This is a genomic window from Chitinophagales bacterium, from assembly GCA_019638515.1.
GTDB lineage: Bacteria > Bacteroidota > Bacteroidia > Chitinophagales > LD1 > UBA7692.
Genome location: JAHBTS010000002.1, coordinates 173,015 through 403,700, shown reverse-complemented (window position 1 = coordinate 403,700; position 230,686 = coordinate 173,015). Strand labels below are relative to the sequence as shown.

200 protein-coding genes, 1 tRNA gene and 1 riboswitch (1 of these 202 only partly in view) are annotated in these 230,686 nt (G+C 40.1%); of the genes, 100 read left to right on the top strand and 101 right to left on the bottom strand.

Features of this window, described 5'->3' with window-relative positions; genetic code table 11:
• Nucleotides 1-100: 100 nt before the first annotated feature.
• The 7 genes from rplJ to bshA form a co-directional block, all read right to left on the bottom strand.
• On the bottom strand, nt 101-625 hold the full coding sequence (gene rplJ, locus KF872_04925) for a 50S ribosomal protein L10 (GenBank protein ID MBX2902882.1): 525 nt from the start codon (nt 623-625) through the stop codon (nt 101-103).
• A 28-nt stretch (nt 626-653) separates the two neighbouring features.
• Nucleotides 654-1,349 (bottom strand): 50S ribosomal protein L1, encoded by a 696-nt coding sequence (gene rplA, locus KF872_04920; GenBank protein ID MBX2902881.1) that lies wholly within the window; start codon nt 1,347-1,349, stop codon nt 654-656.
• Between the two features lie 82 nt (nt 1,350-1,431).
• A complete protein-coding gene (rplK, locus tag KF872_04915) occupies nt 1,432-1,875 on the bottom strand; it encodes a 50S ribosomal protein L11 (GenBank protein ID MBX2902880.1) in 444 nt (147 codons plus the stop codon).
• A 185-nt stretch (nt 1,876-2,060) separates the two neighbouring features.
• Nucleotides 2,061-2,930: a transglutaminase family protein gene (locus tag KF872_04910; GenBank protein ID MBX2902879.1), complete on the bottom strand. Its 870-nt coding sequence runs from the start codon at nt 2,928-2,930 to the stop codon at nt 2,061-2,063.
• A gap of 3 nt (nt 2,931-2,933) precedes the next feature.
• Complete coding sequence (topA, locus tag KF872_04905; GenBank protein ID MBX2902878.1) at nt 2,934-5,276, bottom strand: type I DNA topoisomerase; 2,343 nt, start codon at nt 5,274-5,276, stop codon at nt 2,934-2,936.
• Between the two features lie 162 nt (nt 5,277-5,438).
• A complete protein-coding gene (locus tag KF872_04900; GenBank protein ID MBX2902877.1) occupies nt 5,439-6,212 on the bottom strand; it encodes a C40 family peptidase in 774 nt (257 codons plus the stop codon).
• A gap of 18 nt (nt 6,213-6,230) precedes the next feature.
• Nucleotides 6,231-7,385: an N-acetyl-alpha-D-glucosaminyl L-malate synthase BshA gene (gene bshA / locus KF872_04895; protein MBX2902876.1), complete on the bottom strand. Its 1,155-nt coding sequence runs from the start codon at nt 7,383-7,385 to the stop codon at nt 6,231-6,233.
• 119 nt (nt 7,386-7,504) lie between these two features.
• Between bshA and KF872_04890 the strand changes: the two genes are divergently transcribed.
• Nucleotides 7,505-8,962 (top strand): aldehyde dehydrogenase family protein, encoded by a 1,458-nt coding sequence (locus tag KF872_04890; GenBank protein MBX2902875.1) that lies wholly within the window; start codon nt 7,505-7,507, stop codon nt 8,960-8,962.
• A gap of 16 nt (nt 8,963-8,978) precedes the next feature.
• On the opposite strand, the gene KF872_04885 is transcribed toward KF872_04890, so the two are convergent.
• The 3 genes from KF872_04885 to KF872_04875 all read right to left on the bottom strand — a co-directional run bounded on the left by KF872_04885 (nt 8,979) and on the right by KF872_04875 (nt 11,248).
• On the bottom strand, nt 8,979-9,860 hold the full coding sequence (locus KF872_04885) for a metallophosphoesterase (GenBank protein ID MBX2902874.1): 882 nt from the start codon (nt 9,858-9,860) through the stop codon (nt 8,979-8,981).
• 66 nt (nt 9,861-9,926) lie between these two features.
• The gene (locus tag KF872_04880; protein ID MBX2902873.1) at nt 9,927-10,850 is read right to left on the bottom strand and encodes a ribonuclease Z; all 924 of its coding nucleotides are present in this window, start codon (nt 10,848-10,850) and stop codon (nt 9,927-9,929) included.
• Between the two features lie 29 nt (nt 10,851-10,879).
• A complete protein-coding gene (locus KF872_04875; GenBank protein ID MBX2902872.1) occupies nt 10,880-11,248 on the bottom strand; it encodes an STAS domain-containing protein in 369 nt (122 codons plus the stop codon).
• A 275-nt stretch (nt 11,249-11,523) separates the two neighbouring features.
• Here KF872_04875 and KF872_04870 point away from each other — a divergent pair, with 275 nt between their 5' ends.
• The 3 genes from KF872_04870 (at nt 11,524) to fumC (ending at nt 16,860) form a co-directional block, all read left to right on the top strand.
• A complete protein-coding gene (locus tag KF872_04870) occupies nt 11,524-14,085 on the top strand; it encodes an ATP-dependent Clp protease ATP-binding subunit (GenBank protein MBX2902871.1) in 2,562 nt (853 codons plus the stop codon).
• Between the two features lie 152 nt (nt 14,086-14,237).
• Nucleotides 14,238-15,284, top strand: a complete 1,047-nt coding sequence (locus tag KF872_04865; protein ID MBX2902870.1) for a TraR/DksA C4-type zinc finger protein — start codon at nt 14,238-14,240, stop codon at nt 15,282-15,284.
• A 175-nt stretch (nt 15,285-15,459) separates the two neighbouring features.
• Nucleotides 15,460-16,860, top strand: a complete 1,401-nt coding sequence (gene fumC / locus KF872_04860) for a class II fumarate hydratase (GenBank protein ID MBX2902869.1) — start codon at nt 15,460-15,462, stop codon at nt 16,858-16,860.
• Between the two features lie 61 nt (nt 16,861-16,921).
• Here the strand turns inward: fumC and KF872_04855 are convergent, their stop codons facing one another.
• Nucleotides 16,922-17,398 carry a GtrA family protein gene (locus KF872_04855; protein ID MBX2902868.1) on the bottom strand — a complete coding sequence of 159 codons (477 nt, stop codon included), beginning with the start codon at nt 17,396-17,398 and terminating at the stop codon, nt 16,922-16,924.
• A gap of 128 nt (nt 17,399-17,526) precedes the next feature.
• Between KF872_04855 and KF872_04850 the strand changes: the two genes are divergently transcribed.
• Nucleotides 17,527-19,167 (top strand): DUF1800 domain-containing protein, encoded by a 1,641-nt coding sequence (locus KF872_04850; protein ID MBX2902867.1) that lies wholly within the window; start codon nt 17,527-17,529, stop codon nt 19,165-19,167.
• Between the two features lie 86 nt (nt 19,168-19,253).
• Nucleotides 19,254-20,849 (top strand): DUF1501 domain-containing protein, encoded by a 1,596-nt coding sequence (locus KF872_04845; protein MBX2902866.1) that lies wholly within the window; start codon nt 19,254-19,256, stop codon nt 20,847-20,849.
• On the opposite strand, the gene KF872_04840 is transcribed toward KF872_04845, so the two are convergent.
• Nucleotides 20,850-21,953 carry an endonuclease/exonuclease/phosphatase family protein gene (locus tag KF872_04840; GenBank protein ID MBX2902865.1) on the bottom strand — a complete coding sequence of 368 codons (1,104 nt, stop codon included), beginning with the start codon at nt 21,951-21,953 and terminating at the stop codon, nt 20,850-20,852.
• Nucleotides 21,954-22,110: 157 nt separating this feature from the next.
• On the opposite strand from KF872_04840, the gene KF872_04835 reads away from it, so the two are divergent.
• Genes KF872_04835 through KF872_04825 form a run of 3 tightly spaced genes read left to right on the top strand, consistent with a single transcriptional unit; the run spans nt 22,111 to nt 24,892 of the window.
• Nucleotides 22,111-22,854, top strand: coding sequence for a hypothetical protein (locus KF872_04835; protein MBX2902864.1), 744 nt, complete (start codon nt 22,111-22,113; stop codon nt 22,852-22,854).
• A gap of 3 nt (nt 22,855-22,857) precedes the next feature.
• Nucleotides 22,858-24,273: a sugar transferase gene (locus KF872_04830; protein MBX2902863.1), complete on the top strand. Its 1,416-nt coding sequence runs from the start codon at nt 22,858-22,860 to the stop codon at nt 24,271-24,273.
• A gap of 7 nt (nt 24,274-24,280) precedes the next feature.
• Complete coding sequence (locus tag KF872_04825) at nt 24,281-24,892, top strand: YdcF family protein (GenBank protein ID MBX2902862.1); 612 nt, start codon at nt 24,281-24,283, stop codon at nt 24,890-24,892.
• A gap of 60 nt (nt 24,893-24,952) precedes the next feature.
• Here KF872_04825 and alaS read toward each other — a convergent pair whose 3' ends face one another.
• Nucleotides 24,953-27,589, bottom strand: coding sequence for an alanine--tRNA ligase (gene alaS / locus KF872_04820; GenBank protein ID MBX2902861.1), 2,637 nt, complete (start codon nt 27,587-27,589; stop codon nt 24,953-24,955).
• A gap of 126 nt (nt 27,590-27,715) precedes the next feature.
• Nucleotides 27,716-29,284: a hypothetical protein gene (locus KF872_04815; GenBank protein MBX2902860.1), complete on the bottom strand. Its 1,569-nt coding sequence runs from the start codon at nt 29,282-29,284 to the stop codon at nt 27,716-27,718.
• Between the two features lie 284 nt (nt 29,285-29,568).
• Between KF872_04815 and KF872_04810 the strand changes: the two genes are divergently transcribed.
• From KF872_04810 to KF872_04785, 6 genes are all read left to right on the top strand, one after another.
• Nucleotides 29,569-35,037, top strand: coding sequence for a fibronectin type III domain-containing protein (locus KF872_04810; GenBank protein MBX2902859.1), 5,469 nt, complete (start codon nt 29,569-29,571; stop codon nt 35,035-35,037).
• Between the two features lie 957 nt (nt 35,038-35,994).
• Nucleotides 35,995-36,855 (top strand): two-component sensor histidine kinase, encoded by an 861-nt coding sequence (locus KF872_04805; GenBank protein ID MBX2902858.1) that lies wholly within the window; start codon nt 35,995-35,997, stop codon nt 36,853-36,855.
• An 18-nt stretch (nt 36,856-36,873) separates the two neighbouring features.
• Nucleotides 36,874-37,245, top strand: coding sequence for a response regulator (locus KF872_04800; GenBank protein ID MBX2902857.1), 372 nt, complete (start codon nt 36,874-36,876; stop codon nt 37,243-37,245).
• A gap of 9 nt (nt 37,246-37,254) precedes the next feature.
• Nucleotides 37,255-38,895, top strand: coding sequence for a response regulator (locus KF872_04795; protein ID MBX2902856.1), 1,641 nt, complete (start codon nt 37,255-37,257; stop codon nt 38,893-38,895).
• A 45-nt stretch (nt 38,896-38,940) separates the two neighbouring features.
• Nucleotides 38,941-39,285 (top strand): hypothetical protein, encoded by a 345-nt coding sequence (locus KF872_04790; GenBank protein ID MBX2902855.1) that lies wholly within the window; start codon nt 38,941-38,943, stop codon nt 39,283-39,285.
• 32 nt (nt 39,286-39,317) lie between these two features.
• Entirely contained in the window at nt 39,318-39,827 is a 510-nt protein-coding gene (locus KF872_04785; protein ID MBX2902854.1) for a response regulator, read from the top strand.
• A gap of 81 nt (nt 39,828-39,908) precedes the next feature.
• On the opposite strand, the gene KF872_04780 is transcribed toward KF872_04785, so the two are convergent.
• The 3 genes from KF872_04780 to KF872_04770 all read right to left on the bottom strand — a co-directional run bounded on the left by KF872_04780 (nt 39,909) and on the right by KF872_04770 (nt 42,569).
• Entirely contained in the window at nt 39,909-41,480 is a 1,572-nt protein-coding gene (locus KF872_04780; protein MBX2902853.1) for a SulP family inorganic anion transporter, read from the bottom strand.
• 2 nt (nt 41,481-41,482) lie between these two features.
• Nucleotides 41,483-42,121: a carbonate dehydratase gene (gene can / locus KF872_04775; protein ID MBX2902852.1), complete on the bottom strand. Its 639-nt coding sequence runs from the start codon at nt 42,119-42,121 to the stop codon at nt 41,483-41,485.
• A 127-nt stretch (nt 42,122-42,248) separates the two neighbouring features.
• Nucleotides 42,249-42,569, bottom strand: coding sequence for a hypothetical protein (locus KF872_04770; protein ID MBX2902851.1), 321 nt, complete (start codon nt 42,567-42,569; stop codon nt 42,249-42,251).
• Between the two features lie 231 nt (nt 42,570-42,800).
• Here KF872_04770 and KF872_04765 point away from each other — a divergent pair, with 231 nt between their 5' ends.
• Both KF872_04765 and KF872_04760 read left to right on the top strand, forming a co-directional pair.
• Nucleotides 42,801-43,958, top strand: a complete 1,158-nt coding sequence (locus KF872_04765) for an acyl-CoA dehydrogenase family protein (protein ID MBX2902850.1) — start codon at nt 42,801-42,803, stop codon at nt 43,956-43,958.
• 20 nt (nt 43,959-43,978) lie between these two features.
• Nucleotides 43,979-44,491, top strand: coding sequence for a dihydrofolate reductase (locus tag KF872_04760; protein ID MBX2902849.1), 513 nt, complete (start codon nt 43,979-43,981; stop codon nt 44,489-44,491).
• Between the two features lie 19 nt (nt 44,492-44,510).
• Here KF872_04760 and queG read toward each other — a convergent pair whose 3' ends face one another.
• Nucleotides 44,511-45,434, bottom strand: coding sequence for a tRNA epoxyqueuosine(34) reductase QueG (gene queG, locus KF872_04755; protein ID MBX2902848.1), 924 nt, complete (start codon nt 45,432-45,434; stop codon nt 44,511-44,513).
• Nucleotides 45,435-45,502: 68 nt separating this feature from the next.
• Here queG and KF872_04750 point away from each other — a divergent pair, with 68 nt between their 5' ends.
• A complete protein-coding gene (locus tag KF872_04750) occupies nt 45,503-46,216 on the top strand; it encodes a hypothetical protein (protein MBX2902847.1) in 714 nt (237 codons plus the stop codon).
• A gap of 65 nt (nt 46,217-46,281) precedes the next feature.
• A complete protein-coding gene (gene uvrA, locus KF872_04745) occupies nt 46,282-49,206 on the top strand; it encodes an excinuclease ABC subunit UvrA (protein MBX2902846.1) in 2,925 nt (974 codons plus the stop codon).
• 16 nt (nt 49,207-49,222) lie between these two features.
• Here uvrA and KF872_04740 read toward each other — a convergent pair whose 3' ends face one another.
• The 3 genes from KF872_04740 to KF872_04730 are packed head-to-tail and all read right to left on the bottom strand — an operon-like array spanning nt 49,223 to nt 52,236.
• Nucleotides 49,223-49,900 carry an outer membrane lipoprotein carrier protein LolA gene (locus KF872_04740; GenBank protein MBX2902845.1) on the bottom strand — a complete coding sequence of 226 codons (678 nt, stop codon included), beginning with the start codon at nt 49,898-49,900 and terminating at the stop codon, nt 49,223-49,225.
• 40 nt (nt 49,901-49,940) lie between these two features.
• Nucleotides 49,941-51,590, bottom strand: a complete 1,650-nt coding sequence (locus KF872_04735) for a glycerol-3-phosphate dehydrogenase/oxidase (GenBank protein MBX2902844.1) — start codon at nt 51,588-51,590, stop codon at nt 49,941-49,943.
• 13 nt (nt 51,591-51,603) lie between these two features.
• Nucleotides 51,604-52,236 (bottom strand): rhodanese-like domain-containing protein, encoded by a 633-nt coding sequence (locus KF872_04730; GenBank protein ID MBX2902843.1) that lies wholly within the window; start codon nt 52,234-52,236, stop codon nt 51,604-51,606.
• Nucleotides 52,237-52,439: 203 nt separating this feature from the next.
• Here KF872_04730 and KF872_04725 point away from each other — a divergent pair, with 203 nt between their 5' ends.
• Nucleotides 52,440-54,248, top strand: a complete 1,809-nt coding sequence (locus KF872_04725) for a tetratricopeptide repeat protein (GenBank protein MBX2902842.1) — start codon at nt 52,440-52,442, stop codon at nt 54,246-54,248.
• 7 nt (nt 54,249-54,255) lie between these two features.
• Nucleotides 54,256-56,286: an OmpA family protein gene (locus KF872_04720; GenBank protein MBX2902841.1), complete on the top strand. Its 2,031-nt coding sequence runs from the start codon at nt 54,256-54,258 to the stop codon at nt 56,284-56,286.
• Between the two features lie 37 nt (nt 56,287-56,323).
• Here KF872_04720 and KF872_04715 read toward each other — a convergent pair whose 3' ends face one another.
• The 8 genes from KF872_04715 to KF872_04680 form a co-directional block, all read right to left on the bottom strand.
• Complete coding sequence (locus KF872_04715; GenBank protein ID MBX2902840.1) at nt 56,324-59,188, bottom strand: DEAD/DEAH box helicase family protein; 2,865 nt, start codon at nt 59,186-59,188, stop codon at nt 56,324-56,326.
• Between the two features lie 20 nt (nt 59,189-59,208).
• The gene (locus KF872_04710) at nt 59,209-59,628 is read right to left on the bottom strand and encodes a GxxExxY protein (protein ID MBX2902839.1); all 420 of its coding nucleotides are present in this window, start codon (nt 59,626-59,628) and stop codon (nt 59,209-59,211) included.
• The gene (locus KF872_04705; protein ID MBX2902838.1) at nt 59,625-61,061 is read right to left on the bottom strand and encodes a restriction endonuclease subunit S; all 1,437 of its coding nucleotides are present in this window, start codon (nt 61,059-61,061) and stop codon (nt 59,625-59,627) included. The genes KF872_04710 and KF872_04705 overlap by 4 nt, the downstream gene beginning before the upstream one ends.
• Before the next feature lie 109 nt (nt 61,062-61,170).
• Nucleotides 61,171-61,551, bottom strand: coding sequence for a GxxExxY protein (locus KF872_04700; GenBank protein MBX2902837.1), 381 nt, complete (start codon nt 61,549-61,551; stop codon nt 61,171-61,173).
• 37 nt (nt 61,552-61,588) lie between these two features.
• Complete coding sequence (locus KF872_04695; protein MBX2902836.1) at nt 61,589-63,061, bottom strand: N-6 DNA methylase; 1,473 nt, start codon at nt 63,059-63,061, stop codon at nt 61,589-61,591.
• Nucleotides 63,062-63,243: 182 nt separating this feature from the next.
• A complete protein-coding gene (locus KF872_04690) occupies nt 63,244-63,801 on the bottom strand; it encodes a DUF4256 domain-containing protein (GenBank protein ID MBX2902835.1) in 558 nt (185 codons plus the stop codon).
• Between the two features lie 112 nt (nt 63,802-63,913).
• Nucleotides 63,914-67,009, bottom strand: a complete 3,096-nt coding sequence (secDF, locus tag KF872_04685) for a protein translocase subunit SecDF (protein MBX2902834.1) — start codon at nt 67,007-67,009, stop codon at nt 63,914-63,916.
• 253 nt (nt 67,010-67,262) lie between these two features.
• Entirely contained in the window at nt 67,263-67,634 is a 372-nt protein-coding gene (locus KF872_04680) for a heavy-metal-associated domain-containing protein (protein ID MBX2902833.1), read from the bottom strand.
• A 107-nt stretch (nt 67,635-67,741) separates the two neighbouring features.
• Here KF872_04680 and KF872_04675 point away from each other — a divergent pair, with 107 nt between their 5' ends.
• Complete coding sequence (locus KF872_04675; protein MBX2902832.1) at nt 67,742-69,661, top strand: tetratricopeptide repeat protein; 1,920 nt, start codon at nt 67,742-67,744, stop codon at nt 69,659-69,661.
• Between the two features lie 5 nt (nt 69,662-69,666).
• Here the strand turns inward: KF872_04675 and KF872_04670 are convergent, their stop codons facing one another.
• From KF872_04670 to KF872_04660, 3 genes are read right to left on the bottom strand one after another with little or no spacing between them, the layout of a single operon-like run.
• On the bottom strand, nt 69,667-70,659 hold the full coding sequence (locus KF872_04670; GenBank protein ID MBX2902831.1) for an SDR family oxidoreductase: 993 nt from the start codon (nt 70,657-70,659) through the stop codon (nt 69,667-69,669).
• Nucleotides 70,656-71,927 (bottom strand): hypothetical protein, encoded by a 1,272-nt coding sequence (locus tag KF872_04665; GenBank protein MBX2902830.1) that lies wholly within the window; start codon nt 71,925-71,927, stop codon nt 70,656-70,658. Before KF872_04665 ends, KF872_04670 begins: the two co-directional genes overlap by 4 nt.
• Nucleotides 71,882-72,781, bottom strand: coding sequence for an FkbM family methyltransferase (locus KF872_04660; GenBank protein MBX2902829.1), 900 nt, complete (start codon nt 72,779-72,781; stop codon nt 71,882-71,884). The genes KF872_04665 and KF872_04660 overlap by 46 nt, the downstream gene beginning before the upstream one ends.
• A gap of 137 nt (nt 72,782-72,918) precedes the next feature.
• Here KF872_04660 and KF872_04655 point away from each other — a divergent pair, with 137 nt between their 5' ends.
• Genes KF872_04655 through KF872_04640 form a run of 4 tightly spaced genes read left to right on the top strand, consistent with a single transcriptional unit; the run spans nt 72,919 to nt 76,732 of the window.
• Nucleotides 72,919-74,433, top strand: a complete 1,515-nt coding sequence (locus KF872_04655; protein ID MBX2902828.1) for an adenylyltransferase/cytidyltransferase family protein — start codon at nt 72,919-72,921, stop codon at nt 74,431-74,433.
• A 6-nt stretch (nt 74,434-74,439) separates the two neighbouring features.
• On the top strand, nt 74,440-75,057 hold the full coding sequence (locus KF872_04650; GenBank protein MBX2902827.1) for an SIS domain-containing protein: 618 nt from the start codon (nt 74,440-74,442) through the stop codon (nt 75,055-75,057).
• Nucleotides 75,054-75,830, top strand: a complete 777-nt coding sequence (locus KF872_04645) for an inositol monophosphatase (GenBank protein ID MBX2902826.1) — start codon at nt 75,054-75,056, stop codon at nt 75,828-75,830. Before KF872_04650 ends, KF872_04645 begins: the two co-directional genes overlap by 4 nt.
• The gene (locus tag KF872_04640; protein ID MBX2902825.1) at nt 75,830-76,732 is read left to right on the top strand and encodes a glycosyltransferase family 2 protein; all 903 of its coding nucleotides are present in this window, start codon (nt 75,830-75,832) and stop codon (nt 76,730-76,732) included. Before KF872_04645 ends, KF872_04640 begins: the two co-directional genes overlap by 1 nt.
• 18 nt (nt 76,733-76,750) lie before the next feature.
• Here KF872_04640 and cadA read toward each other — a convergent pair whose 3' ends face one another.
• The 4 genes from cadA to KF872_04620 all read right to left on the bottom strand — a co-directional run bounded on the left by cadA (nt 76,751) and on the right by KF872_04620 (nt 84,910).
• Complete coding sequence (gene cadA, locus KF872_04635; protein ID MBX2902824.1) at nt 76,751-78,796, bottom strand: cadmium-translocating P-type ATPase; 2,046 nt, start codon at nt 78,794-78,796, stop codon at nt 76,751-76,753.
• A gap of 12 nt (nt 78,797-78,808) precedes the next feature.
• On the bottom strand, nt 78,809-79,921 hold the full coding sequence (locus KF872_04630; protein ID MBX2902823.1) for an efflux RND transporter periplasmic adaptor subunit: 1,113 nt from the start codon (nt 79,919-79,921) through the stop codon (nt 78,809-78,811).
• Between the two features lie 186 nt (nt 79,922-80,107).
• Nucleotides 80,108-84,487 (bottom strand): CusA/CzcA family heavy metal efflux RND transporter, encoded by a 4,380-nt coding sequence (locus KF872_04625; protein MBX2902822.1) that lies wholly within the window; start codon nt 84,485-84,487, stop codon nt 80,108-80,110.
• 99 nt (nt 84,488-84,586) lie between these two features.
• The gene (locus KF872_04620) at nt 84,587-84,910 is read right to left on the bottom strand and encodes a hypothetical protein (protein MBX2902821.1); all 324 of its coding nucleotides are present in this window, start codon (nt 84,908-84,910) and stop codon (nt 84,587-84,589) included.
• Between the two features lie 220 nt (nt 84,911-85,130).
• On the opposite strand from KF872_04620, the gene KF872_04615 reads away from it, so the two are divergent.
• The 9 genes from KF872_04615 (at nt 85,131) to KF872_04575 (ending at nt 94,048) form a co-directional block, all read left to right on the top strand.
• Nucleotides 85,131-86,861, top strand: coding sequence for a thiamine pyrophosphate-binding protein (locus KF872_04615; GenBank protein MBX2902820.1), 1,731 nt, complete (start codon nt 85,131-85,133; stop codon nt 86,859-86,861).
• A 31-nt stretch (nt 86,862-86,892) separates the two neighbouring features.
• Nucleotides 86,893-87,441, top strand: coding sequence for a hydrolase (locus KF872_04610; protein MBX2902819.1), 549 nt, complete (start codon nt 86,893-86,895; stop codon nt 87,439-87,441).
• A 6-nt stretch (nt 87,442-87,447) separates the two neighbouring features.
• Nucleotides 87,448-89,238 carry a long-chain fatty acid--CoA ligase gene (locus tag KF872_04605; GenBank protein ID MBX2902818.1) on the top strand — a complete coding sequence of 597 codons (1,791 nt, stop codon included), beginning with the start codon at nt 87,448-87,450 and terminating at the stop codon, nt 89,236-89,238.
• Nucleotides 89,239-89,305: 67 nt separating this feature from the next.
• Nucleotides 89,306-90,343 (top strand): TauD/TfdA family dioxygenase, encoded by a 1,038-nt coding sequence (locus KF872_04600; GenBank protein MBX2902817.1) that lies wholly within the window; start codon nt 89,306-89,308, stop codon nt 90,341-90,343.
• A gap of 2 nt (nt 90,344-90,345) precedes the next feature.
• Entirely contained in the window at nt 90,346-91,236 is an 891-nt protein-coding gene (locus KF872_04595) for a bile acid:sodium symporter family protein (protein MBX2902816.1), read from the top strand.
• 49 nt (nt 91,237-91,285) lie between these two features.
• The gene (gene ung, locus KF872_04590) at nt 91,286-91,954 is read left to right on the top strand and encodes a uracil-DNA glycosylase (protein MBX2902815.1); all 669 of its coding nucleotides are present in this window, start codon (nt 91,286-91,288) and stop codon (nt 91,952-91,954) included.
• 65 nt (nt 91,955-92,019) lie between these two features.
• Complete coding sequence (gene ubiE, locus KF872_04585) at nt 92,020-92,757, top strand: bifunctional demethylmenaquinone methyltransferase/2-methoxy-6-polyprenyl-1,4-benzoquinol methylase UbiE (GenBank protein MBX2902814.1); 738 nt, start codon at nt 92,020-92,022, stop codon at nt 92,755-92,757.
• A gap of 9 nt (nt 92,758-92,766) precedes the next feature.
• On the top strand, nt 92,767-93,450 hold the full coding sequence (locus KF872_04580) for a PorT family protein (protein ID MBX2902813.1): 684 nt from the start codon (nt 92,767-92,769) through the stop codon (nt 93,448-93,450).
• 1 nt (nt 93,451) lies between these two features.
• The gene (locus tag KF872_04575) at nt 93,452-94,048 is read left to right on the top strand and encodes a 4-phosphopantetheinyl transferase family protein (GenBank protein ID MBX2902812.1); all 597 of its coding nucleotides are present in this window, start codon (nt 93,452-93,454) and stop codon (nt 94,046-94,048) included.
• Here the strand turns inward: KF872_04575 and KF872_04570 are convergent.
• Nucleotides 94,038-94,754 carry a hypothetical protein gene (locus KF872_04570; protein ID MBX2902811.1) on the bottom strand — a complete coding sequence of 239 codons (717 nt, stop codon included), beginning with the start codon at nt 94,752-94,754 and terminating at the stop codon, nt 94,038-94,040. The genes KF872_04575 and KF872_04570 overlap by 11 nt on opposite strands.
• 170 nt (nt 94,755-94,924) lie before the next feature.
• Between KF872_04570 and KF872_04565 the strand changes: the two genes are divergently transcribed.
• On the top strand, nt 94,925-95,944 hold the full coding sequence (locus KF872_04565) for a rod shape-determining protein (GenBank protein ID MBX2902810.1): 1,020 nt from the start codon (nt 94,925-94,927) through the stop codon (nt 95,942-95,944).
• A gap of 15 nt (nt 95,945-95,959) precedes the next feature.
• Here KF872_04565 and KF872_04560 read toward each other — a convergent pair whose 3' ends face one another.
• The 8 genes from KF872_04560 to KF872_04525 form a co-directional block, all read right to left on the bottom strand.
• Nucleotides 95,960-96,661, bottom strand: coding sequence for an ABC transporter ATP-binding protein (locus KF872_04560; GenBank protein MBX2902809.1), 702 nt, complete (start codon nt 96,659-96,661; stop codon nt 95,960-95,962).
• Nucleotides 96,661-97,689: an iron ABC transporter permease gene (locus tag KF872_04555; GenBank protein MBX2902808.1), complete on the bottom strand. Its 1,029-nt coding sequence runs from the start codon at nt 97,687-97,689 to the stop codon at nt 96,661-96,663. The genes KF872_04560 and KF872_04555 overlap by 1 nt, the downstream gene beginning before the upstream one ends.
• On the bottom strand, nt 97,679-98,818 hold the full coding sequence (locus KF872_04550; protein MBX2902807.1) for an ABC transporter substrate-binding protein: 1,140 nt from the start codon (nt 98,816-98,818) through the stop codon (nt 97,679-97,681). Before KF872_04550 ends, KF872_04555 begins: the two co-directional genes overlap by 11 nt.
• On the bottom strand, nt 98,811-99,851 hold the full coding sequence (locus KF872_04545; GenBank protein ID MBX2902806.1) for a hypothetical protein: 1,041 nt from the start codon (nt 99,849-99,851) through the stop codon (nt 98,811-98,813). Before KF872_04545 ends, KF872_04550 begins: the two co-directional genes overlap by 8 nt.
• Nucleotides 99,848-101,662 carry a TonB-dependent receptor plug domain-containing protein gene (locus KF872_04540; GenBank protein MBX2902805.1) on the bottom strand — a complete coding sequence of 605 codons (1,815 nt, stop codon included), beginning with the start codon at nt 101,660-101,662 and terminating at the stop codon, nt 99,848-99,850. Before KF872_04540 ends, KF872_04545 begins: the two co-directional genes overlap by 4 nt.
• A gap of 68 nt (nt 101,663-101,730) precedes the next feature.
• Entirely contained in the window at nt 101,731-102,711 is a 981-nt protein-coding gene (locus tag KF872_04535; GenBank protein ID MBX2902804.1) for a DUF4465 domain-containing protein, read from the bottom strand.
• A gap of 113 nt (nt 102,712-102,824) precedes the next feature.
• Nucleotides 102,825-103,030: riboswitch (cobalamin riboswitch) on the bottom strand.
• A gap of 83 nt (nt 103,031-103,113) precedes the next feature.
• A complete protein-coding gene (locus KF872_04530; GenBank protein ID MBX2902803.1) occupies nt 103,114-104,667 on the bottom strand; it encodes a methylmalonyl-CoA mutase in 1,554 nt (517 codons plus the stop codon).
• A 42-nt stretch (nt 104,668-104,709) separates the two neighbouring features.
• Entirely contained in the window at nt 104,710-105,627 is a 918-nt protein-coding gene (locus KF872_04525; protein MBX2902802.1) for an LD-carboxypeptidase, read from the bottom strand.
• Between the two features lie 248 nt (nt 105,628-105,875).
• Between KF872_04525 and KF872_04520 the strand changes: the two genes are divergently transcribed.
• Nucleotides 105,876-111,743 (top strand): hypothetical protein, encoded by a 5,868-nt coding sequence (locus KF872_04520; protein MBX2902801.1) that lies wholly within the window; start codon nt 105,876-105,878, stop codon nt 111,741-111,743.
• A gap of 101 nt (nt 111,744-111,844) precedes the next feature.
• Nucleotides 111,845-113,182 (top strand): adenylosuccinate lyase, encoded by a 1,338-nt coding sequence (gene purB, locus KF872_04515; protein ID MBX2902800.1) that lies wholly within the window; start codon nt 111,845-111,847, stop codon nt 113,180-113,182.
• Here the strand turns inward: purB and KF872_04510 are convergent.
• From KF872_04510 to KF872_04490, 5 genes are read right to left on the bottom strand one after another with little or no spacing between them, the layout of a single operon-like run.
• The gene (locus tag KF872_04510) at nt 113,144-114,613 is read right to left on the bottom strand and encodes an oligosaccharide flippase family protein (GenBank protein ID MBX2902799.1); all 1,470 of its coding nucleotides are present in this window, start codon (nt 114,611-114,613) and stop codon (nt 113,144-113,146) included. The two genes, purB and KF872_04510, sit on opposite strands and share 39 nt — an antisense overlap.
• Before the next feature lie 19 nt (nt 114,614-114,632).
• Entirely contained in the window at nt 114,633-115,241 is a 609-nt protein-coding gene (locus KF872_04505; GenBank protein MBX2902798.1) for an OmpH family outer membrane protein, read from the bottom strand.
• A 36-nt stretch (nt 115,242-115,277) separates the two neighbouring features.
• On the bottom strand, nt 115,278-115,598 hold the full coding sequence (locus KF872_04500) for a rhodanese-like domain-containing protein (GenBank protein ID MBX2902797.1): 321 nt from the start codon (nt 115,596-115,598) through the stop codon (nt 115,278-115,280).
• Nucleotides 115,599-115,609: 11 nt separating this feature from the next.
• Nucleotides 115,610-116,077, bottom strand: coding sequence for a hypothetical protein (locus KF872_04495; GenBank protein MBX2902796.1), 468 nt, complete (start codon nt 116,075-116,077; stop codon nt 115,610-115,612).
• Between the two features lie 16 nt (nt 116,078-116,093).
• A complete protein-coding gene (locus KF872_04490) occupies nt 116,094-117,122 on the bottom strand; it encodes a trypsin-like serine protease (GenBank protein MBX2902795.1) in 1,029 nt (342 codons plus the stop codon).
• Nucleotides 117,123-117,204: 82 nt separating this feature from the next.
• Between KF872_04490 and KF872_04485 the strand changes: the two genes are divergently transcribed.
• The 3 genes from KF872_04485 to KF872_04475 all read left to right on the top strand — a co-directional run bounded on the left by KF872_04485 (nt 117,205) and on the right by KF872_04475 (nt 119,301).
• Complete coding sequence (locus KF872_04485; protein MBX2902794.1) at nt 117,205-117,609, top strand: hypothetical protein; 405 nt, start codon at nt 117,205-117,207, stop codon at nt 117,607-117,609.
• A gap of 22 nt (nt 117,610-117,631) precedes the next feature.
• Nucleotides 117,632-118,420: a segregation/condensation protein A gene (locus KF872_04480; protein ID MBX2902793.1), complete on the top strand. Its 789-nt coding sequence runs from the start codon at nt 117,632-117,634 to the stop codon at nt 118,418-118,420.
• Nucleotides 118,421-118,485: 65 nt separating this feature from the next.
• Entirely contained in the window at nt 118,486-119,301 is an 816-nt protein-coding gene (locus tag KF872_04475) for a class I SAM-dependent methyltransferase (GenBank protein MBX2902792.1), read from the top strand.
• Nucleotides 119,302-119,305: 4 nt separating this feature from the next.
• Here KF872_04475 and KF872_04470 read toward each other — a convergent pair whose 3' ends face one another.
• From KF872_04470 to KF872_04435, 8 genes are all read right to left on the bottom strand, one after another.
• Entirely contained in the window at nt 119,306-120,577 is a 1,272-nt protein-coding gene (locus tag KF872_04470) for a serine hydroxymethyltransferase (GenBank protein MBX2902791.1), read from the bottom strand.
• Between the two features lie 75 nt (nt 120,578-120,652).
• Nucleotides 120,653-121,264, bottom strand: coding sequence for a CAP domain-containing protein (locus KF872_04465; GenBank protein ID MBX2902790.1), 612 nt, complete (start codon nt 121,262-121,264; stop codon nt 120,653-120,655).
• 29 nt (nt 121,265-121,293) lie between these two features.
• Nucleotides 121,294-122,520 carry an ABC transporter permease gene (locus KF872_04460; GenBank protein MBX2902789.1) on the bottom strand — a complete coding sequence of 409 codons (1,227 nt, stop codon included), beginning with the start codon at nt 122,518-122,520 and terminating at the stop codon, nt 121,294-121,296.
• A gap of 11 nt (nt 122,521-122,531) precedes the next feature.
• On the bottom strand, nt 122,532-124,304 hold the full coding sequence (locus KF872_04455) for a 2-oxoacid:acceptor oxidoreductase subunit alpha (protein ID MBX2902788.1): 1,773 nt from the start codon (nt 124,302-124,304) through the stop codon (nt 122,532-122,534).
• Between the two features lie 97 nt (nt 124,305-124,401).
• Entirely contained in the window at nt 124,402-124,755 is a 354-nt protein-coding gene (rbfA, locus tag KF872_04450) for a 30S ribosome-binding factor RbfA (GenBank protein ID MBX2902787.1), read from the bottom strand.
• A gap of 124 nt (nt 124,756-124,879) precedes the next feature.
• Nucleotides 124,880-125,614 (bottom strand): hypothetical protein, encoded by a 735-nt coding sequence (locus tag KF872_04445; GenBank protein MBX2902786.1) that lies wholly within the window; start codon nt 125,612-125,614, stop codon nt 124,880-124,882.
• An 88-nt stretch (nt 125,615-125,702) separates the two neighbouring features.
• Nucleotides 125,703-126,080, bottom strand: coding sequence for a hypothetical protein (locus KF872_04440; protein MBX2902785.1), 378 nt, complete (start codon nt 126,078-126,080; stop codon nt 125,703-125,705).
• A complete protein-coding gene (locus KF872_04435; protein ID MBX2902784.1) occupies nt 126,081-126,713 on the bottom strand; it encodes a septal ring lytic transglycosylase RlpA family protein in 633 nt (210 codons plus the stop codon).
• Nucleotides 126,714-126,845: 132 nt separating this feature from the next.
• Between KF872_04435 and cysC the strand changes: the two genes are divergently transcribed.
• Genes cysC through cysN form a run of 3 tightly spaced genes read left to right on the top strand, consistent with a single transcriptional unit; the run spans nt 126,846 to nt 129,714 of the window.
• On the top strand, nt 126,846-127,481 hold the full coding sequence (gene cysC / locus KF872_04430) for an adenylyl-sulfate kinase (GenBank protein ID MBX2902783.1): 636 nt from the start codon (nt 126,846-126,848) through the stop codon (nt 127,479-127,481).
• A gap of 3 nt (nt 127,482-127,484) precedes the next feature.
• Entirely contained in the window at nt 127,485-128,387 is a 903-nt protein-coding gene (gene cysD / locus KF872_04425) for a sulfate adenylyltransferase subunit CysD (GenBank protein ID MBX2902782.1), read from the top strand.
• Nucleotides 128,388-128,403: 16 nt separating this feature from the next.
• Nucleotides 128,404-129,714 carry a sulfate adenylyltransferase subunit CysN gene (cysN, locus tag KF872_04420; GenBank protein MBX2902781.1) on the top strand — a complete coding sequence of 437 codons (1,311 nt, stop codon included), beginning with the start codon at nt 128,404-128,406 and terminating at the stop codon, nt 129,712-129,714.
• Here cysN and radA read toward each other — a convergent pair.
• On the bottom strand, nt 129,706-131,073 hold the full coding sequence (radA, locus tag KF872_04415) for a DNA repair protein RadA (protein ID MBX2902780.1): 1,368 nt from the start codon (nt 131,071-131,073) through the stop codon (nt 129,706-129,708). The two genes, cysN and radA, sit on opposite strands and share 9 nt — an antisense overlap.
• 122 nt (nt 131,074-131,195) lie before the next feature.
• On the opposite strand from radA, the gene KF872_04410 reads away from it, so the two are divergent.
• Both KF872_04410 and KF872_04405 read left to right on the top strand, forming a co-directional pair.
• Nucleotides 131,196-131,540 carry a cation transporter gene (locus tag KF872_04410; GenBank protein ID MBX2902779.1) on the top strand — a complete coding sequence of 115 codons (345 nt, stop codon included), beginning with the start codon at nt 131,196-131,198 and terminating at the stop codon, nt 131,538-131,540.
• A 6-nt stretch (nt 131,541-131,546) separates the two neighbouring features.
• Nucleotides 131,547-133,091, top strand: a complete 1,545-nt coding sequence (locus KF872_04405; protein MBX2902778.1) for an alkaline phosphatase D family protein — start codon at nt 131,547-131,549, stop codon at nt 133,089-133,091.
• A 46-nt stretch (nt 133,092-133,137) separates the two neighbouring features.
• Here the strand turns inward: KF872_04405 and KF872_04400 are convergent, their stop codons facing one another.
• From KF872_04400 to KF872_04390, 3 genes are read right to left on the bottom strand one after another with little or no spacing between them, the layout of a single operon-like run.
• A complete protein-coding gene (locus tag KF872_04400) occupies nt 133,138-133,566 on the bottom strand; it encodes a protein-export chaperone SecB (protein ID MBX2902777.1) in 429 nt (142 codons plus the stop codon).
• On the bottom strand, nt 133,566-133,814 hold the full coding sequence (locus tag KF872_04395) for a hypothetical protein (GenBank protein ID MBX2902776.1): 249 nt from the start codon (nt 133,812-133,814) through the stop codon (nt 133,566-133,568). The genes KF872_04400 and KF872_04395 overlap by 1 nt, the downstream gene beginning before the upstream one ends.
• Before the next feature lies 1 nt (nt 133,815).
• On the bottom strand, nt 133,816-134,340 hold the full coding sequence (locus tag KF872_04390) for a hypothetical protein (GenBank protein MBX2902775.1): 525 nt from the start codon (nt 134,338-134,340) through the stop codon (nt 133,816-133,818).
• A gap of 469 nt (nt 134,341-134,809) precedes the next feature.
• Between KF872_04390 and KF872_04385 the strand changes: the two genes are divergently transcribed.
• Entirely contained in the window at nt 134,810-135,238 is a 429-nt protein-coding gene (locus KF872_04385) for a hypothetical protein (GenBank protein MBX2902774.1), read from the top strand.
• Between the two features lie 197 nt (nt 135,239-135,435).
• On the opposite strand, the gene KF872_04380 is transcribed toward KF872_04385, so the two are convergent.
• The 5 genes from KF872_04380 to infA all read right to left on the bottom strand — a co-directional run bounded on the left by KF872_04380 (nt 135,436) and on the right by infA (nt 137,217).
• Complete coding sequence (locus KF872_04380) at nt 135,436-135,963, bottom strand: GNAT family N-acetyltransferase (GenBank protein ID MBX2902773.1); 528 nt, start codon at nt 135,961-135,963, stop codon at nt 135,436-135,438.
• A gap of 69 nt (nt 135,964-136,032) precedes the next feature.
• On the bottom strand, nt 136,033-136,443 hold the full coding sequence (rpsK, locus tag KF872_04375; protein MBX2902772.1) for a 30S ribosomal protein S11: 411 nt from the start codon (nt 136,441-136,443) through the stop codon (nt 136,033-136,035).
• Between the two features lie 25 nt (nt 136,444-136,468).
• A complete protein-coding gene (rpsM, locus tag KF872_04370; protein MBX2902771.1) occupies nt 136,469-136,846 on the bottom strand; it encodes a 30S ribosomal protein S13 in 378 nt (125 codons plus the stop codon).
• Nucleotides 136,847-136,853: 7 nt separating this feature from the next.
• The gene (gene rpmJ / locus KF872_04365) at nt 136,854-136,970 is read right to left on the bottom strand and encodes a 50S ribosomal protein L36 (protein MBX2902770.1); all 117 of its coding nucleotides are present in this window, start codon (nt 136,968-136,970) and stop codon (nt 136,854-136,856) included.
• A 28-nt stretch (nt 136,971-136,998) separates the two neighbouring features.
• On the bottom strand, nt 136,999-137,217 hold the full coding sequence (infA, locus tag KF872_04360; GenBank protein MBX2902769.1) for a translation initiation factor IF-1: 219 nt from the start codon (nt 137,215-137,217) through the stop codon (nt 136,999-137,001).
• Nucleotides 137,218-137,516: 299 nt separating this feature from the next.
• On the opposite strand from infA, the gene KF872_04355 reads away from it, so the two are divergent.
• A complete protein-coding gene (locus KF872_04355; GenBank protein ID MBX2902768.1) occupies nt 137,517-141,566 on the top strand; it encodes a gliding motility-associated C-terminal domain-containing protein in 4,050 nt (1,349 codons plus the stop codon).
• Between the two features lie 16 nt (nt 141,567-141,582).
• Here the strand turns inward: KF872_04355 and KF872_04350 are convergent, their stop codons facing one another.
• From KF872_04350 to KF872_04325, 6 genes are all read right to left on the bottom strand, one after another.
• Nucleotides 141,583-142,752 (bottom strand): amidohydrolase, encoded by a 1,170-nt coding sequence (locus KF872_04350; protein MBX2902767.1) that lies wholly within the window; start codon nt 142,750-142,752, stop codon nt 141,583-141,585.
• Nucleotide 142,753: 1 nt separating this feature from the next.
• A complete protein-coding gene (locus KF872_04345; protein ID MBX2902766.1) occupies nt 142,754-143,131 on the bottom strand; it encodes an SPOR domain-containing protein in 378 nt (125 codons plus the stop codon).
• Between the two features lie 50 nt (nt 143,132-143,181).
• Nucleotides 143,182-143,826 carry a deoxyribose-phosphate aldolase gene (gene deoC / locus KF872_04340; GenBank protein MBX2902765.1) on the bottom strand — a complete coding sequence of 215 codons (645 nt, stop codon included), beginning with the start codon at nt 143,824-143,826 and terminating at the stop codon, nt 143,182-143,184.
• A gap of 132 nt (nt 143,827-143,958) precedes the next feature.
• Nucleotides 143,959-144,684, bottom strand: a complete 726-nt coding sequence (locus tag KF872_04335; protein ID MBX2902764.1) for an RNA pseudouridine synthase — start codon at nt 144,682-144,684, stop codon at nt 143,959-143,961.
• Nucleotides 144,685-144,688: 4 nt separating this feature from the next.
• Nucleotides 144,689-145,732: an FAD-binding oxidoreductase gene (locus KF872_04330; GenBank protein ID MBX2902763.1), complete on the bottom strand. Its 1,044-nt coding sequence runs from the start codon at nt 145,730-145,732 to the stop codon at nt 144,689-144,691.
• A gap of 3 nt (nt 145,733-145,735) precedes the next feature.
• Entirely contained in the window at nt 145,736-146,200 is a 465-nt protein-coding gene (locus KF872_04325; protein MBX2902762.1) for a low molecular weight phosphotyrosine protein phosphatase, read from the bottom strand.
• Between the two features lie 54 nt (nt 146,201-146,254).
• Between KF872_04325 and KF872_04320 the strand changes: the two genes are divergently transcribed.
• Together KF872_04320 and KF872_04315 are read left to right on the top strand one after the other, a co-directional pair.
• Complete coding sequence (locus KF872_04320; protein MBX2902761.1) at nt 146,255-147,694, top strand: aldehyde dehydrogenase; 1,440 nt, start codon at nt 146,255-146,257, stop codon at nt 147,692-147,694.
• 40 nt (nt 147,695-147,734) lie between these two features.
• Nucleotides 147,735-148,748 (top strand): AI-2E family transporter, encoded by a 1,014-nt coding sequence (locus tag KF872_04315; protein ID MBX2902760.1) that lies wholly within the window; start codon nt 147,735-147,737, stop codon nt 148,746-148,748.
• Nucleotides 148,749-148,753: 5 nt separating this feature from the next.
• On the opposite strand, the gene gatC is transcribed toward KF872_04315, so the two are convergent.
• Nucleotides 148,754-149,044: an Asp-tRNA(Asn)/Glu-tRNA(Gln) amidotransferase subunit GatC gene (gene gatC, locus KF872_04310; GenBank protein ID MBX2902759.1), complete on the bottom strand. Its 291-nt coding sequence runs from the start codon at nt 149,042-149,044 to the stop codon at nt 148,754-148,756.
• Nucleotides 149,045-149,151: 107 nt separating this feature from the next.
• On the opposite strand from gatC, the gene trpS reads away from it, so the two are divergent.
• The 6 genes from trpS to KF872_04280 all read left to right on the top strand — a co-directional run bounded on the left by trpS (nt 149,152) and on the right by KF872_04280 (nt 156,510).
• The gene (gene trpS / locus KF872_04305) at nt 149,152-150,147 is read left to right on the top strand and encodes a tryptophan--tRNA ligase (protein MBX2902758.1); all 996 of its coding nucleotides are present in this window, start codon (nt 149,152-149,154) and stop codon (nt 150,145-150,147) included.
• 287 nt (nt 150,148-150,434) lie between these two features.
• A complete protein-coding gene (locus KF872_04300; GenBank protein MBX2902757.1) occupies nt 150,435-151,073 on the top strand; it encodes a deoxynucleoside kinase in 639 nt (212 codons plus the stop codon).
• A 53-nt stretch (nt 151,074-151,126) separates the two neighbouring features.
• The gene (gene guaA / locus KF872_04295; protein ID MBX2902756.1) at nt 151,127-152,668 is read left to right on the top strand and encodes a glutamine-hydrolyzing GMP synthase; all 1,542 of its coding nucleotides are present in this window, start codon (nt 151,127-151,129) and stop codon (nt 152,666-152,668) included.
• Between the two features lie 110 nt (nt 152,669-152,778).
• Nucleotides 152,779-153,723 carry a magnesium transporter CorA family protein gene (locus tag KF872_04290; GenBank protein MBX2902755.1) on the top strand — a complete coding sequence of 315 codons (945 nt, stop codon included), beginning with the start codon at nt 152,779-152,781 and terminating at the stop codon, nt 153,721-153,723.
• A gap of 236 nt (nt 153,724-153,959) precedes the next feature.
• Nucleotides 153,960-156,122: a cation:proton antiporter gene (locus tag KF872_04285; GenBank protein ID MBX2902754.1), complete on the top strand. Its 2,163-nt coding sequence runs from the start codon at nt 153,960-153,962 to the stop codon at nt 156,120-156,122.
• Complete coding sequence (locus KF872_04280) at nt 156,109-156,510, top strand: hypothetical protein (protein ID MBX2902753.1); 402 nt, start codon at nt 156,109-156,111, stop codon at nt 156,508-156,510. The genes KF872_04285 and KF872_04280 overlap by 14 nt, the downstream gene beginning before the upstream one ends.
• 3 nt (nt 156,511-156,513) lie before the next feature.
• Here the strand turns inward: KF872_04280 and KF872_04275 are convergent, their stop codons facing one another.
• Complete coding sequence (locus KF872_04275) at nt 156,514-157,500, bottom strand: hypothetical protein (GenBank protein MBX2902752.1); 987 nt, start codon at nt 157,498-157,500, stop codon at nt 156,514-156,516.
• 110 nt (nt 157,501-157,610) lie between these two features.
• On the opposite strand from KF872_04275, the gene KF872_04270 reads away from it, so the two are divergent.
• From KF872_04270 to KF872_04235, 8 genes are all read left to right on the top strand, one after another.
• The gene (locus tag KF872_04270; GenBank protein MBX2902751.1) at nt 157,611-158,324 is read left to right on the top strand and encodes a hypothetical protein; all 714 of its coding nucleotides are present in this window, start codon (nt 157,611-157,613) and stop codon (nt 158,322-158,324) included.
• 147 nt (nt 158,325-158,471) lie between these two features.
• Complete coding sequence (locus KF872_04265; protein ID MBX2902750.1) at nt 158,472-159,194, top strand: hypothetical protein; 723 nt, start codon at nt 158,472-158,474, stop codon at nt 159,192-159,194.
• A gap of 4 nt (nt 159,195-159,198) precedes the next feature.
• Nucleotides 159,199-160,539, top strand: coding sequence for a hypothetical protein (locus KF872_04260; protein ID MBX2902749.1), 1,341 nt, complete (start codon nt 159,199-159,201; stop codon nt 160,537-160,539).
• A gap of 12 nt (nt 160,540-160,551) precedes the next feature.
• Nucleotides 160,552-161,250 (top strand): hypothetical protein, encoded by a 699-nt coding sequence (locus KF872_04255; GenBank protein ID MBX2902748.1) that lies wholly within the window; start codon nt 160,552-160,554, stop codon nt 161,248-161,250.
• A gap of 7 nt (nt 161,251-161,257) precedes the next feature.
• Entirely contained in the window at nt 161,258-162,148 is an 891-nt protein-coding gene (locus KF872_04250) for a hypothetical protein (GenBank protein ID MBX2902747.1), read from the top strand.
• 10 nt (nt 162,149-162,158) lie between these two features.
• A complete protein-coding gene (locus KF872_04245; GenBank protein MBX2902746.1) occupies nt 162,159-164,699 on the top strand; it encodes an HYR domain-containing protein in 2,541 nt (846 codons plus the stop codon).
• Complete coding sequence (locus KF872_04240; protein ID MBX2902745.1) at nt 164,687-165,832, top strand: phosphodiester glycosidase family protein; 1,146 nt, start codon at nt 164,687-164,689, stop codon at nt 165,830-165,832. Before KF872_04245 ends, KF872_04240 begins: the two co-directional genes overlap by 13 nt.
• Before the next feature lie 7 nt (nt 165,833-165,839).
• Nucleotides 165,840-166,589 carry a phosphodiester glycosidase family protein gene (locus KF872_04235; protein MBX2902744.1) on the top strand — a complete coding sequence of 250 codons (750 nt, stop codon included), beginning with the start codon at nt 165,840-165,842 and terminating at the stop codon, nt 166,587-166,589.
• Nucleotides 166,590-166,597: 8 nt separating this feature from the next.
• Here KF872_04235 and KF872_04230 read toward each other — a convergent pair whose 3' ends face one another.
• The 3 genes from KF872_04230 to KF872_04220 all read right to left on the bottom strand — a co-directional run bounded on the left by KF872_04230 (nt 166,598) and on the right by KF872_04220 (nt 169,463).
• On the bottom strand, nt 166,598-167,224 hold the full coding sequence (locus tag KF872_04230; protein ID MBX2902743.1) for an SDR family oxidoreductase: 627 nt from the start codon (nt 167,222-167,224) through the stop codon (nt 166,598-166,600).
• A 37-nt stretch (nt 167,225-167,261) separates the two neighbouring features.
• Nucleotides 167,262-167,666: an OsmC family protein gene (locus KF872_04225; protein MBX2902742.1), complete on the bottom strand. Its 405-nt coding sequence runs from the start codon at nt 167,664-167,666 to the stop codon at nt 167,262-167,264.
• A 114-nt stretch (nt 167,667-167,780) separates the two neighbouring features.
• Nucleotides 167,781-169,463, bottom strand: a complete 1,683-nt coding sequence (locus tag KF872_04220) for a T9SS type A sorting domain-containing protein (protein MBX2902741.1) — start codon at nt 169,461-169,463, stop codon at nt 167,781-167,783.
• A gap of 93 nt (nt 169,464-169,556) precedes the next feature.
• On the opposite strand from KF872_04220, the gene KF872_04215 reads away from it, so the two are divergent.
• Nucleotides 169,557-169,994 carry a clan AA aspartic protease gene (locus KF872_04215; GenBank protein ID MBX2902740.1) on the top strand — a complete coding sequence of 146 codons (438 nt, stop codon included), beginning with the start codon at nt 169,557-169,559 and terminating at the stop codon, nt 169,992-169,994.
• Here the strand turns inward: KF872_04215 and KF872_04210 are convergent.
• Nucleotides 169,986-170,711 (bottom strand): pyridoxine 5'-phosphate synthase, encoded by a 726-nt coding sequence (locus tag KF872_04210; GenBank protein MBX2902739.1) that lies wholly within the window; start codon nt 170,709-170,711, stop codon nt 169,986-169,988. The genes KF872_04215 and KF872_04210 overlap by 9 nt on opposite strands.
• 97 nt (nt 170,712-170,808) lie before the next feature.
• Here KF872_04210 and KF872_04205 point away from each other — a divergent pair, with 97 nt between their 5' ends.
• Nucleotides 170,809-171,384, top strand: a complete 576-nt coding sequence (locus KF872_04205) for a TetR/AcrR family transcriptional regulator (protein ID MBX2902738.1) — start codon at nt 170,809-170,811, stop codon at nt 171,382-171,384.
• A 1-nt stretch (nt 171,385) separates the two neighbouring features.
• Here KF872_04205 and KF872_04200 read toward each other — a convergent pair whose 3' ends face one another.
• Nucleotides 171,386-172,132 (bottom strand): T9SS type A sorting domain-containing protein, encoded by a 747-nt coding sequence (locus KF872_04200; GenBank protein MBX2902737.1) that lies wholly within the window; start codon nt 172,130-172,132, stop codon nt 171,386-171,388.
• 54 nt (nt 172,133-172,186) lie between these two features.
• Entirely contained in the window at nt 172,187-172,540 is a 354-nt protein-coding gene (locus KF872_04195; GenBank protein MBX2902736.1) for a gliding motility protein GldC, read from the bottom strand.
• 157 nt (nt 172,541-172,697) lie between these two features.
• On the opposite strand from KF872_04195, the gene KF872_04190 reads away from it, so the two are divergent.
• The 4 genes from KF872_04190 to KF872_04175 all read left to right on the top strand — a co-directional run bounded on the left by KF872_04190 (nt 172,698) and on the right by KF872_04175 (nt 175,444).
• Nucleotides 172,698-173,096, top strand: a complete 399-nt coding sequence (locus tag KF872_04190; GenBank protein ID MBX2902735.1) for a hypothetical protein — start codon at nt 172,698-172,700, stop codon at nt 173,094-173,096.
• 64 nt (nt 173,097-173,160) lie between these two features.
• Nucleotides 173,161-173,610 carry a response regulator gene (locus tag KF872_04185; protein ID MBX2902734.1) on the top strand — a complete coding sequence of 150 codons (450 nt, stop codon included), beginning with the start codon at nt 173,161-173,163 and terminating at the stop codon, nt 173,608-173,610.
• Nucleotides 173,611-173,614: 4 nt separating this feature from the next.
• Nucleotides 173,615-174,337 carry a response regulator gene (locus KF872_04180; GenBank protein MBX2902733.1) on the top strand — a complete coding sequence of 241 codons (723 nt, stop codon included), beginning with the start codon at nt 173,615-173,617 and terminating at the stop codon, nt 174,335-174,337.
• A gap of 9 nt (nt 174,338-174,346) precedes the next feature.
• The gene (locus KF872_04175; GenBank protein MBX2902732.1) at nt 174,347-175,444 is read left to right on the top strand and encodes an AMP-binding protein; all 1,098 of its coding nucleotides are present in this window, start codon (nt 174,347-174,349) and stop codon (nt 175,442-175,444) included.
• Here the strand turns inward: KF872_04175 and KF872_04170 are convergent, their stop codons facing one another.
• Complete coding sequence (locus KF872_04170; GenBank protein MBX2902731.1) at nt 175,445-176,437, bottom strand: hypothetical protein; 993 nt, start codon at nt 176,435-176,437, stop codon at nt 175,445-175,447.
• 96 nt (nt 176,438-176,533) lie between these two features.
• On the opposite strand from KF872_04170, the gene KF872_04165 reads away from it, so the two are divergent.
• The 9 genes from KF872_04165 to KF872_04125 all read left to right on the top strand — a co-directional run bounded on the left by KF872_04165 (nt 176,534) and on the right by KF872_04125 (nt 183,720).
• Entirely contained in the window at nt 176,534-177,625 is a 1,092-nt protein-coding gene (locus KF872_04165) for a hypothetical protein (protein MBX2902730.1), read from the top strand.
• An 18-nt stretch (nt 177,626-177,643) separates the two neighbouring features.
• The gene (locus tag KF872_04160; protein ID MBX2902729.1) at nt 177,644-178,294 is read left to right on the top strand and encodes an SCO family protein; all 651 of its coding nucleotides are present in this window, start codon (nt 177,644-177,646) and stop codon (nt 178,292-178,294) included.
• A gap of 84 nt (nt 178,295-178,378) precedes the next feature.
• The gene (locus tag KF872_04155; GenBank protein MBX2902728.1) at nt 178,379-179,011 is read left to right on the top strand and encodes a peroxiredoxin; all 633 of its coding nucleotides are present in this window, start codon (nt 178,379-178,381) and stop codon (nt 179,009-179,011) included.
• A 120-nt stretch (nt 179,012-179,131) separates the two neighbouring features.
• Entirely contained in the window at nt 179,132-179,785 is a 654-nt protein-coding gene (locus tag KF872_04150) for a ribulose-phosphate 3-epimerase (GenBank protein ID MBX2902727.1), read from the top strand.
• Nucleotides 179,786-179,880: 95 nt separating this feature from the next.
• Entirely contained in the window at nt 179,881-180,468 is a 588-nt protein-coding gene (locus KF872_04145; GenBank protein MBX2902726.1) for a hypothetical protein, read from the top strand.
• 3 nt (nt 180,469-180,471) lie between these two features.
• Nucleotides 180,472-180,729, top strand: a complete 258-nt coding sequence (locus tag KF872_04140; GenBank protein MBX2902725.1) for an acyl carrier protein — start codon at nt 180,472-180,474, stop codon at nt 180,727-180,729.
• Nucleotides 180,730-180,734: 5 nt separating this feature from the next.
• Nucleotides 180,735-181,925, top strand: coding sequence for a beta-ketoacyl-[acyl-carrier-protein] synthase family protein (locus KF872_04135; GenBank protein ID MBX2902724.1), 1,191 nt, complete (start codon nt 180,735-180,737; stop codon nt 181,923-181,925).
• The gene (locus tag KF872_04130) at nt 181,916-182,971 is read left to right on the top strand and encodes a beta-ketoacyl synthase chain length factor (protein ID MBX2902723.1); all 1,056 of its coding nucleotides are present in this window, start codon (nt 181,916-181,918) and stop codon (nt 182,969-182,971) included. The genes KF872_04135 and KF872_04130 overlap by 10 nt, the downstream gene beginning before the upstream one ends.
• The gene (locus KF872_04125; GenBank protein MBX2902722.1) at nt 182,965-183,720 is read left to right on the top strand and encodes a polysaccharide deacetylase family protein; all 756 of its coding nucleotides are present in this window, start codon (nt 182,965-182,967) and stop codon (nt 183,718-183,720) included. The genes KF872_04130 and KF872_04125 overlap by 7 nt, the downstream gene beginning before the upstream one ends.
• On the opposite strand, the gene KF872_04120 is transcribed toward KF872_04125, so the two are convergent.
• The 3 genes from KF872_04120 to KF872_04110 are packed head-to-tail and all read right to left on the bottom strand — an operon-like array spanning nt 183,717 to nt 186,325.
• Nucleotides 183,717-184,562, bottom strand: a complete 846-nt coding sequence (locus KF872_04120) for a 3-hydroxybutyryl-CoA dehydrogenase (protein MBX2902721.1) — start codon at nt 184,560-184,562, stop codon at nt 183,717-183,719. The two genes, KF872_04125 and KF872_04120, sit on opposite strands and share 4 nt — an antisense overlap.
• A gap of 29 nt (nt 184,563-184,591) precedes the next feature.
• A complete protein-coding gene (gene pheS, locus KF872_04115) occupies nt 184,592-185,617 on the bottom strand; it encodes a phenylalanine--tRNA ligase subunit alpha (protein MBX2902720.1) in 1,026 nt (341 codons plus the stop codon).
• Between the two features lie 54 nt (nt 185,618-185,671).
• Nucleotides 185,672-186,325, bottom strand: coding sequence for a cytochrome c (locus KF872_04110; GenBank protein ID MBX2902719.1), 654 nt, complete (start codon nt 186,323-186,325; stop codon nt 185,672-185,674).
• A gap of 129 nt (nt 186,326-186,454) precedes the next feature.
• Between KF872_04110 and KF872_04105 the strand changes: the two genes are divergently transcribed.
• Complete coding sequence (locus KF872_04105) at nt 186,455-186,787, top strand: hypothetical protein (protein MBX2902718.1); 333 nt, start codon at nt 186,455-186,457, stop codon at nt 186,785-186,787.
• A 27-nt stretch (nt 186,788-186,814) separates the two neighbouring features.
• Here KF872_04105 and KF872_04100 read toward each other — a convergent pair whose 3' ends face one another.
• Nucleotides 186,815-187,585 carry an SDR family oxidoreductase gene (locus KF872_04100; GenBank protein ID MBX2902717.1) on the bottom strand — a complete coding sequence of 257 codons (771 nt, stop codon included), beginning with the start codon at nt 187,583-187,585 and terminating at the stop codon, nt 186,815-186,817.
• 48 nt (nt 187,586-187,633) lie between these two features.
• Complete coding sequence (locus tag KF872_04095) at nt 187,634-188,440, bottom strand: T9SS type A sorting domain-containing protein (GenBank protein ID MBX2902716.1); 807 nt, start codon at nt 188,438-188,440, stop codon at nt 187,634-187,636.
• A gap of 149 nt (nt 188,441-188,589) precedes the next feature.
• Between KF872_04095 and KF872_04090 the strand changes: the two genes are divergently transcribed.
• Both KF872_04090 and KF872_04085 read left to right on the top strand, forming a co-directional pair.
• Nucleotides 188,590-189,372: a DUF4197 domain-containing protein gene (locus KF872_04090; protein ID MBX2902715.1), complete on the top strand. Its 783-nt coding sequence runs from the start codon at nt 188,590-188,592 to the stop codon at nt 189,370-189,372.
• A 59-nt stretch (nt 189,373-189,431) separates the two neighbouring features.
• A complete protein-coding gene (locus tag KF872_04085) occupies nt 189,432-190,970 on the top strand; it encodes a hypothetical protein (GenBank protein ID MBX2902714.1) in 1,539 nt (512 codons plus the stop codon).
• Between the two features lie 3 nt (nt 190,971-190,973).
• Here the strand turns inward: KF872_04085 and KF872_04080 are convergent, their stop codons facing one another.
• Complete coding sequence (locus KF872_04080) at nt 190,974-192,575, bottom strand: T9SS type A sorting domain-containing protein (protein ID MBX2902713.1); 1,602 nt, start codon at nt 192,573-192,575, stop codon at nt 190,974-190,976.
• Nucleotides 192,576-192,733: 158 nt separating this feature from the next.
• Here KF872_04080 and KF872_04075 point away from each other — a divergent pair, with 158 nt between their 5' ends.
• The gene (locus KF872_04075; GenBank protein ID MBX2902712.1) at nt 192,734-194,542 is read left to right on the top strand and encodes an acyl-CoA dehydrogenase family protein; all 1,809 of its coding nucleotides are present in this window, start codon (nt 192,734-192,736) and stop codon (nt 194,540-194,542) included.
• A gap of 308 nt (nt 194,543-194,850) precedes the next feature.
• On the opposite strand, the gene dnaG is transcribed toward KF872_04075, so the two are convergent.
• Nucleotides 194,851-196,779 (bottom strand): DNA primase, encoded by a 1,929-nt coding sequence (gene dnaG, locus KF872_04070; GenBank protein MBX2902711.1) that lies wholly within the window; start codon nt 196,777-196,779, stop codon nt 194,851-194,853.
• Between the two features lie 127 nt (nt 196,780-196,906).
• Here dnaG and KF872_04065 point away from each other — a divergent pair.
• The 4 genes from KF872_04065 to KF872_04050 all read left to right on the top strand — a co-directional run bounded on the left by KF872_04065 (nt 196,907) and on the right by KF872_04050 (nt 199,814).
• Nucleotides 196,907-196,990 (top strand) — tRNA-Leu (locus tag KF872_04065).
• Between the two features lie 349 nt (nt 196,991-197,339).
• Nucleotides 197,340-197,684, top strand: coding sequence for a helix-turn-helix transcriptional regulator (locus tag KF872_04060; protein ID MBX2902710.1), 345 nt, complete (start codon nt 197,340-197,342; stop codon nt 197,682-197,684).
• Nucleotides 197,685-197,734: 50 nt separating this feature from the next.
• Nucleotides 197,735-198,322 carry a NifU family protein gene (locus KF872_04055; protein MBX2902709.1) on the top strand — a complete coding sequence of 196 codons (588 nt, stop codon included), beginning with the start codon at nt 197,735-197,737 and terminating at the stop codon, nt 198,320-198,322.
• Nucleotides 198,323-198,455: 133 nt separating this feature from the next.
• Nucleotides 198,456-199,814 (top strand): hypothetical protein, encoded by a 1,359-nt coding sequence (locus KF872_04050; protein MBX2902708.1) that lies wholly within the window; start codon nt 198,456-198,458, stop codon nt 199,812-199,814.
• A 9-nt stretch (nt 199,815-199,823) separates the two neighbouring features.
• On the opposite strand, the gene KF872_04045 is transcribed toward KF872_04050, so the two are convergent.
• Nucleotides 199,824-201,230 carry a hypothetical protein gene (locus tag KF872_04045; GenBank protein MBX2902707.1) on the bottom strand — a complete coding sequence of 469 codons (1,407 nt, stop codon included), beginning with the start codon at nt 201,228-201,230 and terminating at the stop codon, nt 199,824-199,826.
• 168 nt (nt 201,231-201,398) lie between these two features.
• On the opposite strand from KF872_04045, the gene KF872_04040 reads away from it, so the two are divergent.
• Nucleotides 201,399-201,833 (top strand): hypothetical protein, encoded by a 435-nt coding sequence (locus tag KF872_04040; protein MBX2902706.1) that lies wholly within the window; start codon nt 201,399-201,401, stop codon nt 201,831-201,833.
• On the opposite strand, the gene KF872_04035 is transcribed toward KF872_04040, so the two are convergent.
• From KF872_04035 to KF872_04025, 3 genes are all read right to left on the bottom strand, one after another.
• A complete protein-coding gene (locus tag KF872_04035; GenBank protein MBX2902705.1) occupies nt 201,830-203,026 on the bottom strand; it encodes an ABC transporter permease in 1,197 nt (398 codons plus the stop codon). The two genes, KF872_04040 and KF872_04035, sit on opposite strands and share 4 nt — an antisense overlap.
• A 156-nt stretch (nt 203,027-203,182) precedes the next feature.
• The gene (locus KF872_04030; protein MBX2902704.1) at nt 203,183-204,187 is read right to left on the bottom strand and encodes a serine hydrolase; all 1,005 of its coding nucleotides are present in this window, start codon (nt 204,185-204,187) and stop codon (nt 203,183-203,185) included.
• An 88-nt stretch (nt 204,188-204,275) separates the two neighbouring features.
• The gene (locus tag KF872_04025; protein ID MBX2902703.1) at nt 204,276-206,135 is read right to left on the bottom strand and encodes an Nramp family divalent metal transporter; all 1,860 of its coding nucleotides are present in this window, start codon (nt 206,133-206,135) and stop codon (nt 204,276-204,278) included.
• A 74-nt stretch (nt 206,136-206,209) separates the two neighbouring features.
• Between KF872_04025 and KF872_04020 the strand changes: the two genes are divergently transcribed.
• The 3 genes from KF872_04020 to KF872_04010 are packed head-to-tail and all read left to right on the top strand — an operon-like array spanning nt 206,210 to nt 208,816.
• Nucleotides 206,210-206,866: an SGNH/GDSL hydrolase family protein gene (locus KF872_04020; protein MBX2902702.1), complete on the top strand. Its 657-nt coding sequence runs from the start codon at nt 206,210-206,212 to the stop codon at nt 206,864-206,866.
• 33 nt (nt 206,867-206,899) lie between these two features.
• Complete coding sequence (locus tag KF872_04015; GenBank protein MBX2902701.1) at nt 206,900-208,084, top strand: redoxin domain-containing protein; 1,185 nt, start codon at nt 206,900-206,902, stop codon at nt 208,082-208,084.
• A 6-nt stretch (nt 208,085-208,090) separates the two neighbouring features.
• On the top strand, nt 208,091-208,816 hold the full coding sequence (locus tag KF872_04010) for a DUF3575 domain-containing protein (protein ID MBX2902700.1): 726 nt from the start codon (nt 208,091-208,093) through the stop codon (nt 208,814-208,816).
• Here the strand turns inward: KF872_04010 and KF872_04005 are convergent.
• Nucleotides 208,813-210,066, bottom strand: a complete 1,254-nt coding sequence (locus tag KF872_04005) for a tryptophan 7-halogenase (protein ID MBX2902699.1) — start codon at nt 210,064-210,066, stop codon at nt 208,813-208,815. The two genes, KF872_04010 and KF872_04005, sit on opposite strands and share 4 nt — an antisense overlap.
• 80 nt (nt 210,067-210,146) lie before the next feature.
• Complete coding sequence (locus KF872_04000) at nt 210,147-215,891, bottom strand: gliding motility-associated C-terminal domain-containing protein (GenBank protein ID MBX2902698.1); 5,745 nt, start codon at nt 215,889-215,891, stop codon at nt 210,147-210,149.
• 167 nt (nt 215,892-216,058) lie between these two features.
• On the opposite strand from KF872_04000, the gene KF872_03995 reads away from it, so the two are divergent.
• A complete protein-coding gene (locus tag KF872_03995) occupies nt 216,059-218,803 on the top strand; it encodes a CotH kinase family protein (GenBank protein MBX2902697.1) in 2,745 nt (914 codons plus the stop codon).
• On the opposite strand, the gene KF872_03990 is transcribed toward KF872_03995, so the two are convergent.
• Entirely contained in the window at nt 218,787-218,954 is a 168-nt protein-coding gene (locus KF872_03990) for a hypothetical protein (protein MBX2902696.1), read from the bottom strand. The genes KF872_03995 and KF872_03990 overlap by 17 nt on opposite strands.
• A 196-nt stretch (nt 218,955-219,150) precedes the next feature.
• On the opposite strand from KF872_03990, the gene rpsP reads away from it, so the two are divergent.
• The 4 genes from rpsP to KF872_03970 are packed head-to-tail and all read left to right on the top strand — an operon-like array spanning nt 219,151 to nt 222,046.
• On the top strand, nt 219,151-219,690 hold the full coding sequence (rpsP, locus tag KF872_03985) for a 30S ribosomal protein S16 (protein MBX2902695.1): 540 nt from the start codon (nt 219,151-219,153) through the stop codon (nt 219,688-219,690).
• A gap of 13 nt (nt 219,691-219,703) precedes the next feature.
• Nucleotides 219,704-220,246: a hypothetical protein gene (locus KF872_03980; GenBank protein MBX2902694.1), complete on the top strand. Its 543-nt coding sequence runs from the start codon at nt 219,704-219,706 to the stop codon at nt 220,244-220,246.
• A complete protein-coding gene (gene trmD, locus KF872_03975; GenBank protein MBX2902693.1) occupies nt 220,236-220,913 on the top strand; it encodes a tRNA (guanosine(37)-N1)-methyltransferase TrmD in 678 nt (225 codons plus the stop codon). The genes KF872_03980 and trmD overlap by 11 nt, the downstream gene beginning before the upstream one ends.
• A gap of 29 nt (nt 220,914-220,942) precedes the next feature.
• Complete coding sequence (locus KF872_03970) at nt 220,943-222,046, top strand: Mrp/NBP35 family ATP-binding protein (protein MBX2902692.1); 1,104 nt, start codon at nt 220,943-220,945, stop codon at nt 222,044-222,046.
• A gap of 1 nt (nt 222,047) precedes the next feature.
• Here the strand turns inward: KF872_03970 and KF872_03965 are convergent, their stop codons facing one another.
• Nucleotides 222,048-222,581 (bottom strand): adenine phosphoribosyltransferase, encoded by a 534-nt coding sequence (locus KF872_03965; protein MBX2902691.1) that lies wholly within the window; start codon nt 222,579-222,581, stop codon nt 222,048-222,050.
• Between the two features lie 22 nt (nt 222,582-222,603).
• On the opposite strand from KF872_03965, the gene KF872_03960 reads away from it, so the two are divergent.
• The 3 genes from KF872_03960 to KF872_03950 all read left to right on the top strand — a co-directional run bounded on the left by KF872_03960 (nt 222,604) and on the right by KF872_03950 (nt 224,427).
• Nucleotides 222,604-223,527 (top strand): hypothetical protein, encoded by a 924-nt coding sequence (locus KF872_03960; GenBank protein MBX2902690.1) that lies wholly within the window; start codon nt 222,604-222,606, stop codon nt 223,525-223,527.
• 138 nt (nt 223,528-223,665) lie between these two features.
• Nucleotides 223,666-224,016, top strand: coding sequence for a helix-turn-helix transcriptional regulator (locus tag KF872_03955; protein MBX2902689.1), 351 nt, complete (start codon nt 223,666-223,668; stop codon nt 224,014-224,016).
• 99 nt (nt 224,017-224,115) lie between these two features.
• Nucleotides 224,116-224,427 (top strand): helix-turn-helix transcriptional regulator, encoded by a 312-nt coding sequence (locus KF872_03950; GenBank protein MBX2902688.1) that lies wholly within the window; start codon nt 224,116-224,118, stop codon nt 224,425-224,427.
• A gap of 24 nt (nt 224,428-224,451) precedes the next feature.
• On the opposite strand, the gene KF872_03945 is transcribed toward KF872_03950, so the two are convergent.
• Complete coding sequence (locus KF872_03945; protein ID MBX2902687.1) at nt 224,452-225,882, bottom strand: GH3 auxin-responsive promoter family protein; 1,431 nt, start codon at nt 225,880-225,882, stop codon at nt 224,452-224,454.
• A gap of 259 nt (nt 225,883-226,141) precedes the next feature.
• Here KF872_03945 and glpK point away from each other — a divergent pair, with 259 nt between their 5' ends.
• Nucleotides 226,142-227,635, top strand: coding sequence for a glycerol kinase GlpK (gene glpK / locus KF872_03940; GenBank protein MBX2902686.1), 1,494 nt, complete (start codon nt 226,142-226,144; stop codon nt 227,633-227,635).
• Between the two features lies 1 nt (nt 227,636).
• Here the strand turns inward: glpK and KF872_03935 are convergent, their stop codons facing one another.
• The 3 genes from KF872_03935 to gyrA form a co-directional block, all read right to left on the bottom strand.
• The gene (locus KF872_03935) at nt 227,637-228,365 is read right to left on the bottom strand and encodes a YggS family pyridoxal phosphate-dependent enzyme (protein ID MBX2902685.1); all 729 of its coding nucleotides are present in this window, start codon (nt 228,363-228,365) and stop codon (nt 227,637-227,639) included.
• A 14-nt stretch (nt 228,366-228,379) separates the two neighbouring features.
• Nucleotides 228,380-228,844 carry a ribonuclease HI gene (rnhA, locus tag KF872_03930; protein MBX2902684.1) on the bottom strand — a complete coding sequence of 155 codons (465 nt, stop codon included), beginning with the start codon at nt 228,842-228,844 and terminating at the stop codon, nt 228,380-228,382.
• Between the two features lie 74 nt (nt 228,845-228,918).
• A protein-coding gene (gene gyrA, locus KF872_03925; GenBank protein ID MBX2902683.1) for a DNA gyrase subunit A crosses the window boundary here: on the bottom strand, nt 228,919-230,686 show its 3' portion. It continues 806 nt past the right edge of the window; 1,768 of the gene's 2,574 nt are visible here — the last part of the coding sequence; the start codon falls outside the window, past its right edge; the stop codon is at nt 228,919-228,921.

The following is a 230,686-nucleotide window of genomic DNA, read 5'->3' as shown; positions in this document are numbered from 1 at the left end:
GCCATTTTTATTTTGGATTGGTAGAGAAATTTATTGTATCTCTTAAATAAAAAAGGTTGCCAAATGGCAACCTTTTTTGTAGAATATAGTACGGTTGGTATTAACCTCTTTCTTCTAATGCTTTTACCAAGCCGGCAATTTTTTGAGCCGAAGAGCCTTGCAATGCACTGATAACATTGCGAGCAGGAGATTGTAGTAAGCTGATGATTTCGCCCAACAATTCGTCTTTGCTCTTTAATGCAGCAAGTGCTTCTAATTGGTTATCGCCAACAAAGATACTGCTATCAATATAAGCACCTTTTAGAACCGGTTTCTTTTTGTCGGCACCGCGAAACTCTTTTAAAAGTTTAGCAGGCACTGCGCCTTCTGTTGAAAATAATACGCCAGTTGGGCCATTTAACAGTGGATACAACTCTTCGTATTGCTCGCCTACTTGCTCTAATGCTTTTTTAATAAGCGTGTTTTTAGCAATGCGGAACTCTACGCCTTTGCTAAAGCAAAGTCTGCGGAATTTGTTGATGGTTTCAACATTCAGCGTAGAAGAATCGGTTAAATAAAAATATTGTGCAGCACTGAATTTTTCTTTCAGGTCTTGTATTTCTTGTGTTTTTTCTGTTTTTGTCATGATTGCTCAAAATTTAAAAGATTTGAAATTAGATACCAGCAACTGTTTTGTAATCAACATTTATGCCCGGGCTCATGGTGCTTGCCATGCTAATGCTTTTAAAGTAGATACCTTTAGCAGTAGCAGGTTTCATTTTAGAAAGTGTTACCAATAGAGCGGCAGCATTTTCATTTATTTGAGCTGGTGAAAAACTAACACGACCGATAGATGTGTGTACAATACCGAACTTATCTACCTTAAAGGCAATTTTACCTTTCTTTACTTCTTCAACTGCTTTGCCAACTTCTGGTGTAACTGTGCCCGATTTTGGATTCGGCATTAAGTTTCTTGGTCCTAAGATTTTACCGATTTTGGCAATTTTTGCCATTACGTTTGGTGTAGCAATTACTACATCAAAATCTATCCAACCACCTTCAATTTTTTGAACAAATTCTTCTAATCCTACGTAATCTGCTCCAGATTTTTTTGCTTCATCTTCTTTGTCGGGAGTAGTTAATACCAATACTTTTTTGGTTTTACCTGTTCCGTGAGGAAGCGCAGTGGTACCACGAATAGCTTGGTCTGCTTTTTTAGGATCTACACCCAATGCTACGTGTAAATCAACTGAAGCATCGAATTTTGCAGTGTTCACTTCTTTTACTAAGGAAGAAGCTGCCTCCAGCGAATAGAGCTTGTCTTTATCAACTTTACCAGCTACCGCCTTTCTTTTTTTAGTTAGTTTCATGTTACTGAAATTTTGTGTGGTGCAAACGAGGCGAAACCACCTCTACCACCGATTAAAAATTTTAATTAGAGTCTATAATAAATTAGTTTTCCCAAGGAGCTTTACCTTCGATAGTAAAACCTGCACTTTTTGCCGAACCTGCAACCATACTCATGGCGCTTTCGATGGTAAAGCAGTTTAAGTCAGGCATTTTTTCCTCTGCTACTTTGCGGATAACATCCCAAGAAACAGAACCTATTTTTTTGCGGTTTGGCTCGGCAGAACCTGCTTGCTTTTTGGTTAATTCCATTAAAAGGTTGTAAGCAGGAGGTGTTTTGATTACGAACTCAAAACTTTTGTCGGTATATACCGTGATAACCACGGGCAATACTTTCCCCATTTTGTCTTGCGTGCGTGCATTGAACTGCTTGCAAAACTCCATAATGTTTACACCTTTAGAACCGAGTGCCGGACCAATTGGTGGTGCAGGATTGGCTTGTCCGCCCTTTACCTGCAACTTAATGAACGTTTGAATTTCCTTTGCCATAAAATTGCTTTTTGAGGTGCTTGCGCCTGTATGTTTTGCACATTACAAACTCCCTCGTTGTTAAAAAATTGGGCTGCGAAAATAATCCCTTTTGGCGTTTTTGCAAATTTATGCTGCCTTTTTGTATGCGTTTTCTTTTAAATATGGCAAATGGGCAGCATTGCCATTGGTTTGAACTGCCATGTTTAGGGCAGTATTTCTCTTAGTTTTTTAAGGTCTTCGCCTTTTTCTTCTACGCCTAAATGTATGTGAATATCAATGAGGTTGCTGAGCAGTTCACGAATAATTTCGTGGTTGGTGGCTGGTGCAAAATAGGTTGAATGGTGTGGAGCATTCAGTTTATCTAAGTAGTCTTTTATTTCGTTTCGCGAAAAGATTGAGCCTTTGTTTACCGGATTTATGTAAAACATAATTTCCTTTTCGGGGCGCTCATTTTCTTGAAATTCATTGATGGTGCGTTTACAAAAACATAAAATATAGTGGCGCAGCAGGGTTACGCCATACACCGGAAGGTTGAGGTCGTTGGCAATAATTTGATACAGCATACCCAGCGAAATAGCGTTGCCTTTTTTTGTTTCCAATAGGTGGTTAAGGCAAAACTCGTTGAATTCTAAACTGCCTTGGGTGGAGGTAAAGCGGTGTATATTGTAAAAAACTTGGTTGAATATCTGAACCTGCTCTAAGGCTGTTTGGTTATAGTTCAACTCTAACCAAATACGTTGTTTAATTTTAAAGAGTTGTTTTTCTATATCTTCAAAACTAAGGGTAGGGTAGTAGTATTTTGATATTAAGAAGAAGCCCGTAAGCAAATCGCTATCTTTTTGAGCTGTCCATACTTCAAACGATTTTTGTAGTGCTTCAAATTGAATGGAGTGAATAATGTTTTCGAGCTTTTGCTGTACCTCTGTATTTTTTTCGTTGCTCCAAATTTCCTCTAAAGTAGGAATTACGCTTTGCCCAATACTCACTAACTTAGTGTAAACGTGTTCCGATACTTCGCGGTCGTCATCGTCTAGTAAATGAATGAGGGCTTTAAGTTCTTTTTCGGTTGCCATAGGCTATTTCTTTCGTGCAGCCGGTTTGCGAGCACCTTTTTTAGGCGCAGGACCGGCTTTTACAATTTCCAATACTTCTTGCAAGGTAATGGTGGCAGCTTCAACTCCTTTGGGAATTTTAAAATTGTCTTTCCCCTTTTTTATATAAGGACCAAATCTCCCTTTTAAAACTTGAATACCTTCTTCTGCAAAATCGTGTATGAGTGCATTGGCTTCGGCTTCGCGTTTGGCTTTTATTAGTTCAATACCTTCTTCCAATGAAATAGTATATGGATCGTGCTCTTTTTTGAGCGATACAAACTTATTGTTGTGTAAAATATACGGGCCGAAGCGACCTACGTTTACTTTAATTTCTTTAGATTCAAATTCGCCCAAGAGGCGTGGCAACTTAAAGAGGGTCATGGCTTCATCGAAGGTGATGGTTTCTATGGATTGTCCCGGGCGCAAACTGGCAAAGCGCAGTTTTTTAGTATCGTCATCGGCTTTTCCAATTTGTACCATAGCTCCGTAGCGCCCCATGCGTGCATAAACGGGTTCTCCGCTTTCGGGATCTTGTCCTAGTAAACGCTCTCCGGTAACGCGTTTAGCTTCTTTTTCGGTTTGTGATACGGTGGCATGAAATGGTTTGTAGAAACCGTCAATCATAGTATTCCACTCTAATTTGCCGAATGCTATCTCATCGAATTGCTCTTCTACTTTTGCGGTAAACCCATAGTCTAAAACGCTGCCAAAGTTTTCTACTAAGAAATCGGTTACTAAGGAGCCAATGTCTGTTGGAAACAGTTTCATTTTTTCGGCTCCGGTAATTTCTGTTTTGGTTTCTGCCGAAACTTCGCTGTTCTTTAAAGTAAGAATGCGGTACTTTCTTTCGGTGCCTTCTCTACTTTCTTTAACTACATAACTTCTTTGCTGAATGGTAGAAATGGTTGGTGCATAAGTAGATGGACGACCAATGCCCAATTCTTCTAATTTTTTTACTAAGCTGGCTTCGGTATAGCGCGGTAGTGGTTTGGTGAATCGCTCGGTGGCATTCATTTCTTTGAGCAATAGCTCTTGCCCAACTTTTACGGGAGGCAGGAGAGTGGCTTCATCGCTGTCGGCATCTGGTTCTTCATCGTTTCCTTCGGCATACACTTTTAAGAAACCTTCAAATACTACTACTTCGCCTGTGGCATTCAGTATGTCTTTGTTGCTATTGTTTTGAATAGAAATAATGGTGCGTTCCAGCTCAGCATCGCTCATTTGCGAGGCTACGGTTCGTTTCCAAATAAGCTCGTATAAGCGTTGCTCATCGCGCTCGGCATCTACTTCCATATTGCTTACGTTCGATGGGCGGATGGCTTCGTGCGCTTCTTGTGCACTCTCGTTTTTGGTAACGTATTGTTTACGTTTATGGAAAGGTGCTCCGTAACGATTTTTTATCTCGGTAGCAATGTCGGCCAATGCCACATCGGATAAGCTGGTAGAGTCGGTACGCATATAGGTAATGTGTCCGGCTTCGTAAAGATTTTGTGCCAGGCGCATGGTGCGCAACACCGAAAAACCTAATTTGCGCGATGCTTCTTGCTGTAAGGTAGAAGTGGTGAAGGGGGCAGAAGGTGAGCGTTTTGCAGGTTTCTTTTCAATATTTTGAACCGAAAAAAGTGCGTTTCTAAGTTCGTTTAAATATTGCTGCGCATCTTTTTCTTGGTTGAATTTTGTGTTGCTTTCGGCCTTTAAGGTTGTTTTTTTGCCATTGGCATCGCTTACAAAAAAGTTAGCAGTAACTTTAAAGGAAGAAACTGCGGTGAAGTTTTTTACATCGCGTTCGCGCTCCACAATTAAGCGTACGGCTACAGATTGCACGCGGCCTGCAGAAAGAGATGGTTTTACTTTTTTCCAAAGTACGGGCGAAAGTTCGTACCCAACTAAGCGATCTAAAACCCTGCGTGCTTGCTGTGCATTTACCAAGTCTAAATTAAGTTTGCGCGGATTGTTTATTGCATTCTTAATTGCTTTTTCTGTAACCTCTGTGTAGGTAATGCGTTTTGCTTTTTTAGGGTCTAAATTTAATACGTGGCAGAGGTGCCAAGAAATGGCTTCTCCTTCGCGGTCTTCATCCGTTGCCAGGTAAATTTCGGCTGCATCTTTAGCTAATTTCTTGAGTTCTGCTACTAGCTTTTTTTTGTCTTCGCTTACCTCGTATTGCGGTAGGTAACCATTGTCTATATCAATAGCTACTCCTTTATCGGGGAGGTCGCGTATGTGTCCGTAGCTGGAGGTAACCACATAGTTATCGCCAAGGTATTTATTGATTGTTTTTGCCTTGCTGGGCGACTCCACAATGATTAAATTTTTTTCAGACATCAGCTTTTTGTTTAGTGGAAATAAATAAATTCAAAAACTAAGAAAACAAATTGTTGGCTTATGGTTTTGAAGCGCGAATGAATAATTTTTTTTTGAGGAAGGAATTTTTTGTGTGCTTATAGCATACATAGTGTGTTAGATTTGGGAGATATTTTTTATTGATTACAACAATCGTTTTAAAATTTTTAATCGGTGCGAATACTTCTTTTTATCTACGTTGAAAATTCCAAAATGGTCTAGTTTATCTATACGCACTTTGCCACTGGCGTGTATTATTTGGCGGTCTTTGAGTACTATGCCTACGTGTGTAATGTTTTCTTCTTCGTTGGCAAAAAAGGCAAGGTCTCCCGGCAGCGCTTCTTCAATAAAATTCACAACTATACCTTGCTCTGCCTGCTGGTAAGCATCGCGTTTTAGAGCGGTAAATAAGCACTTGAATACTACTTGTGTAAAGCCTGAGCAGTCTATGCCAAATGGGGAGCGGCCGCCCCAAAGGTATGGAGCGTTCAAATATTTGAGTGCAATTTTTTCTACCATAGAGGCGTTGGGTTGTTCTTGCTGCATAGCTGCTCCATTAAAAATAAACTTCTCTTTATGCAGTTTAAAACTTATACCATCGTAAAGCGGCAATGTGCTGCCACAGAGTATGGGTATATTGTTGGTGTCGCTCATGGCAGCGCTTACAATATCTAGCGAAACTGCTTTAGATGCTGCTTGTTGTTGCTGGTATTCTTTTTCGTTAATTGAATGAAAGGAAGATTCATTTAACCAACCTTCGTAGCCATCGTAGTTACATACAATTCGCAGCCACTCTTTAGCTTTTTTTTCTTTTACTTCATAGGTTTCGCCAAATAGAAGTTGGCTTACCATTTCGCTTCGGTGCGAAGGTTCTTTTCGTAAGGGCAATGCCGAAACATTTACTATTCCATGAGTCATGATGCTGCAAACAAACAATTAAATGCTGTATTCAGGATTGGCAGTTTTAAACACCAATTCATAATAATTTTCATATTGCGGGAGAATATTGTCTATGTTGAATTGCTGAGCTTGTTTAAATGCATTTGCTTTAAATGTGGCGAGGGTTTCGTTGTTTTCTAAAATAGCAATGGCATTTTTGGCCATATCATCCACATCGCCCACATTGCTCATAAAGCCTGTTTTTCCTTGAATTTGTATTTCGGGCAGGCCGCCAGCATTGGATGAAATAACAGGGACTTCGCAAGCCATTGCTTCTAATGCTGCCAAGCCGAAGCTTTCGGTTTCGGATGGTAATACAAACAGATCGGCTATTGCCAATAAATCTTCTACGGCATCTTGTTTTCCAAGAAACCTAACTTGCTCGCATATACTGTATTGCCTGCATAGCATTTCAATATTCATACGTTCCGGGCCATCGCCTACCAGCAGTAGTTTGCTTGGTACTTTTTGTTGCACTTTACAAAACATTTTTACCACATCTTCTACCCGTTTTACTTTTCTAAAGTTGGAAACGTGCATTAGTATTTTTTCGCCTTGGGTAGCAATTGCTTTTTTGAAGTGCTCTTTGTTGGTTTTTTTGAAACGAGCAAAGTCTATGAAATTCGGAATAACTTCTATGTGCTTATTGATATTGAAATGCCGTTGTGTATCTGCTCTTAGGAAGTCGGAAACGGAAGTAATGCCATCGGAATGGTTAATGGAATATGCAACCACGGGAAGATAACCGGGATCGCGCCCCACCAATGTAATATCGGTACCGTGCAGTGTGGTAATAAACGGAATGTGAATTTTTTGCTCTGCCAAAATTTGCTTTGCCATGAGTGCCGAAGATGCGTGCGGTATGGCATAGTGTACATGTAGCAAATCGAGTTTTTCAAACTTTACTACATCCACAATTTTACTTGCCAATGCACTTTCGTAAGGCGTGTATTGAAATAAAGGATAATCCAACGAGCTTACTTCGTGGTAAAAAATGTTTTCGTGAAAACTATCTAAGCGCACCGGTTCTTGGTATGTAATAAAATGCACCTGATGCCCTTTTTTTGCCAGCGCCTTGCCAAGTTCTGTTGCCACCACTCCGCTGCCGCCATAAGTGGGATAGCATATAATTCCAATTTTTAATAATTCCATTGCAGGCGAAAGTAACAAGAAGCCATAATGTACAAGTTAAGGATTGTAAATGTGTGTGGATTTAGACTTTTATCGGCAAAAAATTATACATTTATATTCTTGAAAAAAAATAAAGCAACATGAGTACAGCAACCGCAACACTCACTCAAACAGTGCCTATTAGCAGCAATACTAAACTCGAAGAAATTTTGAAACTGTTTGATGCACAATTCAAGAATAAATGGAATGTGCGCAATACTACCGCCAAAATAAGAATACAAAAGCTGAAAAAGTTAAGGGATATTATCTTGGCTGAGCGCGAAAAAATAGAGCAGGCAATTTATGCCGATTTCCGCAAACCTGCTGTAGAAGTAGGTTACTCGGAGGTGGCTCCGGTAGTTATTCAAATTAATCATGCCATTAGAAATATTGGAGAATGGATGGAGCCAAAGGCAGTAGATACGCCTGTGATATTTTTAGGTACATCTTCAAAAGTAGTATTTGAGCCCAAAGGCAATACGCTTATTCTTACACCGTGGAATTATCCTTTTCAATTGCCGTTGGTAGCTATTGTTTCTGCAATTGCAGCAGGCAATACCATTATTTTAAAGCCAAGTGAGTTTACTCCGCACACTTCTGCCTATTTAAAAAGTTTAATGGCACAGGTGTTTAGCGAAAATGAGGTGGCTGTGGTGCAAGGCGATTATTCAGTATCATCGGAATTGCTAAAGTTGAGGTTTGATCATATACACTTTACAGGAAGCCCGGCTGTAGGTAAACATATTATGCGAGCCGCTGCCGAAAACCTTACCTCTGTTACCTTAGAATTGGGCGGCAAATCTCCCGTAATTATTGATGAAACTGCCAATGTGAAAGCTGCTGCCATGAAATTGGCATGGGGCAAATTTCTTAACGAAGGGCAAACATGTATTGCTCCGGATTATATTTTGGTACACGAGAGCAAGCACGATGAATTCTTGCAAAAAATGCGCGAACGCATTCAGTTAAACTATGGTAGCGAGCCACAGCAATCTGCCGATTTATGCCGTATTGTAAATAGAAAGCATTATCACAGAGTTAAGAATTTATTAGATGATGCCGTAGCGCAAGGTGCTAAAATAGAAGCAGGCGGCAAAGTGGTGGAAGAAGAAAACTATGTGGCGCCCACAGTGCTTTCCAATGTGTCGGTAAATGCACAAATTATGCAAGAAGAAATTTTTGGCCCGCTGCTACCAGTTCTTAAATACGCTAATATTGACGAAGCGCTTGCTTTTGTAAACTCGCGCGAAAAACCACTGGCCTTGTATATCTTCAGCGAAAAGCATAAAAACCAAGATTACATACTAAACAACACTACGGCTGGCGGAACTGTAATAAACGATAACATAGTTCATGTATCGCAACCCAATTTGCCTTTTGGTGGTGTAAACAATAGCGGTATTGGAAAAAGTATGGGGCATTACGGTTTTAAAGAATTTAGCAACGAGCGTGCCGTGGTAAAGCAATTACATAGCGGTTCCACTATGCAGTTGCTATATCCGCCATATAAAGACTTTCACAAAAAGTTGATAAACATTATGGTAAAGTGGTTGGTGTAGCGTAAGCGAAAAACGGTTACTTTTCGTAGCTGTATAGTACGTTGGCATCTTTATCTACAAACCAAACCATCATTTTGTTGCCGCTAAGGGCAACTACTGCAAATCCAGCTTTGCTTTCGGCAAATTTTGTGTGTTCGTATTTTCCGGTGGGGCGTAGTTTAGAGCCTGCTCCCGATACAAAGTAATCAACTGAACTGCCAGCCGGTTGTTGGTGTTGCAAATCGTGGTCGTGCCCGCAGAAATATGCAGGAACATGGTGTTTTTCCAGCATTGGTTTAAGATGGTGAATAAGCGTTTTGGTATCGCCATGCGATGGATTAGAAGAGTAAACTGGATGATGCCCAAACACAAATTTCCACTGTGCGGTAGAATGGCTTAGGGAGCTATCAATCCATTTCCATTGCTTTTGGGCGGCAGAGCCTGTACAGTTGTTTGCCAATGGCTCGGTATTGATAAAAAGAAAATCTGCCTTTTGGGAATTGCCAATAGGAGTGGAGTAAGCAAAATATTCGGCAGGCATTTTCCATCGGTTATTTTTCTTTGAATAGTCAATTTGGGCCTGTTCGTTTCCGTAGTGGTCGTGATTGCCGAGTACTACATACCAATCTACGTCTTTTATGTTGTTGCCAGTGTAAATGTCTTCAAAGGATTTTTTCCAGAGTTTATCGTTGGTGTTTTTAATGCCAAAGGTGTAGAAGTTGTCTCCCGTTGATGCAATAAAACTAGGTTTCACTTTTCCTGCACATTTATCCATGGCGGCAGCCACATCTTTTTGGAAATATTTTCCTTGCCTGCCCCAATCGCCAATTACATAAAAAACGTACGCATCTTTTGGTACTAATGCCGCCTCAAATGGCTTGGAATCAATTGTTTGTTGCGCAAAAAAGGTTTGAAACAAACATATTGCAAGAACAAAGAGTACTGTGTTCTTAATTTTTAAGTTATGAGTTATCATGGTAAAATATCAATGCTGTAAACCTACTTGAAAAGTTTCACCTTCTATGGCTAAAAAGCTGTTTTCAAACACTGTTTTAGCTTCACTTAACAAAACGGTAAGGTCTTCGTATCGTGCAGAAAAATGTCCAATCATCAATTGCTTCACATTGGCTTTTGCTGCAATAGTGCCTGCTTGTTGAGCGGTGGTGTGCATGGTTTCGGCAGCGCGTGCTGCGTGTTCGTGGGTAAAGGTAGCTTCGTGATACAGCAAATCTACACCTGTAATTTGCGGTAAAATATCCTCGTTGTAAATAGTATCTGCACAGTAGGCAAAACTACGCGGCAATTTTTGTGAGTGCGTAAGTGCGGTGTTGGGCACTACTGTTCCGTTGGGTAGTATTAAATCTTCGCCCGCTTTTATTCTTACAATATCATCTAGTCCTATATTGTATTCTTGGATTTTTTCTTTTCGGATATTCAGTTGTGCCTTTTTTTCTTTAAAAAGAAATCCGGTGGTGGGCAGGCGGTGTTTTAAAATAATGGTTTCTATTTCTAACTGGTCGTCTTCGTAAATGGTACAAGATTGCTCAGCCGAAAGTGGATAGAATTTAATTTCATAGCGTAGTTGCGTATTACTCCAATGCAAGTGGGTTTCAATAATTTCGCGCAAGCCGTGTGGACCGTAAATATGTAAAGGTGTGGTACGATAGTTTAAATTAAAAGAGGTAATTAAACCAATTAGGCCAAAGTAGTGATCGCCATGCAGGTGCGAAATAAGAATGTGATCCATTTTCCCGCGTTTAATATTGTAGCGGTTCATTTGCAGTTGTGTTCCTTCTCCGCAGTCTAGCAAAAATAAACTGCCATGAAAGTTTAAAACCTGCGCAGAAGGATGTCTGTTGTAAGCCGGAATAGCACCGTTACTGCCTAAAATGGTAATTTCAAACTGCACTAAACAATTTATAGTTAGGTAATAAAGGATTAGTTTCTCAAATCGCGGTCGAGTTCTTCCATCATTACATAATCTACCGATTCACTCACGGTAGGTACAATATTTAAGATAGGTTCTAACTGCGAAATTTTTATGAGTTTAGCCACCTGCGGGCTTAATCCTGTTAGCACAAATGTGCCATTCGATTCCTTACAAAGCCTATTGCCAACCAAGAGCGAGCTTAAGCCGGAAGAATCAATAAATTGAACTTCACTTAAATCTAAAATAATATTGCGGTAACCTTCGGTATTCAAATACACCAATTCGCTTTTTAGCTGAGGAGCAAGTGTACTCAGTAGCTTCTCTTCGTGTAAGCGCACATGGCACAATCTTTCTTTTTTATCTAAGGTTAGCTTCATTGGTGAATAATTTGAGTTTGATTACAGTTCTATTTTCGTTTTATCAGGTACAAGTATAACCGCCATTTGCCAAGTTGCCAAAAACTGTACGAAAAAAAATGCTGTTAAAAGAAGAATGTTATTTAGTTTTTTGAAAAAGCTCTGTGCTTATTTGCGCGGTAATAGAAAAATAAATTCATTCGTAAACGATAGTTGAGGTTTATTCGTCTTGAATATTATTGCAGTTGCCACAGCAGCAGGTAGTATTTAATTCATTATTGAAAACAAGGAAAGAAATGGAAGCAAAATTTTCACCAAAGGTAAAAGAAGTAATAGGCTATAGCCGCGAGGAAGCCTTACGCTTGAACCACGATTTTATTGGAATAGAGCATTTAATGTTGGGGTTAATTCGCGATGGAGAAGGTGTGGCCATAAAAGCACTGCGCACACTAAATGTAGATCCTATTAAACTGCGCAACAGGCTCGAAACTTCCATAAAAGATAAAACAGCCAAAGGCGTGTTTAATCCCACATCGGTGCCACTTACCAAGCAAGCCGAAAGAATACTGAAAATTACAGTGTTGGAAGCTAAGTTGATGAAAAGTGATGTTATTAGCACGGAACATTTGCTGCTCTCTATTCTTAAAAATAAAGACAATATAGTTTCTAATATCCTATTGGAATACTATGTAGATTACACAGCATTTAAAGCAGAGGTAGAAACCATGCTTTCAAATATTTCCGATTACGAGATTTCATTACCTAAAATGGAAACGCCCAACGAACCTTCAGATGAAGAGTTTGACGAGGAACGCAGCAGAGGATACAATCAGCCTCCGGCTGGCAAAAAACCGGGTAGCACCAAATCCAAAACTCCGGTATTAGATAACTTTGGGCGCGATGTTACCCACTTGGCAGAAGAAGGCAACTTAGACCCAATTGTAGGACGCGAAAATGAAATAGAGCGCGTGTCGCAAATACTTTCGCGCAGAAAGAAAAACAACCCAATACTAATTGGCGAACCCGGAGTAGGAAAAACCGCAGTAGTAGAAGGTTTGGCATTGCGCATCATTCAAAAGAAAGTGAGCAGAGTTCTTTTCGGAAAAAGAATTGTAATGCTAGATTTGGCAGCATTGGTTGCAGGTACTAAATACAGAGGGCAGTTCGAAGAGCGCATGAAAGCAATCATGAACGAACTGGAAAAAAACCGCGATGTAATTCTTTTTATAGATGAAATACACACCATTGTGGGTGCAGGCGGAGCCACCGGCTCATTAGATGCTTCCAATATCTTTAAACCCGCTTTAGCACGCGGAGAATTGCAATGCATAGGGGCTTCTACATTAGATGAATACCGCCAATATATAGAGAAAGACGGAGCCTTAGACAGGCGCTTTCAACGTGTAATGATAGACCCACCTTCGCCAGAAGAAGCCGTGCAAATACTCACCAACATTAAGCCTAAGTACGAAGAATACCACAACGTATCGTACTCCAAAGAAGCCGTAGATGCATGTGTGAAATTAAGCACACGCTACATTACCGATCGCTTCTTGCCGGATAAAGCCATAGACGTAATGGATGAAGTAGGAGCAAGAGTACACCTTAAAAACATACACGTTCCTAAAAACATACTTGAGTTAGAAAAACAAGTAGAAGATATTAAGAACGAAAAGAACCAAGTTGTAAAGAGCCAAAAATACGAAGAAGCAGCCCGTTTACGCGATACCGAAAAGCGCTTATTGGAAGAATTAGAACGCGCCAAAACCCAGTGGGATGAGGAGTCTAAATCTAAGCGCTATCCGGTAAGCGAAGAAGATATTGCCGAAGTGGTGGCCATGATGACCGGTATTCCGGTAAGCAAAGTTGCCCAAAGCGAAAGCAATAAGCTCTTGAATATGTCGCAAGACCTAAAAGGCTCGGTAATTGGGCAAGACGAAGCCTTGCTGAAAGTTACCAAAGCCATACAGCGTAACCGAGTTGGGCTTAAAGATCCCAAGAAACCAATCGGAACTTTTATTTTCTTAGGACCAACAGGCGTGGGGAAAACAGAGTTGGCAAAAGCCATTGCACGCTACATGTTCGATAGCGAAGAATCGCTCATAAGAATAGATATGAGTGAATACATGGAAAAATTTAGTATCAGCAGACTTATTGGTGCGCCTCCGGGATATGTAGGTTACGAAGAAGGCGGGCAATTAACAGAGCGAGTACGCAGAAAGCCATATTCCGTAGTACTTTTAGATGAAATTGAAAAAGCACATCCCGATGTATTCAACCTATTGTTGCAAGTATTCGATGATGGAATTCTTACCGATTCGCTCGGCAGAAAAGTAGATTTTAAGAACACGCTCATCATTATGACTTCTAATATCGGTGCCCGCGATTTAAAAGAATTTGGCACCGGAGTGGGTTTTGCAACCAAGGCCAAAACAGAACAAAGTGACGATATGGCTAAAAATGTAATTTCAAAAGCATTGAAGCGCACATTCTCACCGGAGTTTTTGAATAGAATAGATGATGTTGTAATCTTCAATAGTCTTGAAAAAGACAGCATCCACAAAATAATTGATATTGCATTAAAAGATGTGGTAAAACGCCTGAAAGACTTAGGTTTTGAAATTAAATTAACCGATGCCGCTAAAGACTTTTTATCAGAAAAAGGTTACGATCCGGCTTATGGAGCGCGCCCTTTGCATCGCGCCATTCAAAAGTATTTGGAAGACCCGCTTGCCGAAGAAATTTTAAAAGCAGCTGCCAAAGCAGGCGATACATTTATTGTAGATATAAATTCTGAAGCAACAGGATTAACCATTAGCACTAAAACGCCTAAGAAGAAAGCAGAAAGCGAAGCATAAAAGTATAGGTATTAAAAGCGAGGCGTTTTGTTGTGTTTACAATAAAACGCCTTTTGTTTTCTTAAAAGTTATATTCGCGCCCTAAATGTTTTTTTATGGCAGTAGTATTGGTAATTAAGAATTTGCGTAATCTTGCAGCCAAATTTTTCGACATGGGCAAAGAAAAAACAACAAAAAAAGCTGCGAGTAAAACCAAAAGCACACCAAAAAAGGTTTCAAAACCGATAGTTAAAAAAGCAACGGTAAAGCCTGCAAAGAAGGCACTTCCTACTAAAAAGGCAGCAAAGCCGGTAGCTAAAAAAGCTGCTGTACCTGCTTCTAAAAAGGTAGTAAAAGTTGCTCCTAAAAAGGTGGTGAAACCCGCAGTAAAAAAGGCAGCAAAGCCAGTAGAAAAAGTTGCTAAACCTATAGCAAAGAAAGTGGCAGCGCCTAAAAAAGTTGTAAAGCCTGTGGCAAAGAAAGTGGCAACGCCTAAGAAAGTGGTAAAACCCGTGGCAAAGAAAGTTACTAAACCGGCACCCAAAAAAGTGGTGGCAAAGGCAAAAGTAACACCTCCCAAGGCTGCCCCTAAAAAAGTTGTAAAGGCAATTGCAAAACCTGTGGCGAAGTCAGCCAAGGCTGCCACACCTAAAAAAGTAGTAGCACCTCCGGTGAAACAAGTTGCAGCTCCTGCCGTAAAGAAAGTGCAGGCGCCCGTGGCAAAGCCAGCAACTTCAACAGTATTAAAAACAAACCAACCAAAAAAATCAGCAGTGAACGAGAACACGAATTTACGTTACAGTGATGATGATTTGAAAGTATTCAGAGAACTCATCGAAAAGAAATTAGAACAAGCAAGAGAAGAATTGAAATCCTTAAAGGAGTCGTTGGATAACCACAACGATAGCCTTGCAGGAAACAAAAGTTGGAATATGGAAGAAGGTTCTGATACTACCGAAATGGAGTATCTTATGAACCAAATTTCGCGCCAGCACCAGTATATTAAAAATTTGGAAGCAGCATTGGTGCGCGTAGAAAATAAAACTTATGGAATTTGCCGCGTAACCGGAAAATTGATTCCTAAAGAGCGCTTGCGCTTAGTGCCGCACGCTACATTAAGCGTAGAAGCCAAAATGAATAGAAAACCGGAAGAAACCAATCCAACACTTGCCGGTCCATCGCATGGCGATGAAGCTCCAAGTTTTGGTAGCGAAGACTAAAATAGCTACATATTTAATCGTATAAAGGCTGTCTCATAAGGGCAGCCTTTTCTTTTGTGTGTACTGCATGTTTATCATAATAATGAGAGTAATCATTTTTTTGTTTTTTTTCATAAATCTCAGCACGCTACTTAAGCTAAACTTATATTTTCGCCCTACTTTTAAAAACAAGCCAATGGAATATAGAATAGAAAAAGACACTATGGGCGAGGTAAAAGTTCCTGCTCATGTTTATTGGGGCGCTCAAACCCAACGCAGTATCGAGAACTTTAAAATAGCTCAAGATACCAACAAAATGCCGATAGAAATTATTCGCGCATTTGCCTATTTGAAGAAAGCAGCTGCCATTACCAATGCCGAAGCAGGTGTATTGCCAAAAGAAAAAGCCGATATTATCGGAAAAGTATGCGATGAAATCTTGGAAGGTAAGTTAAACGATCAGTTTCCATTGGTGGTTTGGCAAACAGGAAGCGGCACCCAAAGCAATATGAATGTAAACGAAGTAATTGCTTACCGTGCGCACGTATTGCTGGGCGGTTCACTTACCGATGAAAAAAAGCTAGTACATCCTAATGATGATGTAAACAAATCGCAAAGCAGTAACGATACTTTCCCTACCGCCATGCACATTGCTGCCTATAAAATACTGAACGAAGTTACACTGCCGGGCATTAAAGCACTGCGCGATACCTTAGCTCAAAAGAGCAAAGAATTTATGCCGATAGTGAAAATAGGAAGAACACATTTTATGGATGCCACTCCGGTTACACTCGGGCAAGAAATATCGGGATATGTTAGCCAGCTGAATCATGGAATTAAGGCAATAGAAAATACACTTCCGCATTTAAGCGAGTTGGCATTGGGCGGCACAGCCGTAGGAACCGGAATAAATACCTTTAAAGGCTATGCCGAAAATGTAGCCAAGCATATTGCTGCACTTACAGGGCTTCCATTTGTAACTGCCGAAAATAAGTTTGAAGCATTGGCAGCGCACGATGCTGTAGTAGAAAGCCATGGCGCATTAAAAACTGTAGCCGTTAGCTTAATGAAAATTGCAAACGATGTACGCATGTTGTCTTCGGGTCCTCGCTGCGGTATTGGCGAAATTTTTATCCCCGATAATGAGCCGGGTTCATCCATTATGCCGGGTAAAGTAAACCCTACCCAGTGCGAAGCACTTACCATGATTGCTGCACAAGTAATGGGCAACGATGTGGCCATTAATATTGGAGGTGCTACCGGACATTTCGAGTTGAATGTTTTTAAACCGGTAATGATTTACAACTTCTTGCATAGCAGCAAACTAATAGGAGAGGGTTGCGTTTCTTTCAACGATAAATGTGCCATAGGTATTTTGCCTTTGTACGATAACATTGCAAAGAATTTACACAATTCGCTGATGTTGGTAACACCACTCAATACCAAAATTGGATATTACAAAGCTGCCGAAATTGCACAAACAGCACACAAAAAGGGCGCTACGCTAAAAGAAACTGCCATAGCATTGGGTTATCTTACTTCGGAGCAATTCGATGAATGGGTAAAACCAGAGCAAATGGTAGGCGATATTGCTTAGCAGCTGCACTTTAAACTATTGAAATGAGCTGTTTTAAAAGGTTTGCACCCGATAAAACAGCTTATTTTTTTGTGCTAAACGAAAACTTTCTTTGCGAAAAGTAGCTAAACACAATTACAATACCAGTTGTAATAATTTTGGCAATAGTGGGGTAAAAATGGAAATGCTCCACCAGCAACTTAATAAAAACATAATTCAGTAAGAGACTTACCATTACTACTGAAAAATAGCGCACCAACTGCACCCTGCCTCTCAAGTTAGATTCAGTAAACACCACTGTGCGCATCAAGAAAAAACCAATAGGAAATGTAATAAAAAAAGCCAGCATAAAAGCTGCAATGTGAGGACTAATGGCAATAAGCGGAGTATAAACAATTTCTTTATGTAGAATAAAATTATAGCTAATATAATACAGGAAAATATCCAATAAAGTATTGCCTCCGCCACAAGCTGCATAACGAAAAGTTTGCTTATCGAAAATCTTTGAAAAAGGCAGATAGAAAAAATCAATAATAGATATGATAGCCTGGCGCAACATGGCTGCGAAGAAAAAATTTTTAGGTAAACTTTTCCTGCTTCAAGAATTAAAGAAAATATTATAGATGATAGAAGTGTAGATATTGGGAATCAATATATATCTTCATTTCTTGGAAAAAATGTTAAAGCATGAATCGTAGAAAATTTCTTACAGGATTTTTACCGGAAGAAAAGCTCCCGCAAATACCCGCAGCACCTCGTGGCAGTTCAACAGGTGTAGCTCCTTATAATGGGCAATGGACCAGTAAAGAGGTTACACACCTTTTGCGAAGAACCATGTTTGGTGCAGCATATAGCGATATTACCTATTTTACAAATAAAACACTCGCACAAACGGTAGATGAATTGCTAACCACAGGTACTGCTCCTGCACCACCGCTTAATTATTATGGAACCGACTCTGGTGCTGCATTGGGGCAAACTTGGGTAAGTGCACCTTTCGATCCCAATGTAAATACTAACCGTGCATTTTCATTAGTGGCATGGGAGGTTGGAAATATGGTAAACCAAAGCAAAAGCCTCGAAGAAAAAATGGTGCTGTTTTGGCTCAACCACTTTGGCACCAACTTACAAGTATATGTTGATGCCCGCTTTGGCTATAAACATGTTTCAACCATACGGCAATATTGCTTAGGCAATTTCAAATCGCTGGTAAAGGCAATTACCGTAGATCCTGCCATGCTGCGTTTTTTAAATGGTGAAAAAAATACCAAAGCAAAGCCCGATGAAAACTACGGACGCGAGTTAATGGAATTGTTTACCATAGGTAAAGATGGAGGGCAAAAGTATAGCGAAGACGATGTGCGCGAAGCTGCACGCGTACTTACGGGGTATCGTATTCTCACCAATAACGTTTCTTATGTATTCGACCCAAGTAAGCACGATACTACCACAAAAGTTTTTTCGGGTTTATTTAACTATGCAACCATTGCAGGTAAAAGTGGTAATGCAGGAGAGCAAGAATTAGACGACCTGCTGAATATGATTTTTGCAGTGCCGGATGTAGCACTGTATATATGCCGAAAGCTATACCGTTTCTTCACGTATTACGAAATTGATGCTGCAGTTGAAACCAATGTGATTGTGCCTATGGCAGATGCGTTTCGCAATTCGGGATACGACATACAAGCACCATTGCGCTTGCTGTTTAATAGCGAACATTTTTTTGATGATTACAATGTTGGCGCAGTAATTAAACCGCCATTAGATTTAATGGTTGGTGTAGCCCGCGAAACCGATGTGGTATTTCCGGATGCTACCGATTTAGAAGCACAATATTTTATGTGGTTGCAAATTGCCATTTTGGGTGGAGGTGGTTTGCAGCAGTTGATATTTGCCACACCAAACGTTGCGGGTTGGCCCGCCTATCATCAAGAACCCAACTTTCATGAACTTTGGATTAGCACGGTTACACTTCCGCTGCGCAATCAAATGACCGATTTACTTATTTATATTGGTTTAAAAAAGAATGGAAAAGTATTGGCAATAGACACTGCTCGCTGGCTCGATCAATATCCAAATGCCGATGATGTAGATATGGTGATAGACCAACTAAATGCACATTTACTTACACATCCACTTTCGGCAACCAATAAAGGAGTACTAAGAACCATAATGTTGGCAGGGCAAACTAGCAGTTACTATTGGACCCAGATTTGGCTCGATTACAAAAACAACCCAACCAATAATGCCAAGAAAAAAGCAGTTACCGATAAGTTGCAGTCGGTAATAAAATACGTAACCAGTTTAGAAGAATTTCAGTTAAGCTAATTCAACTAGAAAAAATTGTACAGTAAATGGTATTGGAGTGCAGCATGCACCTACGCCATTTGCAGAAACAATAAAAAAATATACAAATGAAAAGGAGAGAATTTATACGCACAGCAGTGCCCGCAGTAACAGTTCCTGTATTGCTAAACGGTGTAAGTGTAAAAGCATTTGGCAGTGCACCTGAACTAGAAGCATTAACAGGTGCAAGAGGAAACAACGATCATGTGTTGGTATTGATTGAACTGAACGGTGGCAACGATGGTTTAAATACTGTAATTCCAATAGATCAATACAGCGGTATTGCTGCCGTACGCTCTAACGTAATGATAGAGCAAAACAAAGTATTGCCTTTAAATGGCACTACAACGGTAGGTTTGCATCCGGCTATGTCGGGCATACAGCAAATGTACAATAATGGTAAGGTACGTATTGTGCAGTCTGTTGGTTATCCCAATCCTAATTTTTCGCACTTTAGATCTACCGATATTTGGACTTCGGCCTCTAATTCCGATGATTACTTAACTACCGGATGGATGGGGCGCTATCTTAATTTTGAGTACCCCAATTTTCCGGCAGATTATCCCAACAGTGTTATGCCCGATCCACTAGCCATTCAAATAGGTGGTGTTTCTAACCCTGTTTTTATGGGGCCGGTAATGAATATGGCTTATTCTTTACTGTTAGATCAAAACAACAATATACAGAGCTATACTTTTTTGGGTAATGTACAAGATCCTTATGCTGTGCAAAAACCATACAAAAAGGAGTTGGAATATATTCGTTTGGTAAAAGAAAATACCAATGGTTTCGGAACTGCGGTAAAAAGCGCTTACGATGCTCCCGGAACACAAATTTCATATCCTAATACAGATTTGGCGAAGCAGCTTAAGATAGTAGCAAAGCTTATTTCCGGAGGGTTGAAAACTAAAGTGTATTGGGTAAGTTTAAATGGTTTCGATACGCACGCAGCACAAGTAGAAACCGATACCACACAAGGAACTCATGCTACTTTATTGCAAACGCTTTCCGATGCTGTAAAGGCATTTCATGACGATTTGCAGCAAATGGGTTTGGGCGATCGCGTGGTGAGTATGACCTATTCGGAATTTGGACGAAGAATAATTTCCAACTTTAGTTCAGGTACCGATCACGGAGCTGCAGCTCCATTATTGCTTTTTGGTAATCAGGTTATTTCGGGTGTGTTGGGCAATAACCCGTTGGTATCGCCTACTGCAACTGTAAACGATAACTTGCCGATGCAATACGATTTTCGTTCGGTTTACGCATCTATACTTCAAGATTGGTTGTGTGTTTCAAAACAAGATATAGACAATACAATTTTATTGCAGAACTTTCAGGCGTTGCCATTGGTACACAACAGCGATTGTGCGGCAGTAGGCATTCGGGAGTTAAATAAAACTGCAGGGTTGAACTTAATAAGCGCATACCCCAATCCATTTACTACACGCACCACCATTGAGTTTACTACTGCAGGCCAACATACTCTGGTAGAAATATTTAATCCGTTTGGGCAGCAAATTAAAACGCTGATAGATACAGAAATGATGGCAGGAACTTACCAAGTGGATTTTGAAAATGAGGGCTACGCTGCAGGAATGTATTATGTGCGCTTCCAAAATGGAGCCGTGCAGCAGGTAAAACCAATAGTTATTGCACAGTAGCTATTCCAAACTAAAGGAAGCTATAGCCGGGAAATGGTCGCTTAACTGCCGTGCCGATGAATGATACTGCTGTATTTGCAGGTTGGAACTTGCCAATATATAATCTATTCTAAAGTAGGAATATAAACTCACAAAGGTGCGGCCAATGCCCCAACCTTTTGCCACAAAAGCATCTTGCAAATTCTTAGAGCCAACAATAGTATTGTATGTGTAGCTTACGGGAACATCATTTAAATCGCCACACACCACTTGTTTTCCCTTATACTTTCTAATTACTTTGGCTACTTGTTCTGCTTGCGATGCACGGGTGCAGTAGCTAAACTTCATTTTTCTTGCAATGCGTTTTAGCGGAATCCAATCGGGAACTTGGCTGGCTTCCATTTTTTGTATGGCATTGTAATCTTTTTCATCTAAGTGAATAGATTGTAAGTGCATGTTATACACGCGTAGCGTATCGCTTCCTATTTTTAAATCGGTGTAAATACAATCGTTGCTTCTCGAGTTTTTAAAATCTACACGGTTGGCTTTTACAATGGGAAATTTTGAAAAAGTAGCTTCGCCCCATTGCTGGTGAATAGGCTTATTGCAGTGAATTCTATCTAACTCTATGGTAGGTTCAAAATGAAAATAAGTATAGCCCAGTGTATCTCTTAAATACCGAACGTTGTTCATAATTACGCCTTGGTCGGAGTAAAACTCCTGTAAGCAAAGTACTTGCGGTGCTTCTTGCCGAATTAAATCCAACATTTCTTTTCTGGTTTTTACATTGCCGGTCCAGTTGTAGAGGTCGAAATTTTTTACGTTCCAACTCATTACTTTTATAGTATGCTCTGCCTCCTCTTTGTTTGGGAAATTAGCTGCAAAAGTTACTTTAAGCTGTTGGTGGCAAAGTAGCAATGCGGTAATAGACAATAAAGAAAACCAAGGCTTGCGAAAAATCCACCAGCATACAAAGAGCATATTCAGCAATGCTAAAGGTGGAAACAGTAAACCGGCAAACGAAAATTGCCAAATGCTATTGGGGTTTATATAGGCAGAATAGGCCGAAAGCAGTAATGCTCCAACTATCAATAAATTACAAACGGCTAAAAAGCCCCTAAACATAAAGTGAAGATAGGAAAGGAAAAGAAAGAAAATAAACCGTTGCGGAAAATTTCTGCAATAAGCATTCACCAAAACCGTTTTCTTTGCGCTTTTTAAAATGAGAAAGTATTATTGGATTGGGGTACTTGTGCTGCTAAGTTTTACTCAGTGCAAAAAAATGCCGAATGACGGTTATCCGTTTTATTTGCGTATAAATGAAGTAGAGTTGACCACGCAGCCTTCGCAGGGAGCCAATACACACGGCATTGTAGATGTGTGGATAGAGGCCAACAATAGTTCATTGGGAGGGAACCAATTTCCCATAGAAATGCCGGTTTTAGAAGAGGGCAATGTGCGCATGTTGTTCCAAGCAGGTATAAAGGCAAATGGGTTTACGCAGGCACGCATTGTGTATCCTTTCTATTCGCCCGATACGGTAACTTTTACAAATGTAAAACGGTTAGATAAAATTGTTTACAAACCTAAGTTTACCTATAAGCCAGCAACTAAATTTCAATTCTTAGAAGATTTTGAATTTGGAAATCAGTTTTCGTTTACCCTCGATAAAGTAAAGGATGGCTACGGCACATGGTGCGGCAAGCTATCACTCAATGCCACTCAAACCGATAAAGAAACCCAAAGTACAGCACCGCTGGTGTTAAAAGGCGGAACTGTGGCATGGGTAGAATTTGATTACAAAGCCGATGCTTCGTTTGAAGTTGGTTTGTATGCCGGAGCTGCGCGGTTAAGCAAAATAGTGCTGTTTCCTAAGCAGAACTGGAATAAGTTTTACTTAAACGTGAGCGATGAAATTGGTGCATATAGCGGAGAGCAGTTCAATCTTTTCTTTAAAGTAGCCATGCCCGATAGCGCTTCGGCTGCCAATGTGTGGATTGATAATGTGAAACTTCTAACTTTCTAAAACTTGAAAAAAATATCCAAGTTAATTTGGGTTTACTTAGTATTCGATTATGTGGCTGCTATGGTTGCATGGCTGCTGCTGTTCGTTTACCGAAAAATATACATAGAGTTAGAACCTTACGAAATTCAACTGCTGCCACACGATAGTAATTTTGTGTGGGGATTGCTGTTGTTGCCTTTGGGTTGGCTCTTGCTGCACTATATTACGGGAACTTATACCGATGTATATCGCAAATCGCGGCTTAGCGAAATGGCAAAAACATTTTTGGTGTCGCTAGTGGGCGTAACCGTAGTGTTCTTTGTGTTTTTGTTAGATGATTTGGTTCAAAAGTATTCCGATTATTACTTTACATTTTTAGTGTTGCTGAGCGGTCAGTTTATTTTTACCCTTTTAGGAAGATTGGTAATTCTACATTATGCTAAGCGCAATATAGAGAGCGGAAAGTTTGGTTTTAATACACTAATTATTGGAAGCAACCGCCAAGCCGAAGAAGTGTATGTAGAACTTACTTCAAAAAAGAACCTGCTGGGTTACCATTTTAAGGGATATATAGAATTGAATGGAAGGCAAAATAATCGCCTTACACGCAACTTGCCGTGTTTAGGCACTCTGGAGCAACTCGAAACCGTTATTGAACAAGAAAATATTGAAGAAGTAATTATTGCCATAGAGAGCAGCGAACACCAAAAGATAAACGATATTATCAATACTATTTCCGGTAAGCAGGTGTATATTAAAATTATCCCCGATTTGTATGATATTCTTTCCGGTACTGCCAAAATAAACCACATAATAGGCACCGCATTTATTGAAATACCACCAACAGTGTTAAGCGAATGGGAAGTAATAACCAAGCGCTGGTTTGATGTTGTTTTTTCGTTGGCGGCATTACTTGTATTGGCAATTCCCATGTTTATAGTGGCGGCTATAATAAAGCTAACCTCCAAGGGTAAGGTATTTTACCGCCAAGAGCGCATTGGGCAATTTGGCATTCCATTTAAAATTATTAAGTTCCGAAGCATGTACGAAGATGCTGAGAGAACGGGGCCGCGCCTTACTACCGATAACGATAGCAGAATTACGCCCATTGGTTTATTCATGCGCAAGTATAGAATAGACGAAGTGCCGCAGTTTATCAATGTATTAAAAGGTGAAATGAGCATTGTAGGGCCACGTGCCGAGCGCAAATTTTTTGCCGAGCAGATACTAACTTTTGCTCCTTACTACAAACAAATTTGGAAGGTAAAACCCGGCATTACATCTTTAGGAATGGTGAAATTTGGCTATGCTGGTACCGTAGAAGAGATGCTCAAACGCCTAAAGTACGATGTTCTTTATATTGAAAACATGGGCATGTTGCTCGATATAAAGGTGCTTATTTACACGGTTATTACCGTTGTTACCGGCAGAGGAAAATAACATATACATGAAAACTATTAGCACTTGGGGATTATTGCTGGTGCTTGGTATAGCTGCATATATCTTTAGAGTGCCGCTGCTGCAAACTCCTGCAAAATGGCTTATACAAGAAGATAAAATTGAAAAAGCCGATGCCATTATTGTGTTATCGGGTGGGAGTTTCGATAGAGGCAATAAAGCTGTTGAGTTGTTTAACAAGGGTTTGGCTCCTCGCATTATATGCCCGGGAGGGAATCGTGCATACGAATTTGAAATTTTAAACATGCACATCACCGAGGCCGAGGCTGCCAAAATAAATTTGGTGCGCCAGGGCATTCCCGATTCGGCAATAGTACTGCTGAATGCCGGAACCTCCACTAGCGAAGAGGCTGCCTTACTTGCATCTTATTTGGTAAATAGAAAGTATAAGAAAGTAATTGTGCTTACATCACTTTACCACACCCGCAGGGCAGGAAAAGTATTTGGAAAGGCGTTGCAACATACCAACATAAAACTGATGGTATGCGGAGCTAAAAGCAGTAGGTTCAACGAACTTTACTGGTGGCAAACCGAAGATGGTTTAATTGCCATAAACAATGAGGTGCTGAAAAATCTATACTACTGTTTCAAAAGGAAGTAGTATAGTTTTATTGTTAAGTTGCATGTTATATTTTATTGGTAACCAATAAAATATAATTCATTATTTAAATTTTAGAATTAAGCCGTTTTCTAGTGCTTTTACGTCCTCTAAATTGCCCGCGCTTGCTTGTACAAAATCTGCCGGCCCGCCACCTTTAATGCTTGGGGCAAGTTCTTTTAGCAACTGATTTCCATTTATTTCCAGCGAGGGTGCTATGCGCAAATGCACCGGACGCTTTCCATTTATTTCGGTTGAAAGCAGCAATACAAAATTCTCTTTTAAATCATTGGCAAGTTGAATGCCGAGCTTTCTTAGTGCTTCAACAGAATTTACCTCTACCTGTGTGGCAGCAAAAAAATGAACGTTTCCAACTTTTTTAATTGAGGCAAGTATCTGCTTTTTAAGATCGGCAACGGCTTTGTCTTCCAGTTGTTGTAGTTGCTTTTTTAGTTCTTCGTTTTCGCTTTTTAGGCTTTCAATGCTTTTAAGAATGTCTTTGGTATTGTTAAGTGCGGCTGTTGCCGTAGCCAACTTGTTGAGGGCGTTATTGGCTAATTGTATGGCATTTTGTCCGGTAACGGCTTCAATTCTGCGAACACCTGCAGCTACCGAACCTTCTGATGTAATTTTAAAGAAGCCGATTTCTCCGGTGGCTCCTACGTGTGTGCCTCCGCAAAGTTCGCTGCTAAAATCCTTATCGAAGGTAATAACACGCACAAATTCACCGTATTTTTCGCCAAAGAGCATGGTGGCACCCAGTTTTTCGGCATCGGCAATTGGCATGTTTCTTTTTTCGTCTAACGAAATATTCTGCATTATTTTTTCGTTTACCAGTTGCTCTACCTTTGCTATTTCCTCTTCGGTCATTTTGCTGAAATGCGAAAAATCGAAGCGCAAATAATCGCTATTTACTAAGGAGCCTTTTTGCTGTACGTGTGTGCCCAATACTTCTCTTAGTGCTGCTTGCAGCAAGTGGGTGGCAGAGTGGTTCTTTTTGGTACTGTTGCGCTTGCTTACGTTTACTTTTGCATGTACTGCCACTTCGGGTTGGGCAGGTAGTTTTTTTACCCAATGAACAATTAGGTCGTTTTCTTTTTTGGTGTCGAGTACTTCAATTTTTTCGTTTCCAAAATCTAAGTAGCCGGTATCGCCAACTTGTCCGCCACTTTCGGCATAAAATGGGGTTTTGTCTAATACTATTTGAAATAATTCTTTGTCTTTTTGTTTTACGCTGCGGTATTTTAGCACGTTTACTTGTGCTTCGGTAAAGTCGTAGCCAATAAATTCGCTTTTGGCATCTTCGTCAACCAGTACCCAGTCGCTTTGTTCGGTGGCTGCGGCTGCTCGGGCGCGTTCTTTTTGTGCGGCCATTTCTTTGTTAAATCCTGCTTCGTCAACTTGCCAGCCTTTTTCGGCTGCAATGAGTTTAGTGAGGTCGAGTGGAAAGCCATAGGTGTCGAACAATTCAAAGGCGGTTTTGCCATCAATTTCATTAAGGCTTTCTATGCGTTTTATTCCATTGGCAAGGGTGCGTAGGAAAGCGGTTTCTTCTTCTTTAATTACATTGGTAACAAAGCTTTCTTGTGCTTTCAATTCCGGGAAAACGTGCATGAATTGTGTGGCGAGCATTGGTATTAAATCGCACATAAATGGTTGTTCCAATCCTAAATAGGAATAGCCGTAGCGAACAGCTCTGCGCAGTATTCTGCGAATAACGTAACCTGCGCCATTGTTGGACGGGAGTTGCCCATCGGCAATAGTAAATGCAATGGTGCGTATGTGGTCGGCCACTACACGTAGGGCTATATCTTTCTTTTGAGCCTCGGTTAAAGTTCCAATTATTTTTCCATCGGCAGAAAGGGTAGGGGCGGTATAGCTGTATGTGGTGCGGGCGGTGGTAGCTAATTGCTGAATAATTGGTTGGAAGATATCGGTATCGTAATTGCTTTTTTTGTTTTGTACGGCAACGCATAGGCGTTCAAAACCCATTCCAGTATCTACGTGTTGCTTTGAAAGTTTTACTAAGCTGCCATCGGCTTTGCGTTCAAACTCCATGAATACGTTGTTCCAGATTTCAATTACTTGTGGGTGTCCGGTGTTTACTAGTAATTTGCCATTGGTGGCTTGGCGCTCTTCTTGGCTGCGGAGGTCGTAGTGTATTTCGGAGCAAGGGCCGCAAGGTCCGGTATCGCCCATTTCCCAAAAGTTATCTTTTTTGTTTCCTTTAAGAATGCGGTCTTCGCTTATCCATTTTTTCCATTCGAGGTTGGCTTCGGTATCGAAATTGAGGTTTTCTTTTTCATCGCCTTCAAAAACGGTTACATAAAGGCGGTCTTTTTCGAGTTTATATACTTGCGTAAGCAGTTCCCAGCTCCATTCTATGGCTTCTTTTTTAAAGTAGTCGCCAAAGCTCCAGTTGCCGAGCATTTCAAACATGGTGTGGTGGTAGGTATCTACGCCTACTTCTTCTAAATCGTTGTGTTTTCCTGAAACGCGCAGGCATTTTTGGGTATCGGCAATGCGTGGATATTGTATGGGTTCATTGCCAAGAAATATGTTTTTGAAAGGTGCCATGCCGCTGTTGATGAACATAAGCGTGGGGTCGTTTTTTACAACAATTGGTGCCGATGGCACTATTTTGTGGCCTTTGCTTTCAAAGAAATCAAGAAATGCTTTGCGAATTTGTTCTGATGTCATTTTACAAATGTATTTTATGCTTTTTGGGTGTAGCCAAAAGGAAAGGCTTTTTCTTTCAATTTTGAAACATCAAAAAGGTACAGATAAAAAAAGTGGCGCGAATGTAATGCTTCCTATAAATCTATTTCAAGGAGAAACAAAAAAATCGCTCTCGAATTTTAGTTTATACGATTGTGCTAAGGATTGCAACAATTTACGGGAGTCGCGGAAAAAATCGTTTTGGAATGCGGTATCGAAGCATTTTTGAAGTTTGGCTGTGTATTGTTTGCGTCCGGTGGCAAGTAGTTGAGCGGTATAATACAAAATGTGTATGCTAAGATCGTTGTCTTCGTACAGTGGTTTTCCTTTAGATAGTTTGGAGTAGCGTACGAATGTTTTGGCGCACATGTCGTAGTCTTTTAAGGCAAAGTTGCCAAGTATAAGGCATAAGAAAATGCTGTCTAAGCTAGCATTGATGTTTAATTGTTGATAGCTGAAGAGTAATCCTTCAATCATTTCTACTGCGCGTTTTATTTCTTTTTGTGTACCGAGTAAAAGTAGGCATGCGTAAGTTAGCGAAATATAGAGGCGGTCGGAATTGTGTCCTTTTTCGTTCATTACCGGCATGGCAAGTACTTCTTCGCAGCGTTTTTTTAGTTCGGTAACTTCTTCAATTTCTTTTGGTAGTAAATCGGGTTTGCTTTCGTGTATTATACTGCTGTATTTAGATAGATAGTACGATGCTTTAACCGTAAGCATATTTAATTCGGGTATATTCAAATAGCTCTTCCAAAAACTAACCTTGCTATAGTGTTGTTGCATTTGCTTAAACTCTTTTTGCCCTTCTGCGGAATCTAAGTCCACCAAGGGTGAGTTTAGTTTTAAAAAGTTCATGATACTTAGCATATCCATAAGTGGAGGAAATGCTACATAGCTCTGCAGGTTTATTTCTTTTTCAAAAAGCTCTATTTCTTTAACTGTTTTTTCGCTAGAAAAAGATTTTGGCTGGAAATAGTATTTAACATATAGTAATACAAACATACTCAGTAGCCGGATATTGGCTCTCGGATGTTTGGTAAGTGGTTTAAGGTAAGCGGTGTTGGCGGCTATTTCTTCATCGCTGGCTACTTTGTCGCTATTTATATTAAAATGGAAGCGTTGGATATAATATACATTATTGAGTGTTAATTCATCTTCCATTACTCCTTTTAAGAGTGCTTGGTAGCGGTTGCCGCGCGTAATATCTTTTGAAAGAAATGCTTGCTGCTGCTTTACTTGATAAATGTATTTAAGAGTGGCGTAGTCTTCAGTTTTTTCGGCTACATCTATAAGAATTTCACATAAAAAGTCTACTACTTTTATATTGCCATCATTAACAAGCCTTTGTAATGTGTGTATATTGGTTTGGAGGTAAGCAGGGTAATTTTGTACTAAATAGTAACTTAACTTAAATGTATAGGATGAAAGTTGGTTCAGGCTTTGGCGAAACTTAGAAGTATCTTCTCCATACACAAGTTTACATAAATTGCCCCATTTTTCTTTTTCTGCTTGTTTTCTGATAGTTGAAATCAATTTGGCAGATAATTTAGCATTTTGAGACTCCAGTATTTGAACAAATGTTTCAAAATGAGCATCATCTAAGCACCATATTAGTTTCTCAATAGTGCTGAGTTCATCCGGTTCAGGTAAATGCTTAAATTCACTTATCTTATTCACAGAGTGAACTTATGAAAAAAAATATGAAATGCAAATTCATGTGTTTTATATTTTTTAGTTGCTTGCGATTGTCTTATCCTGTTACAGTTTTACTTTCTTTCTTATGTATAAAGGATGGGAATATGTTATAGTGTGTTTTTTAAGAAAGATATTGATGGTGTCTTATTTGAACTTCAACTGTGGCTCTTTTCCACAATAAAATGTTTATTTACATTTGTTGCGCAATATCTCTTAATTTAACAAACTATGGATTTATGGTGCGAAAAGTTTTACTCTCAAAAATTTTGTTACTAGCTGCGTTGCTGTGGGCAACGAGCGGATGGGCACAGACCATCGTAATTGGTACAGGCGGTTCTAATAGTAATGGTACAGGAAATGATCCTATAGATGATTATTTTGCCTATATGCATTATCAAACAGTTTATACTGCGGCAGAACTATCGGCTGCAGGTTTGGTTGCATATAATGAGCTGACAGGCTTGGGTTTTTCTGTATCCGAGAGTCCGGGTACATTGGCAAACTATACTATTAAAATTGGTCATACCTCTGCCACTAATGCTGCAGCCCATATTGCGGCAAGCAGCACTACGGTAAAGCCTGCTTTTAGTTATACCCCAACTGTTGTTTCTGCGGGTAGTTTTGATATGGTATCTTTTGCTACCAATTTTGTATGGAATGGTACAGATAATATTTTTATAGATATTTGTACAGGTTCGAATCCATATGTATCGCCTTATGGAGGAGTAAGAGTTCATTCACTTACGAATGGATCAAGATATGTCAGAAGCGATGGCTCTGCACAATGTGCTGTAAACACAAATACTACTAATAGTAATCGTCCACAAATACAGTTCTCATATATTACAGGAACTCCGCCTTCATGTTTGCCGCCTTTGGCCTTGTCTGGTACAGCAACCACAGGAACTACTGCCAATATCAACTGGACAGCTCCTTCACCAGCACCTTCTAATGGTTATGAGTATGCGGTTACCACCTCTGCAACGCCTCCGGTTTCGGGCACTGCTTTTGCAGGTACTAGTACTAGTGTAAGTGGATTAACGCCTGTTACAACCTACTATTTGCATGTTCGCAGTTACTGTGGTGGTAGCGATTATAGCTCTTGGGTTACTAGCACTTCGTTTACAACGCCTTGTGCTGCGGCTACATTACCATGGACAGAAAATTTTGATGGCGTAACCATACCTGCTTTTCCTAATTGTTGGAAAAAGGAAAATGGTGATTGGACAACAACCAATAACTCTAGTTCTTCCTACGATGCAGATGCTCGCTCAGGTACGCAGTTTTTAAGAAATTCTTGGTCTGCCACTAATGAGTTTGTGTGGACGCCCAGCTTTACTATGACAAGCGGTACCACCTATGAGTTTAAGTTTTGGTGGGCTGGCGATAATGAGTCAGGATGGACAGGAGATGTGTTTGTAAACTCAGCACAAAGTTCATCGGGTGCAACTCAGTTGGGAACCTCATTTGTAACCAGTGGTACTACAACTACCAAAACCTATGTTCAGGAAACATATTCATTTACTCCAGGCACAACAGGTGATTACTATTTTGCCATTAGAGTAAATGCTACTTCTAATCCTTGGTATTTAAGTTTTGATGATTTTGGAGTGGATGTAGCACCTTCATGTTTGTCTCCAACAGCTTTGTCAGGTACGCCAACAACAGCAACAACAGCCAATATTGGTTGGACTGCACCATCGCCTGCACCTTCTAATGGTTATGAGTATGCAGTTACCACCTCTGCAACACCTCCGGTTTCGGGTACTGCTTTTGCAGGTACTAGTACTAGTGTAAGCGGATTAGCTCCTGTTACAACTTATTATTTACACGTTCGCAGCGATTGTGGAAGCGGTAGTTATAGCCCTTGGGTTACTAGTGCATCGTTTACAACGCCTTGTGTTGCAACTGCCTTGCCATGGACAGAAAATTTTGATGGCGTAACCATACCAGCTTTTCCTAATTGCTGGAAAAAGGAAAATGGTGATTGGGTAACAACCAATAACTCTAATTCTACCTACGATGCAGATGCTCGCTCAGGTACGCAGTTTTTAAGAAATTCATTTTCTGCCACTAATGAGTTTGTGTGGACACCCGGCTTTACTATGACAGGCGGTACCGCCTATGAATTTAAGTTTTGGTGGGCAGGCGATACTTATTCGGGTTGGACAGGTGATGTGTTTGTAAATTCAGCACAAAGTTCAGCAGGGGCTACACAGTTAGGAAGTTCATTTGTAGCCAGCGGTACTGTTACTACTAAAACCTACAAGCAAGAAACATATTCATTTACTCCAGGCACAACAGGTGATTACTATTTTGCCATTAGAGTAAATGCTACTTCTAATCCTTGGTATTTAAGTTTTGATGATTTTGGAGTGGATGTAGCACCAAGTTGTATTCAACCATCAGCTTCGGCTGCAACTTCTATTACTACTAGTAGTGCAGACTATAATTTTACGTGTACATCGTGTTCTGGTAATTATATTGTAGAATATGGTCTTTCCGGTTTTACTCCGGGTACAGGTGCCACTGCGGGAACCGGTGGTACTGTAATTACTACTAGTACACTAACAGGAACAATAAGTGGTTTGAGTGCATTAACCGGTTACGATTATTATGTGCGTCAAGTTTGTGCTGGTTCAACCTATAGTACCAATGCGGGGCCTATCAGCTTTTCAACCTCAATGGATTGTTCTGCCGCTGTGGCAATTACATGTGGCGTTAATTTTGCGTTTAATGTAACTGCCGGATCCGGTTCATGGAATACTACTCCGAGTGGTTTGTGTGTAGCTACTCCCGGTAAGGAGGTTTTGTATAGCTTCACTCCAGCTCTTACGGGAGTTTACAGTTTAGCTAATACAGTAGCCGGAACAGGAGATTTTGTTGATGTATATATTAAGACAGATACAGGAGGATGTTCTGATGCTGCTTCGTGGTCTTGTGTAGGTTGGTATTATTCCCCACTGCAAAATCGCTCCTTAGGTACGCTATCTGCAGGTACTAAATATTATATTATGGCAGATGTTGAAAGTGCTGTTGCCAGCACACAAACTTTTAACATTGCATGTGTATTGCCTCCACCGGCAAACGATAATTGTGCGGGAGCAGTAGCCTTTCCAACTATCCCAACCGATGGTACTTGTGCAAGTGTTACAGTAAACACAGCTGGAGCAACCGGTTCTGCTGATGCTACGTGTTCAGGAACAGAGGATGACGATGTTTGGTACACCTTTACGGTTCCTGCCGGTTATACATCTGTAAATTATGCCAATACAAGTATTTCAGGCAATGGAGACCGTATGATTCAAGTGTTTAGTGGTTCGTGCCCCGGAACATCCATTGGTTGTTACGATCCGGAAAGTGGAACTATAACCGGACTTACCGGAGGCTCAACCTATTTGTTGCGTACATATACTTACGGCTCAGGAGTTACCTCTAACTTTTCAATATGCTTGAGTGTGCCGCCACCTCCACCGGCAAACGATAATTGTGCAGGAGCTAAATTGCTAACCAATTGCTCTTTGCCAGATACTACTAAGAATTTAGGTGGAGCAACCTCCTCTTTGGCTGCGGGTTCTTGTGCCGGTACTGCAGACGATGATGTGTGGTATAAATTTGTAGCTACAGCATCTTCCATGTATGTTACTTGTTTTTCATCTTACGATGCAGTTTTAGAGTTGCGTTCTGGAGCTTGTAATGGCACAGAGGTGACTTGTGTAGATGATTATACAACAAATACCTTTGAAGATATTGTTGCTACCGGGCTTACAGTAGGCAATACTTACTATGTACGTGTATATAGTTATGGAAGTTCTAAACCTTCCGCAACTGATTTTGTATGGGTAACTGCTGCCGAAGCAGGTTGTTGGCAAGGTGCTACCAGTACAAATTGGGCTACAGCCGGAAACTGGTCAGATTTGGTAGTGCCAAACAGTTGTTCTAAAAACGTAACTATACCAGCCGGTACGCCTTATGCTCCGGAGATTTCATCTGCAAGTTACTCAGTGGGTAATATAAATATTAGCAATGGAGTTACATTAACCATCAACGCTACTCGTGCATTAAATGTATGTGGTAACTGGAATGGAGGCGTAAGTTCTTTGGCTGCTGCAATTGGAGCCGGAAGGGTAGAGTTTAATGGCACGGGTGCGCAAACAATAAGTGGTAAAACTACTTTTAGCACATTGCAAGTGAATAAATCTTCAGGAACAACAGCATTAGCAGCGGGTGCGGTAGTGAACTCTACAGTAGCGTTAGAGTTAAAAGCAGGAAATATAGATGTAAGTGCAGGTACATTTACGCTTAAATCGGCCGATGCTAGCAATGCTGCCATGTTAGATAATTTCAGTTCAGGTTTTACAGGTTCTATTATCGGTAACATTTCTGCAGAGAGAGGCTATAATAATGCTACCGACCCTTCTTTGCATAAGCAGCATTTCTTCTCAAGCCCAATTAATAATGTTGCAATAGCTCAATTTGCACCAACTTATGGCGTAAATGGCGGGTGGGTTACTCCAAAGCCCGATTGCGATGAAATGAATTTGGCTAATGGCAGTAACTACGGCAGTGTATTTGAATACGATGAAAGCCATGTAACTGCTTGTCATTTAGAAGCATGGAAGGTTAGAAGCAGCGGTACTGCAGATAATGCACGCGGCTATTCTGTGGTAAAAAGTTCTGCCGGAGTATTAACATTGAGCGGTGCTCCAAACTTAGGAGCTACTTATACTGTACCTAACTTAACCAGAATCGGTTGGACATCTATGATGACACCTCAAGGCAACCAATACGAAAGTGGTTGGAGTTTATTGGGTAATCCGTATTCAGCATCTTTAGATTTGGACTACTCAGTAAATGGCGATTTTGAAAATGCCATTCAGGTATTGCATACGAGTGGTTTATTTGCAGGAACTTACCAACCTGTTACCATGAGCGGAAGCGATGTGTTGGCTCCGTTTCAAGGATTTATGGCTCGTAAAGCCATACAAGGTGGATCGGCAACATTTACAATAAATGCAGCTAATCGTTCAAGAACAACAACTACATTCCAAAAGAACGGGGAGCACCAAATGAGTTTATCGGTGATAGGAAATGGATTTGCCGATATTACTTATTTTAATTTCGATGCAAACTCCACTACCGGTTTTGATGTAGATGCAGATGGTGGTAAACTTTCCAGCTACCACGGCCAGCCAACATTATACTCAATTATTGGCGCTACTTGGGCTTCTATTAACACCAACCCCGATGTGCCAAGTACTCCGAATATTCCACTTGGATTTAATCCTGGAAGCAACGGTGCATTCCAGTTTGTAGGAACAGGTTTTGATGAAATTCCTAATACAACTGTTTATTTGGAAGATAAGAAAGCAGGTGTAATGCAGAATTTAACTGCACAGCCGGAATATATTTTCTCTGCCGTAAAAGGTGAAGCAAACGAACGTTTTGTACTGCACTTTAATTACGAAGCACCAAGTTCTGTAAGTACAGTTGAAAACAACAGTATGAAAGTATTTAGCTTCAACAATAATGTGGTAGTTGATTTTAGCAATGCGGCAGCGCAAGAAGCCCACACCATCGTAATCTACGATATAATGGGTAAAGTTATCAGCCACGAAAACTTTAATGGAAAAGTTTATTCTAAATCGTTAGAAATAAACGAACCAATGTATGTTGTGGTAAAAACAAACGATGGTAACTCTATTGTGAGCAAAAAGTTATTTGTTACTAAGTAAGTTTTGGCTCTTTGTTTGTGTAAGCGGCTGCTCAATTGAGCAGCCGCTTTTTTGTTATAGATGCTTATTTTTTAAGATTAAAATGAATGGTTTTTAAAAAGCTGTTTATTTAATTTGTTCTCTACTTGTTTTGAAACTCAAAAATCTTCTTCTTTACACCATACAATTGTACAGATGATTTCCGATAGGGTTCGATTTTTAGTCCCATTCTTAGGGCTGTTATTATTATTGAGTAATGTTTTTGCACAAGATATTGCAACGGTTGATGAACTTAATGCTTCAGCCAAAGCCATACTGCAAAGCCAAGGGCAGGGAGGCGAAGAAGAAGCCAAGAGTTTATTATACAAAGCCACTTCTTTAGCCATACAACTGAACTACAAAAAAGGAGAAGCCGATGCCTACTTAGTATATGCCGATATTTTTGAGATGAATGGTGATGTGAAATCGGCACTAAAACTTAGGAAAAAGGCAAGTAAAAAAATGGTTGAAAGCGAGGATAAAAAAACAATCATCATAGCCCCAGCTACACCAAAAACTATCGAAGATTTTGCAGTTTCAACCATATCGGCAAGTAAAAAAGCAAAGGCAAAGCAAGAAGATATAGAAGCAGCCCCATTACCTGAGCAACCCAAAGCAGTTGAAAATAGAAAAACCGTGGTGCAGCATACCGTGCCTACACCAGTTGCCAAACCTACAGGCAATGCCGATAACGACATAAAGAACAAAATGACGGAGTTAGAGGCGTATAAAAAACGTATTGAAGAACTTCAACTGCAAAATTCAGTGGGCAGCGACTCCCTTTCTGAAGCAAGAGAGGCAGAAATAGAAAGATTAAAAGCCATTTCGGTTGCCACCCAAAGCCAAATTCAAGCATTAGAAAAAGAAAAGGAAAACAATGATTTGCGCATTAAGCAGCAGCGTGTTATAGGAATTATTTTAATTGCAGCAGTAGTTGTAATGCTGCTATTCGTGTTTGTAGTTATTAGGCAAATACGTGCCAAAAACAGAGCCAATACCGAATTGGCAAAAGCGCTAGAAGAGTTGAAGGCAACACAAACACAATTAGTTCAGCAGGAAAAATTAGCCTCACTTGGGCAGCTTACAGCAGGTATTGCACACGAAATTCAAAACCCGCTAAACTTTGTAAATAACTTTGCCGACCTTTCACTCGAGTTATTAGAAGAAATGAAAGAGTCGAGCGATATGGAAGATATAAAAGCCATTGCTGGCGACCTCACCCAAAACCTCACCAAAATACATCATCACGGAAAACGCGCAGACAGCATCGTTAAGAATATGCTACAACACAGCCGTGAACAAAAGGGCGAAAAAGAGCCAACCGACTTAAACGAATTGCTGAAAGAATTTGTGAATTTGGCTTATCATGGTATGCGCGCTACCAACAAAGATTTCAACTGCCGTATTGAACAAGTATTTGATAGTGAGCTTCCTAAAGTGAAATTGGTAAAGCAAGATTTAGGTAGGGTATTGCTGAATATGTTTAACAATAGCTTTTACTCCATTGGTAAAAAGATACCATTACAAGTTAAAGATTATCTACCCACTTTGCGAATATCTACCAAAACCGAAGGCGATAAAGTACTTATTGCCATTTACGACAACGGTTTGGGTATGAGCGAAGAAGTGAAACAAAAATTGTTCAATCCGTTTTTCACCACCAAACCAACCGGAGAAGGAACCGGACTCGGACTTTCTATAAGCCACGATATCATTGTTAAGCTGCACAACGGCAGTATGAAAGTAGAGGCTCAAGAAGGCGAATTTGCACTGTTTGAAATTACATTACCAATTACATAAAAACACAAAACTATGGCTCTGAGAATTTTAGTTGTGGACGATGAAGAAGACGTAGAACTACTCTTCCGTCAGCGGTTTAGAAAAGAAAGCAATGAAGGCAGAGTAAATTTGCATTTTGCCAATTCCGGAGTAGCAGCATTAAAGGAATTAGAAGATGTTTCAAACCAAGACATCATTATTATACTCTCCGACATCAATATGCCGGGAATGACAGGATTAGAACTGTTGGAGAAGATAAAATCGCAATATCCCAATAAGAAAGTAATGATGATTTCTGCCTACGGAAATGAACAATATATGAGTGAAGCCGAGCGCAAAGGAGCAGACGATTTTTTTACTAAACCGGTAGATTTTAAGTTGTTAAAAGAGAAAATTTTGTCAGACGTTTAAATCAATAGCATGAGTGAATTACAAGGAGTTATTAAGCCAATAAAAATTTTAGTTGTGGACGATGAGCCGGATGTTCAACCACTCATTACTCAACGGCTTCGCAACTTAGTTAAAGAAGGCGTTTGTGAGCTCGATTTTGCACAAAACGGAGTAGAAGCAATTGAGAAAATTAAAAGAGATACAGATATAGAACTCGTAATGACCGACATAAACATGCCGGAAATGGACGGGCTTACACTGCTCTCAAAAATAAATGAAGAGGTAAACCGCTTAGTAAAAAGCGTGGTAATTACGGCATACAGCGATATGCAACGCATACGAACCGCTATGAATAATGGCGCTTTCGATTTTCTTACCAAACCATTAGATGCCAACGATTTAAAAGCCACACTCGAAAAATCCATAAAGGAAATTCGCTTTGAACACCAAGCCCGCGAAGCCCGCACACAGTATGAAGTAGAGCGCCAAAGACGTGAACAAGCCGAACAAGTAGCAAGTTTAAAGCAAGAATTTTTGGCAAACATGAGCCACGAAATTCGCACGCCCATGAACGCAATCTTAGGAATGACACGCCTTTGCTTACAGCTAGAAGATTTAAAAGATACACATTTACGTTACTTAAACGGCATCAATAAATCGGCAGAAAACTTATTGGTTATTATCAACGATATTTTAGATTTTTCAAAAATTGAAGCCGGAAAATTAGAGTTAGAAACCATTCCTTTTTCGCTTAAAGAAACCCTACAAACTGTACAAGATACATTGCGTTTTAAGGCAGAAGAAAAAGGCTTGCAAATGAAACTTGAAGTGCCTGAAAATGTTGCCGATATTCTAATTGGCGACTCCGTTAGGTTAAATCAAGTACTTTTAAATTTAGCCGGAAACGCCATAAAGTTTACCGAAAAGGGAGCCGTAACCATAAAAGTATCCGAAACTTCAAAAGATACTGAAAAAGTAGCGCTGCTATTTGAAGTTACCGATACCGGAATTGGAATTTCTGAAGAGCAAATTTCTAAGCTTTTCAACAGTTTCTCGCAGGCAAGTTCCGATACCACACGCAAATACGGAGGCACCGGCTTGGGGTTGGCCATTTCAAAGAAATTAGTTGAAATGCAAGAAAATGGCACCATAGGTGTTCGCAGTAAAGTAGGCGAAGGCACTACTTTTTTCTTCAATATAACATACCCAATCGGCACCCTTATCTCATTAGAAACTAAAGGAAAAGATGAGCAAATAAAACTTTCAAACCTTAAAATTCTATTGGTAGAAGATAATGCCTTTAACCAAATGGTAGCAGTAGATACATTAGAGTCTGCCATAGAAGGTGTAGTGATAGAAGTTGCAGAAAACGGATTAGAGGCAGTAGAAAAAGTAAAGGCATACGAGAATCAAACATGGGAAGCGGAGCGGAAATTTCCTTACGATGTAGTATTGATGGATATGATGATGCCGGTAATGGACGGCTTGGAAGCTACGCGACAAATACGGCAATTAAGCAGCCCTCTTAAAAATATTCCAATTATTGCACTTACCGCCAATGCAATTAAAGAAGAAGTAGCAAAGTGCTACGATGCGGGTATGTATGATTTTGTAACCAAACCTTTTGATACAGAGGTATTGTTGAAAAAAATTGCAGCCTTCACAAATTAAGTTTGCAAAGTTCTTTTTTAATTTAGTTTAGCATATCATTTTAAAATGGCATTAACCGATTTATCTTTCCTATTAAATTTCACCAAAGGCGATAACGCCAAAATGAAAAAGTACATTTCCATGTTTTTAGATATTGCTCCCAAGAGCATTGCAGATATGGAAGTAATGAATACCGAAAAACGCTACGAGGAATTAAAAGTAGTAGCACATTCACTAAAACCGCAAGTGAGCTATATGGGTATTAAGCATTTAGAAACAACCATTAAGGAAATAGAGCTATTTGCAGGAAGCAAAACCAATACAGACCAATTACCCTCTAAAATAGACTATTTTAAAGTAGAATGCACCAAAGCCTGCGAAGAGTTAGCACAGGCTGTTTCTAAAATGTAATCAATAAAACAAACCAATAAAAAACAAAAGCAATGGCAAATCCTTTAAAAGTTTACGTAGTAGAAGACGATACCATGCAAGGCGAAATGGTAAAAGACCATCTTACAGGTAAAGGTTATTCAGTAAAATTATACAATACAGGCGAAGGCTTATTAAAAGAGTTAGAAACCGATGCTCCAGATATATTAGTACTCGATTACAACTTAAATTCTGTTGATAAATCTGCCATGGAAGGTATTGATATTTTAAAACGAGTGAAGGATAAGAATACAGATGTAGAGGTAATTATGTACAGCGGGCAAGATAGCATTGATGTGGCAGTAGATACTATGCGCTATGGTGCTTTCGATTATATCGTAAAGGGCGAAGCAGCGTTTGCAAGGTTAGATTTTATTATCGGCAAAATACGCAAACAATGGGAATCTTCGGCAAATGAACAGCGCTACCGCAAGTTAAGCACTTGGCTTATTGCATTAGTGGCAGCAATGGTGGGAGCAATGGTTGTAGGAATAATTACCGGCAATATTACATTAGGAGCATAGTTTATTTCCTTTTACAACAATAAAAGAAGAGGCTGCCAATTGGCAGCCTCTTCTTTTATATAGGTTAGTGAACACACAAAGTTAGTGGGTTCCTACTTTTTCTGTTTCCGGAATGCCAATAAGTTCTACTGTAACGTTTTTCAATACTGCCGAATGGTTTTTAAAATCATGCAGTGCTTCAACAACATCGTAGTCAATATAAGCTGAGCGCGATCCATCCACAATTACCTTGCTGCCATTGGGTAGGTTGTGCAACATTCCCCAGATACTTCCTTTGTTTAAAAACGAAACCTCTTCAGAAAGTGTTAAACGGATAGAATCCTTACCTGCCTCTGCTACTTTTTCGTATCTATAGGAGTGGTTATGGTTTTTCCGTATAATGTAAAAAATTGCCACACATAAACCTACTGCAATGCCTCGTAATAAGTCGGTAGAGATGATAGCAATAATGGTAACAGCAAATGGGATAAATTGTTCCCATCCTAAACGATACATACCTTTAATGAGCGAAAACTGAGTGAGTTTGTAGCCCACCAAAAGTAGTATAGCCGCCAGTGAAGCCATAGGTATGTAGTTAAGATACTTAGGAATAAAGATTGCAGATAGCAGCAGGATGATGCCGTGAATAATGGTTGCTAATTTGGTTTTTCCTCCGGCATTTATATTGGCAGAACTGCGCACAATAACTTGTGTAACTGGCAAGCCGCCCAACATGCCCGATACCATATTTCCAAGCCCTTGTGCCTTTAATTCTTTGTTGGTAGAGGTATTTCGCTTAAAAGGGTCTAACTTGTCGGTGGCCTCTACACTTAGCAAGGATTCTAAACTAGCAACCAATGCCAATGTAAATGCAAACTGATATACTTTCCAATTGGTAAGTTGCGAAAAATCGGGCAAGGTGAAGAATCCTACAAAATCGGCAATACTGTCGGCTACGGGCAATTGTACCAAATGGTCGCCACTGAGTGCCAGCGATGGATTCCAAACTTGGAAAGCGATATTGGTGAATATGCCAATAGAAACCACAATTAAAGACCCCGGCAGAAACTTAAACAGGCCAAACTTTTTCATAAAAGGCTTATCGAAAAGTACCAGTAAAAGCAGCGAGGCAATAGCAATTACGATAGCTCCCATGCTGCTAAACTTTATGGCATAATACAATTCTGTAAAGGTATTGTGGTGATCTTGTGTAGCAAAGTCCATATTACCCATTAAATCCTTATCGTACCCCAACGCATGTGGCAATTGCTTGAGTATTAGTGTGATACCGATAGCTGCCAGCATTCCTTTAATTACCGATGAGGGAAAATAATAGCCAATAACTCCGGCTTTTAGCACACCTGCAATAAATTGAATAGCTCCGGCTAATACCACTGCCAGTAAAAAGGCTTCAAAGCTCCCGATGGTTGAAATTCCGGTTAGTACAATTGTTACTAAACCTGCAGCAGGTCCAGAAACGCCCAGTTGCGAATCGCTAAAAGAACCAACAACAATTCCTCCAACAATGCCCGCAATAACACCCGAAAAGAGTAAATCTGGACGCCCCGTAGCTGCTGCAGCTATACCAAGGCAGAGTGGCAGTGCCACCAAATACACTACTAATCCAGAAGGTAAATCCGATTTCCATTCTGCAAAAAAGCTACGATTTTTCATGATTAGGCTAATTCAAATTTGTAAACGGTATCTATTTCCTGAGTATCGTCAACAGTTACGTTGAGGTCTTTTAGTAGGCCATTGTTGATGTCGTACACTAGTCCGTGTACTTGCAAAAACTGCCCGCGCGCCCATGCGTTTTGCACGATAGAAGTTTTGGCAAGATCGAGCACTTGCTCTTCTACATTTAATTCTACCATTCTGCGGTGTTGTGCTTCAGAATCTTCAATGGCATCAAGTTCAGCTTTGTGTAAACGGTACACATCCTTTATATGGCGCAGCCAGTTATCAATTAAGCCTACTTGTTTATTACCGAGAGCTGCAGTTATGCCTCCACAACCATAATGCCCACAAACTATAATATGGCTTACTTTTAGTATATTGATAGAATAATCTAATACACTTAGCATGCTCATATCGGTATGTATTACCATATTGGCAATATTGCGGTGTACAAAAATTTCGCCCGGCTGGGTTCCGGTAATATCGTTAGCAGGTACGCGGCTATCGGAACAGCCAATCCATAAAATAGGAGGCTTTTGTCCTTTAGAAAGTGTGGTAAAATAGGCAGGGTCTTGCGCAAGTTTTTCTTTAACCCATTTCTTATTATTGATGAAAATATCTTGATATATCTTAGGCATTTGTTTGAATTTTAGTAAGAACAGCAACCTAAAAAACAGTATTGTTTTTGAGCCGCTATTCAATTAGAAAATTTGAAAAGGCACAGCAAAAACTATAGCATACTATAGTTGCTGTAAACAGAATTACTTAAGATATAAAGTTGGGAGGGGGCGAAGTTTGCTCCGAAATAAATTGATGTACCACCCTTTCGTTGCGGGTTACAAATTGGTAAATAAAACCACCTTCATCGCAATAGTGCTGTGCAATGCCATGTTTATGTTCATACTCCGAACTGCTAGATTGGCTGTTATCGGTTTCTTTGTGCGTTTCTTCTTCTGCCATATTCATCATAACAATAAAGGCATCTTTATCAATTGAATAGGCGGCAGCCAATTGGGTTACTCCCAAGCAATGGAAAGTAAGCAGTAAAGACACTAACCAATAAAAAGGGCTGCTTGTTATTTTCACTAAGGCAAAAGTAATACAGAGATTTTATAGTTGCCTTAAAAAAACTAAAGAAGCCTGATTGCGAAAGTTAATCTTTCAATTGCCTATATTATTTGAGCTTGCGCGAAGCTATCTAATGCGTTGGGATGTGTTGATGATAAGGTTGTGATTATGTTGCTCAAAATATTTTACCGTAAAGTGCTATCAACACATAAAAAGTAATAAACTCGCAGCATAATATTTTAGAAGAATATGAAATTAGAACGCACCATTTACAACGAAGAGCAATTACTTTTTGCACAAAGCGTAAGAGATTTTGCAGCCAAAGAAATTACACCACACAATCCCACTTGGGAAAAGAATAAAATGGTGAGCCGAGAGAGCTGGCAAAAGTTGGGCGAAGCAGGATTTTTATGTATGCAGGTGGATGAGCAGTACGGAGGATTGGGAATAAAAGATTTTAGATACAATGCCATATTTATAGAAGAGTTAGGGCGTACAGGTTGTGGAGGTCCGGCAGTAGGCTATCCTTTACATTCAGATATTGTGTGTCCCTACATTGAACACTACGGAAGCGAGGCAATAAAGAAAAAATGGTTGCCTAAAATGGTTACTGGCGAAGCTATTGCAGCCATTGCCATGACAGAGCCCGGTGCCGGCAGCGACCTACAAGGAATGCGCACAACGGCCATCAACAAAGGCGATTATTACTTACTCAACGGCTCAAAAACTTTTATTACCAACGGATATTTGAGCGATATTGCCATAGTAGCTGCAAAAACCGACCCAACACAAGGTGCAAAAGGAATAAGTTTATTCTTGGTAGAAACCGGCATGAAAGGCTACAGTAAAGGAAAGCCTTTTGAAAAGGTGGGTTTGCATGCTCAAGATACTTGCGAATTATTTCTTGAAAATGTAGAAGTACCCAAAGAAAATTTAATAGGAAAAGAAGGAGAGGGCTTTAAGTATTTAATGACTGAACTTTCGCAAGAGCGTTTAGTAGTTGGTTTGGGTGCCATTGCATTATCTGAAGCAGTATTGGCAGCTACGGTGCAATACACGCAAGACCGTGTGGCATTTGGCAAACCAATTTCGGCATTGCAAAATACACGCTTTAAATTGGCAGAAATGGCCACAGAGATAGCCGTGGGTAGAACCTTTGCCGATCGCTGCCTAGAATTACATTGCGAGAAAAAACTATCGCAAGAAGCTGCCAGCGCCTGCAAGTTGTGGCTTACTGAAATGCAATGCAAAGTAGCCGATGAGTGTGTGCAATTACACGGAGGTTATGGCTATATGTGGGAATATCTTGCAGGACGAGCATGGGCCGATGCACGTGTACAACGTATCTATGCAGGCACTAATGAAATTATGAAGGAACTTATTGCTAGAAGTGTAGTTGGCAGATAAAGTAATAATATATAAGCGTTATGAAAATTGCATTGGTAGCAGCCATCGGAAGTAATAATGAAATTGGCGCTCACGGTAATTTGCTATGGCACTTGCCGGCAGATTTAAAACGCTTTAAAGAGATTACACTTGGGCATCATGTACTCATGGGACGCAAAACTTATGAGAGTATCCCTGCAAAATTTCGCCCGTTGCCCGGCAGAGAAAATATTGTACTCACTAGTAATAAGTATTATACGGCACAAGGTTGTAAAGTGGTGCATTCAATAGAAGACGGAATACAAATTGCAGCAACCGCAGGTGACACAGCGCTGATGATTATTGGTGGTGGCGAAATTTATGCTTTGGCAATGCCACTTGCCACCACACTCTATATCACAAAAGTAGAAGGAACATTCCCCGATGCAGATGCGTTTTTTCCAGCATGGAACAATGCCGATTTTGTGCTAACGGAACAAGAACACTTTTCTAAAGACGATAAACACGCATTTAATTTTAGTTTCCTACAATTAGAGAAAAGAAGTAGCATGTAGTTAGAGGCTGCATCACTGTTTACTCGCTTAAGAATTGTATATTTCTGGTAAGCCCGGCAAACTTTGTTCGTTTTACAGGAGAGTTCTTAAATAGTACTTTAAAAGAATCTTCTGTAAGTGATTGCCATTCTGTTGTTGTTTTCTGCAACAATTCATTTTTTGGTGTAAACAACGGTTCGTTATGCGGTTGCGCTTGTGTATTTATAGGGCAAACTTGCTGGCATATATCGCAGCCAAACATCCAGTTTTCAAACTTGCCTTTCATTTGCGCAGGTAAGGTTTCTCCTCTGTGTTCAATTGTAAAATACGATATGCATTTAGAAGCATCGAGGCGGTAGGGACTTTCAATAGCTTGCGTGGGGCAGGCATCTATACATTTGGTGCAATTGCCGCAAAAATCTTTTACCGGACTATCGTATTCCAGTTCAATGTCGCAGATAATTTCACTTAAAAAATAGTAAGAGCCGGAGCGTTTGGTGAGTAAGAGCGAGTTCTTGCCTACCCAACCAATACCTGCTCGTTGTGCCCATGCTTTTTCTAACACCGGAGCCGAATCTACAAAGCACCGTGCCGCAATCTTTCCTGTTTTAGACTCAATAAATTGAAGGAGTTGAAACAGTTTCTCTTTTACCACATGGTGGTAATCTTCGCCCAACGCATACATAGATATTTTGGGAGCATCTTCAACCTGCTTTAATGGCGTGTAGTAGTTAGTAGCCAACACAATTATACTTTTTGCTCCTTCAACCAATTGGCGCGGATCAATACGTTTGTCGAAATGGTTGGCCATATAGTGCATGGTGCCATGCTTTTGCTGGTTCAACCAATTTTCTAAATACCTTGCTTCGTTGGTTAGCTCCACTGCCTTGGCAATGCCGCATGAAACAAAACCCAAGGACTTGGCTTGCGCTTTAATTTCACTTGTAAGCAGAAACTTGTTCATACCATCTTTAAATTAAAAAAAACATAACACATACTATTTTGTTGCAGGTTTCGCTTTATTTGATTTCAATGGTAAAAAGGTCGGGCGCTTTTTTGGTGCTTCTACTTGCTGTTTTCTGTGTTACAAAGGCGCAAGTTACAATTTCGGGAAGAATAACCGATGCCGATAGCAAACGCGGTTTGGGCAGTGTGAGTATTATCTACCCTAAAATTGGTGTTACGTATGTTTCTGCCACCGATGGTACCTTTAGTTTTCAGGGCGAAAAAAGCGATACTTTTTTCTTGTTTCTACCGGGCTACCAAACCATTAAATTTTCGCTGGCAGATTCGCTGCCACAAGAGCGCTACTCGTTGTATTTTCAAATGCAGATGATGTATGCCGAATCTAAACCGGTAATTATTAGACCCAAAAAAGATTTGAATAAAATTGAAGAAGAAAGGAAAAAACTGGGTGAAACTCCACGCGAACTCGACCCTCCAAAAATTGAACCATTTACCAGCCCAATTAGTGCCATTTACGATTTGCTGAGCGATGAAACAAGGCAGAAAAAGAAACTTAGAACCCAAATTATAGAAGATAACAGGAGGAAATTATTCTATGCGCTCTTCGATTTTTATCGCGATAACAAAGTGGTAAATATTCCTGAAGATTATTACGATAATTTTATAGACTTCTTAAACCTTCCAATTGAGTTTTTAAAGTACAATTCCGATTACGAAATTACCAAAACCGTAGTGGAGCAATACAAACGCTACGCCCGTTTTTCGGGTATAGAAAAGTAAGTACTCGGCATAGTGAATAATGCCTTGTTTAAAGCCCACTCTTTATATTACTTTCGCACCGCTTTATGTCTAAAAACACTGGAAATACTAAGTCTGATAAGAAAGTACAATCGGTTGAAACTACCGGCAAATATACGCATACCAAACTACCACTATTAGAACCCGAAACTATTGAAGTATTTGGAGCCAGGGTTCACAACCTGAAGAATATAGACGTTTCTATTCCGCGCAATAGGTTTGTGGTAATTACAGGTATTAGCGGAAGCGGTAAAAGTTCACTTACATTCGATACTATTTATGCTGAAGGGCAACGTAGATACTTAGATAGTTTTTCTGCTTATGCACGCCAGTTTATTGGCAGCATGGAGCGCCCCGATGTAGATAAAATAACCGGACTATCGCCAGTTATTTCAATTGAACAAAAAAGTACTAACCGCAATCCACGCTCTACGGTAGGCACCATTACCGAAATTTACGATTTTATACGTTTGCTGTATGCGCGTACTGCCTATGCTTATTCCTATAATACGGGAAAGCGGATGGTGAAATTTACCGAAGAGCAAATAATTGAAAACTTATTGGAGCAACACCAAGGCAAGCACGCTATGCTTTTGGCACCTGTAATACGTGGTCGGAAAGGCCACTACCGCGAATTGTTTGAAAATGTACGCAAACAGGGCTACCTAAAAGTACGTGTAGATGGCGAAGTAGTTGATGTGAAACCTAAAATGCAGCTCGATCGTTTTAAAGTACACGATATTGAAATTATTATAGACCGTTTGGTGATTGAGCAAGATGCAATAGACCGTATTCGCCAGAGTGTGCAGTTATGTATGAAGCAAGGCAAAGGTCTTATGCAAATGCTCGATGCCGATACCAACGAGTTATTTGGATTTAGCAAGCATTTGATGTGTGTAGATTCCGGTATTTCGTATGAAGAGCCATCGCCCAATACATTTTCTTTTAACTCACCTTATGGTGCTTGCCCCACTTGTAATGGTTTGGGTGCAATTTATGAAGTACAAGAAGCCACCATTGTGCCCGATAAAAATAAAAGTATAAACGAAGGCGGCATTTTGCCAATTGGCGAAAAACGTGAAGCAGGCTTATATCGCGAGTTGGAAGCAATGGCAAAAAAGCACCAGTTTAGTTTGAGTACACCCATTAAAAAGGTTCCTAAAGAATTTTTAGATCTTATACTATTTGGCGATGGCGAAAGCGATTTTTCGGAAGAAGAGTTTCAAGATATTAGCGGGTTTGACGACCGCTGGTACACGCTTCAAAAAGGAGGCGTAGTGGGATTACTCAAGCGCTGTTTCCGTTTTACTTCCAGCGAAAGCATTCGCAATTGGGCAGAAGGGTTTATGGATAAGATAAACTGCCCATCGTGTAGCGGTTACAGGCTAAAAAAAGAATCGCTTTGGTTTAAGTTGAACGATAAGCACATTGGCGAATTAGCGGCAATGGACATTAGTGAATTGGCAAATTGGTTTGCACAGGTAGAGGATAAGTTAAGTGAGCGCCAGCAAACTATAGCCCGTGAGTTGCTAAAAGAAATTAGAGCAAGAATCGGTTTTATTTTAGATGTAGGTTTAGATTATTTGGCGCTCGACCGCCCGGCAAAAAGTCTTAGTGGTGGCGAGGCTCAGCGTATTCGTCTTGCTACGCAGATTGGAGCAGAGTTGAGCGGCATTACGTATATTTTAGATGAGCCAAGTATTGGCTTACACCAGCGCGATAATAGGCAGCTGATTCAAGCATTGCGCAAACTTGCCGGCAACAACAACAGTGTGTTAGTAGTGGAGCACGATAAAGAAATTATGCTCGAAAGCGATTACATTATTGATATTGGACCGGCAGCAGGCGAACATGGAGGTAAAATTGTGGCACACGGTACTCCGGCAAATTTCGTGAAATTAAATACCACTACGGCTCAGTATTTGAGTAATAGAAAAGCTATTGAAATTCCTGCAATGCGTAGGAAAGGAAACGGCAAACTTTTGGAGCTTATACAGGCAAAAGGCAATAACCTCAAAAACATTTCTGTAAAATTTCCATTAGGTACTTTTATTGGTGTAACGGGTGTTAGTGGTAGTGGAAAATCCACGCTTATCAACGAAACGCTATATCCCATTCTTTCTTCGCATTTTTATAGAAGCAATTTAAAACCGCTGGCATACAAAGAAATTCGAGGGATAGAACACATAGATAAAGTAATAGAAATAGACCAAAGCCCCATTGGCAGAACTCCACGCAGCAATCCGGTTACTTATATTAAAGTGTTTGATGAAATACGCAAGCTCTATGCACAATTGCCTGAAGCAAAAATTAGAGGTTACCAACCGGGGCGTTTTTCGTTCAACGTAAAGGGTGGGCGCTGCGAAGAATGCCACGGTGGCGGCATGAAAGTAATTGAAATGAATTTCTTGCCCAATGTAGAAGTAACCTGCGAGAAGTGTAACGGTAAGCGCTACAATCGCGAAACACTAGAAGTACGCTATAAAGGGAAAAGCATCAGCGATGTGCTGAATATGACGGTGGAAGATTCGCTGGAATTTTTTGAGGCTGTACCTGCAATCTTCCCCAAGTTGAAAACCTTGGCAGATGTGGGTTTAGGTTATTTGCGTTTAGGCCAAAGCAGTACTACGCTCAGCGGTGGCGAGGCGCAGCGCGTAAAACTTTCTGCAGAGCTTAGCAAACGCGATACTGGGAAAACATTTTACATCTTAGACGAGCCTACTACAGGGCTTCATTTTGAAGACATACGAGTACTGTTGGAAGTGTTGCAAAAGCTAGTAGATAAAGGAAATACGGTATTAGTAATTGAGCACAATTTGGATGTAATAAAAGTGGCCGATAATATTATTGATATTGGTCTAGAAGGCGGTTTTAGAGGCGGTACATTGATTGCCCAAGGCACACCCGAAGAAGTGGCACGGCATAAAGATAGCCATACTGCCAAGTTCCTACGCGAAGAATTAGGTGTGTAATAGTGCGCGTTTTGTATTAGCGCAGGTCTATCACTTTTACACTTGGATATTTTGCTGCATCAAAAGAGAAAAACGCATCGCTGAGTTCTACATCCGGTTTTTCGGCAGTAATTTTATATAAGTAGCGTGAACCGTTTTTGGCGTAAATTTTAGATTCTAATAGTGCGGCATTGCTATCGTTTATACTCACATCAATTTTAAAGTAAGAAGTCTTTTTATTTACCGGACTCATTTCTGCCACAAGTATTTTCTTGCCTGCCACAGTTTTCTTTTCTTTTACTTGATACGAAAATCCGGTTTTGTAGAAACTGAATAGTTTGGAAGGCGAAAACACATCATCGGTTTCTTCAAACAAATCCACTTGTACTTCGCGCTCTTTAGGGAGGTAAGTCCAAATGTTTTTTCCATCGCAAAAGATTTCTTGCCCGGGCATTACAATCTTAAATTTTTCACCCTTTAATGAAATGCTTCCCGGTATGGTATCTGTAAGTTTAGCTTCGTTATCGGTTGGTTTTAATTTGGGATTGGTTACCACTAGTTTAAAATCTGCTTTTATGGTTTTGAATGCTTCGTAGCGGGTGCTCATTTTTTTGAGTGCTATGTCGGCCTCATCTTGAATGTATGTTTTTGCCGGACCTTGTGTAAAGGCTTGCAATACAAGGCATGTAAAGAGTAAAGAAAAAAGTTGTTTCATGTAGTTGCGACTTTGCTTTTGGCGTATAGTTTAATGTGATTTACCGAAAAGAAACTGCGCGGGCATAAGCCTCTTCGATATTGGTTTGCATGGCGCTTATTTCTGCTTCGTGCAGTTGCCATTCTTGTGCTAATTTGTTCACCACCGCAGGTAGTAATGCTTGTGTTTGAGGTCGTGCAAAGAAGATATTTCCGGTTCTGCGAATAAGAAAATCTTCGGGATACAATATGTTTTCGTTTTGAATGCAGTACTCTAATTCTGCCCAAAAGAGAGGTGCTTCGGCAGCCTTGTTTTCTTTTAGGTTTGAGGCTGTGGCAAGTATGGTTTTGCTTTCGCTTCCGAATTTATGAAAGAGGGTTGCAATTTCTGTTTCGTTGAATCCTTTTTCTTTTCCTTCTAATTGAAGTTGGAGAAGATAGTGGTTGGCATCTTCGGGAGTGTTGAAATTACCGCCTGCAAGCCTATGTTTTTTTGTACTACATTTTTTAAATGTTTGTGCTTGTATTTTAGATAGTTTTTGGGCTACCAGATTTACAACTTTTTCGGCCATGAGTCTAAAACCTGTGAGCTTGCCGCCCGCAATGGAAATTAGGCCCGATTCAGAAACAATAATTTCATCTTTTCTAGATAATTCCGATGGCGATTTTCCGTCTTCGTGAATAAGCGGCCGCAATCCTGCCCAACTGGATACAATATCGCTCTGTTGTAAATGAACCGAAGGAAACATATCGTTTACGGCTTTAAGCAAATAAGTAACATCTGCTTGTGAAGCAACGGGGGCATCTATATCTTGGTTGTAAACAGTATCGGTGGTGCCAACATAGGTAATGCCGTTGCGCGGAATAGCAAAAATCATTCTGCCGTCTGCCACATCGAAATACGCTGCCTGCTGCAACGGTAATTTTTGATAAGGAAAAACAAGGTGTACGCCTTTGGTAAGTTGCAGTCGCTTTCCTTTTAAACTATGATCTTCTTTGCGCAATAAATCTACCCACGGGCCGCAGGCATTTACAGTAATAGAAGCATTGATTGTAAAGTTGCTTTTACCTAGATGGTCTGCTATTACGGCTCCGCTTATTTTGCCGGAATTGTTTTTGGTAAAGTGCTTTAGTTCGCAGTAGTTAAGCAATGTTACTCCTTGTGCAAAGGCAGATTTTGCTAATTCAATTACTAAGCGCGAATCATCGGTTCTGTATTCGTAGTAAATGCCGCCTCCTTTTAGTTTTTTTTCATCTAAAAGTGGTTCGGCAGTTATGGTTTCGTGCTTAGATAGCATTTTGCGTTGCTCTGCAGCTTTTACACCTGCCAGCATATCGTACACCCATAAACCAAGCGAAGAAGTTTGCTTACCGAGTGATCCGTTTTCTACAATAGGAAGCAGCATTTTTTCGGGAATTACCACATGTGGCGCATTGCGGTACACAATGGCTCTTTCGCGTCCCACATCGCGTACCAGCTTCAACTCCATTTGTTTTAAATAGCGCAATCCGCCATGAATAAGTTTGGTAGAGCGGCTGCTGGTGCCAAAGCCAAAATCGTGCTTTTCTACCAATGCCACTTTCATGCCGCGCAAGGCTGCATCTAATGCTATTCCACAACCGGTAATGCCACCGCCAACTACCAATAAATCGAAATTGTTTTTCGATAAATTGTCTATAAAATATGCTCTGTTATGCTGCGAAAATTTCATATTCAAAAAGCGCTTAGGAAATAGTTTTGTTGGCTTTTTTAGGCTTAATTATTGGTATGCCTGTTTCGCGAATTTCATCGAAAGTGGCAGCTACGGTGCGCGCCAGTTCTACACCGTTTCTTTTTAAAAGAGAAGTGGCGGTAAATGCTTGCTCGGCAGTAGCACCTACTACATAAATGCGCATGTTTTCGCTTAGTTCTTGCGACATGGCTGCCAAGTCGTCCATAGGTATATTTTCTGAACCATCAATAAATTCGGCTTCAAAGTCTTCGGTAGTGCGTACGTCTATTAAATAAAATTCATCGTAGTTAAAATCAATGGTAAATTCTTGCGCATCCACCACAATAATTACCGAAGTATTCTCGTGCTGCAATTCGCTTGCGGTTATGTAACCCTTCACAGCTGCAAAACCGCTGCCAAGTATAGCTTTAGAGATTGCCACTGCATTGGCTTCTTCACAAATTACAACTAAAGGTTGTTCGCTGCTTACTATGTTTTGGAAAATTTCTAGAAAGGTATTTCCCCAAGGAATATTCAGCGCATCTTCGAAAATGTTTTCGGCTGCCACCTCAATTGGCCGGGTATCTAAGAGTAGTATATTCTCGGTTTTGAGTTTTGAAAAATCTGCTTCGGTAAGTAGCTGCATCGTTTTAATTTTAAGCTGCGAAGCTAATACATGCGTGCAACTTAAAACTATAAAATTGTGAAGTACCACAGTGCAATATGTTGCCGCCCAAAATGGTGCGGGTACATTGCAAAAGCATTATAGTAAGAACAGAAATATGCAAGAAACACAAAAAATGAAGCAGATTCTTAGTTAATACGCCCCATAAAATTACATTCGCAGAGGTGAGGTTTTTAGCAATTATATGGTTGTTGTTTTCTATGCACGCAGTGGCGCAGCCCGGGCGCGATGAAGCCTTAGCTGCCAGCTACCTGCAAGAAGAAGCATACAATAAAGCTGTGGAGCTTTATCAGCAGTTATGGGAAAAGAGCGATTACGCACCCAAATTTTATGCACCATATTTTAAGTGTTTAGAAAAACTTAAGCAGTACGATAACTTAGAGAAAGCCGTAAAGAAGCAAATGAAGCATTTCCCTTCTACAGCGCAGTATGCCGTAGATTTGGGTTATGTGTATGAGTTGGCAGAGCAACCTGCCAAGGCAAAGGCGCAGTTTGAAAAGATATTGAAAGCATTGCCGCCCAACGAAAACTATATTAGAGATGTGGCAACTGCCTTTGAAGGCTACAAGGCATTTGATTATGCCATTCAAACTTATGAGAAGGGTGCTAAGATGTTTAACAGCAGCATAATTTTTGCCATGCCGCTAGCTATTTCTTACGATGCCAAAGGCGATATGCCCAATGCCGCCAAGCAGTACATTACTTTTGTGGAGTTGCAGCCGGGGCAGGCGCAAATTGCTAAGAATACCATTATGCGTTCGCCCAATGTGAGCAAGTTATTTGCCGAATTAGAAACACAACTGTACACCAAAATACAGCGTGGTGGTGGCGATGAATGGCTCAACGATTTTTTAATTTGGCTTTATATTCAAAACAAAGATTTTGAGGGCGCCATGCAGCAAACCAAAGCAATAGACAGGCGGAAAAACGAAAATGGATTCCGTGTGTTGAATATGGCGCGAACAGCCCAAGCCGAAGACTTTTTTGATGTGGCAATAGACGGATTCGATTACATTATTAAAAAAGGTAAAGACAACGCGCTTTATTTTCTTGCGCGCACCGAGTTGCTCTATTGCCGCAAGGCTAAAATTGCCAAGCGTATTAACTTTTCTATGGACGATGTGCTTGGATTAAAAAACGATTACGAAAGTTTTATTGCCGAATCGGGTAGGGGATTGCAAACCGCACAAAGCATGAAAGAGTTGGCAGAGTTAGAAGTTTTTTACTTACACAATATTCCGGCAGCCATTAAGTTGTGCGAAGAATTACTGCAAATGAATGGTGTGCCGCAGCAGTTAAAAAACAAAACCAAGTTATTGTTGGGCGACTGTCTTTTAATAGATGGCGATATGTGGGAAAGTTCGTTGCTATACGGGCAAGTAGATAAGCAGGAAAAAGATTCTCCTTTGGGCGAAGAAGCACGTTTTAAAAATGCAAAACTCAGCTATTTCAAAGGCGATTTTGAATGGGCGCAAACACAGTTAGAAGTACTAAAAGCTTCTACCAGCGAACTTATTAGCAACGATGCCATCAACCTGAGCGTTTTTATCATAGATAATTCAGGATTAGATTCCATTACCACACCATTGGAGATGTTTGCACAGGCAGAATTGTTGCTATATCAAAATAAATTAGACGAAGCCAACCGACAGTTGGATTCCATTAAGTTTTTATATCCCGGCCATGCGCTGTACGATGATATTTTGTACACCCAAGCCAAAATATTTTGCGATAAGCGAGCCTTTGCACAAGCCGTACCTTTGCTGGAAGAAATTATTAAAAACTATAAAAGCGATTTGAAAGGCGATGATGCAACCTTTTTATTGGCAGAAATAAACGAGCAGTATTTAGGTAATAAAGACAAAGCCCGCGAACTTTATCAATCTATTATTACAGATTTTGAAAGTTCACTTTTAGTAATTGAAGCCCGCAAGCGGTTCAGAATTTTAAGAGGCGATAAAATTTCGGAGTAGTGTACACATGAAAAAAATCCTTTTTCTACTTATGGTTTTGTTGGTTGCCGGAGGGTGCAAAACCCAGAAAGGCACCATTAAAAATGGCGAAGATGCTTATGCCCGTAAGCTATACAGCAATGCAGCATCGCTGCTTGAGCACGAATTTTCGGCAGAAAAAAATCCTATAAAGAAGCAAGCAAAAGCCATGATGCTGGCAGCTTCTTTTGAGAACAACAACGAGCCCGAAAGAGCAGCGCAGTGGTATAAAAAGGCAGCAGCAGAAACCGGCACCGCCACTGCCGAAGCATACTTTAAGTTGGGGCAAATGCTAAAGATGCAGGAGTTGTACGATAGTGCTATTGCCATGTTTAATATGTGCGGTAAACTGGGCGGAAATTTTAATATCCGCAAAGAAATTAAAACCAGCCGCGATGCCATTAAATGGAAAAATGAGTTTTCGCGCATAAAGGTTTACAACCTTGCTACCATCAATAGTAAGTACAGCGATTACGCTCCGGCAGTACTAAACGGAAAATTGTATTTTACTTCTTCCAGGCCGGCAGCAGAGGGCGAAGCCACCAATGGCTGGACAGGCGAAAAGTTTGGCGATTTGTTTGTTGCAGGAAAAACTTCTTCGGGGGCTTTTGCCAATGCTGTTCCGTTTAGCAAGGAACTCAATACCGCAGCCTATGAAGGCACAGCCTGCTTTTCGGCAGATGGTAAAAATCTGTTTTTTACACGCTGCCATGAGGCAGAAAAGGTAAACCAATATTGCCACATTTATTTTTCAACCTACGATGGTATTACTTGGAGCGAACCTTTAATGCTCGAACTTTTTCCCGATACTTTTAATGTGGGGCAACCTGCCATTTCAAAAAACGGAAAACTGCTGGTGGTATCGAGCGATTACAATGGCTTTGGAGGAAAAGATATTTTCTATTTCACCAAAACAGATACCGGATGGAGCAAACCTGCCAATGCCAGTGGCGTAGTAAACACTACCGGAAACGAAATGTTTCCGTGGTTAGACGAAAAAGATAATCTGTACTTTGCTTCTAATGGATTTCCCGGCATGGGCGGCCTAGATATTTTTAGAGCAAGCCGCATAAAAAAAGGATGGAAGCAGGCAGAAAACCTTAAAGCGCCCATCAATTCCGGTGCCGATGATTTTGGATTGGTAATTGAAAAATACAAACCTGCCAGCGATGCCGATACTGTTTTAATGAGTGGATATTTTTCTTCTTCGCGCAAGGGTGGCGAAGGCAGCGATGATATTTACCGCTTCGAGGAGCTTTGGTTGAACCAATACGAAGTAAGAGGCAAAGTGCTTACCAAGCAATTTGAGAACCCCGAAAATCCCGAAAGCCGTGTATTGGGATTGGTGCCGCTGCGCTTGGCTAAGTGCGAGTTACAAACAGCCAATGGCGATTCGGTGGCGGCATTTGTTACCGATACGGCAGGTGTGTTTTTCTTTACGCTTCAGCCGAATACGGCATACACTATTTTGGCATCGCGCAACGATTATTTTTCAAACAGTGCGGGTGTTTCTACCATTGGTAAAAAGAGCCGCGATTCGGTTTTAATTTCGCAGTATGTAGAAATTGAATTAGATAAAATTTTTACATCGAAAGAGATTGTAATTCCTAATATTTATTACGATTACGATAAGGCAACACTTCGCCCGGAATCTAAAGCTGTGTTAGATTCTTTGGTGCTTTTCTTTGAAATAAACAATGCCATAAATGTGGAAATTGGATCGCATACCGATAGCCGCGGCAGCGATGAATACAACGAAAAACTTTCGCAAGCCCGCGCACAAAGCGTGGTAGATTACTTAATTGAAAAGGGTATTGGCAAGCAGCGATTGCTGGCAAAAGGATATGGCGAAACCCGCCCTGTAAATGGCTGTGTAAATGGTGTGGATTGCACAGAAGAAGCGCATCAAAAAAACAGACGCACTACGTTTAGGGTAACGGCAACCAACTTTACTTTAGAATCTATTGAGCCAACTCAAATTCACGTAGATCCCAAGCCGGAAGAAGAGGAGGGAGAATAGGGTGTAATCTACTGCTTGGCATATAGCCAATACGTGCTTATGCTGCTTGCTGCTTGTAAAGATGCTCTTGAAATTCTATAAACAGTCTGCTGATGTTTGCAACGTCTCCCAAAATTTCTTTTGCATCTTCCAAAGATTGATACTTGTTTGTGAGCAAGATGGGTAGTTTCTCTTGGTCGAGTTCGTCCACACCTGTTTCAATGTATTTACTCAAAACGAAAGTGATAAACTCTTTCTGTTTGTCGTTGAGTAAGGCAAATATGGTGGCTTCGGCTGCTTTAGCTCTTGCTTCTCTTGTCATTGCGATATAGTCGCCATTGAAAACATATTCCAACACATCATACAAGTCGCTTTTTTCCATATCTACCAACTTTTGCAAAGTCAGTAAGTCGTCTTTTGGAAAACCTGCTGCATCTAAATTCTCTAACAAGATTTTCCTTGTCATTGGATTACTCCAAAGTTTCCGCAGTTCTTCTTCGTCTTTGAAAAGTTTGGGTAATTCACCAAACAAATTATTCAAAAATTCTTCTGCTGAAATTGGCTTGCCGTCTGCACTCCAAAACGAAGTGGAAACCATGTGCTGAATTTCTCTTTCTTTTCCGTTTTTGAGTTTAATTTTTACTTTTTTCTTGCACACACAAGGTCGTTGTCCGCATTTCTCACAAGGTTGTGGTGGTTGTTTCTCGCAAACACAAGGTCTTTCGCCACACACAGGACACGGCTTTGGCGGCACATATTCACATTCACACGGATTTTGTCCGCACTTTTTGCAAGGTTCTTCTCCAAGTGGTTCTCCGTCCCATTCAGGGTCTGAAAAGTGTTTGTAGGCATCTACAAAGTCGTAAATGGTAAAAAACTCTTTGCCGTCAAAAAGCCGTGTGCCACGACCAACGATTTGTTTAAACTCAATCATTGAATTGACTGGACGAAGCAAAACGATATTCCGAATGTTCCTTGCATCAACTCCTGTAGAGAGTTTTTGCGAAGTTGTCAAAATGGTTGGTAATGTTTTTTCGTTGTCCTGAAATTCTCTCAACAGTCTTTCACCTTCTTCTCCGTCATTGGCAGTTACACGAACACAATATGCTTCGGCTTCGCTCAGCATGCCACCCGTTTTGCCTTGCTTTCTCAAGGTTTCTGAGCGTGTCGAAGAAACCAAATCTCTTATCAATGCTGCGTGTGCCTGATTGGCACAGAAAATTATTGCCTTTTCGTTTTGGTTGGCTTCTTCTAAAAAGATATTTACTCGTTTGGCTTCACGTTCTACTATTTCAATGGTTCGGTTAAAGTCTTTTTCTTCATAGAGTTTGCCTTCTTCAATTTCTCCTTCTACAATCGTATCATCCGAAGTATAGCGGTAATCATCCAAAGTAGTTTTGATGCGTTTTACTTTGAATGGCGTTAAGAAACCGTCATTGATACCTTCCTTCAGCGAATAGATGTAAACGGGTTCGCCAAAGTAGCGGTAAGTGTCCACATTGTCTTTTCGCTTTGGTGTGGCTGTTAAACCCAACTGAACGGCTGGACTGAAATATTCTAAAATTCCCCGCCAATTGCTTTCGTCATTGGCTCCGCCACGGTGACACTCGTCAATGATAATGAAATCAAAATAGTCGGCTGGATATTCGCCAAACGCTTCGACAGGCTCAGCGACCTTTGGCTCATTTTCAGATTTGTTCTTAGAAAGGTTTACTAATTGCTCTTTGTCGCCTTTGATTAAAGCGAATTTCTTTGCCCTGCTCCAACCTTGAACCTGCTTTTCTCTTTTGAACGCTAAATCAACCCTGTCAAATGTTTCGTAATAAACCAACTTTACCGGAAAATGTTCCTGAGTAAATTTTGCTCCCTCACCGCTTTTATGTTCTTCAATTCTCCTTTTTAAGTTATTTGTGCTACCAGTATAGAAACTACCATCTGCACATTGAAGGATATACATATATCCTTGTTTTCCGGTTTCAATATTTTTAATTTCAGCAAAATCTACATTTTCATCTTTGGTGACTGAGCTTGTCGAAGTCATAAAGGTTTGAAAAATGGTAAAGAAAATGCTGCCGTTGGTTGGCACTTTTCCACTTTTCTTTATCTCATTGGGTTTTATCCGCACCAAAGCATCTTCTGGAAATGCCGAAAATGAATTGTAGGCTTGGTCGGCTAAAATATTTCTGTCGGCTAAAAACAAAATTCTTGGTCTTCGTTCGACACGCTCACGAACCAGCTTGCTGCCGTTGGTGTCTGAGGTTCTCGAAGACAAGTTCCAACGGGTTTGAAACAGTTTCCAAGCAATTTGAAAAGCGATTGCCGTTTTTCCTGTGCCTGTGGCAAGTGTAAGTAAAATTCTGTCTTTGCCTTGGGCAATGGCTTCAACAGTTTTTTGAACGGCTATTTCCTGATAATATCTTAACTGCCAACTACCGCTTTTATCTTCAAACGGCACATTGGCAAATTGCTCACGCCACCTTTCGACAAGCTCAAGGGCCGTTCGCTCTTCTTCGGTGGCTGAGCCTGTCGAAGCCACCGGGTACGTTTTGTTCCAAAGTTCATCAGGGCTTAAAAAGTTGGTTACCAAACCTTCTTCGCCTGTTTTCATACAAATTTGGTAAATGGCTTTGCCGTTGGTGCTGTAAGTGGTTTCTAATTGAAGTTTTTGAGCATATTTTTTGGCTTGCATTACGCCTTCGCCAACTTCCTGTTCATCACTTTTGGCTTCTACAACAGCCAATTTGATGCCTTTGTACGAAAGCACGTAATCTGCACGAAGCAACTTACCTCTTATTCCTCCTGTCTGTATTTTGCCTGCTGTAATTGGATGATTCCTAAAAACTTTTGAACCTTCCACCACTCCCCAACCACAAGCCTTTAGCTTTGGGTCTATGAGTTCTGCTCTTGTTTCGTCTTCGTTCATTATCGTCTGAATTATGATTTTTAGGATTTGATGATTTTAGGATTGCTCTTAATGTAGTCTTTATTGTCGGGGTGATTTACATTATACACCCTTTTAAACTCAAGACTCTTTGCTCCAAAATTTATCAGTAATCCTATGGGTAAATTATATGCCTGGCAGTAGTTCATTGCCTGTGCTAAATGCACATCTTCTAATTTTATCAATGCTTTTAGTTCAACCATTATGTTATCTTCTACAAAGAAATCAACTCTTCTTGTCCCAATATCAATGCCCTCATAAAAAATACTCATTTCCATTTCACGCTGAAAGCCCAAGCCTTGTTTTTCCATTTCAATAGCTAAAGCCCTTTGATAAATGACTTCTTGAAAGCCATTGCCAAAAGTGCTATGCACTTTCATTGCACAGCCAATTATTTTATGGGTAATTTCTTCGTGCTTCATAAATTGTCAGGATTAAGATTTTTAGGATTTGATGATTGTAGGATTTTCTTTTTTTCAATAATCCTATCATCCTTTAATTTATCAAATCCTAATTCAGACAATTGCCCACTAAATGCTTTTTGCAAAATACTCTTTTTCAGTTCCTCCAAATTAGCAATTTTTTGTTGATACACTGCTTCCAACTTTTGCGTTTCAGCTCGCAGGGCATCTAATTGGCGGACGATGGTTTGTTGAGCTTTTTTTGAAATAAAAGGGACTAATGCTTCTGTAATCGCTCCAATACCAACATTCCCTTGCCCAACTGTTCCTGTTTCATTTGCAAAATATTGGTCTTTGAAGATGTTTGTCCACGAAAAATAAAGAAAAAACTTTGGAAGATACTTTTCCGAAAACCTAATCGAAGCAATTCGTTGATTAAGTAAATAATTTCCCTTTTCAATTATTACAGTGAAACCATAATCTCTTTTATTTTTTGTTCCCGTTTGAGTAATGATTACATCATTGATTTGTAGCAATGCTTTTGAAAGAAGTTTTTCGTCCGTTGTATCAATGAAAACAGGACTTTCATTTTCTCTTATCATTGCAGGACGAATATTCCCCATTCTTAATACTTGATATTTTCCTTGATTTTTGAAATCTGTACTTTTGAAGGAGTATCCACCGATAACTTTTGCAACTTCTGAAATCTTCTTTTTTTCTTTTTCCTGAAACAAATTCTCAAACACTCCCTGCAAATAACTCTCAAAAAGTTCTTTGGCGTTTTTGAGGTTTTGTTCGGCATTGGCTTTTGCTTTGTCTATTGCCGCAAATGCCTTGTCTAAAATGGAAACTATGCGTTGTTGTTCGGGGAGGGGGGGAAGGGGAATTTCATAATCCCTAATCATTGGAACTGTTAGTTGAGGAATTGAAGAACCACTATGTTTGAAATCTATTTTTCTTAAAGCATAATCTAAAAAGTCTAAACTTAATTTCTTTAAATCAATTGGTGATACGACAATTAGCCTTACAATAGGAAAGAATGGTTCAAGTCTTTTTATTGAAAACCCAATTGTTCCCCTTGCAGAAACAGTAATACTTGGTTTTACTATTTTTGCAATAGTTGTATATCCGTAAAGTCCATCATTTTTTTCTCCATTTGCATAAATAGGAATTTGATACTTTTCAGTTTGTATTTCTGAAAAGTAATCTTTCGGAACATCACCTCCTGCTGATAATTCACAAACTTCCCCCAACTTTTTTATTTCCCATTTGTCTGAATCACGGATTTGCTTAGATTGCTCAGATGACACAGATTTTTCATTCGTGTAATCCTTTAATCCTACTAATCCGTGATGCTGACTTTTCTTTTGTTTCATATCAATTCCAAAATTGAGTTTAATATTTCGGCACTTTTTGTCTGAATCACGGATTTGCTCGGATTGCTCAGATGACACAGATTTTTTGATTGTACAGATTCATAATCCGAGCAATCATTTAACCCTTCTAATCTGTAATTCAGATACTTTAATCTTTCTAATCCGTGATGCTGACTTTTTATTTCATTCATAATACCAATCTCTTAAAGGTTAAACTCTTACTGCCAAAGTTGATGAGCAAACCAACTTCTAATTTGTATGCTTTCAAGTAATTTAATGCTTGAGCCAAATGCACATCTTCAAGCTGTATAATTGCTTTTAATTCAACCAATACTTTTCCTTCCACCACAAAATCAGCCCTTCTTGTACCTATAGGCTCTTCCAAATCTTTATAAAAAATATTCTGTTCTATTTCTCTGGCAAATTCCAATCCTGCTTTTCGCATTTCATAAGCCAATGCACGCTGATAAATCACTTCCTGAAAGCCATTACCTAAAAATTTATGCACTTCAAATGAAGCCCCAATTATTTTTTCGGTTATGTCTTTGTATTTTAAATCTACATTCATAATCTGTGTTATCCTTTAATCTGTGCTCATCAGTGATTCAGACAATAAGGTTTGCAATGCTCTCCAACACTTCATCCGCTTCTTCGTCCAATGCTTTCATTTCTTCCAAAATGGCTTGTGGTGAGCGCAGTCGAACCACTTCTTTTTTGTTCGGGTTTTTTACGCTTAAGTCGTAGGTGGCTGAGTCTATCGAAGCCACATTTACCGTCCAAGAGTTTTCGCTATCGGCAAAGTTTTTTTGCAGTTCTACAAATTCTGCCAAGTCGTTTTCGTTGAGTGGGTTGGTCTTGCCCAAATTTCGGTTGAGGTTCAACTGGTAAAACCAAACTTTTTGCGTGGGCTTTCCTTTTTCAAAAAACAGTACTACGGTTTTCACCCCTGCACCGGTAAATGTTCCACCCGGCAAATCTAATACAGTATGCAGGTTGCAGTTTTCCAATAAAGTTTTGCGTATGGCAACTGTGGCATTATCGGTATTGCTCAAAAAAGTATTTTTAATGACTACACCTGCCTTACCACCTGCTTTCAGAATTTTAATGAAGTGCTGCAAAAAAAGTGAAGCGGTTTCGCCTGTTTTAATGGGGAAGTTTTGTTGCACTTCGGCACGTTCCTTTCCACCAAATGGCGGATTGGCAAGCACTACATCATAGCGGTCTTTTTCCTGTATGTCGGCAAGGTTTTCGGCAAGTGTGTTGGTGTGTATGATGTTGGGAGCTTCTACCCCGTGCAAAATCATATTCATAATGCCAATGATATACGCCAATGATTTTTTCTCTTTGCCGTAAAAGGTGCGTTTTTGCAGTATCTCGGTTTCTTTGGTAGAAAGTGATTTGCTGTTTTTCAGATAGTCGAATGCTTCGCACAAGAAGCCCGCTGAACCCACAGCACCGTCATAAATTTTGTCGCCAATTTTTGGAGCAATCACTTTTACAATGGTGGTAATGAGCGGTCGTGGCGTGTAGTATTCGCCACCGTTTCGCCCTGCGTTGCCCATATTTTTAATTTTGTCTTCATACAGATGGCTCATTTCGTGCTTCTCTGCGTGGGTGCGGAAACGCAACTCGTCAATGCGGTTAATCACTTCACGCAAATTGTAGCCGCTTTGTATGCGGTTTTTCAGTTCGCTGAAAATCTCTCCAATCTTGTATTCAATGGTGTCGGCACTCTCAGCACTTTGTTTAAACTTTTTCAGGTAAGGAAACAATTTATTATTTACAAAGTCGGTGAGGTCGTCACCTGTCAGGGCGTTGTGGTGGTCGAGTTCGACAAGCTCACTGCCCGCTTTTTTCTTTTTAGGCATTGCCCAAACTGTCCATTGGTAATCTTTGTCAATGATAGGCGTGTAAGTTTTGCCTGTTAGTTCGGCTGCTGTGGCTCGGTCTTTCTCCAAGTCGTCCAAATATTTGAGGAACAAAATCCAAGAGGTTTGCTCCACATAGTCCAATTCACTACCGCAACCTGCGTCTTTGTGCAGTATGTCGTCTATATTTTTAAAAGTTTGCTCGAACATGTTGGTGTATATGTTATAGAAGTGGCGAATTTATTATTCTTAGCGATGCATTGGCATTTCAATTTATTATAGGGTTATTGATATTGCCGGAATACATTTTAAGGATAGTATGTGCGCTTAAGAATTACATAATAGGGTAGTGGTTTCAATAGCGTTACTTGCTAGGCAAGTTGGCGTTGAGTTTAAACTTTTAATAAACCTCGGAATGCTCTTGCGGCATAGTACGATTCTGCACCATTGTGATAAATAAAAGCTCTGCCAAAGCGAAAGTCGCCAAATAGCGCACCGCCTTGCTTTCTTAGATCGTTGGGCGTAAGAATCCAACTCGATGTTTTGGTGTCGAAATTTTCTACACTCTGTAATTGAAGGTATTGTGCTTCGGTAAGCAGTTCTATGCCCATTTGTGTAGCCATTTCGAGGGCACTGTCTTTAGGTTTGTGTTCTTTTCTGCTTTCTAATGCTGCCATATCGTAGCACAAACTTCTTCTGCCGCTGGGGCTTTGTGCTGCGCAATCGCAAAACCAATATTGGTGGGTGCTTTCATCGTATGCAATTACATCGGGTTCGCCACCGGTTTCTTCCATTACATGCAGCGACCATAGCTTGGCAGCTTGTGGCAGCAGTTGCGCTTCTATTGCATTCCACTGTAGGTTTTTATGCCTGTGCATGTTTTTAGTAAAGCGCAGTTGCAGTGTTTTTAGTAGCGCTGCTTTTTGGGGTTCCGATATTTTTCTATCCATGTTTAACTGTATTGAATTTTGATGAGGAAGAAACAAAGATTTCGGCTGGTAGCATAAAAAAAAGCGACTGTTTTTTTACGACAGTCGCTTTTTTGAAAATATAAAGCAGTTATTATTTCGCTTTTCTTCTGTTCATTAAATCTACTACAATAGGAGCTGCCACAAATATAGAAGAGTAAGTTCCCACAGCCACCCCAATAATAAGGGCAAAAGAGAAACCTCTAATGGCTTCGCCACCAAATATGAATAAGATTAAAGCTACCAAGAACACGGTTACCGAGGTCATAATAGTTCTGCTCAATGTGTTGTTGATAGAAGCGTTTACGTTGTCTTCTAACGAGCGACCCGGATACAAACCAAAATACTCTCTAATACGGTCGAATACGATAACCGTATCGTTTACGGAGTATCCGATTAAGGTAAGTACTGCTGCTACAATGTGTTGGTCTATTTCTAAACTGAATGGTAAAATATGGCGGAAGGCAGAGAAAACACCCAATACAATAATAGGGTCGTGCACCAATGCAATAATGGCACCCACGGCAAACTCAATTTTGCGGAAACGCGCCAATATATACACAAACACGCCTAAGATACCAAACAAGCCAGCCCACCAAGCGCCTCTGCGAATATCATCAGCAATGGTAGCACCAATTTTAACGGTACTCTTTACGTAAGTTTTTTCAAAAGCATCTTTATCTACCGGAGTTTTGTAAATGCCTTTTACACTTTCGTAAATAGCATTTAGTACTAAGCTATCGGCAGCTTCGTCTTTAGAATCAATTAAGTAGGCAGTGGTAATATTTACGGTGTTTGCAGCTCCGTAAGTTTTTACCTGAGGTACGCCTTCTATCTTGGTTTCAACGGCATCGGCAATTTCTGCAGTGGTAACATCGCGATCGAACTGCACTACATAGCTTCTTCCTCCTTTAAAATCTACTCCCAAATCGAAACCATAGAAAATGGTTGAAGCAAGGCTTAATGCTAAAACAGTTCCTGAAATGGCGTAAGAAATTTTTCTCTTTTCGATAAAATGGAAATGGAAGTTTTTGAAAAGGTTCATTGATACATTGTTTCCAAATTTCACATCCCAGTTTCTAGCAAACATGAAATCGTACATTAAGCGCGAAAACAATACTGCTGTGAACATGGAAGTAAACAAACCAATTACAAGTATTACCGCAAATCCTTTTACCGGTCCTAAACCAAAAATGAGGAGCACAATACCCACCACCATTGTGGTTAAGTTACCGTCTATAATGGCTGTATAGGAGTGTTTGTAACCTTCTTCTATGGCAAGGCGCACACCTTTGCCGCGAGCTAACTCCTCTCTAATTCTTTCGTTGATAATAACGTTGGCATCTACCGCCATACCGAGGGTTAATACTATACCCGCCATACCAGGCAAGGTAAAGGTAGAGCCCGGAATAGAAGCTACTATACCCACAATTAGGAATAAGTTGAGCAGCATGGCAATATTGGCAATTAAGCCGGAGCCGCTGTAGTAGGCTATCATAAATAGGAACACCACTACAAAACTTAAAAGCAAGCTCATTAAACCTGCTTGTATGGCTTCTTTTCCGAGAGATGGTCCTACCACTTGCTCTTCAACCACTTTGGTACGAGCTTCGAGTTTACCGCTTTTTAATACGTTGGCAAGGTCCACTGCTTCTTCTAATTCATCTATGCCTGTAATTTGCGAGCGACCGCCACTAATTTTAGATTGAACACGCGGAGCGCTGTACACGCGGTTGTCTAGTACAATAGCAATACATTTTTTTACTGCTTTTCCGTTTACATCGCCATTAAAGGCGGCTTCGGTCATTTTTTCCCATTTTGAAGCGCCTAAGCTGTTCATTACAATATCTACTTCAGGAATACCAAATTGGTCGTAGCCTTGGTTGGCATCGGTAATTGCATCTCCGGTAAGTGGAGCTTCATCGGTGGCAGCATTTCTTTTTATGGCATAGAGTGCAAATACGTTGGCATCTTTAGAAACAGGTTTATTGCCCCATAACAAACGCAAATCGCGTGGGAAAACGCTGCGCACTTCTTCCATTGCCAATAGGCGGTTTACTTTGGCAGTATCTTTACCCATTGCGCGCCCTACCACTGGGCCTTCGGCTGTGCGCATGTTTTGTCCGTCTTGGTAAATAGAAGGATACAATACATCAAACAGCGGATTTGAATTTTTATTGGCAGTATCGGCAGCAGCGGTGGCGGCAGAATCTTTAGCCGGAGTAGCTGCGGTAGCAGAGTCGCCCAATAAAATGGCAGCAGCATCGCTGGTAGCGGTAGCGGCTGAATCTGTGGTAACGGCAGCAGTTGCAGTATCGGCTACTTCAGCCTTTTTTACGGCAAAGCGGGTGCGGAGTGCAGAGTTTGCTTGGTCTAAGTAGTTGATAATTTCTTCGTTTTCGTAGGTGTCCCAAAATTCTAACTGCGCGGTTTGCGATAAAATTCTGCGTACACGAGTAGGGTCATCTACTCCCGGAAGTTCAAGGATAATTCTTCCGCTACCTTCTTGCAGCGATATGTTTGGTGCGGCTACACCAAATTGGTCAATACGAGTTTTTAATACGTTGAAAGTGTTGCCCACAGCGGCTTTCATATCGGCTTGCAGTACTTTAACTACTTCATCGTTGGTGCTGTTGTAGTTTATTTTTCCTTGGTAGGTTTCAATAGGAGCAAAAATGGCAGCCAATTTTGCATTTGGATCTACTTCTTTAAACGATTCGGCAAAGAGGGTGAGGAAATCGCCTTCTTTTTCGGTTTGCTTCTTTACAGTCAATTCAATAGCCTTATTAAAGGTTGGGTTTTTGCTGTTGTAAGCTAATTTACGCAGTACATCGTCTTCAGAAATTTCGAGTACCAAGTTCATACCGCCTTTAAGGTCTAGCCCTAAGTTTATTTGCTTATCGCGGCAATCTTTGTAGGTATATTTAACGATACCTAAGTTCAAAATAGTTTCATTTTGAATGCTATCTAAATACTCTCTGCGAACTCTGCGGAACTCTCTTTCTTGAGCATCTTCGGCCACCACTCTGTCGTGTCCGGTAAGCGAAGCCGGTATTTCACCAACTTTAGCGTGCGCAAATTCATCGGCTTTGCTTTCGGCTACTTTAGAAGCTACTGTAAAAGAAAGCTGGTAGAGACATACGATTGAAAGTACAATCGTGAAAAAACGAACTACACCTTTTAACTGCATTGTGTTTGAATTAACTTAATTATGTGGTATTTCTTTTGAAAAGAGGGGCAAATATAGAAATTGAATACAGATTAGATAATTTGAGTTAATCTATAATGTTTAAAGTAGGTGTGTATATGTGTATGAAGGTGCCTTTATTGCGTTCAAAGCTAGGTTTAGCCTTGTGGTGGGCACGGTTGAAAACAAAAATGCCAAGATGAACTTGGCACTTCTAAGAAATTAAAATAGTATGAAATAGAAAGCAAACGCCATTTTAAGGATGTGCGCAAGCTGCATTGGCATCTTTTTTACAGCAGGCAGGTAATTTGGCATAGTCTTCTTTTGCCGGTTGTTCATTATTAAAGGCATAACCGGATTTTAGCACTGCTTCTTTTATTTTATTGGTATTGGTAAGTTCGGGATTGTATTTTACACTTACTTTATGTGAACTCAAATTTACCAACGAAACCAAAACGCCATCTACTTTACTTAAAGTTTCTTCTATTGCCGATTTGCAAGTTTTACATACACTACTGGTTTTAAAAACCAATTTTTCGGGTTTGGGATTGGAGGCGGCACTTACTAAAAATGATAGCAGCCCAATAAGCAAAAAGGTGCGCGCAAAGGATTTGGTTATATTTTTCATGGTTGGCAATTTGTGTTTGCTAAAATAACGTGTGGCGAGATTTTTAATTTCCTCAATAGTATTTTTTAACTCAAAAGGAGTTGTAACATTGCGAAGCAAAGCAATTTATGGCAAAGAATAGAAAAACCAATAAGGAAACACTTAAAGAAAGCAAGCCTTTAACCCAAGCACCCAAAGACCGAATGCTATTGCCGGGTTTATTGGTGGCGGCATTGGCATTTTTGCTATATGCAAACACCTTACAGCATGGTTATGTATTAGATGATTTTAGTGTGATAAAAGAAAATTCGGTGGTAACACAAGGTACATCGGCTATTGCCACCATTTTTAAAACTTCGTATCGCTATGGCTATTTGAATTTGGAAGATGGCTTATATCGCCCACTATCGCTTGCCATGTTTGCTACCGAGTGGGAGTTGGCTCCCGATAAACCTGTACTGGGGCATTGGGTGAATGTACTTTTGTATGCGCTTAGTTGCTTTTTGTTTTTTACGGTGCTTAAAGATTTATTGAAACAATATTCAATTGCAATTCCGTTTTTGGCGGCATTGCTATTTGCGGTTCATCCGCTGCATACCGAAGTGGTTGCCAATATTAAAAGTAGGGATGAAATACTGTCGCTCTTGTTGATTTTATTGTCGTTTTACGCTTTGCTGAAAGCAGAGGGCGCTAAGGCTATGCTGTTTTCTATAGTATCGGGTATATTGTTTTTTGTGTCGCTGTTGAGTAAAGAATCGGGAATTACCATGCTTGCCGGATTTCCGCTATTGATTTGGGCCTTTAGAGAGCGCAGTATTTCCGGTATCGCTATTTCAATGCTGCCACATGTGCTGTTTACGGGTGTTTTTTTAGCAATAAGGTATCAAGTATTGGGTGGGAAATTGAGCGATAGCACGGTAACGGCATTGGACAATTTTATTTTGCAATCGCAAGATGTTACGGTACAGTTTGCTACTGCCGTAAAGGTGCTGGGCTTGTATCTTAAATTGTTTTTATTGCCGCATCCGCTGCTTTATGATTATTCTTTCAATAAAATTCCGGTAGCAACGCTTAGCGATATAGGTTTTATTATATCGTTTATTATTCATGCGGCTTTGTTGGTTTTTGCATTGGTAAAGGTTAAGAGCAAAAATATTTTTGCAGTGTTTATACTTCTATACTTTATCAGCATTTCGCTCTTTAGCAATGTGTTCATAAAAATTGGTGTGGGCATGGCGGAGCGCTTAATGTATTTTCCATCGGTGGTGGTTTGTGTGTTGGCTGCTTTGGGTTTGGTACGCTTAACCAAAGAAAGCATGGTGCGTAGTGAGTTATTGCTCGCAAAGCCTTTGCAATTACTTTCGGCACATAAATTTTCGGTAGCAATAGTGAGCGTGGTTGCTTTTCTTTTTAGTATAAAAACTGTAGCCCGCAATGCCGATTGGAAAGATAACTACACTTTGTATTCCAACGATTTGGTGCACTTGCAGGCAAGCACCCGTGCACACTATTATTTAGGCAATGAGATTATTAAAATTATTGCTCCGCAAGAAAAAAATACCGCCCGCCAAAAGCAGCTGTTTACACAAGGTATCAACGAATTGCAAAAGGCATTGCAAATTTATCCTACTTACAGCGAAGCGTTGTCGCAATTGGCGGTGGGTTACTATAAAACAGCCGATTATCCCAATGCCGTAAAATACTCGGAAATGGCACTGAAGTATAATCCTAACGATATTATTACCATCAACAACTTGGGTAGTGCGCTCTTTCAAATCGGGCGACCGGAAGATGCCATGCAGTATTATGAAAAAGCGGTTCAAATAAATCCGCGCTACGAAGATGGTTGGATGAATATAGGTAGCATAAACGGCTTAAAAAAGGAGTACCCAAAGGCAATAGATGCTTTTAATAAAGCACTTGCCATAAATCCACAAAATGCCCGTGCTTATTATTATTTAGGCATTACCTACCGCACACTTGGCAATGAGCAAATGGCAACGCAGCATTTACAGAAGGCTAAGTTGCTGGATCCTAATTTACAGTAGCCTTACTACTTGCCCAAGTATTTAAACCAACCTTCGGTGGCTTTGGCAATGGAAGTAGGTTCCCAAACGGGCGCATTTTTCCAGTAAGCGATGTTGTCTAATATTTTTTGCACGCCATCTTCTAAAGATACTTTAGGCTGCCAATTTAGTTGGCTTTGTATTTTGGTAATATCGGCAAAGGTGCAATCGGGTTCGCCCGGGCGTTTTGGAATATATACTTTTTCGCCTTGCAGGAGTTCGGTAAGGCGGTTTACGGAGTAAGTGTTTCCACTACCTACATTGAAAATTTCGCCCGAAATATCGTTGCGTAGCGATGCGGTGTAGCAGGCATCAACAATATCGGTAACATAAGTAAAATCGCGTGTTTGCGTGCCATCGCCCACAACCGTAAATGGTTTATTGTTTAATTTTTGTGCCAAGAATACACCAAATACAGCACCGTAAGTTCCGGAGGTTCTGGAGCGAGTGCCATACACGTTGAAAAATCGCATGGAGGTTACATTGAGTTTATACACTTTGCTCCAATGCAAGCACAATTGCTCGCCTAAGAATTTAGTGAGCGCATAAGGATATTGCGTATCTATCTTAGTGGTTTCGGGTGTTGGGAAAGTGTCGGGCAAGCCGTAGCAAGAAGATGAAGCGGCATAAATAACCCTTTTTACACCTTGGGCACGGGCGCATTCCAATACGGCAAAAGTGCCATCTACATTGGAGCGGTAATAGCTAAGCGGATTTTCGATAGAAGGAACAATATCGGCCAGTGCAGCAATATGGAAAACGGTATCTACATTTTCAAAATACGGCAGGTTGTTTTGTACATCGTTTATATCGGCTTCTATAATTTGAAGCGCCTTATTTTCTTTTTGATGTTGAAGGTTTTCGCGCCTTCCGGTAGAAAGGTTGTCTATTACGGTTACTTGATAGCCTTCTTGTAAAAGTCTATCTACCATGTGGCTGCCTATAAAGCCACATCCGCCTGTAACTAATGCTTTTTTCATGCTAATATTTTTTGATAAAAATGATAGAGTTTATGAATGTTGTTTTTGAGTGAGAGTTGGCTTCGGTGTGCCATTAGTTCTGCTTGCAATGCTGTGTAGTCTGTATGGTTTAGCTTATTGCCAATGGTAGCAATATCGCTTTCAGACACTGCAAATCCGGCAGCATATCGTTTAAGTATCCATGCTTGAAATTCAATATCGCGCGAACAAATAGTTGGGATGCCGGCTTCAATAAAATTGAAGAGTTTTAGTGCGGTGGAGTATTTGTATTTATCGCTAGATTGCCCCGATGTGCTTTTGAAAAACGGAATAATGCCGTAATGATATTTTGAAAGTTCTGTTGAAAGTTGGCTTTGAGCCACAGGTTTTTCTAAATGAAAATAGGGATTTTGCCTAGCTACCTCTAAGTATTGGTTGTACAGCAAAGGATTGGTAGAAGGTGATGGATATACATGGAAATGTATTTTTTGGTTCGATAGTTGCTGTATTAAATCATCGAATTGAATATTGCCGAATTGCCGTTTATCGCGGTTGCTGTTTTGTATTTCGCCAGCATATACAAGGTGTATGCCATCGGCTAATTTAGGTGCGGGATTTACAAAGCGATCGTCATCGCAAAAGAGCGGAAAAAACAATCGGTTGGTTTTGTGTTTTATATTGTAAACTCTATATGCAGGGATGGGTTCTAAGCCATGCGAAACCAAGCCATTGGCGTATTGCAAGCAATTTTTTTCGTGCGGAAATTCTTTTCTAAACCATGCAATATCGGTGTTTAAACCAAAGTAGATGCCAAGCACATCTTGCATGTCGTACACGAATTTAAGGTGCGGCATATATTGCCTTGCCATATCGGGAAAATATGATTTTGGCCCAAAGGCATGTATGAGCTGCGCACCTTCTATTTTCTTTAGAATAGAGTAAAGATGCCACTTGTTTCTAAATAAATATACGCGGCTAAATTCTACTTCAACAAACTTAGGGTTGTAGCCGTTTTGGGCACAAACCAATATGGCATTTACTGCATGTGCTCTATGTAACCATTTATACATGCGCGCAATGCGTGGCGGCAGGTTCTCGCCTAAGAAGATGATGCCTAAACCGCTGGCAGGAAAAGTAAATGGTGCAACGCGGTGCAAGCGGAAAGTGTATAGTAAGAAATCTACTATAGTACTTAACCTGCTAAAGGCTTCGTTTTTAATTTTTAGGAAGAGCAGTTTCACGTTTACAATAATGGTTTTAAACGGCTTACCTGCTCCGGTAGAAAACAAAAGAGATTGTCGTGAAATGGAATGTCGCTTTCGTTTTTCACTTCTACCAATTTAGATTTTCGCTCTTTGCCCAATTGAAGTTTGAAAATTTTGTAGCTGTTTATTTGCAACAAGTATTTGTAGAGATCTACGGCCGAAAAATTAAGGTTGCTTCTGCTTTCGCTACATTCAACAATAAGTGCAGGCGCATTTTTGCCCGATAGTAGGTTGGTAGCACCTTTCAGCACTTCCATTTCAAATCCTTCCACATCAATTTTCATCATGGCTGCGGAGGGTATTTGGTTGGTTAAGGCATCTAAACATTCTACGTTTACATCTACTCCGCTTTCGCCTTTGTTTAAATCGCTTTGAACCATAGAAGCTCCGCCTCTGTTGTTTTTAAGCGTGTTTGGGTAAATTTTAAGAATGCCTTTTTGCGAACCTAATCCAATTGCAAATGGGGTAATGTTTTTAAAGTTGTTCAGCTCTATATTTTCTTGTAAAATCTTGAAGGTATCGGGATTGGCTTCAAAAGAAAAAACCTGCCCGTGGGTACAAATTTTGGCAGCAGTAAGCGATACAAATCCAATGTTTGCACCAACATCAATAAAATTATCGGTAGGTTGCAAAAAGCATTCCATTACACTTACGGTTCCTTTTTCGTAAGTGCCTAAGTAGTAAATATCGTGTTCTAGGCCGGATTTATCGAATGCCGGATCTACCCATACCGAAAAGCCGTTTACGGTTTCGGCAATAATGCGCTGCTTGGGTGTGGGTAATAAAAGGTACGAAAGATAGCGTACGCCTTTTGCCGTACCGAAAATATTGGTATTGGAAATGTTTTGAAACAGCCTTACCAATTGGATTCTATTCATAAGGCAATAATAATTTATTCAATGAAAAGAACTTTAAACGGCATGTAAAATGTGCATTCAATACGATAAAAATTATCTATGCACTACAATCTGCAAGGCTTCATTAAGTTTGTGCAACAATTATTAAATATCTGAACTTGGGAAAATTAGTATCATTAGAAGAGTTGGCTTCTATTTCGGCTCAACTGAAGAAAGAGGGAAAAACAATTGCGCATTGCCACGGCTGTTTCGATTTAATGCATCCGGGGCACATAAAACATTTTCAATCGGCTGCAAAGGCGGCAGATGTGCTTATAGTTACTGTTACGCAAGATAAATTTGTAAACAAAGGTCCGGGCAGGCCTGTTTTTAATGAGCAAATACGGGCAGAAAGCATTGCCTCGTTGGAGTGTGTGGCTTTTGTGGCCGTAAACAAGTGGCCAACTGCCATAGAAACTATCAATTTATTAAAGCCCAATTTTTATGTAAAAGGGCCCGATTACAAGGTGCGCAGCAACGATGTTACCAATAATATTGGACTAGAAGAGCAAGCCGTGATAGATAATGGAGGGAAGTTGCATATTACCGATGACGAAACAATGTCGTCTTCAAAACTTATCAATGCACACTTTTCGCAGTTAGATGATGGCGTTCAGAAATACTTGGAGAATTTTAAGGCAAAGTTTAATGTAGATACAGTTGCGCAATACATCAATGATTTAGGCAACTTAAAAGTAATGGTAATTGGCGACACCATTATTGATGAATACCATACGTGCACACCGTTGGGAAAATCGTCTAAGTCGCCCACCATTTCTACCATTTACCGAAGTGGCGTTTCGTATGCAGGTGGTTCTTTGGCTATTGCCAACCACATGGAGCAGTTTGCCGGAAAGGTACAGCTGGTAACGCTTTTAGGCGAGCAGAATACACAAAAAGATTTTATTGAAAGCAAACTTTCGGAACCTATTGGGCGAAAATTTTTCTTTAGAAACGATGGCCCCACACCTACCAAACGAAGGTACTTAGATACCTACCTGAACTTAAAACTTTTTGAAGTAACCTTTATGAACGATAAGTTCATAGAAAAGAAATTGGAACAGGAAGTAATAGATTATTTAAAGGAGGCAATTGCCGATTTCGATATTATACTTATTGCCGATTTTGGTCATGGTTTTATTACGCCCGGTATTATTAGCTTTTTAGAAGAAAGCGGTAAGTATTTGGCCATAAATGCTCAAACCAATTCAAATAATTTCGGTTTTAATTATATTACCAAATATAAGCGTGCCAATTACATTTCTATTGATGAAAAAGAGTTGAGGTTGCCGTTTGGCGATGCGTATGGAAGTGTGGAAGAACTAATTAGAAAACTGCAAACAATTACGCACTGCAACAATATCCAAATTACATTGGGTGCTGCCGGATCGGTAATTTACCAAGACAAAAAGTTTATGTACACACCGGCATTTGCCACTTCGGTAAAAGACTCGGTGGGCGCGGGCGATGCTGTACTTTCGGTTACCACACTTTGTAATTTTGCAGGTGTACCCGCGGAGGTAACAGGTTTTGTGGGCAATTGCGTAGGTACATTGGCTGTAAATATTTTGGGTAATGAGCATCCTGTTTACAAAAAAGATTTAGTGAAATTTGTATCGCATTTTTTAAAATAGGTTGGTATGGAAATAGCACAGTTTGTAAAAGAATATAACACACAGTTTGTAAACGCACTGGAGCAAACCGCAGTAAGTAACCAAAATGGAACTTCGATACTGTTGGAAAATGCTGTGGCAGCGATTGTGGCACAGTTGCAGGCGTTGCAGCAGCATAACCGCAAACTTATGTTGGTAGGCAATGGCGGCAGTGCGGGAATTACATCGCACATGGCATTAGATTTTTGGAAAAACGGGAAGGTAAAAGCAACAGCTTTCAACGATGCTTCGCTGCTTACGGCTATTGCCAACGATTATTCGTATCCCGAAGTATTTGCCAAGCCGATTGAAACCTTTGCAGAGGCGGGCGATATGCTTTTTGCCATCAGTGCTTCGGGCAATTCTCCCAATATTTTAAATGCTGCCAAAGCTGCTATTGAACGCAATTGCACGGTGGTAACATTTTCTGGCTTTTCACAAGAAAATAAATTGCGCGGTTTAGGCGATTTTAATTTTTATGTGCCTGCATTTTCTTATGGTTTGGTAGAAACACTGCATGCACACCTTATTCATTTATTGCTCGATGCCAAAATGCGCTGCGCAGATAATATAGATGTATTTCAAAAAAATACGCCATTGCCATGAACGATTCATCTCCGGAGTATTTAACCAATTTTGCTATTCAGTTGGCACAAAAAGCCGGTAAATTGTTGATGAAACATTTTGGAAAGGTGCATGAACAAATAGAAAAAGAATCGTTTCACAGCATTGTAACTTCAGCAGATGTGGAAGTGGAAACATTTATTAAGAATGCGATTGCGCATACCTTTCCGCATCATAAGATTGTAAGCGAAGAGAGCGGTGCTACCCACGCAGAAAGTGAATTTATTTGGGTAATAGATCCATTAGACGGCAGCAGCTATTATGCCAGAGGAATACCTTCCTTTTCTGTTTCAATAGCTTTAATAAAAGGCCATTCGGTAATTTTAGGGGTAGTTGAAAACCCGTTTTTCAACGAAACATTTCATGCCTTTTTAAGCATGGGCGCGTTCTTAAATAGAAATGCCATCAGCGTTTCTACAACCACGGCATTGTCTTCGGCAATTTTTAATTTCGGACATCGCTACTTAAGATCCGAAGGCTATAAACCGGCATCGGTACATAACTTAATGGCGGTGCGCTCCATTCGCGGAGGCGGTTCGTGTGCCCAAGAATTGTGCCAAATTGCTTGCGGCAGAATAGACGGATTGGTAACGGTAAACCAAGCAAGTTGGGATTTTTTTGCGGGTAAACTTATTGTGGAAGAAGCAGGCGGAAAGCTAACCGAACTAAACGGAGAGGCCATACATCCTTTAAATGCCTTGATGAAACATACCGATATTGTGGCTACAAACGGGTTGCTCCATATTCAAAATTAGTGATGAAGATTAGCGGTTTTACCATGGTGCGCAATGCAGAGAAGTATTATTTCCCGATTAAGGAAAGTATAGCTTCGATTTTACCATTGGTAGATGAATTTATTGTGGCGCTAGACGAAGGCAGCGATAATACCAGAGCTATTATTGAGTCGCTGCAATCGCCTAAGGTTAAGATATATAGCCGCGTGTGGAGCGAAACCTCGTTTGTGGAAGGGAAAATTTTTGCAGACGAAACCACTTTTGCATTGCAACAATGCACGGGCGATTGGTGTTTTTATTTACAGGCCGATGAGGTAATTCATGAGCAAGATTTACCGGCCATACAGCGCGCATGTGCTATGTATTTGCACGATAAAAATGTGAATGGTTTGCTGTTTAAGTATTACCATTTTTGGGGCGATTACAAACACTATTTACCATTTCACGGATGGTATAAAAACGAAATAAGAATAGTGCGAAATTCTGCCGGTATTGTTTCGTATAAAGATGCGCAATCGTTTCGCAAAAGCACGGGCGAAAAGTTGAATGTAAAAGCAGTAGATGCGCATGTGTATCACTACGGTTGGGTGCGCCCACCGGAAACAATGCAATCTAAAAAGAAAGAGCAAGACAGTATGCACCACGGAACCGATGGGGCAGCCGCAATGCACGCAAAACGCTTGGCAAATTTCAATTATGGCAATATGGAAAAAGTGCCGTTGTTTGCTGCTTCGCATCCAAAAGTAATGCAGGAATTTATGCGGAAAATGTATTGGCAGGAAGCACTTGAAGTTTCAAATCCAATACTGAACCGTCCTAAAATGAAACACGAAAAATGGAAGTACAGAATGCTTTCGTTTATTGAAAATACCTTGTTGGGAGGAAAAGAATTGTTTGGCTATTCTAATTGGAATAAGCTTTAAAGCCACTAAGCCAAGTCTTTACTTTTTGAAATTCATTTGCTGGATGCGCACAGCATTTAGTATTGCCAAAAGTGCTACGCCCACATCTGCAAAAACGGCTTCCCACATGGTGGCAATGCCTCCGGCTCCAAGTAGCAATACAATCCCCTTTACCGTGAATGCCATTCCGATATTCTGCCATACAATTTTCTTGGTTTGTTTACCAATAAGTATAGCCATAGGAATTTTACTTGGCATATCGTCTTGTATTACTACGTCTGCGGTTTCTATGGCGGCATCGCTTCCCAAGCCGCCCATGGCAATGCCCACATCGCTTAGTGCAATTACAGGCGCATCGTTTACACCATCGCCAACGAATGCTACTAATCCGGCATGAGCTTTTATGGCTTTCACTTTATTCACTTTGTCTTCGGGGAGCAAATCGCCATAGGCATTTTCTATTCCTAATTGCTGTGCTACAAAAGTTACTACACTTTGTTTATCGCCACTTAGCATGGTTGGTTGAATATGCAATTGTGTTAGCGTTTGTATTGCCTTTGGGGCATCTTGTTTTATACTGTCGGCAATGGTAATATATCCGGCAAACTGCTTGTTGAATGTAATGGCAATAATGGTGTGCGAACTGTTGGCAGTATTGGTATTGTATGGTATTTTAAATTTATCTAGGAGTTTAAAATTGCCTGCCAGCAACTCCTTTCCGTTGATGCTTGCACGTAAACCATGTCCTGCAATTTCTTCTACATCTTTAAGTTGAATAGTGGGGTTTACTTTTCCTGCAAATTGATGAATTGCCGATGCCACCGGATGTGTGCTGATGCTTTCTAATGCATTCACCATTTCTATTATTTCAGATTGGTTAAAGGTGGGAAGAATATGAACCTCTTGTACCTTGAAAACACCTTCGGTTAGGGTGCCTGTTTTATCCATTACCACTTGCTGCACGGAAGCCAGTATGTCTAAGAAGTTGCTGCCCTTTATGAGAATACCGTTTCTGCCTGCCGCACCAATGCCGCCAAAGTAACCCAATGGAATAGAGATTACCAATGCGCAGGGGCAGGAGATTACTAAGAATATTAAGGCGCGATAAAGCCATTGCTGAAAGTGATAGGACTCAACAAAAAAGTAGGGCAGGAGGCAAATAAGGATTGCAAACAGCACTACGGCAGGCGTGTAGTATTTGGCAAACTTTCGTATAAAAAGTTCGGTTGGCGCTTTTTGAGCAGTAGCATTTTGTACTAACTCTAAAATTTTGCTGAGTTTACTGTTTTGGTAGGTTGTGGTTACGCTTACTAAAGCAGGTGTGTTTAGGTTAATCATTCCTGCCAAAACGGTGTCGCCCTTTTGCTTGGTATCGGGCTTACTTTCGCCAGTGAGGGCTGCTGTATTAAAAGAAGCCGTTGGGGAAACCAGTATGCCGTCTAATGCTAATTTTTCTCCGGGCTTTAGTTGAATGGTGTTGCCAATTTGTGCTGCTGCGGCTTTAATGGTTTTAGGTTCGTTGTTTTCAATAATGGTTATGGTGTCGGGGCGTTGGTCGAGTAGTGTTTTTATGTTGTTTTTAGCACGTTTTACTGCCATGGTTTGGAAGGCTTCGCCAATGGAATAAAAAAGCATTACGGCTACTGCTTCGGGATATTCGCCAATGGCAAATGCACCAATGGTGGCAATGCCCATGAGTAAAAATTCTGAAAATATATCGCCATGCAATATGCTTTCAAAGGCTTCTTTCAATACCGGAAAACCAACGGGCGCATAAGCCAACGAATACATGAGCAGCCGTTGCCAGCCACCAAACCATGTAGGTTGCAGCCAATGGTCTAAGTATAATGCACTTAATAATAATACAAGCGAAACTGCAGCCGGAGCAAAGTGTTGCCATGCCGTATTGGCATGGTGCTTGTGGTGGTGCTCGTATGTAGAGATTTGTTTCTTTTTGGTAGCAGAGGAGCAGCAACCATCGTCTTCAATTATATGTCGGGCGGCAGCTTGCGTATAAATTTTCCCTTCCTGCGGTGTGCAGCAAAGTTGATTTCCTTGTGCATCGTAAATATGTTGGTGGCTCATGTGTTGGAATGTTTAGTGTTGATGAGTGTGCGTGCCTGTATTGTTCATTTTTGCAAGAATAAAGAATGCGCCTTGTGTTGCAATTTTTGCATCGGCAGGAATATCTTTTACAAAGGTAACGGCAGTATAACCCATATCGCTTACGCCTTTTACTACTTCAATTTTTTCAAAGGTGATACTTTCTTTTGGTTCTGTGCTATGCTGTTTTTCTTCGTGTGTGTGTGCCTCGCCATCGTGTGCGTGTGTGGCTATTGCTGGTTGTGTGCTTGCGTTTGCCAGAATAAATACATACGATTTTCCATTGGCATCCACAATGGCTGTGCTTGGAACGGCAGGTGTAGTGGCGCTGTTTAAACTTACAATTCCGGTGATATTCATGCCATCTATCAAGCCGTTTTTATTGCCTTTTACTTTGGCATGTACGGGTATGGTTTTGCTTTCGTTTTCAAAAGCAGCACCAATGCTGAATACTTCGGCATCGTATTCGTTTGTGGGGTTATTGGTGAGAGTAAAATGAATGATTTGCCCTACCTTTAGCAGTGGTAAATCTTTCTCAAACACTTGCAGGTCTAGGTGGAGAGAACCATTATCTACAATTTCGGCCACAGGTGAAGCTACATCTACATAGCTTCCTATTTTTGAAAATACATTGCTGATAACACCATTGATTGGGCTGGGAACTTTTAGTACAGAGCTAATGCTTTCGGCACTAAGTTTTTCGGGTTGAATGCCCATAATTTGAAACTGTTGTTGCAGTGCTGCTTTTCTAACTCTTAGTGTTTGCACATCTGCGGTTATACTTTGTAAATTTTTGAGTGCGCCTGCTCCGCCTTCATTCAAATCTTTTTGGCGATTCAGTTCTTGTTCGGCCAACGTTATTTTATTGGCAAGGCTTAAATACTCTTCTTGCAGTTGTATAAACTGAGGATTTACAAGCGTTGCAATTGGTTGCCCTGCTTTTACATTGTCGCCTACTTGCACTATAATAGATTTTACTACACCTCCATAAAGCGAAGTGGCGTTGGCTTTAAAGTTGTTGGGTACTTTGAGCATACCGTTTGCTTTTATGGTTGCAGTTAATTCTTTGTTTTCAACCGTTCCAAGTTGAATGCCCACAGCATGCATTTGTTCGCTGGATATGGTGGTTGTTTCGGCAGTAGATTCGTTATGAGTTTTAGTGATGGCAGCAGTTTCGTGACTGCTGTGATCGTGGCACGATACAAGTATGGTGCTACATGCAAATAGGAGTATGCAGAGCAATGCTAAAGTGCTGTGTTTGTGTTGGATTGTATGTGTGGTGTTCATTTTTGCTTACTTATTTATTAAGGAATAGATATTGATAATGGATTGATTGATTTGCTCAATACTTTTTAAATAGTTTAAGCGAATATCTGTGGCTGTTTGCAATGCGTAGAGATACTCCACATAATCGGTGTTGCCTGTTTTGTAGCCCAGTTGAGCTGCCTCTACAATAGCTTCTGCATTGGGTAAAGCACTTTGGCGATAGTATGTAAATTGCTGCACATCTTGCCTGTATTGGTTAATAGCATTTTGAAGATGGGCAGCCAGTTCTTTTTGTTGCTGTTTGGCTCCTGCTTCGGCTGCTTGCTGTGTATATTGATGCGATTTTACTTTTGCAATGGTAGCACCAAATGAAAGTGGAATAGAAACGCCTAGATTGCCATAGTTGAATCTATTGTGTGCATTAAAGTATTGTTCTTGCCCATTGATGGTTTGGAAGCCCGTGAGCGATTGATTGGTGTAGCCAAATGTGAAATCGGGCAAGGCTTGTGCTTGCTCCACACGCTTTGCTTGTGCTGCAATTTGGGCGTTTTGGTGCAGCAATTGTACCGATGGATGATTGGCTAAAGCCGTGCTATCGGGCAAGTTGCTTAACTGCATAGGCTGAAAATTTTCTTCAACAGCAATTGTTATGGGCATTTGGTTGTTGAGCAGAGCCAAAAGGCTTTGGTGTGTATTTTCAATATGCACTTGATTTTGCTTGAGCAGCAGGTTTATTTCGCCCTGCTTTGCACGGGCAGTACTTACATCAACTTTTTTGGTGTCGCCTGTTTGGTAGCGGAGTTCTGCCATTTTAATAAAGTGGTTGTATAGGCTGTCTAAATACTCTAATTGCTTTTTATTGTGCTGCAGGTATTGCAGTTGATAGTAGTAGCTGCGCACTTTGTTTTTCAACTCTGTTTCGTACCATGTTTTTTGAAGTTCTTTTGCTTTTACCTCTGCCTTTGCCAACTTGCTTTTAGCGGCAAAAAGTGTAGGAAAAGGAATGGTTTGCGAGAGTTGGTATGCATGGTCGAAGTTAATGCTGTTGTATTGCCCGAGTTGTGTATTGAACTCAAGTTTAGGCAATTCGCCTACTGCTTTTTTTAAACTCTTAGCTGCTTTAATTTCCAGTTCTTTTGCCTGAATGGTATTGTTGTTTTGTAAAGCCATGGCAATAGCATCGTCTGCGCTGGTAATGGTTTGGTTTTGGGCTGTTGCCATATTGCTTGCCAGTAGGCAGATAACTAAAATTGGCATAGCTTTTTGCATTATATTTTTCATGCTGAATTTAGGTGTAGTGTTAAACAAAAGATAGAGGAGCGGTAACACAAATAAGGTAAGGAAAGTGGCGCTTACTAAGCCTCCAATTACTACCGTTGCTAAAGGCTTTTGTACTTCGGCTCCGGCTCCGGAGCTAAGTGCCATGGGCAAGAATCCAAACGATGCTACGGTGGCAGTCATCAATACCGGGCGCAGTCGTTCTTTAGTGCCTTCTATGATGCGCTGTATGATATTGCTTACGCCTTCCTTTTCTAATTGGTTGAATGTGCCGATAAGCACAATGCCATTTAACACGGCAACGCCAAACAGGGCAATAAATCCTATGCCTGCGCTGATACTAAATGGCATATTGCGCAGCAGTAGTGCCAACACGCCACCAATGGCGCTCATGGGTATTGCTGTGAAAATTAGAAGCGCTTGCTTGAAGGAGTGAAAAGTAAAATAGAGCAACGAGAAAATAAGCAACAGCGAAATAGGAACGGCTATCATTAAACGGCTGCTTGCTTTCTGCAAGTTTTCAAACTGTCCTCCATAGGTAAAATAGTAACCGCTTGGGAGTTTTATCTCTTTGTTTAGCTGTTCTTGAATATCAGTTACTACGCTTTGTACATCTCTACCCGAAACATTGAAACCAATTACAATTCTGCGTTTGCCACTTTCTCTGCTTATTTGTGCAGGTCCTAACTTATAGCCAATGGTTGCCACTTGCGATAACGGCACTTGTATTCCGCTTACAGTAGGTATCATAAGATTATTTACATCTTCTATTCCGGTTCTGTGAGCTGTGTCTAGGCGTACTACTAAGTCGAATCTTCGTTCGTTTTCAAATACCTGGCCTGCTACTTTTCCTGCAAAGGCTGCACTTACCACATTGTTTACATCTTCTACGTGTAAGCCATAGTTTGCCAAACGGTTTCGGTTGTATTCTATGTTTATTTGTGGCAAACCCGCAACCCGCTCAACCTGTGGCGCGGTAATGCCTTCAATGCTTTTAATACTATTTGAAACTAGGGTGGCATAGGTGGCAAGTGTGTCTATATTTTCACCAAAAATTTTTATGGCTACATCTTGCCGAATGCCTGTCATGAGTTCATTAAAGCGCATTTGAATGGGTTGGCTTACTTCAAAAAATATACCGGGAATTACTTCTAATTCTTCCATCATTTCTGCAGCTAGTTCTTTGTAGCTCCTTTGTGTTTTCCATTCTTGTTTTGGTTTTAATACGGCTACTAAATCGCTTACTTCCGGAGGCATTGGATCGGTTGGTACTTCGGCAGATCCGGTTTTTCCCACTACCATTTTTACTTCATCGAATTGTTTTAAAATGCGCGAGGCTTGCATAGATGTTTCTATACTTTGGCTGAGTGAACTGCCTTGCGGTAAAATACAGTGGAAAGCCAAATCGCCTTCTTGCAATTGAGGAATAAATTCGCCTCCCATGTTTTTAAATAAGAATAAGCTAAGTATGAAGAGTGCAAGCGTGCTGCCAATGAACCAATATCTAAACTGTATGGCCTTTTCTAAAAGTGGTGTGTAAAGTAGATGTAGCCTATGCATTATCTTGTCTGCAAAGGTTTGTTTGGCTTCAATGCTTTTAGATAAGAATACAGCACTCATCATAGGAATATAAGTGAGCGATAGTAGCAAGGCGCCTAAAATTGCAAAGCCAACTGTTTTTGCCATTGGCGTAAACATTTTTCCTTCTATGCCTTGCAGTGTAAGTATAGGAAGATACACTATTAGAATAATAATTTCGCCAAATGCAGCACTATGGCGGATTTTAGAGGCCGAAAGCCACACTTCTTTATCCATTTCTTTTTGCGATAAATTGAGTGTGGTGTTGCCGTGTGCCAATTGTAGTTTACTTAGATGATGCAATGTTGCTTCCACAATAATTACGGCACCATCCACAATTAACCCAAAGTCGATGGCGCCTAAGCTCATTAAGTTGGCACTTACGCCAAAAACATTCATCATGCCTAAAGCAAAGAGTAGCGCTAAAGGAATGGCAGATGCCACAATTAAGCCTGCACGTATATTTCCGAGAAATAGTACTAGTACAAAAATCACAATAAGCGCACCTTCTATTAAATTTTTCTCTACCGTGCCAATGGCTCTATTTACCAATTCGGTTCTATCTAAAAACGGTTCAATCACCACATCTTCCGGTAGCGATTTTTGAATGGTTGGAATCTTTTCTTTAACACGCTGCACTACTTCGTTGCTATTAGCTCCTTTCAGCATCATAATAATACCGCCTACTACATCTTTTTCGCCATTGTAGGTTAATGCTCCATAGCGGATGGCACTGCCAAAGCGAACATCTGCCACATCTTTTATGAAGATGGGAACTGTGCCTGTGGTATTTTTTACCGCTATATTTTTTACATCATCTAAAGATGTTACCAAGCCTATACCTCGAATAAAATAGGCGTTTGGCTTTTTATCTATATAGGCTCCGCCTGTGTTTTGATTGTTTTTTTCGAGTGCCGTAAAAATATCGGTAATGCTTACGCCTAATGCTTTTAGGCGATACGGATTCACAGCAACTTCGTATTGCTTCAATTCTCCACCAAAGCTATTTACCTCTGCAATACCCGGAGTGCCATAAAGTTGGCGGGCTACAATCCAATCTTGCATGGTTCGCAAATCTTTGGCGCTGTATTTTGCCTCACTTCCTTTGGTGGGGTGCAGTATGTATTGATATACTTCGCCCAACCCTGTGCTTACAGGAGCCAGTTCGGGAGTTCCAATTCCGGCAGGAATTTTCTCTGCGGCTTCTTTTAATTTTTGGGTAATGAGTTGGCGAGCAAAGTAAATATCTACATCGTCTTCAAACACAACGGTAATTACCGATAACCCAAAGCGCGAAATGCTTCTAGACTCTTCTATGCGCGGAAGATTTGCAATACTTTGCTCTATGGGAAAAGTAACCAGTTGCTCCACTTCTTGCCCTGCCAGCGTGGGGCAAACCGTAATAATTTGTACCTGATTATTAGTGATGTCGGGTACAGCATCAATGGGTAATTTGGTAGCACTCCATGTGCCCCAAACTATAAGTGCCAATGTGATAACTGCAATGGCAATTTTGTTCTTTATACTGAACTTGATAATACTATCTAGCATGCTAAACTTTTAAATTATCTGTATGCAATGGCGCAACAGCGCAGCAAGGGCACCTTGGTTGAAACCAATTGCCGATGGTTAATACTATGCCGAAAAAGTTTAGCTGATTTTTGGCGGTTGCCAAATATTGCCGAAGAAATTGGAATCGTAAACAATAGCTCTTACTGCAAATTTGGCATGCAGTGCAACATATTGCTTGGCGGATTTTAAGTAATACTCTGTGAAATGTAATGTGCCAATAGTATTGCAGCAGCTACATACACAAAACGGACTGCAAGTATCGTTGTGATCCGAAGTGTGGTCATGATTTTCGGCAATTGTGAGTATGGCAGATTCCGATGAGCAAGTAGTATGAACATCTGTACACGGCATTACTGATAATGCCAAGAGGTAGATATTTAAAATTGCTACTAAGAATTTCATTGCTGTGTGAAGGTAGAAAAAGAAAGACGGGTTTTGCAAATGTGTTTTAGAAATATTTTAAACTGTGTAGTATCTTCCCGTTATTGTAGTCTTTGAATAGGTGTGATTTAAAAGGGAAAATAAGACGACTATTTGTTTAATTTGGATAAAGTTGTCCGATATTCAAAACTATTATTTACACTTGTTGTGCTAAGTGAATTAAAAGTCAATAATATATTTTATGAATGGCGGTCAAATTATAGCAAAGGTATTGCAGCAGCAAGGCGTAAAGTTCTTGTTTACACTATGTGGCGGGCATATATCGCCCATTTTTGTGGCAGCAGAGCAATGCGGTATAAGGGTAATAGATACGCGGCACGAAGTAAATGCAGTTTTTGCAGCAGATGCAGTGTCGCGGCTTACAGGTGTGCCGGGCGTAGCTGCAGTTACTGCGGGGCCGGGCGTTACCAATACCATTACTGCAATTAAGAATGCTGCATTGGCACAATCGCCATTAATTTTATTGGGAGGTGCTGCCGCTACAATTTTAAAGGGAAGGGGCAGTTTGCAAGATATAAATCAGCTATCTGTTATGAAAGCGGTTTGTAAATGGAGTACAACCATTAGTAAGGTAAAAGATATTGTGCCCACAATAGAAGAAGCATTTCGCAGAGCACAAACAGGTGTGCCGGGTCCTGTATTTGTTGAATGCCCTATAGACACTTTATATGATGAAGAATTAGTGCGCAGTTGGTATGGTGCTAAAAGTAAAGAGGAACCTCCCAGAAACTTACAAGAGCGACTCGTTCAGTGGTATATAAATTTTCATGCCAAGCGCATATTTGCCGATAAGGACACCGTAAGTTTTGGCAATGCCATCCCCAAGCCCTGGTTCCCGCAGCATACAGCTTCGGATGTGGCAAATGCTACACAAATGCTCAGGGCTGCTAAAAAACCTTTACTCATTATTGGAAGCGGAGCCATAATGCAAGCTGAAAAAGCACAATTGTTGGCAGCGGCAGTAAGTAAGTTAGGAATTCCTGTTTACCTGAGCGGAATGGCACGAGGACTTTTAGGAAAGGACAATCCATTGCAGATGCGCCATCAGCGCAAAGAAGCCATTAAAAATTCCGATTTAATTATGTTGGCAGGAGTGCCAAACGATTTTAGGTTAGATTACGGCAATCATATTGGCGGTAGAAAATTTATTTCTATCAATAGAAGTAAAGAAGATTTATATAAGAACAAAAAGCCGAGTTTGCCAATTTTAGCCGACCCGCAAGATTTCTTAATTGCGTTAGCTCATGCCTATAATGCCAACACCAATGAGTGGTGTAGATTTCTTGCAGAAATAAATGCGAAGAGAGAGCAGTCAATTGAGGAGAAAGCCAATGCTCCGGTAAATGTAGGTTTAAATCCTATTGCATTGCTAAAGAATTTAGATGCTGCTTTAGACGACAATTCAATACTAATTGCCGATGGTGGCGATTTTGTGGCTACGGCTGCATACACACTACGCCCGCGGGCGCCATTGAGCTGGTTAGATCCGGGCGTTTTCGGAACTTTAGGTGTAGGAGCAGGTTTTGCTTTGGGCGCCAAACTAGTGTACCCCGAAAAAAATGTTTGGATTATTTATGGCGATGGTAGTGCCGGTTACAGTCTTATGGAGTATGATACTTTTAAGCGTCTCAATTTGCCGGTAGTATCTGTAATTGGCAACGATGCTTGTTGGAGTCAAATAGCACGCGATCAAGTTGAGTTTTTAAAAAGCGATTGTGCCATGAATTTAGCTTACAGCGATTACGAGTTAATAGCAAAGGCATTTGGTGGCGATGGCACACGTGCAGATACAATGGAAACCTGGCAGCAGGCTGTAAAAGATGCCAAAGCAAGTATAGCAGCAGGTAAGCCATATATTATCAATGCCATAATTGGCAAAACCGATTTCAGAAAAGGCTCTATAAGCGTGTAGCAATGGGTGTATAAAATAAATTTTCAATACCATGAATACTTTACTTCCTACTGTTGATAATAGTTTGCTGTTGGTAATAGATGTGCAGGAAAAATTAATGCCAGTAATCCATGAGCAACAAAAAATCATACAGAATATACAAACGCTTATGCAAGGCGCAATGGTGCTGGGTTTAGATATGCTTTTAACCGAGCAGTATCCCAAAGGTTTAGGACACACTATTCCCGAATTGAGCTATACTACCAATACGCCTGTATTTGAAAAAGAATGCTTCAGTTGTTTACTGCAAGCAAACGTAAAAACACATGTGGAGCAGGCAGACAAAAAGCACCTTATTCTTTGTGGAGTTGAAAGCCACATCTGTGTATTGAAGACTGCATTAGATGCCGTAGCACAAGGTTACACGGTGCATGTGGTAGCAGATGCGGTATCGTCTAGAACTCCGGAAAATAAAGCACTTGCATTAGAGCGCATGCGCCAAGCGGGTGTGTTAATTGTGTCGCTGGAAATGATATTGTTTATGTTGATAGATCGTGCAGGCACAGCAGAATTTAAAGCTATCAGCAAGTTAATAAAATAGAAGGTTATGGAAGTGAAGCGTTTATTCGACTACCTAACCAAGCAGTTGCAAAACCAGGCCGATGCTCCATTTATTTCTGCCAAAGAGTTTACATCTACAGGAATAAAAGAATGGAATCATTACAGTTATCAAGCGTTTCAAGATTGGTGCAATAAGGTTAGTTTATTGCTGTTGAGTAAAGGTTTGCAGCCGGGCGATAAAATTGCCATTATCAGTGCCAATAGAGCCGAATGGAATATGGTAGATATTGGATCGCAGCAAATTGGTTTGGTGAATGTACCGATGTATCCTTCTATTTCCGAAGATGACTATGCGTTTATCTTTCGCGATGCACAAATTCGATTTGCCTTTGTGGGCGATAGTGGTATTTACCAAAAAGTGAAGTCGCTGCAAGAAAAAATCCAATCGTTGCAAGGCATAATTTCTTTCGATAAAATTGAGGGAGTTTCCAACTTTTGGGAAGCATTGAAACTTATTGACAGTACCGATTTTTCTTCCGTAGAAGCAAGAAAGGCATTGGTAAAAGAGCATGATGTTGCCACCATTATTTACACATCCGGCACTACGGGAAATCCCAAAGGAGTAATGCTTACACATCAAAATATAGTAAGCAACCTTACCGGAATATCTCAAGTGCTGCCATTCTTGGAGCGCGAAAGGGCACTTTCTTTTTTGCCGCTTTGCCACAGCTTTGAGCGCACAGTTTTTTTTGCGTATTTAATGATTGGCATTCATATCTATTATGCTGAAAGCCTTGAAACCATTGGCGAGAACCTTCAAGAAGTAAAACCATATTGCTTTACTACGGTTCCAAGATTATTAGAGAAAGTGTACGAAAAAATAATGGCTAAAGGCAATGCACTTTCAGGCTTCAAGAAAAAGTTGTTTTTCTGGAGTATAGCATTGGGCGAGCAGTACGAATTGGGCGTACACCAAGGTTTTTGGTATCAGTTAAAGTTATACATAGCGCGCCTGTTTGTTTTTTCTAAATGGCAACTTGCCTTGGGCGGGAATATCCGTTTTATTGTAACCGGAGCTGCTGCCATGCAACCGCGCCTTATTAAGCTTTTTGCAGCAGCCAATGTGCATGTAATAGAAGGCTACGGGCTTACAGAAACTTCACCCGTTTTATCTGTAAATGGAATGCTGGAGCAGGAGCGGTGTGTAGGTTCCATTGGTATGCCCATTCCCGGAGTAGAAATTAAATTGGCAGCAGATGGCGAAATTATTGCCAGAGGTAAAAATATCATGAAGGGTTATTACAATCGCCCGGATTTAACAGCCGAAGTAATTGATGCCGATGGCTGGTTTCATACAGGCGACATTGGCACTTGGGTAACCCATTTTGGTAAGCAGTTTTTAAAAATAACCGATAGAAAAAAAGAACTTTTTAAAACGGCAGGCGGGAAATACATAGCACCGCAAGCTATAGAAAATAAAATGAAAGAAAGCTCATACATTGAACAACTACTGGTGGTGGGTGGCGATGATAAAAAGTATATAGGCGCGCTTATTGTGCCTTCGTTGCAGCAGGTGAAAGCATGGGCAAATCAAAACAACATTCTGTTTAGCAACGAAACCGATTTGGTGCAGCATCCAAAAGTTATTGCACTTATACAGCACGAAGTAGATAGCCTGAATACGCACTTCGGGAAGTGGGAACAAATAAAGCGCTTCAAGTTGCTGGAAAGAGAATGGACAATTGAGCAAGGTTATTTAACACCCACCATGAAACTCAAGAGGAAAATACTGCACGAAAGTTTTAGGCGTGAAATTGAAGATATTTTCAACTCATAAAATCAGTTATAGTAAAATTGCTTAGAGTGTGAATTTTATGTACGTTTGAGTAATAACGACAAACGAAATGAAACAACACTTCTTTAACCCACACCAACCGCCTTTAGTGGTAGAGGCCGAAGGCGAAACACTGGCACAATTAAAGCAATCCATTGCTGCAAATTTTAAATTTGAAAACGAGTTGCTACAACATGGAGCCGTACTCTTTAGGGGGTTTCCGGTAAATACACCAGCCGAGTTTGAGCAAATAGCAGCCTCCATAGATGCCGATTTAAAAAACGATTACTTGGGAACTTCGCCACGCGATAAAGTAGCAGGTACCGAGTATGTTTTTACTGCTAGCGAGTTGCCGCCATTTTATCCTATTATGCAGCATTGCGAAATGAGTTTTTTGCCGCATCCGCCACGTAAGTTGTTTTTCTATTGCCATATAGAGCCGCAGCTGGGAGGCGAAACGCCTATTTGCGATTTCAGAAAGGTGTATCAGCAACTTAGTAAAGAGGTATTGCAAGAGTTTGAAGCCAAAGGTGTGCTTACGGTTCGCAACTATTCGAGTATAAACGAAAAATCGGCTTTTAACCTATTTGAATTAAAGAAGTGGAACCAAATGTTTCTTACAGAAGATAAAAAAGTGGTAGAGCAAAAATGTAGGCAAAACGGCATAGAATTTGAATGGCACGAAAACGATAGATTAAAACTAATAAACCGAACACCAGCCGTAAAGGCCCATCCGGTTTCGGGCGAAAAAGCATGGTTTAATCACGCACAAGTATTTCATCTCAGTGCTTCTGCATTTGAGTATAATCATATTCATGCAAGGCAAAAGCGTCTTAAAACACTTTTCTATAAAATTTTCACATCGGTGCTGGTGCCTATTAAAAAGGTTACTGCCGAGCCCGATGCGCAAAGCATGAATATGTTTTTTGGCGATGGTACTCCCATTCCCGATAGCTACATACAACACATCCAAGAAACGATATGGAACAACATGAGTATTTTTTCGTGGAAAAAAGGCGATGTGTTGGCAATAGATAATTTCAGCACTTCGCACGGGCGCTTGCCATACGAAGGTGCAAGGGAAATTTTAGTAAGCTGGAGTGCATAACCATGAGTGAACTCGACCAGTTGCGCATCAACTTTAATCCGCAAAGTTTAATGGCATTGAATGTAATATTGGCATTGGTGCTGTTTGGTATTTCGCTGGAGTTAAAGAAAGAAGATTTTATAGCATTGCTACACAATAAAAAGAGTACGGTTGCAGCATTGTTTTCTCATTTTATATTGTTGCCGGCACTTACTTTTTTGTTGGTAATAATTCTAAAACCTACAGCTTCTATTGCGCTTGGTATGATATTGGTTGGTGCTTGCCCGGGTGGCAATATGAGTAACTTTTTTACCCATATTGCTAAAGGAAACACGGCATTGGCAGTAAGCACCACTTCTTTGTCGCACATAATGGCAATAGTGCTTATGCCGCTCAATTTTTCATTTTACGGAAGTCTTTATCCACCGGCTGCAGCATTGCTGCAAGAAATACATTTAAGCACAGTAGAGGTGTTGCAAACAGTGGTAGTTTTAGTGGTGTTGCCCTTGTTGGCAGGTATGCTGTTGCGGCATTACAAAGCCACATTTGCCGAGCGCCTGCTGCCCTATATGCGTAAGATTTCTTTTGCTGCATTTGCATTTTTTTTAGTGGCAGCATTTGCCGCCAATGCAAGTGTTTTTTTAAGCACTTTGCATATCATTTTACCGATTGTAATTGCTCACAATACACTGGCTTTAGGCAGTGGTTACGCCTTTGCACGTTTATTGCGCCTTTCGGCAGCAGACTGCAAAACCATTACGTTTGAAACAGGTATTCAAAATAGTGGGTTAGGGTTAATCTTAATCTTCGGATTCTTTAATGGATTAGGAGGTATGGCATTGGTTGCTGCCTGCTGGGGCGTGTGGCATTTAGTAAGTGGCTTTACGGTTGCAAAGTGGTTTAGTAAAATGTAGAATGAAAAACAATTAGTTGTTTCGGGTATATTTTCAACCTTAGCGCTGTATGGAAGTACAAATTGAAGCAAGTTGGAAACAAGTATTGAAAGAAGAGTTTGAACAACCTTATTTTCCATTGCTGAAGCAAAAAATACTGGAAGAAAAACGTAAAGGAAAAAGAGTGTTTCCTCCCGGAAATTTAATATTCAATGCGTTTAACCTAACGCCTTTAAACAAGGTGAAGGTGGTGATTATAGGGCAAGATCCTTATCATGGTTTTGGGCAGGCACATGGTCTTTGTTTTTCGGTGCAAGCAGGTGTGGAGGTTCCTCCTTCGCTAAAGAATATTTTCAAAGAGCTACAAAGCGATATTGGTTTTAAGACTCCACAACATGGCAGTTTAGAGAAATGGGCTATCCAAGGAGTGCTATTGCTGAATGCTTCGCTTACGGTGAATGAAGGTGAAGCAAACTCGCATGCACAGTTTGGGTGGGCAGCATTTACCGATGCGGTAATTAGGCAGGTTTCGGCACATTGCCACGGTGTAGTTTTTTTGCTTTGGGGAAAGTTTGCTGCACAAAAAGAATTGCTTATAGATAGTCGTAAGCATTATGTTTTAAAGGCGGGGCACCCATCTCCATTATCGGTGCGTTTGTTTTTGGGATGCAGGCATTTTTCTAAAGCCAATGCGCTGTTGGCTTCGCAAGGAAAAGAGCTGATAGATTGGCAACTGTAGCAACATTAGAAGCTATGTTTTGTTCTATGAAACAATAGACAAAATAAGCTACATTCGCCACTCAAATGCCACAAGTAACACCATACGGAAACGCATCTAAAACCAAAAAAGAAGAGGTGGAAGAAATGTTTAATAACATTGCTCACCGCTACGATTTTTTGAACCGTTTGCTCAGTTTAGGAATAGACCGCAGCTGGCGTAAAAAAGCAGTGAAATATATTGGGGAAATAAAGCCCAAAGTTATTTTGGACGTAGCCAGCGGCACAGGCGATTTTGCATTTGATGCACTTCGCATTTCGCCAGAAAAAGTAATAGGATATGATATTAGTGAAGAAATGCTGCGCTATGCAAGGGCAAAGGCAGCGGCCACAGGAGCAGCTCATGTTGTAGAATTTGTGAAAGGCGATAGCGAAAAAATTACTTTTGAAGACAATAAATTCGATGCTGTTACCGTTGGTTTTGGCGTGCGCAATTTTGAGTATTTAGAAACAGGGTTACAGGAAATTTACCGTGTATTAAAACCCGGTGGAAGGTTAGCCATTTTGGAAATAAGTTTACCTACTAATGCCGTAGTTCGTTTCTTTTACAACCTTTATTTTTCTTATATTCTACCGTTTGTTGGTAGAATTTTTTCGCGCGATATACGCGCTTATACCTATTTACCCGAGAGTGTAAAGGCATTTCCACAGGGTAATGCTTTCCTTCAAATTTTATCGAAAACCGGTTTTAAGCATGTGCAATGGACACCACTAACGCTGGGGACTTGTGCATTATACACAGCCGAGAAACATTCAGCTTCATAATTTTGCCGCATGTATAAGAAGATTTTTTGGGCTTTGTTTATACTGTTTTCCATAGCGGCAAAGGCGCAGTTTAATGTGCACGAGTTGGGAAAAAAGCAAGTGTATTTTGGTATTGCCGTGGGCGTGAACATGGCAGATTTTACCATCATTAAAAAGGAAAAGCGCTTAGAAAATGATACTATAAAAAATCTCCGTCCTGTATTGGCTCCGGGTTTCAACTTAGGTATTATATGCAACTATCAGTTTCATAGATATTTTGATTTGCGGTTTATTCCCACGCTTTCTTTTTCAGATAAGAGCATAGAATATACGCAAAAAGGCAAACCGCCCGTTGTAAAAAAAACAATACAATCTATTTATCTCGATTTTCCTGTGCTGCTGCGCTATAAGAGTGAACCCATTAAAGATTTTAGAATTTATGTATTGGCTGGTATTCGTTACGATTTCGATTTGGCATCGAACCAAAAGGCACGTAGAGCTACCGATTTGGTAAAATTGCGGAGGCACGATTTGTGTGTAGAAGCCGGAATTGGCTTTATGTATTACTTCCCGTATTTTATTTTAAGTCCGGAATTTAAGTTTACGCATGGAGTTTTAAATATTCACGAACCTACCGATGGGTTAATTTATTCGCGCGTATTGGATAAATTATTTTCTCGAGCATTTACACTTACCATCAACTTAGAGGGTTGATATGCAAACTGTTTTTGTAGAGCCAAATTTTTTGCCTGATGTTTCGGTTGCCATAGTTACTATAGCTGCCAGCAATGTAGGAAACAAAGCGGCAAATCAGTCGCAGCATGCAAGGTTTGCCGCTGATATTGCGGCCGGTAAAAAGATAGAAATAGTAAAGAATGAATTAGGAAAGCCGATTGCAGCCAACAGTAGTTTGCACATTTCGCTTTCTCATTCAAAATGGTGGGGAGCGGCAGCCGTAAGCGAAACTAAATTAGTAGGTATAGATATAGAAACTTTGGAAGAAAGAATTGAGCGTATTGCACATAAGTTTTTGCAGCCGGATGAATTGGCAGCTATTGCCGATAAAAGAATTGAAACGCTTACACTGTATTGGAGTGCCAAAGAAAGTTTGTATAAACTCTATTCCGAAAAACAGTTGGATTTTGCCAGCCAACTTTTAATTGCACCGTTTGAAGTTAAAGCAGAAGGTGTGTTGAATGCAACAATACGCTTACAACATGCAAGTATAGCTTCATTACAATTGCGGTATAAGTTTTTTGAAAACCATGTGCTTACATTGGTAAGCGCAGACACTGGAGTGTTTAATCTGTAATAAAGAAACGACTCCACACATTTTTTACTTTGTTGCGCGGTTGCGGTACTTCTATACCCATAAAAACCGTGGTTCTTTTCTTTATCTTTTTTATGGCACGCAGCATTTCTCCGCTAAGCGTATCGTTCATGCTGCGGAAGTGCTTTTCTTGATGGCGCCTAATAATATTCATGCGGATGGCATTTATCTTTTTTGCAGAATCGCTGTACTGGGTTTCGTAGAAAAGCACACGAGGGCGCTCTATAAATTCCTTTTTATTATACACGCCATTTCTTTCAATTTTAAAGTCCGGAACCAACTTTACGATGTTGGTTTGAGGTTTTGGAAGCAATGGATATTGTTTGCCATCGCTTTGTATCACAAACTCCTTCATAAGTAAAATGCGCGTTTTTTGCTTGTTGGTAATAATAAATCGCAAGGCAGATACAGTATTTCCTTTTGGAACATTGGATTTTGGGCGAACCATTAGGAGCGAATCGTATAAAATTGCCAAACCTTTATCGAAAAAAGACTGCGAAATCTTGTAGCCATCGGCAAGTTCAAAATTAAAGAAGTATTCAACGCCATCTTCTAAGGTATCTATTTCCGGCTCTATTTTAAGTTCTGTACGGTTGGCGAGCGGAATAAAGATTTCTTTTTGCGGCTGTGCCTGCAATTGCCAACTTGCAAATACGGTTGCTAATAAGATTGCATAGCGAATAATCAAACGGTAAAATTAGATTGGTTACAGTTTAAGTTCTGAATAGAATACATTTGCCTCAGTTTCCACAATTATTTAACTAACAATTTATGTGTGCATAAAATTTAAACAGACTATTGAAAAACATACATTTGCACACTTAATATAACGCTAACAAGATTTTGATATAAATGGCAATGTTTAATTTTCTCACTCAAGAGATCGCAATAGATTTAGGAACGGCAAACACACTTATTATTTACAACGATAAAGTGGTGGTAGATGAGCCTTCCATTGTGGCAGTGGACAGGCGTACCGATAGAGTAATAGCTGTTGGGCATCGCGCCATGCAAATGCACGAAAAAACACACGAAAGCATAAAAACCATTCGCCCGTTGAAAGATGGCGTAATTGCCAATTTTCAAACAGCGGAAAGTATGATTCGCGAAATGATAAAAATGATTTTTAAGAATAAATCATTTTTGTTTCCACCTCGCTTTAGAATGGTAATATGTATTCCATCCGGTATTACGGAAGTAGAAAAAAGAGCGGTAAAAGACAGTGCAGAGCAAGCCGGAGGGCAAGAAGTAAAAATGATTCACGAGCCTATGGCTGCGGCAATAGGTATTGGCATTGATGTAGAAGAACCAAACGGTAATATGATTATTGATATTGGTGGCGGTACTACCGAAATTGCCGTAATTGCACTCAGCGGTATTGTGTGCGACCAAAGTATTCGCGTAGCGGGCGATGAGTTTACATTGGATATTGTAGATTATATGCGCAGACAGCACAATATGCTTATTGGCGAAAGAACTGCCGAAATGATTAAGATAAATGTGGGTGCGGCACTTACAGATATTGATAGCCCGCCAGATGATTTTCCTGTAAACGGAAGAGATTTAATGACCGGCATTCCTAAACAAATTGTGGTATCTTATTCCGAAATAGCACACGCTATAGACAAGTCTATTTCTAAAATTGAAGAGGCAATTTTAAAGGCATTGGAAACCACGCCACCGGAATTGGCTGCCGATATTTTTAAAACAGGATTGTACTTAACCGGAGGTGGTGCGCTGTTGCGCGGTTTAGATAAGCGTATCAGCCAAAAAACAAAATTGCCGGTTCACGTTGCCGAAGATCCGTTGCGTGCGGTGGTGCGCGGCACAGGCATTGCATTAAAGAACATGCACAAATACACTTTCTTGTTAGACTAAAACAAGAATAACAGGCTATTGATGTTCTGTTAGCAGTTGTTTTGCGACTAAGGCATCAGATGTACTCTTAAATACGCCTTGTTCATTTAGTATCCACCAATGGTGGCAGTATGTAAACGAAGCTTCGAGGTCGTGGGTAGAAACAATTATTATTTTTTGTTGCAACTCCGCAATGCTGCGTAACGTTGAAAGAATAAAAGATTTGTTTTTGTAATCTAAGAAAGCAGTTGGCTCATCGAGTAAAAGTATAGGCGTTTCTTGTGCCAAAGCCCTTGCTACTGTTGCCTTTTGCCGCTCTCCATCGCTTATTTCAAGCAGTTGCTTTCCGGCTATATGCTGCAATGCCAACTGTTGAACAATTTGCTGTACTTCTACCGAAATTTCAGAAAGTAGCGCATTGTGTTTTTCAAACCTATACCTGCCTAGCTGAATAAATTCTTTTACTGACATGAACGGAATGTATTCTCGCTCTGTTCCCGCAATGGTGATGAGTGTTGCTTTTTTATGAGGTGAAAAGAGGTGTAGGTTTTCTCCGTTTACTTCCACTGTGCCTGTCACCGGCCTTTGTAAACCTGCCACTGTTTTTAGCAAAGTGCTTTTCCCAATTCCGTTTACACCCAACAAACCAATAAGGCAGCCTTTGTTGGCTGCTGCATCTATGGGCGGAAACAAACCATTTTGGTGATAACCTACGGAAAGTTGGTGCAGTTTCAACATTACGAGAGCGAAGGTTTTTTGAGAATAATATAGATAACAAACGGAGCACCTAATAGCGATGTAATGGTATTGAGCGGCAATACCCAATCGCTGCCAGGCACAGATGATGCCACATTGCAAAGGCAACAAATTATAGCACCTGTTAAGGCGCTTGAAAGCATTAGCGTGGCGGTGTTTGAAGTTTTAAAAAGACTTCTACAGATATGCGGAACTGCTAAACCTACAAATGCTATGGGACCACAAAATGCCGTAGTGGTGCCCGCTAGAATAGCAGTGGAAAGTACTATTTTTCTTTTGAGAGAAGCTACGTTTACACCTACTGTTTCTGCAAATATTTCGCCACCAAGTAATGCTTGCATGGGTTTTACAATTGAGAAACTAAACAGTAAACCAATGCTACACACGGCATACATTACCTTAACTTCTTGCAGGTTTAGGTGCCTAAAACTGGCAAAGCCCCACCATACAAATTTTTGAAGTTCGTCTTTGCCCGAAAAAGCTTGTAGTAATTCTACCAATGCGGCAATGGCGCTGCTTATCATTAAGCCAATAATAAGTAACGATACACTTTGCCTAATAGAAAAAGATATAATGAAAACCATAAAAAACACAGCCGTAGCGCCTACTGCAGCCGCAATGGCAATGCTAAAAGGCATTTGCGCCCATTGCATTAGAATATGCTTGTATGGCAACCATTGTACGCCCATTAGTAATAGAGCCACACCAAGACTGGCTCCGGAACTTACGCCTAAGATGTATGGGCCTGCTACCGGATTGCGAAACATAATTTGCATTTGCAAACCACTTACCGATAAAGCAGCACCTGCAATTACAGCTGCCAATGCTCCGGGCAATCGGTTTTCTAAAACTATTATTTGGTGAATGCTGTTGGTGGCATTGCCAATTAACACCTGCCAAATTTCTATAGGAGAAAGATGTACCGAACCCAGAAATAATTGCAGCGCAAAGGCAATGGGTAAAACCAACAGTAGCAACAAGAGTATTCCCGATTGCCTTTTATTTTCCATTACCTAGTTTTTGGTAGTAAACAAATGTATGGTTGGGTAAAACATCAGGGTGAAAAATGGAAATCAAATCTTTTAAAACAAGTTGTGGTTGCACCACTCCGGTTTCCCAAAAGGCATTGCCGCCATCGGAATTTTCTAGTTTGTTGCAGTTGAAAATTTGATTGTTCTTGAATGCATTGAAATTTTTGAACTTTAAGTTTTGGTCTGCTATTTCTTGTAGAGTTTTGGCACTATTGGGGTTCAGCCATACCGATGCATTGGCAGCTTTTAGGAATACAGCTTCAAAATCTAAATTTAAGGTGCGTGTAGTGGATGTTTCTTTCCATAGAAAGTTGCCTCCGGCATCCTCAATAAATTTGGCAAAGTAGCTATTGCCGGATGGCATATACCAAACTTCTTTCCACGGCAAATTGCAGAATACGGTTGGTTTGTTTTGCTTGCCGGCAACTTGTGCCGCCAGCTGCAGGTAGGTGGTTTCTATGGAAGTGAAAATACTATCGGCCAATTGTTCTTTATCGTAAAATGCTGCTATCATTTTTATCCATTCTGCGCGAGCCAGCGGGTGGGTTTCGTTGTAGTCGTTTATCAATACAATGTTTAAACCCATGGAGCGTAGTTTTGGCAAGTGGCTGTTGCCTTCGCTAAAGCTATATGCAAATACAACTGATGGTTTTAGGGCTAGTAATTTTTCTTCGCTTACTATACCATTATTTCCAATAGAACTTGTTTTTCCGGCAGCAATGTTTTGGAGTATGGCAGCATTAAATATGCGCTTGGTATCGCTTAGTGCAATAATTGAATCGGTGAGATGCAGCAATTCTAAGAAGCCGATTTGTGTGGTAGAGAGGCACACATTTTTTTGTATGGGTTTGGCAATAAAAGTATTGTTGGTGTTGGGTTTTTCCGATGCGTTGGCAATTACATAGGTGTCTAGTATTTGTGTGGTATCGTACGTGTTTCGGATGTGAATGGTTTTATGTGTTTCAAACACTTCTATCCAAAAACCTTTGGCATATTTGGGGCGAATGGTTTGTAAAGGAACTTCGGCAGTTTCATTTTTTTGTAATGAAGCCGTACAAGCATTCAGCACTAGTAAGCACCCGATAATGTATTTATACATCTTATTCAAAAATGAAGTTGTTGGTAATAATTCCTGCTTTAAAAGTATGTAACAGTGTGCCGTTGCTCTGATACCTGAAAACGGAAGAAGACTGAACATAATCAATAGCATCGGCCACATAAATTTCACCATTAGAAGGGTTTACGTTCATGGCGTATAAGTTGCGGTTGTTTCCTTGTATAATGGGCGATGAAGGTAAACTTTGTTCGTTGGCATTCATTTTAAACACATCGCCTGCAATCCAAAAAAGTTCGTTTGTTGCACTATTGCTGCGTAGCAATATGGGCTTTGTATTGGCTGTAAATTCAAGTGTTTTGGTAATGCTATTGTTGGAGGCATCTATACAAACTAGTTTGGCATTAGTAGTATTTTCTTGGCTGCAAAGTACATACACTGTGTTGTTGATGTGTGTTAAGCTATTTGGCTCCGATGGCAGCGTTATTGTTTGCAATATTTTATGGTTGGTAGCATCTAGCACTAAAACATTGGCAACGTAAGTATCGTTTAAGCGGGTGCGTTGCGCCACAAATATGCGGTTGTTGAGCAGCACCATTTGCTCGGTGCAGCCTTGGGTTGAAATGGTATCTATCAATGTACCGTTGGCAGGATTTATTATCCATATTTTTTTTGCATATAGTTCGCTTACAAAGGCTTTAGTATCGTTTATGAAAAGCATGTAGCGTGGCGAACTTGCAGGCAGCGATATGCTGTATAATTCGCGATAATCTTCGGTATTGGTAACCGAAATTTTTGCTGAATTATTTACAATCGTAAACAGCTTTTGTTCTCTTACAATGGCGCTCTGTGCCACATCGCCCAAGTTTTTGTTGTTGGCAGTTTTGTACACATTTTTAAAAATAATTTGAGAGTCGGGCAGGTACACGTCTAAAGAGGCATTTCCAAATTGGAAATTACCTTCGTTGATAATCCAAACCTTTTTGTTGTTGCCGGGAGGTAATGGTTCTTTGGTAGGAAATTTTTCGCACGAAGCCAGTATAAGAAGGAAGAGGAAGAATATGTTTTTGATACTTCTTTGAATCATAATTTTATGTTTAAAGTTCCTTCAAAATTTCTTGGGGGCATGGCACGCTGTGCCACATCTTGGTAAATGGTGTTGCATACGTTATTTATTCTAAATGCAAATCGCAGAGCGGCTTTTGGTAGCAACAGTGCTTTGGCAAATTCAATATCTAACAAGGAGTAGGAGGGGAGGGCATCGCTGTTATCGGTGCTAATAAAACGCATTCCGGTGTAGCGGTAAAAGGCACTAATTTCAAAGCCATAATAGCCCACACTTGCTGTAGCGGAAATTCTGTGGCGCGGCACATAAATTACTTGCTTGCCAAGTGCATTATCGTTGGCAAGTGTAGAAGAAGTTTGAGTGGAAAGCGTGTAGCTGTAACTAAGATTGGTATTGGCGGTTAAGTGCTTAAGGGTTGTTTTGGGAAGTGAAAAAAGTAGGGCGGTTTCTAACCCGCGTGCAAAAACATTTTTAAGATTTTGTGGTCGCCAATTGCCCGAAACATCCGGTGTCCATTGAATTTGATTGCTTATCCATGCGTAATAATTGGAGGCTGTAAGCGTAATTGTTTTATCCCATTTGTAGGTAGCTGCAATTTCGGCATTCCAGCTTTTTTCGGCTTGTAATTGTGCGTTGCCGCTGCCTTGCCAATACAAATCGTTGAAGGTTGGAAATCGGAAACTTCTTTTTGCAGTAAGTTCAATACCAATAAAGTGTTTATGCAACTGCTTGGTAAAAGCGCCTGAAATGAATGGCATAAAGGGCGATGCTTTTGTATTCATAAATTCTTGTCGCAACCCGGCTGTAAAGGTAAATCCATGTTTTTGGTAATAGCTTGCTTTGGCAGAAAAGCCGGAAAGTACTCTGTTGTAGCGGGCGCCATATCCTGCACTCCGGGCAATTTCTACATCGGCAAATGCAGTAGCTTCTACATGAAAACTTTTGATGTTGTATTGAAAGTTGGCATTGTTTCGCCAAGCATGACTTGTGCTTTTATCGTTGGCAAGAAGTAAGTAGTTGGTGTAGTGCAGTGTTTCGTATAAGTATGCAGAACTAAGTGCAAGGCGCCAGCTATTCTTTTTAAACTTCCAGCGTAGCATGGTGCGCAGCGATTGATCGCGCTGACGGGCTTTGCTGCTTTCTTGCAATAATGTTGGTGGAATTTCGCGATTGGCAGTATTGTACCATGCGAATAATTCAATTTCATTTTTGTTGTTTATGAAATAATTCAACTGTTGGAAAAGCGCCCATTGCAGCACATCGGCATTGGCTTGCTTGGTGGCAACTTCGTTTTTTAAAACAGGGAAATTATTGTTACATTTTAGCACCGCTACTTTGGTGGCTCCTCTTATGGCAGTGTTGCCGTAGCTTATGTTCATATTGCTTTCTAGTAAACCGTAGCTGCCTGCTCTTATGGTTCCTTCAAAGTGTGTATTTGCTTCCGGTATGCTGTTGTTGAGGGCAATGTTGCTGCCAATGGCAGAGTTTAGCTGATTAAACTGTATGGCAATGCTGTTATGAAAGCCAACATTTAGCAATGCAAAATCGCTTTGCCCAAGCATGGGTGAATTTATCTTAACTCCATTCCACAGTACTTCGGTTTGCGAAGTAGTGGTGCCGCGAACGGCAATACTGGTGAGCTGCCCGTTGCCGTAGTTTTTTAGGTAAATACCCGAAATTTCGTTGAGCAGGTTGGGGAGTTTACGCGCTGCATAGTTTTCTAAATGTTGAAACTGACGCTTGCCGTTGGTGCCAATAGTTTTACTATCGGTAATAACTACTTCCTTGAGTTCAACTGTATCGTTGAATAGTGGTTTGTTTTCTTCAGCCAAACAGCACAATCCCACCACAGCAAATAATGCTGAGCAACAGAATTGTGCCGTTTGTTGAAGGCGCCACATTAGTGTTGTACGCTAAATTTAATAGTTTGTAAAGTATTGTTTACCCGCACAGCTGCAAAGTAAATTCCATTAGGCAAGTCTGTGGTTGTAATAGCTGCTTGGCTTACTGCGGTATAGTTTTCTTCTTTTAGTATTGTTCCGGCAATAGAAGCAATGGTTACGCTAAAATTGGCTTCTTCTTCTAAAACAATATGGAAGTTTTGTCCTGCAATAACGGGATTAGGAAATGCTTTTGCATGGATAGAAGCAGTTTCGCTAATGGCTGTAACACCATCGTAGAAGGTAAAATTATCTATGGCAAAGTAGGCAGGAGTATTCATGCCAAAGGAGCCAACATCTGAAGATGCAAGTTGAAAAGTTAGGCTATCTACATTGCCCAATGCCGATAGGTTTACCCATGCCCACTCATCTAAAATGTAATCTTGCGTGCTGTCTGCAAATCGGTAATCGGCAAGATAAAAGTTTACGGTATCGGTTTTAACAGCACCATTTAAGTAGCCTTTTACGGTTACATAAAAGTAATCTGGATCGCTGCCGTTGGTGCCACCAAATTTTTTTGCAAATGCATCACCGTTTTTCATGCTAAAATAGGCATAGGTTGTATTGGTAATGTTGAAACCTTTTACGGTTTTTCCTGCTGCATTGCCGCTTAATTTTACGTTGCCAGAGCCAAATACAACAGCATAAGTATTGCTATTGTGCCCGCTGCCGGTAATGGCGCTGTATTGGTTGGCAATGCCTGTGGTTACTTTGTCTTGCTTGGTAGAAGGTACAAAACCGCTCGACCAATAGCCGCCAAAGGCAGTATCCCAAGTGGAGTGAAAGTACACGAGTGTGTCGCCCAAGCCTCCGTTTAAATCTTTTGCAGCAACAAATGAATCTACAGGCACTTGTAAATTTTCGAAAGTATAAACTACTTGTGCGTTTGCTGAAAACGCAGTGATGCCTAAAGCACCTAACAGCATGTAAAGTTTGTTCATGTTGTACACATGTTTTTTAATGATGAAAAAATGCACGTTCGTGTAGAGAAGGATTCGGAATACACAAATGCCCGGAACAAATGGTATTATTCTTCACTTTTCTTCCCGAAAGTTTTGAATGTTGTTGCCTTGGCAGGTCTTCTGGCTTACCGGTTCAGATTTCCTTCCCATTGCGTTTGGCGCAACAGTGGATTGAAGTTTATTCTTATTTTTTCTTTTGGTAAGAAAAAATCCGGCTTACAGCAGCGGGAACTGCCTCCGATTTACACGGAGTTCCCTTTTAATTCATATTGGTTAAACCAAGTTTGAAACCGTAGCGGTGCAAATAGAGTGTTTTTGTTTTGAGGAATAAAAAAATATGCTCAAAAAAGTTTCAACACCATGTGCTTTAGTAAGGTGGTATTAGCCTTTATGTTCTCCAAAAATATTGCGGAGTGTATCGGCAATTTCGCCTAGTGTGCAGTTGTTTTCTACGGCTTGCACTACGTGTGGCATTAGGTTGGAACCGTCTTTGGCGGCTTGGGCTATGGCTTCTATACTTTGCTTAAACAATTCCGGTTGGCGGTTGGCTCTTAGCGCAGCTAACTTTTCGCTTTGTTTTATTCTTATGGAATCGTCTATTTTAAACACGTTTTCGTGTGCTTGCTCTGCTTCTTGAAACTTGTTTACGCCTACAATAATTTTGCTTCCATTTTCTATTCCTTTTTGATATTCATAAGAAGCGCGTGCAATTTCTTGCTGCATAAATCCTTGTTCTATGGCGCTTACGGCTCCTCCCATCTTATCAATGTGGGCAATATATTTCCAGGCTTCGGCTTCAATTTCGTTGGTAAGTGCTTCTACAAAATGGGAGCCTGCCAATGGATCTACGGTGTGGGTTACGCCACTTTCGTAACCAATAATTTGTTGGGTGCGCAATGCTAATTTGGCGGCTTCGGCAGTTGGTAAACTCAGGGCTTCATCGTAGCCGTTGGTGTGGAGCGATTGTGTGCCTCCGAGTACAGCAGCCAGGGCTTGTAGTGATACGCGTACAATATTGTTTTGAGGCTGTTGTGCGGTGAGGGTGCTGCCGCCTGTTTGTGTGTGAAAGCGCAGCATTTGCGCCCGCGGCTCGGTGGCGCCAAGTTCTGCCGTAATCTTTGCCCACATTCTGCGGGCTGCACGGAATTTTGCAATTTCTTCAAAAAAATTGTTGTGTGCATTAAAGAAAAAACTGAGGCGCTGCCCAAATTTATTGATGTTTAGTCCTTTTTCTATGGCAGCTTGGCAATATGCTTTTCCGTTGCTTAATGTAAAGGCAATTTCTTGTACTGCGGTGGAGCCTGCCTCGCGAATATGGTAGCCGCTAATAGAAATGGTATTCCATTTAGGTACTTCGCGGTGGCAGTATTCAAAAATATCGGTAATAATGCGCATGCTGGGTTTGGGAGGATAAATGTATGTGCCGCGTGCTGCATATTCTTTCAGGATATCATTTTGTATGGTGCCATTTAGCTTTTTTATATCTGCACCTTGTTCTTTTGCCACGGCAATGTAGAGTGCCAGCAATATAAAGCCGGAGGCGTTAATGGTCATAGATGTTGAAACATCTTCGAGCTTTATGCCGTTGAAAAGTGTGCGCATATCTTCTATGCTGGAAATGGCAACGCCCACTTTGCCTACTTCGCCTTCGGCAAGCGGATGGTCGCTATCGTAGCCAATTTGGGTTGGTAGGTCGAAAGCCACGCTTAACCCCATTACACCTTGTTTCAATAAATAGTGGTAGCGCTCGTTGCTGGCTTCGGCAGTGGAGAATCCTGCATATTGGCGCATGGTCCATAGCTTGCTGCGATACATTTCGCTGTGTACGCCTCTGGTAAATGGAAATTCGCCCGGTTGCTCCGGTAAAAGCGTTTGCGGTTCATACACACGTTTTATTTCAATGCCGGAATCGGTGGCTAATTTTTTTTCGCTCATGTTGCAAATGAATTAAAAGTTCGGTTGATACGGTAACGGCTTTTAGCACATTTCCAATACCGATTGTTGTGTTTCTACTTTCAGGCGGTAATTATTGCCCAAAACAAGGGCGCAGTTATTAGCAATATGCCCTGCAGGAAAATTAAACGCAATTGGAAATGAAAATGGCTGCAAGTGGGCTGCAATAATTTCTTCGGCTGCTTGACCAAACGGTATGGTATTGTCTTTCATTTCAGTAAAACCTCCGCACAGTAAGGCGCTGAGTTGCTGTATTTTATTGGCGCGTTTTAAGTTCCAAAGCATGCGGTCTATATGATATAGATACTCGTCTAAATCTTCAATAAACAGTATTTTTTTGTGATTGTCCATAACGGTTTGTGTGCCGGTAAGTGAATACAAAATAGATAAGTTTCCTCCGGTAACTATGGCTTCGGCAATGCCCTGCCTGTTAAGTGGATGCGGTGGAAAAGTGTAGGCTGTTTTTATACCTGAAAGTACTTGGTGCAGCGAGTGTTTGGCTTCTTCGGTGGCAGTTGCCAAGGTAGATGCCATAAGTGCATGTATGGTTTTTATGCCTAAGCACTGGTTGATGAGAGCATGCAGGTAAGTTACATCGCTAAAACCTATAATCCATTTAGGTTGCTTTAGCAAGGGTGAAAAATCAATTTTATCCATTATCTGTACCGTGCCATAGCCTCCGCGGGCACAAAAAATGGCTTTTGCTTGCGGGTGTGCAATTGCTGTTTGAAAATCTTTTAGTCGAAGTGCTGCATCTCCGGCAAATTGATGTTCGGCCACACCAATAGTTTTTCCAATAATGGTATTAAATCCCCAGCTTTCGAAGAGTTGAACAGCGGGCTGTATTTCTTCTTCGGAAATAGAACGGGCGGTGCTGAGAATGTATATGGCATCGCCTTTTTGTAGAAAATCGGGTGTAAGCAGCATTAGGCAAACCTGCACAAAAAAAATTACTCTGAAATATAGTTGTGCAAATTGAATTTCCGGTGGCTATGGCTGAGGGGCGCTATAAATCAATTGGCGATGAGAATACAATTGATTTCAAAATAAGAACATTTAGTCTAAAACAATTGTTCTTGTTTATTGATTTTACTAATAACTATTGAATTTATGCTGTTTAGGTGAAACATTATACTGTTCGTTCCGTAATACAAACTATTCGTTCTAAAACGAAGAATAAAAATTACAAAATGATGTTAGCACAAAAACTCCTCTCCGCTAAGTCAGTTAAAGAATGGAATATTCTAAAACGGCTATTAATCTTTTCAGCTTTAGTAATATCCGGGCTGTGTTCAAAAGGTCAAACTTCTTACACATGGAATGCTGCCGCAGGTAGCAGCAGTTGGGCTTCGGCTTCTAACTGGACTCCTGCAGGTGTGCCCATTGCAGGCGATAATGTAACTATTGTAGCTGCGGCAAATGCTCCGCTTTACGATGGTACGGTACTCAATAATTTCACCATCACTTCAGGCTCAATAGATTTGGGTGGAGGAACTTTGGTAGTTAACGGCAATGCTACTTTTACTTCAGGTACGGTAGCAAACGGCCGTGTATCTGCACAAGGCGGTGCTACTGTTTTTACCAATACTACTTTTAACTGTAAGGTATATTCTTCTACTTCTAATGTTACCATTAGCGGGGGCACTTTTAACGATAGCACTACCATTATTAAAAATGGAACTACCGACCAAACTATGGCAGGTAATGCTGTTTTTAATGCGCCACTTAGTTTGCGCATCACTAATACAGGAAGAATGGCAATTAACGGTAACATGACTTTTAATGGTGTTACCTCACTGTATAATGCGGGGCAAGATTATTTTATTTTAGAGAATACAACTGCTAACCAATACAACAACGATTTGTATTTAACCATTGCAGGCAGTAATGCGGGCGATATTAGACTTGGTTATAGAGCCAGCATTACTTATCATGGCGATGTTTATGTAAGCAGCGAAAGTGGAAATGGCGATATTTTTCTTTCGGAAGGTGCTGCTTATGGCGCTACGCTTGCTGCCGGAAAACATATTTTTGTTGGTAGCGGAGGTTTCAATTCAGGTAACTTATGGGTGCAAAGAGTTACACAAGCAGGTACAGAAAATCAAAGTATTGAACTTACAGGGACTGCTTCGCTAAGATTAGGACCATCAACTACATTTAACGGAATAACCGATTTTAAAGCACCGCGTGTGTTTTTAAATGGCGTAACTTGTAACGATTCTTCATTTATTGTGAAGAAAGGAACCGGAGGCGATCTTGGTTCGGGTGGAAATACATTTAATGGATATGTATCGCTCATAAATGCAGCCACATCAAACGGATATTTTAGAACAAGCGGCAACAACACATTCAATGGCACTCTAAAAATTGAAAATTATTCAACTGCCGATGTATTGCCCGATTTAACTTTAGGAAGCAGCTATAATGGTACTACTGTCTTATATAAGCATGCTGCAGGTTCTATACGCATGGCTTTCAATGGAACTTCAAACTTTAATGGAGATATTATTGTGAACAATACGCATGCTTCGAATAGTATAATATTTTGCGAATCTGCTGCGGCTAATGCTACATTGGCAGCAGGCAGAGTAATAGAAGTGGGTGGCAGTGGTTTTACAGGCGGCACGCTTACCTTACAAAGATTTACTCAAGCAGGAGCTACACCACAAACATTGGCATTAACGGGTGGTAGCTTAACTTTAGGCGCTTCGGTTGTGTTTAATGGCAATGCCAATTTTTCTTCAATCGGCACAGGTACTGTTACTATTTCTAATGGCGATGTGTTGAATGGAAAAGTAACGGTTGTTGCTCCTCGTGTTTTACTAAACGGTGCTACCTTTGCCGATTCTACATGGATTTCAAAAACGGGAGCAGGTTCTAGTGTAAGCACAGGTGGAAATACCTTTAATAGTTTTGTTGCTATATCTGTGGGTGCAGCGGCAGGGCAACTAAGAATAAATAATGGAAACACTTATCATGGTGATGTAGTGTTGAGTAATGCTTCTACTCAACCACTTGAGTTAGATTATAGTTCTGGTAGTACCTACAATAGCAAAGTGTTTATTACTAAATCAGGTGCAGGCAGCATAAGTATTGCAAGAAACGGAGCAAATGTGTTCAACGAACATATAGAGCTAAACAGTACACACGCATCGGGCGGTATTTATTTTGGTGATGGAACAAGTTCTGCCATTACATTAGCAAGCAATAAAAGAATTATAGTTGGCGCAGGTGGCGTGAGTGGCGGTTTAGTGCAAATCCAACGGATGAGCCAAAGTGGGACTACTTTGCAAGACTTCACTTTTTCGGGTAATGCTTCTTTGAACCTGCTTGCGGGAAACACCTTTGCCAATAATGTAAATATAAGTTTAGCGGGTACCGGAATCATAAATCTTGGAAGTACAACTAACTTTAATGGACAATGCCATGTGAGTGCACCACAAGTACTCTTAAATGGTGCTACTTTTGGCGATTCTACATGGATAACTAAAACAGGTGCAGGCGCTAATACGGGCAATGGCGGCAATATCTTCCAAAGTTATGCTTCAGTTTCTCTTGCTGCTACTGCCGGAGGTTTTTTAAGAACCAACTATGGTAACACTTACAATGGCACATTAGAATTAAGCAATGCTTCCGGCCAAGAATTGCTGCTTGGTTTAATTTCTGCAAGCACCTACTCCGGAGATGTGTTGTTACGCAAAACCGGAGCCGGAAATCTACGCGTTGCGTATGCCGGAGCCAATACATTTGGTGGCGATATTGTGTTGAACAATACGCAGGCATTGGGTAGTATAGCATTCTGTGAAGGTACGGGAGCTGCAGCTACGCTTGCCAGTGGTAAGAAATTTTTAGTGGGGCCAAGTGGCGTGAGTGCGGGAACAGTACTTATTCAAAACATTACACAAAGTAGCGCAACCGATCAAGATTTTACTTTTACAGGCAATGCTTCTTTGAACTTAGCAAAAGGAAATAATTTTGCAGGAAATGTAAATGTAGATTTAGTAGGAACAGGAGTTGCTACAATTGGAGCAACAAACACACTCAATGGAAAAAACACCATTACAGCTCCTCAGTTATTTTTGAGCGGTACTACCTTTGGCGATTCTACTTGGATTACTAAAACAGGCATAGCCAACAATACAAGCAACGGCAGCAATACGTTTAATGGATTTGTATCTATTTCGTTGGCTCCAACAGCAGGCGGTTATTTAAGAACTAATTATGGCAATACTTTCGCTGGAAATGTGGTAGTAAGCAATTCATCTGGTTATGAAATTCTTTTAGACTACTTATCGGGTAGTACCTACAATGGCAATGTAGTACTTAATAAAACAGGTGCGGGCAATGTAAGAGTTGCATACAGTGGAACTAATGTTTTTAATGAAAACATTGAGTTGAATTGCACGCATGCAACAGGCGGAATTTATTTAGGAGAAGCAACAGCCGCAGCTATTACATTAGCTTCAGGAAAAACTATTGCAGCAGGAAGTGTTGGTATTACCGCAGGAGTTGTGAGTATCAGAAACTTTACACAGCTTGGCAACACACCGCAAGTGTTGAACTTATCGGGAACAGCTTCGCTTTACTTTAACAGCGGAAATACTTTTAATGGTGATGTAACGAGCACCTTGAGCGGCTTAGGCACTTTTACGGTTGCTGCGGGTAATATCTTTAATGCTAAAACTAATTTTACTGCTCCTCAACTATTGCTGCATGGCGCCACTTTTGCAGATTCAAGTATTATTGAAAAGAATGGCTCCGGCTCCAACAGTTCTGCAGGTGGAAATGTATTTTCCGGTTTTGCATTGTTGAAAAACAGCAGCAATGGCACATTCATAATGGGAGCTACCAATGCCGATACTTTTGCACAGAAAACGGTGCTATTAAATACCGGAGCCGGATATTTGTTTATGGCCAATAACCACATTGGTAAAACCACATTTTTTGGCGATACGCTGATAGCAGTAAATAGCTCTGTTGTGGCTGCAGGCAATCCGGGAATTCGTTTTTGCGAAGGAAACAGTACAGCTTGCGAATTCAATGGTGTAGTAATTGCTTCTAATGAAGGAACCGGAGCCTCTAACTTAATTCGCTTTCAAAATGGGTTAGGTCAGTCTGTTTTCAATAGAAGAGTATATTTTAATAACAATTGCTCGGGCTCTGCATCAATTATAGATGTAAGTTACAGAGGTAATGCTGTATTTAACGATAACGCATATTGCAGCGCAACCGGAGGTACCGGAGTGAGCTTTGGAAGAGGTAACGGTACTAGTGCTTTTTCCAGCACATGCAGAATATTATTGGGTGCAGGAGGTTATAGCGCTTCTAACTTTTTATTGAATAAAGTGCAGCAACTTGGTGCAAGAGGCCCGGTTACTATATCGTTGGGTGGCGCTACCATACTTACCGTAAGCAACTCAAGTTTTGGTGAAGAAATAGATTTTATAGCACCGCAAGTAAATTTTGTTAGAGATACTTTTAACAACGTAGTTAGAATTACAAAAAATGGAACAGGCAACAATGCATGGACAGGAGGCAATGTATTTAATGATAGTGCTATCATTACAAACGAGTCTTCTTCTTACCTTTATTTAGCTGCTACTATTCAAGATGAGTACAACGGCAATGCAAAGTTTGTAAGAACAGGAGGCGGACTATTAGACCCAACTTACAATACTGCTGTAACGTTTAAAAACACATTAGAAACAGCAGGCACAGGTGTAATAACATTCGGCACATTTGGCGCAAACGGATATGTAGTAATGGCAGGCGATTCTCTTCAAACCATCGTAGGCGCTCCGGCACTTACTCCTGCAATAAGAAGACTAACCATAGATAAAAATCCGGCCTATCCGGTAGTGCTACATACTCCGGTGGATATAGCAGTAAACGGATTGCTTACACTCACCAACGGAAAAATTTTATCGGATAGTTTGAATGTTCTTACCTTATTAAACAATGCTACTTCAAATATTGGAAACAAAAATGCTTATGTAGATGGTCATTTAAACTACGAAATGGCAGCAGCTACTACAAGGTTACTTACTTTCCCGATAGGTAGAGATACTGTATATCGCCCGGTAGAGCTAACTGTGCGCCACAATGCAGCCACTAGTTACACATACGCTGCGCTGTTGAAAAACGAATCTGCCAGAGCTTTAAACAGAACACTTTCCGATAGCATCAACCTAGTTTCCGATATGCGTATTTGGAAAATAGAAAGAATGGTTACTGCTACTAAAGTGAAGTCTAATGCAAATTTACAAGGCAACCAAGTAATTACACTGTATTACGATAGCTCCGATTATGTAGAAGATGCCGCCAACTTGCGCATTGTAAAGAATACATCGGCCCAACCCAATAAATGGATAAGCATTGGAGGTGTAGGCAGCGCCAATGGTGCAGGATTTATTACCTCCACATCCAATCCTTCCGCTTTTAATTCTTTCAGCGATTTTTCTTTAGGAAATAAAAATGGAGGCGGCAACCCGCTACCTGTAACATTACTACACATTAAAGCAACTGCAGCATCAAAGCAAATTAACTTGGAATGGGCAACAGGTGCAGAAATAAACAACAAAGGTTTTGAAGTGCAACGCAGTACCGATGGCGAAAATTTTGAAGCCATAGGTTGGGTAGATGGAAACGGGTACACAACAGAAACTATCAGCTACACTTTTGAAGATAAAAAAGTTACGGCAAACGTAGTGTACTACTATCGCTTAAAGCAAATTGATTTCGATGCACAATTTGAAATTACCAAAGTAGTAAGTGCAATGGTAAAAGAAGGCAATACTAAAACTATTGAGTGGGCAAGCATTGCAACAGTAGGTAGTGCACAAGCCAAATTGATGCTGAATGCAGCAGCAGAAGGTGTACTTTCTGTTAGAACATTCAATTTGAGTGGAGCACTTATTTACGATATGCAACAGCCTGTGTATGTGGGATTAAACCAAATAGAAATGCAATTTGAGCAAGCACTGGCATCGGGCACATACATTACCGAAGTTTCAATAAACAACGAAACCAAATACATAAAATGGGTGTCTGCCAGATAAGCAATAGATACGTATAGCTAAAGTCCCGCTACTCGGTAAAATTTTAAAATCGGGTAGCGGGATTTTAGTTTGGTTCTTCATTTAGTTTTTAATTTTGCACCATGCAATTACAAGAACTTACTGCAGTTTCTCCCATAGATGGACGTTATAGAAATAAAACAGCAGCGCTTTCAAACTACTTTTCGGAATATGCACTTATTCGCTACCGCGTGTTGGTAGAAGTGCGTTATTTGCTGGCATTGGCATCAGATATTCCCGCATTGAATGAATTGAAAAAGCATAGCGATAGTATTGCTGCCATTGCCGAAAATTTTTCGTTGGCAGATGCCGAAGTAATAAAAGCAACCGAAAAAATTACCAACCACGATGTAAAGGCAGTTGAGTATTTTGTAAAAGAAAAGTTAGAAAGACTGGGGCTTTCGGCATACAAAGAATTTGTACACTTTGGGCTTACTTCGCAGGATATAAATAATACGGCAATTCCACTTTCTATAAAAGATTTTTTTGCAGAAGTATTAGTGCCCAATACTCAAAAATTAGTAGCGCAATTGGCTCAAATGGCAGATAGTTGGCAGCACATTCCAATGTTGGCACATACACATGGGCAACCGGCTTCGCCTACCAAACTTGGAAAAGAAATACAGGTATTTGTAGAGCGTATTCAAAAGCAATTAAACGAATTGCAGCGCATACCCAATGCAGCTAAATTTGGTGGCGCTACCGGAAATTTTAATGCACATAAAGTGGCGTTCCCCAATACAGATTGGAAACAGTTTGCCGAAAATTTTGTGAATGCAGATTTGGGATTACATCGCAGCACTTACACCACACAAATTGAACATTACGATTACTTGGCTGCACAAATGGATGCGCTCAAGAGAATCAACAATATTCTTATAGACCTATGCCGCGATGTTTGGACATACATAAGTATGGAGTATTTTAAGCAAAAGGTAAACAAGAACGAAGTAGGCAGCAGTGCCATGCCGCACAAAGTAAATCCAATAGATTTCGAAAATGCCGAAGGCAATTTGGGCGTGGCAAATGCACTGTTGGAGCACTTTGCTGCCAAGTTGCCCATTAGTCGTTTGCAGCGCGATCTCACAGATTCTACGGTCTTGCGCAATGTAGGCGTACCAATGGGGCACATAGCCATTGCCATAGCTTCTATAGAAAAAGGCTTGGGCAAATTATTGTTGAATGAAGCTAAGTTACACAGCGATTTGGAAGCCAATTGGGCAGTAGTGGCAGAGGCCATACAAACGGTTCTACGTAGAGAAAATTATCCGAATCCTTACGAAAAATTAAAGGAGTTAACCAGAGGAGCCGAGGGCATTACCCGCGAAAGCATTGCTTTATTCATTCAAAGCTTAGAAGTAAGCGAAACTGTAAAGAGCGAGTTAAGCGCCATTACTCCGTTTAACTATACGGGCATTTAAACCTGCAATTATTTTTTGTAGTTCATGTATGGGTACTACTTGCAGCAGCAGTGCCAGTATTGCAATAATGCCCATGCTTACAACAAGCGCAAGTACCGATGCTGCCACCACTTGGCTAAAAGCATAGCAAGTTGCAAAACTTACAGCCGTAAATGCCAATAAACTACCTAAGAATTTTAATGAAAAACGAATATCGGTTCTGCTCACAACTGCAACAAAGTGTAATACGCAAACCAATATATTGGTAGCCAATGCAGTTGCGGCACTGCCTACTGCACCCAATTGGGGAATAAAGATGTAATTGGCTGTAAAGTTGAAAGCCACAGCTGCCAATGATATTTTACACAGTGTAAAAATTTCGCCTTTAGCAGTGAGCAATGTACCCATAATGTATATATACGATGCAGGAATAAATGCCAACATGGTAAATACAAATACTTGTTGCCATTCTTTACCCGCTTGGTGGTAAAGAATTTGCAATAAATATGGTGCCCACACCACACACAATACCGAAACACCCACTGCAAAAACAGTGATGCCCTGTAAGCCAAAACCAACCAAATCTTCGTTAGATTTTTGTTGCTTGAAGTTAGCGGCAAACATGGGTAAAAGTATGGTGCTGAATAAAAAACCAAATTGGTTGGCAGCATCAAAAATTCTAAACGAGGCTGCGTAAATACCTGCTTGCAAAGCTCCGTTTGTACCCAATAAACTTTCCAGGAGTACTGCATCAATTCTTGCGTAAATGGTCATTAACAGAACCAATAGTGCATACGGGAAAGTAGATTTTAAAATTTTGCACCTGAATTTTGCACTCCATATTTTAAAATTCCATCCGGCTCGGGTGGCTACTATGCCGCCCGCAATTGCGCAAGTAATAAGCAATGCGGCAGACTGTGCAAGAATAAAAGATACAATACTTAACTCTGTAACGCCCCACCAAATAATGCTGCCGCAAAAGAAAATAGAAAGCAGTCTATCGGTAATAGAAATAATACTGTCGGCCTTAAACAGCTGTAACGCCTGCAAATTCGAACGGAAAAATAAAATAAGTGTAAGCAGTATCTGGTTACATAACAGCAAACTGAGCAGTTGTAGCTTTTCGGCATTAAAGCCATTCCACCATGCAGCAATAAAGGTGAGTGAAAAGTAAACTACTGCCAGTAAAACTTTTAGTAAAAGCAAATTGCCAAAGTACTCAGGTAAGCGCCCCTGTACTCTCGATACCGCACGATTGTTGAAGTTATTTAAACCAACATCCAGCAATACGCTGAACAAAAGCGAGTAATTAAAAACTGCAAAGAATAAACCATAAGATGCAGCGCCTAAAGTGTTTTGCACCACACGGTCTATGCCAAAAATCCAAAATGGCTTTACCAATAAATTTGCTCCAATTAGAATAGCAAGATTCAGAGCAAATTTTTTGCGCATAGAGTAGGAGAGGGCTAAGTTATTGCTTAGATTCTTTGGTGTGTTGTTCGTTCATACCATTTACTACATCGTTGGTAATATTGTATGCTTCGTCATGAAACAACAGTGGCCCACCTTTTATATGGCTGAAAATAAATGAATAGCGTTTATCGGCATTATACACACTTAAAAAAGAATCTAATCGGTCTTGTAAATCTTTATTAAAGGCCTCTTGTTCATCTACAAATTGCTTGGTCATGCGGTCGCGCATTTCTTCCAATTCCATTTGTTTTTGGTACATTCTTTTTTGTGCCTCTTCTCCTTCGCTTTGGGTCATGGTGGCTGCGCGCTCTTGCAGTGCATACAATTCTTTTTGGAATGCAGCTGCCTTTTGAGTTAAAGTGGTTTCAATACTTTTTTGGCGTTTTTCTAATTCAATTTTTTTCTCTTTAAATAAAATATAATTGGCTTCTAAAGAATCTAAATCTACATAAGCAATTAAGCCCGATTCTTTTACCGGCACTTGGCTTGCCGATGCAGCAGGTGTGTTTTTGGTAGCAGGTTTTGCCGTAGAAAAATGCAAGTAAAACAATACGCCAACGGCAATAAGCAATAGTGCATTTAAGGAAATTAGAATGGTATCTTTCATGTTGAATGCTGTTTGTGTTTTTATGTTTAGTTTGGTTTAATACTTAGTTATAGACGAATCAATTTCGTTTGACCATGCTAAAATACCGCCTTTTAAATTGTAAAGGTTAGTAAAGTGGTAGGTGTTTTGTAAATACTCTGTAATATACGCGCTTCGAGAGCCGCTGCGGCAGTGTATTACCACAGGTTTTTCGCGCGAAATTTTTTCAATATTTTCTTCAATTTCATCTACGGGAATAAGTATGCCGTTGAGGTTGCAAATATCAAACTCATAGGCTTCGCGTATATCAATCAATTGAAAATCTTCGCCATTATCCATCATGGCTTTTAATTCCACAACTGTTTTTTCTTGTATCATTTCTTTAGGTGCTATTGCACGGTAATGTTATTTATCAATATGGTTTTTTTATTCTTTTTCAGTTTTAGTTTTGCCACATCAAAGGTCATTTCATTCATTACAAATGCCCTGCAATTATCGTTATTTCCTTCGTGCGTAAGGTAAAGTTGCAGGGTGTCTTTAGAAGTTTGTACAGGCTTTATCAATTGAAAACGGTGTACTCTGCAACCTCCGCCATATTTTACTTTCACCTCCAGCGCTTTCTTTTTTAAACCCTTTAAACTGGCATCGGCAATTTGGAAATTGAGTTCTGCTCTATCTGGTTTCCATTCGCGCTTATTCAGCACCACCACTTTGCGCATATACCTTATTTTATTGGTAGAATCTACTACCCACATTTTATCTTTATCACCATCCTTTTTGGGTGCAGAAATGTTTGGTTTTGTAAAGGCAGTGCAACTTAAAAACACAAGCATGCTTATAGCAAATAGAAAGCGCATACGCATAATTTATAGTTTAATGAACAAAGAATTTTTGTGTGCTGAAATCATTTCCCGCAGCAACTTTTAAAAAGTAAATACCGCTTTTGTGGTTAAAAGGTAACTGCATTGTATGCTCGGATGTAGCAGTTGTTTTTTCAATTACTCTTCCGGCAGCATCTATTACTTCAACAGAGTTTATGGCAGCCGGAGCAGTAATATGCAACCAATTATTAGCGTAATAAGCAGTGGTTTGCAGTGGCAATTCGGTATGCTCCACAGCCGTTAAGCTACCTGTAAAATCGGTAATCCATGTGTAGTAGTTTTGCAACTTGGTATAAACACCCGGAAAATTCTTTTCGCCACAGCCTTCGCCCCAGCTTACTACTCCGGTGAGTACTAATTCATTGTTATTGTCGGTAGTAAAGAGCGGCCCTCCGCTATCGCCTTGGCATGCATCGGTGCCTCCGGCCATAAATCCGGCACATAGCATATTGGCAGATATTTGACCATCGTAGGATTGGCTGCCATTGCAAACAGAACTTGCCACAATGGGCACAGAGGCTTCCATTAAGGTGTCGCTTCCTCCAAAACTCCATTTATGAAGTCTGCCCCAGCCAATTATGTTTTGGTCTTTTCCGGCATCGGTAAGGTAAGTTTCGGCAACAGTGGCAAGCCTTATGGGCGTAATAGATGTTATTGGATACAGTAAATGAATAAGCGCTACATCGTTATCGTACGTAGTATCATTAAAATCGGGATGTATGTAAAAGGTATCTATATCTACCGAAAAATAACCCGAAACAGGATTCGATAAATAATAGGTTTTAAAGAATAGTTTCACAGAACTTGGAGTTTCGCCTTCTACGCAATGTGCTGCCGTTACAATCCATTCCGAGTTTATGAGTGAGCCTCCGCAAAAATGCTCGTAAGGATCGCTGCTGTACGAAAGCCCTGCCATCCATTCAAAAGCAGGTGGCTGAACCGGAGTGCCGTTTAGTATTCTCGATTGTGCCACGGCACTTACCGAAAAACCTAACAAACATGCTGCAAACAGTAATCTCATACGTGCGCAAACCTACATAAATTTATCTTCTAAAAATGAACTCCCATACCCAAGATTTAGGAATATTGGCTTCATTTGCCCTATGTTTTATGGCAAAGGCAAACGCACAGCAACAGTAGTGGCAGGCATTTTTATTCTAATAGTAGCTTGCAGTTTTACTACTGTAAGCCCAATGGCAACGCTTATGAAAGGTATGTTGGCATACTTACAAAAAGAAAAGAAAGCAATAGTTGCCAATAAGAAGAAAAATCCGGCACCTGCCAACTATACAGAAATTTATACTGCAGCCATTACCGAGGGAAAAAAACTGGCACCGGAGCATAAAGAACTAAGCCGCCAATTGCTGAATAATCTGTCTAATTATCATACTGCAGCTTCAGGCGATAGAAAAACGCAGTTTAATCTAGTAGTACAAAGTTGCGTAGCCTGCCATAGTAAAGTGTGCCCGGGACCAATTGAAGCAATAGAACAGAACCTGATTGAATAGAAAATATACTTTTGCAGCCCAAATTATGAGTGAAACATTTTCAATAAAACTGCCGCAGTTTGAAGGTCCGTTCGATTTATTGCTCTTCTTTATCGAACGCGATGAATTAGATATTTACGACATCCCCATTTCAAAAATTGCCGAAGACTTTTTGGGGTATATCCATAACATGGAGTTTTTGAATATAGAGTTGGCAAGCGAATTTATTTTGGTTGCAGCCACACTCATGCGCATAAAAGCCAAAATGCTCCTGCCGCGCAAAGAGTTAGATGAACAAGGTAAAGAAATAGACCCGCGCGAAGAACTCGTAAACCGCCTCATAGAATATAAGAAATTTAAGGAAGCCAGCGAAGCGCTCCGGCTTATGGAAGATGAGCGCCAAAGCATTACCAAAAGAGGAAATGCCGCCACAGAAACCGAAGAAATAGCTTCGTTTTTTGAAACTGAGTACGAAATGCAAAGCCTTACCATGCTTCGTTTAATGAAGGCTTTCCAAACCGTGATTACGCGCCTCGAAAAAGAAAAAACCAAAGTAGTACACACCATAGAGCAACCGCCATACACCATTGCAGGCGAAAAAATGGTGCTGCTCGAAAAAGTAAAAGTAGGTACACAAACTCCTTTTACAAGTGTTTTTGAAGAATGCGAAAACCGCATACATGCTATCTTTATTTTCCTGAGTATGCTGGAATTGGTGCAAGAAAAGTTGATAGGTATTACCATTGGCGAAGGCTACAATAATTTTTGGATTACTAAATTTACACCGGAGCAAACAGCCATGCTCAATTCTCCCGAACCTATAGTGGAGTAGCTGCAAAGTTTTTAAGCAGCAGTAAAAATCATTTCTATGTTTGTTTTAAATTGTTTTTAAGAAATATGAGCAGAAAAAAAGAAGCCATTCTAAATTTTATTCCCACCGTTTGGAATAATACATCCGCATTTTTAAAATCATTGATGGCTTTTTCGGAATACTACCATGCCAAATCGGTAGTTAAAAAGCATGGATTTGAGAATGGCTTACCGGTAATAGATTTGCTCGATTTGTTTCCAAATTTTCAATCTTCCATCACCAGTTACAGCTTTTTAGACGGCACCTCGCACACCATAGATTTATTTTTACTAAAAGAATTGGCAAGGCAAATTCCCGATTGCAATTACCTTGAAATTGGCAGTTGGCGTGGCGAAAGTTTAATGAACGTAGTGCCGGAATGTAAAAGTGCAGTTGCCATAAGTTTATCTAAAGACGAAATGCGCAGCATGGGTTTTAATGAAAGAGTGATAGAAATGGATGGCTTTTTCTTACAGCAATTCCCGCAGCTAAAACGAATTGGGCATAATTCGCAAACTTTCGATTTTGCTTCACTCAATCAAACTTTCGATTTAATATTTGTGGATGGCGACCACACTTACCAAGGCGTAAAAGCCGATACTGCCAATGTTTTCAAGCTATTGAAAGATGAAAATTCAATTATTGTATGGCACGATTGCGGCAATAACTATGAAGATATGCGAGCCGATGTAATTGCTGGTATTTTAGATGGCGTACCTGCCGATAAAAGAAACTCAATTTATAGAGTAAGCAATACGCTGTGCGGCATATATTTTCCTAAGAAAATAAATACACATCAGTACACACCCATTGCGCGCCCCAATAAAAGTTTTGAACTTACTATAAAGGCCAACAAAGTATAACCGCTTATTCGTATAGCGGAAAGGCTTTCATATACTCATTTATTTCTGCCTTTACGGTTGCAAGTGCCGTTTCGTTTTCTATGTTGGTAATAATTTGGTTTATCCAGTTGGCAACTTGCGCCATATCTTTTTCTTTAAAACCTCTGGTGGTTATTGCCGGAGTGCCCAAACGGATGCCCGAAGTTACAAACGGAGATTTATCGTCAAACGGCACCATGTTTTTATTGGCAGTAATGTCTGCTTTTACCAATGCGCCTTCGGCTTGCTTGCCCGATACGTTTTTGTTGCGCAAATCTATGAGCATTAAATGGTTTACCGTACCACCCGAAATAATTTTGTAATCCATAGCCACCAGTGCATTTGCCAAGGCTTGTGCATTGGCTGCTACTTGTTTTTGGTAAGTAGTAAACTCAGGCGAAAGTGCCTCGCCAAAGGCTACTGCCTTTCCGGCAATTACATGCTCCAACGGGCCGCCTTGCGTGCCGGGAAATACGGCACCATCTAAAACGGCACTCATGGTTTTTAATTCACCCTTGAGGGTTTTTTCGCCAAATGGATTTTCAAAATCTTGACCAAGCATAATGATGCCGCCACGCGGGCCGCGCAATGTTTTATGTGTGGTAGAAGTAACTATATGGCAATGCGGTAGCGGATTGTTTAGCAACTTTGCAGCTATCATACCTGCCGGGTGGGCAATATCTGCCAGCAATAGAGCTCCTACTTCATCGGCAATGGCGCGGAAGGTGGCGTAATCCCAATCGCGCGAATAAGCACTGGCTCCGCAAATAATGAGTTTGGGTTTTTCTTTGAGTGCGGTTTCGCGCACCTTGTTCATATCAATTACTCCGCTGGTTTCTTCTACTCCGTAAAAAACGGGGCGGTATAGTTTACCTGAAAAATTTACGGGCGAACCGTGTGTTAAATGTCCTCCGTGCGATAGGTTGAAACCCATAATAGTATCGCCCGGTTTTATACATGCCAGCATTACGGCCGCATTGGCTTGTGCTCCGCTGTGTGGCTGCACATTTGCCCATGCTGCGCCAAAAAGTTGCTTTAATCGCTCTATGGCAAGGGTTTCAATTTCATCTACAAAATGGCAACCTCCGTAATAGCGTTTGCCGGGCAAACCTTCGGCATATTTATTGGTTAAGCAACTGCCCATTGCCTGCATTACTTCTTTGGAAGTAAAGTTTTCTGAAGCTATCAGTTCTATACCTTCGCGTTGGCGGTGTAATTCTTTTTCTATTAAGTTGAATATGGCTGTATCTTTTTGCATGGCGCTAAATTGAAAAAATAGCGCTAAAACTTTACCTAAGTTTTATGCAAAAGGTGGATAAATGAAATGGCGGCCTCAGAGTCGAGCAAAACATTGTGTTACTTTCAAAAAGTAATACGATTCCTTTTTATCAAACTCCCATAAGGCGGCACAACCTATGGAGTTGAAGTTTTTGTTCAGTAAATTTTTGCGGTGGTTGGGCGAATCGTAAAAATCTTTCACAATGGCACGTGCTAGATTTATGTAGCTAACACCATTGTTTTCAAAAGGAAATTTGTGAACGTTTTCTGCCATTTCTACATTACTAATTCCAAATAAATGTAAGCGCTGTTCCGGTGTTTTAAGTTGGCTGTTTTTAGCGTTTATATGGTTGTAGAATGAATGAATTACCATTTCGTTGCTATGAATCATGGCGGCATTGCGCAACGCTTCGCTAAACTGAAGTTGCTTTGCATGATGGCGATTCCGTACTTCTTCAGAGGCTTTAAAAATGCACCAATTCATTAAATGAATATCATACGATTCGGTATTTACAAGGCGGTTGGCTTCAGCCGTTTCTTCGGGCTTTTTGCTGTCGGAATATGCTTGCTGTTTAAAATACGATTGATGGGCAAAGCCATTAATGTTATTCAAGTATTGCAATGCATTGAAAGGCAATAGCGCCAGTAAAATCCATAGTGTTTTCATAGATGTAAAACGAAGAAAGACGGAATAAATTATGATGAAAAATTGATAGCCTGCCGCGATGCTCTGTATGCCGGAATAAATGCAGCTACACTGCTAATAACGGCAACTGTGGCTAAACTAAGCAACACATCGGTAGTAAGCACTTTTACCGGATAGGCATCTATTACAAAAGAAGCTCCGCCTTGTGCCAGTTTTATGAAGCCGAAATATTGCTGTAGAAAGCAAACAGCTAAGCCGAGTGCCACGCCAATTATGCCGCCCAACAAGCCTGAAAAAGCACCCTCGAGCAGAAAGATGTTTTTGATTTGCAGCGCAGTAGCGCCCATTGCTTTTAAGATGGATATGTCTTTTTGTTTTTCTATGCCGAGCATGGCAAGCGAGCCTAAGATATTGAACGAAATAATTATTAAAATAAATGTGAGGATGGCATATACTGCCCATCGTTCCAGTTGTACTACGCGGTAAAGCGTTTCGTTTATTTCATCGCGTGTTTTTATGGTGTATTGTTTGCCTAAGGCTGCTTCCATTTCTTTTTTGAAGGTGTTTGGATTGGTGCCACTTTTCAACTTTACTTCATAGGCCGATAGTGCATTTTCTTCTCCAATAAGTTGGCGGGCTGTTTCTAACGATACAAATACATATTTGGAATCGAATTCTTGTTGTACGCTAAATATGCCCGATACAAAAACATATACATTGTTGAAAGCATCTTCGGGCAAAAAAACAGTGGCGTTGGAGTTTTTAGGTACACTTATTTTTAATGGCTCTAAACTGTTTTCTAAACTTACATTTAATGCCGTGTTTATATTGGCACCAACAATGGCAAATTCTTGGCTGCCTTCGTGGGTTAGAAACACTCCTTTGCGGATGTGGTTTTTTATTTCGTTGGTTTGGGAATAGTTGTTGCTTATGCCTTTAATAGTAGCAATAGTAGCGCGGTCTGAATATTCCAAATAGGCATTTTCTTCGAGTGTGGAAGCTATGCTTTTTACTTGTTGGTGTTTCTGCAAGAGATGCATCGTAGCGGAGTCGCTCTCAAAGAATTTTCCCTCTGCCGGCACCACAATTATTTCGGGATAAAATGCGCGGTGCAATTCTTTTATTAAGCCTTCAAACCCATTGAATACACTTAAAACTACAATAAGTGCAAATGCACCTACACCCATGGCTGCCATGCTGATGTAGTTAATAATATTGATGGCATTTACACTCTTTTTAGAGAATAGGTAACGCCAAGCAATTTGCAGTTCAAACACGGCAGTAGTTTTTAATAAAACTTATTGATGGCAGCATAAATTTCGCTTTGCGAAAATGGCTGACCTTGCACTTTGGTAAACGATTCTACTTTCACCAAATAAGATGCTTTAAGCAAGTGTGCCAACTGCCCTGTGTTTATTTCGGGAATAAGTATATGCTCAAAACTATTGATGAGTTCTAAGGTGTTTTTTGGGAAAGGATTTAAATAGCGTAAATGTGCATGGGCTACATCTTTTCCTTCGGCTATGGCTTGTTTTACTGCTGCGCGAATAGAGCCGTAAGTGCCACCCCAGCCCAATACCAGCACTTTGCCGCTTTTATTACCTAATTCAATATGCAGTTCGGGAATATAATTGGCTATAAGGTTTACCTTTTCGGCACGCATGCGAACCATGTTTTCGTGGTTTTGCGGGTCGTAAGAAATATTGCCCGAGAGGCTCTGTTTTTCTAATCCTCCAATGCGGTGTTCCAATCCTTTTGTTCCGGGTAGTGCAATATTGCGAGCCAATTTTTCGTTGCGCTTGTATGGCATAAACTGCTCGCTGTTGGTAGCGCTGCTAAACTCAACATCAATAGCGGGTAAATCATTCTCTTGCGGAAACTTCCACGGTTCAGAGCCATTGGCGATGTATCCATCGCTTAGCATTATTACGGGTGTAGTATGTTGCAAAGCTATTTTACAAGCTTCAAAAGCAGTATAAAAACAATCTGCCGGAGATTGCGCGGCTACAATTGGAAGTGGTGCTTCTCCATGCCTGCCGTACATGGCAAACAGCAAATCAGCTTGCTCTGTTTTGGTGGGCATTCCGGTGCTGGGTCCTGCACGTTGTACATCTATAACTACCAATGGCAGTTCGAGCGAAACTGCCAGCGAAACACTTTCGCTTTTAAGTGCCAAACCCGGCCCCGATGTGCCGGTTACGCCTAAGCTGCCTCCAAACGAAGCACCAATGGCAGAGGCTGCGGCTGCAATCTCGTCTTCTGCTTGGAATGTAACCACACCAAAATTTTTGTGTTTGGCTAGTTCATGCAAAATTTCTGAGGCGGGTGTAATAGGGTAGGTGCCGTAAAACAATGGCAATTTACTTTTTACGGATGCCGCAATTAAGCCTAATGCTGTGGCTGTATTGCCAATAATATTTCTATACACGCCTTGTGGTCGTTTTGCCGGAGCAACTTCAATTCTGTGGGCGATTGTTTCTACTGTTTCGCCATAGTTGTAGCCGGCTTTAAGTACTTGAATATTGGCATCGCGCAGTTGTGGTTTTTTTGCAAATATTCTATGGAGGTCTTCGGTGGTGCTTTGTAAGCTTCTGTGGAATATCCAATACACATAGCCTAATACAAACATGTTTTTGCAGCGGTCTATACTTTTGCCGTCTAAGCCACTGTCTTTTAAAGTTTCTTTGGTGAGTTTTGTAATGTCTATTTTTTGAAGTTGGTAAGCGGCAAGCGAATCGTTTTCAATCGGATTTTCTTCGGTGGTGTAGCCTGCAAGTTTTAGGTTTTTAGATTCAAAGCCCGATATGTCGGCAATGATGATGCCGCCTTTTTTCAGTTGCTTTAAATTGGTTTTTAGGGCAGCAGCATTCATGGCTACCAATACATCGCAGTTGTCGCCAGGGCTGTCTATTTCTTCGCTTCCAAAGTGAAGTTGAAAACCCGAAACACCGGGCAAAGTGCCTTGCGGTGCGCGAATTTCGGCAGGAAAATCAGGGAAGGTGGCAATATCGTTTCCAAATAGTGCAGCATTGGCAGTAAATTCGCTGCCGGTTAGTTGCATTCCATCGCCACTATCGCCTGCAAATTTTATTACTATAGATTTTGCTTGTTCTGACACGGCTAATGAGTTGTGGTTAGTTGAATATTGGTGGTAAAAGTTATTGGTTGTTTTTAAGGTTTTTCAATACCTCTTCCATGTGGAAGACATAGTCTAAAGTATCGTCAATAAAAAATTCCATTTCGGGAATTTTACGAAGTTGGTGGCGTAGCTTTGCGCCTAATTTTCCTCTAAACTCTGGCGTAAGTTCTCTAAATTTTAAAAGGGCTGCTTCTTTATCTTCTACATTAAGCATGCTTAAATAGAAACGGGCAATAGAAAGGTCGGTGGTTACTTTTACATTGGTAACGCTAATAAGACCTTTGCCAAAAATACCTTTGTAATCGCGGGTAAGCAGCGATGTAAATTCTTCTTTAATTAAACCTCCAATTTTTTGTTGTCGCCTATTATCCATTTGCACTCTATTGATGGTGAATTGCAAATGTAGTTTTTGTGCACTAACAGTATTTAAAAATTAAGAGTTGTTGGCAGTAAAAGCAGCGGCAATAATTTTTACTACCGCTGCTTACTTTCATGAATTAGTTGTGTATGTGTTCAAACGAAAATAGGGTGGCATAGTTATTGGCTATTTTTAGTGCATTGGCACCTGCGGTGTTTATTTGTGGAAGGGTGGAGATGTTTATTCCGGTAAATAGTTTTTCAACATTTACAGAAGTATGTAGTTGTACTTTTTTGCTTTGGCGAACTTGCAAGCTGCTGCTGCCAAAATCTATGGTAATAGCTCTTTGTGCCGCATTGGGTGCTTGGTAGCCGCTAATGTGGTACAAAAAACCACTGCCGCTTTGCGGGCTGCTGCCTTCTGCTTTCATAAAAGTATAGCCATTACTTGCATTTTGGTACATGCTACTTAAGCCGGAAATATTGCCGGAAACATTATGGGTGCTATCTACGCCTACCCAAAAATGCACGGATTTATAGTTGCCCGATGGTATATTGCTAAATGGCAGTAACGTAGATGCCGGAGCAGAAATATCTATTAAGTAGCAACTGTCTTTAATGGTATATTGCGCTCCATTTTCGTTCACAAATACAAAATTGCTTACTATGTATTTGAGTGTGGTAAACGTTGCTTGTTGGTTGCTATCGGTTGTAAAAGCTTTGTTAAGCGAAAAGTCATCTTCGTTCCACACGTGCTCCAGTTCTATGCTGGCGCTTCCGCTGCCTTCAAAGTTGTCATCTTTTTTACAAGAAGAGAAAGTGATGGTTAGTATCAATAGTAAAGTACTTGCCGAAGCATATAAGTTAATTTGCATGATGTTTGTTTTTTTTCAGTAGATGAAGAATAATGAACGTATGGAGTTGTGCCAACGCTATTTTAGGATGCTACGAAAGGAAAACAAACTAACCCGATGGTGCATCAATGGCTATAAAAGGACTGGGTGGCAATTGCCATTTCATTAAAATGTAGCGTTGGGCAGTAGATAATGCTTGAGGCTGCAAATTGAAGTTGTATGCCTGTGCTAAAGAATACTCATACTTTGTTTTTAGTATGCTGTGCGATTGCTGTTGTTGGTTTTCTTCCGATTTTTGGAGTTGCTTGCCTAGGTAGCATTTTCCATTACAGTGCAATGCTTTGTTGGCTTTGTTTATACAAAAACTATATGTAATTGCTTGTTTTTGAAAGGTGTACCAAGTGTAAATGCTTAACTGTAAGCAATGCTGCCAGGCAATAGAAAATATAAGTAAAATAATAAGCACCTTCCTGCTAGCAATTACCATTTACTTTAATGCATTTAAAACTTCGTTGTAGTTTAAAACATCTGGAGCTGCCAACTCAAGCGGGAAGTTCTTCATAAGGTTTTGAGCTTCGGCTGCCGACATAAAATTTCCGGCAATGAGCAAAAAATTTTTTTCGCTATTAGAAATGCGCCCTAAATTCACAAAAGCCCCACAACATTCCTTCACGCGCTTGGCTGCCAATGCAGCTTCGGCATAGTTGGTAAACGAGCCAATTTTTACACCAAAATGATTGGCAAAAAGTGTGGAGTCGCTGGCTTTAATTACATACCAAAGCGGCTCGTTGGGTATTACGCGTACTTGCACTTTTACAACTCCGTTTTTTACAAAATCGAGGTCTTTTGCAATTTGCAGTGTTACATCTACACAACGGTTGCGGGCAAATGGACCTCGGTCGGTAACGGTTGCCACCACAAACTTTCCATTCGATAAGTTGGTAATTTCTACCTTAGTACCAAAGGGTAAAGTACGATGCGCACAAGTATAGCTCTCGTTGTTTAGTCGGGTTCCGTTAGATGTTTTTCTACCGTGAAATTTATGGTGGTAAAACGAGGCATAGCAAGTTTGTACTTCTTGCGCCTTTAAACCTAAAAACGAAAAAATACCAATAGCCAAAAGGCTTCTTTTAATGTTTGAATTTAATTTCAAATCTCTACGAAGGTAATAAATAGAATTTTAAGAAACTTTCTGTTATGATTTTTTCAATATCGGAATAAATGAAAGCGGTGTTTTCTATTATTGCTGTTAGTGGAAAAAAACATTCATCCCATTTTCGAAAAGCTACACTCGCGGAGCGATCGAGAACAACAATTGCAACAGCATGCAACGGTGGTTTGGCTCACGGGACTTTCTGGTGCAGGAAAGAGTACCGTGGCAAGAGCATTGGAACACGAATTGTTTTTGCGAGGCTTTAAGTGTTTTGTATTAGATGGCGATAATATGCGAATTGGTATCAATAAGAATTTAGGTTTTACCGATGCCGATAGAAACGAAAACATACGCAGAGTGGCAGAAATTGCTAAACTTTTTATAGATGCAGGCATTATTGTGTTGTGCAGTTTTATTACACCTCTCGAAAGCCAACGGAAAATGGCAAGCCAAATTATTGGCGAGAAAGACTTTTTTCTCACCTACCTAAGCACTCCAATAAATGTTTGTGAAACCCGCGATGTAAAAGGCCTGTATGCTTTGGCAAGGCAGCATAAAATTGACTACTTTACCGGAGTAAATGCACCTTTTGAAGCACCACTGCAAGCACAGGCTACTATAAATACAGAAAACAAAACGGTGTTTGAAGTAACCGATATTTTGCTCCAAGCAATACTGCCTATTGTAACCTATAAAAATGCGCAACCCGAGCAGTACAATTACTACAATATCTAAACTATGTCTTACGCTTTAGCTTACTTAGATACTTTAGAAGCCGAATCTATTTATGTGTTGCGCGAAGTGGCAGCGCAGTTCCAAAATCCTGCTATTCTTTTTAGTGGTGGAAAAGATTCAATTTTAGTTACACATTTGGCGAGAAAAGCATTTTACCCTGCACCCATTCCTTTTCCGTTGGTACACATAGATACCGGACACAATTTTGCCGAAACAATTGCTTTTAGAGATGAATTGGTGAAGAATTTAGAAGTAAAGCTAATTGTAGGATCGGTGCAAGAAAGCATAGATACCGGACGAGTAGCAGAAGAAACAGGCTATTATGCTTCGCGCATAAAATTGCAAACCACTACATTGTTAGATACTATCGAAGCCCATAAATTTGATGCCTGTATTGGAGGCGCTAGGCGCGATGAAGAAAAGGCAAGAGCAAAAGAGCGCTTCTTCTCGCACCGCGATGAATTTGGGCAGTGGAATCCTAAGCACCAGCGCCCCGAGCTTTGGAATTTGTTCAATGGTAGAAAAAATATAGGCGAGCATTTTCGTGTTTTCCCAATTTCAAATTGGACAGAGTTAGACGTATGGATGTATTTAGCTAAAGAAAATATAGCGCTGCCTTCGCTCTATTTTTCGCACAAGCGGAAAGTATTTGAGCGCGATGGCATGTGGTTGGCAGATGCGGGTATAATACCAATGAAACCAACCGAAGTATCAGAAGAAAGAACCGTACGCTTTAGAACCATTGGCGATATTACCTCTACCGGTGCTACCTTTTCTGCCGCTCAATCGGTAGATGAAATTGTACGCGAAATTGCACTTGCCAGAACCACAGAGCGTGGCGGCAGAGCAGACGATAAGCGCAGCGAAACCAGCATGGAAGACCGAAAAAAAGAAGGTTACTTTTAGTAAAACTGTAGATATTATGAGTACTGCCACCAATAGCAAGCACGAGAGCCGCAACACCGATGAAAGCCCTACCACATTACTTAGGTTCACAACAGCCGGAAGTGTAGATGATGGTAAAAGTACGCTCATTGGGCGTTTGCTTTACGATAGCAAATCTATTTACGAAGATCAACTCGAAAATATTGAAGCTACCAGCAAACGCAGAGGCGAGGCCGGAATAAATCTTTCGTTGCTCACAGATGGTTTGCGTGCAGAGCGCGAACAAGGTATTACAATTGATGTGGCATATCGCTACTTTTCCACTCCAAAGCGCAAGTTCATTATTGCCGATACGCCAGGACATATTCAGTACACGCGCAATATGATAACCGGAGCTTCTACTGCCAACTTAGCACTTATTTTAATTGATGCCCGCCAAGGCGTGGTGGAGCAAACCAAACGCCATTCTTTAATTGCTTCATTGTTGGGTATTCCGCATGTGGCGGTTTGCATCAATAAAATGGATTTGGTAGATTATAGCAGTGAAGTATTTGAGCGTATAGCAAAAGATTACAAAGACTTTGCTACGCGTTTAAGTATCAAAGATTTTCATTTTATTCCTATTTCGGCATTAAATGGTGATAATGTAGTAACGCGCTCTTTCAATATGCCGTGGTACGAAGGCGTTACCTTAATGTATTTGTTGGAAAACATACATATTGATAGCGATACCAACCGTATAGATGCCCGCTTTCCGGTGCAATATATTGTTAGACCTTATAGCGATGCCTTTCACGATTATCGTGCATGTGCGGGCAGAGTAAATAGTGGTGTTTTTCGCCCAGGCGATGAAGTAGTGGTATTGCCTTCGGGTTTTACTTCGCACATTAAAAAAATTGAATTAGGCGGCAAAGAATTAAAAGAAGCATCGGCAGGCATGAGTATTTCTATGTTGCTGGAAGACGATATAGACGTTTCGCGAGGCGATATGATTGCACGCAGCGGAAACCGCCCTACGCAAACGCAAGATATAGAAGCTATGATTTGTTGGTTGGGCGATAAACCAATGCAGCCCAACGGTAGGTATGCTCTTAAACACACTACTAGAGATGTGCGTTGTGTAATTAAAGAAATAAAGTATCGCTTAGATATAAATTCACTGTCGCGCATTACAGAAAATACTACTATCGGTATGAACGATGTGGGCAAAGTATTGCTGCGAACTACTGCTCCATTATTGGTAGATACATACATGCAGAACCGCGAAACAGGCAGTTTTATCTTAATTGATGAAGCCACCAATATTACGGTTGGAGCGGGTATGGTAATCAATACGCAATTAAAATAGAGCATCTACCAGTTGCTGTACTTTACTAATGGCAATCAGTTCTAATTGAAACTTAGATTCATCAATACCTTTTGTATTGAATTTAGAAATAAACATAGTGCTGAACCCAAGTTTATCGGCTTCGGCAATACGTTGTTCAATTCTGCTTACCGCCCGCACTTCGCCACTTAAACCTACTTCGGCAGCAAATGCAATTTTAGAAGAAACAGGTTTGTCTTGATACGAGGAAAGCAAAGCTGCAATTACGGCTAAATCAATAGATGGATCTTCTACACGCAATCCTCCGGCAATATTTAAAAACACATCTTTAGTGCCGAATTTAAACCCCGAGCGCTTTTCTAATACCGCCAATAACATGTTCATTCTCCTGCCGTCAAATCCGGTAGAGCTGCGCTGTGGTGTGCCATAAAAAGCGGGTGTTACCAATGCCTGCGTTTCAATAAGCAGCGGGCGTGCGCCCTCCATCATAGAAGCTACGGCAATACCGCTCAATACTTCATCTCTTTGTGTAAGTAGTATTTCGCTGGGGTTGGTTACGGCACGCAAGCCGTTTCCTTGCATTTCGTAAATTCCAAGTTCCGATGTAGATCCAAAGCGGTTTTTAATGGTGCGCAACATGCGGTATGTATGGTTGCGGTCGCCTTCAAATTGTAATACCACATCCACAATGTGTTCTAAAACTTTAGGGCCGGCAATAGAGCCGTCTTTGGTAATATGCCCGATTAAAAATACGGGTAGGCCGCTTTCTTTGGCATAGCGCTGTATTTCGGCTGTGCATTCGCGCAGTTGGCTTACGCTGCCCGGGGGCGATTCCACATACACCGTATGCAGCGTTTGTATGGAATCAATTATCATTAAATCGGGTTGCAGTGCTTCGGCTTGTTTAAAAATGGCTTGTGTGTTAGTTTCGGTAAGCAAATAGCAATCGTTGTTTAAAATACCAATGCGCGATGCCCGCAAACGAATTTGCCTGTCGCTTTCTTCTCCGCTTATATACAGTATTTTTATACCTTTTAATTGCAGTGCCATTTGCAGCAGGAGCGTAGATTTACCTATGCCGGGGTCGCCACCAAGCAATATGAGCGAACCTGCCACAATGCCTCCGCCCAGCACATTGTTTAGTTCGGTATCGCCCGTGTTTATGCGGGCCATATCTTGCTCAGCTACATTGCCTATGGGTATAGGTATGGCTGTTCCGCTTTTTGCAGCATACGATTTTTCTTTTGCTCTATCTTCTTCTTTGCTGGTATGTTCTTCTACGTAAGTATTCCATTCGCTGCATACCGGACATTTGCCTACCCACTTGGCAGCATTGGCACCGCAGTTTTGGCATACATAAACAGTTCGTTGTTTCGCCATGTAGCAAACCTACACAAATTCCGGTGTTGCGAGCCTAATGTATTAGTTGTATTTTCTTTGAAACAAAATTCTTTATAGCTCCTAAAGTGTATTACTATTGTTGAAGTAATAACTACTGTATCATGAAGCGTATCATTGCCGTTGTAATTCTAAGTATTTCATTGAGTGCAGGTGCTGCATTGCCAAAGGAAACCATTACCATAAAAACTACCATTCATTGCAATCACTGCTTGCGGTGCGAGAGTTGCGGTATGAATATAAATAACACTATAAAGGAAATAGTTTCCGGTGTGAGCAAGGTAAGAATTGATCCTTCTAACCACACTATAATGGTTACCTATAAAACAGAGAAAACCAATCCGGCAGCAATTCGCAATGCCATTGCGGCTGCGGGTTTCGATGCCGATTCTGTGAAGGCTTCACCCGATGGTTATGCTAAACTTGATGCTTGCTGCAAAGCTAAGTAAACCGATATGAAGGTTCGTTTTTCAATTCTTTTTGTGTGTTTATTGATAGTGTTTTTTGTAGAGGCACAGTATAAATTTCTTCCCGATAATATTTATGCCGATAGTAAACATGAACCATTTGTACATGGTGTGGCATCGGGCGACCCGCTATTGGACAGGGTTATTTTATGGACGCGTTTTTCGCCTAGCGATACTGCACAGCCAACTTACAATATACATTGGCAAATAGCTAAAGACGCTGCCTTTACCGATGTGGTAAACAGTGGCACTGCATGGGCAGTTGCCAACCATGATTTTACAGTAAAGGTAGATGCCGATTTATTGCAACCTGCTACCCGATATTTTTACAGGTTTGAGTATAATGGTAAATATTCTGCGGTGGGTATTGCACAAACATTGCCCAACGAGCAAGTGCAGCACCTTAAATTTGCTATAGCATCGTGCGCCAGTATTTGGAGTGGTTATTTTAATGCATATAGAAGAATTGCTGAGCGCCCCGATATAGATTTTGTAATTCACCTTGGAGACTATGCGTATGATTATGCCGATAAAGATGAATTGGTGCGCATGCCGATTCCTTTACCTAAAGATGTTTCAAGTTTAAGTGAATGGCGCGAGCGACACCGTTACTATTTGCTCGATCCCGATTTGCGTGCCGCTAAGCAGCAAAAAACTTGGATAGTAATTTGGGATAACCACGATACCGATTGCGAAAAACCGGGAACCACACAAGATGCCATGCAGGCATTTTATGAATACTTGCCCATTCGTATGCCCGATACTACCCACCCCGAAAGGCTTTATCGCTCGTTTAGGTTTGGCAGTTTGGCTCAGTTGAATATGATAGACATGCACCTTTTTAGAGGAAAAGAAAGCTATGCTCCCGGGCAAAAAAGTGTGTTGGGATTACATCAAGATGCTTGGTTGAAGCATGAATTGGTAGCTTCAAGTTCAATTTGGAACCTTATTGGAAATCAAGAAATGATGGGTAGCTGGATGAGCGAAGGCTTGCCCAAATTTTTAAATGTGCCGGGCAATGGCAAAGTATTCGACCCGAGTAATTGGGATGGATTGCCACAAGACAGAGAGCGCCTTTTTGCTTTCCTTTCAGAAAACAAAGTTAAGAATGTGGTGGTGCTTACGGGCGATGCACACATGAGTTTTGCGATAGATTTAACGCCATATCCTAAAAACAGAAAACTCTATAAAAGAAAAACAGGCGAGGGAGCTGTGGGCGTAGAGTTTTTGCCTACCAGTATTTCGCGCGGCAATATGAATGAACACGGTATTCCAATGGAGTTTATTCCCATGTTTCAAAGTATTAGCCGCAACTTGAATCCGCACCATCGTTTTTGTCAATTTACCAAACATGGTTATGGCACTCTGGATGTTACGCCTGAGCGCTGTGTGGCAGAATTTTGGTATTCACCCATTCTTTCGTATCAAACCACCGAAGAGTTTGGTCGCGGCCTTACGGTACTAAACGGTAAAAACCATTGGGAACGGAAGGTGAATAAAAGACGTAAGAAGTCCACTTATCCCAAGCCTTAGTTTGTATATTTGGAGTTAGCGGAAACCTTAATTCAGAGCAATGCCATTACTTGGCTGAGTTGTCCTCAGTAACAACCTCTTCTAACTGACCTGTAAAGAAATGCGGTGGTAGGACAATTGGACCAGTTGCAGTCCCTAAATTACTTGTAAGGGTTGTAATGAACGAGCGAACATAAGGGAACATAATTGCTGGTGCATTAGCATTAACGAAACTTTTTTTGACTTTTTCGTCAACGTCCTTTTCAAGAGAAAAGTGCCCAACAGCCTGCAATGACAAATTGAAGAATCCATCCGCCTTAACTATAGTTTCAAAAATAATTTTGAACTCCGAAGGAGAATCACTCGGATAGAATACTTTTGGAACAATGTTTAAGTCTATGTTCTTGTTTCTATCTAAGGGACTTTCAGAAGCGAACTGAACGCTAAAAATGTCAACTCCGTGAAAGGTAAGTTTTATTTGTTCTTTTACTTCCATTATGCAGCCATAGCATATTGATATTCTCCAACTACTGAATATTCTTCAGAATGTTCAAACTCGTTCTTAGGTTCACAGCTATAAGGTTTGATTGTTGAGTGACTTGGGGTTAGTTCTTCAAAAACTCCTTCACCTAAAAAGTCAAGCCCTTTAAACCTCTTATTTAAGAGCCACTGCGTCAAAGACTTTTCAGTTTCATTAGACAACGCCCTGTCCAACTTTTGCTCTAATTCTCTCAAATTCAACATATTAATACCATTTTTTGGTTTTACACCTGCTTTCAGAATGGAATGCAAATGTAGTAATAATTTCAAGATTGTAAACCGCGGCTTGTATTCTCTTTCTGTAATAAAACGCTTTAACCTTCAAAATATTATCCTTTTCTGGAATATCTTGAAAGATAATACCATCTACTTCACTCCAAATTGCCCTTTCCTTAAAATACTCATTCACCTCCTTTATGGTTGGCTTTAGACCTGTTTTTCTTCTAATCTGTTCAGCCGCTTTCTCGACTTGACTTATCCAAAACCGATAATGCGCTTCATTGAACACAGTATCTAAAAAATTATCAATCAAAATTTCGGCTTTATAAACTTCAAAATATCCTGTTTCACGCTTGCTATTATGTCCCCACTGCTCGGCATCAACAACGTCATCCCAAAAGTAATAGCCATCACCAAGCCAAGCATCTTCTCTTTCACAGACAACAGGAGCTTTCAGTCGGATAGTTCTTCGCTCCTGCGTATGATACATTACTCTATTACTCAACGACATTTACGACAAATGATAAAATTGGTTTCAGGCAATAAACCTACTTAAATAATCTGAAGTGCAAATATAATTGAATAAAAAGAAAGGCTTCCGCCAACAGCAGTTTGGCGTAATGGGGGCGGAAATTCTTCTATTCAAGTTTGTGCTTGGTTGACAGCGAATTGCTTTTAAATACGCCATCTTTGGATAGCTGCAAAACGTTAGTGGAAGTTTATATAAATATTACTCCTAAACATAACAACGAAGAGCTTAACAGATTCTTAGAAAAAGAATAAAGTATGCTACTTTTGAATTGTACTAAAAACGGGAAGCCTAAGCCCAACCGGGTGCATACCAAAATTAAAGTAGCTCCCAAACCCGAAGAAGAATTCGAGTAGATAATTCGGTTTTTCAGACTTTTAATGAAACCTTACTAAATGTATTTTAAGTATTAAAGTAATCATATCTTCGCTATACATTTAATTTAAATATTATGAAAAGAATAAACTTTTTAATCGTAGCCTTTGTTACAACACTCGTTTTATTTTCTGCTTGTAAAAAAGATAATGATACCAGCCCGGGAGTAGTACAAGGGTTTTATTATGGAGAAAACGATACAGCAACCCTTACAAAAGCCGATAGCGCGTATGCAAACAATGCATTCCACACTATTATTGCAAGAAAAAACAACAGCACAGTTGTAGAAATAAATAGTAACGACCTTCAAGTAGGCACATACGCAATTATATCATCAGAGTTTAGCTTTACTTATGTAAAAAATGGAACGCTTTGGAACGCTACTTCAGGCACTTTAAAAATTACAAAAAATGACGGCAGCAAACTTTCAGGAACGTTTAGTGCTTCAGCTGCAGGAACCATATATGTTGTAACCGGAAAGTTTGATGATATTCCTATTCAGTAGATTAAGCCTTCTGTGCGTGGGCTGAACCCACGTCTTTACAGGCAAATAACCTGTAGCTAAGGAAAGATAAAATACAAGAAGGTGGAAAGTTTATGCGTAAGGTAGGTGTTATTAAATCATGGAAATGCTAAAAGCATTATTCTTGGTTGAATGTAGGCGAAACCTAAGTTCAGTTTTTTTATATCCTATTCGCCACTTCATAAACCCGCAGCACGTTTGGGTTGTTGTTCCAATTCAAAATAGTCGGCTATATTGTTAAATACTTCTTTTTGTCCTTTCTGTTTAAAGTTGAGTTTTTGCAATACATGCTTAGAACGGTGATTATCAGAATAGGCAATTGCTACGAGTGGCTTGTGTGGGAAGGCTATTGTAAACTCTTGTATTAAAACTTTTCCTATTTCGGTGGCATAGCCTTTGTTCCAGTAAGCCGGATGTAGTGCGTAGAGATATTCTATATTATCTAACTCATTAAAGAAGTTAAAACCCGCTTGCCCAATAAAGTTATCTCCATCTTTAGTAAAAACAGCATATACACCATATTCATTTGTATTAAATGCTTCAATAAAATAGGCTAAGATAGCATCTGCTTGTTCCTTGCTTTTAGGCGTGCGCCTGCCGAGCCAAGCATACACATCTTTTTGAGAAATAAAATTGAAATAGTTGGAGGTGTCTAACAAGCTAAATGGTCTTAAGTAAAGCCGTTCTGTTTCTATGTTACTTTTCATGGTGTATAGAAATAAAAAAAGGAATCTGTTGAGATTCCTTTTTTTGTATAGTAAAGATATAAAAACCTGTTACACTCTTCTTTGTTTTGGAGGGCGGCATCCGTTGTGAGGAATAGGAGTAATATCATTGATGATAGTAACTTCAATTCCGCTAGAATAAATAGAGCGGATAGCGCTTTCGCGTCCTGCACCCGGTCCTTTTACGAATACTTCTACTTTACGTAAGCCGGCTTCAAAAGCTACTTTTGCAGCATCTTGAGCTGCCAACTGAGCAGCGTAAGGTGTATTTTTCTTAGAGCCGCGGAAACCTACTTTTCCGGCACTACTCCAACTAATTGCCTGACCATTTAAGTTGGCAAAAGTGATGATGATATTATTGAAAGTGGCGTTGATGAATACTTTTCCTTCAGCATCCACTTTTACTACTCTTTTCTTAGCTTTTGCTTTTGCTAATGCAGCCGCAGATTGTTGTTTAGCCATTATTCTTAATTGGTTACTTTAATTATTATTTGGTTACTTTCTTCTTGTTAGCAACTGTTTTACGTTTACCTTTTCTGGTACGTGAGTTGTTTTTGGTGCTTTGTCCACGAAGCGGTAAGCCTTTTCTGTGGCGAATTCCACGGTAGCTTCCAATATCTTGCAAACGCTTGATGTTAGATTGTACTTCACCACGCAACTCACCTTCCACTTTTAAGTGGTCGGCAATGTAGGTAAGGATACCGTTAATTTGTTCGTCTGTCCAATCCTTTACTTTAGTATTGGGTTCAACTTTTGCAAATGTCAGAATCTTTTTTGCTGTAGTGTAGCCAATGCCGTAAACATAAGTTAGGGCAATTTCGCCACGTTTGTTTTTAGGAAGGTCAATACCTGATATACGAGCCATATTTTAATTATCCTTGACGTTGTTTAAATTTTGGATTCTTCTTGTTGATGATGTACAATACGCCCTTGCGTCTTACAATCTTGCAATCGGCACTGCGCTTTTTAACTGATGCTCTAACTTTCATTTTCTTTCAGCTTTATTTTTATTTTTCGCTATTTATAGCGGAATGTTATTCTACCTTTATTTAAGTCGTATGGACTCATTTCTAACTGCACTTTATCTCCTGGAAGAATTTTAATGTAATTCATTCTCATTTTTCCCGAAATATGGGCAATCAATTCATGTCCGTTCTCCAACTTTACTCGAAACATAGCATTGCTAAGTGCTTCTATAATAATACCGTCTTGAACTATCAAATCTTGTTTTGCCATGCAATTATTCCGTTTTTCTTGATTTGGATGCTACCTATTTCTCCAAAAACGGGCTGCAAATGTAGTATTTTCATTCAAAGTGTAAAATATTTAATTGAAAAAGTTTGAAGAGGGCTGGTTTAAGTTATATTTTGTTGTATATCAATTGTTTATGAATTGGTTTTCTAAAGTGATTTGTATAGAAAATTGAACAACAGGTGTGTGGTTTGTCAGTTTTAAACAATGTGGAAGAATTTTTAAGGAGAAAGTATATTGAATAATTCTAATAGTATTATTTTCATTCATTCGATTCAGTGCTTATGAAAAAAAGTGTACTTGCTATTATTCTTTTATATGCGTTTAAGTTATTTACTCAGGAGTGCGGTATTATCTATGTATCGCCCACAGGTGCGGGAAGTGGTTTGGCAGGTACGCGTGCCAATCCCGCCAATTTGGTATATGGCTTATCATTAGTAAGTGCTCAAAATAGTAGATTATGGTTGGCTACAGGCACCTATAATTTAGCACAACCGTTGCAACTTGTGAGCAATATAACCATTGAAGGCGGGTTTGATGCTGCTTCATGGGTAAAGAGTAACGCTACTCCGAGTATTTTGGCAAAAGATGCTACCAATGTGCTTCCGCTCCCTGCCAATGCATTGGTGGGAATAGCAGGTTTAAATATTTCAAATTTCAGATTGCAAGATATAACCATACAAGTAGCTGCGGCAGTTACGGCACAAACTTCGGTGTATGGAATTTATCTAAGTGGCTGTAGCAATTATAATATTGTGAGGTGCGTGGTTACTACCGGAGCTGCAGGAGCCGGCATGAATGGAACAACAGGAAATGCCGGAGTAGCAGGAGGTGCGGGAGGTAACGGTGTTGCCGGAAATACCAATGAGTTGTTTTCGGCAGGAGGCGTAGGTGGTATTGGTAGTGGCGGAAATAATGGAGGTGCAGGCGGTATGAATGGTCGGTGGAATGGCAGTTCTCCTCCGGGAAGCGCTGGTTTACCATCGGGTTGTGGAGGTGCTGGCGGCAGTTCCGGTCTAGGACCTAAATGCTCTTTCCCATATTCATGTAGTTCTTGTGGTGGTGTTACTGCCGGACAAAGCGGTAGTGTAGGGCAAAGTGGTAGTGCGGGGGCTAATGGCGCTGTCGGCCCGCAAGGTTCTATGGTTGGCGGCTATTTTGTTCCGGGAGGAGCAGGAACCAATGGTAGCAATGGTAGCAATGGATGTGGCGGTGGTGGCGGTGGCGGTGGTGGCGGAAGGCAGCAGCAAGGTAGTGATTATGTGGGAGGTGCAGGCGGAGGTGGTGGAGGTGGTGGAGGTGGTGGCACAGGCGGCAGTGGAGGAACCGGAGGCGGCAGTTCTTTTTGTATTTTCTTGTTTAATAATGGAGCAAACGGAGTTGTAAGAGATTGTGCATTAAATGTAGGTGCAGGTGGTGCAGGTGGCACGGGAGGCGCAGGTGGAGTAGGAGGTGCAGGTGGAGCTGGCGGGCAAGGTGGGGCTGCGGGCAATCCATGTTCTGTATCGGTTGGTGGCAATGGCGGGGCAGGTGGTAGTGGCGGGGCAGGTGGCAATGGTGGCAGTGGTGCTACTGGTTTAAGTATAGCTTTAAGCGAAAATGGAGGTACAGCTGTTTCGCAGCAAAATATAGTAGCAGTACCAGGCAACCCTCCCATAATTTCGGTTGAAAACAGGGGATGTATAAATGCAGAAGTTACCTTTTCTTCAGCTGCGGCAGGAAACTGGAATTTTGGCAACGCTGCGTTTCCGGCTACTGCCAGCGGTAGTGGACCGCACAAAGTTATATACAATACATTGGGGCGAAAAACAATTCAGTTTAGCGGTGTAGATTTTACTGAGTTTGTAGATATTTTCAATAATAGCTTACAGCTTCCTTCTATAACAGCAAAAAGCAGTACGCATTTTACCGGATGCCCCGATTCTTTTTCAACTTCATTAGTGGGAAGTTTATATGAATGGGATTTTGGGCAAAATAGCTTGCCGCAAACGGTACAAAGTTCATCAGCCGCTACTGCGGGAAGTGTATTTTTAATACCGGGGCAGCGAGTAATAAAAGTATGGGTTACAACCGATTGCTGCGGGCGTGTGTACGATTCGCTGGTGCTAAATGTGCAGCAAAGTAGTTTAAATATAAACTTGCAAGCAAGTGATGATACGGTTTGTGCAGGTGAGAACGTAACATTTACAGCTGCTCCGGCTACTTATGTAAATTATCGCTTTTTTCTGAATGGAGTGGAGGTGCAAAATAGCGCTAATCCAATCTACAGTAATGCTAATTTGCAAAATGGAGATAGTGTATATGTAATTGCGTTTGATGGAAGCTGCTTTACCAATGTGTCTATTCCTATTGTAATGACTGTTCATGCCATTCCATCTGTTTCGTTGGTGAGTAGCGATGCCGATAGTAGTATTTGTGCGGGAGAGAGTGTAGTGTTTACTGCTAATCCAAGTGGGTTAGATCAGTATATTTTTAGTAATAATGGCTCTGCTGTGCAAACTTCGGGTGCTAGTACTTATACTACATCGGCATTGGTTTTGCCCAATAGTATTTCGGTGGTGGCTGTACAGAATGGTTGTAGCAGTGCGGTTAGCAGTTCAATTGCTACAACAGTAAATCCAATTCCGGTGGCTACATTGGTAAGCAGCGATACAAACGATACAATTTGCGTAGGCGATAATATCGTGTTTACAGCCAACCCTGCGGGTATGGCCAATTATGAGTTTTTTGTAAATGGAATTTCGGTGCAGAGTAGCGGAGTAAATAACATTTCGTCTTCGATATTGCCCGATGGTGCTACAGTTTATGTAATAGCAACTAATAATGGATGTGTAAGCAATAGCAGCGATACCATAGTTACTACGGTTATTCCTATTCCGGCTGTTACGCTTTCGGTAAGCGATACAGCAGTTTGTGCAGGAGAGCCGGTGGTGTTTACTGCTGCTCCTTCGGGTTACTTGCAATACGATTTTAGAGATGGCAGTAATGTATTGCAGCAAACTTCATTCAATACGTATGCTACTTCTTTATTGCAGCCGGGCAATAGCGTAACGGTTACACCTACTCATTATGGTTGTGTAGGCAGTGCAAGCAATGCAGTTAGTGTTACCATTTTTCCATCGCCAACGGTAGATGCGGGAAGTAACTTTAGTGTATGTGCAGATACTTCAGATATTACATTGAGTGGCTTTTCGCCCAGTGGTGCATTGTGGAGTGGTGTGGGTATAACTAATGCTTCGGGTGTGTTTAGTGCTGCTGTATCGGGTGTGGGTGTGTTTAATTTGGCGCTTGAATATACCGCAAACGGATGTACCGGCAGAGATACCATACAGGCAACAATAAACAGTTTACCTAATGCTTTTGCGGGAAGTGATGTTAGTATATGCGCTGGAGGGCTTACGCAACTTACTGCTTCGGGAGGTGTGGTATATGCTTGGGAGCCTGCTGCTTTTGTTGCTACTCCAACTTCTGCCAATACCGATGCTATGCCAGCGAGTACTACTGTTTTTTCGGTAAGGGTAACAGATGCTAACCAATGTGTTGCCAGCGATAGTGTGGTGGTTACAGTGGAGCCTAATCCTGCTGTTAGTTTTTCGGTTCAGGTCAATTGTGCTACACAGCCTATTGCTGTTACCAATACTTCGGTGCCGGATAGTGCAACTTTTGATTGGAATTTTGGGAATGGCGCTACCATGGTGGGTTTTGATCCTGTATATAGTTATCCGCAGGCAGGCAATTATACCGTTACATTAACGGCTGTATTGGGAAATTGCTCCGCAACAGCAGTACAAAATGTAAACATTGCTCCTTTTCCTGTGGCAGATTTTTCTGCAGCTCCATTATTAGTAGTGCAAGATGAAGATGTGGTGATGTTTGAAAATTTATCTGCCGATGCCAATAGTTTTGTTTGGAATTTTGGTGATGGAGGTACTTCAACCGAAATAAATCCTTCGTATTTGTATAAAGATACAGGTACTTTTTCGGTAATGTTGATGGCATCTTCGCAGCAAGGTTGTATAGATACGCTTGAGCGAACCATGTATGTAAAGGTGATAGAAAAGAGCTTCTTTTTTATTCCTAATTTATTTTCTCCCAATGGCGATGGCAACAACGATTTATTTAAGGTGATTGCACAAGGTGTTGCTCGCTTCGATCTTAGAATTTTTAATCGCTGGGGCGAGCAAGTTTTTCAATCGTATGATGTAAATCAAGCGTGGGATGGCTATTACCGTGGTGAGCTTTGTTTTCCGGGAACTTATACTTATGTATTGAAAGTAATGATGCGAAATGGTGATAATCAAAAAAGAAAGGGAAGTTTGTTTTTACTGAGATAATGATTTGGCGCAACGGCTATACTTCGACATGAAGTGCCCAATGCACCATGGCTGCTACCGAGGTTTTAAAAGCTGTTTCATCTATATTAAAGTTGGGAGTGTGTATGGGGGCTGTAATTCCTTGGGCTGCATTTCCTACTCCCAAGCGGAGGAAGCAAGCCGGAATTTGGTGCGAGTAGTATGCAAAGTCTTCGGAGCCCATGCGCTGTGGTACATTTATACAGTTTTCTGCTCCAATAATTTGAGCTATAGATTGCTGTGAATGGGCGGTAAGAGTTTCGTTGTTTACTAATACGGGATAACCTTCTAAAATTTGTACTGCGCCAATTGCATTGCTTTGGGCTGCAATGTGAGTTGTGGTTGTTTTTATTTTTTCATGGAGTTGAAAACGCAGTTGTTCATCGAAGCATCGGAGTGTACCGGCAATTTCAACAGTATCGGGTATTACATTGGTAGCTCCCTTTCCTTCAATTTTTCCAAAATTGAGCACAACAGGTAGCGTGGCATCCGAAAATTGTTTTAGCGCCAAGAGTATTTCTGCGGCAACAAAAAGTGGATTTATAGTTTGTTGTAATTGTGCGGCATGGCCGCCTTTTCCGGTTACGGTTATATAAATTTCATCGCTGGAAGCCATGAATTTTCCTGCATGGAAGCCAATTTTGCCAACTTCAATTTCGGGCGAAACATGTAGTCCTAAAATAGCATCGGGTGTAGGATTTTTGAGCGCGCCTGCGGCAATCATGGCTTGTGCTCCGCTCGGAATTTTTTCTTCGCTGGGTTGGAAAATAAACTTGATAGTTCCTTCAACAAAAGGTTTTAATTCGCTTAAAATTTTTGCTGTTCCCAGTAAATTAGCGGTATGCACATCGTGCCCGCAGGCGTGCATAATGCCCGGATATTTAGAGGCGTAGGTTACTTGGTTGGCTTCGGTAATGGGCAGCGCATCCATATCGGCTCTAAGTGCTATACACCTGCTATGTGGTAAATCGCCTTGTAGTAAGGCTACTACTCCGTTTCCTGCAATTTGTGTTTGTACCGTTAGTCCAAAACTTTGTAGCTTTTGGGTTACAAATTTTGCGGTTTCAACTTCGTGATTAGAAAGTTCGGGGTGGGCGTGCAAATGTCTGCGCCAAGCGATAATTTCATTAAAATACCGATTGGTAAGTTCGGTGATTTTAGTTTTCACGTTATCTTTTTTTAATTCTATCTTTTACGATAAATGCACCGGGATAAATTTTTATTACATCTTGTAAAAGTGCGGTGGCTTGCAGTTTGGTTTTAAAATCGCCAATACGAAGTTTGTAGTTGGGTTGCTCATATTCTACATACGAAGGTATGGTTTCAAATTCTTTGTATAGCTGGGCTTTGGCTTTATAGGCTTCATCGCGATTGTTGGTATAGCTGATTTGGATGCGAAACCCGTCTTCAAACTCCATAATTTTTTGGTAGTTGCGGTAGCTTTCAACCAGGTTTGATATTTCGGGAGATTGTATTACGCCTTCTTGCGACCACGCGGTGGTGGTGGCAAGTAGGGCGTATAAAAGGATATAGTTTATCGGTTTCATTTTTTTACGTTTTACAATGGATGGCTTCGATGCTACTTTTTCAATCAGGTTTATTGAACGAGTGCTACTCCGCGCGAAGTGCCAATTCTATCGGCACCTGCTTTTATAAGTGCTTCGGCAGCTTCTTTTGTTTTTATACCGCCACTGGCCTTTATTTTTATTGCTTTTGGCAGGTTGGCGCGTAAAAATTGTACATCTTCAACGGTGGCTCCTTTTTCAATAAAGCCTGTAGATGTTTTTACGAAGTCGATGTTTAATTCGGTGCAGAGCTTGCAGGCCGTAAGAATTTCTTCGCGTGTAAGCAAGCCGGTTTCTAATATTATTTTGAGTTTGCCGCCTCGAAGTTGTACGATGGTGGCAGCACTGGTAAGTTCGTTTTTTAAGTAGTTGATATCGTTTGCTTTTAAGGCAATGATATTGATGACCATATCTATTTCGTGTGCGCCTTCATCTATGGCTCTGCGTGCTTCTTCTACTTTGGCGGGTGTGTGGGCGTAGCCCATCGGAAAACCTACTACGGTAGCAATTTTTACGTTGGTTTCTTTTAACCACAGTTTACATTTGCGTACAAAATATGGTGGTACACAAACGGCTGCAAAACCATATTCTTTGGCTTCGTTACACAGTTGCTCTATTTCGGATTCCGAGGCATCGGCTTTGAGCAAGGTATGGTCTATAAATGGTGCGAGATTCAATGTAATAATTTAAGAACGGAAAATAGAAAAGAATTGTGAATGGCGAAAGGTATTTGGTATTGCAATTGGGTGATATTTGTTTTATTTTTTATAGCTCTTATGGTGCAATGGTTGTGATGAAAAGAATAATAATTATTTAATGTTTTCTTGAACTGCCATCCATACTTTGTCGTTTGAGTTTGGAGAAGCCGTTACTTCAATTTTTTCTTTACTGATGGGATGTATAAAGTCAATTTTTCTGGCATGAAGATGAATGGATGCATCTCTGTTTTCGCGTTTAGCTCCGTATTTTACATCGCCTTTTATGCTGCATCCCATACTTGCAAGTTGTACCCTAATTTGGTGGTGTCTGCCGGTTTTGGGATATACTTCGAGTAAATGATAGTATTGGCTGCTGCTGAGGAATTTGTATGCAAGTTCGCATTGTGAACTATCTTTAACTTGCGAGGGATATGCTTTGGAATAATTACCGCTGGGGCTTTTTCGCAGCCAATGTATCAGTGTATTTTCTAATACAGTTGGTTTGCTTTCTACTACTGCCCAATAGGTTTTTTGTACTTCGCGGTTGCGGAGCATTTCGTTAAAGCGTACCAGTGCTTTTGATGTTTTACAAAGTACCAACACACCACTTACGGGGCGGTCTAATCTATGTGGTACGCCAATAAAAACATTGCCGGGTTTATTGTATTTGTGCTTTATCCATTGTTTGGCAAGGTCTTCCATGTTTTGGCTGCCGCTTTTATCGGGTTGAACCAAAAGACCATTGGGTTTGTTTACAATTAAAAAATGATTGTCTTCAAACACTACATCCAAATCTTGAACAGTAAAAATTTTATATGGTTGTTTTATTTGCTCCACGGCTCTAAAAAAATCTTTTTACATCTACCTCCGGTAATAAATCAGTTTCTTCTAATAAATGTTGGCAAAAATGTTTGGCAAAGTAAGGCGAAAGTGAGAAACCTTTTGTACCCATGCCGTTAAAAATTCCTATTCTGCTATTGGGCAATAAGCCAATTATTGGTCGTCTATTTTTGCTAGCGGGGCGAATACCCGCAACATGTTGCAGTATAGAAAAGTTGCAGCGTATAGTATTTTTTATGCGCTGTGTAAGTTCATGGAGTTTGCTTTCGGTAGGTTGGTCGTTGGTAAATTGCCACTCGTAAGTACTGCCTGCATAGTAAATATCTTTTTCGTTGGTGGGAGAAATAAGCACATCGCCATGAATAATATTTTCGGGATAGAAATTTTTAATTTCTATAAACAAACCTTCTCCTTTTACGGGTGAGAATTTTATTGGTGTAAATAGTGCCGATTGTGCGGCATCAAAACCGGTAGCGAAGATAATATACTGCGCTTCTATGTTTTGGTAGCAAATTTTATGTGGTGTAATAGCTAGTGCGCTTTCATCAAAAGAATCTTCAATGAATAAATTGCTTTGCCGGATTTTATGCTTTATGGCTTGAAGAAATAACCGGGCGTTTATTTTTAATGCTCCTTGCACTTCAAAACATCCATTTGGATTCAATACTTTTTCAGCGGCAAGTGCATGTATCTTAAAGTTTGAAAGATATTGTGTGTAGCCATCGGTAGCTGCTTTTATGCTCCAATCGTTTACTTCTTCAATTGAATTTAATACATGGTAAATGGTAAGTTCCTTTAAGAAACTAACGTTTAAATCGGCTTCTATTTTCCGATAGCATTGCAGCGCATAAGGTTGCAGCGTGTCAATTAACCACGATTTTACAAATCGCTTGCCGGTAATTGGATTGATAATTCCCGAAGCGGCATGAGACACATTGTTTAAATTGCCATTATCTATTACTGCAATTTTTTTTCCGGCCTCTATTAAATGCCACGCTAGTGAAGAGCCTGCAATACCTTGCCCTACAATTAAAAAGTCGTACATAAGTTATTGGGCATTGGTATAGTTTTTAATAATAGCATCGGTAGCCTTGTTGAGCAATGCAAATACATGTTCAAATCCATTGTAGCTATCGTAGTATGGATCGGGCACTTCCTCTGTAAGTTCGTCCTCGATTTCATGCAGTATCAATTTGGCTTTGGCGGCATGTTCTTTGTGTTGTGCGAGCAACAATACATTACGTAGGTTTATTTTATCCATGCAGAATATTAAATCGAAATCCTCAAAATCATTTTTCCTAAATGGTCTGGATTGTTGTGCGGATATATCTATTCCATGTTTTTCCATGCAGGTAATGGCGCGCGTATCGGGCGCTTCGCCTTGGTGAAAACTGCTGGTGCCGGCAGAATCTACTTGCCAGTTCAATTGATGATTACCAATTTTTTCTTCCATTAAACCATGTGCCATAGGCGAGCGGCAAATGTTGCCCAAGCAAACCATTAAAATTTTCATTACTGAATTTTGTGCGCTATTGTAACAAAAAATTTTAGTGTAGGTTTGGCATTTATGTTAGCAATTACGAATTACATTGATGGAATATTGCAGCCTTCATTTTCCGGCAGTGTTATCAATACCATAAATCCTGCAACCGGCAGGGTGTTGGCTACTTTGCCAAGAAGTAATAACAAGGATGTAGTTGCTGCCGTAGAGGCTGCACAGCGGGCATTTGCCGAATGGAGCAAGTTGCCGGGTGAGGCACGCATGCTTTATTTACTAAAAATTGCAGATGGCATAGAAACACGCTTTCATGAATTTGTGGCTGCGGAAAGCGAAGATTCAGGTAAGCCTCTTGCACTTGCCGAGGCCGTAGATATACCAAGAGCGGTTTCTAACTTTAGATTTTTTGCTGCGGCAGCACAGCAGTTTTCTTCGGAAAGCCATGCTATGCCCGATGCTATAAACTATACATTGCGGCAAGCTGTGGGGGTAGTTGGTTGTATTTCGCCTTGGAATTTACCTATTTATCTTTTTAGTTGGAAAATAGCGCCTGCGCTTGCTGCCGGCAATTGTGTGGTAGCAAAGCCAAGCGAAGTAACACCACTTACTGCATTTTTGCTTTCGCAGGTGTGCATAGAAGCTGGTTTACCCAAAGGCGTGCTGAATATTGTGCATGGCTTAGGTAGCGAAGCGGGGCAAGCAATAGTGGAGCATCCTGCCATAAAAGCAATTAGTTTTACCGGAGGCACAGCAACCGGAAAGCACATAGCAGCAGTAGCAGCTCCTATGTTTAAAAAGGTGTCGTTGGAGTTAGGAGGTAAAAATCCAACGATTGTTTTTGGCGATTGCGATTTTGAAAATACAGTAAAGAATGTAGTGCGGGCATCGTTTAGCAACCAAGGCGAAATTTGCCTTTGTGGTTCTCGTATTTTTGTAGAAGCTGCTTTGTATGAAAAATTTAAACAAGCCTTTGTTGCAGAAGTAAATAAGTTGAAAGTAGGCGACCCGCAACAAAGTGATACTAATCTTGGCGCTATAGTTTCGGAGCAGCATTTTAATAAAGTATTAAGCTATATTGAATTGGCAAAGCAGGAAGGAGGAAAGGTGCTGTGCGGTGGCAATGCCGTACAACTAGAGGGAAGATGCCATGCTGGTTTTTTTATTCAACCTACGGTGTTTGAGAACTTACCGCACACTTGCCGCACTCAACAAGAAGAAATTTTTGGTCCGGTAGTAACGCTTACACCTTTTCATACAGAAGCAGAAGTGTTGGAAATGGCAAATAGTGTGCCTTATGGTTTGGCATGCAGTGTGTGGACAAGCAATATATCTAAAGCCAATAGCATTGCAGAAAAAGTAGAAGCAGGCGTGGTGTGGATTAACTGCTGGCTGCACCGCGATTTAAGAACGCCATTTGGTGGAGTGAAACAAAGTGGCGTTGGCAGAGAAGGAGGTTTAGATGCTATGCGCTTTTTTACAGAAGCAAAAAATATTTGTGTGAAATACTAATGCTATTTTAAAACAATTTTAAACTGCCACCGATTATTGTATGAGTGTTCAATCGCCCATTTCTTCTTCCACCATTAAGCAACTTGCTTTTGTTGCATTGCTAACCTTTTTAGGTGTGTTGCTGTTTTATTATCTCGAAACATATTTGAGCGGTGTATTGGGTGCGCTGGTGTTGTATATACTTTTTCGTCCCGTACACTTCTTTCTTACCGAGCAACGGAAGTGGAAGGCAATCTTTTCTATAGTATTGATTTTTCTTTTTTCATTTATGATATTGCTATTGCCTGTGTGGCTTACATTGGTAATGCTGGCTGGCAAAGTGGCAATAGTAATTGATCGATACGAGGAAATTTTGGAGATGGTGAAAAGCAAAGTGGATCTAGTTACGGGGCTAACCGGAGTAGATATATTATCGAGCGATAGTATTGCCCAAATATCGAGTACAGCCGCAGGATTTATTCCGGGTATTTTGTCTTCTACAGTTAATATGGTAGCGCAAATAGCCATTATGTATTTTGTGCTATTCTTTATGCTTTCGAGTGCAAGAAATTTTGAAAAGTGGGTGAGGAGTTATTCTATTTTTTCGGAAAGCACTACTCAAAAACTATTATCGGAGTTAAAGAAGATGACTCTATCCAATGCAATTGGTATTCCACTCTTGGGTTTTATTCAGGCTGTATTTGCAGGTGTTGGCTATTGGATATTTGGCGTAGATGAGCCTTTGTTGTGGGCGGTAATTACCGGTTTGTTTTCTGTAATTCCAGTGGTGGGTTCTACCATAGTTTGGATTCCGCTGAGTGTGTATGTTTATTTTACCGGAAGCCACGTTGGTGCAATTCTTTTAGCACTTTATGGCTTATTGGTTATCTCTAACATAGATAATGTTTTTCGCTTTGCAGTACAAAAAAGGATGGCAGATATTCATCCACTAATTACCTTTTTTGGAGTGTTGATTGGCTTAGAAATTTTTGGCTTTACAGGTATTATTTTTGGACCGTTGTTAATTGCTTATTTTATTACGCTTATCGGCATTTACAAAGAGGAATACAGATAGTATTTTTATTTTTTAATAACCTTAGGCACTTTAAAATAATCGGAATCTTTTTGCGGTGCGTTTAAAAGTGCTTCAGCTTTAGAAATTTGTCCCTGTACGGCATCGTGGCGCAACACATTGGCTTCATCGCTCATATAGACTAGGGGTTCTACACCTTCCACATTCACTTCGCTTAGTTTTTCAACCAAATCAAAAATATTTTGAAGGTCTTTTTTTATGCGTTCTTTTTCTTCGGTTTCAAACTCTAATTTTGAAAGTTCTGCCAATCGTTCCACTAAGGCGTTGTCTATCTTCATATTTCGTTTAGCTTCGCGCAAAAATAAGAAAGTGTAGCAAGTAGAAAATGATTCATTTTATGCTTGCCATAAATTGTTGTATTTCTAAAAGAAAATAGATATAGAAAGTGGAAACAGTTGTAAGCGGAGTTCGGCCAACCAATCGCCAACACATTGGTAATTATTTTGGCGCAGTTAAAAATTTTGTTGAAATGCAGGAGCAGTTTAACTGCTATTTCTTTATTGCAGATTTTCATTCTCTTACCACGCATCCCAATCCTGCCGATTTAAGTGCCAATGTGCGCCAAACCATTGTGGAGTATTTGGCATGTGGTTTAGACCCGAGCAAATGTGTGTTGTATAGGCAAAGCGATGTTCCGCAAATTCCGGAATTATATTTGGTGTTTAATATGCTGGCATATTTGGGCGAATTGGAGCGTGCCACTACCTTTAAAGAAAAGGTGCGCAGCCAGCCCGATAATGTTAATGCCGGGTTGCTTACCTATCCGGTGTTGATGGCGGTAGATATTATTGTGCACCGTGCGTTGAAAGTTCCGGTGGGGAAAGATCAACAGCAACATTTAGAAATGACACGCACTTTTGCCAACCGCTTTAATCACTTGTATAATGTTTCGTACTTTCCGGAGCCGCAAGCATTTACCTTTGGTGAAGCGCTAATGAGTGTGCCGAGTTTAGAAGGCGAAGGAAAGATGAGTAAATCTAAGGGAGAAAATTCTGTAATCTTTTTAGACGATGAAGACGATGCTATCAGGAAAAAAATGATGCGTGCAGTTACCGACTCAGGTCCCACGGCTCAAAATTCACCAAAGGCAACCGCTGTTCAGAATTTGTTTGATATTATGAAGTTGATTTCTACAAACGATACGTATAAGTTCTTCGATGATGCTTACAATGGATGTACCATTCGATATGGCGATTTTAAAAAGCAATTGGGAGAAGATATGGTGAAATTTATAGCTCCTATTCGTGAGCGTATTAAAGAAATTTCTGCCGATGAAAAGTATTTAAATAGCGTATTGAATGAAGGCGGAGAGAAGGCAAGATTAAGCGCACAAAAAACTTTAAATGATGTACGCGAAATAATAGGCTTCAAAAAGTTTTAAGCGAATAACAAATTTTTATTTTCGACACACGCAAGCAAATTCCTATGGCAAAAGCTAAACCTGTTTCAAAGAAAAAAACTATCACTAAAGCTGCGGCAGCCAAACCTGCTCCTGCAAAAAAAGCAGTTGCTAAAAAGGTAGCGCCCGCTAAAAAGGCAGTAGCCAAAAAGACTCCTGCCAAAGCTGTAGCCAAACCCGTTGCTAAAAAAGGTGCAGCGGTAGAAAAGAAAACTCCTGCTGCCAAAGCAGTAAAGCCACAAGCAAAGCCAGCAGCAGAAAAGAAGCCTATGGGTGCCGTGCCTAAAAGCATTAAGCATGTTGCCATAGCAGGAAATATAGGTTCAGGGAAAACTACTTTAACCCAGCAGCTATCTAAGCATTACGGATGGTTGCCCCAATTTGAAGACGTAGAGAATAATCCATACCTCAACGATTTTTATGAAGATATGCCGCGCTGGAGTTTTAATCTGCAAGTATATTTTCTAAACAAGCGCTTTAAGCAAATTGTAGAAATACAAAACGGAGAAGAAATTGTAATTCAAGATAGAACCATACACGAAGATGCCCATATTTTTGCACCCAATTTACATGCAATGGGGCTAATGAGTTCGCGCGATTTTGAAAACTACCGCAGTTTGTTTGAAACTGTTAGCGGCTTAATTAAGCCACCGGATTTATTGATTTATCTAAAGGCATCGGTACCAACATTGGTAAACCAAATTCAGCGCAGAGGAAGAGAATACGAAGATAACCTTCGCCTCGATTATCTAAGAAGACTCAATGAGTACTACGAAAAATGGATTACTTCGTACACCGATGGCAAACTATTGGTGATAGATGTGGATAAAGTAAACTTTGCCGATGATAAGAATGCACTTGGAGAGGTTATTCGCAAAATAGATGCAGAACTTTACGGTTTGTTTTAAGTAGAGGATAAAATCCCCTTTTTGTTTCAATAAGAACAATTTATTTCGCGCCCATGCACGAAAAAATTCTTATTGTAGATTTTGGCTCACAATACACACAACTTATTGCACGCAGAGTACGCGAAAGCGCAGTGTACTGCGAAATTGTTCCTTTCAATCATTTGCCCGAAATAAGCAGCGATGTTAAAGGCATTATTTTAAGTGGTAGTCCATCGAGCGTAAACGATCCCGATGCTCCATTTGTAGATACGCTAAAACTAATAGCTCAAAAACCATTGTTGGGAGTTTGCTATGGCGCACAGTTGCTTGCCAAGCAAAATGGCGGCAGTGTAGAAAAGAGCGATAAACGCGAATATGGAAGAGCGCATTTAGAAATAACCAATCTGAGCGATACGCTGATGCAGCAGGTAAGCAACTACAGCCAGGTTTGGATGAGCCACGGAGATACTATTCGCAGCATAGGCAATCAGTTTGAATTGGTGGCAGAAAGCGATTCTAAAGTAGTAGCCGCATTTAAGTCTAGAGAAGGCTCTTTTGCAAATAAAGTTTATGCTTTGCAGTTTCATCCGGAAGTATATCACAGCACAGAAGGACATAAAATTCTCAACAACTTTTTGTTTGAAGTATGCGGTTGCAGCCAAGGTTGGACGCCTGCCTCGTTTGTAGAAGAAACTATTGCCGAACTTAAAAGTAAGTTGCAAAGCGAACATGTATTACTTGGATTAAGTGGCGGAGTAGATTCTTCGGTAGCTGCTTTGCTATTGCATAAAGCTGTAGGAAAAAATCTTTTGTGTGTGTTTGTAGATAATGGTTTGTTGCGCAAAAATGAGTTTGAGCAAGTACTTGAGCAATATGAACACCTTGGCTTAAACGTTGTAGGCGTAAGAGCCGGAGATGTTTTTTTGAAAGAGTTAAGTGGCGTGTCGGATCCGGAGCAAAAGCGCAAAATTATAGGAAGAGTATTCGTAGAAGTATTTGAAGAAGAAGCAAAAAAGCATCCGGAAGTAAAGTGGTTGGCACAAGGCACTATTTATCCCGATGTAATAGAAAGCGTAAGTGTAAAAGGGCCTTCAGCCACCATAAAATCGCATCACAATGTTGGCGGATTGCCCGAAAGGTTAAAATTGAAAATTGTAGAGCCGCTTCGTTTCCTTTTTAAAGATGAAGTGCGCAAAGCCGGAAAAGAATTGAACTTACATCCCGATATATTAAATCGCCACCCATTTCCCGGTCCCGGTTTAGCGGTTCGTATTTTGGGCGATATTACTCCCGAAAAAGTAAATACTCTTCAAGAAGCAGACGATATCTATATCAGCAACTTAAAATCATTTGGGCTATACGACCAAGTATGGCAGGCGGGAGCAATTCTTACTTCGGTTAAAAGTGTAGGCGTAATGGGCGATGAGCGTACTTACGAAAACATGGTAGCGCTTCGTGCAGTTAATTCTACCGATGGAATGACAGCCGATTGGAGCAGGCTACCACATGATTTCTTAGCTAAAACTTCCAACGATATTATCAATAAAGTGCGTGGCGTAAACCGAGTAGTGTATGATATTAGCAGTAAGCCACCCGCAACTATTGAATGGGAATAGTTTTAGGAAAATCCCTTTTATCTTTTGTAAAAATAACTACCTTCGTGCGCTTTTTTACCTAATGGTGCATGAAGCATATTGTTTAACGAAACTCACGGGAATGGGAAGTTATGATAACCTATCTGAAAAAACAGAATGGCAGCCTACAACAACTACCATCTTTGGAACCCGGCTGCTGGATAAATCTTTACGGTCCGTTTAACAGCGAAGAAACACACGAGCTTTCAGAAAGGCTTTCTGTAGAATTAGACTTTATTACCGACTCGTTGGATATAGACGAACGCTCGCGCTACGAAAGTGAAGACGGTGTGGATTTAATTGTATTGAAAACACCCGTCCGCAATACAGGTATTACCGATAGCGAGGCTATTTACATTACCATTCCAATCGGTATTATTCGCACGGCAGAAAACATTATTACCATTAGCGCACATCGCAATCCGGTAATAAATTATTTTATGGAAACGCCACCAAAGAATTTCTTTACCAATGATGTGGAATCTTTTATTCTACACATTTTTGAAAGAAACGTAATGATGTTTCAAGACTTCTTGAAGAATTTGAACAATAGGCGATATGCTTACGAAAAAGAATTGTATTACAGTTCGCGAAACGAAGATCTTGCCAACTTGCTCAATATCCAAAAGAGCCTTATTTACTTTGTTACCAATATTAGAAGTAACGAGTTGATGATGATGAAAACGCAGCGAAGCAACTTCTTACGAATAAAGGAAGAAGAAAAATTAGATTGGTTGAATGATATTGTAATTGAAAACTCACAGGCATTGGAGATGAGTGAAATGTATAGTAATATCTTAAACGGTACAATGGATACTTTTGCCAGTATTATCAGCAATAACTTGAACGGTGTAATGAAACGCCTTACATCCGTAACCATTGTGCTTATGGTGCCCACGCTCATTGCCAGTTTTTATGGAATGAACGTACCGCTGCCATTAGAATCGGAGCCATATGCTTTTATTGTGATTTTTAGTATTACCATACTTACTTCTATGGCAATGGCATGGTTTTTTGTAAAGAAAAACTGGTTCTAATTTCTTTTGTGCAGCACGCGTAAAAGCACAGAGCAATTTTTAAGAATAATGTAAGCAATGAAGTAGAAAATGTTGTTACTTTCAGCGCTGCAAAAAACCTTAAAAACCTTTTATTTTTTTAGCGTGTTTCGTTTTGCAAAACAATTGCATCCTTTAGCATAGCAATACTTTTGCGGGGCTTGAATGGCAGCCAGTAACTGCTGCAACCAACGAAATGCCAAACCGACAAAACAATCATGGAAGAATTTTTTAACCACCTATTGCATGAATTTGAAATACCACTTAAAAATCCGGTACTCATATTTTCGCTCATACTGTTTATTATTTTGCTATCGCCCATTTTACTCAGGCGTATCAACATTCCGGGTATTATTGGGTTGATTATTTCGGGTGTAGTTATTGGGCCTTATGGCTTAAATGTACTTGAAAAGAATGCTGCCATCAACCTGTTTTCAACCATTGGGTTGTTGTATATTATGTTTATTGCAGGATTGGAGTTAGACTTAAATGAGTTTAAGGCCAATAGGAATAAGAGTTTAGTTTTTGGATTCTTTACATTTATTATTCCAATTTCAATAGGCTTTCCGGTTTGTTACTATTTTTTAGGTTACGATTTTAATGCCAGCTTTTTAACTGCCAGCATGTTTGCCACCCACACATTGGTAGCGTATCCTATTGTAAGTAAATTGGGTGTTTCTAAAAACCAAGCAGTAGCCATTACGGTTGGTGGTACCATATTAACCGATACTGCGGTGCTCATCATTTTGGCCGTAATTATTGGCAGCAGCCAGGGAAATTTAAACCAAGAGTTTTGGATTCGCTTGGGTATTTCGTTGGCAGTTTTTTCGGCTATTATGTTTTTAGTTATTCCGCGTATAGCCAAATGGTTCTTTCAAAAGTTGGAAAGCGAAAAACACTCGCATTATATCTTTGTATTGGCAGTGGTGTTTTTTGCGGCCTTCTTGGCTGAGCTTGCAGGGGTTGAAGCAATTATTGGAGCATTCGTGGCGGGTTTGGCGCTTAATAAACTAATTCCTCATTCATCGGCTTTAATGAATAGAATTGAGTTTATTGGCAATTCACTCTTTATACCGTTTTTTCTTATTAGTGTGGGAATGCTGGTTGATGTAAGTGTAATTTTGAGTGGCCCTACTGCGCTTATTGTTGCAGGAACACTTTCGGTAGTTGCCTTGTTGGGTAAGTGGTTGGCGGCACTTTTTTCACAGATTATTTTTAAGTACTCCAAGGCGCAGCGCCAACTTATTTTTGGTTTAAGTGGAGCACATGCTGCTGCTACGCTTGCCGTAATTTTGGTGGGTTACGAGGCTAAAATTTTAGATGAAAACATTTTGAACGGCACTATTATTTTAATACTCATAACTTGTATTGTAGCTTCATTTGCTACCGAAAAAGCAGCTAAAGAAATTATAGTTGAAACCGAAGATAATACAGCCGATTTAGTGAAGGCAAATGGCATACACAATGAGCATATTTTGCTGCCAACTGCCAATATGCAGAACATTGAAAAAGTGTTGGAGTTCTCTTCTTTCATTAAAGATAAAAAGTCTGTAAATCCACTTTCTATACTTACAGTAGTTTCAAATAACGATGAAGCCGAAGTTAATATCCTAAAGGCTCGCAATAAGCTGGAAGAATTTGTAAAGCAAGCTTCGGCATCTGAAACTAAAGTAGATATTATTACAACTATAGATCACAATGCTGCCAGTGGTATTGCACGTATTTCGCGCGAAATTATGGCCGATATTATTGTAATGGGTTGGCCCAAACGCACCGGTTTAATTGATAAATTGATAGGCGAGAAATTGGATAACATTTTGAGCAATACCGACAAGAGTATTTATATATGCCATTTAGATAAACCATTGATTTTACATAAGCGCATTGTGGTGGCTGCACCTCCGCTTACCGAGCACGAAAAAGGTTTTGAACACTGGCTTACAAAGGTTGCGCGTTTGGCACAAGAGCTAAGCATTCCTATAGAATTATACTGCAACGAGGCAACCCAAAAACATGTAGAAAGTGTATTTAATCGCGCCAAGCTAGCCGCATCAAGATCTGTTACAAATTTTTCTGACTGGGACGATTTTTTAATTCTTGCCAGAAACATACGCGAAGCCGATTTGTTTGTTCTAGTTTCTGCCCGCAAAGGCACGGCTTCATACATGCCGGCTCTTGAAAACTTACCATTAAAACTTGAAAAACATTTTTCTGCCAATAGCAGAATTATTATTTACCCTCAGCAGTTTGGGCAACGTTATGTAATTGAACGCTTTGATGATATTACGGCAGAGCCGCTGAGTAAGAGTATAGAAACTTTGCAGCGACTAAAACGCGGCATTGGCAATATCTTTAAAACTGATGGCGGTGAAGCAAATTAAATTTGTAGAAACCATACTTTATGTAAGCAACCAAGAAGCAAGTTGCCAATTTTATACGCAGTTGTTTAGGCAAACACCTTGCTTGCATGTGCCGGGAATGACAGAATTTTTACTTGCTCCTAATTGTAAGTTGGGTTTAATGCCCAATAGTGGAATAGCAGCTATTTTATCGGATAAAACACCACATCCTGCTCTGGGAAACGGTATCCCTAGGTGCGAGCTTTACCTTTATGTAGATGCAATTGAAGCAGAGTTTGCCAATGCGCTCCAATGCGGAGCCAAGCTCATAAGCCCAATAGAGCCGCGCAACTGGGGCGATAATGTTTGCTATTTTGCAGATTTAGATGGGCATATTATTGCCTTTGCAGAAAAAAGCAATACACTATAAATGCTATTTAGGCAACTCCGGCTGCTTGTGCGGTGTGCCAAAAAGTGGCGATGGAATAGGAGGGTTATCGTTTTCATCTATAGAAAATGTAAATACTTTTTCGAGCCAAACCCAATGGTTGTTCACCCATTTAAAACCTTCGTAGGTGCCGTCTTGTACGTAAGTAAAATAAGTATCGCGGGCTATATCGCGCGGAGGAACCAAATGGTCAAATACTATAAGGTCTAACTTTTTATCGTAATTCATGGTTGGGTTTGCCTTCCATTTGTACTCAATAAAGTATCGGTTAAAAGTGTCTGTACGCATTGGTTTGGCGCTATCGCCTTCATGCTTTAAAAAGAGTGGGGCTCCAAAAACGGGCTCTTTCTTTTCATTAAAAGTAAGCACTTCTAAAATTTTTCTTTTGGTAAGAAAATCGCCTCTTTCATATCCAAAGAGGGTATAGTATTTTTTCTTGTTTACTATATGAAGCAAAATGTTGTAGTAGAGGCAACCATACCAATTGTTTTTACCCAAAATTTGTTGAGTTTGATGTTGCATGGTATCGCTGTTATCTACTAGTGGAAATATTTTCATTTCGCCTGAGCGCATTTGCATTACACCATAATATCTAAATGAAGTTCGCTGCTGCATTTGCCATGTAAGTATTCTAAAAGTGCTGTCTGGCGGATAAACCTTAGATATGCTTACAACAGAATCGAAAGGGTAGTAAAACGAGTTGGTTATTTTTAGTGCACGCACTAAAGTTGGTATCATGGTATAGCAGGCTTTCTTTCTGCCTTCATCGGTGCTATCGTTTAGTGTAATATAGCTGAGGCTTTTAAGCGTATCTTCAATAGCTTTTATTTGTTTTAAATCGTGCTTGCTGAGCGTGGGGCGTTGCGGTAGTTTAGAAGTGTTGGATACTGGCTTTTGCTGCGCTTGACTCGCTAATGCCAATAGCAGGATACATAAAGAAATAAGTTGCTGCATAAGTAACGAAACGAACATCTTGTTTTTCTAGTACTTTTCAAAAGGTAAGTGGTTTAATTGTGCTGATATTTTGTTGGGTACATATTTTTTTGTTGGTTTGATATATTATTAACTAAATACATGCGATTATGAAAAACATTTACATTTTACTTTTTGGTCTGTGTGTTATTTACATAGTAAGCAGTTGCTCTACAACAGGAAGCGCAACCAAATGCCCCAACATGGCTTCGCGCCATATACAGCGCCCTATAATGGCATATAAATACTATTCTTTACCGAAGAAAGCAAAGGTGGTAGCACAAAAGACAGCTGAAGTTGCTCCACGCTCTGCTAAGCAGTCGCAACTGTTGGCATTTTTAAGGCAAGAAACTCCGGTAAGCACGCGTATTCCTTCTTACTTGGCAAAAGAAATTGAGGCCGGAAATTTTGAGAAGGTAAATAAGGTGCTTACTCAATACTCTAATAATAAGGTGTTTTTAACCCGTAACAGCGAAGGAAAAATGATGGTAAAAGCAACAGAGTTTAAGGCACTTACCAAAATGACGCAGCAAATTATATTTAAAAAACCAGCACAGCGCATGAGTGATGATGCAAGAGATATTTTGGCATTGGTGGGTGGAATATTGGGAATAGTTTCTGCGGGAACATCTCCTATTCCTTTCTTTAACTTTTTCTCAATTTTCTTGGGAGCTGGTGGTATTGTGTTGGGTATTTTGGGGCTTCAATCATTCAATAGAAGAAAATGGGCATTGCTGGGTATAATACTTGGCGCTATTGGTATTACGCTTAGTATATTATTTATTGTAATATATTTTGTAATACTAGGTTTATGGTGGGTATAAATTGAGGGTATAAGAATAAGTTAAAAGACCTAGCTCTGTGGGCAGGGTCTTATTTTTTCTTCTTTTTATATATTCTTACTCTTATTTCAATTTTTTGTACAAAAAACATTTATTCGCATTCGATTTTCTAACAAATTGAATGGGACTATGACAAAATTCTACTCTTATTTAGTAGGGGTTTTATTAATAAGTATTGTTTTAACGGTTTCTTCCTGTCGCAAATGTAGTGAAAGCAGTTGCCAAAATGGCGGTACTTGCGAATCGGGTAAATGCGTATGCCCATATGGCTTTTTTGGATATTTCTGTGAGTTGAATCAAACCAATGTAGTATCAAAAGGTACACTTACGTTTTATACAAGCAACAGCATTCCCAATACTTGCTACTACTATTCTGTTACGTTAAGCGGTGTAGGAACGCAAACAATTACAACCAGCAGTACGTCTAATTGCAATGCTACAGGGGCTGCAACATTCCCTAACTTGGCATATGGAACTTATTATTACACCGTAACTTGTACTAATAGCGGAGCATTAGTAACAAGTGGCAATATTAATCTTAATAGTGCTTGCGTAACTAAATCTGTTAGCTACAACAGCAGCAATACGGGGCAGTTGAGTTTTTATGCAACAGGAAACTCTTCGTTGGTTTCTCAATGTTTTCCAATAACGGTTACACTTAATAATTCTGGTGGCAGTGCTATGGTTTCGGGGCTAAAAACATCGGTGCCAACCAGTTGTACCATTTCAGATTGTGCCAATTTTACTTTACCTGTTGGCACTTATACGGCTACTACTACTTGTAATGGTTTAGTTACATTGGGCACATTTACTGTTAGTGCAGGTTCTTGTCAAAAAATTCAACTTCCGTAAATACATGAAACACAACTACGTTTTTATAGTTTTATTATTGGTGAGCTTCTTGTGGGGAAACAATGCATTGGCACAAGGTTATAGCGCTTGGAGCGAAATCTATAATAGAAATGGAACCAAGGTTTCTATTAGTTTTAGAACGAGTACAAACTCTTGCGACCCAAGCGGCAAAACCAATAAATACCGTTTTAATATTGAAGGGGCATTGCAGAGTGGTAAGAAAGAATTGCTAGTTACCATTAAATATCAGAACTGTTCTAAAGCAGATAGTAAAGAACAGAAGTATATAGATATTGGTACACAAGGTGGTGCAGTTGGTATAAACGAAAGTATAGATTATACACTCACAGGAGATATAAGCGAGCGAACAGTAAAGGCTGAAGAAAAGCAAACGTATGTACCACCACCGCCAACTACTACCTATTCGCAACCTTCTAATTCTTCTTCGGGTTCAAGTAGTTCTTACAGTTCCAGTTCATCTTCAAGTTCTAAGAAATATAAAAAGTTCTTAGGAATGCGCTTTGGTTTAAATGTAGGTTTTGATATAGGCAGCCGCCCAATGGTTGTAAACTTTACTACAACTTCTACCCAAACCATTGGCAGTGGTTCCAATACATTTCTTGGTTCGGGGCAAAAACTGGTAAATCCTTTTGGAATGGGATTTAGAGGCGATATTATGTTTCATCCGCTGTACCGTTCCAATATACATTTAGGTGTGATAGTGGGGGGGGCTTATGGTGGCTCTGTGGCTATGATAAATGGAGGAACATGGAAAACCTCTAACGATGCAGGTTCTTTTGAAGATAAGATAAATTACAAGTATAGCAAGTTTGATTTTGGAATAGATTTTGCAATCGGGTGGACCTCGTTTAAGTATTTAATAAAATACATGAACAGCCTGCAGATGCACGATTTTAATTACACCCGCACTTCAAACTATACAGGTTCCGACTTGCACAAACGTGTTGAATCTATTCAAGATTTTGGCGTTTACCAAACTCGAAGAGATGTAATAACCATGGGTTTTAGAATTAACGGCAAGCGCGGTGCGCGTATGGGAAGGAGCAAGCGCTCTGCTCCGGCAGTGGTGGATTTGTATTGGAATATAAGCCGCGATAATCCTTGGAATTGGAGTTCGGGCGATATACTCGCACAATCAAAAGATTGGCAGTTATATGGCTTTGGATTGGCAATAAACATTGGTCGCATCATTTATATTTCAGGCGATATGGGATTGAATACTGTGGCTTCTTCTAAGCTTCCAACGGAGGTAATAACTCCGGCTAAAACCAAGAACTTTTATTCGCAAATTACTTTGGCATATAACTTCACACATTCCTTTTAATTTGGTTCGGCTATGGCAACTCGCTTTTCAATATTTTCATTTATTCTGTTAGCATGGTGTTTAAGTGCAGTTGCTTCATGGAGTATTTCAAAGCAAGAATATTTTGATAGCTCCGGCAATTTCAATTATGCTCGCTATTTGAGTGAAGTAGATTTTAGTGAAATTGGAGCCATAAAGCATCATCAAAAACAAATTGATTCGTTAGGTTTTAGCGGGCGCGAAGTATTGTATGATGTATTTACTACAAAGTTGTTTGCCGCAGATTCAAATGAATATGCCATAGATTCGTTTGCCTATTTGTTTAAGAAAATTGAATTGGGAAAAAAGTTTAAAACCATAGGCGAGTGGGATACTTACGATCCAATTCTGTACAAAGCCATTGGTTCTTATTGGTTAGACTATGCTTCTACAAAGGTGCAGAATATTGTGGGAGAAAATCGCGACCGCGTTTTTGAATACGATATAAGAAAATTGCGCGATGCTTTAATAGACTGCAACTATAATTTTACACTTCCACCTATTTCTAAATACCAAAAGTTTTTTTTGGAAGTTACAGAAGAGTATGCGTGGACACACGTGCTTAGCCGCTTTTGGGATCGTTCGCCTATTTACCTTAAACTAATTGCATTTTTAGGAATCGTAGTTTCTTTAGTTGGTTGCTATACCAGTTTCAATTTTATTAAACAAAAATTTTTTACATCTAAATCGTAAACAAAGCATGAAGCAAGGAATTTTTGCACTTCTAATCGTAGGTATTTTGTGTTCATTTTCAATTGGGCATAAAACTTCTATTCGCGCGGCATACGCCTCCAGTGAGGTAGAAATTACCAGTTCAAAATTTGGTAATAAGGTTTACAAAATGATAACCATGAACCGCAGCAACCAAAGAATAAAAGCAAAGTATTTTGCTTTTAAAGAAGGTGGTTTAAATGTGTATGATCGCTACCAAAGATGGAAAACAGGTAAGGATATTGTACTTATTTCCAGTGGTACATACATAGATCTGGAAAGCTATAAGCAAGCTAATTTTGTTCCCGAAGGTTTAACCATAGACAATGGCAAAATTGTGAACGAAAAAACCACCGATAAATTTGATGGTTTTGTAATTGTATATGCCACAGGAGGTATTGCAGTTGCTAATATAAAGGAACAAAAGGTAAACATTACGTGTAATGGACAACCTAAGTCGTACGACATTAAAAACAATACGTTCGATAGGCAAGAGTTTATAGCCTGTGCTAAAGATGTAGAGGCTACTACTTTCCAAACCCACTTGCTGGCATTTAAAGACCAGCCCAAAGTTGGACTAAACGGAAGCCAGAATAAAGCTTCTCGCAGGTTTTTGGCAGCCTGCAAAATGGGCGGTGTTCTCTACCACGTTATTGTACATACCGATGAAGAGCAAACATTGTCGCAAGCAGCATTGGATGCTTTCGATTTTCTGAAGAAATTTAAAGAAATGGATGAAGTTATCTTTATGATAAATCTCGATACCGGTATGCAAAACGTATTTGAATTATACGATGAAAGAGGCAATAAACGCAACGATATTGTGGGCAAAACACCAGCCGAAAAAGCTACCAACCTATTAGTATATTACTACGAATAAAAAACGCACCTTGCGATATTCTATTCTATTTGTGTTGCTTTCTTTTTTCGTTGCAACTGCTGCATTAGCTCAATTGCCACGGAAAGGACTCATTGCTTATTATCCATTCGATAATACGAGTGCAGGCGATAAAAGCGGTAACAACAACAATGGTAAAATTATCGGCAATGTAAAGCGTGGTTTCGACCGATTTGGCAACAGTTGTGGTGCATTAGATTTCGATGGCATTTCAGGATTTATTTCTGTTCCTAATTCCAATAGTTTGCAGTCGCCTAGTACTGCGTTTAGCATTTCGGCATGGATAAAAATGAAACCCAGTATTGCTACACCTAATATTAAATGGATAACTTTAGTATGTAAAGGAATAGAGCCAAGAGAAACCGATAATAATCCGCAGTATAGAGTTCAAGCATTGGAAGGACCGCAAAGTACTGTTTCGCTCAATACAGATTTTACTGAATACTGGTCGCAAAAATTGAATTTTGATATCTGGTATCATTATGTACAAACCTATGATGGAAACGAAGTTGCCGTTTATCTTGATGGACAAAAGGTATGGAACTTTGCCTATAACAAGAGCCTTACCCCCAATAATGCACCACTCGAAATTGGGCGCGATATTCCGGGAAGCACAGAGTTTTTTTGCGGCTCCATGGATGAGTTGCGCTTATATAGTGTAGGCTTGTCGCAAAATGAAGTACTGTCTTTGTACAACGATCAAACAGGCGCTGTTTTTTCTAACCGTTTCGATATAGATGTACCATCTAACATAGTTATGAAAACCGAGCCTGGGAAATGTTTTGCAAAAGTATTTTATAAGGAGCCTCAAGCATTTATAGACTGCGGCAGCGCTAATGTGGTTAGGGTGGCAGGGCCATCGAGCGGTAGCACTTTTTCTGTGGGTAGAACACCGCTTTCTTTCTTAGCCAATAGCGATAATGGCGAGCAGTTAACAGCCACCTATTATGTAGAAGTTAAAGATGCGGAACCGCCTGTAATTACTTGTCCCACAGATATACGTGTACAATGCGAAGCTACAGAAAGTGGTAAGCGCGTTAGTTACAATACGCCACAAGCATCCGATAACTGTGGCAATGCTAAAGTAGAATTGTTGTCGGGATTGGCATCGGGTGAAATGTTTTCTGTAGGAACACACAGCATTAAGGTAAAGGCTACCGATGCGGCAGGCAATACAGCAACCTGTAGTTTCAATATAATAGTTGAAAAAGCTAAGGTTACGGCTCAAGCACCTCCGCCACCTCCACAGCCTGAGAAGCCTAAAGAAGTACCTCCTCCGGTGGTGCAAGAAAAACCTAAGGAAACACCTCCACCACCGCCACCTCCGGTGGTACCCGTGGATAGAACACCGCCTACCATAAATTGCTTGAAAGATATTGTAATGGACTGTGAACCCGGTAAAGATTATGCTAAGGTGGTGTACACTCGTCCTAAAGCTACCGATAACGGCAAAGATATTGCTGTGCAACTTATTTCAGGAGTAGAAAGTGGCGGCAATTTCCCGATTGGCAGCACCGTGGTAAAGTTTGAGGCAAAAGACGAGGCAGGCAATGTAAACGAATGTGTGTTTAAGGTTACGGTGCTTTGTGCCAATCAAGATTTTAGAGTGAAGTGTCCGGATGATATAAGAACACATAACGATGCAGGCAAATGTGGTGCGGTGGTAAGCTATACCTTGCCCGAAGCGGTTGGTGCACCCGGAGCGGTGTTAGCCCAAAGCGAAGGATTAAAAAGCGGTTCGTTTTTTAAAGTCGGAGCAACCGATAATATCTACAAAGCAACTTTAAACGGTAGTGCTAAAAGCTGTTCGTTTATGGTGAAAGTTACTGATAACGAAGAGCCAAAAATAAACTGCCCCGATGATAAAATTATTTATGTAGAAGCCGACCAAGACGGTACTGTAGTAAACTATGAAAAGCCACAAGCAACCGATAATTGCGAAATTGAGGAAATGAAGTTATTAGATGGTATTGGCTCCGGTGGTTTTTTTCCGGTAGGTATAAATACCGAGGTGTATAAAGCAACCGACAAAGCAGGAAACACCAAACGCTGCTCTTTTGATATTGTGGTGAAGCAAAAGCAGGCAAAAGTAGCAGTGCAAGTGCCGGTAGTAATAGATGCAAAACTTAATGTGGGCAACGATTCTGTAATTATGCAAACCAAACCTTTGGTGCTTAATACCTGTAAAATCACGCTTTGTATTTATGACGATGCTCAGGAAGATGGCGACATTGTTTCCATTATTGTAAACGACCAAGTTGTTTTAGATAAAGCGCCAATAAGAATTTTAAAAAACAATAATCTGAAAGAAGCCTATCGCATACCGGTAACACTTAAACCAAACGAGATAAATTACATTATATCAAAAGCATGGAATTTAGGAAGCATACCGCCCAATACACTAAAAGTAGATGTGTATGAAGGCGATGTAAAAGATGAACGAACCATGCGAAACCTGAAACCAATTGAGAGTAGGAAGATGAGTTCCAAACCCGGACTTGCAGGAGCCATTTTAATTCAATGCAAAAACTAAAACAACAAAACATGGTTATTCAACTGCTGTTTATTGGTCTGCTGAATTTTTCGGCCTGCAACCCAAGTAGCGATTCTACTAAAACGGTGCAACCTCAATATGCATCGGATTCTGTGGCAATTTATCAGACTAAAATAGATTCTACTACACGGTTCATTGGCAAGTTAGACAGCCTTAAAATATCTAAGAAAATAACCGCAGACGAAAAGAGAGATCTTGGAATTCAAATAGGGAAGAACAAAAAGTTTATTGCGTACCTAAAAGATAAAAAAGAGCAATTTCTAAAGCAAGAGCAAGCACCCAAGAAAGAAGTTGCTAAACAGAAAGATACAATTCCTGCAACCATAACACCACCAACTACCACAGTAGTAACACATAAACCGGAAGAGCCATTTGTACCGCTTTTTTTAAAAGAAGAAGCCGGCTCAAAACATGTAACACTTAATGAAAATCATGTAAACTATTTGGTGTTTGTAGTTGATTTAGAAAAGTATAAAGTATTAATAAATTGGGCAGATACTGGCAAGTCTAAAAAGGTGTATTCTAATTTTGCTACCTTACAGAATAAGGTTTTTAAGGCAGAAAAGGCAAAGGTGAAAATGATGATGAATGGCGGTATTTTCAAAGTAGCACACGAGCCAACCTCCCAGAATGAACCATTAGGGCTTTACTATGAAAACGGAAAAGAGATTTGCCCTTTAAACACCGAATATCCCAACAGTGATAACTTTTATCTAAAACCCAACGGAGTTTTTTATTGGAATGGAGAGAATGCAGGGATAGCAACAACACAAGATTTTGCCGATACGCGCGACAAGTTAAAATTTAGCAATGCAGTACAATCTGGACCAATGCTTTTGGTAAACGGGAAGTACCATCCCGCATTCAAAAAAGGATCCTCTAATTTGAATATCCGCAATGGCGTTGGGGTTTCTAAAGATGGTAAAAAAATAGTATTTGCCATATCCGAAGAAGGAACCAATTTTTACGATTTTGCTACACTCTTTAAGCACTTTGGATGCCATAATGCCTTGTATTTAGATGGTGCTATTTCCAGAGTATTTATGCCCGAAAAGGGGCGCAAAGATTTGAATGGAAATTTTGCTTCCATTATTACAGTACTTGAGAAATAAGTAAAGTATGATGCAGTATTTAACCAAACTTGCCGTTACTGTTTTTATAGTTATATTTTTTTGTGCTGCACAAGCGCAAACGCGCGGTTACTCATCGGTGCCATTTGGAGGAACTACCTTTCGTGCCTTTACTGTAAAAATAGATACCTATTCCGTAAATCGTTTTGAGCTGTTGCAAAATACTACCGATGCCAGCCATGCTAACATATTGCAGTCGGTTAAGTCGCGCTATGGTACATGCTTTTTGGTGAATGGAGCAGTAGCTGAAAATGGTTGTGCATTTATAGGTTTAGCCGTAAATAAAGGTGCCGAAATTGCACCCATAAATTTAGGTAGCGGTAATGGTGCTTTTTTTATGAAACCCAATGGAGTATTGGCTATTGGTGTAAATGGAGCAGAAGTAGTGGAATCTTCTGCATATAAAAACACGCAAGATAAAAAGATGGCATTGCAATCGGGTCCCATGTTGCTTGTTAACGGTAGTATTCACCCAGAATTTAGAGCAACTTCTACCAATAGATTTTATAGAAGCGGGGTGGGGGTATTTACTAAAAATGGAGAATCATTTTTGGTGTTTGCCGTGTCAAATGAACCTGTAAACCTCTATACTGCAGCCACATTTTTTAGAGATAAATTTGGTTGCAACAATGCATTGAGTTTACAGAGCAGCGCTACTGCAGCCAGCATTCCATTTATGAATGAAAATCCTGATGCAAACAATATGAAATTTTGCAGTTACATTCTTTATAGGGAATAAACTGTAGGTTAGTTGCTTATGCCAACCCTTGTTTGCAAAAATTGATTTTGCTCTAATTCCTTTACTACAAAAGCAGCAATATCGCCTGTAAATATTTGCTGTTTCCCGTTGGGTAAATAGTCTTTTCGAACTTGGTAGTTGTTTGTTTTTGCACCATCGGGAATGTAGGGGCAACATACAAATGTCCAGTCTAAAGAGGTTGGTTGCAGCAAGTTAAAAACCTTATAGTGTCCTTCCGAAACATTTTTGTATTCGGCAGGAAAATCGGGTAGATCTTTAATAAGCATGTTTGCATTTGCTTGCAATGCTCCCATGCCGCCAATAGCTATTACTCGTTTAACATGGTGTTGAAGCATAGCGGGAATTATATTTTTCATTCCATCGCTCATCAAATCTACTTTGCCAGAAATATCGCTTTGCCCTAATGCCGAAACTACAGCATCGGCACCTTCTATTGCTTTGCCTATTTGCGATGCGTTGTATGCATCGCCTTCCACAAAAGTTAAGTTGGCGTGAACAAGCGGCAGTTTTTGTTTGCTTCGTAAATATGCAACTACTTGCCAGCCTTTAGCAAGTGCTTCTTCTACAATTAGTTTTCCTGTGCGGCCATTGGCTCCAATAACTGTAATTTTCATGGTGAACTATTTTTAGATGGAAACAGTGTGTGGTGTATCAATTCCAGTTAAACGAAATTGTTTTTGTTAGTTCCGGATGTAGCGAGTAAAATACAGGGCAAGTGCGTGCTGTGTTTTCTAAAATTGCTTTTTCTTTTTCTGAAAGTGTTGGTGCTGCTAATGAAAATGCGACTACAATTTCGGTAATTCTTCTAGGTTCGGTTCCCATGATTTTTGTAATGGAAATTTCGGCACCTGTTAAATCTACTTGCATTTCTCTGGCTTTAATGCCCATAACGGTGAGCATACAACTGCCCAAAGCTGTTGCCACCAAATCGGTTGGCGAAAATGCTTCGCCCTTTCCTTGGTTATCGGTGGGGGCATCGGTAATAATTTTTTCACTCGATTTTATATGAGTTGCTTGTGTGCGCAAATTGCCAAGATAAGTAATGGTAGAAGTCATAAACTATACGTTGTTGCAATATTAGAAAATGCCTACGCATGTATGCAAAAAAAAAAAACAGGCTGTTCGTGTGCAGCCTGTTGGTTTTAATTCATAGGTGTATCTTAAATATGCTTATTTGCTGAGTACTAATCTTTGTTTAAAGGATGCGTCTCCGTTTTTTGCTACTAGTTGATATACGCCTGCTTGCACATCGTTTAGTTCAAGGTTTAAGCTGTTGAACCCACCTAGTGCATCAAATTGGTACGATTTTACTTTGCTGCCGAGAAGATTAAAAAGTTCAATACTTACAAGTCCGGTTTCATCAATATTTACATCGAAGTTGGCTGCATTACTAGTTGGGTTGGGGTAAAGTTTAGATTCTAAAACTTTGAGTTCTTCCGGCTTAGGAATTTCGTTTTCATCGGATTCTGAGCCGTCTGTTTTAAATGCTGTTTTGCTGATTTGCGTTTGCAAAGCATAGCAGCTATTGGCGGTAGCTCCTTGGTAGCCATATACACGAATAAAGTAGGTGCCTACTTCGGCATCGTTCCATTTAATGGCTTCCGGTTTGGTGCCGCTTCTGCGGCTGCGGGCAAGCAGCAATCCTTGGTTGTCATACAGTGCAATATCAAAGTCGGCAGCAAGGTCGCTTAGTGTTATATAGATGTTGTTTTGTACTTTGTTGTTGGTAAAACTAAACCAGTTGCTTTTTCCACTCGTATTTATTCGTCCGTAAGTTACGGTTGTATTGCGCACTTTTTTGGCGTTGCTGCGTAAGTTGTTTTCATCTGTTGAAGTAAGGCAGTTGTTGTTTTCTACAGTGTTTTCTACGGTGGTTTCGCCTATAGGTTTTTGTAATCCTTTAGAAGTAACGATGCTATTTCTAAAACCGCCTGCTGCAAATAAATTCTCCATTCTTTCAGCCTGCCCCGAGGTGAACATTGCCATAGCTGCATCATCTGTATAGTCCATAAAGTTCATATACATAGTATTGAAGCCGCATGAAACCGGTGCGGTTTTTGGTGTGCCATAAGTTGGACCACTTTGCGGTGGTGTATCTTCTACCAAATCATTGCCATTGCAATTGCTTTTATCGCCCCAGATATGTGCGAGGTTAAGCCAGTGGCCAATTTCATGTGTGGCTGTTCTGCCTTTGTTGTATGGATATTTTGCAGTGCCCATAGTGCCAAAAGCAATATGGTTAATTACCACGCCATCTGAGGCTGCTGCGCCACCCGGCAATTGTGCATAGCCCAATAGATTGTTGCTTAATCGGCAAACCCAAATATTGAGGTATTGTGCGGCATCCCAAGCGTTGTCGCCACCGCGCTCGCTAAATTTCATATCGTTGTTATCTGTAAACGAAATTTTTGAAGTGAATTTTCTTACAATACCATTGGTGGCACTGCCATCGGGTTTTCTTTTTGCTAATTGGAATTGAATATTGGTAGCTGCTGCAACCTTTGCAAATTCATCGGGAATGGTGTTTACCTCATCGTTTAATAACTGAAAGTCTTTGTTGAGCACTTCTATTTGCGATAGTATTTGTTCGTTGCTAAGGCTGTCGTCAAATTTGTTGTACAATACATGTATTACTACCGGAATTGTAATGGATTTAGTTTGCGTTTCATCGGTTTTAAAGTTGCGTGCTGCTTGTGTAAACTGCTCAATTTGTAAACGTGCTGCGCGGTAAGAGGCATCTTGGTCAAGCATTTGTTGGTGATGCTCGTGCGTGCTGCATTGGCGCTGGGCTTGCAAGTTGGAGCTAAGCATAGAAACCACTAAGAAGGTAATAAGGTAGAGTTTATACTTCATGGTTTTCAGTTACCACAAAGTGTCCGAATTGCTTTACGGAAAAAAAATGAAAAGGTTATAGCGAATACAAAAATTTGCCTTTATGTTCGCCACATGGCAAAGAAACAAATACCCACAGTTGTAAAATTATCGTTGGAAGATATGAGCGAATCGGGCTACCATTTATTTCTAAACATAAAGGTGAATGGAAAAAGATGCCGCTTTCTTTTAGATACCGGAGCTTCTAAAACAGTAATTGGAAAAGAGTGGTTCGAAAAAAATATTGGGAAAGAAAAATTGAAAACTATAAAGCAAGAAACTTCCGGTTTGCACAGTGCCGTAGCAGAAAGTTATTTAGGAAAGATTGACTTAATTGAGTTTGGCACATTATCGGTAAAGAAATATAACTCTGCTGCAGTTGAACTATCGCATGTAAACAATATGTATGCAAAGTACAAAATCAAAAAAATAAACGGCATTTTAGGTTCCGATTTATTGCTAAAACTCAATGCCATAATTGATTACAAAAATGCCACACTCACATTAAGCTAATTGCCTTAAGTAGAGTTGAATGGTGTTTTCTAAACCAAGGTAAAGGCAATCGCGCACCAATGCGTGTCCTATAGAAACCTCAAGTAAATGGGGAATGTTTTGTTTTAAAAATTGTAAGTTATCTAAGTTTAAATCGTGTCCGGCATTGATGCCAAGTCCTAATTCTACACAGGTTTGGGCAGCTTTTGCCAATGGTAAAACGGCTTCGTGTTTATTGGTGTAAAAATGATGTGCGTAAGGACCTGTGTAAAATTCAATTCTATCGGTGCCTGTTTCCTTTGCCGCTGCTAGTTGTTCTTCAACCGGATCTATAAAAAGAGAGACTCTAATTCCTTTTTCTTTAAATCTTTCAATAGTTTTTTGTAAAAACTGCCGATGCTGTACACAATCCCAGCCATGATCTGAGGTAAGCTGCCCCGGCAAGTCGGGTACTAATGTACATTGTGCAGGTTGGGTAGCAATTACCATTTGCACAAAGTCTTCTGTGGGGTAGCCTTCAATATTAAATTCGGTAGTTACCACTTCTTTAAGAGCCGACACATCCTTGCGCGTTATATGTCTTTCATCGGGGCGCGGATGTATGGTAATGCCTTGAGCACCATATTTTTCACAGTCTATGGCAAACTGCACTACATCGGGAATATTGCTGCCACGTGAGTTTCGGAGCAGTGCTATTTTATTTACATTTACACTTAGTGCGGTAGTAAGATGTTTCATTTAGGAACAAACGTTCTTTTTTAAATTTAAAAATAATTGATTTTCAATTAACTATGAATGGTTTTTGCTATTAGATTAGCTGCTAAAATACAAAATAATGGCACGTCCTAAAAAGTATAAATACGAAGCCGTACTCGAAAAAGCAATGGACCTTTTTTGGGCAAAGGGCTACAATGGCACATCGGTTCAAGATTTGGTAGATAGCTTGAAACTAAGTAAAGCAAGTATGTATGAAGCATTTACCGATAAGCACGGTTTGTTTATGGCAACTTTGGTAAACTACGAAAAGAGACTAAAAAACAACCTGCAATTGCTGCATGAAATTCCTTCGCCCAAAGCGGCATTGGCACTTTCTTTTGAAAGTATAATTGCGGAGGTTACAGATAGCCGACATCGCAGGGGCGGCTACTTAACCAACACTGCCATAGAACTTGCACCACACGATAAGGAGGTTGAACAATGGGTGAATAGCTGCATGGCTGCCATAGAAGAAACCTATAAAAGTTTATTGCAAAAGGCAGTAGAAAAGGGAGAAATAGCAGCATCTATTGATATAGAGAATACCGCTTACTTTTTTACCAATACCTTGCAAGGTATTATGGTATATTCAAAAGTAAAGCAAGATAAGGCCAAGCTACAGGCTATTGTAGTAGAAGCACTGAAAGTGCTGTAAGCTATTCTACAATTACTTTTGCTGCAGTTCCATTTAGGCGCACCAAGTATAATCCTTTTTGTAGCGATGCACTTTCTATAAAGTAAGTGTTGGCAGTATTGGTAAATGTTTTGTTTGCCACCAATCTTCCGGCAATATCAAATACCTCAAGTTGTACCACATTCGTATTTATGGAAGTGGCGTTTACCACTATCTGCTTGGTATCGGCAGCATAAAAGGCATTTATTTTAGAAGATGCCGTTGCAATATTTCTTATGGCAGTAGGGGTTACTTGGTCGCAAGCACTATCTTTTTCAATTACAACTAGGTACATATCGAAGCCGGCTTGCTTAGCTAAACTTTCATCTAAATTATAGGTAGTTGGGATGCCGTTTAACTTAATATATGCTTTTCCTGTAAAGCCAATATCGTAGCGTTTGGCAGAGTCGGTGGTGGTGCCATACACTACAAAGCAACCACTTTTTTCAGCATAAAAAGTACAGGTAGCATTGCCACAAGTATAGTTTATTCCCGATGGCAGGTTGCTAACGGTAAGCATTTTAAAAGAGTCGATAGTTGCTTGCGAAAATTGCGAAGGCAACAAAACCTGCACTACTTGTTCGTAGTAAACACCTCTTTCAACACAAGGAATTTCATCGGCCTGTGGTGTGCTGCCGTAGTTGGTGTTGTTTGGATCTGGAGTGCAGCTAACTTGGGCATTTGCCGCAAAAGTTGCAGCTGCAAAAAGAATGAGTACAATGTTTTTCATGATGTATAATATTGATTTTAATAACGAAATAATGCAACTGCAAAGGCAGTATTTTTATTGCTTTACTCTGGCTCTGCTTTCTTCCCATTCGGCTGTTTGCTCTGCCAGATTATTGGTGAACTTTTTCATTTCTTCTTTTACAAAAGGATTTCCGGTGGCTCTCTGATAAGAATCTGCAAAGCTCAATAAGGTTTGAAAAAATTGTGCGTGCATTTCATCTGTGGTGATATCTTTTGTCCAAAGATGAATATTGAAGGTTGTTTTTTCAAAAGCATCCCAAAGCGAAATTTGCATGCTCTTACAGTCTTTCAATTCGTTGTGTTGCGAATCGGTGGCCAGCCATTTAATACTGTGTGGTACATTTTGGTGGTCTAATTCTACCTTAAATTTTATCTCGGAACTTCTCATGCTTTTTATTTAATACACAATAGTATAAAATTGAACGGAAGCGCGTAGCTATTGTGTTTAAAATCCGGTCAATAATGTTCACCCACCGATTGTTCTGTGTTGTAGAACTTTTCTTCTTTTTTTTCGTAAAGCACAAAAGAACCAATACCCAACCAATATGAAAACAAGATTTTACAAGCTGTTTGCTGTTTTTTCGGCACTATCTTTTTCTGCAGTAACTGTTTTGGGAGCCGGTAAAAGTGCTTTAGATGTGCGAAATATGGCCGATGCCACCGCACTCATAAAGGTTTTAAATAAGGAATTGAGTTTAAGTGAACAGCAAAAAGTGCGTATCGGAAAACTAATGGAAGCATACATGCGCAGAGTAGAATTGGCCAAAATTGCGTATGCCGATAACGATGCTCAGCTCAATAAAAGGTTGATGCTGCTCACAAATTTTAGAAACGAAACATTAAAAAAGGAATTAGGAGATGAAAAAACTGCATTGTTTGAAATAATGTTGCCCGAGTTGCCTAAAAAAATGGCAGAAATGAAAAAACGCATTTCGGGTAATTAATTTTACTGTATTGCGTTATGGATTGAAAAATGTATCATTGCTTTAGTTTTAATTTCCCTCAAACATGGACTTACTTAGAAATACCAAAGAGAAACCACGAATACTGCTGGTAGAGGATAACCCGGGCGATATTCGCCTTACACAAGAAGCATTTAAAGAAAGCTCTTTAGATATTCAAATGGATGTAGTTACCGATGGAGAAATGGCGCTCGATTTCTTATTTAAACGAGGACGCTTCAGCGACTCTTCTAAGCCGGATATTGTGTTGCTCGATTTAAACCTACCCAAGAAAAATGGAATAGAGGTATTGAAGGAAGTAAAAACCGATACCCACCTCAAAAAAACACCCGTAATAGTATTAACCACTTCCGATGCCGACCACGACATCTCCAAAGCATACAGTCTGCATGCTAATTGCTATATCCTGAAACCTGTTGATTTTGATGACTTCGCCCGCGTTATTAAGTTAATAGAAGCCTATTGGTTCAATACGGTTCAATTAAATTACGATTAGTTGTATGAATGACTCTTCTACTCTTAAAGTGTTGCTGATTGAGGATAATCCGGGTGACGCTTTCTTAATGAAATTTTATTTGGGCGAATCTACAATGCCCACTTTCGAAACGCTGCATGCCGAAACTATTAAGCAAGCATACGAACTTTTAGAGCAGCATACTTTCGATATTATTCTGCAAGACTTAAACCTGCCCGATAGCCACGGAGTAGATTCCATAAAAAACTTACTACAAAAATATCCTGGAAATTTGGTGCTGGTACTTACGGGATTAACCGATGAAGAAGTAGGCTTAGAAACTGTGCGCTATGGTGCACAAGACTTTTTAGTAAAAGGAAAGTTCGATGGTAAAGTACTTATATCTTCGGTAATGTTTGCTTATGAGCGTTTTAAGTTAAACAGTAAACTCAGCAAGTTTCAGGTAGAAGTAGATTTGCGCAAAACTCGTTTCGATAATTTACAACGCTGCTTGCAAATTGGTGTAACAGAAATTCATAAAACAGAAGGTAAAGTATTTATTTCATCAAATGCCAAGCGAATACTGTCATTAGATGTGTCTGGCAATTTCTTTTCACACGAAGAGTTTAGCCAGTTGTTTGTAAATTTTCCGAGTTTAGATAGCCCTGTTGGCAAAACTGCAATACAGTCTGCCGGAGGTGTAAATGCCGAAGTGGAGTTTCAAGATTTTGACGATATTGTAATGGGCATTATTAGAATTTCGCAATAGCATAATGCGATGTTTACCATTCGCTTTTCTACCAACACGCCTGCACAAATTATTGAAGAAGCAAAGGCAAAGTTAGCACAAGATAACTTAAGTAATTGGGAGCGCGATATTTGGACATTTACCGAGGCGTTTTTAAATCCAGGCAATCAATCCTTTACCGTATTTACTTCCGGTTCCACAGGAAAACCTAAGCTAATTAAGCATTCGCGCTTTCAATTAGAGCAAAGCGCTCGTGCTACCATATCCTTTTTTAGTTTAGAGAAAGCACAGCAAGTATTGCTTGCTATTCCTGCTGCTAAAATTGGCGGTAGAATGATGATTGTTCGCAGCATACTTGCCCAGTTAGATATGAGTTGCGTGCCGCTTTCATCAAAGCCGCTCAATGGCGTTACCATAAACAATACTTTCGATTTTGCTCCATTCACGCCCATGCAGCTCTCTAATTGCCTAAGTGATGCAGCTACTAAAAAAAAGGTAGAGAAAATTAGAACCATTTTATTAGGCGGGGGAGAAGTATCCAATGTGTTGTTACAGCAAGTGCAAAGACTGCCCATAGCATTGTTTCATTCGTATGGAATGACGGAAACGGCAAGCCATATTGCCCTGCGCGCTTTAAACGGAGCCGATGCTTCTTCGTGCTATAAAACATTGCCGGGCATAACTGTTTCGGCAAACGAGCACCAGTGCTTACAAATTTCTGCGCCACATTTTTTTAAAGGAAAACTTACTACAAATGATGTGGCTGTAATACATTCCGATACTTCGTTTGAATGGATTGGAAGAAGCGATAATGTAATTAACTCCGGGGGCATTAAAATACAGCCCGAAACTGTGGAGAAGCAACTTTTTTCACTATTGCCATACCGCTTTTTTATTGCAGGTGTAAGCGATGCCGTGTTGGGAAAAAGGGTGGTGTTGGTAATAGAAAGTTCGAAATGTAGCTCTAAAGAAGTAAAGCAACTCGCCAGCATTTTCAATACACATTTAACCAAGTTTGAACAACCCAAAAGTATTGTGTTGGTTCATAAGTTTAGAGAAACAGAAACGGGCAAAATTCAGCGTGCTGAAACATTGTTGCATGCCATTCAACAAATAGATGTAAAGTAGTTATTCGGTTGCTTGTAGCTTTATTTCAACCACTTCCGGGTCAAATACACCTGTAATGTAGTATTTGCCGTTGTACTTAATGGCGGTGGAGCTGGCATCAATTTGAGTGCCATCGTTGTAAAATACCAATTTAGGTTGCATCGTTGCCAGCGGAATTTCATATACCGCACTTGGTGAGTGTTTTTTGCTGTGTTTTACGTGCTTTAAAAATTTGCTTAAGTTTAAGTGTGCTGCCACATAAAGCGTATCGTTTACAATGCGTAAGTTGTCGCCACCATATACTTTTGGTACAACCGTTTCCTCCTTTAAAGTTGTGCCATTAAAGCTAAAACGAAATATTTTATTCCATAAAGTAGATGCCACATACACATAGTTTTTATCGCGTGTAATCCCATTGGCATAAAAAATTTTTTTAGATACCTTAAAGCAGGTGTCGCCATTGCAGTAGCATACATTTCCATTGCTGAAATAGCCACCTGTATTCATATTGGTAACTAAAAAACTGCCGTCTTCCAGCGCGCAAATAGCATTGGGGCTAATAATGCATGGAGCGCTTGTTTTCCGTATAAAAAAAATAGAGTCGCCTTGTAGTAAAAAGGTAAGAACGGAATTACGCGTAAAATCCTTTTTGCCTTTCACCTCGGGTTCATGGTTTACGGCATACAGAAAGAGACTGTCGTTTTTCTTTAGCAAATCAATTCCATGAGGAAACAAAGAAATATGGTTAGGCATAACAGTAACCGATTTCGATACTTTTTGGGTAGCTAAATCAATAAATACAAATTCGCCTTTGCTGCTGTCGCCCTCACGTTTTATGCCACACGAAACAATCAGGCGAGGTTGGTTGCTGCTAAGCGTGTCTAATACAAAATCTTCGGGGCCGGAAGGTACGCCCCATGAATGAGTGTCGGCAATAGCGGTTTGAATTTTTGGACCGTGTGCACAACCCGAAATGGTAAGTGCCAATATGAATGCGGAAAAGATAGATTTCATTTGGGCAAAGGTGAAACCTTTTCTGGTATAGATGTTAAATCCGTAGAAAAAAAATACAGCACTTGATTTTTGTTTTGAATAAAAGAACTTCGCCTTATGAAGTTTAAAGTTTCGATCTTGGCAATGCTGCTTGTTATGTGTGTGGTGGCGTATGAATTGGCAAGTTGCAATTCTGCTCCGGCAAAAATTGCATTAGATGTAGCCCAAGCTCCGTTTAAGCATCTATCGGAATACAATTTTTTTATAGGAACACTTAAAGATTTAAAACCCAACGAAAGTATTCTTCCATACGATTTAAATACATCGCTCTTCACCGATTACGCATTCAAAAAGCGCTTTGTGTATGTACCCAAAGGCAAAAGCACACATTACGATACTTCAGAAATGATAAAACTTCCGGTAGGTTCATGCCTCATTAAAAATTTTTATTACCCAGTAGATTTTAGTAAACCCGATGGTGAAAAACGCATAATAGAAACCCGCTTACTTATTCACCGTTCTTCGGGCTGGGAAGCGCTCGAATACACTTGGAATGATGAACAAACCGATGCCGTATTAAACAATATTGGCGCTATAAAGCAAGTAAGTTGGATTCATTTCGATGGCACTAAGAAGAAAGTAGAATACATAGTACCCAGCAAAAACCAATGCAAAAGCTGCCATTGGTATAATGGCGCCATTCGCCCCATTGGCCCCAAAGTTCGCAATTTAAACAAAGATTATGCGTATAGCGATGGTACAGAAAACCAACTGCTGCGCTGGCAAAAAGTGGGTTATTTAACCAATGTTCCTTCACCGGAAAATTGTCCAAAAACTCCCAACTGGGAAGATTCTTCTGCCTATTCTCTCAGCCAAAGAGCCAGAGCCTATTTAGATATGAATTGCGGCCATTGCCACAATGCCAAGGGTCCTGCTTATACTTCGGGTTTATACCTGAATTTAGAAAACGAATCGCCCGCCAATTTAGGCATTTGCAAAACTCCGGTAGCAGCAGGAAAAGCCACGGGTGGCAATCTCTTTGATATTTTTCCGGGAAAGCCCGAGGCATCAATAGTTATTTATAGAATGAAATCTGACGATCCGGGTGTGCGCATGCCCGAGGTTGGGAAAAATTTACTGCATCCCGAAGGCATTTCGCTTATAGAAAGATGGATTGGTGCCATGCAGCAAGAAGCATGTATGGAATAAAAACTGAATTTAGAAAGTATGAATTACAGTAAAATAAAAAGCATTTTTAGTATGAAGTATTACGGCATGTTTTTGTTATTAGCAATGGTAGCCACATGGCTGAATTCCTGCCAAAACGCACAGCCCGAGCAGGTTTCTATTAAGCGAATTGTAAATGGCGAAATTGTAGAAGATACAGCTGCTTACAGTATTCCTGAGTTTAGATTTGCAAACCAATTTGGCGATACGCTAACCAATAAAGATGTAGAAGGAAAATACCTGGTGGTAGATTTCTTTTTTATCAATTGCCCAAGTATTTGCCCCAAAATGAAAGCCCAAATGCTGCGGGTTTACGATAAGTTTAAAGACAGAAACGATTTCTTGATTCTTTCGCATTCCATAGACCCCAAGCGCGACACTGTGGCTGCATTACTGCATTACACGCAAAAACTAGGTGTTGGCAAAAATTGGTTTTTTCTTACAGGCATTAAAGAGCAGCTATTTGCCGCAGCCGATAAGTATTTAATAGCAGCCGAAGAAGACCCGCAAAGCCCCGGTGGTTTTGCACATAGCGGCAATTTTGTATTGGCAGATAAAACAGGCAGATTGCGCGGTTACTATGATGGCACCAATCCTCAATCGGTAGATAAACTCATTGCCGACCTGGAAAAACTATTGCAAGAAAAGTAAAACTTTTTTACAAAGAATTAGCAATCAATTTCGCGCTTCTCGCTACCTTCGCACTCTATTTTTAAACTAAAATAAACAATCATCATGGCTGTATTAGTAGGAAAAAAAGCCCCTTTGTTTAAGGCAACTGCCGTTGTAAACGGTGGAGAAATCGTAGAGAATTTCTCTTTAGAACAATATATTGGCAAAAAATATGTAGTACTGTTTTTCTATCCGAAAGACTTCACATTTGTGTGCCCAACAGAGTTACACGCCTTCCAGGCTCAATTAGCAGAGTTCGAAAAACGCGAAACTGTAGTGGTAGCCGTATCTACCGATACAGAACAAAGCCACTGGGGCTGGCTGCAATTGCCTAAGAATAAAGGTGGAATTCAAGGTGTTACATACCCATTGGTTGCCGATACCAACAAAACCATTTCTGCCAACTACGATGTGCTGAATGGCGCTTATTTTTACGATGATAACGATCAAATGCAAGCAACTTCTGAGTTAATTGCTTACCGCGGTTTATTCTTAATTGATAAGCAAGGTGTAGTTCGCCACCAATTGGTAAACGATTTACCATTGGGCAGAAATATAGATGAAGCCGTGCGCATGGTAGATTCACTTAGCTTCTTTGAAACACATGGCGAAGTTTGCCCTGCAAACTGGAGCCAAGGAAAGGCAGGTTTAACCGCCACTCACGAAGGTGTAGCAGGATACTTAGCCGAAAACTAATTAGCCGCAACAAAGCCTTATGGGAAAACAAATCCAGAAGGTTTATGGCAATGAGGTTGTTTTTTGTAAAGCAACCTCATTTTTTTTGTCCTAATGTAAAACTTCGCATAGCTTAGCCGCATGAAAAATACCATTGTTTCGCCCTCGATTTTAAGTGCCGATTTTTCTAAGTTGGGAGAAGATATTCAATTGCTGAACGAAAGTACTGCCGAATGGATTCATATTGATGTAATGGATGGTGTTTTTGTTCCTAATATCTCGTTTGGATTTCCTGTGTTGAAGGCGGTGCGCCAGCAAACAAAAAAGTTTTGCGATGTGCATTTAATGATTGTGCAGCCCGAAAGATATGTAGAACAATTTCGTAATGCCGGAGCCGATTTAATTACGGTGCATTACGAAGGGAATTATCATTTAGATTCTGTTATACATAAAATAAAAGCCACGGGAGCACAAGCAGGCGTAGCGCTTAATCCGGCTACACCTGTTGCCGTGTTGAAAGAGGTGATACACTTGCTCGATTTGGTATTGATTATGAGTGTGAATCCGGGTTTTGGCGGGCAAAAATTTATTCCATATACCTTTAATAAAGTGGCAGAGGCCAGCGCACTTATTAAGGCGCAAAACAGTGTTGCAAAAATTGAAGTAGATGGAGGTGTAACCTTAGAAAATGCCCCACAGTTAATTGCAGCAGGAGCTCAGGTTTTAGTTGCAGGAAATACGGTGTTTAGTGCTGCCAATCCAAAAGAAACTATCGAAAAGCTACGCAACTGCTAAATAAAATCAACCTAAGTACTACAAGTGTTGCCACTATTTCACTGTGTTTTTTGTAGTAATAAAGTTGGCTTATCCTTCTATATTTGCCCATTGAAATGAGTAGTTGCTGTATTACAAAATTTGCTTCATATAAGAATAATACATTAACCGTAAATGGTGTGGTTGAAGTTGAAGCCTGCAGCGATTTTAATGCCATATACGAGCAGTGGAATTTGAATTATCCTAAGTTTTTTAAAATGGATAACCTCTCTAAATTGGTGCTGCTTACTTGCGAAAAATTGCTAGAAGGCAACGAAGCAATGGCGGCTGTTCCTGCTTTTAAAAAGGGCTTGGTTTTTTCTACTGCCGATGGCTCCTTAGATACAGATGAACGATACCTGCAATCTACAGAAACAGCACCTAGTCCGGCATTGTTTGTATATACACTCCCCAATATAGCCGTGGGCGAACTTAGTATCAGGCATGGGCTAAAGGGCGAAACAGCAACATTTATGGTAGATACATGGCAACCCGAAATGTTGGCTGCACACGTTCAATCTTTATTTGATGAAGGCAGGGTAGAGGCCTGTGTGGCAGGTTGGGCAAATTTTTATGGAGAAAATGCGGAGGCTTTCTTTTATTTGGCGCAGCAAACAAACAATGGTTTGCCACATTCGACAAAAAACATACAAAGCATATACTAATTTATGGAAGAACTCATTACTACTCTAAAGGCTCAAATTGTGGAGCAGCTTAATTTACAGCATTTAAAACCCGAAGATATTGGTGCCGACCAACCATTGTTTGGCGAAGGTTTAGGATTAGATTCTATTGATGCACTGGAACTAATTGTACTCATGCAGCAGAAGTATGGAATTAAATTGGCCGATCCATCCGAAGGGCCGAAAATATTCCAAACGGTGCGCACCATGGCAACCTATATTTCTACCCACAAAACTACTTAGTTTACATGGGAGTGTTTATTGCCGGAAAGGGCATTATTACTTCTATTGGAGCTAATACGCAAGAAAATTTTGCGTCTCTTATTGCTGCTAAAAGCGGCATAGGAAACATGGAGATATTGCAATCGAATTTTGCAGGTGTTATTCCTGTTGCAGAGGTGAAATTAACCAATAGCCAACTGGCTGCCATTGCCGGAATTGATGCTCACAGCCCACGCACGGCTTTGTTGAGCACTATTGCAGCCAAAGAAGCGGTACTTAATTCTGGTATTGATTTAAAGAAGTGGCGTGTTGGTTTTTTATCGGCAAATACAGTAGGCGGCATGGATAAAACCGAGCAGCGGTACCAAGAATATCTTACCGATAAATCAGGCGCAGAACTTACAGGTGTGGTGCAGCACGATTGCGGAACCATTACCGAACTTGCTGCAGATGCATTGGGTATTCGCCATTTTGTAACTACCATTAGTACTGCGTGCTCTTCTTCTGCCAATAGTATTATGTACGCTCAAAGGCTTATACAAGCAGGCATAATTGATGTGGCTGTTGCAGGTGGTGCCGATTCGCTTTCGCGCTTTACCTTAAATGGATTTAATGCCCTAATGATTTTAGACCGCAAACTATGTACTCCTTTCGATGAACATAGAAATGGCTTGAACTTAGGCGAAGGCGCAGCTTATTTGGTGCTGGCTTCGGAAAAGGTAATGAATGATGCAAAGCGGGAAAAAAAGTATGTGCTTAGCGGCTATGCCAATGCCAATGATGCGTTTCACCAAACAGCATCTTCGCCTGAGGGCAAAGGAAATTTTCTTGCTATGACCAAAGCACTCGAAGTAGGAAAATTATTGCCTGAAGAAATTTCATACATCAATTTACATGGCACGGGAACTAACAACAACGATGTAAGTGAAGGCACTGCCATACAAAGAATTTTTAAAAAAGTACCTCCGGCAAGTTCTACCAAAAGTTTTACGGGGCATACCTTAGGCGCAAGTGGCAGCGTAGAAGCTGTGTATAGTTTGTTGGCAATGGAACATGGTGTTGTTTATCCAAATTTGCGATTTGCTACACCTATGAAGGAGCTGAACTTTACACCAGTTACTACACTTTTAGAAAATGCCGATATAAAACATGTTATGAGTAATTCATTTGGTTTTGGTGGCAACTGTTCATCACTTATTTTTTCAAAATGCAGTTAGTAGAAATGTACATAAATGGTGTTGGCTGCATTTCGCCACAACCCACTTTCGATAATAGTTCGTTTTTGGAAGAAGTAAAGGAATATACTACCAATAGAATTTATTGTGTAGAAGGCAATCACTCGGAATTTTTTGATGTTACTTCTTTGCGGAGAATGAGCCGTATTGTAAAGTTTGGCACCGCAGCGGGGCTCATTGCTTTGCGCGATGCCGGAATTAAAACTCCGGAGGCAATTTCTACGGGAACAGGATATGGGCTTTTAGAGCTATCGCAGCGGTTTTTGCGCGATTTTATTTCAAGCAGTGAAGGTGTGGTTAGCCCTACTTCATTTATTCAATCTACGCATAATACCGTAAGTTCCAACATTGCTTTGCTTACGGGTTGCCATGAACACAATAATACATTTTCGCAAAAAGGCATAAGCGTAGAAAGCACATGGTACGATGCTCAGTTTTTATTAAACGAAGGCAAAAAAAATGTGTTGGTAGGCAGTTACGAAGAAATAGGAGAATTTAATTACTCCTCGCTCATGCAGAATAAAGAATTACTGCCGGAACCATGTAGCAATATGGCTATTTTGAATGGGCAACATCAAGGCACCATTGTGGGCGAAGGCGCTGCATTCTTTTTGGTATCGAAAGAAAAAAGCAATAACACCTATTGCCGTTTGCTTGCGCACCAAACAGTATATAGAGAGCCAAATATAGAGCAGGCGTTACTGCAGTTTTTAGAGCAATCGAATATTGCAGTGGCCGATATTGATATTGTACTGAGCGGCCTAAATGGCGATGCACAAAACGATGCTCCGTTGCATGCCATAAACCAAAAGTGTTTTGGCAATGCTACCTTGCTTGGGTTTAAGCATTTATGCGGAGAGTACATGACGGCTTCTTCGTTTGCCATGTATATAATTGCACAAATTTTACAGAAGCAATTTATTCCCAAACCATTGTTGTTGCGCAACGCAAATCGCCCGATAGGTAAGGTGTTGTTGCACAATAATTTTAAACATTATCATTCATTTTTCTTATTCGAGAAATGCTAAAGCATCGCATTATACAACCAGTTACCTATATGGTTTTTGTATTGCTGGTAGTATTGTGTTTCATGAAGTTGTTGCCGTGGTGGGTATTGTTTTTACCCGTAGTTTTTTATTTGGCATGTGTAGTTGTTGGCAGTTATTTTATTCAGCTGAATTATTTTGTGTTGGCATTTAATAAAGGCAGTGGTGCAAAAAAGCAGATTGCACTCACATTCGATGATGGACCGCTTGAATTACATACAGAAAATGTACTGCAATTATTGCAAGCAAAAGAGGTGAAAGCTACTTTCTTTTTAATAGGAAAGCAGATAGCAAGGCACGAAGTACTGGTACGCAGAATTTATGCAGAAGGGCATTTGGTGGGCAATCATAGTTATGTTCATTCCAATAGTTTTCCAGTTTTGGGTTTAGGAAAAATGAAAACCGATTTAAAACATTGTACACAAGAAATAAATCGGATTTTGGGAGTGGAAGCTAAATACTTTCGGCCACCTTTTGGTGTTACCAATCCCACGGTTGCAAAGGCTGCCACAGAACTTGGATATAAGGTAATTGGCTGGAGTGTACGCTCTTACGATACCACCATTTCCAGCGAAAAAATATTGATGAAGCGTTTGCAGAAGGCAAAAGAAGGCGATATTGTTTTATTACACGATTGGGGCGCTGCCACACTAAAAGTATTGCCTGAATTTATTGATGCTTACCGCGCAAAGGGATTTGAGTTTGTACGTGTAGATGAATTAGAACCTTAGTATTGGTAAAACCCTTTTCCGGTTTTCTTTCCAAGTTGTTTGGCATCTACTTTTTGTGCTTGTATGCGCGATGGTCTAAACTTGGCATCGCCATGAAATGCTTCAAACAATGAAGATGTTACCGCAAAATTAATGTCGTTGCCAATTACATCCATGAGTTTGAATGCGCCCATTTTAAATCCTGCGCTTTCGAGTAGTAAGTCTATGTTTTCCATAGAGGCAGCTTGCTCTTCCAGTATTTTTAGACTTTCTACATAGTAGTGGCGGGCTACGCGGTTTACAATAAAACCGGGAGCATCTTTACATACTACCGGATTTTTACCAATAGATTTTGATAATGTGGTTAATGCTGTTGTGGTGGCTGTGTTTGTTTCGGCTCCGCAAATAATCTCTACCAGTTTCATTATAGGAGCAGGGTTAAAAAAGTGTATGCCGGCAAAGCGTTCGGGATGGCTCATTCCGGTAGCAATTTTTGTAATGGAAAGCGAAGATGTATTGCTGGCAAAAATAGTTTCGGTTGAATTGATAGCGCTGAGTTTGGTAAAGAGTTCTCTCTTTACATCCAACTTTTCTACTATGGCTTCTATTACCAAATTGGCTTGTACTTCTTCTATGGCATTGGTGGTATGCAGCCGTTGAGTTGCTTGTTCTTTTTCTAACTCGGTGAGTTTGTTTTTTTCAATGGCTTTATCCCAATTTTTTCGAATGGCAGCAATGGCGGTAGCGAGTTGTGGTTGGCTTACGTCAAATAATATAGTTTCAAAACCTGCTTGTGCAAATACTTCTGCTATGCCGGCTCCCATAGTTCCGGCTCCGCAAATACCTACTTTGGCAATTTTCATATACAACAGATTTATATTGGTAAGCTAAACTAATTGGCGCTTTCAAACTGTTTTAAGAACCGCACATCGTTTTCAAAAAAGAGGCGTAAATCGTTGATTCGGTATTTAAGCATGGTTATTCTTTCTATACCCATGCCGAATGCAAATCCGGTATATTTATTATGGTCTATTTTGCAATTTTGGAGCACAGCAGGATCTACCATGCCGCAGCCTCCAATTTCTACCCAGCCGCTGTATTTACAAACAGGGCATCCTTTGCCTTCGCATACAAAGCAACTGATGTCCATTTCGGCACTTGGCTCTGTAAATGGAAAAAATGATGGGCGGAAACGCACTTCTACATTCTTTCCAAACATTTCTTGTGCAAAGTAGAGCATGGTTTGTTTTAAATCTGCAAACGAAACATCGGTATCAATATATAATCCTTCTACTTGATGAAATGTGCAGTGTGCACGGGCAGAAATAGTTTCGTTTCTGTACACTCTGCCGGGGCAAATAATTCTAATGGGAGGCTTTTGGGTTTCCATTACTCTTATCTGCACGGTTGAAGTTTGCGAACGGAGCATCCATTCTTTTTCTTCGTTTAAAAAGAAGGTGTCTTGCATATCGCGTGCAGGATGGTCTTCGGGAGTGTTGAGCGCTGTAAAATTATGCCAATCGTCTTCTATTTCAGGGCCTTCTGCTACGGTAAATCCAATGCGGCTAAAGATTTCAGTCATTTTGTGGCGTATAATGCTTACGGGATGGCGTGTGCCTACTTTAAAGGTGTAGGCTGGCGCTGTAATATCTACGCTGTTTTTACTTTCTTGAGTGGTAGTCGTAAACTTAGCTTTTAGTGTTTCGTGTTTTTGTTCGGCAGCTGTTTTTAGCGTGTTCATTAGCTGCCCGTACTCTTTTTTGCGTTCGGGAGCTATATTGCCCATAGCACCAAATAGTTCTTTAAGTATGCCTTTGGTACCTAGATACTTAATTCTGAATTGTTCTAAAGCCTCTGCATTTTCGGGCAGAGCAGTTTCTATTTCTTTTAAAACTTCATTTGCTTTTTCAAAAAACATGGCACTTGAATTTTAAGTTACAGTTGATGTTTAAAACTAAAAAACACCATAAAGTTATTCCGCACTTTCGCTATTGTTTCGTAAACTTTCTACATATAGCGCTACGCCTTCTAATTGTTCGGGTGTAAGGTTTTTATATGCAGCCATATTGTTTTTACCATCGCGAATAATGGCAATAACTTCTTCGTGATTCATAGTAGATATTTTTAAGTTTTTTGCTCCGGCAAGCATGGCATCGCCTGCGGCTCCGTGGCAAGCAGTACAAAGTTCGGTGTACACTTTTTTACCAACAGCAATTGGCTCTGCACTTACATCTGTTGTATCTACAGTTTGCTTCCCTTTTTTTGCACGGCTCATTTCTGCTAATCCGTAACTGGATACAATAAACAATACGGCTAATACTGCCAATGCTTTTTTCTCTCTTTTAAAACCAATTACCGCTAATGGTATGGAGCTTAATACCAATACTATTTTAATTAAGAGTAAATTGTTTACATCTGCACCCATCATAAGCATGGTTACTCCTGTAATTAAAAACAATGAACTAATAATCATTTCAGGCACTTTGGTTGGCTTTGAGTACTTTGCCAATGCCTCTTTTTTGTTGAGTAACAGTAAAACTGTTTTAACTAGGTAGTGCAGCAAAAACAAAATTACAACCAATTTGTGTGTGTGTAGCAGCGCAATGTAAATCTGTGAGTTACTCATGAATGAATGTATTTTTTTGCAATGATAGTCGGTTAATTCTTTATGAAAAATAAAATTGGTTAAACAAGTAATGTCAATGCCTGCCAATTGCTTATTTCTGAGTTCTGAATGTTATGTTTACGATTGGTTATGGAAGAGAGTTTTGAATATCGTTGGTATAAAGTGCGCAAGCTTGTAAACGAGCAGTTTGGGCAGCGCCCCGATGTAAATGCCATGCTTTTCTTAATTGGTATGAACGAGGTGGGAATAGTAAAAGAGGAGTGGAGTAAAGAAGAAAAGCAAGATTTGATGCATGTGGCGGTTTGCAAATTGCTTAGCAGCGAAGGCTATTACAAATTTGTGGGTACAGATGCCGATGGTTGGCATCATTATGAACAGAATACAACCATGCCGGTACTAGATTTAAAATCGCAAGAAGAATTATTGAAGCATAAGATTGTGGACTACTTTGAGCAGTTGTAGGCTTCTATTGCTTATCTGTAAGTACTATTACAGTTTGAATAAATCGCCCCAAAGCCGCTGCCCGCCATCAATGTACACGGTTTCTCCTGTTATGTATTTACAAGCCGGAGCACAAAGGAAAACTGTAAGATTAGCAACTTCATCTACGGTACCTAAACGTTTGGCGGGAACGGTATCTTCCATGCCGCGTTTAAACGCCTCGGGATATTGCTCCATACCGCTGCTTTGTATAAAGCCGGGCGCTACTGCATTTACATTTATGTTGTATTTACTCCATTCTACTGCTAAACTCATGGTGAGGTTCTCTACTCCTGCGCGTGCTGCTCCTGTATGTGCCATACCCGGAAACCCGCGAAACATATTGGCAATTATGTTTACGATACTTCCGTTTTTCTGTGGTATAAAGAATGTGTTTGCCATGGCATGTGTAACATTCCATGTGCCGTTTAAATTATTGTTTACCACTGCTGCAAATCCTTTAGGCGATATATTTTCGGCTGCCGAAGGAAACTGTCCGCCAGCATTGTTTACCAAAATATCTAAGATGCCTTCCTGTGCTTTAATTTCGTTTGCTAAAAGCATTGTTTGTTCTGCAATTCTTATATCGCAAATGCTATAGCGAATTTTACCAAATTGCGATAACTCTTGGGTTGCTTTTTGTAGTTTTTCTTCATTTCTGGAAGTAATAATTACTTGTGCTCCTAATTGCAATAATTGCTTGCTAATGGCATAGCCGATGCCGCTCCCGCCTCCGGTTACCAATGCAGTTTTTCCTATAAACAAATTTGCCTGAAACATACAGTGAAGTTTCAGGCAAACCTATGGTAATTTTTAAAAGTGAAACAACTAGTAGTTTATTTTAGAAAGCAAACTGCTGTAGGTAGTACCGTTTATTTTTAAAACTACAATATAGTTGCTGGCTGCTTGCGGATTTTTTTGTGTATCGAAAATAAATTCATGATTGCCTTTTTCGAGTTTCCCTTGTTGTAGGGTTGCTACTGTTTTACCGCTCATATCTAAAACGTTTAGTTCTACTTTTGAATCTTTATCGAGCAAGAAATTTATTTTGGCTTTATCAAAAAATGGGTTTGGTAACACATTTACTGCAAAATCTTCTTGGTTCAATTTTGAAGTAAAATTTTTAGAAAGGTCGATGGCATTAGATCCATCTCCCACTTTTTCCATATTGGAATAGCCGCCACTACAAGGAATGTTGTAAACCGGAATATGGCTTGGTGTGGCACCTAACAACTTTATATTGTTGCCATCTTTTGCAAAGGTTAATTCACCTGTTTTAAAGCACCATGTTCGGTTGGTGTTCGATAAGTTTTCGCTTAAAATTTCATATTCTTCAAACATCAATTTATTGCCTGTAATAACACCACGCAATTTCATATCGCCATAATAGCCACCGCTACCAAAAATAGAAGAGGTTCCGGTTACAATACTGCCTTCTTGTTTTAAATTGAATTCGTATTCAAAAGTTTGCAAAATGCCTTTATGGTCGGTAGTGTATTGCTGGCGTTTGCCCACCCATTTCCCATTTACATCAATGGTTGCCACCTGTTTTTCGTTTAGTATTTCTGCTGTTTGTGCTATAGTGCCGGAGTATATAAAACCAATAATTGCCGAGGTGAGAAGTAGTTTTTTCATGTGTAGAAAATTTGTTTTCTCTAAAATAAAAACTTTATGTGGTTGAGCAAATAAATTACAGAGGCTTCAACTTGTTAAAATCTCTTATCCTTGCTTTTGCAATTTTACATTTTTGTGCAATTGCTATCTTTCATCACAAAATACTACACATGAAGTTATTACTCGTAATTGTTACAATGATTGGTGCCCTACAAGTAAATGCGCAGAAGGCATCTAAAATGGGAGGAGCCATTCAAACTATAAAAAGCACTAGTAAAACAATGGGTAAAACTACCTCTTCAGCTACGACCGGAAGTAAATCAAATAGCACCGCTTCTTTTACCGAAACCGAAGCGGCAAGTGCCATTAAAGATGCATTGCTTAATGGTATCACAACCGGAGTTACCAAAGCTGCTGCTCCCGATGGTTATTTTAAAAATGCTTTCATAAAAGTATTGATGCCGCCACAGGCAAAAGCTATGGAAAGCACGTTGCGCCAAATTGGAGCAGGTGCATTGGTAGATAATATCATTTTAACCATGAACCGAGCAGCCGAAAAAGCAGCTCCGCAAGCAAAAAACATATTCATAAATTCAGTTTCGCAAATGACTATTAACGATGCTATTAGCATTGTAAGCAATCAACAGCAAGATGCTGCTACTAAATTTTTAGAAAGAACTACTACAGAGCAATTGGTAGCTGCATTTAAACCGAGCATTAAAACAGCATTAGACCAAACTTTGGCCACTCGCTACTGGAGCCAAGCTATGACACAGTATAACCGCATTCCATTTGTATCTAAAGTAAATACAGATTTGCCCGACTATGTTACCAGAAAAGGAATTAGTGGATTATTTTATTTGATAGCACAAGAAGAGGCGCGTATAAGAAAAGACCCTGTGGCGCGCACTACCGATATCTTAGAAAAGGTATTCGGCAACCTGAAATTTTAATTTGGGGCAGGCAACCTTGTGGAATTTTTACTCGTTTTCATCTACTTTAAAAATTAATTATGAAGAAAATTTTTGTTACCGCTGCAGCATTTGCAGTGTTGAATACTTTTGCGCAAACAGCACTAAATTCTAAGAAAGTTACCATCTATAAAAACGGAACTGCATTGATTGTAAATGAAGGCAGTATTAAAACCAAGAATGGCACTGCCGTGCTGCCATTACCCAATAAAACCTTGTTTGGAGCTTACTGGGTGGGAGCAGGAAAAGAAAATCCCATAAAGCAGATTGCATTTAAAAACGATACTATTAAAAAAACAAAGCGCTGCGAGAGTGTGGCCGAATTTTTAGCGGGGAACATAGGCAAGCAGGCAACAGTTTTTTATACAGCAAGCAATGCAATTGATAAAAGCCTCAGCGGCACGATAGCCTATTTTTACCAGCCTACCGGAATGCTTAAGTTTAAAACAGAAAAAGGTATTTCATGGATTAGTGCCAAAAACATTTATCAAGTAGAATTTAAAGAAGCAGAGAACACCACATTCTTGGCAGATAGCATAAAAAAAATGGTGGTTATTCAACCCGAAAAGAATACGCCAACCATTGCCTTGCAAGAGTTTTACCTGCAAAGCGGCATGAATTGGATTCCTTCGTACTTTTTAAAGCTAAAGGATGAAAAAAATGCCAGAATAGAAATGAAAGCACTTATTGAAAATGGTGGAGAGGCCATACAAAATGCAGAAACCGAAGTAGTGGTTGGTGCCCCCCAGTTGGCATTTGGATTAAAAGCAGATCCAATGACTTACGATTATGTAACCAATGAAAATCCTCCGCAAGCACCTTATGGAGGAAATGCTCAATATAATTACAAAATGATGCGCAGTGCAGGTATTGCAGAGAGCGTTGCCGATGAAGCCTTTAGCGGCACCTTTACTACAGAAGGAGAAAAATCGGGCGATTTATATTTCTATAAGCTAGGAAAAATTTCTTTAGCCAAAGATGCAAAAGGCTCTTTTCCTGTATTTGCAAAAGAGTTAGAATACAAAAACAAGTACGAAGGTTCTATTCCGGATTACGTGAACTTTTATGCCACTCGCTTTACCAATAATGAAGAAAGCAAATACGATGTTTTTCATTCTTTAGAATTGAAAAATACAGCGGGCGTGCCTTTTACATCGGCTCCGGTAATGGTATTAAATGAAAAAGAACAATTCTTGGCACAGGATAACATGAACTATACTCCGGCAGGTGCTACAACTTCGGTTCGCCTTTCAAAGGCGGTAGATGTAATTCTTAAAAACCAAGAAGAGGAAGCCAGCCGAAACGATAGTTTTAAAAAAGTTGGAAAAGGTGTTTTCGGTAAGGTAGTTATTAAGGGAAGCGTAACGGTAGAAAACTTTCAAGAAACAGCCATTGCACTTAGTGTTACCAAAAATGTAACGGGTGAAGTAGTAAAACAAAGCGATGCTGCTCAAGTAGTAAAAAAGAAAAACTATTACACCGGCACCAATCCAACATCGGAAATAAAATGGGAGCTAAGTTTAAAACCAAACGAAAAGAAGGTTCTTAACTATGAGTATGAAGTGCTGTACAATATGTAAGCACTAGTGCGATATTATCAATTGCTTTGCAAGCAATTGTTTTTCCGAAACAATCATTCGTACAATATACGTGCCATTGGCAAGTGCGTCTGTAAACAGTTGTTGTGTTGCAAATCCTTGGTTAAATAAGGAGCTTGGAATACTGTGTACTTTTTTTCCTGCAATATCATATACATCAAATGCCACTTCGGTAGTGTTGGGCAAAAAGAACGATAATGTTGTAGCACCTTGAGCGGGATTAGGAATGGGTTCATAAAACTGAGGTGTGCTAACAATGCTGGCTATTTCGCTCTTGTTTAAATCCGTAGGAAGTTGTAAGATGCTACTATCAATTACCATATCCTCATCTCCATTTTGGTATAGCATATAACCAAAGTACACTAAAAACATTTCATCGGTGGTGGCTTCGCCTGCGGTAACTTTTTTGGGTGGATTATTGGGTTGAAATGGGTTGGTGGCTGTATTGTCGTATGTAGCTTTTCCAAACAATTTAGTACCGGGAGGAATAACCACAGGTTTTTGAAAGTAATAACTCATCTGCCAGCGGAAATCCCACTCCGGAATTTTTACAATTGGAATAGTATCGTTGGTAGGCGTAACGGCAAATGCCATAATGCTTCTACCGATTAGGTGCATGTGAGGAGCCGTTAACACTAAACTGATTTTAGGATAATTATTGGCCAAAGTATATTGATTGTAAAAAGTTTTTACCTCATCGGCTTCAATAGAAAGAGGGCCGTTGAGCAAGCCTCCATTGCCCGAATTGGCATATCGCAAAATAGGCGCTAATGATATTTCGCGCAGTGGCTTATTAGAAAATCGCAAGCGCAATGTAGTGCTGTCTTTTTTAGAAAGGCTGCCTGCCGGATAGTGAATTTGCATTACCACCTTTGCATTCTTATGCAATTTCACTCCAATATTGGGCGGATAAAATTGTGGCTTACTTCCGGGAACCCAAGCTCCAATGAGTTTAGCGCTTGCTACGCCAATACCCCCGAAATTTAGATAGCCGGGTTCCGGTGTTTGTGCATCTTTGGTAGTGCTTACTCCGGTAGTATCTTCATAAATTAAAACATGGTGCACAATAGATGGATTGCCAGGTATTACTTCATACGCATCAAAATATTCATCTTGCGAAAGTTGGGGGTCTAGTACAAAACATTGGTAAACATCGTAATTGGAACTTACACTGTAAGTAGGTATCTGCAGTATTTTACTAGGAGTGGTTAGTTCCGGTAAGTTTGTATATATTGGTTTGGTAGGTGCTGTATTGGTGTCGCCCATTGGCGCACCTGCATTGTACCAATCTTTTATGGTTTGTATTTCTGCATCAGAAAGCCGCCTCTCATCTTTAAATTTCCTATAGTTGGGATCGGTAGGGAAGGGAGGCATTTGCTTATTCTCTGTTTTATATTGAATAGAAAAAGCATGGCTAAATGCATTTTGGTAATCTAAAAGCGAAAAATGTCCGGCTCCGCCATCGTGGTGGCATGTAGTACAATTCTTGTAGAAGATAGGTGCTATATCTTTTGCCCATGTAACCGATTGGCTGTGTGTAATAGAAAATATACCAACCAAGGTTCCGGTGAGTATTGTTTTTTTCATTGTACTATTTTTTACGTGTGTATCAAAGTTAATATGAAGTACTATAAATTATAGAAAAATAATTTTACCAAACGATTGTTTGGTAAAAAGGAAACATTTACATTCGTAATACGTTTTATAGAAATCTAAAAAAATTAAGTAACACAAATCAACATTTTATGTCAATCGCAACAGACAAAAAACAAATTCTAAAGGGTGGTGAATTTATCATCAAAGAAAGCTCTTGGGAAGAAGTGTACATTCCTGAACAAATTTCTGAAGAGCAACTAATGATGCGTAACACAACCAAAGATTTCATAACCAAAGAAATTGATCCGCATTTAGAGGAGTTTGATAAAGACCCAATGAAAGGCGTTGAGGTAATAAATAAGGCAGGCGAATATGGCTTATTGTCTCTTCACATTCCTGAGGAATATGGTGGCGAAGGAAAGGACTTAACCACTTTTTCTTACGTAACCGAAGTGTTGGGCTGGGGACACGGCATGAGTGTAGCCATTGGCGCACATACCGGCATTGGCACATGCCCAATTATTTATTACGGAACCAATGAACAACGCGCAAAGTACTTGCCTAAATTGGCTACCGGAGAATTAAAAGCAGCTTATTGTTTAACAGAGCCTTGGAGCGGATCCGATGCATTGGGTGCGCGTACCAAAGCAGTGTTGAGCGAAGACGGAAAATACTACACACTTACCGGACAAAAAATGTGGATTACCAATGCCGGTTTTGCAGATGTGTTTGTAGTGTTTGCAAAAATTGATGGCGATGATAAAAAGTTCACTGCTTTTATTGTTGAAAAAGGATATGAAGGCGTAAGTGTTGGTGCAGAAGAAAAGAAAATGGGTATTAAATCATCTTCTACCCGCCAAGTGTTTCTTAATAATGTAAAAGTGCCTGCCGAAAATCTTTTAGGCGAAGCAGGAAAAGGGCATAAAATAGCCTTTCAAATATTAAATATTGGTCGTTACAAATTGTGTAATGGCGTATTGGGTGGTGCAAAACGCGCTTTGGGTCAAGCAGTAAAATATGCCAATGAGCGCCAGCAGTTTAAAACTCCAATTTCATCATTTGGAGCCATCAAACAAAAATTGGGTGAAATGGCAATTCGTTCATGGGCAGCAGAATCTGCATCTTACAGAGTGTGCGATTTAATTAGCCAAAAAGAACATGAACTTAAAGCTGCCGGAAAATCAATGACAGAGTACCTTACCGGAGGTGCAGAGGAATACCAAATTGAGTGTGCCTTATTAAAAGTAATTGGCTCTGAGGTATTAGATTTTGTAGTAGATGAAGCATTGCAAATACACGGTGGTTACGGATTTAGCGAAGAATATCCAATGGCGCGTGCATACCGCGACAGCCGCATCAACAGAATTTTTGAAGGCACCAACGAAATAAACCGTATGCTTTCAATAGATGCATTATTAAAGTTTGCATTAAAAGGTAAGTTAGATTTAATGACTCCGGGAATGGCCATTCAAAAAGAACTGATGAGTGTGCCTGATTTTGGTTCAGGTGGCGATTCTGATGATGTTTTTGCCGCAGAGAAAAAAGCATTAAAGAATGCCAAAAAAGCATTCTTGCTTGTAGCAGGAAGTGCAGTTCAAAAACTAATGCAAAAATTAGAAAGCGAGCAAGAAATCTTAATCCACGCTTCGGATGTGTTGGCCGATATTTTGGTAATGGAAAGCGCCATGCTGCGTGCCGAAAAATTGGTAAATTTACATGGATTAGAAGCAAGCCAACTGTATGTAGATATGGTTAAGTGCTTTTTCTTCGATGCTATGGATAGAATTAACGTAAATGGTCGCCAAGCTTTGGCTGCATTTGCAGGTGGCGATGAACTACGCATGATGTTGATGGGCTTAAAACGCTTTACCAAATACGAAATGGTAAACACCAAAGAAATCCGCAGAGCTGTAGCCAACAAGTTAATAGAAGAAAACGATTACGCTTTCTGGAACTAAGCCACTATTGTTTATAGTAACTATTGTTTTAAAAGAGGCTGCTTTAAAAAAGGCAGCCTCTTTTTTTATCTATAAAAAGCCTGTTCTTTACAAGAAAAGAAAGTATAGCTGCTGCTACTGCTTGAATTGTTCTTCTTACAGAAAATGACCGCAGGTTTTCAGTTCAGCAGTGGTTGAATTTACTCGGGAATAGTAAGAAGGCTACCTCTCTTAAATGTTTGTTTTAAGAGTGTTTGCCAATAGATTGTAATCTGCCGCGTTTATTGCATGAAATTGTTGGAAATAGGTATGCTGATTCCTATGTCCAATTAGGTTAAAGGTCTGTAAACAATGGTGCCTACCAATGCTGCAAAGTTTTTGCGTTGCTCACTTAGTTTCATGTGTTTGTTTAGCAGCGAAATTAGCTCGTTGTCCATTTCTTCGGTTGTGGGCTGTTGTTGTGCTTGCTTAATTTGCTCTTCTATAATGCGCAACTGTTTTAAGTTGTAAAATTGTTTTAGGCGAATTACAGTGCTTTCAATATCTCTAATAAAAAGATGTCTTTTATCGGGAATTACAATTTTGTGTTTATTCCACCAATTATCGCTTACTTGATATCTTTCAGAAACTAAATGTAGTGCTGTGGTACGAATAGAATCGTTTTCGTGTGTAGTGAAAAATGAAGAGGCATGATACCTTCCGGCTTCAGCTTCTTCTTGTATAAGTTGAAAAACCTCCTGTAGATGCGTAGTTTCTATGGTAATGCCCTCTAAATCTTCTAAGAGATAGGTTGTTACACTTATATAGTTATCGGGCTCTATGGCAATCTTCCAATCACCATATTCTAAAAACAATCGCAGAATGGCTTCTTCTAAAATTTTTTGCGTGGGCGATGCTTCTCGTATTTGTTCTGCATGTATTTGAGTGGCTGCTTGCTGCTCTTCAACAATGTTTATGGGCACATCTGCTTGCTCATCTTTAGCATTTCTTCTACGCAGCTTATTTACTTCTATGGTAATAAGTTGTTCTTGCATATTGAAGTACTGCGCACATTCTTTGCAGTAAACAGCTCTTTGAATAGGGTCGGGGGTTTTGGCAATAGAAATAAGTATTTCGCGAATAAGTTCGCTCTTTTTTATAGGGTCGTTGGCTGCTTCTTTTGCAAAGAGCGATGTTTTAAAAAGTATTACATCTTTCCTTTGCTCCTTTACATACTGCAGAAAGCCTTCTCCACCTACTTTTTTTACATAGCTATCAGGGTCTTCTGTTTCCGGTAGCAGCACTATGCGCACATGCATGCCTTCTTCCAAAATCATATCGGTACCGCGGAGGGCCGCTTTTATTCCGGCAGCATCGCCATCGTAAAGCATGGTGATATTGGAGGTCATGCGCTTTACCATTCTAATTTGGTCGGTAGTGAGCGATGTGCCGCTCGATGCCATTACGTTTTCAATACCGGCTCTATGTAGCGAAATAACATCGGTATAGCCTTCTACCAAAAAGCATTCATCGGCCTTGCGTACTGCTTGTTTTGCAAAGTAAGCACCATAAAGAATTTTACTTTTTTGATATACTTCGTTTTCGGAAGTGTTGATGTATTTAGGACTTTTTTCGTCTTTCTTTAAAATGCGCCCACCAAAGCCAAGTACTTTTCCATTGATGCTGTGAATGGGAAACATTACGCGGTTGCGAAAAAAATCGCGCAGCCCGTATTCGTGCTCAGCTATTAGTCCGGCTTTTACCAAAATATCTTTTTGAAAGGAGTTGGATAGTGCGTGTTGAGCAAATGCGTCTTTTCCTTCCGGTGAAAAACCGAGTTGGAATTTTTGTATGGTTTCTGAATCGAAACCGCGCTCTTTAAAATAGGAAAGTCCAATACCGCCAGCTTCTTCATTCAGCAAGTAATTGGAGTAGAATTTTTGTGCAAAGGAGTTGGCAATAAAAATACTTTCGGTGAGCGATTGCTGCTCTGTTTCTTCCTTACTTTTTTCTTCGGTGGTTTCTTCAATTTCAATGTTGTATTTCTTGGCAAGATGGCGTAGCGCTTCGGTATAACTCATTTGCGCATGTTCCATTAAAAACGTAACAGAATTGCCGGCTTTGCCGCACCCAAAACATTTGTAAATATTTTTGGCGGGCGATACATTAAATGAAGGTGTTTTTTCGTTGTGAAAAGGGCAAAGGCCTTGGTAGTTGGCACCTCGTTTTTTTAGTACCACATATTCTCCCACTACTTCTTCTACGCGGGATTCTTCCATTATCTTTTGGATAGAATACTTACTTATCACGGGGTGAAAATAGTTTTTTGAATGATGTGGGATTAAAACTCACGTTTGAATTTTTCGTGAATTAGGGAATAAAATTACATTTGCGCTCTGTTTTTAAGCCCGGGTGGTGAAATTGGTAGACACACCATCTTGAGGGGGTGGCGCCTGAAAGGGTGTACGAGTTCGAATCTCGTCCCGGGCACTCCAGCCAAGTAGTTCCACGGCTATATTTTCCTAATTTTTTTTGTTTTTGTGTGATGGATTTCTGCTCCATCTATTGCTTTATATCCAAGCACTGCATTTTCATTTTCCCCAAATACATACGCCAAATTGATTTTTACGCCATTCTAAGCAGCTTGCAATAGCTTCAAATTTATTTTAAAAAAACTCAAAGTACATTTTGAGGTTATGTGAGTAAACTTTGTTGTAGTGGCAGATTGTTTTGTTTTTTGTGAGCTTTATATTGTACAGTATTGGTGTTTTCCACAATTGTTCAAAATGAACGTAGTAAACTTGAATGTAGAGTTTGATTATTTGCAAAAACGTTGTTTATGATTCAACTTAATTTAAACCGCATTTTTAAGGCAAGGGGAATAGAGCAGCCTTATCGTTTTTTAGTAAAAGGAGGCTTTGTTTCGTTTACGGCACATAAATACAAGAATGGAAAGGTAGAACAAATGCGACTTGAACACATAGAGCAGTTGTGTATTCTACTAAACTGCACACCCAACGATATTTTTGAATGGACACCCAACGATTTGCTGGACGATCGTCCGGATCATCCACTGCAAAAGATACGCAGACGCGAGAAGCGCTTAGAAATAAATCGCTTGCTTAGCAAAATGCCACTTCATAAGTTAGAAGAAATAGAAACTTTGTTACAAAGCGTTGCCTGAATTTGGAGGAAGCATATTTTTTTCGGCACTTTGCCTAAAACACATAAAGAATGGAATCGTTTATTGTAGAAATTTATCAGGAAGCAACACCCAATCCGGAGAGTTTAAAGTTTACAACCAACTTAAATATCCTGCCCAATTTCCAGATAGAGTTTAAGAGTAAGAATGCTGTAAATGGCGAATCGCTTTTGGCCGATGCGCTATTTGAATTGCCCTTTGTGCAAAGTGTTTTTTTATCGCAAAACTTCGTAACCATTACCAAAACCGCTACGGCCGATTGGTACGAGATTACTCCACAAATAAAAAAGGCAATAGAAGAATTTCATAATTCGGGGAAAGCACTTGTATCGGATAACTTGCGCAAGCGCGGTGAGTTTAATCCTGCCAACGATACCGATGCTGCTGTTTCGGTGGAAGAAAAAATTACTGCACTTTTAGATAAATACGTGCGGCCTGCAGTTGAAATGGATGGCGGATATATTGCATTTCATTCATTCGATAATGGTATTGTAAACCTTACCATGCACGGCAGTTGCAGCGGTTGCCCAAGTTCGCAAATTACCTTGCGTGCAGGAATAGAAGGCTTACTAAAGCGCATGATTCCGGAGGTGAAGGAAGTAGTGGCAGTAGAGGAATAAAATAGATAGCAACACGCTATCCACATTATATAAGCGCATTTTCATACACATTGCCTCTTGATTATTTTTATTCCTTATTTTATATTACTGCTATTAGTAATGCCACAAGTATTTGGAACACGCGCACAACATATTGTTTTTTGATAAAGCTACTCCTGCCACTTTGCCGGATGTAAAAGTGCTGGAAGGTGCTTTTGAATTGGCTGATGTTGGTATTCTAATAGTAAGCAAAACCAACGAGGTGTTGTATGCCAATCACTTTGCCAATAAAGCAGCAGCGTATTTTCAGATAAAGAGTAAGTTGGTTCCTATTTTGAATTACAACTTTGCAAGCGAAGGCTCGGGATGTGTATCTTTTGAAATCCCCGATACACCAAGAGTATTGCAGGTACGCTCTTCCATAGTGCAATGGAATGGCGAAAAAGCAGCACTGTTTTTAGTGAAAGAAGAAAGTGCAAAGGCAGTATCGGCCTCGCTTAGTAACCTACAATTGGCAGCACTATTTATTGATACTATTCAACTGCCGTTGCTTATATTCTATAACGATATTTTAGCAGCAGCTAATGTAAGCGCCATTCATTTATTGAACATAGAGGCCGATGAAATTGCAAAGACGCATTTTAATTGCTTTTTCGAGAAGCATACAAAAGCAGATAGCCAAAAACCGGAGGCGCTTATAGATGCAGTTCATTTTAAGGCAGTACTACGAACAGAAAAAGAGGCAAGAGCATTGGTAACTACACAGTTGCCACTCGATGGGAAATTATATCGCATTATTCAAATTTTGCCCAATACGCTTGAAAGTGAAAGCGATGCTGGCGATAAAAATTTTAGTGCACACGATGTTATTTCTATGGCTTCGCACGATTTGCGCGAGCCGGTGCGCACCATAACTAATTACTCGCAACTAACGGTTGAAAAACTTAAAAACGGTAAGTACAAGCAAGCTTTTGAATATGCACAAATGACCAATGCTGCTGCGCTACACATGGATAAATTGCTGGGCGATTTAAAAGTGCTCATTAGCGTAGATGATATTGCTTTGGAAAAGAAAAAAGTACATACCGAAGCAATGCTGAAAGCTGCCATTGCAGAGGTGTTAAAGTTTCATTCGGCAGAAAATTTTGAAATTAGATTACACCAGTTGCCGGAAATAGAAGGCAACGAAAAGTTATTGATTCTACTCTTTAGAAACTTATTCGATAATGCCATAAAATTCCGAAAAGGCGATAAAGCTCAAATTGAAGTGGCAGCAGAAAAAGAAGATACTAGCATTACATTTTGTGTGCGCGACAATGGTGTGGGTATTGCAAGAAAGCATCATCAAAAAGTTTTTGAACCATTTGAACGGTTGAATAGAATTGATGAATATCCGGGCAGCGGTTTAGGATTAACCATTGCAAAGAAAATTATAGAAAAACATGGCGGTTCTATTCATATAGAATCTATGCTGCACGCAGGAACCGGTATCTATATTTCATTTCCCAAATAAATGGAAACACTATTCTTCGGTCCATAAATACTTTTCTATTGCAGCAAAAAACAATTGCACCTTTTCGGTGGCTGCTGCTTGAAAAAGAATAATAGGCATAAAGCAAAACATTCCGCGCTTATATGAACTTTCCATCAACGATTGTAGGCTGGCATCTTGTAGTTTTTCATCGAGCAATAAAAATATAAGCGTGTAAAAAGCCAGTGCTGCAACAAAATAAAGTACTGTAAAATTCCATGTTTTAAAGAATGATTTTGCAGAAAACGCTATGAGCAAAATAGGAAAAATAAATGCAATACCATATAAGAAATATCCAGGAGGGCTGGAGCCTGTTTGCCCCAATCCTATATATGCCCAAAGGTATGCCGCTGCCATGGTTATTTTTTGAAGACTAATAGCACTTCCCGCACCAAATCGCTCGGCAGTAGAAAGGTGTAAATCGGCTTTCACATACCAACTCCATGCTGCAAAAGGAGTCAACACAGCCGAAGCGTACAATACAATTGGTAGCCATTGTTTATGTTTCACTAAGTAGAGTAGTACTACGGCAAATCCGGCAACTGCAAATGCAAGTAAATCTTGCCGCAGCCAAACCGAAAAAAGAATGCCTAACAAGGCTATTTTAAAATAGCGAAACTCTCTTTCTTTATACCAAACAAACAACGGCAAAGCAGCCGCAGCAACATAAGCGGTAGATGGCAAATTGCTAAGTAATAAAGCCGCATGCGAAAAAAATTCGGGTGCCCAGCCAAGAACCAATGTAAAAATTGCGGCTCCAAAATTACTGATGTATCGGCTTGCTACTGCATAGAAAATAGCCAGCGTACATACATAATAAAGAAGTGAAAGTATTTTGGGATTTTCTGCACCATACAAATAAGTATAGGCAATGCTGCAAGGAAACAGTGGTGGGTAAATGCCACCTGCTCCTTGCAATTTTACATCATATAGCGATACGTGAATTTTTCCCTCGATGGCATACCAAATACCTAGCTTGTCAAAAGTGCCAATGGCATCGTGCTCAGTGGTGGGCCAAAATAAAGACTTCACCGCTATGAGATAAAACAGTCCAATAAGTATAAGCCACGCCACTGCGCTGCCTGCATGGAAGTTGGTAAGTTGAGTCTTTACAAAATCTTTTATTGAATTTGTAAATGCAGCTGCTTTAAATTGTTTCAGCTTATCGAAATCGCTTAGTGCAATAATTAGAACTAAGTTCAAAACAGTTAATACAGATTGCGAAAATTGAAAGTTGATAATATCTAAGAGAAACATCCACCAACTTTGCAAACCTAAACCAAACAGCATTGAATATGCAGCTTTTTCGAGCGAAACTGTTTTAAATGAAAGTTTTTCCAACATCATCCACCCGGCACCAAAAGCCAATAACAATCCAAAGAATAAACTGATATTCATAAAGGTGAAAATGGAAAAAGAAATTGAATTGCCAATCAACTTTCAACTTATATAATGTACAAATTAAAGTTGGTTACAAGCGAATAAAACATCGTGTGTACACTGTGTGGCAGCACTGCGAAACATTTTGAAACGAACCTTCGTAATAATCCAATAAAAAATATTCTCATGCAAGCCACATTTAAATCAATTGAATTTGTAAGAAAGAAAGACGATTGCAAAAAAATAATCGATCAATTTCATCAAAAGGCAAAAGTTGCTGTGGTGAAAAAAAATTACAAGTTGTACCAATCTATACTGCAAACGCTTGTGTTGGGGCACTTGCCCGAAATTCTTTTAACCGGAAATGAACTGAAAAGGAGAGGAGCAGCTACCGAAGAAGAGCATTTGTATTTAGAATACTTTTCATTATTTGAAGAAACATTTGGTTACGTAATTCACCAATCGTGGCTGTCGTATATGAATCAGAAATTTGAAAAAGGCGATGGCATTATTTTTAAATTCTTAATGCTCTTCTTAACCGAAAATTTCTTTGAAAGTTGGAAAGTAAGTGAGCCACGTAGTGCTATAAAAACTATGGTGCGCAACTCTGTGTTGGCTTAAGCAAATCTTATTGCTTTTACAGGGCTTATACCGGAAATAATTCTGGAAGGGAGTACTAAAAACAATATGCAAACTGCTAACGTTGCTATGTTTAACAGCACCACCCAACTTAATTGCAAATCAATAGGTGCTTTAGAAAGATAGTACGATTCTTTTGGTAAACTCACTAAACCAAAGTGCATTTGGAGGAAGCATAAAGTAATACCTACAATGTTGCCAATTAGCAAACCTCCGCCAATAATTACAATAGCATAATACACAAAAATTTTGCGTACACCGGCATTGCTGCTGCCCATTGCTTTCAAAATTCCAATCATATTGGTGCGCTCCAAAATTAAGATCAGCAGTGCGGTTATCATGTTAATCGCTGCAACTAAAATCATGAGTAGCAGAATAATTATTTCGTTCATGGTTTGCAGTTCCAACCAGTCAAAAATTCCGGGGTTTTGATACTTTATTGTTTGCACATCTAAACCCGAATCGGCAATGCGGTAAAATATATTGTCGGCAATAACATCTAATGGTTCGGCTCTTAGGGCTTCATAAGTTTCTTCAGAAAGCAAACCGCCAAACAAGGTGAGAAAGTAATCGGCACTGCGGCTCCTAAAGAGATTCTTTTCTTTTAAAAAAACTTCAAATCCGCCCACAGAATCTCTGCCCCATCCATTCAAATCTTGAATAACAGCTAAAGATGCTAAAGCAAATTGTTTGTCAAATTCTTCTAAGCCGGTTTCGTATAATCCACAAATTTTGAATGCTCTAGCTCGCACCTGCTTGCCCATAAAGTTGATGGTTACTTTATCGCCAACTTTTAATTGCATACGCTTGGCAGTAGTGGTAGAAACCAATAACTGGCGGTAAGCAACATTGCTATCGGTACTAAGCATGGCACCTTCTTTTAAATACTGCTTAAACACTGAGGTGTCGAAATCGCTGGCAGTCCCTTTCAATACAATACCATCAAAACTGTTTTTTGTTTTCATTAAGCCTGCTTTGAAAGCAGTAGCTTGAATGTGTCGGGCTTCGGGAATTTCGTTTGGATGCAGGTAAAAAGTTTGGTTTTTATATACAGCAGCTTCTTCGTACGATTTTGTAAGACTAAAAGGCATAATGCTTACATGCGCCCAAAATCCAAAAACCTTAGCTCTTATTTCTTTTTGAAAACCATTGATGAGCGAGGTGGCGATAATCATAGTGGCAATGCTCAAAGCCACTGCTCCCAAAGCAATTTTTATTATGAAAGATGAAAAGCCTTTTTGAAAACTAAAAGCAATTCTTCGAACAATAAATAACTCGAAATTCAATTTGTTTTAAATGTACTCCAACGAAAGTAAAAATTTAGTTGTGCTTTACTGATTGGCAATTACATTGCTGTGTACTATGCCCGAAATTTTTGCTATTACTTTTGATAAAGCATCAAAGTTTGCTCCACGGGTCATTATGCATATTAAGTATGGTTTGCCTTGGATATATACAATACCACAATCGTGTAATTGTTTAATGTTGGTATCGTTATAGGCTCGCTCGCCAAATTTGTGTGCCACGGTAATACCTTGCGGTAAACCTGCCACTATTCCTCTTTTGAAATTTACATTGCTAAGTATAGAAAGTGCCTTTTCCGACATTTCTTTATTCAAATAAGTGGCATTGTATAATACTCTAAAGAAAGAAGAAAATTCTTTTACAGAAATAACATCGGTGGTGTATCTAAAATCGGGTGGCGCAATGCCGGCATCTATAAATGTTTGGTTAAAATCAGGATCTCCAATTTCGTGTAGTATTAGATTTTTAGCTTCGTTGTCAGAGTAAGCAATCATTTTAAATATCAATTCTTCTATGGTGTAGCTCTTACCGATTTCAACCAAGCCTGTATCTATAATATTAGCAGTTACTTCATCAATATAGTTTTCAAATTTTATTTTCTTCTGTAAGAAAGTAGGATCCTTTTCTGTTCTTTTTAAAGCTGCAATCATAATTGGAACCTTTAATAAGCTGGCTGGTGAGTATCTTTCATCTTCGTTAATACCAAGCCAGCTGCCATTGTTTAAATCTCTGTAGTAAACAGATACGTGGCTTGCTTCTTGCGAGGCTCTTAGTTCACTAAGATAGCTCTGTATCTCTGAGGTTAATACGGCAACGGAGGCATTGTTTTCCGGTAAATAATTATCGCACTCAATAAGTGGATTTATGTATTTGAAACCGCTGTTGCTTCTAAATTCCGAAAGGCTGTTTGGTGGTGCCGCCTGCTGTGTTGTTTCTGCTGTTTTAGATGCAAGGAAATATGCTGCGGCATATCCTGCAATAAAGGCAAGTGCAATTGCCAACCATGTTTCTTTTAATTTTAAAGCCTTCATTCTTATGGTGTTTTAAAGGCATCAAAAATCGGGCGGCAAGTATTGAAAATAGAATTGATATTTTAAAATTCTATGTAACTTATTTTAGCTATACCGCAAGTACCGGACATTTTACTCGGTGCCTTACTGCGCTAATGGTTTCGCCATATATAAAATCGAAGAACGAGTTGTGCCCGTGGCTACCCATTACCAACAAATCAATATCGTATTCGTTTACAATTGCAGGAATAGCATTTTTTGGAATGCCAAAACCTATTTTACCTACTGCTGTTATTTGTTGCTTGGCAAGTTGCTGTACATACGCGGTAAGTTGTTGCTCATCGTGCTGCACCTCAAAATCGCGAATGTCATTGCCCGAAATTTTAGCGCCCGTGCTTTCTGTTACATGAATTAAGAAAAACTGTGTTTGCGAATTGCCTTGTGCAATGCCGTGTTCTATTGCTTTTACATCGCCATCGGTAAAATCTACGCATATTCCAATTCGTTTATACTGCTTGTGTTGCAGTGGTGGAAGCAATGATGCTTCGCCATGTGGTATAAGTTGCTTGGCTGTTTTTTTAGAATTGAAAAATGGATAAGCGGCAATATAAAGCAGTAAGCCAATGGCGGCAATAACTAAAAGAAGTATGGTTGTAAAAAGCACAGGATGTGCCATTGCTTGCCAGTCTGCCAGAAAATCGAATACTAATTTTAAGTTGAGCAATACAATTATTGCAGCACTTAACCAGCCTGCAAATTTTTGCCAGTTGGAAATGGCAAACTGCCCCATTTCTTTTTTGCTGCTTACAAAGTGAATGAGTGGAATAACGGCAAAACCTAATTGAAGGCTTAGTATTACTTGCGATAACACCAGCATGTCGCCCACTTTTTCATCGCCTAAAAAGTAAATAACCAACATGGCCGGAATTACAGCAATAAGGCGTGTAATGAGTCTGCGCAACCAAGGCGCCATGCGCAAATTCAGGTAGCCCTCCATTACAATTTGCCCGGCAAGTGTGCCTGTAATGGTGGAGCTTTGCCCTGCGGCAATAAGTGCAATGGCAAAGAGGAGTGGGGCTAATTCTTTTCCAAGTAATGGCTCCAGCATTTGGTGTGCTTGTTGTATCTCAACTATCTCATGGTAACCATTTTTAAAAAACACCGATGCCGATAATATCAATATGGCAGCGTTTACGAAAAATGCAGCATTGAGTGCAATGGCAGAATCAATGAAATTAAACTTTAGAGCTTGCTTTATGCCGCTCTCATCATTTCTGTTTTTGCGGGTTTGTACTAAAGAAGAATGCAGATAAAGATTATGCGGCATTACCGTGGCTCCAATAATTCCAATGGCAATATACAATGCTCCACTATCTTCAAGATGAGGTACAAAGCCCGATACTACTTCTCCCAAATTTGGCTTGGCAAACCAAATTTCAATAAAAAACGAACCTCCAATAATAATAACCAAAGAAAGTATAAATGCCTCTAAGTAACGCATACCTTTACTTTGTAGAAATAGTATAAGCACAGTATCGAGTACGGCCAATGCAACGCCAATTATCATGGGTAAACCAAACAGTAAATTCAACCCTATTGCCATTCCCAAAACTTCGGCTAAATCGCAAGCCGCAATAGCAATTTCAGCCAAAAAGAAAAGTGAGGTGTTAATACTTTTGGGATAAGTTTCGCGACTTGCTTGTGCAAGGTCTTTGCCCCTTACCACACCTAATCTTGCAGCGAAGCTCTGGAGCAACAGCGCAATTAAATTGCTCATTACCAATACCCACAAAAGCGAGTAGCCATATTTGCTTCCGCCTGCAATATCGGTTGCCCAGTTGCCAGGATCCATGTAGCCCACTGCCACTAAAAAAGCAGGGCCAATAAATAGAAACAACCTTCGCTTCCACGAAACAGCGATGGTGGTATCTATTGAACCATGAACTTCATCTAATGATTTCCCTGCCATAATTTAGGCAAATCTAAAAAAATATTTAGATTGAATTATTTTGCAGCATTAAAAATTATTTTCTGCTTTGGTGCATGACTGAAAACAGTAAAAACAACAATAATTTTACGATGCTTTGCTTGGGTGATTCATATACCATTGGCGAAGCAGTATTGCCACAAGAGCGCTTTGCTAATCTTGCCATAGCATTACTTAAAGAGAAAGGTATCAGCTTTGAAGCCCCACATATTATAGCCCAAACCGGTTGGACAACCGATGAATTGGCAGCAGCCATCAATAATGAAGGATTGAACCGAAAATTTGATGTTGTAACCTTACTCATTGGTGTAAACAACCAATACCGGAATAGAACAATTGAAAACTACAAAGCAGAGTTAGCACAATTAGTGCAAACTGCCATTGGGTTTTCTAAGCATGGCGCTAAAGCTGTATTAATACTTTCAATTCCCGATTGGAGCGTAACTTCATTTGTGGCTCAAGACGTACAGAGGCGCACCGCACCGCAAATTCAAGCACAAATAGAATACTTTAATACAGCCAAGAAGCAAGTGGCAGCCTTGTACGATATTACATTTATTGATATAACCCCAATTTCGCAGATGGCAAAAAACGAAAGAAATTTAATTGCAGAGGATGGCTTGCATCCATCGGGCGAAATGTATTTGCAATGGGCAGAATTACTATGTAAAGAAATTGAGCAATTGCAAAAGCAACAAGTGCTAACTGCTTAATCACCTAAGGTTTCTAAAAAAATTTTCTTTTAAATGAATAACTCTATCTTCGATTTCAATATGAAAAAAATACTATTAGCTTTTGCTTTTATTTATGCAGTAAATTCTTGTAACAGTGCCGGAGGAAGCGGTTACAAAATTGAAGGTTCGCTCACAAATTCCACTCCATCCGAAACAATTTTTCTTGAAAAATTGAATGTTCAACAATTAGTAGTTATAGACTCAGGAAAGGTAAATGAAAAAGGAGAGTTCACTTTGAGTGGTGCAGTAAAGGAAGAAGGTCTTTACAGGTTAAAACTTGGCTCAAATCCCAATCTTTTTTGGTTGATGGTATTAGATAACAAAGGAGCTTACACGGCTACTTTAGATGCCTCTGCACCTTTGAATGCAACTATAAAAGGCTCTACGGCACAAGATGAGTTTCAGCAGGCGCTTAAAAAGATGCAAACATATCAAACAGAAATGCAGCGCTTAAATATGACCTACGGAATGGCAATGCAAGCTGGCAATGTATCGCAAGATTCGCTCAGCAAAATTGTAGCTACTGCCAATGCCACAGGCGAAGAATTAAATAAGTTTATTTCTACAACGGCTACCACATCAAAATCGCCATTTACTGCATTTATTGCTGTAATGACCGATGTAAATAAATATGCAAAAGAGTTTACGCAAGTAGCGGCACGCTTCGAAAAAGAGTTACCTAAATCTAGCTACACCAAAGAATTGCAAGATATTTCCAAGCAATTAGAGCAGCAGCGTTTGGCAATGGAAGCCCAGGCTCGCGCATCAGAAGCTGTGGGTATTGGCAAAGCAGCTCCAGACATAGATTTGCCTTCTCCCGATGGAAAATCCATTAAGCTAAGTTCTTTAAAAGGAAAGTATGTGTTACTCGATTTTTGGGCAAGTTGGTGCGGACCTTGCAGACGCGAAAACCCATCTGTAGTAGCCGCTTACAATAAGTTTAAAGATAAAGGATTTACGGTGTATAGCGTTTCTTTAGATAAAGATAAAAACGCATGGTTGAATGCAATTAAGGCAGATGGCTTGGTATGGGAAAACCATGTGAGCGATTTGCAATTTTGGAATAGCATAGCAGCAAAAACCTATAATGTACAAGGCATCCCGGCTCAGTTTTTATTAGATAAGGATGGTGTAATTATTGCTCAAAACTTACGTGGCGAAGCATTAGATGCTAAACTGGCAGAAGTTCTAAAGTAACATACCATGCAGCAGCATTTTTCTTTCAATCGTTTTGAAATTGCAAGAAAGTTTCTGCTTGCTGCACTTGTTTGTTGCAGTTATGGTGGTTTGGTGGCTCAGGAGACCGATTCTATTGCCACGCAAAAAAAAGAGCTTAAAACCTTTAAGGTAAACTACCACTCTGCAGCACATAATAATGTAATAAAGTTTAGCCCGGTTTCTCCATTTATAGGGCAAATACCTATTGCAGGCGAGTTGCGTGTGGTATATGAAAGATTTATTACACACAACAATTCTATAACAATTGGCGGCTCTTTTAATTACATAAGTATTCCCTATAAAATTATGGAGCTTATTGCCGATACCTCCGGAACTAGATTACAACTTTGGGGTGGGAGAGGCCAAGTTGGTTATCGCTACTATCCGCTAAAATCTAAAGATGCACCGGATGGTTTATGGTTAGGCCCGATTGCATCCTATAATTATGCCCGTATTTCGAATGTGCGCGGCAATGGCAGCTATATAGATTATCACTATATCAATGCAGGTTTTTTGGTTGGCTACCAAGTTCACATGAAAAACAATTGGTATTTTGAAGCATTTACGGGTTTAGGATACCGCAATAATTTTGGAATATACAGAGATGGACTCTCCGGAAGAACAGAGCGCTACGACTTAGCCATAGCGCCCCTTCCATTTCTTACACATGTAAAGTATTATTTAGCCGTTCATTTCGGCTATGCTTTTTAGTTTTCTTTGTCTAGTAGAATATCTCTTATCTCCACTAATCGAGCAATACGCGGAATATAGCTGGCATGGTTTTTTACATACGGATTAGACTCGTCCCAAACATAACCTGCAAGCACCGAACATATTTGCGCAGTAACCTCTGGATCCGGATTCTTAGAAAAGAACGCTTTTTGCAAGTCGCCACTATACCATGCCATCACATACGAACGGAAGGTATCTACTCCATATTGCATAAATTTCATGTACTCTTCTTCCCAGTTTACGGTATTGCCTTGTAAAAATTTTACCACCAAGTGTGCTGCCTTTTGCGAAGAAACCGTAGCTAATGTAACACCCGATGAAAACACAGGATCTAAAAACTCCGTTACATTACCGGTCAGTACAAATCCGTTTCCATAAAACTTATCGGTGGTAACACTCCAAGCTTGTAAAGTACGTGGTTCAAATATCAATTCGCAATCTTTAAAGCGCTCTTTGGTATTGAATTCACTTTCAAGAATGGCACGGAATTGCTCCTCCGGAGTGCCGGTAAATTTATCGAAAAACTCAGGGTCGCCTACAAAACCTACAGATGTATTTCCGGATGAAAAGGGAATACACCAGCCCCAAACTCCCGGGGCATGATCAATTATTAAAATGCGATCCGGTTCTATGTAGTTGTTTCTTCTCACATCCTTTACGTGTGCAAAAAGGGTTTTGCGCGGTGGAAGGTTCGATGGCTTATCTAATTTAAACAATCTAGGAATTACCCTTCCGTATCCCGAAGCATCTACAATAAATTTTGCTTGTATTTGCTTTTGGCTACCGTCTGCTTGGGTAACATAAGTGGTCGAGTTGGTACCATCAAATTCAATATTAGTAACTGTAGTTTTGTATTCAACAGGCACGCCCATTCTTTCAACTTCCTTAGCCAGTACGTTATCAAAATCGGAACGAGGAACTTGCCATGTCCAACCCCAACCTTTGGTGAACTGATGGCTGAAATCAAAGTCCATAATTTCACCGGAACCGCGTACAAATTTAGCTCCGGATTTTTCCTGATAGCCTTGTGCTTTCAGCACATCAAGAAACCCGGCTTCCTCCAATGGATCCATACATTTTGGCAAGAAACTTTCTCCAATTACAAAACGTGGGAATTGTTCTTTTTCTACAATTTTTACATTAAAGCCGGCTTTATTTATAAGTGAGGCTGCTACGGTGCCCGATGGTCCGGCACCAATTACTAATACATCTACTTTTTCTGTTGTCATAAAAACAAAGAAAACAATTTTGATGTGATTTTAACACACCAAAATTGTTTTCTCAAAAGTGTTTGTTGTAGTAGTGGAAACTACTTCATAATAGCAATGGTTCCGGTTATTTTCTTCTCAGTTCCATCAAAGTATTTAGCTACTAAAGTATAAACGTAAGTATCTAATTGAGCAGGCTGACCTTTGAAGGTTCCATCCCATCCTTCGCCTTTATCTACTCCGTTTTTCTGATTTGCCTTTTCAAATATTAAGTTACCCCAACGATCGTAAATTTTTACATCGGCAGTTTTTACACCTAAGATATCAAATTCAAATCTATCGTTTAAGCCGTCTCCGTTAGGTGAGAATGCAGTTGGTATAAATACTGAAGGTTGGTTCAATACAGTTATTCTTAAAGTATCTGAAGCCACACAACCATAAGCATTTTCGGCAGTTACGGTAAAGGTTGTTGTAATTAACGGCATTACAGTTGGGTTCGGACAGTTAAGCGTGTCGTTGCAACCGGTATAGCTAAAGCTGCCAAGCGGATGCCATACGTATGCAACTATATCTGTATCGCTGGTAGCGGTAGCATTAAGTTGCACTTCCATGCCACTTAAAATTACTTCTTTGTCAGAAGTTAAATCTACTAGCAATGGAGATGGAACAGGAATGTTGAAAGAGTTAATGCCTTCGCATCCGTTTGCATCTCTAACTAGAAGTACATAGTTGCCCGGCAATAATCCAGAGAAAGAATCAGTAGCTTGAACATCGCCATTCAAAATATACACAAATGGTGCAGCACCGCCTTGTACAACTGCTTTTACAGTTCCGCTTCCTACATTAGCACATTTAGAGCCGGTAGTATTTACAGAAACTGATAATGGAGCAGGTGTAGTTATGGTTCTTGTTTCAGTAATGGAGCAGCCTTTACTATCTGTAATAGTTACGGTATAGCTTCCGGCAGCCAAGTTCGATGCTGTATTGTTTGTTTGAGCAGGTGTAGTACTCCATAAGTAAGTGTAAGGAGCTTCTCCTCCAGTTGCATCTACTGTAAGAATACCTGTAGTGGCACCATTACAAGCAGGGTTTACAACTCCAATATCGGCTACCAAGGTTTTGGTTTCCAATACATCAAATGATTGTGCAAAGGTACAACCAGAGCCATCTGTAACAGTAAGCGTGTATGTTCCTGCAGCTAAGCCTCCAATACTGTCGGTATTGTCGCCATTGCTCCACTGATAAGTATAGTTGCCATTAGCACCGCTAACTACTACTTTAATAGAGCCATCGTTTTTGCCACTACATGAAGCATTGATAATAGTTGCTACGATATTGAATGGAAGGGGTTCTGTAATACGGAGTGAATCGCGTACTTTACAACCTTTGAAGTCTTCAACAAGTAAAATATAGCTTCCTGCAGTTAAGCCGGTTTGCACGGAGTCTCCGCTAAAATTACTCCAAGTGTAGCTGTAAGGATAATTTCCTCCGGTTACAATTGGGCTGATGCTTCCGGTTGAACCACTTGGGCATGTAACATTATTGCTGGTGAAAGATAATGTTAGTGTATCAGGCTCATATACAAAGTAGGTGCCAGATACCGTACATCCATTACCATCGGTTACGGTTACAAAGTAAGTTCCACCTTGTAAAGAGCCAATATCTTCGGTTACAATTGAATCCTTACTCCATAAGAAGTAATATGGTAAAGTTCCGCCATAGGCTGTAATATCTAAGAAGCCATCGGCATAGCCATTACAAGTTACATCTTTTACAAAACCTGTTGTAAACAATGGTTTAGGTTCCCCAACTTTTGAAGTATCTACTAAGGTACAGTTTCTTGAATCGGTTACAGTAACAATATATGTTCCTGTAGCGGCATTAAATAAATCTTCACTTGTGGCACCATTACTCCAGTTGAAAGTGTAAGGAGCAACCCCACCAGACGGTACTAAGTCTATTTTGCCATCGCTGTCTCCGGCACAAGTAGGTGTAGTGATGAATTTTGTAACAATAATTGGACTTGGATTTACAATTGAATATTGATCAGTTGCAGTACATCCATTGCCATCGGTTACTAAAACCACGTAGGTTCCTTGTCCTAATCCGGTAATATCTTGTGTAACTTCGCTGTTGCTCCATGCATAAGTATAGTTTGGAGTACCACCATTTATACTTAAATCTACAGCGCCATCATTTGCATTGTAGCAAGTAATTTGCTGGATATTGGCTGTAAGTGTAAGTTGTGCTGGTTCTACAATTACTACGCTATCGCGCTTTTGACAACCTTTAGAGTCAGTAACAATCAAAGTATAAGTACCTCCATTTACGTTGCTAATAGAGTTTGTACCATTAAAGTTACTCCATAAATAGTTGTAAGGTGCAGTACCTCCGGTAACGGTAGCTGAGGCACTACCGGTTTGTGCTCCAAAACATAATAAATCTGTTTTAGTAAATGAAATGGCAATAGGTGCAGGTTCGTTTACTGTAAATGTTTGAGTTATTTCACAACCATTATTGTCAGTTACGGTTACTGTATAGTTTCCCCCCGGTACATTTGATAAATCTTGATTGGTAGAACCACCAGTCCACAAATATGTATAAGGGAATACGCCACCACCCACAGATAAATCTACACCGCCATCACTAAAACCAGCGCAAGCAACATCTTGTACCGATGAATTTAATACTAACGCTGCCGGCTCACTCACTACGGCACTAGATGAAGAGGAACATCCATTTACATCGCTTACTGTAACAGAGTACAAACCAGCTGATAGTCCGGTAATGGTTTGTGTAGTATCGCCATTGCTCCAAACATAGCTGTAAGGAGGTGTGCCACCTCCTGCATTTGCAGTTACAGTTCCAGTAGTATCGCCATTACATAACACATTGGTTACATTTAATGTTAAGCTATAAACTGGAGGTTCTGTTAAAGTAACTGTACCGCTGATAGAGCAATTATTGGCATCGGTTACAATTACAGTATAGAGTCCACCGCCTACACCAGTTAAGTTAGCAGTAGTGTCTCCTGTATTCCAGAAATATCTGTAAGGAGTTGTACCTCCCGTAACTAGGGTAGTAATATTGCCATTTTTAGCACCATTACAGATAATATTATTACTGCTCAATGCTAAGCCTAATGGTAGAGGTTCTGTAATTGTTTGCGAAAGTGTATCTGAACATCCATTAGCATCGGTAACGGTAACGGAATAATTGCCTCCCGGAATTCCTACTAAGTCTTCACCTGTGTGTCCATTGCTCCATGCAAAAGTATAAGGCAATGTGCCTCCACCAACAGTTATATCTACTGTACCATCAATACCTCCATTACAACTAACATTAGTGAAAGATGCTAAAGAAACTAACAGTTTGGCGGGTTGCCCCACAGTAGCAGTTATAGAATCGCTGCAACCATTGGCATCTACCACGGTTAATCTATATGTACCAGCACTTATACCTACATTATCTTCGCTAGTAGCGCCATTGCTCCATGCGAAGGTATAGCCCGGAGTTCCACCTTGTGTGTTTACAAAAATAGAAGCTGAAGTACTGCCAAAGCAAGAAGCATTGGTAATAGAGTCTATGGTGCTTACCAGTTTAGTAGGCTGCGTAATAGTAACATTTTGAATAACAGGACAGCCTTTTGAATCAATAATCTTAACTAAATAGCTGCCTGCTGTTAAATTATTGAATGTTGGGCTAAGTTGGTAGGTTAAACCTCCATTTATAGAGTATTGGTATTGAGGAATCCCTCCGCTTAAAGAAAGTGTAAACTCTCCATTATTCCCACCAAAACAAGAAACATCCGTTTGGCTGGCAACGGTTGATGTTACCAAGTAAGCATTGTTGATTGTATCTTGAATTGAAGCGGTACAACCGTTGTTATCGGTTACGATTATGGTATAAACTCCAGCACCTAAGCCTGTAATTGTTGGATTTACAAATGAAGGTCCGCCATTTAATGAGTAGGTATAGCCTGGAATACCGCCACCGGGTGTAACCGTGATGGAGCCGTCAAACACTCCGCTACAACTTGCATCTTGCGATGTAGAAGTTACTGTAACCTGGGTTGGTTGCGTAACCTGAACAGGGTTGCCACTAAATGCTTCTGTACAACCTAGCGCATCTTTTACCACTACATTATATGGCCCGGCAACTAAACCTGTAAACTGGTTGCTAACTTGGTAAGTAACACCATTGTCTATTGAGTATTCAAATGCAGGAGTGCCGCCACTAGCTGAAACTGTTATTGTACCATCATTTCCGCCAAAACAAGTTACAGGTGTTGGAATAGCACCACTAACGTTAATGGCCGGAGATATTGTAGCAAAGGCGCTGCTATTTACGGCAGAATTAGCACAACCGTTATTATCTAAAATAGCTGTAAGTGTGTAAGTAGTTGGGCTAACAGCTATTGGAACCATTACAGTGTCGCCATTTGCTTTGTTAGTACGGATATGGTTGGTTACCCCATCAAATATCTGAACGCCAAATGGTCCGGTACCAATTGTAAAGTTTAATGTAAAAATAGCTTGTGAACCAGGGCAAACAGATTGGTTAGCAGGTGATATAGTACCATTTGGAAGTGGAACGATGGTTACTGATATTACATTAGATTCATTGGTATTCCCGCACACATCGGTAGCTCTTCTTCTAAAGTAGTATGTGCCAACAGGCAAGTTTGCAGCAGGCGTATAAGCACTTCCATTGGCTCCTGCAATTGGAGTAAATGTCATATTGTCTGTTGAGCTTTCCCAAGTGTAATTAAAGCTACCACCATTGGTAAAGCCAGTTACTCCATTGCTGGCAGATGTAACATTCGTAAATGTTTGGTTGGTTAGTTTATCGGCACAAACATTGCTGCCATTAGTTACACCGCCAATTGTACCGCCATTTACACTAGGTACGGCCACAGGTACAACCGATAAGTTTACGTAATCTGGATTACAAAGTCCTGTAAGTCTAACTTCTAGTTCATCATTAGCACCCAGTACAAATGTGCCAAGAGCAATGTTAGATGCGCAACAAGTAGCATCATAAATTTGAGTACCATTCAAAAACACGCGCACATTATCATCTGCACCAACCATAGTTAGAGTATAAGGCTGACATGTAAATCCTTTTCTTCTTGCGCGTAGTGTAAACTTATCAGATGGAACCTCACATCCGCTCCAAGTAGAAGCTGTAGAAGGTGATGATGTGTTTACCCAGTCTGAAGTAGTATTTAATGAGGTAGTCGTTGTGGTATAGTATCCATAACGTGCATTTATATTTGGAATAGAAATATCGGCAGTAGCAAATGCTTCTACATTCCATTGGTTAACCCCGGCCCCCGGATCTGGTTGCACAGGGCAGGTTTTATATTGTAAGATAGCAGAGTTTTGTCCTGAAACCCAGTTGGCACAAGTATTACCGGTGGTAAATGTTTTTGTATAAACACTTAAAGTGCCAGAATAAGTTGCTAACCAATCGGTAGAAGAAGGTCTTCCTGTTGGGTTGGTTGGGCAAATTCCGCCAGTCCAAGGATTTAAAAGCGGAGTTAAGTTGTCGTTGTAATTCAAAATACCTGAAGTAGAACTCAAGGTCATATCAATACTATTGCCATTATTATATTGCAAATTAGTATTGGCATACCTAAAAGAGTAGAAATTATTGATTGAAACAGGAACATTGACATAGGTTCCGCTTCCTACAGAAATGGTTTGCCAGGTTCCGGAAGGCGCAAGGGTGCCACCTTCATTGGGGCCGCCAACACCACATTGTGCCAATAAATTTTTAAAAGAAAGAAGAGATAGGATTGAGATGAATGTAACAATCCGTAATGATTGTAGCGCTTTTGCCATAATCAGCGTGTTTTTTTTTGAATGAAGTGCCGAAAATAAGAAAAAAGTTAAGAGATACAAATTTTGTGAATACATTGGTTTCTAACTTGGTGAATTTATTTTCAAGGCGGGCTTGACAAACTATTGTACACATGTTATTTTACTAGTAGTCTGAAAATTGTCTGCCCATGTTTAATCCTGAACTTTTCCCCAAAAAGACAGTTGTAGTTGCACTATTATTAGGTAACACAACCGTTTTTAATGCAAGTGCTCAATTAGTTATAAATGAGTATTCTGCAGCCAATAGAAATTCATACAAAACATCCGAAGAGCAAGTGCTGGATAGAGGTTCCAACCTTTCTAAGAAAAAGTATGAAGATTGGGTGGAAATCTATAATCCATCGAATAATGCTGTTTCATTACAAGGATATACACTTTCCGATAATGCTTCAAAGCCGAATAAATATATTATTCCTGCTAATCTATTGGTATCGGCAAAAGGTAGTGTGGTTTTTGTGTGTTCGGGTAAAAATGGATATTTCGGAAACCTGCACCATACAAACTTTAAACTAAGCCAATCGAAGGGAAAAGATGTGTTAGTACTTTCAAAAGATGGAAGTATCGTGGATTCGGTTCGAGTGTTGCCGGTTATGGAGAATCACAGCAGAGGTAGGATTACAGATGGCGCTTCTACATGGGGTGTTTTTGAAAATGCTTCACCCAATAAAGAAAACAAAAATGCCAAACAGCGTTATTTGGTGGCACCTCAAGTAAATAAGCAAGCCGGATTTTATTCCGGAGCAACCACGCTTGAATTTGTAAATCAAGAAGCCGATGCTGCAATATATTTTACCACCGATGGTACCAATCCTGTAACCAGTACTACTGCACAATTGTATCAAACTCCGGTAAGTATTGCAAAAACCACGGCAGTGAGGGTTTGCGCACGTCCGATTTTGGGTGCCAATACCATTGCAAGTCCGGTTGTAACCAATACCTATTTTGTGAATGAAAATCATTCATTGCCCGTAATTTCGTTGTGTAGCAGCGATTTTGGAAGTTTGTTTCAGTTTATAAAACCCAACATCGAAATAGCCAGCGCCATGGAGTTTTTCGATAAAAACAAAGTACGCCAATTTAAAACAGAAGGCGGAATAAAAGGGCATGGAAACGATAGCTGGTACTACGAACAAAAAGGAATGCGCTTTTATGCGCGTGATGAATATGGAAGCGATTCTAAAATTGAGTATCCGCTCTTTTCTTCTTCGGAGAGAACAAAATTTGATTGCGTAATTCTAAGAGCTGCCGGTTCCGATAATTATGTTGGTTATGCCGGAGCTTCACCCAGCACTCATATTCGCGATGGGTTTGCGCAAACACTTGCAGAGAGCGGAAACTTACATGTAGATACCAGAAAATACGAAGCTGTAATTGTGTATCTGAATGGCAATTATTGGGGCGTGTACGAAATGCGCGAGCGTGTAGATGATAAATACACTAAAGCATACTATGGCGAAGGAAAAGAAGGTGTAGATATGCTTTCGTATTACGGTGGACTTTCTGTTGAAAATGATGCCAGCGGAAGCGCACAACAAGATTGGTGTAATCTTTACAATTTTGTTGTAGGCAATGATATGAAATTAAATGCCAACTACCAGCAAGTTACAGCCCAATTGGATGTAGCAAGTTTAATAGACTATTTCTGTATAAATACATTTATGGTGAATAGCGATTGGCTTAACTGGAATTCTGCATGGTGGAGAGGCAAAACTGCCACTAATAATAAATGGCGCTATCGCTTGTGGGATCAAGATAATATCTTTAACCTAGGTCAAAATTTTTCTAACATACCAACTACAGATGCTACTGCTGCCAATGCTTGCGATGTGCAAACTGTAAGCAGTTTTCAAAATGCAGGATGCGAGCAAGGACACGTAGATATATTTAATGCTCTTATGAACAATAGCGAGTTTAAAAAGATGTATATCACCCGCTATGCCGATTTGCTAAATACCACTTTCGACAAAGACAATATGGTTAATCATTTAAATAAAATGGTTGCCACCATACAGCCCGAAATGCAGCGCCACTGCGAACGTTGGGATGCCGGTAATACAGCATCATACCAAACATGGTTAAATAATCTCGACTACTTGCGCGGGCAAATTGCTGCACGTGCCGATAAAACTTTTGCCTCTATGGATACATGCTATAATGCAACTCCGGTAAGTGGTATTGTAGTAAGTATAGAGCCGGCCATGAGTGGTAATGTAATTGTAAACACAGTAATACCTGCTGCATACCCGGCAAGCCTTACCTATTTTAAAGATATAACTGTAAATTTTGCTGCCACATCTAATAGTGGGTTCAAATTCAGCCATTGGGAAGTGAAAAAGCAAGCCATTGCCAATGCTGAATTGCCTACTATGCAGTTAGCATTTGCTTCTGCAGATACAATTGTGGCAATATTTGTTGAAGCGCAGCCAACTGCAACAGTGTTTAGCGATACGATTAGCCGTATAGCAGTAACTCATGTGAATGTAAAAGCAATTGAGCCAATTAAAACTGACGAGGAAGATATGGATGCATTAGTGGCACATATAGAGAAAGAAATAGAAGATAATACTGCTTATGAAAATGCTCCGGGAAGAATTGCATATCATAATATTGTTGTGCCTACAGTATTTACACCTAATGGAGATGGTAACAATGATGTTTTATATGTATTAGGAGCATCTTTAAGTAATTTTCAATTTGCTGTTTACAATATAGCAGGTCAATTACTTTTTAGCACTACCGACCAATCTAATGGTTGGGATGGTACTATTTCCGGTTCTCCCGCTCCAGTGGGAACCTATGTATTTGCTGTTACCGGTTTGTTAGAGAACGATACACGTATTTCTACGAATTCTTCTTTTACTTTGTTACGTTAATTCCCAACTTTTTTTCTCCTCCCGCACAGCCAACTAAACTTTTTAGGGTGGCTGTTTTCATTTTCACTAAGTCGCTTAATTTCATTTCGGTTGCATTTAAAACCTGCTGTACTTGCTCGAAATTTGAAGGTATAGGTAAAATGTTGGTCATTTGTAACTGATTTATGATATACTTTACGATGCTGTTTCAAAAAGGTTTCATGTAATTGAATATTTTTTTCAAAAAGATTTAAGGCAATAAAAGGTTCTTCTATTTGTACTTTTATTTTTAAGAAATACCGTTATATTCGCAGCCCGTTTCAAGAAAAGGAACGGATATTTCCCAACACTTAAATTGATTTTAAGAAATGGCAGTTAAATTAAGATTGCAAAGACACGGACGCGGAAAGCGCCCATTTTATCACATCGTAGCTGCAGACAGCCGCTCTCCGCGCGATGGAAAATTTATTGAGCGTATTGGCGATTACAATCCGCTTACCAAGCCGGCAACTATTCATTTAGATTTAGACAAAGCTGTAAAATGGCTTCAAAATGGTGCTGAAACAACAGATACCGTACACGCCATTTTAAAGTACAAAGGTGCTATGTATAAAAAGCACTTATTACGTGGTGCAGCTAAAGGTGCATTTTCTGTTGAAGTTGCAGAGCAAAAATTCCAAGCTTGGTTAGATGCTCACAAAAACGCAGTATTGGATCACCAACACAAGCACCACAAAGCTAAAGCAGAAATTTCTGCTAAGTTGTTGGCCGATGAAACTAAAAAACGCGAAGAGCGCGATCGCAAACGCGCAGAGGCTTTAGCCGCTTCGCAAGCTGCTCCGGCAGAAAATCAGGAAGAAACCCCTGCTGCTGAAAACACAGAAGCAGCCGAAACTCCTGCAGAATAAAAATTGCTGTTCAGTGAAAACAAACTTCACAACAGTTGGAACTATTGGAAAGCCTCACGGAACAAGTGGGGCTTTTCATTTTTTGTTTCATTATCCATTGGAAACAGGCAATTTTCCTACGGTTCTTTATGTTGAAACAGCTACAGGAGTTTTACCCTTCTTTCCGAAAGAAGTGAACTGCAAAGATGAAATTTCTGGTTTTATGTATTTTGAAGAAGTTACTACAAGAGAGCAAGCGGTAGCGCTGGTAAATGCTTCAATAATGATGAAAACAAAAGAGGTAGCACAGTTTTTTGATACCTCAGAAACGGAGGATTTTACGGGTTTTGAAGTAATTGATAAGGTGTATGGCAATCTTGGAAAAGTTACTGAAACCTCCAGCAATACTATTCAAACCGTGTTGGCAATAGAAGTAAATGGAAGTGAAGTGCTATTTCCTTTGGTAGAAGCATTTATTGAAAAAATAGACTACACACAGCAGCAATTGTTTTTGCATTTACCTGAGGGGATTATTGAAACCTATACCCAAAACAACGAAGAAAGCGATGAGGATTGATATTATTACCGTTTTACCGGAATTATTAGAAAGTCCGCTTAATCACAGCATTATGAAACGCGCAAAAGAAAAAGGTTTGCTGGAAGTAAATCTAATTTCGCTGCGCGATTTTGCTACCGATAAACACCATACGGTAGATGATTATCAATATGGAGGTGGAGCGGGCATGGTAATGATGTGTGAGCCAATCTCTAGCTGTATTGAGCACTTAAAGAGCGAACGCACGTACGATGAAATTATATACATGACTCCCGATGGCGAAACCCTTTCGCAAAAACAACTCAATAAGTTTTCGCTACTTCAAAACATAATAATACTCTGCGGCCATTACAAAGGTATAGACGAAAGAATTCGCCAACTGTATATTACGAAAGAAATATCAATTGGCGATTATGTATTGTCGGGTGGCGAATTGGCAGCAGCCGTTTTTACCGATGGGGTAGGGCGCTTATTGCCGGGTGTGCTTAATGATGAAACGTCTGCCTTAACCGATTCTTTTCAAGATAATTTATTGGCACCTCCGGTTTATACACGTCCTCCGGTTTTTAATGGTTTAGAAGTGCCGGAAGTATTACTTTCGGGGCACGAAAAAAAGATTCAGGAATGGCGCTTTGAGCAATCTATGGAAAGAACCCGCCAGCGCAGACCGGATTTATTAAAGGAGTAAAGTTTTGAGTAAAAAAATAAGTATAGGTTATGAGTATAAGTAAAGAACAAGTAATAGATGCACTCAGAGGTGTAGATGATCCTGATATAAAAAAGGATTTGGTTACCTTAGGCATGGTAAATGATGTAGAAATTGCAGGGAAAAGTATAAGATTTAGAGTTACACTTACCACACCTGCTTGCCCACTCAAGGAGAAGATAAAGAACGATTGCATTGCTGCAGTTTCGGCAATAGCTCCGGATTATGAAATTGATGTGGTTATGGATGCACAAGTAACCAGCATGCGCAATACCAATGTAAATATTTTGCCCAGCGTAAAAAACATTATTTGTGTAGCATCGGGCAAAGGCGGAGTAGGGAAATCTACAGTTAGCGTAAATCTAGCATTGGCACTGGCTGCACAAGGAGCAAAAGTAGGTTTGATAGATGCCGATATTCATGGGCCGTCTATTCCTGTTATGCTAGGTGTAAAGGGCAAGCGCCCCGAGGTGAGGTTGATAAAAGATAAGCACTACATTGTGCCATTAGAAGCGCACGGCATTAAATTGCTTTCAATCGGCTTGTTGGTAGATGATCGCCAAGCAGTGGTATGGCGTGGTCCCATGGTTACATCGGCATTAAAGCAATTTGTATCGGATTGTATTTGGGGTAAACTCGATTATTTGATAGTAGATATGCCTCCGGGCACAGGTGATGTACATCTTACGATGTCGCAAACGGTAAATGTTTCGGGTGCGGTAATTGTTACCACACCACAAGAAGTAGCTTTGGCCGATGCTAGAAAAGCACTTGCCATGTTTAGAATGGAAAGCATTAATGTGCCTATATTTGGCGTGGTAGAAAATATGGCATTTTTCACTCCCGAAGAATTGCCCGAAAATAAATACTACATTTTTGGAAAAGATGGCGGTAAACACCTTGCTACGGAATACGAAGCTCCATTTTTGGGCGAAATTCCAATAGTGCAAAGTATTCGAGAAGGTGGCGATGAAGGTGTGCCAGCAGTAATAAACGAGAAAGCTCCGCAAGCAATTAAAGACGCCTTCAATACAATAGCAGTTTCTTTAGCGCGAAACATAGCCATAAAAGCGGCACAAAAAAATGCAGCTGCTGCTATGGAAGCAACTGCATAATTTAGTTGTACCGGATTAAAGAAAATATATTGGGTTGTTTTTCGGCAAGTAATTTTCGACCGTTTAAAAAAGTGAGTTCAATTAAAAATGAATAACCGGAAACAATACCACCTTCTTGTGCTATAAGCGCAGCAGCAGCAGAGGCTGTGCCGCCTGTTGCCAGCACATCATCATGAATCAAAATATGCTGGTTGGGTTTCACAAAGCCTTTATGTAACTCTATGGTAGCAGAGCCATATTCCAATTGGTAGGTGTGCTGTATGGTTTCGCCTGGTAGTTTTCCTTTTTTTCTAATTAAATGAAATGGAACACTTAGTTTTTGAGCCAATAAAATTCCGAATAAAAAACCACGGCTTTCTACACCTGCAACGGCATCTACCGTGCCATTTTTTAATGCTTCGGCAGCTAAGGTTTCTGCAATTTCATTACAAAGTTCAGGATATAAAAATACGGGTGTAATGTCTTTAAACAATATTCCTTTTTGAGGAAAATCGGGAATAGTTCTTACAATTTCATCAATTCTGTTTTGTAACATTATATTTGTATTGTTTTAATGTATGAATAGTACGTATAGCAAATTTGAGGAGTGGTGTATAAAGTTAGAAAAAGCAACAGGCGTTTCGTATCTAATAGTTTTTAAAAATCCTCTTGAGCAAATAAAAGAAAATTGGAACAAGAATAGTTATGAAACTGATGTGTTCATAAATACTGTGTTAGAGGATCTGAATACTCAAAACCAGCACGAGTTGATAGTTGAATTTGTAGAGATTATTTTTCCCTATTTGCAAAGTGGCAATAATACCAAGTTATTGTTGAGCATGTTGGTAAATGCAGGTGTTGCCAGCGATAAAGTTGGCAGGAGTGGAGCAGCAGCAGCTATGTATCAAAAAGCTGAAACCATTGTATATAACGCCAATATGGTTTTTGATATAGAGGCGAGCCGGATAGCCGGCAGTCTGTTTTACAATAAGGCGAAACTTTTATTGGAGCGAGATAGAGTGGCTGCTGTGCAATCGCTTTTTGAAGCCATTGATTATTTTAAGGCAGGAGGGTATAAAGGCGGTATAGCCAGATGTATGAACATGCACGCCTACACCATGCCAAAAGAAAGAAATTATGAAAGAATTGATTTGTATTTAAAGGCGGCCGATCTTTTTGAAGAGGAGAATGATATAAATAGCCAGGCAATGGCATTTGCCAATGTAGGAGAGCGCTTGATAGAAAATGGCGATGCAGCTCATGGTATTCAGTATATACAAAAGGCATTGGAGTTGAACAAGCAAAACCATAATCCTTTTTACTTAGGCTATACCTACATGATGTTGGCAGAGGCTTATTGCGCCATGAAAGATTGGGCTAAAGCAAAGGAGTTTACAACTGCTGCAGAAGCAGACCTCCATAAAGCTAATATATTGGTTTATGCTAAGCGGTTAGATGCCATAAAATCTATTATAGAAGCGCATTCCACAATTAACAAATAATCTCTTTAAATGAATAAAATATTGTTCATTTTTTGTGAAAAAATCACTGCACACTTACAAAAACATTAAAAATATTCAAAATGTATTTTTTGTTGTGAATCTAAAGGATATATTTGCTCCGTAAAATTTTATATAATTATGAGTGCTAGATTGGCAAAAGAAGTATTAATCCTTTCAGACCCTAATTCACCCGAACCAATTAAATTAAGTTATGACATACTCCGCAAGGCAGTTCTCACTTTGCGTGCAGTTAATCATAAATTGAGAAAAGATATTCTTGAACTTATTGAAAAAAGTGAGAAAATAACCGTTACCGAAATTTATGTAAAACTTAGATTGGAGCAATCGGTTACATCGCAGCATTTGGCAATTCTTAGAAAAGCCAATGTGGTGGAAACTGAAAGAGACGGAAAATTTGTTTATTACAAGATAAATAAGGCAAAAGTATCTGAATTAGCTGCATTGGCGGCTGAGCTTGCAAAAAACTAATACTTTACAATTTAATAAATAAAATATATTTTTTCATATTTTAAAGTATGGAAAAATTGTGTGTTTCTTTACTTGTAAATACAGGTAAAAGAGTATCGTATGGCACACAATGATTCAAAAGTAGATTTGGGTTTTGAAGTTGATATCGAAAAAGCAACTGCTATTTTAAGAGCAATTTCACATCCTTTAAGATTGAAAATTTTGAATTACATCAGCCAAAACCAACGGGTGAATGTAAATTCAATTTACAGCACTTTGCACTTAGATCAATCCATTACATCGCAACAATTGCGTATTTTACGCGATGCTAGGTTGGTAATTGCCGATAGAGAAGGAAAAGAAATTTACTATTCTTTAGAGGTGCAGCATATTAAAAAAATTGCAGAAACGCTATATAAATTTTTTAATTAGCGTATGCCCAATTTCGAGCGCGGTTTAATTATGCGTTTGGTTAAATTGCAGTATATCGTTGGCATATTGCCTACTATTGCTTAGGCGGGGTACTTTAAATTGGGCACCAAGCTTCTTCTTTTTGTTTAGCCAATTTCTAAAAAAACCTTGTGGCAACAATATGGTTTGCAAGGGTTTTAACACGAAATTGCCATTCCGTTTTGCATGATAATCGGAGTTTATTTTTTGCAGCTCAGAATCTAACAGGCTTTCGAAGGTTTCGATAGAAACTGAAAGTTTTTCAAATTCAATCAGCCATTGGTGGCAGGCGGTTCCATCTTCAAAAAACAATGGTGCAGCCGAAAATTCATGTACCTGACAATCTAGCATTTTACATACGGTGGCAAGGGCAGTTTCGGCATTGTGTACCATTAGTTCTTCTCCGGCAATATTTATGTATTGTTTAGTTCTTCCTTCAATAACAAACCTATACGGTTGTAGCGATGTGAATGAAATGGTATCGCCCAAAGCATAGCGCCATAAGCCGCTATTGGTTGAAATTACAAGTTCGTATACTGTTTCTTTTTCAACGCCTTCTAATGGAACTATAATATTGGGATTGCTAACTGCTCTAAATTCAAAGAAAATACCATGAGCCGGCAGTAGCAGCAACTCTCTAGTGCTGGCAGTATCGCTAAACCCAAAAAAACCTTCGCTGGCATTATAGGCATTTACGTAGTTTACTTGCTTGCCTAGTATCCTTTCAAATGCAGCTTGATAGGGTTCAAAATTTACACCTCCGTGAATATACAACTCAAAATGAGGCCACACATCTGCTATGTTTTTTTTATGGGCAGTATGTACAATCGCTTTCAGCAATTCTAAAGACCACGATGGCACACCGCTCATTCCGGTTACATTTTGCTGAAAAGTTTGCTGTGCAATGGCTTGTAACTTTTCATCCCAATTGGCAAGTAGTGCTGTGTGCAAATCGGGTGTGCGCAGTTTTTGAATCCATGCCGGAATTTGCTTGGTAAGCAATGCTGAAACATCTCCGCAAATGGCTTTTTTGTTTCCTGCAATGGCTTGTACCGAGCCGCTAATTACCAAGTGCTTGCCACTAAATATTCTATTGTTGGGGAATCGCTCAAAATAAGAAGCCAATAAGTGGCGACTAGCTAAAAAATGTCCTTTAAACATGGCTGCGCTGCTTACGGGAATAAACTTACTTACATCGGTGGTGCCGCTCGATTTTGCAAAATGCCAAATAGGATCGCTACATAAAACATTTTGCTCTCCCAGCATGGTTCTTTGAATAAATGGCTTTAGCGTTTCGTAAGTGGCAATGGGGACTTTTTGTGCAAAATTGCTGTAGCTGCCCGATAAGTTAAACGGCTTTAAATAAGCTGTGTTTTTGTGTTCCTGAATTAAGTGCTTAAATTCATTCTGTTGGCATTCCAATGCTAGCTTTCGCAATTTTTGTAGCCATTGAATTTTAGCTCGAACATAAAGATTACCAACAGTTTCCAGCATGTACTGCGTGCAAATTTCTTAATTACAAAAACTTCCCCAAAACAATTTCACACCTTTTGTAATGGCGATGGGTGGCATAGTGCCCCAAGGTGTACATTGTGCGACAGTTCAGGCGCTTTTATTTTTGGGGAATAATTTTCGCACAGCACTTTATTTAGTTGTTTGAAAACTTATTTTCGACAAGTAAAAATAGGTTATACCAATGAGCAGGCAACAATTTATACTCGCGCTCGACCAAGGCACTACCTCTTCGAGAAGTATATTGTTTGATGGAGCAGGTAATGCGGTGGCTACATCACAAAAAGAGTTCTCGCAAATTTTTCCGCAACCGGGTTGGGTGGAGCATGACCCAATAGAAATTTGGGATTCGCAAATTTATACTGCCAATGAGGTAATAAAGAAGCTTGGAATTTCGCCATCGCAGATTGCAGCGATTGGCATTACCAACCAGCGCGAAACAACCATTGTTTGGGATAAAAAAACAGGGCAGCCTATTCACAATGCCATTGTGTGGCAAGATAGGAGAACAGCTCCGTTTTGCGAGGAGTTGAAGAAGAAGGGGCACGAAAAATATATTGCCGATAATACCGGCTTGGTTGTAGATGCCTATTTTAGCGGTAGTAAGTTGAAGTGGATTCTAGACAATGTAAAGAATGCTCGCAAGCGGGCAGAAAATGGAGAACTTCTTTTTGGTACGGTAGATACATGGTTGCTATGGAAACTTACTGGCGGCATAACACATGCCACCGATTATAGCAATGCATCGCGTACCATGCTGTTTAATATCAAAAAGCTACAGTGGGATAATAAGTTGCTGGAATTATTCAATATCCCACGCATTATGTTGCCCGAAGTAATGGATAGCAGTAAGTTTTTTGGCTTAACAGATTCTTTTCTTTTTGAGGGAAAACAAATTCCGGTAAGCGGTATTGCTGGCGATCAACAGGCTGCACTTTTTGGGCAGGCTTGCTTTAATGAAGGCATGGCAAAAAATACATATGGAACAGGTTGCTTTTTGCTTATGAATACAGGCGCTAAGTTTGTGAAGAGCAAACAAGGGCTTATTACAACCATTGCATGGAGTTTAAATGGAAAAGTAGAATATGCCTTAGAAGGAAGTGTGTTTATTGCCGGAGCTGCCATACAATGGCTGCGCGATGGTTTAAAACTAATAGATAGCGCACCGGAAAGCGAATACCATGCGCGTAGTGTAGATAGTAACGATGGAGTAGTGGTAGTGCCCGCATTTGCAGGGTTGGGAGCACCATATTGGGATATGTATGCACGAGGGGCCATTTTTGGATTAACGCGCGGTACTACAAAGTCGCATTTAGTGCGAGCTACTTTGGAGTCGCTAGCATACCAAACGCGCGATGTGCTTAATGCAATGGAAAAGGATTCAGGTGTTAAGTTAAAATCGCTTAGAGTAGATGGTGGCGCCAGCAACAACGATTTTTTAATGCAGTTTCAAAGCGATGTGTTGGGAACTCCGGTAGATAGGCCTAAGATAACCGAAACTACTGCACTGGGTGCAGCTTATTTGGCAGGATTAGCTGTAGGTTTTTTTAAGAAGAGTGAAATTGCCAAGCAGTGGCAATCGAGTGCTAGTTTTAAGCCGCTTTTAAAGCCAACAGAGCGCGAAGCAAAGTATGCTGTATGGCAGAGAGCCATAAAAGCTACTATGGCAATGAAATAGTTTATTTGTTTTCGTTCCAGTAATAACTATCGGGCAATGCACGCTGCCCGAAAATGGCAGTGCCTACACGAATTATTGTAGCACCTTCGGCAATGGCAATCTCTAAATCGTTGCTCATGCCCATGGATAATTCTTGCATGGCTACGTTCGGAATGTTTAATGCTGTAATTTCTTGTTGAATATTTTTCAGCAACTTAAAGCAGGCTCTTACTTTATGGCTTTCTGCACTAAAAAGACCGATGGTCATAAGTCCTTTAATCTTTAAAGTATTGAATGCGGCAATTTGCCTTACTAAAGATGTGGCATCGGCAGGGTTTGCACCAAATTTGCTAGGCTCGTTGGATGTGTTTATCTGTACTAAAATTTCTATTGATTTATTTTCTTGAAGCAGGCGTTGGTGCAGTTTTTCTGCAAGTTCTATTCTATCTACCGATTGAATACAGGCAACATTGCATTTGAGGATATCCTTTATTTTATTGGTTTGTACGTGGCCAATAAAATGATTGGTATGAGGTGTGTTTTTTAAGGATTCAAATTTTTCTTTTAGTTCCTGTACTTTGTTTTCGGCAATAAGTGTTTGCCCGTTTTGTAGCGCAATTTTTATTCTATCGGGCGAAACTGTTTTAGTTGCTAAAAGGAGTTTTACAGAATCGGGATTTCGGTTATATTCTTTACAAGCCGCGGTGATTCGCTGTTGAATGTTGTTTATATTTCGAATAATTTCATCCATAATAAGCGCAGTATTTATACTTCTTCGTTTCTATTGTTTTCGAAATAGGAGTCTATTAGCAGGTTTTTTGATTGGGCGGCTGTGGTTGCGAGTACATCGCAGCGCTCGTTAAACGGGTGTAGGTTATGCCCTTTTATCCAATGAAACTTTACTTTGTGTTTTCGGTAATACAGTAAGAATTGGCGCCATAAATCGGGATTTTTCTTTTGTGCAAATCCTTTTTTTTCCCAACCAAAAACCCATCCTTTTTCAACAGAATCTACTACATATTTAGAGTCGGATGTAATGTGTACGGTTAGCCCATCTACCTTTAATGCTTTTAGTCCTTCTATTACAGCCATAAGCTCCATCCTGTTATTGGTGGTGAGGCGAAAGCCTTGTGATAACTCTTTTTCGTGTTTGCCGTATTTTAAAATAACTCCGTAGCCACCCGGCCCCGGATTGCCTCTTGCTGCTCCATCTGTATATATTTCTACCATTACTTTTTGTTTACAAAAAAACCGATGAACAGTTGTGTTTGTTCATCGGTTTTATCACTTCTTTTGCTGTAAAATTATTCAGCTACTTCGCTGTTGTTCTCTGTGTCTTGCTGGGTATCGGTATTTTCGCTTGCTTCTTGCTCTAAGCGGTCGCGCTCTTCTTGTTGCTGTGCCAAAATTTTTCCGTTGGTAATTTTAGCAATAGCGGCAATTTCATCGTTTTCGCCCAGTTTAATGATTCTAACACCTTGTGTGGCTCTACCCATTACGCGGAGTTGATCTACTTCGGTGCGTATGGCAATGCCGCTGCGGTTTATTATCATAATGTGGTCGTCATCGGTAACGTTGAGTATGGAAACGAGTTTGCCTGTTTTGTCGGTAATATTGAGGGTTTTTACACCTTTTCCACCGCGGTTGGTAATTCTGTATTCAGGCTCTCCGGTTTCGGGGTCGTCTAAGTAAGAACGTTTTCCAAAGCCTTTTTCGGAGAGTACGAGTACGGTTTCGTTTTTGTTTTCTTTGTTTACGGTAATCATGCCAATTACCTCATCGGCATCGTCTGCCATATCAACTCCACGCACACCGGCAGCTGTTCTTCCCATGGCGCGAACTTTATCTTCGTTGAATCGGATTGCTCTGCCATTTTTGGTAGCAATTACTACTTCGGAAGTTCCGGTGGTCATGGCTACTTGCACGAGTTCATCGCCTTCGCGTATATCTATGGCGTTTACTCCGCCTGAGCGCACATTGGAGTAGGCTTTCAGGGTTGTTTTTTTGATGGTTCCGTTTTTGGTACAGAAGGTAAGGAAATTATTTTCAAGGTATGCTTCATCGGTAAGGTTGGTTACCGGAAGAATGGCCATGATTTTATCTTCTTTAGGTATGCTCATGAGGTTTTGAATGGCGCGTCCCATAGATGTTTTTTCACCTTCCGGAATTTCGTACACTTTTAGCCAGTAGCATCTTCCGCTTTGGGTAAAGAAGAGCAGGTAATTGTGGTTGGTGGCGGAGAAGAGGTGTTCGATAAAATCGGCATCGCGGGTAGATCCGCCTTTGCTGCCTCTGCCACCGCGGTTTTGCGAGCGGTAGTTTGCCAATAAGGTGCGCTTAATGTAGCCTAAATGCGAGATGGTAACTATAACTTCTTCATCGGCAATAAGGTCTTCCATGTTAAAGTCGCCTGCTGCATACTCGATGTTGGTTCTGCGTGCATCGCCATATTTTTCTTTTACCTCTAGCATTTCGCCTTTAATAATTTCGTAGCGAAGAGGTTCTTCGTTTAGTATGCGGTTGAGGTATTCTATGTGTTTCATTAACTCTTCGTACTCTTCGCGAATTTTATCGCGCTCTAAGCCGGTGAGTTTTTGTAAGCGTAAATCTAAAATGGCTTTTGCTTGAATTTCGGATAGTTCGAAATTAGTCATTAAGCCTTCTTGCGCCAATTGCACGGTTGCCGATTCTCGAATAAGTTTAATTACGGCATCTAAATTATCAATGGCAATAAGTAAGCCTTGTAAAATATGAGCGCGTTTTTCTGCTTCGGCTAATTCGTATTTGGTTCTGCGTATTAAAACCTCGTGGCGAAACTCCACAAAGTATTTTATGAGGTCTTTTAGGTTTAAAATCATAGGGCGACCGTTTACCAGTGCCACATTGTTTACTCCAAAAGATGTTTGTAACTCTGTTTGTGCGTAGAGTTGGTTGAGTACTACGTTGGCAATGGCATCTTTTTTCAATTCAATTACTAATCGAATACCGTTGCGGTCGCTTTCATCGCGCGTTTCTGAAATACCTTCTATTTTTTTCTCCTCTGCAAGCTCTTCAATTTTTGTGTGAAGAGTA

Bases quoted from the DNA above. Each gene is read 5' to 3' on its own strand.
- rplJ (MBX2902882.1), bottom strand. From the start codon at position 625: ATGACAAAAACAGAAAAAACACAAGAAATACAAGACCTGAAAGAAAAA.
- rplA (MBX2902881.1), bottom strand. From the start codon at position 1,349: ATGAAACTAACTAAAAAAAGAAAGGCGGTAGCTGGTAAAGTTGATAAA.
- rplK (MBX2902880.1), bottom strand. From the start codon at position 1,875: ATGGCAAAGGAAATTCAAACGTTCATTAAGTTGCAGGTAAAGGGCGGA.
- KF872_04910 (MBX2902879.1), bottom strand. From the start codon at position 2,930: ATGGCAACCGAAAAAGAACTTAAAGCCCTCATTCATTTACTAGACGAT.
- topA (MBX2902878.1), bottom strand. From the start codon at position 5,276: ATGTCTGAAAAAAATTTAATCATTGTGGAGTCGCCCAGCAAGGCAAAA.
- KF872_04900 (MBX2902877.1), bottom strand. From the start codon at position 6,212: ATGACTCATGGAATAGTAAATGTTTCGGCATTGCCCTTACGAAAAGAA.
- bshA (MBX2902876.1), bottom strand. From the start codon at position 7,385: ATGGAATTATTAAAAATTGGAATTATATGCTATCCCACTTATGGCGGC.
- KF872_04890 (MBX2902875.1), top strand. From the start codon at position 7,505: ATGAGTACAGCAACCGCAACACTCACTCAAACAGTGCCTATTAGCAGC.
- KF872_04875 (MBX2902872.1), bottom strand. From the start codon at position 11,248: ATGAAGCTAACCTTAGATAAAAAAGAAAGATTGTGCCATGTGCGCTTA.
- KF872_04870 (MBX2902871.1), top strand. From the start codon at position 11,524: ATGGAAGCAAAATTTTCACCAAAGGTAAAAGAAGTAATAGGCTATAGC.
- KF872_04865 (MBX2902870.1), top strand. From the start codon at position 14,238: ATGGGCAAAGAAAAAACAACAAAAAAAGCTGCGAGTAAAACCAAAAGC.
- fumC (MBX2902869.1), top strand. From the start codon at position 15,460: ATGGAATATAGAATAGAAAAAGACACTATGGGCGAGGTAAAAGTTCCT.
- KF872_04855 (MBX2902868.1), bottom strand. From the start codon at position 17,398: ATGTTGCGCCAGGCTATCATATCTATTATTGATTTTTTCTATCTGCCT.
- KF872_04850 (MBX2902867.1), top strand. From the start codon at position 17,527: ATGAATCGTAGAAAATTTCTTACAGGATTTTTACCGGAAGAAAAGCTC.
- KF872_04845 (MBX2902866.1), top strand. From the start codon at position 19,254: ATGAAAAGGAGAGAATTTATACGCACAGCAGTGCCCGCAGTAACAGTT.
- KF872_04840 (MBX2902865.1), bottom strand. From the start codon at position 21,953: ATGTTTAGGGGCTTTTTAGCCGTTTGTAATTTATTGATAGTTGGAGCA.
- KF872_04835 (MBX2902864.1), top strand. From the start codon at position 22,111: ATGCCGAATGACGGTTATCCGTTTTATTTGCGTATAAATGAAGTAGAG.
- KF872_04825 (MBX2902862.1), top strand. From the start codon at position 24,281: ATGAAAACTATTAGCACTTGGGGATTATTGCTGGTGCTTGGTATAGCT.
- alaS (MBX2902861.1), bottom strand. From the start codon at position 27,589: ATGACATCAGAACAAATTCGCAAAGCATTTCTTGATTTCTTTGAAAGC.
- KF872_04805 (MBX2902858.1), top strand. From the start codon at position 35,995: ATGCTGCTATTCGTGTTTGTAGTTATTAGGCAAATACGTGCCAAAAAC.
- KF872_04795 (MBX2902856.1), top strand. From the start codon at position 37,255: ATGAGTGAATTACAAGGAGTTATTAAGCCAATAAAAATTTTAGTTGTG.
- KF872_04790 (MBX2902855.1), top strand. From the start codon at position 38,941: ATGGCATTAACCGATTTATCTTTCCTATTAAATTTCACCAAAGGCGAT.
- KF872_04785 (MBX2902854.1), top strand. From the start codon at position 39,318: ATGGCAAATCCTTTAAAAGTTTACGTAGTAGAAGACGATACCATGCAA.
- KF872_04780 (MBX2902853.1), bottom strand. From the start codon at position 41,480: ATGAAAAATCGTAGCTTTTTTGCAGAATGGAAATCGGATTTACCTTCT.
- can (MBX2902852.1), bottom strand. From the start codon at position 42,121: ATGCCTAAGATATATCAAGATATTTTCATCAATAATAAGAAATGGGTT.
- KF872_04765 (MBX2902850.1), top strand. From the start codon at position 42,801: ATGAAATTAGAACGCACCATTTACAACGAAGAGCAATTACTTTTTGCA.
- KF872_04760 (MBX2902849.1), top strand. From the start codon at position 43,979: ATGAAAATTGCATTGGTAGCAGCCATCGGAAGTAATAATGAAATTGGC.
- queG (MBX2902848.1), bottom strand. From the start codon at position 45,434: ATGAACAAGTTTCTGCTTACAAGTGAAATTAAAGCGCAAGCCAAGTCC.
- KF872_04750 (MBX2902847.1), top strand. From the start codon at position 45,503: ATGGTAAAAAGGTCGGGCGCTTTTTTGGTGCTTCTACTTGCTGTTTTC.
- uvrA (MBX2902846.1), top strand. From the start codon at position 46,282: ATGTCTAAAAACACTGGAAATACTAAGTCTGATAAGAAAGTACAATCG.
- KF872_04740 (MBX2902845.1), bottom strand. From the start codon at position 49,900: ATGAAACAACTTTTTTCTTTACTCTTTACATGCCTTGTATTGCAAGCC.
- KF872_04735 (MBX2902844.1), bottom strand. From the start codon at position 51,590: ATGAAATTTTCGCAGCATAACAGAGCATATTTTATAGACAATTTATCG.
- KF872_04730 (MBX2902843.1), bottom strand. From the start codon at position 52,236: ATGCAGCTACTTACCGAAGCAGATTTTTCAAAACTCAAAACCGAGAAT.
- KF872_04720 (MBX2902841.1), top strand. From the start codon at position 54,256: ATGAAAAAAATCCTTTTTCTACTTATGGTTTTGTTGGTTGCCGGAGGG.
- KF872_04715 (MBX2902840.1), bottom strand. From the start codon at position 59,188: ATGAACGAAGACGAAACAAGAGCAGAACTCATAGACCCAAAGCTAAAG.
- KF872_04710 (MBX2902839.1), bottom strand. From the start codon at position 59,628: ATGAAGCACGAAGAAATTACCCATAAAATAATTGGCTGTGCAATGAAA.
- KF872_04700 (MBX2902837.1), bottom strand. From the start codon at position 61,551: ATGAATGTAGATTTAAAATACAAAGACATAACCGAAAAAATAATTGGG.
- KF872_04695 (MBX2902836.1), bottom strand. From the start codon at position 63,061: ATGTTCGAGCAAACTTTTAAAAATATAGACGACATACTGCACAAAGAC.
- KF872_04690 (MBX2902835.1), bottom strand. From the start codon at position 63,801: ATGGATAGAAAAATATCGGAACCCCAAAAAGCAGCGCTACTAAAAACA.
- secDF (MBX2902834.1), bottom strand. From the start codon at position 67,009: ATGCAGTTAAAAGGTGTAGTTCGTTTTTTCACGATTGTACTTTCAATC.
- KF872_04680 (MBX2902833.1), bottom strand. From the start codon at position 67,634: ATGAAAAATATAACCAAATCCTTTGCGCGCACCTTTTTGCTTATTGGG.
- KF872_04675 (MBX2902832.1), top strand. From the start codon at position 67,742: ATGGCAAAGAATAGAAAAACCAATAAGGAAACACTTAAAGAAAGCAAG.
- KF872_04670 (MBX2902831.1), bottom strand. From the start codon at position 70,659: ATGAAAAAAGCATTAGTTACAGGCGGATGTGGCTTTATAGGCAGCCAC.
- KF872_04660 (MBX2902829.1), bottom strand. From the start codon at position 72,781: ATGAATAGAATCCAATTGGTAAGGCTGTTTCAAAACATTTCCAATACC.
- KF872_04650 (MBX2902827.1), top strand. From the start codon at position 74,440: ATGGAAATAGCACAGTTTGTAAAAGAATATAACACACAGTTTGTAAAC.
- KF872_04645 (MBX2902826.1), top strand. From the start codon at position 75,054: ATGAACGATTCATCTCCGGAGTATTTAACCAATTTTGCTATTCAGTTG.
- cadA (MBX2902824.1), bottom strand. From the start codon at position 78,796: ATGAGCCACCAACATATTTACGATGCACAAGGAAATCAACTTTGCTGC.
- KF872_04630 (MBX2902823.1), bottom strand. From the start codon at position 79,921: ATGCATGCTGTGGGCATTCAACTTGGAACGGTTGAAAACAAAGAATTA.
- KF872_04625 (MBX2902822.1), bottom strand. From the start codon at position 84,487: ATGCTAGATAGTATTATCAAGTTCAGTATAAAGAACAAAATTGCCATT.
- KF872_04620 (MBX2902821.1), bottom strand. From the start codon at position 84,910: ATGAAATTCTTAGTAGCAATTTTAAATATCTACCTCTTGGCATTATCA.
- KF872_04615 (MBX2902820.1), top strand. From the start codon at position 85,131: ATGAATGGCGGTCAAATTATAGCAAAGGTATTGCAGCAGCAAGGCGTA.
- KF872_04610 (MBX2902819.1), top strand. From the start codon at position 86,893: ATGAATACTTTACTTCCTACTGTTGATAATAGTTTGCTGTTGGTAATA.
- KF872_04605 (MBX2902818.1), top strand. From the start codon at position 87,448: ATGGAAGTGAAGCGTTTATTCGACTACCTAACCAAGCAGTTGCAAAAC.
- KF872_04600 (MBX2902817.1), top strand. From the start codon at position 89,306: ATGAAACAACACTTCTTTAACCCACACCAACCGCCTTTAGTGGTAGAG.
- KF872_04595 (MBX2902816.1), top strand. From the start codon at position 90,346: ATGAGTGAACTCGACCAGTTGCGCATCAACTTTAATCCGCAAAGTTTA.
- ung (MBX2902815.1), top strand. From the start codon at position 91,286: ATGGAAGTACAAATTGAAGCAAGTTGGAAACAAGTATTGAAAGAAGAG.
- ubiE (MBX2902814.1), top strand. From the start codon at position 92,020: ATGCCACAAGTAACACCATACGGAAACGCATCTAAAACCAAAAAAGAA.
- KF872_04580 (MBX2902813.1), top strand. From the start codon at position 92,767: ATGTATAAGAAGATTTTTTGGGCTTTGTTTATACTGTTTTCCATAGCG.
- KF872_04575 (MBX2902812.1), top strand. From the start codon at position 93,452: ATGCAAACTGTTTTTGTAGAGCCAAATTTTTTGCCTGATGTTTCGGTT.
- KF872_04565 (MBX2902810.1), top strand. From the start codon at position 94,925: ATGTTTAATTTTCTCACTCAAGAGATCGCAATAGATTTAGGAACGGCA.
- KF872_04560 (MBX2902809.1), bottom strand. From the start codon at position 96,661: ATGTTGAAACTGCACCAACTTTCCGTAGGTTATCACCAAAATGGTTTG.
- KF872_04555 (MBX2902808.1), bottom strand. From the start codon at position 97,689: ATGGAAAATAAAAGGCAATCGGGAATACTCTTGTTGCTACTGTTGGTT.
- KF872_04545 (MBX2902806.1), bottom strand. From the start codon at position 99,851: ATGATTCAAAGAAGTATCAAAAACATATTCTTCCTCTTCCTTCTTATA.
- KF872_04535 (MBX2902804.1), bottom strand. From the start codon at position 102,711: ATGAACAAACTTTACATGCTGTTAGGTGCTTTAGGCATCACTGCGTTT.
- KF872_04530 (MBX2902803.1), bottom strand. From the start codon at position 104,667: ATGAGCGAAAAAAAATTAGCCACCGATTCCGGCATTGAAATAAAACGT.
- KF872_04520 (MBX2902801.1), top strand. From the start codon at position 105,876: ATGATGTTAGCACAAAAACTCCTCTCCGCTAAGTCAGTTAAAGAATGG.
- purB (MBX2902800.1), top strand. From the start codon at position 111,845: ATGCAATTACAAGAACTTACTGCAGTTTCTCCCATAGATGGACGTTAT.
- KF872_04510 (MBX2902799.1), bottom strand. From the start codon at position 114,613: ATGCGCAAAAAATTTGCTCTGAATCTTGCTATTCTAATTGGAGCAAAT.
- KF872_04505 (MBX2902798.1), bottom strand. From the start codon at position 115,241: ATGAAAGATACCATTCTAATTTCCTTAAATGCACTATTGCTTATTGCC.
- KF872_04500 (MBX2902797.1), bottom strand. From the start codon at position 115,598: ATGATACAAGAAAAAACAGTTGTGGAATTAAAAGCCATGATGGATAAT.
- KF872_04495 (MBX2902796.1), bottom strand. From the start codon at position 116,077: ATGCGCTTTCTATTTGCTATAAGCATGCTTGTGTTTTTAAGTTGCACT.
- KF872_04490 (MBX2902795.1), bottom strand. From the start codon at position 117,122: ATGAGATTACTGTTTGCAGCATGTTTGTTAGGTTTTTCGGTAAGTGCC.
- KF872_04485 (MBX2902794.1), top strand. From the start codon at position 117,205: ATGTTTTATGGCAAAGGCAAACGCACAGCAACAGTAGTGGCAGGCATT.
- KF872_04475 (MBX2902792.1), top strand. From the start codon at position 118,486: ATGAGCAGAAAAAAAGAAGCCATTCTAAATTTTATTCCCACCGTTTGG.
- KF872_04470 (MBX2902791.1), bottom strand. From the start codon at position 120,577: ATGCAAAAAGATACAGCCATATTCAACTTAATAGAAAAAGAATTACAC.
- KF872_04465 (MBX2902790.1), bottom strand. From the start codon at position 121,264: ATGAAAACACTATGGATTTTACTGGCGCTATTGCCTTTCAATGCATTG.
- KF872_04455 (MBX2902788.1), bottom strand. From the start codon at position 124,304: ATGCAACTAACCGGCAGCGAATTTACTGCCAATGCTGCACTATTTGGA.
- rbfA (MBX2902787.1), bottom strand. From the start codon at position 124,755: ATGGATAATAGGCGACAACAAAAAATTGGAGGTTTAATTAAAGAAGAA.
- KF872_04445 (MBX2902786.1), bottom strand. From the start codon at position 125,614: ATGCAAATTAACTTATATGCTTCGGCAAGTACTTTACTATTGATACTA.
- KF872_04440 (MBX2902785.1), bottom strand. From the start codon at position 126,080: ATGGTAATTGCTAGCAGGAAGGTGCTTATTATTTTACTTATATTTTCT.
- cysD (MBX2902782.1), top strand. From the start codon at position 127,485: ATGTCTTACGCTTTAGCTTACTTAGATACTTTAGAAGCCGAATCTATT.
- cysN (MBX2902781.1), top strand. From the start codon at position 128,404: ATGAGTACTGCCACCAATAGCAAGCACGAGAGCCGCAACACCGATGAA.
- radA (MBX2902780.1), bottom strand. From the start codon at position 131,073: ATGGCGAAACAACGAACTGTTTATGTATGCCAAAACTGCGGTGCCAAT.
- KF872_04410 (MBX2902779.1), top strand. From the start codon at position 131,196: ATGAAGCGTATCATTGCCGTTGTAATTCTAAGTATTTCATTGAGTGCA.
- KF872_04405 (MBX2902778.1), top strand. From the start codon at position 131,547: ATGAAGGTTCGTTTTTCAATTCTTTTTGTGTGTTTATTGATAGTGTTT.
- KF872_04400 (MBX2902777.1), bottom strand. From the start codon at position 133,566: ATGGAAGTAAAAGAACAAATAAAACTTACCTTTCACGGAGTTGACATT.
- KF872_04395 (MBX2902776.1), bottom strand. From the start codon at position 133,814: ATGTTGAATTTGAGAGAATTAGAGCAAAAGTTGGACAGGGCGTTGTCT.
- KF872_04390 (MBX2902775.1), bottom strand. From the start codon at position 134,340: ATGTCGTTGAGTAATAGAGTAATGTATCATACGCAGGAGCGAAGAACT.
- KF872_04385 (MBX2902774.1), top strand. From the start codon at position 134,810: ATGAAAAGAATAAACTTTTTAATCGTAGCCTTTGTTACAACACTCGTT.
- KF872_04380 (MBX2902773.1), bottom strand. From the start codon at position 135,963: ATGAAAAGTAACATAGAAACAGAACGGCTTTACTTAAGACCATTTAGC.
- rpsK (MBX2902772.1), bottom strand. From the start codon at position 136,443: ATGGCTAAACAACAATCTGCGGCTGCATTAGCAAAAGCAAAAGCTAAG.
- rpsM (MBX2902771.1), bottom strand. From the start codon at position 136,846: ATGGCTCGTATATCAGGTATTGACCTTCCTAAAAACAAACGTGGCGAA.
- rpmJ (MBX2902770.1), bottom strand. From the start codon at position 136,970: ATGAAAGTTAGAGCATCAGTTAAAAAGCGCAGTGCCGATTGCAAGATT.
- infA (MBX2902769.1), bottom strand. From the start codon at position 137,217: ATGGCAAAACAAGATTTGATAGTTCAAGACGGTATTATTATAGAAGCA.
- KF872_04355 (MBX2902768.1), top strand. From the start codon at position 137,517: ATGAAAAAAAGTGTACTTGCTATTATTCTTTTATATGCGTTTAAGTTA.
- KF872_04345 (MBX2902766.1), bottom strand. From the start codon at position 143,131: ATGAAACCGATAAACTATATCCTTTTATACGCCCTACTTGCCACCACC.
- KF872_04330 (MBX2902763.1), bottom strand. From the start codon at position 145,732: ATGTACGACTTTTTAATTGTAGGGCAAGGTATTGCAGGCTCTTCACTA.
- KF872_04325 (MBX2902762.1), bottom strand. From the start codon at position 146,200: ATGAAAATTTTAATGGTTTGCTTGGGCAACATTTGCCGCTCGCCTATG.
- KF872_04320 (MBX2902761.1), top strand. From the start codon at position 146,255: ATGTTAGCAATTACGAATTACATTGATGGAATATTGCAGCCTTCATTT.
- KF872_04315 (MBX2902760.1), top strand. From the start codon at position 147,735: ATGAGTGTTCAATCGCCCATTTCTTCTTCCACCATTAAGCAACTTGCT.
- gatC (MBX2902759.1), bottom strand. From the start codon at position 149,044: ATGAAGATAGACAACGCCTTAGTGGAACGATTGGCAGAACTTTCAAAA.
- KF872_04300 (MBX2902757.1), top strand. From the start codon at position 150,435: ATGGGTGCCGTGCCTAAAAGCATTAAGCATGTTGCCATAGCAGGAAAT.
- guaA (MBX2902756.1), top strand. From the start codon at position 151,127: ATGCACGAAAAAATTCTTATTGTAGATTTTGGCTCACAATACACACAA.
- KF872_04290 (MBX2902755.1), top strand. From the start codon at position 152,779: ATGATAACCTATCTGAAAAAACAGAATGGCAGCCTACAACAACTACCA.
- KF872_04285 (MBX2902754.1), top strand. From the start codon at position 153,960: ATGGAAGAATTTTTTAACCACCTATTGCATGAATTTGAAATACCACTT.
- KF872_04275 (MBX2902752.1), bottom strand. From the start codon at position 157,500: ATGTTCGTTTCGTTACTTATGCAGCAACTTATTTCTTTATGTATCCTG.
- KF872_04270 (MBX2902751.1), top strand. From the start codon at position 157,611: ATGAAAAACATTTACATTTTACTTTTTGGTCTGTGTGTTATTTACATA.
- KF872_04265 (MBX2902750.1), top strand. From the start codon at position 158,472: ATGACAAAATTCTACTCTTATTTAGTAGGGGTTTTATTAATAAGTATT.
- KF872_04260 (MBX2902749.1), top strand. From the start codon at position 159,199: ATGAAACACAACTACGTTTTTATAGTTTTATTATTGGTGAGCTTCTTG.
- KF872_04255 (MBX2902748.1), top strand. From the start codon at position 160,552: ATGGCAACTCGCTTTTCAATATTTTCATTTATTCTGTTAGCATGGTGT.
- KF872_04250 (MBX2902747.1), top strand. From the start codon at position 161,258: ATGAAGCAAGGAATTTTTGCACTTCTAATCGTAGGTATTTTGTGTTCA.
- KF872_04240 (MBX2902745.1), top strand. From the start codon at position 164,687: ATGCAAAAACTAAAACAACAAAACATGGTTATTCAACTGCTGTTTATT.
- KF872_04235 (MBX2902744.1), top strand. From the start codon at position 165,840: ATGATGCAGTATTTAACCAAACTTGCCGTTACTGTTTTTATAGTTATA.
- KF872_04230 (MBX2902743.1), bottom strand. From the start codon at position 167,224: ATGAAAATTACAGTTATTGGAGCCAATGGCCGCACAGGAAAACTAATT.
- KF872_04225 (MBX2902742.1), bottom strand. From the start codon at position 167,666: ATGACTTCTACCATTACTTATCTTGGCAATTTGCGCACACAAGCAACT.
- KF872_04220 (MBX2902741.1), bottom strand. From the start codon at position 169,463: ATGAAGTATAAACTCTACCTTATTACCTTCTTAGTGGTTTCTATGCTT.
- KF872_04215 (MBX2902740.1), top strand. From the start codon at position 169,557: ATGGCAAAGAAACAAATACCCACAGTTGTAAAATTATCGTTGGAAGAT.
- KF872_04210 (MBX2902739.1), bottom strand. From the start codon at position 170,711: ATGAAACATCTTACTACCGCACTAAGTGTAAATGTAAATAAAATAGCA.
- KF872_04205 (MBX2902738.1), top strand. From the start codon at position 170,809: ATGGCACGTCCTAAAAAGTATAAATACGAAGCCGTACTCGAAAAAGCA.
- KF872_04200 (MBX2902737.1), bottom strand. From the start codon at position 172,132: ATGAAAAACATTGTACTCATTCTTTTTGCAGCTGCAACTTTTGCGGCA.
- KF872_04195 (MBX2902736.1), bottom strand. From the start codon at position 172,540: ATGAGAAGTTCCGAGATAAAATTTAAGGTAGAATTAGACCACCAAAAT.
- KF872_04190 (MBX2902735.1), top strand. From the start codon at position 172,698: ATGAAAACAAGATTTTACAAGCTGTTTGCTGTTTTTTCGGCACTATCT.
- KF872_04185 (MBX2902734.1), top strand. From the start codon at position 173,161: ATGGACTTACTTAGAAATACCAAAGAGAAACCACGAATACTGCTGGTA.
- KF872_04180 (MBX2902733.1), top strand. From the start codon at position 173,615: ATGAATGACTCTTCTACTCTTAAAGTGTTGCTGATTGAGGATAATCCG.
- KF872_04175 (MBX2902732.1), top strand. From the start codon at position 174,347: ATGTTTACCATTCGCTTTTCTACCAACACGCCTGCACAAATTATTGAA.
- KF872_04170 (MBX2902731.1), bottom strand. From the start codon at position 176,437: ATGAAATCTATCTTTTCCGCATTCATATTGGCACTTACCATTTCGGGT.
- KF872_04165 (MBX2902730.1), top strand. From the start codon at position 176,534: ATGAAGTTTAAAGTTTCGATCTTGGCAATGCTGCTTGTTATGTGTGTG.
- KF872_04160 (MBX2902729.1), top strand. From the start codon at position 177,644: ATGAATTACAGTAAAATAAAAAGCATTTTTAGTATGAAGTATTACGGC.
- KF872_04155 (MBX2902728.1), top strand. From the start codon at position 178,379: ATGGCTGTATTAGTAGGAAAAAAAGCCCCTTTGTTTAAGGCAACTGCC.
- KF872_04150 (MBX2902727.1), top strand. From the start codon at position 179,132: ATGAAAAATACCATTGTTTCGCCCTCGATTTTAAGTGCCGATTTTTCT.
- KF872_04145 (MBX2902726.1), top strand. From the start codon at position 179,881: ATGAGTAGTTGCTGTATTACAAAATTTGCTTCATATAAGAATAATACA.
- KF872_04140 (MBX2902725.1), top strand. From the start codon at position 180,472: ATGGAAGAACTCATTACTACTCTAAAGGCTCAAATTGTGGAGCAGCTT.
- KF872_04135 (MBX2902724.1), top strand. From the start codon at position 180,735: ATGGGAGTGTTTATTGCCGGAAAGGGCATTATTACTTCTATTGGAGCT.
- KF872_04130 (MBX2902723.1), top strand. From the start codon at position 181,916: ATGCAGTTAGTAGAAATGTACATAAATGGTGTTGGCTGCATTTCGCCA.
- KF872_04125 (MBX2902722.1), top strand. From the start codon at position 182,965: ATGCTAAAGCATCGCATTATACAACCAGTTACCTATATGGTTTTTGTA.
- KF872_04120 (MBX2902721.1), bottom strand. From the start codon at position 184,562: ATGAAAATTGCCAAAGTAGGTATTTGCGGAGCCGGAACTATGGGAGCC.
- pheS (MBX2902720.1), bottom strand. From the start codon at position 185,617: ATGTTTTTTGAAAAAGCAAATGAAGTTTTAAAAGAAATAGAAACTGCT.
- KF872_04110 (MBX2902719.1), bottom strand. From the start codon at position 186,325: ATGAGTAACTCACAGATTTACATTGCGCTGCTACACACACACAAATTG.
- KF872_04105 (MBX2902718.1), top strand. From the start codon at position 186,455: ATGGAAGAGAGTTTTGAATATCGTTGGTATAAAGTGCGCAAGCTTGTA.
- KF872_04100 (MBX2902717.1), bottom strand. From the start codon at position 187,585: ATGTTTCAGGCAAATTTGTTTATAGGAAAAACTGCATTGGTAACCGGA.
- KF872_04095 (MBX2902716.1), bottom strand. From the start codon at position 188,440: ATGAAAAAACTACTTCTCACCTCGGCAATTATTGGTTTTATATACTCC.
- KF872_04090 (MBX2902715.1), top strand. From the start codon at position 188,590: ATGAAGTTATTACTCGTAATTGTTACAATGATTGGTGCCCTACAAGTA.
- KF872_04085 (MBX2902714.1), top strand. From the start codon at position 189,432: ATGAAGAAAATTTTTGTTACCGCTGCAGCATTTGCAGTGTTGAATACT.
- KF872_04080 (MBX2902713.1), bottom strand. From the start codon at position 192,575: ATGAAAAAAACAATACTCACCGGAACCTTGGTTGGTATATTTTCTATT.
- KF872_04075 (MBX2902712.1), top strand. From the start codon at position 192,734: ATGTCAATCGCAACAGACAAAAAACAAATTCTAAAGGGTGGTGAATTT.
- dnaG (MBX2902711.1), bottom strand. From the start codon at position 196,779: ATGGAAGAATCCCGCGTAGAAGAAGTAGTGGGAGAATATGTGGTACTA.
- KF872_04060 (MBX2902710.1), top strand. From the start codon at position 197,340: ATGATTCAACTTAATTTAAACCGCATTTTTAAGGCAAGGGGAATAGAG.
- KF872_04055 (MBX2902709.1), top strand. From the start codon at position 197,735: ATGGAATCGTTTATTGTAGAAATTTATCAGGAAGCAACACCCAATCCG.
- KF872_04045 (MBX2902707.1), bottom strand. From the start codon at position 201,230: ATGAATATCAGTTTATTCTTTGGATTGTTATTGGCTTTTGGTGCCGGG.
- KF872_04040 (MBX2902706.1), top strand. From the start codon at position 201,399: ATGCAAGCCACATTTAAATCAATTGAATTTGTAAGAAAGAAAGACGAT.
- KF872_04035 (MBX2902705.1), bottom strand. From the start codon at position 203,026: ATGATTATCGCCACCTCGCTCATCAATGGTTTTCAAAAAGAAATAAGA.
- KF872_04030 (MBX2902704.1), bottom strand. From the start codon at position 204,187: ATGAAGGCTTTAAAATTAAAAGAAACATGGTTGGCAATTGCACTTGCC.
- KF872_04025 (MBX2902703.1), bottom strand. From the start codon at position 206,135: ATGGCAGGGAAATCATTAGATGAAGTTCATGGTTCAATAGATACCACC.
- KF872_04020 (MBX2902702.1), top strand. From the start codon at position 206,210: ATGACTGAAAACAGTAAAAACAACAATAATTTTACGATGCTTTGCTTG.
- KF872_04015 (MBX2902701.1), top strand. From the start codon at position 206,900: ATGAATAACTCTATCTTCGATTTCAATATGAAAAAAATACTATTAGCT.
- KF872_04010 (MBX2902700.1), top strand. From the start codon at position 208,091: ATGCAGCAGCATTTTTCTTTCAATCGTTTTGAAATTGCAAGAAAGTTT.
- KF872_04005 (MBX2902699.1), bottom strand. From the start codon at position 210,066: ATGACAACAGAAAAAGTAGATGTATTAGTAATTGGTGCCGGACCATCG.
- KF872_04000 (MBX2902698.1), bottom strand. From the start codon at position 215,891: ATGGCAAAAGCGCTACAATCATTACGGATTGTTACATTCATCTCAATC.
- KF872_03995 (MBX2902697.1), top strand. From the start codon at position 216,059: ATGTTTAATCCTGAACTTTTCCCCAAAAAGACAGTTGTAGTTGCACTA.
- KF872_03990 (MBX2902696.1), bottom strand. From the start codon at position 218,954: ATGACCAACATTTTACCTATACCTTCAAATTTCGAGCAAGTACAGCAG.
- rpsP (MBX2902695.1), top strand. From the start codon at position 219,151: ATGGCAGTTAAATTAAGATTGCAAAGACACGGACGCGGAAAGCGCCCA.
- trmD (MBX2902693.1), top strand. From the start codon at position 220,236: ATGAGGATTGATATTATTACCGTTTTACCGGAATTATTAGAAAGTCCG.
- KF872_03970 (MBX2902692.1), top strand. From the start codon at position 220,943: ATGAGTATAAGTAAAGAACAAGTAATAGATGCACTCAGAGGTGTAGAT.
- KF872_03965 (MBX2902691.1), bottom strand. From the start codon at position 222,581: ATGTTACAAAACAGAATTGATGAAATTGTAAGAACTATTCCCGATTTT.
- KF872_03960 (MBX2902690.1), top strand. From the start codon at position 222,604: ATGAATAGTACGTATAGCAAATTTGAGGAGTGGTGTATAAAGTTAGAA.
- KF872_03955 (MBX2902689.1), top strand. From the start codon at position 223,666: ATGAGTGCTAGATTGGCAAAAGAAGTATTAATCCTTTCAGACCCTAAT.
- KF872_03950 (MBX2902688.1), top strand. From the start codon at position 224,116: ATGGCACACAATGATTCAAAAGTAGATTTGGGTTTTGAAGTTGATATC.
- glpK (MBX2902686.1), top strand. From the start codon at position 226,142: ATGAGCAGGCAACAATTTATACTCGCGCTCGACCAAGGCACTACCTCT.
- KF872_03935 (MBX2902685.1), bottom strand. From the start codon at position 228,365: ATGGATGAAATTATTCGAAATATAAACAACATTCAACAGCGAATCACC.
- rnhA (MBX2902684.1), bottom strand. From the start codon at position 228,844: ATGGTAGAAATATATACAGATGGAGCAGCAAGAGGCAATCCGGGGCCG.